The sequence below is a fragment of the Arthrobacter sp. TJ-240 genome, from assembly GCF_058269195.1.
Genome location: NZ_JBZCNG010000001.1, coordinates 395,087 through 621,447, shown reverse-complemented (window position 1 = coordinate 621,447; position 226,361 = coordinate 395,087). Strand labels below are relative to the sequence as shown.

Here is a 226,361-nt window from a genome sequence, read left to right as displayed (position 1 = left end):
AGTCCACGGGGACCTCCGGTCCGACGGACGGCACCTCGGCGTGGCGGCGTACCTCCAACTCGGTCATATTCGCAGCCTGGGCGATCTGTGGGTACGTGAAGCCGCTGGCGAGGGCCTGTTGGATCGCCGCACCGCAGGCCAGGGCGAGCCTGTCGCGGTGGAATTCGGCGTCCTCGAGATCCGCTGCGGCGATCAGGACAGCGTTGAGGTGCGGGTGCCGTTCAGTGTGCATGGTTGCCCTTTCAGGGGCTCGGCGAACCGGCCGGCCGCTGGTCCGGAGGAACCGCTCCGCCCGACGCCCGACGAGCTCGGTGCGACGGCGCCCGGCGGTGCCGGGCGTCTTGGGGAGACTGCTCCGCATGGGACCCATGCACTGGCTCGATTCGAGGATGTTCGGCCGGTGGCTGGACCTTCTTGCCATCATACGGAAGCGGACGTCGGCACGAAAAACCGCGTGGGACCGGCAGACGACGGCCCCCTGCGCGGCGTGGATCGGCCACCCGGACGCTAAGCCTGCTTCCAATTAACTACTAAGTGTGCTTACTCTAGAGGCCGGTGGTTCGCACGGGCTTCGGCCCTGACGGAACCTACAGCCGAGAATTCCATACCCTCGAACGAGATTGCTCAGAAGGAGAAGGAAATGATCACTCAGGAACATATCGATACCCTGCTCGGTAACGGCGGCAACGTCCTCGGTTCGGATGGCGAGAAGATCGGCTCGATCGGCCAGGTCTACCTGGACGACCAGACGGGCGAGCCCAGCTGGGTCACGGCCAAGACGGGCCTGTTCGGCACGTCCGAGTCGTTCGTCCCGCTGCAGGGTGCAGACGTCGAAGGCCATGACGTCCGCGTACCCTACTCGAAGCACCAGGTGAAGGACGCCCCCCGGGTCGAGTCCGACGGCAACCTGAGCCCCGAGGAAGAGGACCGCCTCTACCGTCACTACGAGATCGGTGGCGGCACCAGCGGCTACACCGACACGACGACGACCACGGGTACCACCGGCACTGTCGGTCACGGTGACCGCGACGTGGACATCGACACGCACTCCGGTCGTCACACCGGCGTCGACGACACGACGAGCACCTACTCGGACACCGATACCAGCACGGGCCGCAACACCGTGGGCCACGACACGTCCGGTCCCACGACCGACGATGCGATGACCCGCTCGGAGGAGCAGCTCCGCGTCGGCACCGAGCGACGCGAAGCCGGCCGCGCACGCCTGCGCAAGTACGTCGTGACCGAGAACGTCACCCAGAGCGTTCCCGTCAGCCGTGAGGAAGTCCGCGTGGAGCGCGAGCCCATCACGGAGGCCAACCGCGGCGACGCGTACGACGGACCGGCCATCAGCGAGGAGGAGCACGAAGTCGTCCTCCACGCCGAGCGCCCCGTCGTCGAGAAGGAAGCCGTTCCCGTCGAGCGCGTGCGCCTCGACAAGGAGACCGTCACCACCAACGAGACGGTCAGCGGCGAAGTCCGCAAGGAAGAGATCGAAGTCGAGGGCGCGGATGACACCCGTCACGGCAAGAACCGCTGAGTAGTACCCGCACTGTGAGGAGGGCCCGGAGCTGCGCTCCGGGCCCTCCTCGCCTTCCCGATCCGTTCCCGATCGGCCAGGTCCGCTAGGCACGAGCCCGAAGGAACCAGGGCCTCCCGAAGCGATAATAAGCATGCTGTCTATTTCGGGCAAAGTTGTCTACAGTAAGTAGTCAGCAAGGGAATTCACCGCGTAAGAACCAAGGGGAAGGACACGCCATCGTGCCGGAGTTGAACGATTGGTCGACCAGCCGCCTGCTCACGACCGCGGCCCGCATCGTCGAGCACTCATGGAACGAGAAACTCCTGGGCATCGGCATAACACACGCGGGACTGACCACACTGGGAGTGCTGGAGCGGGAGGGAACCCTGACGGGTGTCCGCCTGGCGCAACTCGTCCACGTGCAGGCGCAGACCGTGGGACGCACCCTGGACCGCCTCGAGAAGCGCGGCCTGGTGACGCGCCTCCGCAACACCGCAGACCGCCGCAGTCAGCGGATCACCATCACCTCGGCCGGGCTGAAGGCCCTGGAGCGGGCGAAGAACATCGAGAACGAATTGATGGCCGAGGACGGCCTCGCATCCGAAGATCTGCGAGACCGCCTCAAGACCGTCATCAACGAACTGGGTCCGAAGAAGGACTAGTAGCCGCCGCCGTCTGCGGCCATGTTGTTGAAGCGCGAGTAGTGGCCCTGGAATCCGACCACCAGGGTCTTCGTGGGGCCATTACGGTGCTTCGCCACGATGACGTCAGCCTCGCCGGCGCGTGCGGACTCCTTGTCGTAGACGTCGTCACGGTGCAGCAGGATCACCATGTCGGCGTCCTGCTCGATCGAACCGGACTCGCGGAGGTCCGAGACCTGGGGCCGCTTGTCGGTCCTCTGCTCGGATCCTCGGTTGAGCTGGGACAGAGCGACGACGGGGACGTTGAGTTCCTTCGCCAGCAGCTTGAGCGCCCGTGAGAACTCCGACACCTCCTGCTGGCGGGACTCCACGCGCTTGCCGGAGGACATCAGCTGCAGGTAGTCCAGCACCACGAGCTTGAGGTCGTGCCGCTGCTTCAGTCGCCGGCACTTCGCCCGGATCTCCATGAGCGACATGTTCGGGCTGTCGTCGATGAACAGGGGCGCGTCGTTCATGCGACCCATCGTGGTGGCGATCTTGCCCCACTGCTCGTCCTTGATGGTGCCCTTGCGCAGGTCCTGGAGACCGATGGTCGCCTCGGCCGAGAGCAGGCGCATGGCGATCTCGTTGCGTCCCATCTCGAGGGAGAAGAACACCGTCGCCATGTTGTGCTTGATGGCAGCCGAACGCGCCCAGTCGAGCGCGAAGGTGGACTTTCCCATGGCGGGACGCGCGGCCACGACGATCATCTGACCGCCGTGCAGCCCCTGGGTCAGTTCATCGAGTTCGTAGAAGCCCGTGGGCACGCCCGTCATACCCTCTCCGCGGTGACCCGCGGACTCGATCTCGTCGACGGTCCCCTCGATGATGTCCTTCAGGGCGACGTAGTCCTCGGCGGTGCGGCGCTCGGCGACGGCGTACACCTCGGCCTGAGCCGCGTTGACGAGGTCGTCCACCTCGCCGTCATTGGAGTAGCCGAGCTGGACGATCTTTGTGCCGGCGTCCACCAGGCGGCGGAGGACGGCGCGCTCGCGCACGATCTCCGCGTAGAAACCCGCATTGGCGGCCGTGGGCACGGACTGGATGAGCGTGTGGAGGTAGGCGGGGCCACCGATGCGCGAGATCTCGCCGCGCTTGGTCAGCTCGTCCGACACGGTCACGGCATCCGCCGGCTCACCGCGGCCGTAGAGGTCGATGATCGCCTCGTAGATGCTCTCGTGGGCCGGGCGGTAGAAGTCGAGCCCGCGGAGGACCTCGACGCAGTCTGCGATGGCGTCCTTCGAGAGCATCATCCCCCCGAGCACCGACTGCTCCGCTACAAGATCCTGCGGAGGCGTGCGTGAGAACTCCGGGCTACGTGTGTCCGTCGATGAATCTGCATGTGCCAGGGACACTGAAGGGCCTCTCTCCTGCTGCTGAAGCGGTATCCGCCAGAGCGGACCACCGGATTCCCGGGGCTGGTCTGACAGGACAGGCCTATCATCCGGCGCCCTCACTATTGGGAATCTCCGGCAACGGTAGCCCCCCGACCGGAGGCGGCAAAGCGCCAACCCAACAGGGGGTGTGGGTAAGTGGGAGGATGCTGTGGATTGCAGGCCGTATCTTGTGCACAGGATGGGGACAACCCTGTGGACAGTGCTTTTTCTTTTCAGCGAAACGGCGTCTGACCTGCGCAAACGTTATCCCCGGGGTGTGGATCAAAACTATTTTCCTCGCCGCTCCGTCCACAGGGCCGCTGTTGACAACTCCCGGTATGGCGCCGCGACGGACACCCGCAGGACCATATGCCCGCGCTGCCACGTGTCCTGTCGACGCATGCCTGATCACACGCACCCCGGACGAGGGCGTATGAACTGCAAGGCACTCCTCTCCAGGACGCCCGTGGACCCAGAAGTCCCCGCAGGGCATGCCTTCCGGGCTGTATACCTCCGGGGTCATGTGGGGTCGGGACAAGGACCGGAGGGCAACTGCGGCCGGTCCCCAACGCAGGAAGCCCCCGCCGATGGCGGGGGCTTCCTGATGGACCCGGTGACGCCGGCCGGTCGTGCCGGCCGGCGTCGGTCCCGTAGTCGCTTCGCGACTCCGGGACCGCTGGCTTCTCTAGCCTGCGACGACGTCCAGGTCGATGACTGCTGCGACGTCCTCGTGGAGACGGACGTTGGCCTGGTACGAGCCGACCGACTTGATGTGGGCCGGGAGTTCGACCTTGCGCTTGTCGATCTTGCCGAGACCGGCGGCCTCGACGGCCTTGGCCACGTCGTCGGCCTTGACGGTGCCGAACAGGCGGCCGGAGCCACCTGCCTTCACGGTCAAGGTGACGGGCTTGGCCGACAGGGCGGCCGCCTGGCGCTGGGCGTCCTCGAGCGACGCGTGCTCGCGGGCGGAGCGGGCAGCCTTGATCGACTCGACCTGCTTCTCGCCACCCTTGCTCCACGTCAGGGCGAAACCGCGGGGCAGAAGGTAGTTACGTGCGTAACCGTTCTTCACCTCGACGACGTCGCCTGCAGCACCGAGTCCGGTGACTTCCTGGGTCAGAATGAGCTTCGACATTGTGTGTCCCTTTCCCTAGCCGCGGCCGGCGCCGGAGTACGGCAGCAGTGCGACTTCGCGGGCGTTCTTGATTGCCTGGGCGATCTTGCGCTGCTCCTGCACGGTCACACCGGTGACGCGACGGGCACGGATCTTTCCGCGATCGGAAATGAACTTACGCAGCAGGGCTACGTCCTTGTAGTCGATGACGGTGACGTCAGCGGCCTTCAGGGGGTTGGACTTTGGTTTGGGCTTACGGAGTTCAGCCTTAGCCATCGTGGTGCTCCTTTTACTCTTGGAGCCCGCAGAACGATTCTGCGGGATGGGAGATGCCAGTCGCTTGCGCGACTGCGGCAGGGGTTCCGGGAACGGGACCGCGCTGCCTGGGAATACTAGAAGGGAGGCTCGGAGTCGGCGCCGTTGCCCCAGCCCTGCGAGTTGCCACCCGAGGGCGCGCCCCAGGGGTCGTCCGCGGGCTGGTTGGACTGCTGGCCGCCGCCGAAGCCGCCNAGTCGGCGCCGTTGCCCCAGCCCTGCGAGTTGCCACCCGAGGGCGCGCCCCAGGGGTCGTCCGCGGGCTGGTTGGACTGCTGGCCGCCGCCGAAGCCGCCGCCCTGGTTGCCACCGGAGTTGCCGCCGAAGCCGCCGCCCTGGTTGCCACCGGAGTTGCCGCCGAAGCCGCCGCTGTTCCCGCCGCCGGAGCGCTGGGTACGGGTGACCTTCGCGGACGCATAGCGCAGGGACGGACCGATTTCGTCCACCTCGAGCTCCATGACGGTGCGCTTCTCGCCCTCTTTGGTGTCGTACGAACGTGACTTGAGCCGGCCCTGGGCAACCACGCGGGTTCCCTTGGTCAGGGTCTCGGCCACGTTCTCTGCGGCCTCACGCCATACCGACGCGCGGAGGAACAGCGTCTCGCCGTCCTTCCAGTCGTTGGACTGGCGATCGAAGGTGCGAGGAGTGGACGCGATGGTGAAATTGGCGACCGCCGACCCGGACGGCGTGAACCGCAGTTCGGGGTCGTTGGTGAGGTTGCCGATCACCGTGATGACTGTTTCGCCTGCCATGGTGCCTCCTTGAGTTCCTGCCCGCCGGAGCGGGATGGATGGATGAGGGATCTGCCGAGACTACTCGGCGGAAACCTTCTGCTCCTCGGGGCGGATGATCTTGGTGCGCATGATCGTCTCGTTGAGGCTCAGCAGGCGGTCGAGCTCGGAGGCAACGGCCGGGGTGGCGGTGAAGTTGACGACGGCGTAGATGCCCTCGGTCTTCTTCTGGATCTCGTACGCGAGGCGCCGGCGTCCCCAGATATCCACCTTGTCCACAGTGCCGCCGCCGTTGCGGACGACATTGAGGAACTTCTCGAGTGTCGGGTCGATGGAGCGTTCCTCGACATCGGGGTCGATGATTACCATCAATTCATATGCACGCATGTGTGAACCCACCTCCTCTGGGCTGAGCGGTCGCGGTCTTTCCGCAACAGGAGGTTCTTTAGCGTTGGTCCGGCCGCCGTCCGCGGTATTTACCGCCGACGGGCTCTGGCACAGACGTACCAATGCTACCGGACGATCCCGCAGGGGCGAATTCCCGCCCTACAGGCTGCCGCGGAAGAACGTGGTGGTGGCCGTGGCGAGGTGCCCCGGATCGTCGACCCCGCAGAGTTCACGCGCCGAGTGCATCGACAGCAGGGGGGTTCCGACGTCGACCGTGCGGATGCCGAGCCTCGTGGCCGTGAGCGGCCCGATGGTGGACCCGCAGGGCATGACGTTGTTGGACACGAACTCCTGATAGGGCACACCGCTCGCACGGCACAGCTCGGCCCAGAAGGCGGCGCCGGGCGCGTCCGTGGTGTACCGCTGGTTGGCGTTGATCTTCAGGAGCGGCCCACCGTTGAGGACGGGCAGGTTCGCCGGGTCGTGCCGCTCCGCGTAGTTGGGGTGCACTGCGTGCCCGGCATCCGCGGACACGCAGAACGACGATGCCAGCGCGCGCAGACGCTCCTCGGTCCCCGCACCGAGGCCGAGCGAGACGCGCAGCAGCAGATCCTCGAGGAACGGTCCGCTCGCACCGGAGCGGGACCCGCTGCCCACCTCCTCGTGGTCGAACGCCGCGAGCACCGCGATCGGGCCGTCCGCCCTCTCGTCCGACGCTGCGGCGACGATCGCCGTGAGGCCGGCGTGCACCGAGGAGAGGTTGTCGAGCCTGCCGGAGGCGAAGAACTCACCCTGCGCGCCGAAGACGCGCGGTTCCTGTGTATCGGCGACGACGACGTCGAATCCACCGACCTCCCGCGGGTCGATACCGGCGCTACCGGCGAGGAGCCCGAGGAGGTCCGCGTCCGCCGGATCACCGAGACCCCACACCGGGTTCATGTGGCGCTGCTTGTCGAGGCTCAGGCCGTCGTTGACGGCGCGATCGAGGTGGATGGCCAGTTGGGGGAAGCGCAGCAATGGCCCCGTGGCGACCAGGTGCTCGCTGCCGTCCCGCAGGGTCAGCCGGCCGGCGAGCGCGAGCTCGCGGTCCAACCAGGAGTTCAGGAGGGGTCCGCCGTACACCTCGACGCCGGCCTGCAGCCAGCCGTACTTCCCCGTGGTGGGGCGGGGCTTGAGCTTGAACGACGGCGAATCGGTGTGGGCGCCGAGGATGTGGAACCCGGTGGTGGGACCTGCACCCGCCGGGACCGTCCAGGCGATGAGTGCGCCGTCGCGGATGACGAAGTACCGGCCGGCGCCGCCCTCCCAGGCGTCCTGCTCCGCCAGCTCGCGGAAACCGGCGGCCGCCAGGCGTCGTCCGCCCTCCCTGACGGCGTGGAAGCTCGACGGGGATGCCGCGACGTAGGCGCCGAGGTCCTGGATGTGCGCGGGGGCTGAGGTCATCCTCCGATTCAACCAGAAACGCACGGGGAGCCGCCGGGACGCCCTCGCTTCGGTTCCACTTCGCCTCTTCTTCGGTCTCGGTGCGGTCTTCGGATTTCCTTCGCCGAGGATGCGCGGGAAACGCGGGCTGCGGTTTAGCTTCGGCGATCAGAGTGGATACCAGAAGAGCCGGGACCCACTGGGGGTGCCGGAGACACACCACCAGGTCACAGAAAAAGGGTCTCATCATGGCACGCACCGCTCGCACCTCCCGCATCAGCATGAAGTCCACCTCCGGCAAGGTCCTGGCCTCCGTCGCACTGCTGGGAGTCGCAGCCTCCGTCGCCGGCCTCGGCACCTACGGTTCCTTCACCTCCACGACCTCCGCCAGCGAGACCGTCACCGCCGGCACCGTCAAGGTCGAGCTCGGCGCCGACGGCACCGCCGCCAACCGCCTCTCCGTCGCCGCGACCGGCGTCGTCCCCGGCGACACCATCCAGCGCGCCGTCACCCTCAGCAACACCGGCAACCAGAACTTCGGCGGCGTGACCCTCAGCACCGCGCCGGTCGGCACGGCCACCCTGCTCACCACCGACGCCCTCAACGGCCTGCAGGTCGCCATCGACGCCTGCAGCGTCCCCTGGACCGAAGCCGGCACCGCACCCGCCTACACCTACACCTGCTCGGGCGCCACCACGCAGGTCCTGGCGACCCGCCAGATCATCGGCACCGACGTCGTCCTCAACAACCTCGCGTCGATGGCCAGCACCAAGGCCGACAACCTGCGCGTCACCGCGACACTCCCCACCACGGCCGGCAACACGTTCCAGGGGCTCACGAGCACCGTGAACTTCGCCTTCAACGCCACCCAGCGCGCAGCGACCAGCCGCTAGTCCCCGGTCCCGGTGCCCTGGAACTCCTCCAGGGCACCGGGACATCGGCATTCCACGACAAGGCCGGATGAGGAACGACGAGGAAGGATGACGCCCATGAGCCAGCACCGTACCCCGCGCCCGCTGCGTCGTGTCCGCTTCCTCGCGGGTCTGCTGATGTGCACGGTGATCTTCACGTTCGTCCCCACGATCGCGCAGGCGTCCTTCAATGCGAGGGCCACGGCTCCGATATCCGTCGGAACATACGCCATCCCGGCTCCGGCCAGCGTGACCGGCAACTACTCCTGCACATCGGCCAGGACATCGATGACGGTGACGCTCTCCGATTTCGGTGCCGTCAACCGCGCCACGGGCTACACCGTGACGCTTACCGCTCCGAGCGGGCAGGTGACGACGAACAATCTTCCGGTCACGACCCGCGCGACCACGATCACCCGCGCCTCCACATCGGTCGGCAATTACACGCTGCGTATCCGTGCGAACGTCGGCTCCTGGATCGGACAGAACGCCGAGCGGGTCATCACCTGCCCCTGATCCTTCGCTGCGGTCGGGTCAGTGTGCCGGCCCCGGCACCACGATCCCGTTCTCGTACGCGTACACCACGGCCTGCACGCGGTCCCGCAGGTCCAGCTTGGTGAGGATGCGCCGCACGTGCGTCTTGATCGTGGCCTCCGACAGGAAGAACCGCGCCGCCAGTTCGGCGTTCGAGAGGCCCCCGGCGATCGCCTCGAGCACCTCCCGCTCCCGCGGTGTCAGCTCGGCGAGCCGCCGGTCCGGCACGGCCGCCGTCAGGTGTGCCGGCGGCAGCGACCGCACGTAGGTCTCGAGCAGCCGCTGGGTGACGCGCGGGGCGACGACGGCATCACCGCTCGCGACGATCCGCACCGCATGCACCAGGTCCTCGGGGGCCACGTCCTTCAGCAGGAATGCCGACGCCCCCGCCTGCAGACCGGAGAACGCGTACTCGTCCAGGTCGAAGGTGGTCAGGATGATGATGCGTGAGCCGGAGGCCGAGGCCGTGATCTGGCGTGTGGCCTCGATCCCGTCCCCGAAGGGCATCCGGACGTCCATGAGCACCACGTCCGGCTTCAGTTCCGCGGTGAGGCGGACGGCCTCGGTGCCGGTCGACGCCTCGCCGGCGATCTCGAGGTCCGGCTCGCCCTCGAGGATCAGCCGGAAGCCCATCCTCAGCAGGGGCTGGTCGTCAGCGAGCAGAATCCTGATGGGCGTGCCCTGCGTGCTGTGGTGCGTTGTCATCCTTCTCCTTCCCCCGTGGGTTTTCCGCGCCGCCCTCGGCGTCGGGAACTGTCAGACGGACCTCCACGGTCCAGCCGCCCGACGGGCGGGCTCCGAATTCCACCGAACCGGCATAGATGGCGGCCCGCTCCTGCATGCCGGCGATACCCTGGCCCGAGCCGAGGGACACGGCCGGGCCCATGGTGCCCCGACCGTCGTCGGTGACGCGCAGGGAGACCGCGTCCCCGGTGCGCGCGATCGAGATGTCCACCAGAGTAGCCCCCTTGGCATACCGCAGGACGTTGGTCAGCGATTCCTGCAGGATCCGGTACACCGTCAGCTGGAAGGCGGGGTCGTCCGGCAGTCTGGGCCCGCTCGTGGTCACCCTGAGCGGCAGCCCTGCGGCCCGGAACCCCTCGAGGAGCTGCGTGAGGGAGCTCGACGCGGGCAGCGGTTCCAGCGTCTCGCTCGCGGCCTCGGCACGGAGGACCCCGAGGACCCTCCGCATGTCCGCGAGGGCCGTGCGGCCGGTTCCGGAGAGTTCACGCAGCACCGCGCCGGCACGGTCCGGATCCCGCTTCATGACCACGGCGGCGCCGTCGGACAGCGCCACCATGACCGTCAGTGAATGCGCGACGACGTCGTGCATCTCCCGCGCGATGCGGTTCCGCTCCCCCGCGGACGCCAACTCCGCGTTGCGACCGGCCCACTCGCGCAGCTCGCTCTCGTGTTCGCGGTCCCTGCGCACCGTGACGCCCACGCCGACCGCGATCCCGAGGAACATCACGATGAAGCCGCTGAGCAGCCACGTCACGCCCGGGGCACCCTCGAAGGCGCTGACCGGGATGAGGAACAGGGCGCTGACGGACAGGACGGTCGCGGCAGCCGCTGCGACGAGCGCCGGCCGCAGCGGGTAGATGGAGGCCACCGTGTACAGGGCGAACATCGTCGCCACTCCGCTACTGCCGGTGCCCTCGGTCAGGATGCTGACCGGAACATCGAGGACGGAGACGAACGCGAGGACGAGCATGGGCCGGTCGCGCCGGAATGCCAGTGCCGCGGCCGACAGCACCACACCCGGGAGGCCGATCCAGTTCCCGGAGTCGATGATCAGCAAAAGCGCGCCGGGGAAACTGAAGAGGACGAACACCACGACGACCACGGCGTCCATGGCCCGCGGATGCCTGCGGAAGAACCGCCGGAACGGACCCAGCCGGCGGGCGTTGAGCTCCGTGAAGGAGACCGCGGTGCTGCGCTCCGCGGTCTCCCTCATCGGGTGGGTCTCACTCAAGGGTCAAATCCATGAGGCGTAGGGCGTTCCTAGACGTCCCGCTTCTTGGCGACGACGAGGGCCAGGACCAGGAGCACCAGGGCCCAGGCACCCATGACGAGACCGCCCTCCCACTGGGTCAGCGCATCCTCTGCCGTCGTCACGGCGACCATCTGCGTCCCCGCGTCTCCGGGGAGGAACCGCGCTGCATCCGGGATCCAGTCGGCGAGCCCTGAGATGAGCTGCACGATGATCGGCAGCACGAAGAAGATGCCGACCGCCGTCACCACGCCTCCGGCCGTGTTGCGCAGCAGGATACCGATCGACATCGAGATGACGGCCACGAGAGCGAGGAAGGTCCCGGTGTTGATGACGCTCGCGAGGACGCCGTCCTCCGTGAGGGCGAAGTCGAGATTCTCTCCCCCGAGGATGGGCTGAGCGACGAGGTAGGACATCAGTGCGCTGCCGAAGCCTACGACGAAAGCGACGACCGCGACGATGACGGTCTTCGCCAGGAGGGCAGGAGTGCGCTTCGGTACGGCGACCATCGTCGAGCGGATCATGCCCGTGGTCCACTCCGAGGCGATGAGGACCACCGCGAGCGACGCGATGAGCAGTTGCCCGAACACCAGGCCCGACGACGGCGTCGTCAGGGCTTCGAACGCCGCACTTCCCGGGCCTTCCGTGGGTGCCTGGAACTCCGCCGGCACGCTCGGATCGCCGACCGATTGCGCCATGACCGACAGTGACCAGGCGAAGAGCGCGGCGAGCCCCACCATCACGACGACGGTCGAGACGATGAGGATGACGGTCGAGGGGACGGTGGTGACCTTGATCCATTCGGATTTCAGGACCCGCCCGAAGTTCACGCCCGAGCCGGTATCACGCTGCGGCCGGGGCCGCTGCTGGGTGGGGGCGGGTGAGGTCGACGTGGCCATGGTCAGCGTCCTTCCACTGGTGCGGCAGCCTGGGCGGCGGTGGGGAGGTCGTGCGAGTGGTACTCGACCTCGGTCTGGGTGAGCTCCATGTAGGCGTCCTCGAGGGATACCTGGAGCGGAGTGAGTTCGTACACCAGGACACGCTCCCGGAGGGCGATCTCAGCGATACGGCGCGGTTCGACGCCCGTGATCTCGACCAGTTCCGGCTCGAGGACCTGCGAGGACACCCCCTCGCCGGCGAGGCTGCCGAGGAGGTCCTGCGGCCGGTCGGCCCGGACCCGCACCCGGGCCTTGCCCTGACCGTCGATGATCGACTGGATGGGGGCGTCGGCGATGATGCGGCCGCGGCCGATGACGATGAGGTGGTCGGCCGTCAGGGCCATCTCCGACATGAGGTGCGAGGAGAGGAAGACGGTGCGGCCCTCGGAGGCGAGGCCCCTCGCGAGGTGGCGCACCCACTGGACACCCTCGGGGTCGAGGCCGTTGACGGGCTCGTCGAGGATCACCGTGTGGGGGTCACCGAGGAGAGCCGCCGCGATCCCGAGGCGCTGGCCCATACCGAGTGAGAAGCCGCCCACCCTCTTCCTGGCGACGGGACCGAGCCCCGTGAGCTCGATGACCTCCTTGACCCGGCTGTTCGGGATGCCGTGCGTCGCAGCCATGGCACGGAGGTGGTTGTAGGCGGAGCGCTTGGTGTGGACGGCCTTCGCATCGAGCAGTGCACCCACTTCGCGGAGCGGTGCGCGGTGCTGCGCGTAGGGCTGCCCGTTGACGGTGACCCGTCCGCCGCTCGGGTTGTCGAGGCCCACGATCATGCGCATGGTGGTCGACTTGCCGGCGCCGTTCGGGCCGAGGAAGCCCGTCACCTTGCCTGGCTGCACGGTGAAGGAGACGGCGTCGACGGCGGTCTTGGCGCCGTACCGCTTCGAGAGGGCCTGGGCCTCGATCATGGAGCGTCCTTTGACTGGAGGTGGTTCGGGGCCGTCCCGCTACTGCGGGCCGGTACCACCAACAGTAGGCCTGGGACCGGTGCGGATTCACCGGCCCCAGGGATGATCACGGGTGGACGAGCCGTACCCCTTTCGGACGACCACCGGACGACGTCGGTCCTCTTCAGGACGACGCCCTCCGGTCAGCGGCTGCTGATGAGCCTGAACTTCCGGATGCACAGCGGCACGAAGACCACGAGCATCAGGGCGGCGCCGATCAGGACGGTCAGGACGGCGTTCTGCATGGGCCAGACGTCGGGGGCCGGGAGGGTCCCCGTGTTGCCGAACAGCTCGCGGGCCGCCTGGACGAGCGCCGAGACCGGGTTCCAGTTGGCGAAGGTCTCGAGTGCGCTCGGCAGGTTCTGGGACTGCACGAACGCGTTCGAGATGAACGTGAGCGGGAAGAGGATCATGAAGGACGCGTTGTTGATGACCTCGGGCGACTTCACGGACATCCCGAGCAGTGCCATCACCCAGCTGAACGCGTAGGAGAACAGCAGCAGGAGGCCGAGTCCGGCGAGGAAGCTGCCCATGGACGCGTTGACGCGCCATCCCACCACGAATCCGGTGCCCATCATGATGACCACCGACAGCGCGTTGAGCACGAGGTCGCTGTTGGTCCGTCCGATCAGCACCGCGGACGAGCTCATGGGCAGGGTCCTGAAACGGTCGATGATGCCGTCCTTGAGGTCCTGGGCCATCGCCGATCCGGAGAAGGTGGATCCGAAGATCACCGTCTGCGCGAAGATGCCCGCCATGAGGTACTGCGTGTAGTCGGCGCCCTCCACCTGGATGGACCCGCCGTAGATCTGGCTGAACAGCAGCACGAACATGATCGGCTGGAGGACGGCGAAGATCAGCATGTCGGGGGAGCGCTTCAGCTTGGTCAGGTTGCGTTTGGTCACGGTCCAGCCGTCGGAGAACCACATGCTCAGCTCGGACGGCGGCTCGGGTGAGTCGCCGCGGATCGCGGACCGACGGTTCTCGGGCTGCCTGTTCTCGGGTGCCAGGACGCTCATGCTGCTGTCTCCTTCTGGGGGGCTTCGGCCGAGGCGTCCTCGGTCCGGTGGCCGGTGAGCGTGAGGAACACGTCGTCGAGGCTCGGCCGCCGCATGCCGGCGTCGTGCAGGTCGATGCCCGCCTCGCCGAGGTCCGACAGGATGTACTGCAGGGCGCGGGGCCCGTTCGTGACCGCGACCTCCACGGTGCGGCCGTCCCCGCCGACACTGGGTTCGCCGTCGCCGTGGCGCCCGAGGATCTCGCGGGCGGACGGGGCGTGGGCGGCGTCGACGAGCGACACCACCACGCGGTGGCCCCCGATCTGCGCCTTGAGCTCGTCCGCGGTCCCTGCGGCGATGGTCCTGCCGCCGTCGATCACCGCGATGTCGTCGGAGAGCTGGTCCGCCTCCTCGAGGTACTGGGTGGTGAGGAGCAGCGTGGTGCCGTCCTTCACGAGGTCCTTGATGATGCCCCACATGGACAGCCGGCTCCGGGGGTCCAGCCCCGTGGTCGGCTCGTCCAGGAAGAGGATCTTCGGCTTGATCACCAGTGCCCCGGCCAGGTCGATCCGGCGCCGCATGCCGCCGGAGAACCCCTTGACCGGGCGGTTCCCGGCCTCCGTCAGCTCGAACTGGTCGATGAGCTCCTGTGCCCGGCGCTTCGACTCGCGGGCGCCGAGGTGGTAGAGCCTGCCCACCATCTCGAGGTTCTCGAAACCGGTGAGTCCTTCGTCGACCGCCGCGTACTGGCCGGAGACGCCGATGATGCGGCGTGCGGCCTTCGGATCACGCAGGACGTCGATGCCGTCGATGCGCGCGCTGCCGGCGGTCGGCTGGACGAGGGTGGTGAGGATCTTGACCACGGTGGTCTTGCCTGCACCGTTGGGCCCCAGGAGGGCCTTGACTGTTCCCTGGGGAACGGAAAGGTTCATGCCGTCGAGCGCGTGGACGGGGCCGCTCTTCGACGAATAGGTCTTCTTCAGACCTTCTGCCTCGATAATCGCCATCCCAAAAGGGTAGGACCCCCGCTCGGGGGGACCTAGGGACTTCGGTCAGATACTGTCCGCAATGCCGCGTCGGCCGGCACCGGTCGTTCGCGGGCCGCGGGAGCCACGAGGAAGGAGGCCAGCACGGCGACCCCGACGGCCAGCAGGGCGTGGCGGATACCGACCACGTCGCCGAGGAAGCCGATGAGGGGCGGGCCGGCGAGGAAGGCGGTGTACCCGATGGTCGCGACGACGGAGACGCGCGCGGCGGCACGATCGGGGTCGTCCGCCGCCGCCGACATACCCATGGGGAATCCGAGCGCGGCTCCCGCACCCCAGAGGACGGCTCCGGCGGCCGCGAGGGGCACGTTCGGCGCGGCGACGAAGACCACGAGGCCCGCGAGGGAGGACCCGAGGCTGGCCTGCAGGACCCGCACCCGGCCGAAGCGGTCGATCAGCGGTCCGCCGAGGAAGCGCAGCGCCGTCATCGCGGCCACGAACACCGCGAACATGACGGCTCCGGCGCTCTCCGAGGTGCCGAGACCGTCGACGCTCGCCTTCGCCACCCAGTCGTTGGCGGCACCCTCGGTCAGCGCGGCGCCCAGCACCACCAGACCGATCAGCAGCGTGCGGGGCTCGCCCCATGCGCCGAGGCCCCGCCGTCGGGTGCCGTCGGGCGCCGCTCCGGTCGCGGCGGCGTCCGGCGACACCTCGGGCAGGAAATGGCGGGGTGTCCACAGGGAGACGGCGAGGCTGAGGACGGCCACGGCGACGAGGTGCGCCGACAGCGACACGTCGACGGCGGACAGACCGGCCCCGATGAGGGCGCCCACGAACGCTCCCCCGCTGAACGCGGCATGGAAGCGCGGCATGATGGTCCGCCCCACGAGGCGCTCGACGTCGGCGCCCTCGATGTTCTGCCCCACGTCCCACAGGGCGATCCCGCACCCGAACAGGAACAGTCCGACGGCCACCACCGGCACGGAGACGGTGGCCAGGCCGAATGCGACGGACGTCGCGGCGACGGCGGCGGCGGCCCCGCCGATCCGCACGGTGTTCCCGGTGCCGAACCGTGCCGCGACGAGCCCCGCGAGGGGGAGGGACAGGACCGAGCCGACGGCGCCGACGAGCAGGAGGCCGCCGGTCTGCCCGGCTCCGAGCCCCAGCGTGTCCGATGCGGCCGGGATGCGCGCCGCCCAGCTCGCGAAGACGAGGCCGTTGAGGCCGAAGATGGCGTAGGTGGCGATCATGGCGGCGCGGACGGCGGGTTTCACTCTGCCACCGTAGGCGGCGGCCGCAGTGCGCCACAAACGGCGGTCCCGCGGTCGGACCTCCTCCTTGTCCACAATTTGTGGACAACCCTGTGGACGGTGCTGTGGAGGAGGTGTGGAGGAACGCGGCTCAGCGCGCCCGGACCACCCGGCTCTCGTCCCAGACGGGTTCCTTCGTCTCGTACACCTTGCCGTCGGAGCCGAACACGAGGAACCGGTCGAAGCCGCGGGCGAACCAGCGGTCGTGCGTCACGGCCATGACGGTGCCCTCGAACGCGCCGATGGCCCGCTCGAGCGCCTCCGCGGAGTGCAGGTCGAGGTTGTCCGTGGGCTCGTCGAGCAACAGGAGGGTGGCGCCGGAGAGCTCCAGGAGCAGGATCTGCAGCCGCGCCTGCTGGCCGCCGGAGAGGGAGTCGTAGGGCTGTTCGGCCTGCGCCGCCAGCCCGTAGCGGTCCAGGACTGCGGACGCCGCCTCGCGGCCCAGCCCCGAGCGGTGCTCGTCACCGCGGTGCAGGATGTCCACGAGGGTGCGGCCGAGGAGGTCGGGCCGCGAATGGGTCTGCGCGAAGAAGCCGGGGCGGATGCGCGCGCCGAGCTTCACGGTGCCCTCGTGCGGCACCTCGGCGATGTCGACCTCGGACACCGGCATGTGCTCCTTGTCGGGATCCGAGCCGCCGGCGGCGAGCAGCCGCAGGAAGTGCGACTTGCCGGAGCCGTTGGAGCCCAGCACGCCCACGCGGTCGCCGAACCAGATCTCGGTGCTGAAGGGCTTCATCAGCCCCGTCAGTTCGAGCTTCTGGGCGACGACGGCGCGCTTGGCGGTGCGCCCGCCCTGCAGGCGCATGGACACCTTCTGCTCCAGCGGGATCGCCTCGGGCGGTCCGGCCTCGAGGAACTTCGCGAGGCGCGTCTGGGCGGCGTGGTACCGGTTCGCCATGTCCGAGCGGAACGCGGCCTTGTTCTTGTACATGTTGACGAGTTCCTTGAGCTTGATGTGCTCCTCGTCCCAGCGCTTGCGCAGTTCCTCGAACCGCGCGTTGCGGTCCTCGCGTGCCTTCAGGTACGTCTCGAAGCCGCCGCCGTGCGTCCACGACGACGCCCCGAGCACGCCGGGCTCCAGGGTCACGATGCGCGTGGCGGCATTGGCGAGCAGCTCGCGGTCGTGGCTGACGAAGAGCACGGACTTCTTCGACTCGCGCAGCTTCGCCTCGAGCCAGCGCTTGCCGGGCACGTCGAGGTAGTTGTCCGGCTCGTCGAGGAGCAGGAGCTCGTCGGGGCCGGAGAACAGGGCCTCCAGGACGAGCCGCTTCTGCTCTCCGCCGGAGAGCGACGACGCCGCCCGGTACTGCGCACGGTCGAAGGGGACGCCGAGGGCGGCCATGGTGACCTCGTCCCAGGTGGTCTCGAGCTCGTAGCCGCCTGCGTCGCCCCAGTCGGCGATGGCCTGCGCGTACCTCATCTGCGTCGGTTCGTCGTCGGCCTCCATCATGGCGAGTTCGGCGTCGTCGATCCTTTTCGCCGCCGCGGCGAGCACGGGCGGAGCGGCCGAGACGAGGAGGTCCCGGACCGTGGTGTCGTCGCGTACCTGGCCGACGAACTGCCGCATGATGCCCATGGACCCGGAGCGGCTGACCGCCCCCTCATCGGGCAGGAGGTCGCCGGCCACGATGCGCAGGAGCGTGGTCTTGCCGGTGCCGTTCGGGCCGATCAGGGCCGTCTTGTGGCCGTCGCCCACCTTGAAGGCCACGCCGTTGAGCAGTTGCCTGCCGTCGGAGAGGAAGTAGTCGATACCGGAGACGTCGAGATGAGCCACGTGTCCAGTCTTCCACCCGGGCCCAAACCGGGACGACCGCTCCGGTCAGCGCCCGGCGTCGCCCGGGGTCATGCGGTATCCCACGCCGCGCACGGTGCGGATGAAACGGGGGTTGCTCGTGTCCTCGCCGAGTTTCTTGCGCAGGTTGCGGATGTGCACCTCCACGAGGTGATGGTCCTGGCTCCAGCCGTCACCCCAGACGCGGTTCAGGAGTGCCTCCCGCGTCCACACCCGCTGCGCGCCCGTCAGCAGGGTCTCGAGCAGGTCGAACTCGATGCGCGTCAGTGCGAGTTCCTGCCCGTCCAGCGCGACCACGCGCCCCTCCACGTCCATGGTCAGCTCGTTGTGGCGCAGCAGGGCGTTCCCGTGGGACGCGGCCTGCGGTGCGGGGCCGGCGCCGGTGCGGGGCCTCCGGAACATCGCCGAGACACGCGCGGAGAGCTCCCTGGGGCTGAACGGCTTGCCGATGAAGTCGTCGGCTCCGATCTCGAGGCCGATCAGCCGGTCGATCTCGTCCTGCCGGGCCGTCACCATCACGATGTAGGCGTCGGTGGAGGCCCTGCACTGCCGGCAGACCTCGACGCCGTCGAGATCCGGGAGGTTGAGGTCGAGCGTGATGAGATCGGGTGCGTGCTCCGCCAGTGCGGTCAGGCCCTCGAGCCCGGAGGCGGCCTCGACGGTCGTGAAGCCGTTCATGCGCAGCGTGGTGGCGAGCAGTTCGCGGATGTCCGGATCGTCCTCGATGATCAGCGCCGTGCGCTGGGACGTGGGAACAGACATGAGTCAAGAATTCCATATGTCGGGGCCGCAGGTGGCCCCGAACAGCCGATCCTCTTGAACGGATCTTGAGAAACCGATCTCCGGCCCCCGTAGACTGCCGGGATGCTATCGACGACCCTCCGCACGGTGCTGGTGGACGGCTTCACCATCCGCGTCCGCACCACCCCCGGACCGGAGAATCCCACCTCCCCGCGCAGCCCGTACGTGCTGGTCCACGGACTGGGCATGACCCACCGCTACTTCGACCGTCTCAGCGCCGGACTCGCAGCCGACGCCGAGGTGCACACCGTGGACCTCCCCGGCTACGGGACGTCGCCCCGGCCGCGCACCCACCTCGGCGTGGAGGACCACGCCCGGTTCGTCGTCGAGGCGCTGGCCGCCCTCGGGGTGACCTCCTGCACACTCGTGGGGCACTCCATGGGTGTGCAGTTCGTCACGGCGGCCGCGCTGCAGGCGCCGGCCCTCGCGGAGCGGGTCGTCCTCATCGGCCCGGTGGTGGACAGGCAGCGCCGCACGGTCCTGCAGCAGGCGGTCTCCCTCGGCCACGACACGTTCCGTGAGAGCCCGTCGGCCAACGCCATCGTGTTCGTCGACTATCTCCGCACGGGCCTCCGCTGGTACGTGCGGCAGCTGTTGCCCATGATGCAGTATCCGCTGGAACGCGCCGTCGAGCAGCTCCACTGCCCCGTCCTGGTGATGCGCGGCGGGCGTGATCCGGTGGCACGACACCGGTGGAGCCGGGAGCTCACGGCACGTGCCCGTAATGGCATGCTGGTGGAGATCGAAGGTCAGGGTCACGTGGTCCAGCACTCGGCGGCCCGCGCCGTCGCGGCGGAGATCATCGCCTTCGCCACGCGGACGGTCCGCCTGCGGATGGCCGTCTTGCCGCAAGCTTCGGACGGGTCACCGGGAAAACTTGAAGATAGAAGCGCATGATGGACCTGTTGCGGCTGATCCCGTCCCCCTGCTCCACCCGGTCAGCCGCAAGGACACGACACCCGGCCGGCACTGGTCTGCAGTACCGGCCGGGTGTTTCAGCCCTGGAAGGAACATCGCATGTCTGAACTGGAAGAGTGGTCAACCAGCCGCCTGCTCACCACCGCCGCGCGCCTCGTGGACCACGCCTGGAACGAGAGGCTGCTCGACATCGGGATCACCCATGCCGGCTACACCACCCTGGGAGTCCTCTCCCGGCATGGCACCATGACGGGCGCCAAGCTGGCGCTCGCGGTGCACGTCCAGGCGCAGACGATCGGCAAGACGATCGAGAAGCTCGAGCGGCAGGGATTCATCTCACGCATCCGCGACAGCATCGACCGCCGCAGCCAGCGCATCACCATCACCCCGTCCGGCGTGGATGCCCTCGCGAAGGCCGAGGACATCGAACGGACCCTGATGGTGGGCGAGGGACTCGAATCCTACGAGCTGCGCAGCCTCCTGCGCGGCATCATCGGGGAGCTCGCGCCTCAGCGCCAGAAGCCGGCAGCCGTCGTCGTCTGAGCCTTCGCGCAGGGCATCCGCACCACCTCGAAGAACGACCGTCCCCGGGACGGTCGTTCTTCGCACGTTCAACCTCTTGCGCTGCACAATCAGCACCGGTGCTCGGCACCGGTCGATTCTCGACGCGCTCCGGCTACGCTTGTCGGTTCTGGGGCGGACCAGACGTTCTTCTCGAGCTGGGACAACGACCTCAGGCTCGCCCATCCGCCGACTCCCGGGGAGGTCGAGGCGATGTGGGAGAATTACCCGGATGCGTCGGCTGCGCTGATCGTGAGCCCGACGTCGTACGGGACCTGCGCCGACATCGGGGCGATCACGAAGATCTGCCATGACCGCGGCGATCGACGGATGGCGGCGCCAGATGGTCCAGCACGGACACGACATCATCGGGCGCACCCTGGCCCTGACCCGCCGGGTGCGGGAGCGGATCGAGGAACTGCCGGGTCTGCACGTGCTGGAGGAGGAACTCACCTCCCGCGAGGCCTCGCAGGACCTCGACATCATGCGCGTCCTCGTGGATGTCTCGGGGCTGCGCATCACCGGATACCAGGCCCATGACTGGCTGCGGGAGAACTGCCTGCTGGACTTCGGCACCACGGACCACCGCCGGTTCGAGATCACGATTCCCATCGCCGACGACGAGTCGGCCGTGGATCGCCTGATGGACGGCCTGCGCCTGCTCGTCGACGCCGCCCCGACCTTCCCGGAGTCGCCCACCGTGCTCATCCCCGACGAGGGCGAGCTGGATCTCGAGACGGCGATGCTCCCCCGGGATACGTTCTTCGGACCCGTCGAGGACATTCCCGTCGAGGAATACGTCGGACGGACCGTCGCAGAACTGGCCACGCGGTACCCTCCGGGGGTCCCCGTCCTCCTCCCTGGAGAACGCATCAACGAAGCATCGCTCGAGTACCTGCGGAGCGGTGTCGACGCGGGTACGGTCCTGCCCGATCCGGGCGACGCCTCCCTCGCGACCGTGCGCGTGGTGAAGGAGTAGACCCCTCAGCGCCGTACAGGGTCTGCTGCGGTCAGCAGGGGCAGGTCGGCGCGGCGGGGGCTGCCTTCCCAGTCGCCGGGGACGGTGCAGGCGAAGGCCCCGACGAGGGCGGCGGTCTCCAGCCGCGCGGCGGGCGGCGCGTCCAGCAGCAGGTCGGAGAGGTATCCGGCCACGAAGGCGTCCCCCGCTCCCACGGTGTCCACGGCGTGCACCGCGACCGCGGGCACCCGGTAGTCCCGGCCGTCGATGAAGGCGACGGCCCCCAGCGCGCCCAGCTTGACCACGGACTGCCGCGGCCCGAGCGCCGCCAGGTTCCGCGCGAGCTCGGCCGGATCCGATCCGGGAACAGCGAGGCGCGCCTCGTCGTCGCCGGCGAACACGACGTCGGCCTCGGGGATGATCTCCCGGTAGGCCTTCCCTGCCGCCTCACCGGTCCACAGCGCGGACCGGTAGTTGAGGTCGAAGGAGACGAGCACCCCGGCGTCGCGCGCCGTGGTGATGGCCTGACGCACCGCGTCCGCGGCGGAGGCGGAGAGCGCAGGGGTGATGCCGGTGACGTGGAGCACCCGTGCCGCGGCGATCGCCGCGGCGGGCAGGTCGTCCCGGCACAGCCTGGACCCGGCGCTGCCGGCACGGTAGTACCAGACCCGCGTGGAGCCCGGTGTCCGCTGTTCCCTGATCATCAGGCCGGTGGGTGCCGTCGCGTCGGGGACGCCGTGGACCGTCAGGCCCTCGGCGCTCAGCTCGCGCAGGACCAGGTCGCCGAGGCTGTCCTGGCCCACCCGGCCTGCCCACGTGACGGAGGTGCCGAGGCGGCGCAGGGCGATCGCGACGTTGCTCTCCGCCCCGCCCATGCCGAGGTCCAGGGACGCGACGTGCGCCAGGGCCCCGGGTGTGCTCGCCGTCATCAGTGCCATCGTCTCGCCGAAGGTGAAGACGTCGCTCACAGCCCGTCCCTCTCCTCGACGGCCGCCTGCACGTTTTCGAGCAGGATGCTGGCACGGCGGGTGAGGTCGCGAAGGCTGCCTCCCCTGAACGCGTCCTGGAGGAGCGGGCCGCCGATGCTGACCGCGACCGACCCGGCCGCGATCCAGCCGGGGGCGTCCTCGACGCTGATGCCTCCCGAGGGGATGACGGGCATGTCCGGGAAGGGGCCCTTCAGCTGTCCCAGGTAGCCCGGACCCACGGCCGAGGCGGGGAAGAGCTTGACCGCCGTCGCCCCGGACCGCCAGCCGCCGAGCAGTTCGGTGGGCGTCAGCCCGCCGGGGAAGACCGGCACGCCGCGCGCGGTTGCGAGCGCGACGACGTCGTGGTTCACGGTCGGGGTGACGAGGTACGCCGCTCCCCCGTCGATCGCGGCGGCCGCCTCCCACGCCTCGGTGACCGTCCCGACGCCGATGTCCGCGTACGCCCCGAACCGGCCGACCAGGCCCGGGAGGTCCGCCAGGACGCCGGCCGTGCTCAGGGTGAGCTCGATCGAGAGGACGCCCCCCTCGGCCAGGGCCTCGACGACGGGCTCGTAGTCCCGGGCGTGATCCGCCCTGAGCACCGCCACGACGGGTCGCTCGCGCAGGCGCTGCGGGATCGCGAGGCGTCCGGGGTTCCGCTGCGAGGCGTTCATCGGGCCAGCCACCCCCCGTCGACCGGCAGGGTCACTCCGTGTACGTAGTCGGAGGCGCCCGAGGCGAGGAAGACCACGGCCCCGGAGATGTCCTCCATGCGCCCCCAGCGCCCCGCGGGGATCCGCGCCGAGACCTGCCCGCTGCGCTCCGGGTCCGCGAGCAGGGCCGTGTTCATGGCCGTGTCGAAGTAGCCCGGGGCGATCGCGTTGACGTTGACGCCGCGGCCGGCCCACTCGTTGCACAGGGCCTTGGTGAGCTGCGCGACGGCACCCTTGGAGGCCGCATAGGCGGGTACGCGGAGGCCGCCCTGGAAGGACAGCAGGGATGCAAGGTTGATGATCTTGCCGCTCCCGCGGTCGAGCATCGCGGGAGCGAAACCCTGGCAGAGCTGGAACACCGCGCGGGTGTTCACCGTCATCACGGTGTCGAAGTCCTCGAGGGGGAAGTCCGTCGAGTCGTGGCGGATCTGTGTGCCGGCGTTGTTGACCAGGATGTCCACCGGGCCTCCGGCCAGGGCCTCCCCGACGGCCTGGTCGATCGAGGACGTGCTCGTCAGGTCCACGGCCACCCGGGTCACCGTCCGCCCGCGCTCCGCCGCGAAGTCGGTGAGATCAGCGGGCAGTTCGCCGCGCTGGAACGCGACGACGTCGGCTCCGGCGGCGAGCAGGCCCGCCGCGATGCCCTGCCCGAGGCCGCGGGATGCGCCCGTGACGACGGCGCGCCGGCCCGTGAGGTCGAAGGGATTCATGCCGCTCCGCCCTGAGGGCCCGGGCCGACGAGGACCTTCAGCACACCGCTGGCGGACATCGCCTTCTCGAACGCCTCCATCGTGTGCCCGAGACCGAACACCTCGACGGGAACCCGGCCGAGCCCCAGGGCGTCGCTCTCCAGGAGCCGGACCGCCTCCTCGACGTTCGCCCTGGTGTACACGCGGACGCCCACCACGGTGTTCTCGGCGAAGGTGAGCGCCTGCAGGTCCACTTCCGCGGGCTTCTTGTACACGCCGACGAGGACGATCGTGCCGAGGACGCGGACGGCCTTCGCGAGGGACGCCGCGACGGCCGGGTGGGCCGCCGAATCGAAGACGATGTCGGCCCCGGTACCGCCGGTGGCGCTCCTGACCGTCTCCACCGGGTCGGCGCCGGCCGGGACCGTGGCGAAGCCGAGGTCCTCGGCGACGAGCCGCCGGTCCTCGCTGGGTTCGGACACGAGGATGGAGCCGGCTCCGGCATGCCGGGCCACCAGTGCCGTGAGGATGCCGATGGGTCCCGCGCCGAAGATCACCACGCTGTCCCCGGCCCGGAGCCCCGACCGCTCCACTGCGTGGACGGCGACGGCCAGCGGCTCGGCCAGCGCCACCTGCAGGGGCGGGACCGCGGCGTCCACCGGGACCAGTGCCGTGGCGGGCAGTGCCACGAACCCCGCCAGCGATCCCGGTTCGTCGATGCCGAACAGTTCGAGGTTCCGGCAGACATGGGAGTGCCCGCTCGTGCAGGGCCCGCACTCACCGCACGTGATCAGCGGCTCCACGGTGACCCGGGTGCCGCGCTCCGGGCCCGCGGCGGCGGCCACCTCCACCACGCCCGTGATCTCGTGGCCGAGGATCATCGGCGCCCGGGCGCGGGGGTGGGTGCCGTGGAGGATGGAGAAGTCGGTTCCGCACAGCCCCGTGTATTCGACGCGGATCAGGGCCCAGCCCTCCGGCAGGGTGGGGACGGGCACCTCCTGCACGTCGATCGCGTCGGGACCCGTCCAGACCGCCGCCGTCATGTGCTCCTGCTGCCCGGTCATCGTGCATCCTCCCGCGTGAGGGCGTCGCCGTTGAGGATGTCCCGCGGCTCGCGGCCCGCACAGAATTCGACGACGTTCTCGATGGTGCGGCGCTTCAGCTCCACGTACGATTCCTCGCTGTACCAGGCGGCGTGCGGTGTCAGCACCGCGGCGTCCTCCGCGGCCAGCGGATCGTCGGGACGCAGCGGCTCGGTCTCGAACACGTCGAGACCGGCTCCCTTGAGCTTGCCGGAGCGCAGCGCCTCCACCACGGCAGCCGAATCGACCACCCCGCCGCGGCACGTGTTGACGAGGACCGAGCCGTCCTTGAAGCGTTCCAGCGCCGGCGCGTCGATCAGGTGGTGCGTCCCGTCCGTGAGCGGGACGTGCAGGGAGACGATGTCCGCCCGGGCGTACAGGTCCTCCAGGCCGACGGCGTCGATCCCCTCGGGGGTCGTGGATCCGGCGTCGACCCGCGGGTCGTGGCCGATCACCGCGTAGCCCAGGCCCTTCGCCTTCAGCGCGGTCGCCGTGCCGATCCGTCCGAGCCCCACCACCCCGAAGACGCGGGTGGAGAACCGATGCAGCGGCCGGACCGGGCCCAGGTCCGTCGAACCCGCGCGGACGCCCCGGTCCAAGGCCACGATGCCGCGGCCGATGGAGACGGCGAGGGCGATGGCGTGGTCGCTGACATCCTCCGTGCCGTAGTCCGGGACATTGCAGACCGCCACGCCGTGAGCGGAGGCGGCGTCGACGTCGACCGTGTCCACCCCCACGCCGTAGCGGCCGATGGCCTTGAGGCCGGGCAGCGCCGTGAGGACCCGGTCCGTGATGGGCGCGTACTGGACGAGCAGGGCATCAGCCCCCCGGCCCGCCTCGATCACCTCGTCCTCCGAGCGGCACTGCCGCAGTTCGAGGTCGATGCCGTGCTCGCGGGCCACCGCCTCCTCCTCGTCGATCCCGGCGTGGTCGCAATCGGTGATGACGATCTTCATGCGTTGGCCCCTCCCTCTCGGACGCTTGACAGCCTTGCCTTCGGATGTAAGGTATATCACAACAGGAAACCGGTTTTCCAGTCCGGTGATCCCTCTCCGAAGCCGCCGAAGGACTTTCCATATGTCGAAGATCGCGTCCGTGGTCGCAGATCACTACAGGGTGCCGCTGGCCGTCCGGCTGACCGACAGCATGCACGGCGCCATGGACGATTTCGAGCTCATCACCGTCCGCGTCCGCGACGAGGACGGCGTGCAGGGCCTCGGCTACACCTACACCGTCAACGCCGGCGGTGCTGCCGTCGCCGTCATGATCAACCGGTACATGGCGGACGCCCTGATCGGCGAGGATGCGACGCGCATCGAGTACCTCTGGGAGAAGCTGTGGTGGCAGCTGCACTACGCGGGCCGCGGCGGGCACCAGACCTCCGCGATCTCCGCCGTCGATGTGGCGCTCTGGGATCTTCAGGGCCGCCGGCTGAACACCCCGCTGTGGCAGCTGTTCGGCGGGTACGACCCGCGGGTGCCCGTCTACGCCGGCGGGATCGACCTCGAATTCACGCAGGATCAGCTGCTGCACCAGGCCGATGCGTTCCAGGAGGCGGGGTTCCGCGCCATCAAGATGAAGGTGGGGCGCCCGAGCACCCGGGAGGACATACAGCGGGTGGCCGCGATGCGCACCCACCTGGGCGACGATTTCCCCCTCATGGTGGACGCCAACATGCGCTGGACCGCGGACCAGGCCATCACGGCGGCCCGCGCCCTGCAGGAGTTCGACCTTCTCTGGCTTGAGGAACCGATCATCCCGGACGATCTGCCCGGCCATGAACGCATCCTCCGGCAGGGCGGCATCCCGCTCGCGGGCGGCGAGAACCTGCACACCCTCCACGAGTTCCGGGCAGCGATCACGGCAGGCGCCATCACCTACCCCGAACCGGACGTCAGCAACTGCGGCGGGTACACGGTGTTCCGCAAGATCGCCTCACTCGCCGAATCCTTCAACCTGCCGGTCACCAGCCACGGCGTCCACGACCTCACGGTCCACGCCCTCGCGGCAGCACCCAACCGCACCTTCATGGAGGCCCACGGCTTCAGCATGGAGGCCTACATGGCCGACCCCATGCCGATCGTCGACGGTTTCGTCACCGCGCCGGACACCCCCGGGCACGGCATCGACCTCGACTTCGACGCCCTCGAACAGCACCGCGCCTGATCCGTCCACCACCACCCAAAGGAACAGCAGTCATGAAACATCGTCGTTTTGTCACCCTCGCCGGCGCAGCCTCCGCCACCATCCTCGCCCTCGCCGCGTGCACGGCCCCCCTCGAATCGGGCAACGGCGGCGGCGGTGGTGGTGGCGGGGAGGCCGAGCCCGAGGGCGCGTCCCAGGTCGTGGAACGCGAGTCCGAGGAGGTCTGCACCAACCCCTCGCCCTCGGACACACCCATCTCGGACATGGTGATCGGCTTCTCCCAGTCGGAGAACGAGCAGAACCCGTTCCGCGCCGTGGAGACCGAGTCCGTGCGCCAGACCGTGGAGGAGGCCGGGGCGGAGCTCGTCTACACCAACGCCAACAGCGACCAGGCCAAGCAGCTCACGGACATCCAGTCGATGATCAACCAGGGCGTCGACGCCGTGATCGTGGCCCCCATCAGCGCGACCGGGCTCCAGGGCGCCTTCGCCGCGGCCCGTGAGGCGCAGATCCCGATCGTCACGATCGACCGGCAGCCCGAGGGCACGCCCTGCGAGGACTTCATCACGTTCCTGGGTTCGGACTTCTACAAGCAGGGCGAACGCGCGGCGGCAGCGATCGTGGAGGCCACGGGCGGTGAGGGGAGGATCGCCGAGATCCAGGGCGCCCCGGGCAGCGACGTCGCCACCCTGCGCACGGAGGGCTTCGCCGATGAGATCGCGAAGCACGAGGGCCTCGAGATCGTGGCCCAGCAGACCGGCAACTGGTCCACCAGCGAGGCGCAGGAAGTCCTCGGCCAGGTCATCTCCGCGAACCCCGATGTCACCGCCGTCTACACGCACAGCGACACGATGGCACTCGGTGCCCTCACGGCCATCAACAACTTCGGCAAGCAGCCGGGCCAGGACATCCAGGTGGTCTCGATCGACGGCACCGCCGACGCCGTCACGGAGATCGCCAACGGGAAGATCTTCTCGGTCGTGGAGACGAACCCGCGCTTCGGCAAGGCCGCCCTCCAGGCCCTCGAGGACTGGTTCGCCGGTGAGGATGTCTCCCAGGAGATCATCATGAAGGACGCCCTGTACACGCAGGACAACGCCCAGGAAGCCCTGGATTCCGGTGCCGCCTACTAGCCCCGCATCACCACCACTCACAGCGAGGTAGGACATGTCCGATCATCACAGCCCCGTTGTGCTCCAGGCCCGGGGTATCCAGAAGTCGTTCCGGGGGGCGCGCGCCCTGAAGGACGTCTCCCTCACGCTCCGGGCCGGGGAGGTCCACGGCCTCAACGGCGAGAACGGCGCCGGCAAGTCCACGCTGATCAAGATCATCACCGGGTTCTACCAGCCGGATGCCGGCGAACTGCTCCTCGAGGGTGACCCGGTGACCTTCGCGCGGCCGCTGGACTCACAGCACGCCGGCATCAGCACGGTGTACCAGGAGGTGAACCTCATCCCCGAGCGGACCGTCGCCGAGAACATCCTCTTCGGACGGGAACCGCAGCGCGCCGGGTTCCTCGACAAGAAGGAAGCCCTGCGCCAGGTGCAGGAGATCCTGGACCGCTACAGCCTGGCGATCGATCCACGCGCCCGGATCTCGGACCTCGGGCTCGGCATGCAGCAGATGGTCTCGATCGTGCGGGCCGTGGCGTTCGATGCGAAGGTGGTGATCCTCGACGAACCCACCTCGGCGCTGAACGGCAACGAGATCGAGACGCTGTTCGCGGTGATCCGCCAGCTGCGGTCCGAGGGGACGGCGCTGCTCTTCGTGAGCCACCGCATGTCGGAACTGTACGAGCTCTGCGACCGCTTCACCGTCCTGCGCGACGGCGAGCTGGTCACGGAGAGCACGCCCTCGGAGCTGCCCCGGGCCGAACTCGTGAAGGCGATGCTGGGCGGGGTGGACCTCGAGGAGGGGGTCCTCGACCGCGACGCCGCCAGGAAGCGGACCGAGCGGCTCGCCGGTGAGGAGGTGGGCCTGTCCGTCCGTAACCTGACCTGGAGCACCCGGGTCAGGGACGTCTCGTTCGACGTGCACAAGGGTGAGATCGTCGGTCTCCTCGGGCTGCTCGGTTCGGGGCGCACCGAGACCTGCAAGACCATCTTCGGCGCCGTCCGGGGCGATTCGGGCGAGGTCCGGGTCGGCGGGAAGCAGCTCGGTCGGCGCACCCCGGCGCGGTCCCTGCGGGCCGGGATCTCCTACCTCTCCGAGGACCGCCGGACCGAGGGCATCTTCCCCGGGCTGAGCGTCAAGGAGAACATGACCGCGGCGATGCTGGGCAAGCTGTCCACGGCGGGATTCATCCGCAGATCCGCCCAGAACAAGGTGGTCAAGGAGTTCTCCGGGGAGCTCCGCGTGAAGGCCGTCAACCCGGAACAGTCCATCAGCGAGCTCTCCGGCGGGAACCAGCAGAAAGTGCTCCTCGGGCGCTGGCTGTCCATCGGTCCCGAGGCGATCCTGCTCGACGACCCGACCCGCGGCATCGACGTCGGCGCGAAGGCCGAGGTGCACCGGGTCATCCGCGACCTCGCGGCCCAGGGCCTCGCGGTGGTCGTGACGTCCAGCGAGACCGAGGAACTGCTGACCCTGTGCGACCGCCTCGTGGTCCTCAGCGAGGGCCAGGCGACCGGGGAGATCTACCCGCACGAGGTGGGGTACGACGACGTCGTGGCCCAGCTCTCCGGCCAGGCGCAGGCCACGGCAACCACGACGGGAGGGACGGAATGAGCACCGCGACACGCCCCGCGGCGACCAGCCGCGAGCAGGAGGGACGACCGACCGGCCAGCGGCTGCAGGAATGGGCGAGCAAGTACTCGGTGTACGCCGCGCTGATCGCCCTGTTCCTCTTCAACCTGGTGGCCACGGAGGGCTTCGCCACGGCCTTCACGCTCCAGAACCTGCTGTTCTCCGCGGCGCCGATCATCATGGTGGCCGTAGGCCAGTGCCTGGCCATCGGTACGGGTGGAATCGACCTCTCGGTGGGCTCCGTCATGGCGTTCAGCTCTGCGACGATCGCGCTCTACCTCGGCTACGGCGAGGTGGCGACCATCATCATCGCGGTCGCGGCGGCGGCGCTGATCGGCGCCTTCAACGGCTCCCTCATCGCTTTCGCGCGCATCAATCCGCTGATCACCGGCCTGGGACTGCTCGTCGCCGTGCGCGGCCTCGCGCAGGCGCTGTCGGGAGGCTCCCGCAGCAGCATCCCCTCCGGCGGCCTGTTCACCTGGATCGGCAACGCGTCCTTCCTCGGCATCCCCGTGGTGGCGCTGTTCGCCCTCGCCGTGGCCGGCCTCGTCGCGATCCTGGTGCGCAGGACCACGTTCGGCCGGTACGCGCTGTTCGCCGGTTCCAACCGGGAAGCCGCCTTCCTGGCGGGTACCCCCCGCAACACCACCCTGCTGGCCGTCTACACGCTGAGCGCGGCCTTCGCGGGGATCGCGGGCCTCATGATCTCCGCCAGGATCGGCGCGTCGGATCCCAGCTTCATCGGGCTCAACTTCGAACTGACCGCGATCGCCGCCGTCGTCATCGGGGGGACCCCGCTCGCGGGAGGGCGGATCTCCATCCTGGGCACGGTGGCCGCCGCGATCTTCCTCCAGCTCATCGACACCACCTTCGTCATGCAGGGCATCAACTTCGCGTTCGCCCAGGTGCTCAAAGCGGCACTGATCATCGTGGCGCTGTACCTCCAGCAATCACGGAAGGACACCCGATGACCCTCACCGACGTCGCCCCCGAGAAGGCCCGGCGGAACCGGGTGCTCGAACTCACGCAGTCCTACGGCGTGATCGGTGCCCTGCTCCTGCTCTGCATCCTCGCCACCGTCCTCTTCCCGTCCTTCGCGACCGCCCCCAACTTCTCGGCGATCGCCACGGCCGCGTGCTTCGTGGGTCTGATCACCATCGGGCAGAGTTTCGTACTGATCTCCGGGGGGATCGACCTCTCGGTCGGTTCGATGGTGGGACTCGGGACCGTGTGCGCGGCGCTCGCGGCACCCTACGGCTGGGCGGCAGCGCTCGCTGCGCCTGTCGTCGCGGGCGCCGTGATGGGCCTGGTCAACGGGCTCCTCATCGGCAAGGCCGGCATGGCGCCCTTCATCGTCACCCTCTCGGCGCTCCTCGCGGTCAAGGGCATCGCGCTCGCCCTCGCCCCGCTGAGCATCGTCATCCAGCCGGGCAACGGCTTCACCTCGATCGGCAACGGCTCCTTCCTCGGCATCAGCAACCTCATCTGGATCCTGCTGATCGCCTTCGTGGCCGCCGGCCTCGTGCTGAACCGGACGCCCTTCGGGTCCAGCGTCTTCGCCCTCGGGGGCAACGAGGACGCCGCACGGATGATGGGCGCGGACACCTCCCGGGTGAAAGTGGCCGTGTACGTCATCAGCGGCTCCCTCGCGGGACTCGCCGGCGCCCTCCTGGCCTCCCGCCTGTCCTCCGGCGTCGCCACCCTGGGCACCGGGTACGAACTGACGTCCATCGCCGCCGCCGTCATCGGCGGGGTCCTCCTGACCGGCGGGGTGGGGACCATGCTGGGTGCCATCTGCGGTGTCCTGCTCATCGGGGTCATCCAGAACGTCATCAACCAGATCGGCACGCTCAACGCCTACTACCAGGACCTCGTCACGGGCCTGTTCCTGGTCCTCGCCGTGATCGTGCAGGGAGTCCTGTCGAATCGCCGCAGGGCCTGACCGTCCATCCGGCACCACCATCCGGCACCACCATCCAGCCCCACCATCCAGCCCACCGAAGTACGAAGGAGCAGCACCATGGGAGTTCTTGACGGCAAGACCGCGCTGATCACCGGAGCAGCCTCCGGTATGGGACGGGCGATGGCCCTCGGCTACGCCCGCGAAGGCGCCCACGTGGTCATCGCGGATCTCAACGTCGACGGCGCCCAGGCGGTCGTCACCGAGATCGAGGCCGCCGGCGGTGCGGCCTCGGCGAAGGCCCTGAACGTGGCCGACCCCGAGGCCTCGAAGGCCGTGGTGGATGCGATCGTCAGTGAGCACGGCACCCTGGACATCCTGGTCAACAACGCCGGGATCGGCCTGATCCGGTCCGTGGAGGAAACCACGCCGGCCGAGTGGGACCGCATCTTCAGCGTCAACGTGAAGGGGCTGTTCTTCCTCAGCCAGGCGGCCTGCGTCCCGATGCGTGCACAGCGCAGCGGCAAGATCATCAACATGGCCTCGATCGCCGGCCGCCGCGGTGAGGCGCTCGTCGCCGCATACTGCGCCTCGAAGGCCACCGTCATCTCGATCACCCAGTCCGTCGCGATGGACATGGCGCCCTACGGCGTGAACGTCAATGCGATGGCGCCCGGGATCGTCGACACCCCGTACTGGAAGGAGGTCGACAAGCAGTTCGGCGAGCGCACCGGCAAGGCGGAGGGCGAGACCTTCAAGGACGCCGCCGCAGGCATCCCCCTCGGCCGCACGTCCGTCCCGGAGGACGTCGTCCCGCTCGCCATCTTCCTCGCGGGCCCCGGATCCAACTACATCACCGCCCAGACGTACAACGTCGAGGGCGGGATGGTGATGAGCTAGGAACGCCATGACAATCGACCTCTTCACCCCGGACTCCCTCCTCGGCGAGGCTCCGACCCTGCTCATCGGTGGGGAGTGGATCACCACCGACACCACCCGCGCGGTGGACAACCCCGCCACCGGCCAGGTGATCACCGAAGTCCCCGACGGCAGACCCGAACACGTCGACCGCACCCTGCAGGTGGCCGCCCGCGCACAGCGGGAGTGGGCGCGCCGGTCCTACGCCGATCGCGCGGCCGTCCTGGCGGAGGTCGTCCGGCAGGTGGACGCCCACGCCGAGGAACTCGCGCAGATCGTCGTCGCCGAGCAGGGCAAGACCATCACGGAGGCCCGCGGCGAGATCGGCGGCGTGAAGGCCTTCTTCGACTACTCCATCAGCCAGAAGTACCGCAACGTCGGCGAGCTCGCCGCCCCTGCCGCGCACGGGCAGCAGCTGGTCATCCGCGAGGAACCGGTCGGCATCGTCGCAGCGATCATCCCCTGGAACTTCCCCGCCGCCATCTTCGCGCGGAAGGCAGCCCCCGCGCTCATGGCAGGGAACGCCGTCGTCGTGAAACCCAGCGAGCTCACCCCCCTGTCCTCCCTGGCCCTGGCGCGGGTGTGCGAGCGGGCAGGGGTCCCGAGCGGGCTGATCAGCGTCATCACCGGGGCGGGGCGCGAGATCGGCACGGCCCTCGTGGAACATCCGCTCGTCGGCATGGTCACGGTCACCGGGTCCACCCGGGCCGGGCAGGAGATCCTCGCCACGGCGGCGAAGAAGATCATGCCCGTGTCCCTGGAGCTCGGCGGCAAGGCCCCGGTGATCGTCTTCGAGGACGCCGACCTGGACCTGGCCGTCCAGCAGGCCTTCGAGGCCCGCTTCTGGAACTGCGGCCAGGTCTGCACCTGCAACGAGCGCACCTACGTGCAGCGCGGCGTCTACGACCAGTTCGTGGAACGGTTCGTCGCCAAGGTCAGGGACCTCAAGGTGGGAGACCCGCTCGACGACGCCTCGCAGATGGGCCCGAAGATCTCGCAGCAGGAGTGGCAGAAGGTCAAGGACCACGTGGATGGCGCGGTGCAGGCCGGCGCGAAGCTGGAGATCGGCGGAGGCCGGCCCGAGGGCATGGAGGACGACGGCGGCTACTGGTTCGCTCCCACGGTGCTCACCGACGTCACGAACGACATGGACATCGTGCAGCAGGAGGTCTTCGGCCCGGTGCTGCCGATCGTGCCGTTCGACACGTACGAGGAGGTCATCGGGTTCGCCAACTCGACCATGTACGGGCTCACCTCCCACGTGTTCACCGAGAACATCCGGATCGCCATGTCGGCCACGGACGACCTGGAGTTCGGGGAGGTCTACATCAACAAGATCGGGCCCGAGGAGGTCCAGGGGTTCCACACCGGCTGGAAGATGTCCGGCCTCGGGGGCGACGACGGCGTCCACGGGTTCGAGCGGTACACCCGGCGGAAGACCGTCTACACGGACTACGCAGCCAACTCCTAGTCCGCCGTCGCTGCTCCAGGGGCCCCGTACCGGGGCCCCTGTGGCAGGGTTGTTGCAGTTGCCGGCTCCTCCCGAAAGTCCCACCCTCCATGAACTCCACATCGCGGCCGATGCGCACGCGGCTCATCGACGTCGCCAATGCGGCCGGGGTCACCAAATCGGTGGTCTCGCGCGCGCTCAACGGCGACGCCACCCTCAACATCCGCGGCGAGACGAGGCTGCGCATCTTCGAGGCGGCCGCGGCCCTCGCGTACGAGCCGCATGCCGGGGCGAAGGCCCTCGCCGGTGCCCGCACCCGTGCGCTCGCCCTGCTCATCCCCGACCTGACCAACGCCGTCTACGCCCGCATCGCCCGCGGCGCCTACCAGCGGGCACGCGAGCGCGGCTTCGTGGTGCTGCTCGCCGAGGACACCGAGAACTCGCGGACGCAGTCCGACTACACCGACCTCGTCGGGGCCGGCCGGGTGGAGGGCCTGCTGATCGCCTCGGCCCGCGAAGGACACCCGCTGCTGGAATCGGGCAGGCTCACGAACGTGCCCCACGTGTTCGTCAACCGCACGGTGTCCGGGTCCAACCGGAACGTCGGTGTGGACCTGACCGGGGCGAGCCGGATCGCCTTCGACTACCTCTTCGGCCTGGGACACCGGAACATGGGCCACATCTCCGGGCCGGGCGATCTGATGCCTGCCCGGGAGAGGGAGCGCGGGTTCCTCCTGGAGGCCGAGGGCGCCGACATCCCCACGCCCGCACTCGCCCGCCAGGAGTACAGCGAAGAGGGCGGCTTCCAGGCCGTCCATGAGCTCCTCACCGACAACCCCGCCATCACGGCCATCTACGCGGGGACCTTCAGCCAGTCCGTCGGCGCCCTGAAGGCGCTGAGGGTCCTCGGCCGGCGCGTCCCCGAGGACGTCTCGCTGCTCTCCTACGACGACCTCCCCCTGGCCGCGTACCTCGAGCCGTCGCTGACCACCATGGCGCTGCCGCTCCAGGAACTCGGCAGTGCCGCCATCGACGCCCTCCTCGACCAGTTGCAGGGCACCGAACCCCGGAACGTGGTCCTGCGGGGCCAGGCCACCATCATCGAACGGGATTCGACCGCGCCGCCGCGGCCGGCGCACTGATCGCATGGCCTTCGAGCGGTTCCCCATCCGACGACTCACCGAGCACCCCGCCAACCCGCTGGACCGGCGCATCTGGCCGGCCACCCTGGCCCCCGTCACGGACATCCTCGATCACGGCCTCGAGCTCGGTCCGGCCACCGTCCTGGTGGGGGAGAACGGGTCCGGGAAATCGACCATCATCGAAGCGATCGCCCTGGCGTACGGGCTCTCGCCCGAGGGAGGATCCACCGGGGCCCGGCACACGTCCCGGCCCACGGAGTCCGTCCTCGCCGATCACCTCCAGCTGGTCCGCAACGCGGGCACCACCCGGCGCGGGTACTTCCTGCGCGCCGAGACCATGCACGGGTTCTTCACGTACCTCGAGGCGAACCCCGGCAGCACCGGGACGGATGTCCCCTTCCACGAGATGTCCCACGGTGAATCGTTCCTCGAACTCGTGGTCGACAGGTTCCGCGGGCCCGGGCTGTGGGTGCTCGACGAGCCGGAGTCGGCGCTGTCCTTCTCCGGGTGCCTGGCGCTGCTCGGTGTCCTCAAGGAACTCGTGGCGTCCGGGAGGTCCCAGGTGGTCCTGTCCACCCACTCGCCCCTCCTGGCGGCCCTGCCCCAGGCGCAGATCCTCGAGGTCGGCAGCTGGGGCCTGCGCCCCCGCCGGTGGGAGGACCTGGGCCTCGTCACCGCCTGGCAGGCCTTCCTCGCCTCACCGGAGCGGTACCTCAGGCACCTCTAGCGGACGGGTCAGGACCACACGCCACGCCGAGCTGTCGCCCTCGCATAGGCTCCGAAGGACGACGCCGACCTGCCCAGGAGCTGCTCGACACCGACCCCGAGCGACGCGTTGCGCCCATCGAGGATCTCGGTGAAGAGGTACCCGAGAGGCTCGGCCTCCTCCACCGGTATGCCGTCCGCGGCCAGATCCGCGACGAAGGTCGGGACGTCGACGGCCTCGAAGACCACGCGCCGTCCGCCGGCGTCGCTGAGGGCCGCCGCCACGTCGGTGAAGGTCAGCAGCTCCGGGCCCGACAGCTCGTAGGTGGCATTCCCGGGATCCGGCCGGGTGAGTGCCTCGACCGCCGCGTCGGCGACGTCGTCCACGTCGACGAAGGCCTCGGGCACGTCCGAGGCCGGGAGCAGCAGGCGGCCCCGACGGACCGGCCCGGTGAGGAAGTGTTCCGAGAAGTTCTGCTGGAACCACGAACAGCGCAGCACCGTCGTCGGCACGCCGCCGTCCCGCAGGGCGGCTTCGCTCGCTCGCGCCCCCTCCTCTCCACGGCCGGAGAGCAGCACGAGCCGCTCGAGCCCCGCTGCGGCGGCCAGCCGACCGAGAGCTGCCATCTTCCCGGGCACACCGGGGAATCCCAGGTCGGGGGCGAAGCACACATACGCGGCGGTCGTCCCCTCGAGGGCCGCCGGCCAGGTGTCCGGTCGGTCCCAGTCGAAACCGGTACGGCGGGAGGCGAGCCGCGTGGGCACCCCTCGCGTGGTGAGTCGGTCATGGATGCGTGTTCCGGTGCGCCCTGCGCCTCCGAGAATGAGAATCGTCATGCATCCAGTCAAGCGCCGGCGTCCCGGACGCGGAATGGCCCGGACTCGTTGATCCCTTCGTCATCGTCTAGCCTGTGCGCCATGGATCCGTTGACGCACTTCCTCGATGGCCCCCGGGCCGTCCGGGCTTTCGCCCTGTCCATGCACATGAGCGCACCCTGGGGCGTCACGGTCCGCGACAACGCCGCGCTGACCGTCCTCGCCGTCACGCGGGGCCGGGCACGGATCGACGGCGTGCTGCTCGAGGAGGGCGACGTCGCCCTCGTCCGGGGCGGGGCACCGTACGAGGTGACCGACCCTGCCGGCAGTCGCCCCACGATCGTCATCGGTCCCGGCCAGCAGTGCACCACCCTCGACGGACACGACCTGCGGGAGGAGTTCCGGCGGGGCATCCGGCGATGGGGCAACACCGAGGACGGCGAGACGTCCCTGCTCGTGGGGACGTACGAACGGGCCGATCAGGCCGGCGGACTCGTCGCCCGCGCCCTCCCCCCACTCGCCGTCGTTCCACGCGAGGAGTCCGACGAGGCTCTCGTCGGACTCCTCGCCCGCGAACTGGCGTACGACGACCCCGCGGCGCAGGTCGTCGTGGACCGTCTCCTCGACGTCCTCGTGGTCAGCACCGTGCGCCGCTGGCTCGAGCGCCCCGACCCGTCCCGTGGGCCCACCTGGCTCACCTGCAGCGACCCTGTGGTCCTCGAGGCCCTGGAGCACCTGCACGCCTCACCCGGGATCCCCTGGACGGTCGGGAGCCTCGCCAGGGAGGTCCGCGTGTCACGGGCCTCCCTCGCCGCACGCTTCCGGGCTGGCGTCGGCGAACCGCCCATGAGCTATCTCACCCGGTGGCGGCTCACCCTCGCCGGGGATCTCCTGCAGACACCGCACACCACCATCTCGCAGATCGCCCGCACCGTCGGATACAGCAACGCCTTCTCCTTCAGCACGGCCTTCAAGCGACGCGTGGGAATCACCCCCACGGAGTTCCGCCACCACCGCCCTGCCCTCTCGGGCGGCGAGCTACCCCCGTACACTTCTTCCGTTCCCTGCTCCAGCCCATGAGATCCAGGAAGGTCACGCCATGAAGATTGCTGTTGCTGGTGGAACCGGGACGGTCGGACAGCACGTCGTCGCCGTCGCCAGGGAGGCGGGGCACGAGGTCCGCATCCTGTCCCGCTCGAAGGGCGTGGACCTCACCGCAGGTGAGGGTCTCCCCGGTGTCCTCGAGGGAACCGACGCCGTCATCGATGTCACCTCCACAGCCACGCAGTCGGGCCGCCGGTCGCGGGAGTTCTTCGCCGCCGTCACGGGCAATCTGCTGACTGCCGGGAAGATCGCCGCGGTGCCCCACCACCTCGCTCTCTCCATCGTCGGCAGTGACCGGGCGCCCTTCGGCTACTACGCGGGCAAGAAGGTGCAGGAGGACCTCGTGACGTCCGGCTCCGTGCCGTGGACGATCCTCAGATCGACCCAGTTCCACGAATTCGCCCGCCAGATCTATGGCCGGTTCGGTATCGGGCCGCTCCATCCGGTGCCGACCATGGTCTCGCAGCCCGTCGCGGCGCGCGAGGTGGCGCAGCGCCTGGTGTCCCTGGCCGAGGGAGGACCCGCAGGACGCCCGGCGGATCTGGCGGGGCCGGAAACCCTGCGCATGGTCGACATGGTGCGTGCCTACTCGTCGGCGCTCGGCCGCCGCGGCCTGATCCTGGAGTTCCCGCTGCCGGGAGCCTTCGGTAGGGCTCTGCGGGACGGGACCCTGCTGGCTCCTGGCTCCGCTGATCGCGGGACCCAGACCTACGCCGACTGGGCGTCGCGGCTCGGGCAGGCGTCCCGGGCCCTCTGAGGCGGGACAGGAGACCCTGGTTCATCTGCGCCCGCCGGGTCCCGATGGCTGCGGTGGTGCCCGGCCTGCAGCGGAGGCCGGGTGCCGGCGCGGTGGGTCCCGTGCCGCTCCGTCACCCCGACGCCCGGACCATCCCGGATGCCGCGAGTCCCGCGAGGTCGTTGAAGCTGTACAGGTGCAGCCCCGCGTAGCCGGCGCCGTCGAGTGCGGCCACCAGCGGTGCCGGATCGTAGGACGCCGAGGAGATGAGCTGCCGTACCACCGAGCCGGTCTCGCTGCCGCCGGACGAGCGCCGCAGGAAGCCGAGGGACTGCCCGACGCCGATGCTGCCGGCGAGCCGCAGCAGTCGCGCCACGCGGACGGGCCCGGGGACACCCGCCCAGACGGGCAGGTCGACGCCGGCGAGCCGGAGCCGGGAGGGGTAGGCGTGCAGGGTGTCCGGGGAGAAGCAGAGCTGCGTGACGCACCAGGACGCCAGGCCCTGCTTCGCGCGCAGCGTCCTCGCAAGCTCGTCCTCCGCCGTGCCCGGGTGGCCCTCGGGGTACACCGCGATGCCCATCCCGAGGGCGCCGCCGGAGAGGTCGGCGATGTCCTCCATGAGGGCACCGCTCCACGCGTAGGGTCCCGCGGTGGTGGCGGCATCCCCGCCGATCACGAAGACGTCGGCGATCCCTGCTCCGCGGCACGATGCCACATAGCGGCGGAGCTCCGCGCGGTCGGCGACGGACCGCGCGGCGAGGTGGGGGATCACCGTGTATCCGGCTTCGGCGAGGTCCACCGCCGTCGCGACCGCCTCCTGCGGGCCGTGGTGCGGCAGGCAGGTCACGGTCACGACGGCGGGGGCGGGCAGGGAGGTGCGGAGCCGCTGCACGAGACCCTCCGCCGGGACGACCTCCACCCGGACCGGCAGCCCGACCGTACTCAGGTCAGCACTCCACCACGTTGAGCGCCAGTCCGCCGCGCGCAGTCTCCTTGTACTTGTCCATCATGTCCGCGCCCGTCTCGCGCATCGTCTTGATGGCGACGTCGAGGGACACATGGTGCTGCCCGTCGCCGCGCACGGCCATGCGGGCCGCGGTGATGGCCTTCATGGCCCCGACGGCGTTCCGCTCGATGCAGGGGATCTGCACGAGACCGCCCACGGGATCGCACGTCAGGCCGAGGTTGTGCTCGATCCCGATCTCGGCCGCGTTCTCGACCTGCTCGGGGGTGCCGCCGAGCACCTCGGCCAGGGCTCCGGCCGCCATGGCGCAGGCGGAGCCCACTTCTCCCTGGCAGCCCACTTCGGCGCCCGAGATGGAGGCGTTGCGCTTGAACAGGGAGCCGATCGCCGTCGCGGCGAGCAGGAAGCGCACCACGCCGTCCTCATCGGCGCCCGGTACGAAGTCCACGTAGTACTTCAGGACCGCCGGGATGATCCCCGCCGCGCCGTTGGTCGGAGCGGTGACCACGCGGCCGCCGGCGGCGTTCTCCTCGTTGACCGCGAGGGCGAAGAGCGTGACCCACTCCATCGTGCCGAGCCGGTCGCTCGGGTCGTCGGCCTTCTCGAGCAGCTGTCGCTGCCGTTCGGCCCGGCGCCGCACGCTGAGGCCGCCGGGAAGGATCCCGCCCGTGGTGGTGCCGCGCCGGATGGTGTCCTGCATGACGGACCAGATCTCCAGCAGGCCCGCGCGCACCTCGGCCTCGGAGCGCCAGGACAATTCGTTGGCGAGGACGACGTCGGAGAAGGACCACCCGCTGGCCCGGCAGATGCCCAGCAGCTGCTCCGCGGTGTCGAAGGGATGGGAGAGCGGCACGGCTGTCAGGTCGGCGATCTCGGCCCCGATCTGGTCCTCGTCGAGGACGAAGCCACCGCCCACGGAAAAGTATTCCCGAGTACGTATTATTTCCCCCTCACCCGAATATGCCGAGAATCGCATGCCATTGGTGTGGAACTCGAGGCGTTGCCTGCGGTGCAGCACCACGTCCGTCCCGGGGTCGAACGGGATCGGGCGCTCCGCGGCGAGGTTCAGCGACCGGCACTCGCCGATGTAGGCGACGCGCGCGTCGGCGGATGTCGGATCCACGAGGTGCGGCTGCTCCCCCTCGAGGCCCAGCAGCACCGCCTTGACCGTGCCGTGGCCGTGGCCGGTCACGCCGAGGGACCCGAAGAGGTCCACCTGCACGCGGTGCACGGTGGGCAGGAGGCCGTCCATGCGGAGCAGTTCCGTGAAGAGGTAGGCGGCGGTCATCGGCCCGCCGGTGTGCGAGCTCGAGGGGCCGATGCCGATCTTGAAGAGATCGAAGGCGCTGATGGTCACTGCGCGGTACCGGCGGCCTTCTCGCGCCTGTAGAACGGCGTGGGGATCACGGTGAACGGTTCCGGGCGGCCGCGAAGGTCCACCTGCACCTCGGTGCCGATCGCGGCGTAGGCGGCATCCACGTAGGCGAGCGCCACGGGGTAACCGAGGGTGGGGCTCGGCAACCCCGACGTCACCGTACCCACGCGCGCGCCGTCGACGACGACGTCGTACCCGGCGCGCGCCGACCGGCGGCCGACGGCACGCAGGCCCACGAGGCGCCGTGCGGGCTCGACGGCCTTGAGCGGTTCGAGCACCGAGCGTCCCACGAAGTCGTCGGTCTTCTTGGTGCTGACCACGGGTCCGAGGCCGGCCTCGAACGGGTTGGTGTCGAGGCCGAGCTCGTGGCCGTACAGGGGCATGCCGGCCTCGAGGCGCAGGGAGTCGCGCGCGGCCAGACCGCAGGGCAGCAGCCCGTGCGCGTCCCCGGCCTTCAGCGCGGCGTCCCAGAGGCGGACGGCGAGGTTGCTGCCGATGAAGATCTCGAATCCGTCCTCGCCGGTGTAGCCGGTGCGTGCCAGCAGGACGGGGAGTCCCGCGAGCTCGAGTTCCACGGCGGCGTAGTACCCCAGGCCGCGGACGGCCTCGGCGTCGTCGGGGCGTGCGAGGTCCAGGAGCACCGCCTCGGCCGTGGGACCCTGCACGGCGATGAGCGCCGTGGCTTCGGACTGGTCCTCGACGGCGACGTCGAAGCCCTTGGACCGCTGGCGCAGCTCCTCCGCGACGACCTCGGCGTTGGAGGCGTTGGGTACCACGAGGAAGGAGTCCTCGGCGAGCCGGTACGTGATGAGGTCGTCGATCACCCCGCCCTCGGCGGTGCAGATCAGGGAGTACTTGGCCTTCCCGACGGCGATGACCGCCAGGTTGCCGACGAGGGCGTAGTTGAGGAACTCGGCGGCCTGGGGGCCGCTGACGAGGACCTCGCCCATGTGCGACAGGTCGAACAGACCCGCGGCCCTGCGGACGGTGTGGTGCTCCTCCAGTTCGCTCCGGTACTTCAGGGGCATCTGCCACCCCCCGAAGTCGGTGAAGGACGCGCCGTGCGCCTCGTGCTGCGTGTACAGGGCGGTGTGCTTGCTCAGCTCGCTCATGGGGCCGGGTTCCTAGTCTTCGAAGGCTTCGATGGGCGGGCAGGAGCAGACGAGGTTGCGGTCGCCGTGGGCCCCGTCGATCCTGCGCACCGGCGGGAAGTACTTGTCGTGGCGGAGGCTCCGCAGCGGATAGGCAGCGAGCTCGCGGGGGTAGGCCTGCGTCCACTCGTCGCCGATGAGCACCTGCGCCGTGTGTGGCGCCTGACGCAGCGGGCTCTCCTCGATGCTGAACTCTCCCGAGGCCACGCGGTCGATCTCTCCCTTGATGGCGATCATCGCGTCGACGAAGCGGTCCAGCTCGGCGAGGTCCTCGGACTCCGTCGGTTCGACCATGAGCGTGCCTGCCACGGGGAAGGACAGCGTGGGGGCGTGGAAGCCGTAGTCGATCAGGCGCTTGGCGACGTCCTCGGCCGTCACGCCGGTGGCGGCGGTGAGCGGGCGCAGGTCCAGGATGCACTCGTGCGCCACGAGGCCCTGCGCGCCGGTGTAGAGCACGGGGAAGTGCTCGGTGAGGCGTGCGGCCACGTAGTTGGCGGCGAGCAGGGCGTGCGCCGTCGCGCTCGTGAGACCCTCGGAGCCCATCAGGGCGACGTACGCCCAGGAGATCGGCAGGACGCCGGCGGATCCGTACATCGACCCGGAGACGGGCGTGCCGCCCTCGGCGTCGGGTCCGCCGTCCGTGGCGATGTCACGGTTCGCGTCGCCCGGCAGGAACGGCGCGAGATGCGCGGCCACGGCCACGGGACCGACGCCGGGTCCGCCGCCGCCGTGGGGGATGCAGAAGGTCTTGTGGAGGTTCAGGTGGGAGACGTCGCCGCCGAACTCGCCGGGCTGGGCGAGGCCCACGAGCGCGTTGAGGTTGGCGCCGTCGATGTAGACCTGGCCGCCGGCGTCGTGCACCTTCTCGCAGACCCAGCGCACGTCCTCCTCGAAGACGCCGTGCGTGGAGGGGTAGGTGATCATGATGGCCGAGAGGTTCCCGGCGTGCTGTTCGATCTTGGCCAGCAGGTCGTCGTGGTCGATGTTGCCGTTCGGAGCGGTGCCGACGACGACCACCTTCATGCCGGCCAGCACCGCGGAGGCCGCGTTGGTGCCGTGTGCGGAGGACGGGATGAGGCAGACGGTGCGGTTCTCGTCGCCGCGCGAGCGGTGGTAGCCGCGGATGGCGAGGAGACCGGCGAGTTCGCCCTGCGAGCCGGCGTTCGGCTGGAGGGACACGCGCGCGTAGCCCGTGATCTCGGCGAGGCGGTCCTCGAGGTCGGTGATCAGTTCGCGCCAGCCCTCGGTCTGGCTCTCGGGCGCGAACGGGTGGATCGAGGCGAACTCGGGCCAGGAGATGGACTCCATCTCCACGGTGGCGTTGAGCTTCATCGTGCAGGAGCCCAGCGGGATCATGGTGCGGTCCAGGGCGAGGTCCTTGTCGGAGAGCCGGCGCAGGTACCGGAGCATCGCGGTCTCCGAGCGGTGCCGCGAGAACACGGGGTGCGTCATGAACGAGGACGTGCGGTGCAGTTCCTCGGGGATCCGCTCGCCCGCGTTCCGGTCCGCCGTGGCGTCGGCGGTCCCGCCGAACACGCCGGCGACCGCCGCGATGTGCTCCGGGGTCGTGGTCTCGTCGCAGGAGATGCCGAGGTGGTCGGCGTCCACCCGGCGGAGGTTGTAGCCCTGCGCCTCGGCGGCGTCCGCGTACTCGGCGGCCCGACCCGGAACGCGGACCAGGAGGGTGTCGAAGAACGCGGCATGCACGACCTCTGCGTCGGTCCCCTCCAGGGCGGCGGCGAGCGCGACGGCGCGCCGGTGCGTGGTGCGGGCGATCGCCGTGAGGCCTTCGGGGCCGTGGTACACGGCGTACATGGACGCGACGATCGCGAGGAGCGCCTGCGCGGTGCAGATGTTGCTCGTGGCCTTCTCGCGGCGGATGTGCTGCTCGCGGGTCTGCAGGGCGAGGCGGTAGGCGGGGGCGCCGTCGGCGTCCTTGGAGACGCCCACGAGGCGGCCGGGCAGCATGCGCTCGAGGCCCTTGCGCACGGCCATGTAGGCGGCGTGCGGGCCGCCGAAGAAGAGCGGGACGCCGAAGCGCTGGGCGGAGCCGACGGCGATGTCCGCGCCCTGCTCGCCCGGGGCGGTGACGAGCGTCAGGGACAGGAGGTCCGCGGCGACCGTGACGAGGGCACCGCGCTCCTTGGCGGAGGCGATGACGGCGGCGTGGTTCCGGAGGGCGCCCGAGGCACCCGGCTGCTGGAGGACGACGCCGTTGATGTCGCCGTCAGGCAGGCCGGCGGAGAGATCGGTGACCTCCACCTCGAAGCCGAGCGCCTCGGCGCGGCCACGGACGACGGCGACGGTCTGCGGCAGGGCGTCGGCGTCGATGACGGTACGGCCCTTGTTCCTGCCGGAGCGGCGCATGAGGAGCACGGCCTCGGCCACGGCGGAGGCCTCGTCGAGCAGGGAGGCGTTGGCGATGTCCAGGGCCGTGAGATCCTGCACCATGGTCTGGAAGTTCAGGAGCGCCTCGAGCCGGCCCTGGGAGATCTCCGGCTGGTAGGGCGTGTACGCGGTGTACCAGGCGGGGGATTCGAGGACGTTGCGGCGGATGACCGGCGGCGTGATCGTGTCGAAGTAGCCCTGGCCGATCATCTGGACCGCGGTGCGGTTGCGGCCGGCGATGCGCCGGAGCTGCGCCAGCACCTCGGTCTCGCTCAGGGCCGCGGGCAGATCGAGGGCCCTGTCCAGGCGGATGCTGGCGGGGACCGCCAGGTCCACGAGCTTCTCCAGGGTGGGGTAGCCGAGGACCTCGAGCATCTTCCCGGCGTCGGACGTGCGGGGCCCGATGTGGCGGTCGGCGAAGGTGGAGGCGGTGCCGGAGACGGAGCCGGTGGTGCCGGGTGCCGTGTCGGGGGTTGCGGTCATGGGAACTCCGTACGTCGGGTGGCAACGCGGTCGCGCGTGCCAGGTCGGGTTCCTCCCCGCTCTGTGTGGGACCTGAGAGTTTCCGCAGGGCTCCGCGCCTGCTTGCACCGTCGGTGAGCGCCGGATCATGCCGGGGCTGCTTTCCAGAGTTGCCTAGCCGCAGCGGTACGTTCGCCTGAGAGATTCCTGGGGAGGATTTGCTCCTACGGCGCCTACCGGTGTTGAGTCAACGGCAGAACTCTCCCGCTGCAGATCGATGGCGTATTCAGTTGGGATGTGCGGCTGTGAGCCGCCCCACAGCTTACCGCGCGGAGCGGACGCGAGGCAAAGGTACCCGGCCCGTCGGCGGAACACTACCCGGGGCCGCAGTGCGGGGGAAGGTTTGCACACAAAGCCGGGCCGGACGGTCCGTACCGGCGGAACCGGCGCTAGCGTGGGATCAACAGCACCTCCCGCACCAGGAGTATCGATGATGATCCCCCGCTTCCGCTCCGCCGCCGTCGTCCTCCTGCTCGCGGGCGCCCTGCTGTCCGCCCCTCCGGCAGGTGCTGCGGCACCCTCCTACGTGGCCCTCGGCGATTCCTACTCCTCGGGCACGGGGACGCGGGCGTACCTCGCGGACGGCTCGTCCTGCCGGCGCTCGGTGTACGCGTACCCCTCGCTGGTCGCGAGCGCCAAGGGGTACGCCCTGAACTTCCGCGCGTGCTCCGGGGCCACCGTCCCCGACGTCGTCGCGACCCAGCTCGGCGCCCTGACCCCCACGACGGCGTACGTCTCGCTGAGCGTCGGCGGGAACGACGCCGCCTTCGTGGATGTGCTGACCGAATGCGCGAAACCCGCCTGGATGAGCGACTGCACCGCCGCGATCGACCGGGCACAGGCCGTCATCACCGGAGCCCTCCCGGGGAGGCTGGCCTCGCTCTACCGGCAGGTCCGCGCGCGGGCGCCCCAAGCGAGGGTCGCCGTCGCCGGCTATCCGCGGATCTTCAACGGCGAGGACTGCAACGCGGCCACCTGGTTCTCCCCCGAGGAGGAGGCGCGCCTGAACGCGACGGCGGACCTGCTGAACCGGACGACGGCGATGGCCGCTGCGGCGGCCGGCTTCACCTTCCGTGCCCCCGCCTTCACCGGTCATGCGGTGTGCGACGACGTCGAATGGATCAACGGGCTCTCGAACCCCGTCTCGGACTCCTACCACCCGAACCGGGCAGGGCACGCCTCGGGCTACGTCCCGCTCATGGGCGCAGCGCTGACCGGGAGTGCCGTGGCCGTCACGCAGGACACCCTGCAATCCGCCGAACTCTCCGCGCCCGAGCTCACACAGCAGCAGGGCGCCTACGCCGTGCAGGACGCCGGGATCCGGCCGGAACGGTTCGTGCTGCCCGACCTGAAGAGCCCGGCCGCCCGGGCAGCGGCGGCGCGTGCCGGGGTGGATCTCGCGGATCCCGCGAGCGTCGACCGGGCGGACCGTACGGCGGAGGCCCGGCAGCTCAGCCGCTAGTGCCCGGCTCCGGAGCGATGGGTTCCGGGGCCGCCGCGTTCCGCCGGCTCGTCTACGCCCGCCCCACGGGCATCGGCCACCCCGCATCGAAGCAGGCACGACGAGCCCACCCTCCTCGGCCTCGGCGCGATGCATACATATGCATGGAATAACGGGCGGGCGCGGTCGGTTCCAGTATCAGGCCCAGGGTGGGTCCGATCGTCGGAGTACGGGAGCACAACCATGACACGCGAACTGGAACTCGGTCTCGACACCTTCGGGGATGTCACGCGCGGGGAGGACGGCAGGCCGCTCCCCTACCCGCAGGTCATCCGCAACGTCATCGCCGAGGCCGTCCTGGCCGACGAGGTCGGCGTCGACTTCATCGGGATCGGCGAGCACCACCGCGACGACTTCGCCGTCTCCGCCCCTGAGACCGTCCTCGCCGCCATCGCCGGGAAGACCGAGCGCATCCGCCTCGGCTCCGCCGTCACCGTCCTCAGTTCCGATGACCCGGTGCGCGTCTACCAGCGCTTCGCCACGCTCGACGCCGCATCCGACGGCCGAGCCGAGGTGATCCTCGGGCGCGGGTCCTTCACCGAGTCCTTCCCCCTCTTCGGCTACGACCTCTCCGACTACGAGCGGCTCTTCGAGGAGAAACTCGACCTGTTCTCGGAGCTGATCAAGGAGGGCCCCGTGACCTGGTCGGGCAGCACACGGCCGGGGCTCGAGGGCCACGAGGTGTACCCGAAGACCGAGGGAGGGCGCCTGAAGACGTGGATCGGCGTCGGCGGCAGTCCCGAGTCCGTGGTGCGTGCCGCGCGCTACGGCATGCCCCTGATGCTCGCGATCATCGGCGGCGACCCCGCCCGCTTCGCCCCCTACGTCGACCTCTACCACCGGGCGCTCACCCAGCTCGGGCAGCCGACCCTGCCCATCGGCGTCCACTCCCCGGGATACATCGCGGACTCGGACGAGCAGGCCCGCGAGGAGCTGTGGCCCGACAACCGCATCATGCGTGACCGCATCGGCCGCGAGCGCGGCTGGGGTCCGACGACGCGCGCCGAGTTCGATCAGGAAGCCGATTCCGGTTCGCTCTACGTCGGCTCGCCGGAGACGGTCGCGAAGAAGATCGCGGCGACGGCGCGGACTCTCGGGATCGACCGCTTCGACATGAAGTACAGCGCGGGTCCCCTGCCGCACGAGAAGCTCATGCACAGCATCGAGCTGTACGGCACGAAGGTCATCCCGCTCGTGCGGGAGATGCTCGCGTAGAGCGCGCAGGGGTTCCCGCGGCTTCGCTCTTTCTTCGGGTTTCTTTCGCACTTCGGGCACGTCGCGATTGAGCGCAGCCGAGGAGAGTGGACTCCAGGAGTGCAGCACTCCGTGATCCTCCCGCCGGTTCCGGTCCGTCCACCGGGACCGGCGGGCAGCGTCAGCAGGAACCAGCGGCAGTACCGAAGGAGCAGGCGTGACGACGATCGACCTCCCGTCCATCACCCCCGGGGTGCGGGCCGCCCGGCAGGCGCGCCACGCCGTAGCACCCGTCACGTCCATCGCCCCCGCTGCGGCAGAGCGCCCGACCCTCCCGCAGCGCCTCGCGAGTCTCCTCGGCACCGTGTTCATGGTGATCGCCGTCGTCGCGGTCCTGTTCTTCGCGATCGGCCCCCGGTTCTTCGGCTACCAGACCGCCACCATGCTCACCGGCAGCATGGCGCCGGAGATCGTCCCGGGCGACGTGGTGGTCACCACGCTGCAGCCCGTCGACGGGATCGCCGTCGGAGACGTCATCAGCTACCACATCCCCGTCGAGGACCACCGCGTGGAGACCCACCGCGTGGTCGAGGTCGTCCAGGGAGCCGACGGCACCACCGCCGTGCGCACCAAGGGGGACGCCAACGAGTCCGTGGACCCGTGGCTCGCGACGCTCGACGGCGATTCCGTCTACGAGGTCGCAGCCGTGATCCCGCAGGTCGGCAACGCGATCCGCGCCCTCCGTACCCCCCTGGTCAGCCACGTCCTGGTCTACGGCATCCCCGCCGTGCTCGTCGGGGCCCTGCTCCTCATGATCTGGTCCCGTCCCGACGGCGCCGACGATGCAGACGCCGCGGACGACCCCGCGGCCGGCCTCGGGGTTCCGCGTCCCGCGACCGGGAGCCCGGACGTGCCCACGCTCGACCGGTCGATCCTCGAGAACCTCGGTGAGGAGCTGTCCAACCAGGCGGGTGCACTGCAGTTCGCGGACTCGTTCGTGGACCTGCTGCCGCAGCGGATCACCGCCATCGAGGACGCCTTCACCGCCCGCGACGCCGACGCCGCCGTCGTGGCGCTGCTCAGCCTCACCGTCAGCGCCTCGATGGTCGGTGCAGGCCGGCTCGAGGAGGGCTCGGCGGCCGCCATGGAGGTCATCGACCAGCCCCGCGAACACGCGGCGGTCGTCGCCCGCCTGCGGGTCCTGGCCAGGGAGTTTCAGGCCGCGCTGGGCGGCATCATCCGGTAGCCGACCCCGCGGACCGTGCGGATGAAGCGGGGGGCCTTGGTGTCCTCTCCCAGCTTCTTGCGCAGGTTCCGGATGTGCACCTCCACGAGGTGCTGGTCGTTGACCCAACCGTCGCCCCAGATGCGGGAGAGCAGCGTCTCGCGCTGCCAGACGCGGCGCGGCCCCGAGACGAGCGTCGCCAGGAGATCGAACTCGATCCGCGTGAGCGGCAGCTCGACGCCGTCGAGCATGGCGATCCGGCCCTCGGCGTCGATGGTGATGGGTCCGTGCGTCAGCAGGTTCTCGGCCTGAGCAGGAGGCGCGGCGACCGCCGTCGCCACGGCGCCGGACAGCGGTGCCTCCGTGTCCTCCGTACCCGCCGAGAGCTGCGACCTGCCCTGGCCCGTGCTCCGCGGCCGGCGGAACATGGCGTTGACGCGGGCGCCGACCTCCCGCGGGCTGAACGGCTTGACGACGAAGTCGTCCGCCCCGATCTCGAGGCCGATGAGGCGGTCGATCTCGTCCTGCCTCGCGGTGATCATGACCACGTACGCGTCGGTGAGCGGCCGGATCTGACGGCACACCTCCACGCCGTCGATGTCCGGCAGGTTCAGGTCGAGGGTCACCAGATCGGGGCGGCGTTCCCGCACGAGCGCGACGCCCTGGCGCCCGTTCTCGGCTTCGATGGTGGTGAAGCCGTTCATGCCCAGGGTCATCACCAGCAGCTGCCGCACGTCGGCGTCGTCTTCGATGATGAGTGCAACGCGCGCATGAGGGTCGGGTGTCATGGGTACCACACTGCCAGATGTTGGATCGACCACCGAGCTCATCGGGGCCGGTGGGGCGTATATCCAGCCGATCCGCCATCCCCACCGGCCGTGCGGGCGGGCCCGCACCCTCTCATGTGCGTGCTACCCGCGGGCCGTGCGCTCCGATCCAGGCCGAGACCTCCCCCGCGGGAAGCGGCTCGGAGATATGGAAACCCTGGGCGAAATCGCACCCCTGCGCCCGCAGGTCCTCCTGCGTCCGATCGTCACCGACGCCTTCGGCCACCACCCGGAGACCCAGACTGTGGGCCAGGTCGATGATCGACCCCACCAGCCCGATGGCACGCTGGTCCTGCTGCATCGCGATGACGAAGGACCGGTCGAGTTTCAGTTCGTCGACGGGCAGGTCCCGCAGGTAGGCCAGGGAGCTGTAGCCGGTCCCGAAGTCGTCGATGGAGATCTGGATGCCCTCCGCGCGGAGCTGCGCGAGAATCGCGGCGGTGCCGGTCGGTGTGGACATGAGCACGTCCTCGGTGATCTCGAGCATGATGCCCGACGGCGGCACGTCGTGCTGTCCGAGGAGCGTGAGGATCTGGTGGGGCAGGCACGAGAGGATGCAGGAGCCCGACAGGTTGACCGCGACGGTCACGTCGAGGCCTTCGGCCCGCCACCGCGCGACCCGGCGGATGGCCCGCTCGAGCACGAGTCCTGACAGCGCGGGCATCAGCCCGGCCTCCTCGGCAAGGGGCAGGAACGCGTCCGGGGAGAGGCGCCCCCGCGTCGGATGGTTCCAGCGCAGCAGCGCCTCGACGCCCACGACGCGGTCGTCGGACAGGCGCACCTTCGGCTGGTAGTGCAGCTCGAACTCGTTCCCGGCCAGCGCCGTCCGCAGTTCCTGGACCGTCCGCAGCCGCAGCTCGCCGTCGTCGTCGTCCGTCACGTCGTACACGTGGTGCCCGCTCCGCCCGGACTTGGCGCGGAACATCGCGATATCCGCCTTGCGCATGAGCAGGCCCATGTCGGTGCCGTGCTCCGGCATCAGGGCTATCCCGATGCTGGCGCTGACCTGCAGGGACGTGCTGCCCACCAGCACGGGCTCGGCGAGTTCCGTTGCAAGCCGCAGTGCGGCCGCCACTGCCTCCGCCTCCGTCACGCCCTCGAGGAACACCGCGAACTCGTCCCCGCCCAGCCGCGCGAGCAGGTCGCCCGGCCGCAACTGCGCCGCGAAGCGCCCGCCGACCTGCACGAGGAGTGCGTCCCCCACGTCGTGCCCGAGTGCGTCGTTGACGTGCTTGAAGCGGTCGAGGTCGAGCAGGAAGAGGGCACCGGTGCTGCCGCCGGCGAGCCGCACCGGCACATCGGTGAGCAGGGCCCGGCGATTGGGGAGGCCCGTCAGCTCGTCGGTCCTCGAGAGCACCACGAGCATCCGGTTCCGGAAGGCCAGCGGGACCACGGCGAGGGCGAGCGTCGAGGCGGCGAAGAGCACGGCGAGGAGCGGGATGCGCGTCTGGCTGCCGACGACCAGGACGGCGAGCGCTACCGCCGTGGACACGACGGGCGCCGCGAGTTCGGGGACACCGCGGCGCTGGTGGAGCGCCGCCCGGCCGGTGTCCGCGGCGCCGTCCACCCAGACGGCGATCGCGATGACGCCCGCCACCCACCCGATGTCGATGATCGAGCCGACGGCGTAGTCCTGCATGCCCAGTGCGTAGGCGACGTCCGCGGCCGAGAACGCGATCATGCCGCCGATGAGGACGGGCCAGCGGGGGCCGATGTCCAGACCCCGTGAGGCGAGGATGCCGCCGATGGCGGTGATGAGGAGGAGGTCGAGGAGCGGGTAGACGACGGCGACGATCACCTCGAACGTGGTGCCGGCCGCGGCCGACGCGGTGAGGAGCGGCGCGAGGATCAGGGCCATGATCGACGCGGCGCCCAGCGCCCCGACGACACTCTCGAGCAGCAGCGGCCAGAGCATGCTCCTCAGCTTGCGGACCACCACCACGCCGAGCGCCCCGAGCATGAGCGGGTAGAAGGCCAGATACGCCACATCCGCGAAGGAGGCGTAGGTCAGGGCGTCCTCGCCTGCCAGCGAGGCCGCATAGTAGGCGTCCCCGACGGTGTAGGCGGTGACAGCAGCACCGCCGAGCAGGATCTGGGGTTTCGCGAACCTGGTCCGCACCGCTGCACTGACGCACAGGCCCACGCCGGCCAGCTCCGTCAGGATGGACAGCCAGCCGTCCATGAGCGGGTCGAAGGTCTCGGGATCACCGAGGAGGAGCCCCGCGGCATAGATGGTCAGGAGGAGGAGCATCCCGGCCATCAGCGGCCTGACATGGCCCGGTCGCGCGGTGGGGCGCCTGTCGGCGCGGGCATCGTCGCGCCGCATGCCACTCCCGTCCTCGCTGTGCTCCTGGTGTCGACAGCATAGGCGGGCGTCGCGGGACCCGAAGGGATCTTCGGTCCCCGGTAACCGTATCCTGCGATAATACTTGGCTTGGGGCAACAATTCCCCGCCGTCGGTACCCTCTTCCTATGCCCAACATCGTCGACCAACTCCGCATGGTGCCCGAAGTGGCCCGCCTCGCCAAACTGGCGCCGCGCGATCCGGTCACGGCATGGGAGGGGTACTGGAGCCGCGTGCGGACCACCGGAACGCAGGGCGAAGTGCTGTGGGACGCGGAGATCGGTGCGGAGGCCGAGCAGTACGCGCACGCCGTCGACGGCTTCATGGACCGCGGTCTGCCCGTCATCGACGTGGGCTGCGGCAACGGGCGGTGGACACGCTGGCTGGCGGGCAGCTTCCCCTCGGCCCTCGGCGTCGACGTCGCCGACAGCGCCGTCGAGCGCGCGGCAACCGAATCCGCCGATCTGCCGACGGTCTCCTTCCGGACGCTCGACCTCACGGCGCCGGGCGCGGGCAGGCTGCTGCAGGAGGAGCACGGCGAGGCGAACGTCTTCGTCCGGGGCGTCTTCCACGTGCTGCGTCCACGGCAGCGGAAGGATCTCGGCAGGAACCTCCGGGACATCGTGGGCAGCCGGGGGCGCGTCCTGCTGACCGAGACCAACTTCCGCGGGAACCCCCTGTCCTACATGCACAGCCTCGGCGCGAGGCCGGGGAGCATCCCGGCCCCGCTCCGCCGGGCGATCGGCGGCATCCCGGTGCCGGGACACTTCGGGCCCGCCGAGCGCCGCGCCGCGTTCCCCGACGGCTCCTGGACGGTGCTCGCGGACGGCCCCGTCATCATCGAGGCCGTGCCGATGAGCGGGCGGACCAGCACCGGCATCCCCGGATACTTCGCTATGCTGGACGCTCGCTGATCCTCGGTCTCACAGGGAACGCACGGCCCCCGGCCCGGAAGTCTCAGCGCCGTCAGGAGATGGGCCATGACCGCACGACCGATCGGGGGCGGCAAGGCCACGCTCGTGCTACTGCCCAACGGCATCCTCCACCTCGAGTGGGACAAGGACTGCACCATCACCGCGGAGGACGCCGAGTCGGCCATGGCGGCCGTCAACGGGCTGGCCGGCGGGGAGGGACACCCCATGCTCGTCGACATGGAGACCACGCGGACCGTCACCCGGGAAGCCCGTGCGGTGTTCGCGATCCCCTGCGCCGCATCGCGGATCGCCCTGCTGGGCTCGTCGCCCGTGGACAGGATGATCGCGAACTTCTTCCTCGGCGTGAACTCGCCTCCCTGCCCCACCCGGTTCTTCACCTCGAGGTACCTGGCGGTCGCCTGGCTGCAGGGCGCGGCGCACGAGCACCCCGCCAGCGCCTGACGCGCCGACGCCGCCTAGCCGAGGTGGACTGCCTCGTTCGACGTCGTGAACGCGTCCCGCGGCACATTGATCATGAACCAGGCGACCGGTGACGCGAGCGCCAGGGCGATCGCGGCTGCGAGGAAGACCACGGAGTAGCCGTCCACGAGGGGCTGCAGCCCGCCCTCAGCACCCGCTGCGCTTCCCGCGCCCACCGTGTACAGCGCCGTGAAGACCGCCGTGCCGATGGATCCGCCGATCTGCTGGGTCGCGGTGACCGCGGCGCTGGCGACTCCGGCGTCGCGCGGGGCGATACCGAGGAGGGCGACGTTCTGGAGCGGAACGAAGACGAGGGCGAGGCCGATGCCGAGGAGGATCTGGGCGGGGAGCACCTCGAGCACGTACGAGCCGCCCACCGTGATGCGGCTCAGCAGGAGCAGCCCGGCGGCGGCGATCAGGGGACCGGCCGCCATGAGGATGCGGGGACCGACCGTGGGCAGGAGCCGTGAGACGATGCCCGCGGACACGATGATGGCGGCCGTCATGGGCAGGGACGCCAGGCCGGACACGAGTGGACTCATACCGAGGACGATCTGGAAGTGGAGCGTCAGGTAGAGCAGCGCGCCCAGCAGCGCGGCTCCGACCGCCACGGAGGACAGGTACGCGCCGGCGCGTGCGCGGTTCGTGATGATGCGCAGCGGGAGCAGGGCATGCGCCGACCGGGACTCGACGAGGACGAAGAGGGCCAGCAGGACCACACCGAGGGCGAGGAAGCCGAGGGTGTCGGCCCGGATCCAGCCGGCCTCGGCCCGGGAGAAGCCGTACACCACGGAGGCGAGGCCGAGGCTGACGAGGACGGCGCCCGGTACGTCGTAGCGGGTGCTCCCGTCGGCACGGCTCTCCCTGAGCACCGGGATACCGACGGCAAGGGCCACGACGGCGATCGGCACGTTCACGAGCAGGCACCAGTGCCAGCTGAAGTATTCGGTCAGCACGCCGCCGAGCAGCAGGCCGACGGCGGCCCCGCCACCGGCGATCGTCCCGTACACCGCGAAGGCCCGCACACGGTCCCTGCCGCCCGGGAAGGTCACCGACAGGATGGCCAGCGCCGCGGGAGCCAGCAGTGCCGCGAAGGCTCCCTGGAGGCCGCGGGCCACGAGCAGCATCTCGCCCGAGGTCGCGATGCCGCCGAGGGCGGACGCGAGCGCGAAGCCGCCCATGCCGATGAGGAACGACCGCTTCCTGCCCCAGAAATCGGCGATGCGGCCGCCGAGGAGGAGGAGGGCGCCGAAGGTGAGGGCGTACAGGGTCACCACCCAGCTGCGGTCGCCGTCGGACATGCCGAGCTCCGCCTGCGCCTGCGGCAGGGCGATGTTGACGATCGTCCCGTCGAGGACGACGGTGAGCTGGGCGAGCGCGACGATGGCGAGCACGAGCCAGCGGTTGGCGGGGACCTTGGGGGCGGCGGCGCCCTCGAGGGTGGATGCGCCGGGCGAGCCCGGAGTGGGGACGGACATGGATCTCCTCGTAGTGGTGTCGCCTCAGACAGTAGGGTGGGCGCGTTCGCAAAGTCAAACGAACTAGTTCGTTTGGGTATACTCGAGGAATGCACCCGACGACGGACGTACGCTCCCGCATCCTCCTGGCGGCGCGGTCCGAGTTCGCCACCTACGGGCTGGCCGGGGCGAGGATCGACCGCATCGCGAAGGCGGCCTCGGCCAGCAAGGAGCGCCTGTACGCGCACTTCGCCGACAAGGCCGCCCTGTTCCAGGCCGTCCTCGACGCCAATGCCGCCGAGTTCCACGAGGCCGTGGCGCTCGACCCCGCCGACGTCCCGGCGTTCGTGGGGGCCGTCTTCGACCACGCGCACGAGCACCCGGACATCCTGCGCATGCTCACCTGGGCGCGGCTCGAGGGGATCGACTACGACCTCCCGGGCGGTGCCGGGCCGGACGCCAAACTGGCCGCCGTGCGGAGGGCACAGGATCTCGGCCACATCGATGCGTCCTGGACGCCGGAGGAGTTGCTCCCCATCCTCTTCGGCATCGCGCAGGCCTGGGTGCAGGCCCCCCTCGTCGCGCACCGCAGCGCCGCCGAGACGCCGCTGTCGGCGCACCGCGCCTCCGCGGTGGAGGCGGCCCGGAGGGTCCTCGGACGCACCGCCTGAGCCGGTCGCGACGCGCCGTAGGACCAGGACTCCAGGAGCCGGAACCCTACGTGGTCACCCGCCCGACCCGGGGAGCCTCCCCGGATCAGGGCCGCAGTCCCAGGGCGGGCACGGGCAGCCCGAACTCGCGCTTCAGCGCGAGCCTCGCCGCAGCGAGGCCGGCCATGCCGTGGACGCCCGGCCCGGGCGGCGTGGACTGGGAACACAGGTAGACGCCCTTGATCGGGGTCGCCCAGGGCTGCAGGGACGGCACTGGCCGGGCGACGATCTGGCGCAGGTTCACGGCGCCGCTGCTGAAGTCGCCGCCCACGTAGTTGGCGTTGTAGGCCTCGAGCGCGCTCGCCGTCGTGGTGTAGCTCCGGACGACGACGTCCCGGAAGCCGGGGGCGAACCGCTCGATCTGCGCGGTGATGGCTTCGGCCATGTCCCGCGTGGAGCCGCGCGGGACGTGGCAGTAGGTCCAGAGCGTGTGCCGGCCCTCCGGCGCGCGGGTGGGGTCGAACGACGACGGCTGCGACAGGAGGACGTAGGGGCTGTCCGGGTGCGTGCCCTGCCTGACCTGCTTCTCGCCGGCCGCGATCTCCTCGCGCGTCCCGCCGAGGTGCGCCGTACCCGCCCGGTGCAGTTCGGGGTGTGTCCAGGGCACGGGACCGGACAGGATGAAGTCCACCTTGCAGGCCGCGTTGCCGTAGGTGAAGGCGGACAGGGCGGCCGCGTAGGCCGCCGGGAGCCGGCCGCGGGACATCGACTGGAAGGTCTTCGGTGCCACGTCGAGGAGGACCGCGCGTGCGTCCGACACCTCGCCGAGGGTCTCGATCCTGCTGCCCGTCACGATCTCGCCGCCGTGCTCCCGCAGATCGAGGGCCAGCGCGTCGGCGATGGACTGCGAGCCGCCGACGGGGATGGGCCACCCGACCGTGTGCGCGAGGAGGTTCAGCACCAGGCCGGCCCCGGCACCGGTCAGCGAGGGCAGCGTCCCCACGGGGTGCGCCATGACGCCGGTGACCAGGGCCCGGGCCTCGTCGGTGCTGAAGCGGCGGTTCCAGGAGGGAAGCCCCTGGTCGAGCACGGCGAGGCCGAAGCGCACGGCCGCCCCGGGCTTCTTCGGGATGCGCAGCACGGAGTTCAGCGTGAAGGCGAGGATGCCCTGCTCCCGTCCGGTGAGCGGCCCCAGGAGCCGGCGGTAGGCTTCGCCGTCCACCCCGAGCCCCGCGACGGTGTGCTCCAGGCTCCGGTAGGCAACCCCCGCCCGGCCGCCGTCCAGCGGATGGGCGAAGGAGACCTCGGGGACCGCGAAGCCGATGCGCCGGCTCAGCTCGAAGTCTTGGAAGAACGGCGAGGCGAGGGCCATCGGGTGGACGGCGGAGCAGAAGTCGTGGAGATGCTCCTCGTCCATGAGCCGGAGGGACCGCGAGCCGCCGCCGATCGTCGGCGCGGACTCGTGGATGCGCACCGAGAGTCCGGCGCGCGCCATGACGACGGCGGCTGCGAGTCCGTTCGGGCCCGCACCGACGACCACGACATCTGGCATGAGGCTTCCTCTCCCGCCCGCCGGGGTCCGTCCCCGCCGGGCCCTGCTAGCTGTGCCCGGCGGACGCGCCGACCGCGCCCCGCCTCCCCCCGATCCGCCACGCGAGACCCGTTGCGCGCCGGACGGCGGCACGCGCGGCCGCCGGCGCCGCGCGGCGCGTGGCGAGCAGCGAGGCGACGGCGGTGTAGCGCACGGGATCCAGGGGGATGTCGTAGGTGGTGGGGACCACCACCACGTTCTTCGAGAAGTTGCGCTTGAAGGTGGTGACGTTCGCGAGCCCGGGGTAGTTCTCGCTGGCGATCCCCGTCAGCCCGCAGGCCGTGTTGCCGGCCGCCTTCAGCACGCGGAACGCCTCCCACAGCAGCAGGTAGGGCGCGAACGTGGAGCGGGCCTCGAGGGTGCTGCCGGCGAAGTAGTACACGGAGTAGCCGCGGTACTCGGTGGTGATGAGCCAGCTGAGCGCCACCCCGTCGCGGTAGGCCACGAGGAGCCGAAGGTGGTCGCCGAGTACGGACAGCAGTGTCTCGTAGTAGGAGGACTCGAAGGCCCGGAAGCCGTCCCGGGCCGCGGTCTCCTGCATGATCGGGAACAGCTCGGCCGCGAACACGTCCGTCCATTGCTCACGTGGAATGTTTCTGACCTCCACGCCGTTGCGCTGCGCTCGGCGGATGCTGTTGCGGGCGTTCGGGCGGAAGCTCTTCAGGAGATCGGCCTCGCTCGGCGTCAGGTCCACCACGATCTCCCGCTCGTACCATCCGTGCTCGATGGGCCCGGTGGCCGGCGCCTGCAGGGTGGCGACCTGCATCCGCACGTACAGGGGGGTGACTGCGGAGTGCTTCCGGAACTGCTCCCGTACGGTCTCCATCAGCAGTCGCTCGGCGGCGGGCGTGCGCTCGGCGAACCACACCGGGCCGTTGACCACGACCACGGACTCCCTGAACCGGCGCACCACGTGCACGAAGCTCGCCGTGGCCACGAGGGCCCCTGCTGCATCCGTGTACGCCCAGATACCCAGCGGTGCGCGTCCGAGGGCCCGCTCGAACTCGATCCACTGCGGGGTCTGCTCCAGCGGGATCACCACGTCCGGATGGGCAGCGGCCAGGTCCTCGAAGGCGGTGGTGTCGAGGAGGGTGTAGGTCAGGGGTGCTGCGCTCACTGGTGATCTTCCGCTGGTCGGTGACGGTGGTCCTGCAACCCTAGCCGAGGAGGGCTGCCGGTCCCGGATGCCCGCGGGCGGAACCTCCAGCGGGACCTCCAGCGGAGCGTCGTCCGGTCCGGTGCCCCGTCGAAGGCCCCGCCCTGCGGGTCGTCGATGCCGATACGCCGCACGACGTCGCGGCGCGGGTCGAGGACCTCCCGCACCACCACACCCATAACGTATGCAGTCACGACTATATGAGCGATGACTGCCCAGGCATACAGTCCGAGGCCCAGATTGTGCTCGGCCGCGCCCCCGCTCGTCCGGGCCCCGAGGTAGAGCCAGACGGCCCACCAGTGGAGTACTTCGACGAGCTGCCACGCCAGGACCACGCGCCAGCGTGGCACGGCGAGCGCGATCAGCGGCACGAGCCAGAGGGCGTACTGCGGCGAGTAGACCTTGTTGCACAGGACGAAGGCACCGACGACCAGGAGGGCGAGCGACGCCAGGCGCGGACGCCGTCGTGCCCGCAGCGTGAGGACCGCGATGCCGAGGCAGGCGAGCGCGAAGAGGGCCGCGGCCCCCGTGTTGATGGCGTCCGGGGGGAGCACGGGGCCGCCGGCCTGACGGGCGAGGGCGTTGTACACGTACCAGCCCGAGGAGAACCCGGCGTCGCGCGTCTCGGAGAAGGTGAGGAAGTAGCTCCAGGCGGCCGGGTCGCGGAGCAGGAAGGGTACGTTCACCGCGAGCCACGTGACGGTCAGGCCCGCGAAGGCCGCGACGCAGGGCCTGTACCTGCCGGTGCGGATCGCCAGTACCAGGACCACCCCGAGCATCAGGACCGGGTAGAGCTTCACCGCCGTGCCGAGTCCCCACAGGACGCCCGCGAGCACCGGTTGGTTGCGTGCGAAGGCGAGCATGCCCGCCGTCGCCAGCAGGACCGCCCACAGGTCCCAGTTGATGGTGCCGGAGAGGATGATGACCGGCGAGACCGCCACGATCGCGGCGTCCCAGGGGCGTCGGCCGGCGAGCCGGAGCGTCGCGAGCACGGTCAGGATCCAGACCGCGGCGACGAACACGGCGTTCACGTCGAAGTACACGAGCGACTTCGTCGCCGCTGGTGCATCGCCGGCGACGAGGTCCACGAGGAATGCCGTCGCGGACGCGATCAGACCGAGGAGGACGGGGTACTCGAAGAGGGCGCCGGGTGTGATGAACGGGCGGATCCCCTCGCCCAGGCCCCGGCTCTGGTAGAGCTCGGTCCAGTCCGAGTAGCACGCGCGGTAGAAGTAGTCGGGTGCCGTCCATCCGTCGATGCGGCAGGGGTTCTTGGCGATCACAGCGAGGACGGCCGAGAGGACGGTGAGGAGAATGAGCACGCGCTCCACCGTGAAGCGGTGGGGCGACACACGCCCCGGATCGGCATGTCGGCCGAGCGGTCCGCCGACTCCCTCGACGAGCGGCCGGAGCAGCGGGTCGGCCCGGCTCGGGATGCTGATGCGGTACGGTCCGCGTCGTTCCGCACCCAAGGTCATCCTCCGAGCCTAGCCGCCGCCGGTGCCTCGCCGCGGGATTCCGGGGCGTTGCCGGGCACCAGGCGTGGTCTGGCGGTGGGCCCGGGAATGGTAGAACCGCCACCGCGGTTGGAAACGGAACGTAGACTGGCATTTCCTGCCGACCGCACTGGGGCGATGACGGGCGGGGCATATTCAACGGCTTTCGAGGAGAACTGTGGGACAGAACCCCATTCGCGTGGCAATCATTGGAGTCGGCAACTGTGCCGCGTCGCTGGTGCAGGGAGTGCACTACTACCGGGACGCGGACCCTTCGTCTTCCGTTCCGGGGCTGATGCATGTCGAGTTCGGCAAGTACCACGTGGGGGACGTGCAGTTCGTCGCGGCGTTCGACGTCGACGGCAAGAAGGTGGGCCACGACCTCGCCGAGGCCATCGGCGCCAGCGAGAACAACACCATCAAGATCGCCGACGTCCCGCCGACCGGCGTGATCGTGCAGCGCGGCCACACCCTCGACGGCCTGGGCAAGTACTACCGCGAGACGATCGTGGAATCCGACGAGGAGCCCGTCGACATCGTCGCCCAGCTCAAGGCCTCGAAGGCGGACGTCCTGGTCTGCTACCTGCCCGTCGGCTCCGAGCACGCCGCGAAGTACTACGCCCAGTGCGCCATCGACGCCGGCGTCGCGTTCGTCAACGCCCTTCCCGTCTTCATCGCCGGCACCAAGGAATGGGCCGACAAGTTCACGGCGGCCGGTGTGCCGATCGTCGGCGACGACATCAAGAGCCAGATCGGTGCCACCATCACCCACCGCGTGATGGCGAAGCTGTTCGAGGACCGCGGTGTCACCCTCGACAGGACGTACCAGCTGAACGTCGGCGGCAACATGGACTTCAAGAACATGCTGGAGCGCGACCGCCTCGAGTCGAAGAAGATCTCGAAGACGCAGGCCGTGACTTCCAATGTCAAGGCCGAGCTCCGCGCCGATGACGTCCACATCGGCCCGTCGGACTACGTGGCGTGGCTCGACGACCGCAAGTGGGCTTTCGTGCGCCTCGAAGGCCGCAACTTCGGCGACGCCCCCGTGTCGCTCGAGTACAAGCTCGAGGTCTGGGATTCCCCGAACTCGGCAGGCGTGATCATCGACGCGATCCGTGCGGCGAAGATCGCCCTGGACCGCGGCATCGGCGGCCCCATCCTCTCCGCGTCCAGCTACTTCATGAAGTCCCCGCCGGAGCAGTACGCGGACGACATCGCCCACGAGAAGGTCGAAGCCTTCATCCGCGGCGAGATCGACCGCTAGACCCGGCGGACTCGACCGCCGGGTCCGTTTCCGCACGGCAGGGCCGGGACATGCTACGGCTGTCCCGGCCCTGCCTCGTCCCGGGCCCCGGCGGCGCCGTAGCGCCTGATGGACCGGCTGGCCTGGGCGAGGGCGACGATCTTCAGGATGAGCTGGTTGTGCAGGTGGATGCCGACGGCCGCGGTCAGCACGACATCCTCCACAGAGTCCTGCAGATCGGTCGCAGCGAGCTGCACGGCGGCGACCGCGTCCGCTGCCCGCCCGTAGGCCTCGAGGACCTCGGCGCCCACCCCGACGCCGGCCGCATCCATCACCGCGAGGTGGTGGTCGACGGCCCTGCGCGCCTCGCTGTTCTCGTCCGGCCAGGCCATCGCCCGTACCAGCGCGTCACCCGCGGCGGAGGCTGCACCCGCATCGCCGTCGAGCCGGAGGACCACCGACTGCACCGTGGCCAGCAGCGCCAGCCGTTGCGCCGGCGAGTCCTCCGCACCCGCCGAGGCATCGATGATGCGACGGATGTCCTCGAGGCCGAGGCCCACCGTGGCTCGCAGGCCCTGGATGAGGCGCAGCCGCCGCACGTGCCGGTCGTCGTAGTCCGCCCTCGTCGGATTGATCACCGCGCCCGGCTGCAGGAGACCGGTGCGCAGGTAGAACTTGATGCTCGCGGGGCTGATGCCCGACACCTCGCTGAGTCGTGCGAGTCGCATGACCTCTCCTCCCCGATCGAACCGTCACCGGATAGGCGATCCGACGGACACTATCCGGATACCCAATACCGGATAGTACAACTATCCTTCGGATATGGACTGGACCCCGCTTCTGGCGACCCACGTGATCGCCGCGCTGTACGCACTGCTGGTCGGACCGATCAACTTCCTCCGGCGCCGCCGTGACCGGACGCACCGCCTCCTCGGCTACAGCTGGACGGCGTCCATGTATTACGTCTGCGGCAGCAGTTTCTGGATCGTGTCCGACGGGCATTTCAGCTGGCTGCACGGGCTGTCCGCGCTCACGATCGTCACGGTGAGCCTCGGGATCCTGGCGGCGGTGAGGCGGGACATCCGGGCCCACGCGATGAACATGGCGGGCAGCTATCTGGGGCTCCTCATCGCCTTCCTCTTCGCCGCGACCGTCCCGTCCCGGTCCATCCCGGAGCTGCTGGGCAGCGACCCCGGCACGGCAGGGGTCACCGCGGCGCTCGTCGCCGCCGCTGTCTCCGCCGTCTACCTCACGGTCCGGCCCCGGCGGCCCACCGGCTCCCGCCCGCGCGCCGGGTCGCACGCCTAGGACAGCCCGACGGCGTTCCCCTCACCGTCCACGTCCATGCGGAGCGCGGCGGGATCCTTCGGCAGTCCGGGCATGGTCATCACCGAGCCCGTGAGGGCGACGATGAAACCGGCGCCCGTCTTCGGGATGAGGTCCCTGACGTGCACCGTGAAGCCCTTCGGGGCGCCGAGCAGGCTCGCGTCGTCGGAGAAGGAGTACTGCGTCTTCGCCATGCACACGGGCAGCCCCGACCAGCCGTTCGCCTCGATCTCCCGGAGGCGGCGCAGGGCGGGCACGGAGAAGTCGACGCCGTCCGCGCCGTAGATCTCCTGGACGATGATCCGGATCTTGTCCTCGACGGGCAGGTCGAGGGAGTAGAGGTGTGCGAACGTGCCGGGCCGTTCGAGGGCCGCGAGGACCTTCGCGGCCAGGTCGTCGCCGCCGGGCCCGCCGCCTCCCTGCCCCCACACGTCGGCGACGGCGGCATCGATGCCCTCCCCTGCGCACCATGCCAGCAGCCAGTCGAGTTCCTGCGGCGAGTCGGTGGCGAACCGGTTGATGGCGACGACGGGCGACGCGCCGAACTTCCGGATGTTCCGCACATGGCGGAGCAGGTTCGCGGTCCCATCGCGGAGGGCGTCGAGGTCCTCATGCGCCAGGTCGGCCTTCGCGACACCCCCGTGCATCTTGAGGGCCCGGATGGTGGCGACGAGGACGACGGCGTCCGGTGCCACGTCGGCCACCCGCGCCTTGATGTCCATGAACTTCTCCGCGCCGAGATCGGCGCCGAAGCCGGCCTCGGTGACCACGATGTCCGCCAGGCGCCGGGCGGTCTGCGTGGCGATGACCGAGTTGCAGCCGTGGGCGATGTTGGCGAAGGGCCCGCCGTGCACGAGGGCGGGCGTGCCGGCGATGGTCTGCACGAGATTCGGCTTGAGTGCGTCCCTGAGCAGCAGTGCCAGCGCCCCCTCGACCCGCAGGTCCCGGACGGTCAGCGGCGTACGGTCGAAGGTGTAGCCGAAGGTGATGTCGGCGAGCCGCCGCTTCAGGTCGTCCAGGTCGGTGGCCAGGCAGAACACCGCCATGATCTCGGACGCCACGGTGATGTCGAAGCCGTCCTGGCGCGGGGTGCCCTGCGCGGGACCGCCCAGGCCGATCACCACCTCCCGCAGCGCCCGGTCGTTCATGTCCAGGACGCGTTTGAACGTGATCCGCCGCGGATCGATACCGAGCTCGTTGCCCTGGTGGATGTGGTTGTCGATCAGCGCGGCGAGGGCGTTGTTCGCGGACGTGATGGCGTGGAAGTCGCCGGTGAAGTGCAGGTTGATCTCGTCCATCGGCAGTACCTGCGAGTACCCGCCGCCGGTGGCCCCGCCCTTCATGCCGAGGACGGGCCCCAGGGACGGCTCGCGGAGCGCGATCATGACGCTGCGGCCGGCCCGGGCGAGGGAATCGGCGAGCCCGACGGTGCAGGTGGACTTGCCCTCACCGGCGGGGGTGGGGCTCATGGCGGTGACGAGGACCACCTTGCCCCGCGTTCCGCCGTCGGGCAGGAGGCGGGGGTCGATCTTCGCCTTGAAGCGCCCGTGGAACTCGAGCGCCTCCCGCGGGATGCCCGCCGCGTCGGCGATGTCCTCGATGGGCTGGACCGCGGCGGCGCGGGCAATCTCGAGATCGCTCATGCGGCCAACATACCAGCGCGCGTCGTCATGCCGCCGGCAGCCCGGCGCGTTCGAGGACGTAGGCGATGAGCGGTGCGTACAGTCCTGGGCATACGTTGTCATCGAGCGGGACCGCCACCTCCACCTGGCCCTGCGCCTCGGAGACGAACAACCCGGGGTCGTTGCAGTCGGCGAAGCCGAGGGTGGGGATCTCCGACGTCGCGGCCTGTCCCGCCCACCCGTGATCGGCGATTACGAGGTCCGGTGCCTCGAGGCCGTGCTCGGCGAGTGTCTCGAGGCTCAGCCGCATGGGGTCGGGGAAGTGAGTGTGCATCAGGCCGCCGTGCTGGTGCCAGACGAGGACCCCGAATACCTGGCGGATGTCGCCGGCTCCGAAGTGCCGCCCCTCGGGGACCTGCACGACGTCCGCCCCCGCGGCGGCAGCGGCGCGGGCGAAGGCCGCATGGACGGGCAGCAGACCCGCCGGATGGCCGGTGGCGAAGAGGATGCGCTCGCTCCGGCGCGCCGACGCACCGAGGCGGTCGGCGAGACGGTCCAGGGCCGCGACGCATTTCGCCGCGTCGATGGTGTCCTGGCCGTCGGTGTGTCCGCGGTCCGGGCTCGTGCCCACGCGCTCGTGCATGAGGTCGAAGACGTCGTCGAAGCTCCATTCCCGGGTGAGCTCCACCCCGAACCCGAGGTGCTCGTTGCCCTCGAGGAACAGGCGCATGTGCTTGAGGTTGTCCTGCCGCGGTGTGGCTACCTGGCCGGTGATGCGGACGGAGTCGAGGTAGTCGGCAAGCTCGGCGGCATTCACCCCTCCATCCTAGGGGGGCCCGGGGCGGACTCAGCGCGCGGCGGCGGGGGTGAAACGGTCGACGGCCGTGCGGTAGCTCTGCGCCGTCAGCAGGGCGGTGCGCTGCCAGCCGAACGCGAGCGCATGGGTCGCGGCGCCCTGGCCGAGCGTCTCCCGGAGCCGTTCGTCGTCGTACAGCCGTTCCAGGGCGTCCGCCCAGCGGCGTGCGGAGTGGCCGTGCACGAGGAGCCCGCTGCGACCGTCGCTGATGGCCTGCGGGAGCCCGCCCACGTTCGCGGCGATCACCGGGGTGCCGCAGGCCTGCGCCTCGAGGGCCACCAGGCCGAAGGACTCGCTGAAGGACGGCATCACCACGGCGTCGGCGGACCGGAACCACTGGGCGAGGTGCGTCGCGGTGACCGGCGGGTAGAGCCGCACGTCATGGGTGAGGCCCGCGTGGTCGATGACGGGCTGGAGCGCGAGCGCCTCGGAGCCGCTGCCCGAGCCGAGGATGCTGACGGCGAGGGGGATGTCCGGCCGGCGTCGACGGAGCTCGGCGGCCGCCGCGACCAGCACCTGCGGACCCTTGAGCTTCTGGATCCTGCCGGCGAACACCACGTGGAACTGGTGCGGCGGGACGGCGAGGCCGGCGCGCGCGGCGTCCCGGTCACCGGGATGGAAGGTGGACAGGTCCACACCGGGCGCCACAACGTCGATGCGGTCGGCTGCAGCCCCGTACAGCGAGATCAGCTCGGAGGCCTCGGTGGTGGTGTTCGCGATAAGGCGTGCCGCCCCGTCCACGATGTCCTGTTCGCCCGCCACCCTGTCCGCCGGTTCCGGCGAGGCGAGGGCCTTCATGCGCAGGTTCTTGACCTTCGCCATGGTGTGCATGGTGTGGACGAGCGGGAGGTTCATCTCCCGGCTGAGGGTGAGACCCACGGCCCCGGACACCCAGTAGTGGGAGTGCAGGACGTCGAAGTGACCGTCCGCCAGCAGGTCGGCGACGTCGGTGAACGCGTCGGCGAAGGTCCCGGTGAGGCGTGGGAGTGTCTCCTTCGGGATACGGCGGCGCGGCCCGGCTTCGAGGTGGTGGACCACCACGCCGTCGTGCAGCGTCTCGCGGCTGGGCCGGCCCTCTCCTGCATCCCGCGTGAAGATCTCGACGTCGATCCCCACCCCGGCCAGTTCGAGCGCCGTGCTCCTGACGTAGACGTTCATGCCGCCGGCATCGCCTGCGCCGGGTTGCTCGAGCGGGGAGGTGTGCAGGGACAGCATGGCCACGCGCCTGACGCCGGGCACATCCTCTCCTCTCCGACCGGCAGGATGGGCGCCGGCCGAGTCAACCCCACGACCATATAACGCACCGTATAACGCACCGTCGGCGCGCTACATTCCGGTCGATGCCTGCGTCAACGGGAGACGGCCGACACAGGGCGCCAGCGGTCGGGGCAGCGGAGCCCGCACTGGAGGCGCGGGCTCCGCTGATCGACACGGACGCGGGTCGGGGACGGTCACTTGATGTACATCGAGTGGTTCGGCAGCAGCAGGCGCTCACGGGCCTCCCGGGAGCCGGGTGCCGGCGCCGAGAGGATCCGCCCCCACAGCGAAAGACCGTTCCTCCACCTCCTCAGCATCAGCTGCACCTCCTTCCTGCGGTGGAAGCCGGGCATGGGGTCCGCCGGGACGCCCTGCAGGTCCTGCTGGTCCTGCTCGGGATCGGTACCGGACGGGAGCGGAGTCAGGGCCCCACTCAGGATGAATTCACCCCGCGCGGGAATCGGTGCGACGGGTGGCACGGGTTTCTCGAGGAATTGGGCAGGAATGAGCCGGGAATTGGACATGATGAAGGTCTCCAGATGGAAAAAGGCAGGAATGAGCCACGAATGGCGGAGAGAAAGAAATGCCGCCGGAAAAAGGGTGACGGAAGGAAGCCGCGCACGGGTGCGGGGTGATACGGGATCAGCCGGCTGGTGCCGGTGCGCCGACTTCCTAGTGCGTACGGATGACGAAGGCGGGATCGGCGCTGCGGGCAAGGGCTCCGGTGAGCAGGGTATTCACAATCTCCACCTCCATTTCGTCGATAGCACGGTCGGGCGGCCGGGTCTTCCCTCGATGGTCGAGTTGGGAAGGCCCAATGGCACAACACTTAAGCTACCCCATGAAATGGGTACGGGGATAGCCCTTCGGGCGAATTGATCGCGTTTATCTCCCGGAAGGGCGAATTCGGTGCGGAGGACCGCCGGCTAGAGGTTCCAGTGCACGATCGCCGGGGTGCGCTTGTCCCAGCCGAGGGCACAGACGGCGGCGGTGCCGAGCACGAAGCGGCGACCTTCGACCGCCCCGAACTGCAGCCACCGGGCGGCGACGATCCGCAGGAAGTGGCCGTGCGCCACGAGGAGTGCGTTCTCCACGGGCTTCGCCCCTGGATCGCGGTCGGCGGGGGTGCCGCAGCCGGCCTGCACCCGGGCGATCACGCGATCGGCCCGCTCCGAGACCTGGTCCAGCGTCTCCCCGTTGGCGACGCCGTCGTTCCAGATGAGGTAGCCGGGGTTCTCCTCGCGCACCGTCGCGCTGTTCCTGCCCTCGTTGTCGCCGTAGTCCCACTCGTGCGCGAACGGCAGGACCTCGGCGTCGGGGAACCCTGCGAGCTCCGCCGTGCGGACCGCGCGCTGCAGGGGCGAGGTCACCACGAGGCCGAAGTCGATCCCCTCGAGGTGCTGGCGTGCGGCGAGCGCCTGCTCCTCCCCGTGCTGCGTCAGCGGGAGGTCCGTGAGTCCGGTGTAGCGGCCGTCCCTGGACCACTCCGTCTCGCCGTGGCGCAGGAGCCAGAGCTTCGGCAGGGGTGTGCCGCTGGGGGTGAGATCGGGTGCTGCTGCGCCAGTCATCGGCTTCAAGGCGTGCTCTCCTGGGATTCGGGCTGCTCGCTCCACCACTGGCGGAGCTTGGTCTCGGCCTGCGCGGGGTCGTGGGGCCCGTGCTCCATCCGTTCCTCGAGGAGGAACCGGTAGGCGCGCCCCACCACGGGGCCGGGGCGGATGCCGAGGAGCGACATGATCTGCTCGCCGTCGAGGTCCGGCCGGATGGAGGCCAGCTCCTCCTGCTCTGCGAGCGCGGCGATCCTGGCCTCGAGGTCGTCGTACGCGAAGGAGAGGCGCTCGGCCTTCCGGCGGTTGCGGGTCGTGACGTCGGAGCGGGTCAGGCGGTGGAGCCGCTCGAGGAGAGGACCGGCGTCACTCACGTACCGCCGCACCGCCGAGTCGGTCCACCCGGCCTCCCCGTAGCCGTAGAACCGCATGTGCAGTTCCACGAGCCGCGCGACGGCCTTGACCGTGTCGTTGTCGAACCGCAGCGCCCGGAGTCTCTTCGCCGTGAGCTTCGCACCGACGGCGTCGTGGTGGCGGAAGCTCACGGCGCCTCCCGGCTCGAACCTCCGGGTGGCGGGTTTGCCGATGTCGTGCAGGAGCGCGGCGAGCCGCAGGACGACGTCGGGCGCGGGCACGGGGCCGTCGTCGCCCGTCTCGAGGGCGCAGGCCTGGCGCAGGACCGTCAGCGAGTGCTGGTAGACGTCCTTGTGGCGGTGGTGCTCGTCCGTCTCGAGGCGCAGCGCGGCCACCTCGGGCATCACATGGTCGGCGAGTCCGCTGTCCACCATCACGTCGATCCCGGCGTCGGGCTCCGCGCCCCGGAGGAGTTTGACCAGTTCGTCGCGCACGCGCTCGGCGGAGATGATCGAGATCCGCTCGGCCATCGACCCCATGGCCTCGGCGACCTCCGGGGCGACGGTCACCCCCAGCTGGGACACGAAACGCGCAGCGCGCATCATGCGCAGCGGGTCGTCCGAGAACGACGACGTCGGCGTGCCCGGCGTGCGCAGGACCCCCGCGTGGAGGTCCCTGACACCGCCGAAGAGATCCACGAGTTCGAGGGAGGGCAGCCTGAGAGCCATCGCGTTGATGGTGAAGTCGCGCCGGACCAGATCCTCCTCGAGACTCGTGCCGAAGGCGACCGTCGGGTTCCGGGAGGCAGGATCGTAGGCCTCCGCGCGGTACGTGGTGATCTCGATCTGGTAGCCGTCCTTGCGGAGGCCGATCGTGCCGAAGGCCCGGCCGATCTCCCAGTAGGCATCCGCCCAGCGCTTGATGAGCGCCACGGTCCGGTCCGGGTCGGCATCGGTGGTGAAGTCGAGATCCGGCGACACCCTGCCGAGGAAGAGGTCGCGTACCGGCCCCCCGACGAGCGAGAGCTCATGCCCCGCGGCGTCGAAGAGTTCACCGACCTCGAGGACCACGGGAGGAAGGGGTGCGGTGAGTGTCGAAGTGTCCAGCAGGTGCGCCATAGTCCCTTAAGGGTGCCAGATCGGCACCGTTTCCCACACCGCGCACGGCCCCGCGCGGAAGCTGTACGAACCGGCGTCCACCGCGTCGCGCCGTCATCGACGCTCCTGAAAGATCGTTAGAGTGGACGCATGGACCGACCCGTTCCAAGTGCTCCCAAGCGCACTCCCTTGACTGTGTCAATGGGGACCACGGGTATGCCTGCCGTGCAGCACCAGCTGCCCACGGTGGAGGAGGTGTCCGCCGGCGGGATCGTCGTGGACACCACGAAGGAGACGCTCGACGTCGCCATCATCGCGCGCCTGAACCGCGGCGGCCGCCTCGAGTGGTGCCTGCCGAAGGGCCACCCGGAAGGCGTGGAGAACAGCGAGGAAGCGGCCGTCCGGGAGATCGCCGAGGAGACCGGCATCGAGGGAAGGATCGTCTCCGCCCTCGGCAGCATCGACTACTGGTTCACCGTCAGCGGCCACCGGGTGCACAAGACCGTCCATCATTTCCTGCTGATCGCGACCGGCGGCTATCTCACCATCGAGAACGACCCGGACCACGAGGCCGTCGACGTCGCCTGGGTCCCCCTGCAGGAACTCGGCCGCAAACTGTCCTTCCCCAACGAACGCCGGATCGCCGACCTGGCCCGTGAGGTACTGCCCGAGCACCTCTGAGCTCGTGCAGCACGCCGTCATCGTCCCCGCATGGATGAGACGATGGAGAACGATGTCTGACACCAACACAGCCTCGACCCCCCTGCAGGACGCCGCTCCGCCGGCCCGCGACGATCCCTCTGCCCCGCGCAACGGGTCGACGGCCCGTTCGAGCGCCATCATGGCGGCCGGTACCCTCGTCTCCCGGCTCCTCGGCCTGGTCCGGGTGGCGCTGCTCGCGACCGCCATCGGTGCCTCCGGTCAGGTGTCGGACCTCTTCACCTCGGCGAACAACCTGCCGAACTTCATCTACCTGATGCTCGCAGGCGGTGTGTTCAACGCTGTGCTGGTGCCGCAGATCATCCGTGCGAGCCGCCTGCCCGACCGCGGAGCGGACTACGTCAGCCGGCTCCTCACGCTCGCCGCAGCAGCCCTCCTCGTGCTGACCGTGCTCGCGACGCTCGCGGCCCCGGTGATCGTGTCCCTGACGACGAGCTTCACGGGCGCCAACCTCGCGCTGACCACGGTCTTCGCGTACTGGTGCCTGCCGCAGATCTTCTTCTACGGCATCTACGCCGTGACCGGGCAGATCCTCAACGCCAACGGGTCCTTCGGCCCCTACATGTGGGCGCCCGTCGTCAACAACATCGTGTCGATCGCCTTCCTGGTGGTCTTCATCGTGCTCATGGGGGGCGAGCAGGCGGCACGGCACAGCCCGGACACCTGGACCCCGACGCAGACCCTGCTCCTGGCGGGTGGCACCACGCTCGGCATCATCATCCAGGCGCTCGTGCTGTTCATCCCGCTCAAGCGCCTGAACCTGGGCCTGCGCCCGAGGTTCGGTGTGCGCGGAACAGGGCTCGGCCGGACCGGCAAGCTCGCGTCGGTCACGATCGTCACCATGCTCATCGGCAACGGCCTCTACCTCGTGAACCTGCGCGTCGCCACCATCGCCGCCGACGCGCGGCAGAGGTTCCTCGCACAGGATCCGCCCGTCCAGATCGCAGGATCGACCAACCTCGAGGTCGGCGCGATGGTGTACCAGCTGCCGCACGCGGTGATCGCGTTGTCCCTCGCCACGGTCATGTTCAACCAGCTCTCGTCCGCGCACGCCGACGGCGACCTGCCGTCGGTCAGGGCCACCCTCTCCCAGGGCCTGCGCATCATCGGTGTCGCGACGGTGTTCGGCGCGGCGGCCCTGCTCACCTTCGCGGGCCCCCTCGGCATGCTGTTCAGCGAGTCTCCCGAGATCGCAGCCATCAACGGGGTGATCATCGCGATCCTCGCCGTGGGAGCACCATTCCTCAGCGCCAACTTCTTCCTCACCCGTGTGTTCTACGCGAGCGAGGACGTCAGGACCCCGCTCAAGATCCAGCTCATCCTGTCCGGCGTCGGCGTGGTGCTCGCCCTGATAGCGGCCATGTTCGACCCGCGGTTCATCGTGCCGATGCTCGCGGCCGCCTACTCCATCGGCAACGTGATCGCCGTCGTCGTCAGCCACCGCTTCCTCACCCGCAGCATCGGGCGGTACGGCGCCGGGCACGTCTTCGACGTCCACGTACGGCTCACGCTCGCCGGCATCGTCGCCGCCGTGGCCGGCACAGCGCTGAGCTGGATGTTCGGCGGCTATGACGCCACGGGGTTCGTCTGGCAGTCGAAGCTCAATGCCGTCGTGGTGCTCCTGGCCGGCGGTCTGGTCATGTCGGTGGTCTACCTGGGGATGCTGAAACTGCTCCGGATCACCGAACTGGACGATTTCCTCGCACCTCTTCTCGCGAGATTCCGCCGGAGCGGCGCCCGGCCGTCCAGCCCGGGAAACGTGTGACCGACCGGTAGCATGGTTAGAAATCAGCCATGGTCCGCCGGGAGGAACACGTGCCAGAAGCAGTAGACGTCGGATCGGTGCTGGGTGGTCGCTACAAGGTGACTGCCTACGTGCTGGCCTCTGCTGAGAGGGACCTCGTGCTCGACGGCGTGGACCAGGTGCTCAACCGGCCCGTCAGCATCCTCGTGGCATCGGCGCGCAACGCCTCTCAGGTGGCGGCGAGCGCCCGTGAGCTGGCCACCGGCGATCGGAACGGGAACATCCAGGTCCTGGACCTCGGCATCACCGAGTCGGGCACCTACCTCGTCACCAATCGCACTCCCGCAGCGGACATGCTCGACCTGATCGTCCAGCAGGAGGCTCCCGTCGAACACGCACCGTACATCGAGCCGTTCTTCACCGACACCCTCGGCTCGGAGATCTTCGGCCGCCCTCGGTCCACCGAACCCGAGACGTACGGCGACGACGAGGACCACGAGGACGTCCGCCACGAGCGGAAGCCCCGCCGCGCCGGTCTCACGCGGCGGTTCGGCCGGGGTTCGGGCGAGGCGAGGCCCGACGAGACCTCCGATCTGCCTCCGGTCGCCGCGGAACCCATGGCCGAGCGCCGCCCGAGCCCGCATCCCGTGCCCCCGCCCCCGAGTCGCCGACCGGGTGGAGCTTCCACTGCGGACTCCCGCGACGAGGGTGCACCCCAGGACAAGCGTCAGGACGCGCATCAGGTCGGGGCCGCCGTCGCCGGTGCGGGCGCCGTAGGAGCAGCGTCCGCCGTCACCGCTCAGCGCCCCGCCCGGGCTGCCTCGATCTTCCCGAAGTCCGAGCACAAGGACGACCCCTCCTTCGATCCTGCGCACGACGGCTACGACGACGCCGATCGCGTCGACGACTACGACGACGACGACGGCGACGGCGACTCCGGTGGCCGCAAGTTCACCCGCGTCCTCGTGGGCGTGGTGCTCAGTGTCGTCCTGGTGGTCGCCGTCGTCCTCGCCGCGACGCAGCTCGGCTCCCTCTTCGGAGGCGATCCCGTCGCCGGCGGAGGTGCGAAACCGGAGGCGAGTGCAGCCGCCACGGCGGACCCGACCACCGCACCGTCGGCCACGCCCTCGGCCGAGCCTGCGGCGGAGGCCGCGCCCCCCGTCGTCTCGGGCATCACGCGCGTGGTGCCCGACAACCAGGCGCTCGACGCCGCCAACGACGCGAATTTGCCCCTGATCATCGACGGCAATCCCACGACCTTCTGGGGCAATCAGGTCTACGCGAGCGACACCTTCGGTGGCCTGGCCTCGAGCCTGGCCCTGGTGGTGGAACTCGAGGAGGAATCATCGATCTCGCAGGTGTCCATCGATCAGCTCAACGGAGCCGGTGGCAGCTTCTCCGTGCTCGTCAACGACCGGCCGACCCTCGAGGGCGCGCAGCAGATCGCCCAGAGCGGGTTCACCGCGCCGACCGTGACACTCCCCATCCCCGAGGGCCCCGACGGTGCCCGGACGGGGCGCTACGTCATCGTCAACTTCACCCAGCTGCCCCGGCTCTTCAACATCCAGGCCCAGTACCCCTTCGGTCTCCGGATCGCCGAGATCCGGGTCGGCTGACCCACCGCCTGCCCCACGGACGCCCACACCGGGATCAGGGCTGCCCCGCACCCTCCGACGGAATATCCGCGCCCATGAGGCCGTTGAGGGAAGTGTCCGCAGGTATGACCCGCACGGCCGTATCAGCGCATGAGAAGACAGAAAGGTCTTTGAACACGTGACAATGCAAACCGATGTCCAGCTGGACACGCCCCCTGCAGGGAGCCCCTCCGGGGAGCCGAAGATCCATGATGTCGTCATCGTCGGGTCCGGGCCGTCCGGATACACCGCAGCGGTCTACACCGCCCGGGCCAACCTGAAGCCCATCCTGCTCGCGAGTTCCGTCAAGGCCGGCGGTGAACTCATGAACACCACCGACGTGGAGAACTTCCCCGGCTTCGCCGACGGTGTCATGGGGCCGGACCTCATGGAGCAGTTCGAGAAGCAGGCTCGTCGCTTCGGCACGGAGATCCTGTACGAGGACGTCGTCTTGGCGGAGCTGTCCGGCGACATCAAGAAGCTGACCATCGCCACGGGCGAGGAGTTCCTCGCGCGGGCGGTCATCATCTCCACGGGCTCCGAGTACCGCGAGATCGGGCTCGACGACGAGAAGCGGCTCTCCGGCCACGGGGTCAGCTGGTGTGCGACCTGCGACGGTTTCTTCTTCCGTGACCAGGACATCGCCGTCGTCGGTGGCGGCGACTCCGCCATGGAGGAAGCCCTCTTTCTGACGAAGTTCGCCCGCTCCGTCACGGTGATCCACCGCCGGGACAGCCTCCGCGCCTCGAAGATTATGCAGGACCGCGCGTTCGCGCACGAGAAGATCCGCTTCCTGTGGAACTCCGAAGTGGTCGGGATCCACGGTGCCGACAAGGTTACCGGCGTCAAGGTGGCGAGCACGGTCGACGGGAGCACGAGCGATGTCGAGGTCACGGGCATCTTCGTCGCCATCGGCAACGATCCCCGCGTGGACCTCGTGAAGGACCAGCTCGAGCTGACCAGCGAGGGAACCATCGCCGTCCAGGGGCGAACCTCCAAGACCTCGCTCCCTGGCGTGTTCGCGGCGGGCGACGTCATCGACCCGACCTACCGCCAGGCCATCACGGCATCCGGTAGCGGGTGTGTTGCGGCACTCGACGTCGAGCACTACCTCGCCGACACCGTCAATCTCTCGGAGACGGCTGCACGCGTGCCCACGCCTCCGGCTGAAGCAGTCTCCGAATCAGCGTCCCTCTGATCGACCAACCTCAAGGAGCAACACAATGAGCAACGCAAAGGATGTGACCGACGCGTCGTTCGACGCCGACGTCCTGCAGTCCAGCAAGCCAGTGATCGTCGACTTCTGGGCGGAATGGTGCGGCCCCTGCCGCATGCTCTCTCCCATCCTCGACGACATCGCTGCCGAGCACGCGGAGAAGGTCGACGTCGTCAAGGTCAATGTCGACGACAACCCCGCGATCGCCGCGAAGTACGGCATCACGTCGATCCCGGCCGTCTACGTCTTCCAGGGCGGAGAGGTCGCTGCCACCTCCATCGGCGCCAAGCCGAAGCAGGTACTCGAGCAGGAATTCGCTGCATTCATCAACTGATCCGGTGTTCATCGGAAAGAGCCCGTCGGTTTCCGACGGACTCTTTCCATGTGAGGGTAGGAGCGGCGGGCCCGACAACCGGACTCGGACGCGCTCAAGAATGGATGTACCGCCGCCCGTCCGTCCGGCCCGAGGCAGGACGGTTCGGGAAAGGCGCATGGGTTTCACGTGAAACCGTCGACGCGTCTGCGGCGGACGCCTCCTGTCGAGCGGGCACAGCATCCAGTTGCGACTTCTACCTACTCGAACCCCGGGTCGTGTAGCCACCAAGCGCTGCACTGGGCGCATCACTGCGCGATCAGCACTGGCGGGCGTGCAGGCAGGAACCGAAACACTGGCGTCCTCGCATCAGTGAGAGCGCCGCCCGAGAGGCGTCGACCCGCCGCTCGGTCTGCAGAGAGCAGCGGGCACGGCCGGCATGTGCCGGGCCAGCCAGGTCCATCGTGGCGTAAGGACCCCGATCCCGCCGCAAACAGCAGCGGATCCGACGCACCACGCGAGCTGCCCGCACCGCTCTGCCGGTGTAGGACGGGTGAATGTGCTGCTGCTTCCCCTGAATGCGTGCCGGTGGTCGCCCGGGACGTCGCAGTGCACGGCAGCACACCTCTCGGGTGGGGGCCGCGCGGAGCCCGAAATTATCGGATAGCTCGGGCAGGTGGTTTCCGTGATCCCGTTCGTGGGGCTGCCCGACGCCGTACAGCGGCGCGGTACAGCGGGTGTCATCGCTCACACGCCGTTGCGCCTCATCATCTCGGCGATAGGCCGGTCCGCCCCCCGGGGCAGTCATAGCCGCCCGCTGGGTGTGTCTGCACGCTGCATCAACTGTATTTGGCAGCGCGCAGGACAGGACTGGCCCTCGCCCGGTTGAGCGCTGTGACCTGCCATCGGCAGCCAGGCCGCCTCCTCGCTCGAGCGGCCGGCGAGGGGATGGACCGACGAACGCAGTTCGTCCGATCGCCGGCGCGATACGGAGTGATCAGGCACGTAGATTTTGCACCGGCTCCAGCTCCGGCGCGTTTCACGTGAAACACGACGCCCACCAGTACCAAAACGACTTCGTCCGCTCCGGAGGTCGTCGTTGCAGATGACCACCGGGCTGTCCCTGTGCCGGTCGCGACATGGCTGGAGCGGTGCCGGCACCCGGCGTTGGCCAGGGGAGACTTCAGGCCCGCGCATGCGAACCACCTTAGGCGGAGCCGGTCCCACCAGCAGATGGACGAGCGTGCAAGCGTGGGCCAGAAACAAAGCACGCCGCCCGAAGATCCTGCAAGCCTCGGCCGGTTGTGCGGACCGGCCCACCTCCGTGATGCCGCCGAATGGGGCTCGTTGCCCCATTCGGCGGCATCACTGTCGAAGGCGCCGCGGAAGACCGTCGGGGCATCCTTGGTGGCGTGCACGACGTGCAGCACGCAGACTCGCAGCGGAGTCAAGGGGGACGTCTCCCGCTCCCCGCTCGTCGGAGCCTCAACCGGCGGGTGGTCGGTCGATAGCTGTTTCACGTGAAACACGTCTGCCCTTGCCTGAGGTGGGCTGAAGCTCAACCACGGCGGGAGCAGTACCTCGAGGTCCGGCGAGCCAATAAGAGGTTCACGTGAAACACCCCCGCCGTCGGTTGAACCGGGGTGGATCCCTACATCGTCTTGAGCAGTACCTCGCGGGCGGGCGATAGACGCTAGTTCGCGTACAGGATGTTGTCCCCGGCGGCAGGCGCGAATCCAGTGCGATAGCGCGACACCACCCCGGTGCCCGCTTCTTTTTAAACACCTTGCGAGGGCAATCGTCACTCCTCCTGCGGTAGGCCGGCAGTAACAAAAGCAGTGAGGTTTCACGTGAAACACCGACTCTGCTGCTCGCGGGACCATCCTCCTGATCCGTTGGAGGCGAACCTGCTGCCGGCGCTGCACCTGCTGAGCATCCTCGAGCCACCAGGACGGCGTCAACCTGTCCCAGGTCTCGAGGACCTCGACGCGGCCATCGGAAAACCGCGCCGCGGCGTGCTCTCTTGGTCCAGGGGCGCGACGCGACGTATCCTCCACACCCCGAGCCCCCGACAGCGACGCGCGCTATCAGCGCTTTCAGCGTTTCACGTGAAACACGGCTCGCGACAGCACAATGCGTCGGTCAGAGCCGTCCACACCGGTCCCTCCCGCGCGAAGTCCTGCGATGGGAAAGGTTGAGGTGCGGGGAGGGTGGATGCTGCGCCCCAGTCGACGGCGGGGTGCCTGCTCCGTGCAGCGTAGGTTCCCGCCCCGGACCGCGAGCAGCAGCAGAGAGCGCGGACTTGCGGCAACTGGTTCCTGCCGTCAGCCCTACTTGGCACGGGCCAGCGCGATCTCTCGGCGGCCGCCCGGGCACACGCAGGAGGGGCCGTGTTTCACGTGAAACACGGCCCCTCGGACTCAAGCTGGATTATTCGGACGTAGGTGACAGCACGCCGACGATCCGGTTCAGGTCGTCGACGCTGGCGAACTCGATGCTCACCCGTCCCTTCTTGGCTCCCAGGGTGATCTTGACATTGGTGTCCAGCCGATCTGAGAGAGACGTGGCGAGGTAGTCCAGGCGTTCGTGGCGTGCGCCAGTACCTGGCACGGATGGCTTGGTGGCGCGCCGGAGGCCACCGCTCAGCGCGACGATCTCCTCGGTGGACCGGACGGACAGCCCCTCAGCCACGATCCTCTGCGCGAGCTTCTCCATGTCCGCGGCATCCCCTAGCCCGAGCAGCGCGCGAGCGTGACCGGCACTGAGAACACCTGCCGCAACTCGTCGCTGTACCAGTGGGGGGAGCTTCATCAGCCGCAGGGTGTTCGAGATCTGAGGCCTCGATCGTCCAAGGCGGCCGGCGAGTTCGTCGTGCGAGCACCCGAAATCATCCAGAAGCTGCTGATATGCAGCTGCCTCTTCGAGGGGGTTGAGCGCGCTACGGTGAAGATTCTCCAGGAGGGCGTCGCGAAGGAGGTCGTCGTCCAGCGTGGACCTGATGATAGCCGGGATACTCGTCATCCCCGCCTCGCGGGAAGCACGCCAGCGGCGCTCTCCCATCACCAGCTCGTAGTTCGGCTCGCCGTCCTCCTGGGAGGGACGCACCACGACGGGCTGCAGTACGCCGATCTCGCGGATCGAGTGCACCAGCTCCGCGAGTTCGTCCTCGTTGAACTCGACTCTTGGCTGCTTCCGATTGGGATGGATGCTGTCGAGCGGGAGGTCGGCGAAGGTAGCGCCCGGTACCTGCACCAGTCCGACACCACCGTCGTCGTACCCCTCAGCACCATTGGCGCCGGAGCCTGGACGCTTATTCTCGCCGTCTGCGGGGCTGTTGTCCGGGCGTGTTTCACGTGAAACAGCCAGCTCGCTCGCCACTGCTCGTTCGACGCCCGTGCTCCCGCGTCCGTGCACATCCTGCTGCGGTGCTTCAGCTGCTTCCTCCGACGCCGTCGCCACGGGATCGGAAGGCAGGGAAGTCCCGACGGCGGCTGGCCGAGAATCGGCCCCACCCTGCTCCGTCGACCGTGCATCCGTCGATCGTCCGACAGTCCCATCGACGGCTTCCTGCGGCGACGCGCCTGGAGAAGCTCCGGCCTTCGACCCGTTGGAAGCGTCCGCACTGCTACGCGGACCACTCGACCTGCGCTGCGGGGATTTGCCAACCCGTTTCGTTTGAGCCTCGAGTACGTTCCTGTTGATCCCGCTGCGGAGCGCCGACGAATAGGATCGTGGCTGCTCGGCCACGTCGTCTTCCGTCACCCGCTCGAAGAACAGGTCGACAGGTCGACCGCCCTGCTTCCGCGGCGCCTCCGTCGTCAGCGGAGCGGCATCGTCCCGCTGGGGAACGGGTTCGGCTTCGACCGGCTCGGGGGCCTCTTCAACCGGAGCACTCGGAATGAGTGCTCCCAATCCTCGGCCCAGCCCTCGGCGCTTTTCCGCCATGTCATTCCTTCCGATCGGTGGAGCACCGCCCCACCTCGACTTCTTGGTGGTCGAGCCAGACAGCTGGACCAGGTGCAGTTTACGAGCGGGAGGCGATCTCCGCCGCCGCTTCCTGGTAGGAGAGCGCACCGCTCGAGGACGGGTCGTACGTCATGACCGTCTGCTGGTAGCTGGGAGCTTCCGAGATCCGGACGGAGCGGGGCACGACAGCCTTGAGTACCTGCTGCGGGAAGTGCTCGCGAACTTCCGCCGCCACCTGCGCCGCGAGGTTCGTCCGCCCGTCGTACATCGTCAGCAGAATCGTCGACACGGCGAGATCCGCATTGAGGTGCTTCTGGATCATCTCGATGTTCTTGAGGAGCTGGCTCAAACCCTCGAGGGCGTAGTACTCGCACTGGATCGGGATGAGCACCTCCTTAGCCGCGACGAACGCATTGACTGTCAGCAGACCGAGGCTCGGCGGGCAGTCGATGAACACGAAGTCCAGCCTGGGCTCGCCCTTCTCCTCCCGCTGCTTCGCGTAGACGTCGATCGCCCGGCGCAACCGCTGCTCACGGGCCACCAGTGACACGAGCTCGATCTCAGCGCCGGCCAGGTGGATCGTTGCCGGAGCACAGATGAGGTTCGGGACGTCGGGGCAGGGGGCCACGACATCGGCCAGGGGCATGTCATCGATCAGCACGTCGTAGATCGAGTCGACATCGGCGTGATGGTCGATATTCAGCGCCGTGGACGCGTTCCCCTGCGGGTCGATGTCGATCACGAGTACCTGCAGCCCGGCGGTGGCCAGGGCCGCAGCGATGTTGACAGTTGTCGTCGTCTTGCCCACTCCACCCTTCTGGTTGCTGATGGTCATGATGCGGGTACTACCCGGCTTCGGCAGGGGTTTGCCCAGCAGCTTCTCCCTCCGCTTCGCCTCACTGGCCAGCTCACGACCCAGCGGCGAGGAGTCGTCCATCGTCTCCATGACGTTCCTCCCCCTGGGCTGTTTCCTGGAGGGAGGGGCGTCGACGGCTCCGGAGGCGACATGGTCTGTTTCACGTGAAACGACTCCGGTGTTGGCTGGATCGGCAAACACACCGGGTTGGATTTCGCGGAGACCCACGGCGAGCGGGGATCCGGACACCAACAGGGGCTCGGGCTTGGTCGCGGGGGCGTCCTTGATGGTCACTCGGTAACTCACTCTCACATGCCAGACGTCGTTAGATACAAGGGTAGCCGCAAGTGCCGTCACGGATCGGGTGCAGCACCGTCCACATGGGAAGCGAGGATCAGCGGATACGTACGGGAATGCGGACGACGGTCGTCGGCTCCGGCAGCACTCCTGCACCGACAGTGAGGATCTCCGGGCTTCCGCCACCGAGCTTGCGGAGGACCTTCCGTGCCTTCTCGATCTCCTCCGTCGCGCTGCGCCCCTTGATGGCGAGGACCTCTCCACCGGCTTTCGTCAGCGGTATGGTCCATCCGGCGAGCGTGGAGAGAGCGGAGACGGCACGGGCCGTCACGTAGTCGCCGGCGATCTTGCCGACCATCTCCTCGGCCCGTGCCCGGTGAACGGACACGTTGGCGAGGGCGAGGTCGTCGATCACCTCGTTCAGCCAGGTCACGCGCCGTTCCAGGGGCTCGACCAGATGGAGCTGCAGATCGGGTCGGGCAATGGCGATCGCGAGCCCTGGAAGCCCGGCACCACTGCCGACGTCCACCACGGAGGCGTCCTGCGCCATCAGGTCCGCCACGACCGCACAGTTGAGGACGTGCCGGCCCCACAGGCGCGGGACCTCCCTCGGTCCGAGCAACCCGCGCTCGATCCCGGACGATGCCAGGTGGGCGACGAATCCACGCGCCACAGAGAGCTGCGCTCCGAAGACGGCCTCCGCGGCGACCGACTCTCCAGCGGAGGGCTCGGGGAACCCGATCGTCGGCAGCGGTTCCTCAGTCATCGCTGGGAGACACGACGATGTGCCGAGCGGTGCCCTCGCCTTCGGACTCGCTCACGAAGCCGAGATCCGCGACGACGTCGTGCACGATCTTGCGTTCGTACGCCGACATCGGCGCGAGCGCGATGTCCTCGCCCGTCTCCTTCACCTCGGCGACGGCGTCCTCGGCGATCTTCGTCAGTTCACGGCCGCGTCGGTCGCGGTAGCCGTCGACGTCGAGCACGAGACGCGAGCGGGAGTCGGTGGCGGTCAGCACGCTGAGGCGTGTGAGCTCCTGCAGAGCCTCCAACACCTCACCGTCCTGGCCCACGAGCGAACTCAGCCCGGCGTCCGATGTGTCCTCGGAGACGATCGAGATGTAGGTCCTGCCGCTGCGCACCTCGATGTCGATGTCGCCGTCGATGTCGGCGATGTCGAGCAGCTCCTCGAGGTAATCGGCGGCCACGTCGCCCTCCTCGTCGAGCCGGGAAGGCTTCGCCTCGCTACCGGCCGCGACGTCGTCGTCGGACTCGGAACCGCGGAGATCAGGAGTGTGCTCTTCGTTCTCTACCGTCATCGCTTCTTCCTCTTCTTGCGCTGGGGCTGGACCCGCTGGACCCGCGGTTCTGGAACCGTCTCGATAGCCGGCTCGGTCTTCCGCTCACCCAGGAGCGGCACCGCGGGAAGACCCTTCTTCGCGCGTCGCTCCGCCAGAGCCTTCGCCGCCGGCGAACCAGGCGTCGGCATCCTCCGGATGACGTAGAACTGCTGCACCATCGTCCACACGTTGGTGGTGGTCCAGTACACGAGCACACCGATCGGGAAGTTGATACCGCCGATGCCGAACACGAGCGGAAGGATGTAGAGCATGATCTTCTGCTGACGCATGAAGGGGCTCTGCATGGCCTCCTCGGACATGTTCTTCGCCATGATCTGCTTCTGCGTGATGAACTGCGATGCCGTCATGGCGATGATCATCACGATCGACAGGAGGATGACGCTGAGGTTGCCGTCGGCGCCGAAACTGCCCAGGAACGTCGAGGAGAGGGGTGCGCCGAAGATCGTGGCGTTGTCGAACTGCCTGACCGATTCCGTGGACAGGGCACCGATCGTCTCGCCCTCCTCGCTCGCCCGCGAGATCCCGTTCAGCACGGTGAACAGGGCGAAGAAGAACGGCATCTGGATGATGATGGGCAGGCAGGCAGCGAACGGATTGGTGCCGTGCTTCTTGTACAGCGCCATCTGCTCCTGCGTCATCGCCTGGCGCGAGAGCTGGTCCGTCTTGCCCTTGTACTTCTGCTGGAGCTTCCGCAGATCGGGCTGCAATGCCTGCATTCCGCGCTGCGCCTTGATCTGCTTCACGAACACGGGGATCAGGGCCGCACGGATGACGACGACGAGCCCGACGATCGACAGCACCCAGGTCCACCCGGATGCCGGGTCCATCCCGAGGAAGGTGAACCCCTCGTGGAACATGAACATGATCCACGACACGAGCCACCGGAACGGTGCCAGGATCGTCTCAAAAAAACCCATAATCAGTTAGCTCCTCAAGCCGCCGGGCGGCTTTCGTCATCGGCCGGGATCACCGGATGGTTCAACACAACAATCGAGGGGACCTTCCCCGCCGGGAAGGTCCTGAAACCGACGGGTACGTGGTCGACGCCGCCGTCGTTCCAGGGGTTGCAGCGGACGAGCCGCCTGGCGGCGAGCCAGGATCCACGCACGAAACCGTGAACAGTCACGGCCTCGAGTGCGTAGGCGGAGCAACTCGGATAGAACCGGCACACCGGCCCGTACAGCGGAGAGACGACCTTCCGGTACGCGATCAGCAGTCCGATCGCGGCCAGGCGGGGCAGCCCGATGAGGAAGGACAACGCACTGACAGCGACGCTCCTCACGATACTCTGCCTTGCCTTTCCGCCGTGTCGGGGCCTTCGAGCCTGCGGACCACCGCGGCCAGGGACCCGGTGAAGTCCTTCCGCAGGGCGGGCCAGTCGCTGTCCGCGGCCGCCGGCAGCGCGCGGATCACGACGTCGTACCCGGAGGGGTGCGCGGCTACCCACTCCGCCGAGGCATGGCGGAGCCTTCTCTTAACGAGGTTGCGCGTGACGGCGTTCCCGACGTTCTTACCGACGATGAAGCCGACGCGCGAGGGCACGGAATCCGACGTCCTGGAGCCGTATAGCACAACGTTCCGGCGCCCTGAGCGGGCGCCGGAACGTACGATACGTGCAAAATCCGCTGCCGTCCGCACCCTGTGGATCATCGGAAGCACTGCGGGGTCCTGTCTGCCGAGGCTAGGAACCCGGTGCCGACGCGATCACCCGAAGGACGCATGGCGTGGGAGGAACCGCTTATGCCGAGAGTTCGGTACGGCCCTTGCCGCGGCGTGCCGACAGGATGGCACGACCAGCGCGGGTGCGCATGCGAAGACGGAAACCGTGCTTCTTGGCACGACGGCGGTTATTCGGCTGAAAAGTCCGCTTGCTCACTGTAGTTACTCCAGAACGATCTTGAGATGCGTCCGGCCCATTGCAACAAGGGGGAAGAACAGACTGACGCGATGAAGGTGTACATCCGACATTCGCGCTGGAGCTGTCACATCCCGAGGCCTCTTAGTACCCGGGAACACCTGTGATGGCATGCGAAATGCAGACATGTTGGACTACATAACGTTAGGGGACGCGACTCGGGGGCGTCAAACTCGCTGTCACCAGCCTGTGGGTCGGTTTTCCACCACCCTGTGGACAACTGGTGCCGGAGACACACTACACGCCGGCCCGGAGGCGCCGCGTGAGCCCGTTCACGATGCCCTCCGGGGCGCTCCAGTCCGCTATCTTCTGCACTTTTCATCCTCTAGTCTTGGCTGCGGTCCGTTTATCCACGACGTGTGTACAACTCTGTGGATGACGGACCTTTCCGAGCGCGAGCAGTGCAGCCAAGAGAGGTTTTTGTGGGTACAGATGAGGTCAATGACGTCGGGAGCTCCTGGCGTAAAGTCATCCGGACCCTGGAACACGACGATCGGGTAACACCGCGCCAGCGCGGATTCATGGTGCTGGCACAGGCCCAGGGGCTCATCGGCACCACCATGCTCATCGCCGTCCCGAACGAGCTGACGCGCGAGGTGCTGCAGACCCAGCTCAAGGGAGCCCTCGACGAGGCGCTGCGCGAGGTGTTCCGCGAGGATATCCAGTGTGCGTTCGTCATCGACCCCGAACTCACGCCCGTCCGGGAGGAGACCCCGGAGCAGGAGCCCGTGCAGGCCTCGCCGGAACCGAAGGGCGAGACCAAGCCGTCCCCGACGCCGCCCAGCAACTCCTCGGAGTTCGGGCGGCTCAACCCCAAGTACATCTTCGACACCTTCGTGATCGGGTCGTCGAACCGGTTCGCGCACGCTGCTGCGGTCGCGGTGGCGGAGGCCCCGGCGAAGGCATACAACCCGCTGTTCATCTACGGTGACTCCGGGCTGGGCAAGACGCACCTCCTGCACGCCATCGGGCACTACGCCCGGCACCTCTACACCGGGATCCGTGTGCGCTACGTGAACTCCGAGGAGTTCACCAACGACTTCATCAACTCGATCCGCGACGACGAGGGGTCGAGCTTCAAGCAGACCTACCGCAACGTGGACATCCTGCTCATCGACGACATCCAGTTCCTCTCCGGCAAGGACCGGACGATGGAGGAGTTCTTCCACACCTTCAATGCGCTGCACAACCACAACAAGCAGGTGGTCATCACCTCCGATATGCCACCCAAGCAGCTCATCGGGTTCGAGGAGCGCATGCGGTCGCGCTTCGAGTGGGGCCTGCTGACGGACATCCAGCCTCCGGAGCTCGAGACGCGCATCGCGATCCTCCGGAAGAAGGCGATCAGCGACAGCCTGAGCGCGCCCGACGACGTCCTGGAGTACATCGCCTCGAAGATCGCCACCAACATCCGCGAGCTCGAGGGTGCCCTGATCCGCGTGACCGCCTTCGCGAGCCTCAACCGCCAGACCGTCGACGTGAACCTGGCCGAGATCGTCCTGAAGGACCTCATCTCCGACGACGGGGCACAGGAGATCACGTCGACGGTGATCATGGCGCAGACGGCCGACTACTTCCAGATCAGCATGGAGGAGCTCTGCAGCAAGTCGCGGACCAGGACGCTCGTGACGGCACGGCAGATCGCGATGTACCTGTGCCGGGAGCTGACGGACATGTCCCTGCCGAAGATCGGGCAGGAACTCGGGGGCAGGGACCACACGACGGTCATCCACGCGGATCGGAAGATCCGCGAGCTGATGGCGGAGCGCCGGGCGATCTTCAACCAGGTCACGGAGCTCACCAACCGCATCAAGCACAAGCAGCGCGAGGCCTGACCGCGCCGATACCCGAATTCCACGGCTGTAATTAACAGGTGTGGACACAGCTGTGGATAACCAGGGGCGAATCGGCCCTCACCCTGAGGAAAACCCCCGCCCTGCCTGTGGATCCGCAGAATGACAAGGATTTCGCCCACAGACGCCACCAGCGGGCCGTCGCCCGGCCTCACACCTTATCCACAGCCCTGATCCGCGTCGGTGCGTCGATCAGGGCACTTATCCACAGTATCCACAGCAGTTATTAACACTACGAACCTTAAACTTCAAAAGTTCTTCAGATAACACTCCACGTTCCGTTCGTCCCCTGCCCACGCCCGCCGGGCTCCCCGTCCTGCTTCGCCGGACGGCAACCCGGCTAAGCTGTCACGCAGTATGGTTGTAGTTTCCGTGCCCGGACACCTCCGTGGACGACCGCGACCCGACCATCCGCCGGTGATTCGCCGGGGGCTGTTTTTTTGATCTGGCGAAAGGCGGCACTGCTCCGTGAAATTCAGAGTTGAGCGGGATGTACTTGCGGAGGCTGTGTCCTGGACCGCCCGGTCGCTGTCCCCCCGACCTCCCGTCCCCGTCCTCGCGGGACTGCTCATCAAGGCCGAGGGTGGCTCACTGAGCCTCGCCAGCTTCGACTACGAGATCTCGGCACGACTCGAGATCGCAGCCGATGTCCTCGAGGAAGGCACCATCCTCGTCTCGGGACGTCTTCTCGCCGATATCTGCAGGAGCCTTCCGTCCGCGCCCGTCGAGGTCGCCACCGACGGGTCGAAGGTGACGCTGACCTGCCGGAACAGCCGCTTCAACCTGGCCACCATGCCCGAGGGCGAGTACCCGGAACTGCCGAAACTCCCCGCCGTCAGCGGCGTGGTCGACGGCGAGGCCTTCGCGCAGGCCGTCTCGCAGGTGATCATCGCGGCAAGCCGCGATGACACCCTCCCGATCCTCACCGGCGTCCGGATGGAGATCGAGGACGACCTGATTACCCTCCTGGCCACCGACCGGTATCGGCTCGCCCTCCGCGAGGTGTCCTGGAAACCGTCCACACCCGGGATCTCGACCAGCGCGCTCGTCAAGGCGAAAACGCTCAACGAGGTGGCGAAGACGCTCGGCGGCGCCGGCGACCTGAACATCGCGCTGTCCGACGACTCCGAACTCATCGGATTCGAATCCGGTGGGCGCCGGACCACCTCCCTGCTGGTCGACGGCGACTACCCGAAGATCCGCTCGCTCTTCCCCGACAAGACCCCCATCCACGCCACGGTGCAGACGAGCACGCTCGTCGAGGCCGTGCGCCGCGTCTCGCTCGTGGCGGAACGGAACACCCCCGTCCGCCTGGCCTTCCAGCAGGGACAGGTCACCCTCGATGCCGGCACGGGCGAGGATGCCCAGGCGTCGGAAGCCATCGAGGCCGCGCTCGACGGCGACGACATCACGGTCGCGTTCAACCCGCACTACCTCAGCGAGGGCCTCGGCGCGTTCAGCAGCCCCTACGTGCGGTTCTCCTTTACCTCACCACCCAAGCCCGCAGTGATCTCGGCCCAGGATGACCCCTCGGGCGAGGACAGGGAAGACTATAGGTACCTGCTGATGCCCGTCCGGCTGCCCAACCAGTAGCAGCCCCGGCAGGTATCCCGACCGGCCGGACCGCCGGCGGTCCCATCGTCAGAAAGAGAACCTCATGCACATCGGCCTCATTGGACTCGGCAAAATGGGATTCAACATGAGGGAGCGTCTCCGCGGCAATGGCATCGAGGTCACCGGCTTCGACCGCAACCCCGACCGCACCGACGTGCAGAGCATCGAGGAACTCGTGGCGGCGCTCCCCGCGCCGCGCATCGTGTGGGTCATGGTCCCCGCCGGCCAGATCACCGATGCCGTGATCAAGGAGCTCTCGGAGGTCCTGTCCGAGGGCGACCTCGTGATCGACGGTGGCAACTCCAAGTTCACGGACGACCAGATCCACGCCGCGCTGCTGGCGCAGAAGGGCATCCGGTTCCTCGACTGCGGTGTCTCCGGCGGGGTCTGGGGACTCGAGAACGGCTACGGCCTCATGGCCGGCGGCGTGCAGGACGACGTCGAACGCGCCATGCCCGTCTTCGACGCACTGCGCCCCGAGGGCGAACGCGCCGAGAGCTTCGTCCACGTGGGCGACGTCGGGGCCGGACACTACGCGAAGATGGTCCACAACGGGATCGAGTACGGCCTCATGCAGTCCTACGCCGAGGGCTACGAGCTGCTCGAGGCCAAGGACATCGTCAAGGACGTCCACGGCACGTTCGCCGCCTGGCAGAAGGGCACCGTGGTGCGGTCGTGGCTGCTGGATCTCCTCGTCAAGGCCCTGCAGGAGGACCCGGGACTGTCGAAGATCGCCGGTTTCGTCGAGGATTCGGGCGAGGGCCGGTGGACCGTCGAGGAAGCCATCGCCAACTCCGTGCCGGCCCCGGCCATCACCGCCGCCCTCTTCGCACGCTTCACCTCGCGGCAGGAGGACTCGCCGTCGATGAAGATGGTGGCGGCGCTCCGCAACCAGTTCGGCGGCCACGCGGTGAAGCCCGCCCAGCCGAAGTAGGCAGTTCCCGGTGTACGTGGAGCACCTCTCACTCACCGGGTTCCGGAGCTACGAACAGCTCGACACGGCGATCGAACCCGGCATCACCGTGTTCGTCGGGCCCAACGGCGTGGGGAAGACGAACATCGTCGAGGCCATCGGCTACCTGGCCACCCTGTCCTCGCACCGCGTCAGCGCCGACAAGCCGCTGATCCGTTTCGGCCAGGACCGGGCGATCATCCGGGGGCGATTCGTCCGGGGCACCCAGCGCACCGGCGTCGAGGTGGAGATCAACGCGGAGTCGGGGAACCGCGCCCGGATCAACCGGGCCAACCCCGTACGTGCCCGGGATGCAGCCGGGATCCTGAAGACCGTGCTGTTCGCCCCCGAGGACCTGGCGCTGGTCAAGGGTGATCCCTCCGTGCGGCGCCGTTATCTGGACGAGGTCATGGTGTCCCTGCTGCCGCACCAGTCGGCACTGCGGGCCGACTACGAGCGCGTCCTGAAGCAGCGCAACGCCCTGCTCAAGTCGGCGCGGGCCGCCGGAAGGTTCTCCACCGGGCACGAGTCCACCCTCGACGTCTGGGACCAGCACCTCGCCGAGGCCGGGGCGCGGTTGCTGTCCGCACGGCTCCTCCTCGTCGACCAGCTGCGCCCCCACGTCCAGCGTGCCTACAAGGAGCTGACGGACGGATCGAAGACCGCCGACATCGACTACGTCTCCAGTGTCTCGTCGTCCGTCTCGTCGTCGTCCGAGCCCACGGCGGACGACGACGGCGCGGAGACCGCCCGTCCCGGGTCCGCCGCCGGCCTGCGCGACCTCGACCTGCCGGCGCTCACCGCATTGTTCGTGGAGAGCCTCCTCCGCCACCGGAAGAAGGAGCTGGACCGCGGCATCTCGCTCGTGGGTCCGCACCGTGACGAACTCGGTCTCCTGCTGGGCCAGGCCCCGGTCAAGGGCTACGCGTCGCACGGGGAGACCTGGTCCATGGCCCTCGCCCTGCGCCTCGCCTCCTACTACCTGCTGCTCGAGGAGGACCACACGCCCGGCGGTGACCCGGTGCTGATCCTCGACGACGTCTTCGCCGAACTCGACACGCAGCGCCGCACGCGCCTCGCCGCCATCGTGGGACCGGCCGAACAGGTGCTGGTCACGGCGGCCGTGGGCGACGACATCCCCGCGGCGCTCCTCGGCCGCCAGATCCGCGTGATCCCTGGTGCCCTGGCAGGAGGGGACGCCGGACCTGCGGACGAGGGTGGGTCCGCCGGGGACATTCCTCCCGCCGGGGACGAGCAGGCAGTTGCGGACCCGACCGTGGGAGACCCTCATGCCTGAGGACCGCCGGGAGGACACCACGGGGCCGGACGGGGAGCGGGGGGTACCACCGCGCCGTGAGACGGAGGAGGCTCGCGGCGCCGGTGACTCCGACGGCGGCCCTGCCCGGCCAGGGGCCGAGGACTTCCCCGAACAGGATGCTCCGCAGGCCCTCCTCAACCGGCTGCGCAGTGCATCCGAGGCCCGTGGCACGCCCCGCGGTCCGGCGCCGAAGCAGCCGGGGAAGACGTCCCGGCGCCGGTACTCGCCCGAGCCGGTCTACGGGGGACGCGACCCGGAAGGCGTGGGGAACGTGTTCTCGCGGATGCTCGCAGAGCGCGGATGGAAGTCCCCCGTGGCCATCGGATCAGTGCTGACGCGCTGGGACGAGATCGTCGGGGCGGATATCGCCGCACACTGCGTGCCCGAGAGCTTCGACGCCGACACGGTGCTCGTCCGGTGCGATTCGACCGCCTGGGCAACCCAGCTGCGGCTCATCACCCCGCAGGTGCTCCAGCGGTTCGAGGCCGAACTGGGCGCCGGCGTCGTGAAGCGCCTCTCCGTCGTCGGGCCCGCTGCCCCGAGCTGGCGCAAGGGCGGACGCACGGTCAAGGGACGAGGCCCGCGTGACACCTACGGGTGAGCTGACAGCGTATTCGCGGGTCCTCTGGACGGCCTGTAGCGCAATCGGGGGTCCCCCCGGCGTATCCGTCCTCACGGAAGGACCCGCTGTGGGCTCTGAACCCGGTTTATTGGCCGGTGAGGGGCGGTTGGTGCGCTCTCGCAACCATCCGCAGGGTAGAATAGTAGGAGATTGATGTGGTCTATCCAGCTGAGGAGCCGTCTACGCCTGTGGCACACGAGAACGAGTTGAATGCAAGTGATGTGTTGATCGGCGAGGGTGAGTCCCCGATTCTGGAGGCCGCGACCGAGCACGCCTACGGCGCCAGTGAGATCACCGTCCTCGAAGGACTGGAAGCGGTCCGCAAACGGCCGGGCATGTACATCGGCTCCACCGGCCCGCGCGGCCTCCACCACCTCGTCTACGAAGTCGTGGACAACTCGGTGGACGAGGCTCTTGCCGGGTACTGCGACCACATCGAGATCACGCTCCAGGCCGACGGCGGCGTCAAGGTCGTCGACAACGGGCGCGGCATCCCCGTGGACATGCACCCCACCGAGGGGCGGCCCACCGTCGAGGTCGTCATGACCATCCTCCACGCCGGCGGCAAGTTCGGTGGTGGCGGCTACGCGGTGTCGGGCGGCCTGCACGGCGTCGGCATCTCCGTGGTCAACGCCCTGTCGAAGCGCGTCGAGACCGAGGTACGTCGCCAGGGCCATGTGTGGCATCAGACGTTCGCGGACGGCGGCAAGCCCGTGGGCGAGCTGCGGAAGGGCGAGGAGACGTCCGAGACGGGGACCACCCAGACGTTCTACCCGGACGACTCGATCTTCGAGTCCACCGAGTTCGATTTCGAGACGCTGCGCGCACGCTTCCAGCAGATGGCCTTCCTCAACAAGGGTCTCCGCATCACCCTGACCGACGAGCACGTCGACGAGGTGGAGGACGAGGTCACGGCGGAGACGGGCGAGGATTCCACACCGAAGCACCGCGAGGTCGCCTACCTCTACGAGAACGGACTGCTCGACTACGTCCAGCACCTGAACTCCTCGAAGCGCGTCGAGGTGGTCCACCCCGACGTCATCGCCTTCGAGACGGAGACGCCGGACCAGACGATGTCCGTGGAGATCGCGCTCCAGTGGACCTCGGCCTACTCGGAGAGCGTCCACACCTACGCCAACACGATCAACACGCACGAGGGAGGCACGCACGAAGAGGGATTCCGTGCCGCCATGACGACCCTGATCAATCGATATGCGCGTGAGAAGAACATCATCAAGGAGAAGGACGACAACCTCACGGGTGACGACATCCGCGAGGGCCTGACGGCCGTCATCTCGGTGAAACTCTCCGAGCCGCAGTTCGAGGGTCAGACCAAGACCAAACTCGGGAACTCCGAGGTCAAGGGCTTCGTGCAGCGCGTCGTCACCGACCAGCTCGGTGACTGGCTCGAGCGCAACCCCGGCCCGGCCCGCGACGTCATCCGCAAGTCGATCCAGGCGTCCCAGGCCCGACTGGCCGCCCGCAAGGCGCGTGAATCCACGCGGCGCAAGGGACTGCTGGAGTCCGGCGGGATGCCGGGCAAGCTGAAGGATTGCCAGTCCAAGGATCCTGCGCGGTCGGAGATCTACATCGTGGAGGGCGACTCGGCCGGCGGTTCGGCCGTCCGCGGGCGCAACCCCGAGACCCAGGCCATCCTCCCCCTGCGCGGGAAGATCCTGAACGTCGAGCGGGCCCGCCTCGACCGCGCCCTCGGCAACAGCGAGGTCCAGGCCATGATCACCGCGTTCGGCGCGGGGATCGGCGAGGACTTCGACGTGGACAAGGCCCGGTACCACAAGATCGTGCTCATGGCCGACGCCGACGTGGACGGCCAGCACATCACGACCCTGCTGCTCACCCTTCTGTTCCGCTACATGCGGCCGCTGATCGAGAACGGTTTCGTGTACCTTGCGCAGCCGCCGCTGTACCGGATCAAGTGGTCGAACGCGAAGCACGACTACGTGTTCAGCGACCGCGAACGCGACGAGGTCATCAAGATGGGCATGGCCAACAACCAGCGCCTGCCCAAGGACAACGGGATCCAGCGCTACAAGGGTCTCGGCGAGATGGACTACACGGAACTGTGGGATACCACCATGGACCCGGACCATCGCACACTGCTCCAGGTCACCATGGACGACGCCGCCGCCGCCGACCAGGTGTTCTCGGTGCTCATGGGCGAGGACGTCGAGTCCCGCCGCAACTTCATCCAGCAGAACGCCAAGGACGTGCGTTTCCTCGACATCTGACGGGTGACCCGGCATCCTGCCGGCGCAACGAAAGTAAGAGCGGACCGAGGGTCCCTCCCCGAGCTTGCAGGGGAAGGGGGCAGTCCGATCGAGCGCCTGCGCAGGACGCGGGACGACCCTTGCTCAGATTCGCCAGTACTGCGGGCACAACATGACGAACGGAACTGATTCATGAGTGACGACATCACCGGCAACGGACCGGACGAACCCATCGAGGGCGAGGTCCTGACGGACCGCGTCGAGCAGGTGGACCTGCAGACCGAGATGCAGCGGTCCTACCTGGACTATGCGATGGCGGTCATCGTGGGCCGGGCGCTCCCCGACGTCCGCGACGGACTGAAGCCCGTCCACCGGCGCGTCCTCTACGCGATGTTCGACGGCGGCTACCGTCCGGAGCGCTCCTTCAACAAGTGCGCCCGCGTGGTCGGCGAGGTCATGGGCCAGTACCACCCGCACGGTGACTCCGCGATCTACGACGCCCTGGTCCGCCTGATCCAGGACTGGACCATGCGGTACCCGCTCGCGCTCGGCCAGGGGAACTTCGGCTCGCCCGGCAACGACGGCGCGGCGGCCCCCCGGTACACCGAGACGAAGATGGCCCCGCTCGCCATGGAGATGGTGCGGGACATCGACGAGGAGACCGTCGACTTCCAGGACAACTACGACGGCAAGAACCAGGAACCGACCATCCTGCCGTCGCGCTTCCCGAACCTGCTCGTCAACGGATCCTCCGGCATCGCCGTGGGCATGGCCACCAACATTCCGCCGCATAACCTGCGGGAAGTGGCCGACGGCGTCCAGTGGTACCTCGAGAACCCCACCGCGACGAAGGAGGAGCTGCTCGAGGCCCTGATCGCCCGCATCAAGGGACCCGACTTCCCCACCGGGGCGCAGATCCTGGGGCACAAGGGCATCGAGGACGCCTACCGGACCGGCCGCGGCTCCATCACGATGCGTGCCGTCGTCAACGTCGAGGAGATCCAGAACCGCACCTGCCTCGTCGTCACGGAACTGCCCTACCAGGCCAACCCCGACAACCTGGCGATCAAGATCGCCGAACTCGTCAAGGACGGCAAGATCAGCGGCATCGCCGACCTGCGCGACGAGACGTCAGGCCGTACGGGCCAGCGCCTCGTGATCGTGCTGAAGCGTGACGCCGTCGCCAAGGTGGTGCTCAACAACCTCTACAAGCACACGCAGCTGCAGGACAACTTCAGCGCGAACATGCTGGCGATCGTCGACGACGTCCCCCGCACCCTGAGCCTCGATGCGTTCATCCGCCACTGGGTGACCCACCAGCTCGAGGTCATCGTGCGCCGCACCCGCTACAGGCTGCGCAAGGCCGAGGAGGAAGCGCACATCCTGCGCGGCCTGCTCAAGGCCCTCGACGCACTGGACGAGGTCATCGCCCTGATCCGTGCATCGGCGACCACTGAGGAAGCCCGTATCGGCCTGATGGGTCTGCTCTCCATCGACGAGCTGCAGGCGAGGGCCATCCTCGACATGCAGCTGCGGCGCCTCGCGGCCCTCGAGCGGCAGAAGATCCAGGACCGCCACGCGGAACTCGAATCCATGATCACCGAGTTCAACCGCATCCTCGCCTCCGAGGACGTGCAGCGCGGGATCGTGAGCACCGAGCTCGCGGACATCGTCACGAAGTTCGGCGACGACCGACGCACCGAGATCCTCATGGGCTACGACGGCGACATGAGCATGGAGGACCTGATACCCGAGGAGGAGATGGTCGTCACCATCACCCGTGGCGGGTACGTCAAGCGCACCCGCAGCGACAACTACCGCCAGCAGGCCCGCGGCGGCAAGGGGATCAGGGGTGCCCAGCTGCGCGGCGACGACGTCGTCGAACACTTCTTCGTGACCACCACCCACCACTGGCTGCTGTTCTTCACCAACCTCGGCCGCGTGTACCGCGCGAAGGCATACGAGCTCGTGGAGGCGGCGCGCGACGCGAAGGGCCAGCACGTCGCGAACCTGCTCGCCTTCCAGCCCGACGAGACCATCGCGCAGGTCCTGGATCTGCGCGACTACCAGCAGTCACCCTTCCTCGTGCTCGCCACGAAGCGCGGACTGGTGAAGAAGACGCGGCTCGAGGACTACGACACCAACCGCACCGCCGGGGTGATCGCCATCAACCTCCGCGACAACGACGAGCTCGTCTCCGCCCAGCTCGTCTCCAGCGAGGACGACATCATGCTGGTCTCCCGTAAGGGGCAGTCGCTGCGCTTCACGGCCGACGACGACGCCCTGCGGCCCATGGGCCGCGCCACCTCCGGCGTGACCGGCATGAAGTTCCGCGACGACGACGAACTGCTCGCGGCCAACGTGGTCACCGACGACTCGTTCGTGTTCATCGTGACCGAGGGCGGTTTCGCGAAGCGAACGAGGGTCGACGACTACCGCGTCCAGGGCCGCGGCGGACTCGGCATCAAGGTCGCCAAGTTGGCAGAGGAGCGCGGCGACCTCGTGGGCGCCCTCGTGGTGCAGGAGGAGGACGAGGTGCTGGTGGTCATGGGCGGCGGCAAGGTCGTGCGCTCCGCCGTCGCCGGTGTGCCGGCCAAGGGCCGCGACACCATGGGTGTGATCTTCGCGAAGCCCGACAAGACCGACCGCATCATCGCGGTCGCCCGGAACAGCGAGCGGAGCGTCGCCGTCGAGGAGGGACTCATCGAGGACCCCTCGGAGGCGAGCCCCGATGTCGACGTCATCGACACCGTGACGCCGCAGCAGGATCCTGCGGAGTTCACAGCCGATGAAGTACGGTTGTCGACAGAGGAAACGGCTGAGCCTGACGCTGAGTCGCCGGAACACGGAGGTACTGAGTGAGCTCGGCCAACACCAACCCGCGGTCCCCCAGCGGACAAGTGCGGACGCCCGGTGCTCCTCCGCGCGTGAATGCACCCGCACGCCCCACGCAGCGCCCGGCTTCCGCCGCTGGCCAGGCAGGGCGTCCCGGGCAGCGTCCGGGGCTCGTGAAGCCGGCGCCGAAGGCCAAGGCCCGCAAGGCCCGCCTGCTGGTCAGCAAGGTGGATCCCTGGTCCGTCCTCAAGATGTCCTTCCTGCTCTCGGTCGCGCTCGGTATCGTGACCGTCGTCGCGTCCTTCGTGATCTGGACGGTCCTGGACCTCACGGGCATCTTCGACGGCGTCAACGCGCTCCTGCGGGAGATCGCGGGATCGGAGAGCGGCGGGTTCGACCTCCGCCAGTTCGCCTCGCTGCCGCAGGTCCTGTCCTTCGCGACCATCATCGCGGTGGTGAACGTGGTGCTCCTGACGGCGTTGGCCATGCTCTCGGCCGTGCTCTACAACATCTCGTCCACCCTCGTCGGCGGTATCGGCGTCACACTGACCGACGACTAGGAGACCGGCCCCTCCGGCGCCCTCGGGGCGATTTGAAGAATGCCGAGACACTACTGTAAAGTCGTGTCTCGGCCCGAAGAGGTATCGGGGCGTATAGCTCAGGCGGTTAGAGCGCTTCGCTGATAACGAAGAGGTCCCAGGTTCAAGTCCTGGTACGCCCACGGATCCACTATCGCAGGGAACTGCAAGGAGGCGAATGTGAAGAAGTTGCTCATCGCGGCAGCGGCTGCAGCAAGTCTCCTCGTGTTCAAGCGGTGGCAGGATTCAGAGAAGAGCAAGAGCGTCTGGAGCAAGGCGACGGACGACATAGCGTAGCAAGGAACCCCGCCCGGCGGACGAGCCGGACAGGGTCCCACTCGGGGGCATGGCGCAATTGGTAGCGCACCTGCTTTGCAAGCAGGGGGTTCGGGGTTCGAGTCCCCGTGCCTCCACCGAACGGAAGTCCCGGTCATCGACCGGGACTTCCTGCGTTGGCGACCGAATTGCAGGGCTGCCAGCGGCGTGCCATAGGGTTGCCGCGTGACCATCTTCCTCTCGATCCTCGGTGTCATCGGGGTCTCGGCCTCCGGGCCGATCATGGCGGCGACCGCCGCCCCGGTGCTCGCGATCGCCTTCTGGCGGAACCTGCTCGGGGCTCTCCTCATGGGAGGGCCGGCTGCCGTGTCCAAGAGGGCTGAGTTCGCAGCGCTCACCGCTGTGGACTGCCGACGGCTGGCCGTTGCCGCTGTTGCCCTGGCCCTGCACTTCGCATGCTTCATCACCGCGCTCAAGCTCACCTCCGTTGCGGCGGCCACGGCCCTCGTATGCCTGCAGGTCGCATGGATCGCCCTCTTCGATGCGCTGCGGGGATCCCGGCCGCAGCGAGCGGTGGTAGTGGGGTTGGGGGTGGCGTTCGTCGGCGTCGTGATCATCACCGGGTTCGATCTATCGCTCTCCCAGGACGCGCTCCTCGGCGACGTCCTCGCCCTCGCGGGAGGCGCCCTGGCCGGGGTCTACCAGATGGCCGGCGCCGCTGCCCGGCGGACGATGTCCACGGGCACCTACACGACGCTCTGCTACGGGGCCTGCGCCGTGATCCTGCTGATGCTCTGCCTCGTCACGCGCCAGCCCGTCGTCGGCTTCTCGACCGCCGCCTGGGTGGGGATCCTCGCCGTGACCCTGATGGCGCAGATCATGGGCCACTCGGTGTTCAACCATCTGCTCGCCGTGATGAGTCCGCTCGTCGTCTCCATGATCATCCTGCTCGAGATCCCGGGAGCGGCGATCCTCGCGGCCGTCTTCCTCGACGAGACGCTTCCTGCCGGGACCTATGGCGGACTGGCACTGATCCTCGTGGGCCTCGCCGTCGTGATCCGCGGACAGCAGCGGCGCCGGTCACGTCGCTCCCTTGCCGAAGAGGCTGCAGCGGACCCGCCGCCGGGCCTCGGCGGAGAGTAGTCTACCCGGAGCATATTTCCTGAATAGAATACGACAGCATGAAAAAAGGAACCCCCGGCGTCGAGCCGGGGGTTCCTTCTTCTTGTGGTCGGCGGTCAGACCTTCGGGTCCTGCGTAGGTTCGGCGGCGTGCTTGGCACCGTCGGTGTCCTTGGCAGTGTCCTTGACGGTGCCCTTGGCAGTGTCCTTGGCGGTGTCCGAAGCGGACGGCGAGCCGGCAGGGTCCGCATCGACGGTGGCCGCCGGGACCTCGCCGGACGACGCCGCAGCACGGTCCGCCGCTTCCTTGATACTGATGACGGTATTCTTCGCGTCCTGCGGCTTCTGGGTCGACGCCGGGCCCGCGGTGGCCTTGATCGGGGCCGGCGTCTTCCAGGGATCCTCGACGGGCCTGGACGCGCGCCAAGCAGCGACTCCCGCGACGATCGCGGCCGCGATGATGCCGAGGACCAACCAGCCCTTGCCGGACTTGCGGGCCTGGCTCTTCTTCAGATCCTTCGACGCCTGCATGGTCGCGGCGACCAGGCGCTTCTGGGCGTTCTTGACGGCTTTCTTGTCACCGGTCATGCGGATCACGGCGTTCTCCACGGCGGGCGGGACGGTCGCGGCCGCCAGGGAACGGGACGCCGTGTCGGCTGCCTCGCCGAGCCTGGTGGACAGCGCGGGCAGGTACTCGTCCACGACCTTGCCCTTCGCGGTGGTCAACGCCGGTGTGGCCTTGTCGAGGGTTCCCTGGATCTTCGGGGTGGTCTCGTCGACCACGTGGGTGATCGAGGAGCCCACCTTGTCGATGCTCTCCTGGAGGAGGGGGGTCACGACGGCGACGCCACCGGCGATCCCCTCCGAGGCCTTGCGGACGGTGTCCTGCAGAGCGGGCCTCGCGGTCTCGAGGCCCTTCTCCCAGCGGGGCTTCGCCCAACCGTAGGCGGCATCGACGCGCGGTGCAGCCCAGTCCCGTGCTGCTGCTACTCCGGCGGCGGCTGCCAGCCCGAGAGCGACGCCCTCCTCGAGTTCATGGGTGTTGCGTACGTTCTTCTTCACAAAAACCTCCAGGGGGTGGTTGTTCGTTTTGATCAGCCTACGTTGCATGCGTGGGGGGTGCTATCCGACGCGGGCGCAGGTGCGGGTCCTGGGCCGTGTTTCACTGTGCGCGGAATGGGACCACTCCAGCTTATTGTCAGGGGGCGCGTGGAAGAATGGCCCAATGACTGCTATTCCGACAGCAAAAGCGACCATCCACACCAACCAGGGCGATATCGAGGTCAACCTCTTCGGCAATCATGCCCCGAAGACGGTGAAGAACTTCGTGGGCCTCGCGACGGGCGAGATCACCTGGACCCACCCGCAGACCGGCGAGGAGAGCAATGCGCCCCTCTACAGCGGCACCGTGTTCCACCGGATCATCAAGGACTTCATGATCCAGGGCGGCGATCCCCTCGGTCAGGGCATCGGAGGACCGGGCTACAAGTTCGACGACGAGATCAACCCCGACCTCACCTTCAACGAGCCCTACAAGCTCGCCATGGCCAACGCGGGTCTCCAGGGCGGACGCGGCACCAACGGTTCGCAGTTCTTCATCACCTCCGTGCCCACCACCTGGCTGCAGGGCAAGCACACCATCTTCGGCGACGTCACCGACGAGGAATCGCGCAAGGTGGTCGACAAGCTGAACGCCATCGCCACGGACATGAGGGACAAGCCCCTCGACGACGTCGTCATCGAGAGCATCACCGTGGAACAGCTCTAACCGAATGTCCTACGGTGTCCCTGCGCCCGACGCCGGCAGCCAGGAGGCGCCGGTCTGCCCCCGGCACCCGGATCGCGTCAGCTATGTGAGGTGCCAGCGGTGCGGCCGTCCGGCCTGTGCCGAGTGCCAGCGTCCTGCCCCGGTCGGGTTCCAGTGCGTGGACTGCGTCCGTGAGCAGGCCGCCGCCATACCGGCCCGCAAGAACGCCTTCGGCGGCGTCTCGCGCGGGGACACCCCCGTAGTGACCTACACGCTCATCGGGATCTGCGTGGCGATGTTCCTCCTGCAGCTCGTGATCCCCGGGATCACCCGCTCGTTCGTCTATGCGCCGGTGTTCACCGCCGGTGCCGGGGGTGTGATCCCCGCGGAGCCGTGGCGGATGCTCACAGCAGCCTTCCTCCACTCGGAGCGCTCGTTCCTGCACATCGCCTTCAACATGTACGCGCTGTACATCCTCGGCAAGGTGCTGGAGCCCGCGATGGGCCGGGCACGATTCCTCGCGCTGTACCTCATCTCCGCCCTCGGCGGGTCCATCGGCGTCCTGCTGCTCAGCGGGAACCCGTTCCAGGGAGTCGTCGGAGCATCCGGCGCCGTCTTCGGGCTCTTCGGGGCGCTCCTCATCGTCCAGCGCAAGCGAGGCGGGGACGTCCGCCAGATCGTCGTCCTGATCGCGATCAACGCGGTACTCGGGTTCGTGGTGCCGGGCATCGCCTGGCAGGCCCACCTCGGCGGCCTCGTGGCGGGCGCCGCCTGTGCGGCTGCCATCGTGTACGCGCCGCGCGGGAGCCGGCAGACGAGGACGCAGGTGCTCGGTCTGGGCGCCGTCGTCGTCCTGCTGGCCCTGCTGACCTTCGTGGGTGTCACCCGCCTCCCGATCTAGCACTGCCCGAGGACGAAGGAGCCGGTGCCCTCGGACCGGCTCCTTCGTCGTTTTCCACAGCCCTTATCCACATGGGGGATAACTTACACACATGTAATTCCACATCTGTGGATAAGCAGGGCCCGGAATCTCGCGGCGATTCCCGAATGATCAACAATCCCGTGCACATCTGTGGATAACTTCATACACAGCGTGTGTACAGAGCTCCCCGGACCGTCCCGCCGGTTCAATGACCCAGGATCGAGCGGCGGATCGGTGTCGCGAGAGCCGGGCGAAGGAATCGGTGATGCGGGGCAGCGTGGAGGGGGACAGGATCACCGCGCCGCCCACGAACCCGGGCGGCACCCGACGCGGTACCTCCGCCGCGCACCGATGCATCGATACGGGCAGGGCTGCAGCCCTGCGGCCGGGATTGCCCGGCCGCAGCCAGGGGTCAGCGCCAGCGCGTCGTCATCAGGAAGCCGACGATCGCGATGCCGAAGCCGGCGAGGATGTTCCAGGATCCCCACGCGGCGACCGGCAGGGTGGCCTCGGAGATGTAGAACGTGATGATCCACAGCAAGCCGATGATCATGAGCCCGAACATCACCGGCTTGTACCAGACCGGGTTCGGTTTGGGCTGCGACTTCGCGGCGGGGGCGGCGCCGGCTCTCTTGCGGGGCTTCGACTCAGGCACTGATTCTCCTCGACGGGGTGCGACTGGGGTCAGTGGCACCGGTGGTTCGGTGGCGGCCCCGACGCGCTCCTCCCCGCAGGCTATCCTGTGGGGAGAATTTCATCCGGCCGGTTCTCCGAACGATTCTAGCCAAGATCGCTCGGGTACCGGTGCATCCCAGCGGCAGGAGCGGTAGTGGCCAGGTCGACCATGGACGCCGCCCCCGACCAAGGGGTGGGACGCCCGACACGGGCGCGCCCCCGCCGGACGCCGCTCCAGCTGGTCGGACAGGTGTTCGGGGAACTCCTGGTCACCGCCGGCATCGTACTGCTGCTCTTCGTCGGCTGGGAGCTCTGGTGGACCAACATCGACTCCGGCATCAAGCAGGAGCAGGCCCTCGAGGGGTTCTTCTCCGACGCACCGCCCGTCACGGCTCCCGGTGCCTCCGACCAGGGATCGGAGGTACCTCGGCCCGAGGACTTCGGTGAGCCTGCCGTCCTCCCGCAGCAGGACCTCGTAGGTACCTTCGGCGTGGTCTACATCCCTCGGTTCGGTGAGGACTACTCGCGGCCCGTCACGGCCGGCGTCGGCACCGACGTGCTCGACAACCTCGGACTCGGCCATTACCCGGGAACCGGCGCGCCGGGCGAGGTGGGCAACTTCGCGCTGGCAGGCCACCGCCAGACCCACGGCCAGGTGCTGGACCAGATCCACACCCTGGTCCCGGGAGACCGGGTCTACGTCCAGACACGCGACGGGTACTACACCTACGTCTTCCGGAACACCGAGATCGTCCTGCCCGACCGCGTGGACGTCATCGCGCCGGTGCCCACCCGGCCGGACGCACAGCCCGTGGACAGGATCCTGACGCTGACAAGCTGCAATCCGCGTTTCGGCGCCCAGGAGCGTATCATTGCGTACTCGGTGCTGGAGTCCTGGCGCCCCGCCGACGCGGGACCACCCCCCGAGATCGCGGAGAACGTGGCCCGCGCAGCAGGACAGGGGTAGCTGAGATGTACGGATGGATCTTCCGGGCCCTGCCCGGTCCGCTCTGGCTGCGCATCATCCTCTCCGTGATACTGGCCCTCGCGGCCGTCATGGCGCTCATGGTCTTCGTGTTCCCCTGGGTCTCCCAGTTCAACCCGCTCACAGATTCAACGATTGGTTCCCCCTAGCTCATGGCTGACACCACCCGCATCCTCGTCGTCGACAACTACGACAGCTTCGTCTACACGCTGGTCGGCTACCTGCAGGAGCTCGGCGCCGAGACGACCGTGGTCCGCAACGACGACGTCACTCTCGCCGAGGCGCAGGACATGGCCGCATCCCGCGACGGCGTCCTGATCTCCCCCGGTCCGGGCACGCCCGGGGAGGCCGGCGTGTGCGTCGACCTCATCCGGTGGTGCGGCGACCACGGCAAGCCGATGCTCGGGGTCTGCCTCGGTCACCAGGCGCTTGCCGAGGCCTACGGCGGCACCGTGACACACGCACCGGAGCTCATGCACGGCAAGACGTCCCTCGTGGAGCACGACGCGACGAGCGTCTTCGCCGGACTGCCCTCCCCCGTCACGGCGACGCGCTACCACTCGCTGGCAGCGGTGAGCGACGACGTCCCGGCCGAGCTCACCGTCACTGCACGGACGGCCAGCGGAATCATCATGGGTCTCGAGCACAGGACGGCACCTCTGTGCGGGGTCCAGTTCCACCCGGAGTCGGTGCTGACCGAGGGCGGTTACCGGATGCTGGGCAACTGGCTGGAGTCCCTCGGGCTCGAGGGCGCCGCGGCCGCGGCCGCAGGGCTCAGCCCGCTCATCGCGCGGTAGCCGCCGTCGTTCCCGGTTCCCGCCCGGACGATGCGTGTCCGGACGCGACCCGCCGGGTCGCCGGCTGCAGCGCCGCGGAAGCCGGGAACGGCGACCGGGCAGGTCCTAGTCGGCGCCCTCGGTGGGACGCGGGTCGGACTGTTCGCCGGTGGCCTCCGTCGGCTGGCCGGTCGGTAGGGCGGACGGCTCGGGGGCCGGCGGTGGCGGCGGTGCCTTCGCGACCGTAAGGACGATCTCGGTGCCCTGGTCCACCTCGGACCGCGCCTGCGCGGATTGCCCGGTGACGATGCCCGGAGCAACCACGCTGTTCTCCACCTCGCGCACCGAGGACGGCAGCTTCACCGCCGGGTCGGCCAGCAGGGCCTGTGCCTGCTCGAGCGTGAGGTCCGTGAGCAGGGGCACGGTCACCTTTCCGTTGGACAGCACCAGGTCCACCGCGCTGCCCACCGGCACCGACTGGCCCGCCTGCGGGCTCGTGGTGATGACCCTGCCCTCCGCGACGTCGGCGCTGGTCTCCTCCGTGACCTGCCCGCCCCGCAGACCGAGCTCCTCGAGCGCGTCGCGGGCCGACGATTCGGTGAGCCCGGCGAGTGTGCCGGGCAGCACCACGTTGGCCGGTCCCCGTGAGACGGTGATATTGACGCGTGATTCCCGGTCTACGGACGTCCCCGCGGCGGGATCGGAGGCGATGACGTCGCCCTCCTCCACGGTCGCGTTGAACTCCTCGTCGGTCGACGGTCTCAGGCCGGCGTCCACGATGGCGTCGGTGGCATCCGCCTCGGTCAGACCCACGAGTCCGGGCACGCTGACGGTGACGACCTCCTGGGAGCTGCGGTCGTTCGCAACGTTGTTCAGGACCACGTAGCCGCCCGCGAGCACGAGCAGGACCGCCACGAAGAAGACGGTGATCCAGGCGGTCCTCGAGGACCTGCGTCGCCGGTCGTGCCGCGGGTCCACGGCGTCGTCAGTCCTCAGGACGTCGAGCCGCCCGTCGTCGTCCTCCCGGCGGTTCGGCAGGGACTGCCCCGCCGCGACCCTGTCCATCGCGCGCGTGTGCGGATCGGCGGCGAACGCCGCGGTACTCGCGACGCCGGCACGTGTGCGGGGCGTCACGGCGTCCAGTTCCGCCGTCGGCACGCCTGCGGCACCGGGCACGGAGATGCCGCGGGCGGCGTCGAGCAGCGCCCTGCGGAAGGTGAGAGCGTCCTGGAAGCGGTGGTCGCGGTCCTTCTGGAGTGCTCGGGCAAGGACGGAGTCGAGGGCGGGCGTCACCTCGGGGTTGAGACTGCTGGCGGCGGGGGGTTCCTCCCGCACGTGCTGGTAGGCGACGGACACGGGACTGTCCCCGATGAAGGGCGGCCGGCCGGTGAGCAGTTCGAACAGCAGACAGCCCGCCGAGTACAGGTCGCTGCGGGCGTCCACGGTCTCGCCTCGGGCCTGCTCCGGCGAGAGGTACTGCGCCGTGCCGAGGACGGCCTGCGTCTGGGTCATCGTGGCCTGGGAATCCGCCATCGCGCGGGCGATGCCGAAGTCCATGACCTTCACGCCGCCGTCGGGCGTGATCATGACGTTGGCCGGCTTGATGTCGCGGTGGACGATCCCCGCCTTGTGGCTGTAATCGAGGGCGCCCAGGACACCGGCCAGGTAGGTGATGCTGTCCTCGGCCGTGAGATCGCCGGCCTTCACGTGATCGCGCAGCGTCCGCCCGGCGACGTACTCCATCACGATGAACGGGACCCTGACCTCGTGTTCCGGCCGGTCGGGGATCTCCTCCTCGCCCGTGTCGTACACGGCCACGATGTTGGGATTGTTCAGCCCGGCCACGGCCTGGGCCTCCCGGCGGAACCGCGACTGGAACAGCGGATCGCGTGCGAGGTCCGAACGCAGCACCTTGATGGCGACCGACCGCCCCAGACGGAGGTCACGGCCGAGATGCACGTCGGCCATGCCACCGCGCCCGATCAGCTCGCGTACCTCGTACCGCCCGTTCAGGATGCGGTCGGTGGTCATCACTGCGCGCCTTCCCGATCCGGGTTCGTGCGGATCATGACGTGGGGGTCGCCGTGGGGGTCGCCGTGGGCGACGCCGTCGGGCTCGGCGTCGGGCTCGGCGGCGGTGTGGTGGGCGCCTGGGTGGGGGGCGGACCGGTGGAGACGATGTAGCCGACGTCCGACCCTGCGGTCAGGACGGTCCCGGCGCCAGGGCTCACGGACACGACCGTTCCGGCCGGCAGTTCCGATTCCTGGGAGCCCGTGTTGACGGGTACCAGGCCCAGGTCCACCAGAGCGGCCTCGACCTCGGCGACGGTGCGTCCCTGCAGGCCGGCGGGCACGGTGGCCTGCTCGGGCCCGGCCGACGACGTCACGGTGATGGTCTCGCCGAGGCTCAGGGTGCCCACGGGGTCGATGCCGATGACGTAGCCCTCGGCGATCTCCGCCGACGGTTCGCGCTGGGTGATGACGCGGAAGCCCAGCGAGCCGAGTTCCGCGGCGACCTCCGCCTCCGCCCGGCCCAGGTACTGGCTCGGCGTGATGACCACCTCGGCCGCCTCCGTGGTGCTCGGGGACGGCGTCGGTGAGGTGGACGACGGCGACGGCGACGGGGTGCTGGACCGCGAGGGGGTGGTGCTCGCGGGTGTGCTCGTCGCACCAGGCACGCCGTCCGGGTCGCCCGCCAGCAGGGGCTGGAGGATCAGGAAGGCGATCGCCGCCAGCGCCAGCAGGAGCAGGACGATGAGCGGGATCAGCCAGGGGCTCCGGCGGTTCTCCTCGTCCGGCCCGTACGGCTGATCCGGTTCCGTCGCGTCCAGGTCCTCCTGCGACCAGTCCCGGGACGCGGCGATCCCTGCCGCTGCTCCGGCGGCCGCGGGAGCGGCCACGGTGGGCAGGGCTGACGTGCTCGGTGCCGGGACCGCCGTGGTGGCCTGGGTGTCCTGGCGGGGGATGGCGGCCGTCGCGGTACCGGACCCGGTGCCGAAGGCGAGCATCCCGGGTACCGCCGCCTCGGCGGCGCGGATGTCACCGGCGCGGATGGCGTCGACGGCGCGTGCGAGCGCCTCGGCGTCGCGCGGACGCTCGGCAGGGTCCTTGCCGAGCATGGAGCCGATGAGGGCGCGGACCGGTTGCGGAATGGACTCCGGCAGAGGGGGAGGTGCGTCGTTGACCTGCGCCAAGGCGATGGCGATCTGTGATTCGCCGGAGAACGGCCGGCGTCCGGTCAGTAGTTCGTACCCGATGACCCCGAGTGCGTAGATGTCCGAGGAGCCGGTGGCGGGTTGGCCCGTGGCCTGCTCGGGTGCGAGGTACTGTGCCGTCCCCATGACCTGCCCGGTGGCCGTCAGGGGAACCTGGTCGGCGAGCCGCGCGATCCCGAAGTCCGTGATCTTCACCCGTCCGTCGGGCATCACGAGGATGTTGCCGGGCTTCACGTCACGGTGCACGAGGCCCTGCCGGTGCGCGACGGCGAGGGCCGTGGCGGTCTGCCCGATGATCGAGAGGGTACGGTCGGGTGAGAGGACCTGCTCCTTCTCGATCACCGCGGACAACGGCTGCCCCGGCACCAGTTCCATCACGAGATAGGCCGAGCCCGCCTCCTCGCCGTAGTCGAACACGTTGGCGATGCCCTCGTGGTTCAGCAGGGCCGTGTGGCGCGCCTCGGCCCGGAAGCGGTTGAGGAAGGCCGGGTCGCCCGAGTACTCCTCCTTGAGGATCTTGATCGCGACGACGCGCCCGAGGATCTGGTCCCGTGCTTTCCAGACTTCGCCCATACCGCCGATGGCGATGCGCTCGGTCAGTTCGAATCTGCCGCCCAGGGTGATTCCTGACGTGGGCCTCATCTGTTCAACACCGCCTCTATGAGTCTCTTGGCACTGGGTGAGGTCAATTGCTGACCAGTAGGGATGTCCACGTTCTCCATCACGATCGATATGGCCACCTGCGGGTCGTCCGCCGGCGCGAACCCGGTGAACCAGGCGTTGTCACCGGTCTCGAAGACCTCCGCGGTGCCCGTCTTGCCGGCCACCTCGACGCCCGGGACCTGCGCCCCGGTCGCCGTGCCGTTGTCCACGACGTTCACCATCCAGTCGGTGAGCTGGCTCGCCGTCGCCTCGCTGACCGACTGCCGGAGCACCTCGGGCTGGGGTGACTCGATCAGCTCGAGGTCGGCCGCGCGGATCGACTTGACGAGCTGCGGCTTCATCAGCTGCCCGTTGTTGGCGATCGCGGAGGACACCATGGCCATCTGGAGGGGTGTGACGCGCGTGTCGAACTGCCCGACGGCGGCCTGCGCGAGTTCCGGCTCCGACAGGTCCGAGGGGAAGATGCTCGCGATCACCTGCGTGGGGATGGTCAGTTCCTCGCCGAAACCGAACCTGGCGGCCTGCTCCTGGATGGCGTCCTCGCCGAGATCCAGGGCGATCTGCGCGAAGGGGGTGTTGCAGGACTGCTCCAGCGCGAATTCGAGGTCCGCCGTCGTCCTGCTGGCGCACCCTCCGGTCACGAAGTTGGGCAGCGCGTAGTCGATGCCGGGGAACTCCAGGGCGGGCGGGTTCGGGATCTCCGACTGGGCGTCGTACTTCCCGGACTCGAGGGCCGCGGCGGCGTCGATCAGCTTGAAGACCGATCCGGGTGCGACGAGGGACTCCGTGGCGGGGTTCGTGTAGATGGACAGGCCCGGCTGCTCGGAGAGCCTCGCGGCGTTCTCCGCGATCACGGCGGTGTCGTGGCCCGAGAGGAGGTTGGGATCGAAGGTCGGCTTGGAGACCATCGCGAGGATGTTGCCGGTGGAGGGTTCCATTACCACGATCGAACCGCGCTGCCCGTCGGGGATCAGGTCCGACGCGAGCTGCTGGATCTCCGGGTCGATCGTCAGCTCGACGGAGGCGCCCTGGGAGTCGACACCCGAGAACAGCCGCACCAGCCGGTCGTAGAACAGGGAGCTGCTGGTGCCGGAGAGGATCTCCGATTCGGCGCGCTCGAGCTGCGTGGATCCCAGCGACAGGGAGTAGTAGCCCGTCAGGGCGGCGTACAGCTCGGGTTCGGTGTAGACGCGCTGGTAGTTGAACTCGTCGTCGGAGGGCACGGACTCGGCGATGGCGCGCCCGTCGACCAGGATGGCGCCGCGCTGCCGGCCGAAGTCCTGGTACAGCTGCCGGCTGTTCCAGTCGTTGTCGTTCAGTTCCTGCGCCTGGAAGAACTGCACGTAGGTGAGCGCGCCGAGGATGAGGGCGAACATGCCGACCGCCACGACCCACGCACTGCGGATGGCCTGGTTCATCGGGTTGCCTCCTTCTCGGATCTCTTCTTCACGGGCTTCCCGTTCACCCCGAGCACCTCGGGGAACGAGTCCTTCATCGGCCCCGTCGGTGTCGGGCGCCGCGCCGTCTCGGAGATCAGCAGGAGCAGGGCCACAATCAGCCAGTTTGCCAGCAGGGAGGACCCGCCCGCGGACATGAACGGCGTGGTGAGTCCGGTCAGGGGGATCAGGCGGGTGATGCCGCCGATGACCACGAAGCACTGGAGGGCGATGGTGAAGGCCAGACCGCACGCGAGCAGCTTCCCGAAGCCGTCCTTCGTGCCGAGCGCGGCACGCATTCCGCGGGACACGAGGATCACGTACATCATCACGATGGCGACGACCCCGATGAGCCCGAGCTCCTCGCCCAGCGCCGCGATGATCATGTCGCTGTTGGCATAGGTGACCAGGTCCGGACGCCCCTCACCGAATCCCGTGCCGATCAGGCCGCCGTTGGCGAGGCCGAAGAGGCCCTGCACCACCTGCCGGCTCCCGCCCGGCGCGCGGTCGTAGACCTCGGGGGAGAAGGCGTTGATCCAGGAATCGAAGCGGAGCGCCACGTGGCTGAACAGTTCCAGTGCCGCGACGACGCCGACACCGATCATCGCGAGGCCGATCAGCACCCAGCTGACCCTGCTCGTCGCCACGTAGATCATGACCATGAAGAGGCCGAAGAACAGGATCGAGGATCCGAGGTCGCGCTGGAAGATCAGCACGCCGATGCTGACCAGCCAGGCCGCCGCCATGGGGGCCAGGTCCCGGAAGCGCGGGAACTGCAGCGGTCCGATCTTCTTCCCGGCCAGCAGGATCAGATCGCGGTTCGTCGATAGATACCCGGCGAAGAATATGGCCAGGGTGATCTTGGCGATCTCGCCGGGCTGGAAGGTGCCCACCCCTACCGAGATCCAGATGCGCGCACCATTGATCTCGAGGCCGAGGGGCGTCAGGGGCAGCAGCAGGAGGATGGCGCTGACGATCAGGGAGATGTAGGTGAACCGGCGGAGGATCCGGTGATCCCTGAAGAGGATCAGCAGGACCGCGGCCGCGCCGATGGCCACGGCCGTCCAGAGCACCTGCTGTGGGGCGACGGGGGTGAAGTTGGAGGCCGCGGCGGCTGATAGGTCGAGGCGGTGGATCATCGCCAGCCCGATCCCGTTCAGTGCGACGACCAGGGGAAGAATCACCGGATCGGCATATTTCGCCCGGAAGCGGAGGATGACGTGGATGAACAGGCTCATCAGGCCGAGCGTCAGGGTGACCGACCAGAAGTAGTCGTTGAAGGGTTCTTCCCGCCCGATCCCCGCCAGGTAGTTGGCGCCGACGGCCACGGCGAGGGCCAGGACCAGCAGCACGAGTTCGATGTTGCGCCGCGACCGCGGCACGGTCAGGACGTCACTCATTGGCTGCACCTCCACAGTCGATGGCAGGGGACGGACTCGGTTGCGGAGACGGAGCAGGCGACGCGCCTGCCGACGGAGCGGGGGCGCTCGGCGAGGCGCCGGGCGACGGAGCCGGCGAGGCACCCGGGGAGGGTGCCGCCGCACCGGACGGTCCCGCGGTCGGGGAGGGCACCGGTCCGGCGGATGCTCCCGCCGTCCCGGACGGGCCCGGAGACGCGGTGGTTCCCGCGACCGGGGGGTCGCAGGTCACGGCCCGCAGTTCGCTGCGCAGATCGCTGACGATCCTCTCCGCCTCCTCGAGGCTGGCCGCGGGAAGCGTCTTGGCCACCTGCGACCGCTGGTACTGGGGAAGGTTGGAGACGGGGATGTCCGTCATCTCGTAGAGCTCACTGAGGTGGATCGGCCCCACCGTCTGGGGCACGCCGGTGAAGATGGCGACACGGTTCTCCGCCTCGGCCACGTAGTAGCGGGTCTGCGTCCACGTGTAGCCGAGGCCGAGGACCGCGACGAGGATGAGGGTCATGAGGGACAGGAACGCCGGGACGAGCCAGCGCCGTCTCGGACGTTCCGTCTCCTGGCCGGGATCCTCCCCGGCGTCGCCGTTCTCCGGCTCGGCCCTGTGCGTGAGCATCATCGCGGCGCGGCGCTCCGTGGAGCGCTGCGTCACGATGGGGATCTGGCCGGTCTCCGTGGCGAGTGCCGCGGATCCCACGAGGACGTGGGGTCGGGTGAGGAGGTCCTGGCGGATGACGTCAGCGCGGATCGCGGCGCCGGGGAGGTCCCCGTTCCGGTCGATCCCGTGCGCCGCGGCCGCGTCGCCGGGCTTGTCGCGTTCCCCTGCGGCCTGCCGCGCAGGGGGGATCGTGGCCGGGGGCACGGCGTCGTCGTCGTCGGCCTCGATGACCTCGACGACGGCGATGGTGATGTTGTCCGGCGAGCCGCCCGCGAGGGTCAGCTCGACGAGCGTGTTCACGCATTCCCGGATGTCCTTCGTCTCACGCATGACCTGCTCGACGACGCGGTCGTTGAGCACCGCGTTCAGTCCGTCCGAGCAGAGCAGCCAGCGTTCGCCGGGCTCGGCGTCGAACTCCTCCAGGTCCAGTTCGGGGCTCGCGTCGACATCACCGAGAACGCGCATCAGCACGTTCTTGTGCGGGTGGATCTCCGCCTCCTCCGGCCGGAGGCGTCCCTCCTCGATGAGGCGCTGGACGAAGGTGTGGTCGGTGGTGATCTGAGCGAAGACCCCGTCCTTGAGGCGGTAGGCCCGCGAATCGCCGATATGGGCGAGCTGCAGCTTCGTGTCCTCGAGCAGGATCGCCGTCACGGTGGTGCCCATGCCCGCGAGCTGCGGGTTGGTGGCGACGAGTTCGGACAGCAGCGAGTTGGCGGTCTGGATCTCGTCCGCCAGGTGGGTGGCGGCCTCGCCGCGGTGAGCGCCGTGGTCGAGGTGGACCAGGTCGAGGACGGTGGAGGCGGAGGCCACGTTGCCCCCGGCGTGTCCGCCCATACCGTCGGCGACGACGGCGAGGTACCGGCCCACGTAGGCGGAGTCGTCGTTCTTGGCACGCACCATGCCCACGTCGGAGCGGGCGGCGAACCTCAGGGCAAGCGGCACGCCTACGGCCTCAATTCGATGACCGTCTTACCGATCCGGATGGGGACGCCCGGCTCGACGGGCAGGGCGCGGGTGAGCTGGGTGCCCGCGAGGTAGGTGCCGTTGGTGGAGCCGAGGTCCTCGACGAACCACCGGCTGCCCTGTGGGAACAGGCGCGCGTGGCGTCCCGATGCGTAGTCGTCCTCGAGGACGAGGGTGGCCTCCTGGGCGCGGCCGAGGAGGATGGGGCTCGCGGCGAGGTCCAGTGTGGTCCCGGTGAGAGGGCCCTCCGTGACGACGAGGCGCCGCGCGGAGGGGCGTGCCGGCGCCGGTTCCTCCACGAGTTCGGGGTTCCTGCGGATCTCACGCGCCGTCGGTGTGCCGACCTTGTTGCGCCGGCCCACCACGAGGTCGCGGCGCAGCGCTCCGACCGTGCTGAGGACGAGGACCCACAGCAGGAGCAGGAAGCCGAAGCGCAGGAACGTGACGGTCAGTTCCCCGGCCTCGCTCATCGCTGGAGCCCTCCGTTCTGCGTGGCCACCAGGCGGAAGGTCAGGCGGGAGCGCCCCATCGTGATGGTGGAACCGTCCGTGAGTTCCGCGCGCCCGTCGACGCGCCGGCCGTTCACGTAACTGCCGTTGGTGGAACCGAGGTCGACGGCGAAGTAGCGTCCTTCGTGCGTGCGGATCTCGAGGTGGCGCCGGGAGACGCCGGTGTCGTCGACCAGGATGTCAGCCTCGGAGGACCGTCCGAGCACGATCGACCCGGTGTTGATCGAGTAGCGCTGTCCGTCGATCTCGAGGACGGGCTGGTAGCGCGTGGGCTGGCGCCGCGGTGCGGCGGGGGCAGCCGGCCCGGCGGGCCGGCGGGCGGCGGCCTGCTTCTCGATTGACGAATCGATCTCGAAGACGCCCGCCTTCAGGTCGGGATCGTGCTCGAAGGAGACGCGGACCGGTCCCTGGAGGCTGTACTGCTGGCTGTTGACGTGCGCGATGACGACGTCGCACAGTTCCTCGGCGAGGGCGGACCCCCACTGCTGGGCGAGTTCGAAGTCGGAATCGGACAGGCGCGCCGTGAAGACGTTGGGAGCGAGGGTGCGGCCCTGGGACAGGACGAGGGACCTGTTGTCCAGTTCCTTCCGCAGGGCGCTGGCTATCTCGAGGGGTTGCACCTGGGACCGGGAACCCGTGGTGAAGGCTCCCCGGACCAGCTTCTCGAGCCCACGCTCCACGTTGTCGAGAATGCCCATACGTCGCCTCCTCCCTCTTGTCGCACTGTGGTGTGAGACCCCGCCAGCGGTGTGCTGCGGGGCTTGCCCCGGTCCTGGAAACGGCGATGTCCGGCCGGGCATGTTCCATCCGATACTACTGGGAGCCTCTGGGAATGGGCTTCACCGGCGGGCCCGGAGCATTACTTTGTCCTAACGATCCCTGCCCGCGGCCGCCGGGACGAAGGCGGACCCGCCCGGGAGGACGGAGCCGTTTAGGTGATTCCAGCAGGGCTCCGCTATGCTTGACTCTGCTGTTCACAACACCGGCGCCCTGCGTCCGGAGTTGGATCTCGAAATTGCGCGAGTGGCGGAACGGCAGACGCGCTGGCTTCAGGTGCCAGTATCCGAAAGGGTGTGGGGGTTCAAATCCCCCCTCGCGCACACGTGGTAGACGACGAAGGGCCCCCGCTCAGCGGGGGCCCTTCGTCGTATCCCGGCCGGGGCGCCGGACCGGCACACGTCAGCGGAAGTCGCGGGACCTGGTGGTCGCCTTGAGTTGCAGGACCTCGATGCGGTCGGCGACGACGTTGACGACCCCCTCCGAGGACCGCTCGAGGACGCCGCGCACGATCACGCTACTGGCCTCCCGCGCCACCCGGCGGTAGCGCTGCCACACCCCCACCGAGCAGATGACGTTCACCAGCCCTGTCTCGTCCTCGAGGTTCATGAACGTGATACCGCTCGCCGTCGCCGGCCGCTGCCGGTGCGTCACCACTCCCGCCACCTCGATCCGCCGGCCGGACTCCGCCGTCCTCAGCTGTACGGCGGTCAGGGCACCGCGGCGCTGCAGCCGTCCCCTGGCGTGGCGTACCGGGTGATCGTCCGGGGTGATGCCCGTGGACCAGAGGTCGGAGCCCACCTTGTCGATGTCGGAGAGCTCCGGCATCAGCGGGGGCTGGATGTAGACGGCGGTCCCCTTGATCTGGCCCTCACGCTCCGTGGCTGCGGGGCCGGCGTTCCACAGTGCCTCCCGGCGGCTGAGGCCCATCGAGTCGAAGGCACCCGACGCCGCCAGGGCCTCGAGCTGGCCCGCGTTGACGCCGGTGCGGCGCGCCAGGTCCGGCATGTCCTCGTAGGGCCCGTTCCGTTCCCGCTCCGCGACGATCCTCTCCGCGAGCTTCACCCCGAGGGATTCCACGCTGGCGAGTCCCAGCCGCACGGCGTAGTTGCCGTCGCGGCGGTGGGGTGTGGAATCGAACGGCGTGTCGGGGTCGAAGTACCCGACGGGCGCCTGCTCGTCCTCGACGCAGCAATCCATTCCGGTGGTTCGCGCGCGGGGATCCTCCGGCGGGTCGTAGCCCTCGATCGGTTCGAGATCGGCGTGCACCCCCGAATGCAGGATGTCGGGGCGCAGGACGACGGCGCCGTGGCGCCGGGCGTCGGCCACGAGCGTCTGCGGCGAGTAGAACCCCATGGGCTGGGCGCGCAGGAGCGAGGCGAGGAACGCGCCCGGGTAGTGCAGGCGCAGCCAGGCGCTGACGTAGACCAGCAGCGCGAAGCTGATCGAGTGGCTCTCCGCGAACCCGAAGTTCGCGAAGGCATGGATCTTGTTGTAGATGGTGTCGGCGACATCGCCGGTGATGCCGTTGGACGCCATGCCCTCGTACAGCTTCGCCTTGAGGGAGTCGATCCGCTCCTCGCCCCGCTTGGATCCCATGGCGCGGCGCAGGAGGTCCGCGTCCGCTCCCGAGCAGCCACCCACCACCATGGCCATCTGCATGAGCTGCTCCTGGAAGAGCGGCACCCCGAGGGTCCGTTCGAGGACGGGCTTGAGGTCGGGGTGGATGTACCGGACCTCCTCCTCGCCCATCTTCCGCTTGATGTACGGGTGCACGGCGCCGCCCTGGATGGGGCCGGGCCGCACGAGGGCCACCTCGATCACGAGGTCGTAGAACTGGCGGGGCTGCAGGCGCGGGAGCATGCCCATCTGGGCGCGGCTCTCCACCTGGAAGACACCCACCGAGTCCGCGAAGCACAGCATGTCGTACACGCCCTGCTCCTCCTTGGGGATGGTGTGCAGCTCCCACGCCTCGCCGAAGTGCCGGTCCGCGAGGTCGAAGTTGTACTGGATGGCCGCGAGGATGCCGAGGCCCAGCAGGTCGAACTTCACGAGTCCCATCCAGGCGCAGTCGTCCTTGTCCCACTGGAGCACCGTCCTGCCGTCCATGCGACCGTGCTCGATGGGGCAGACCTCTCCCACCGGCCGGTCCGTGAGCACCATCCCGCCGGAGTGGATGCCCAGGTGGCGCGGGAACCCCAGGACCTCCTGTGCCAGGTCCACCACGGCGTCGGGGATGTCGTGGTCGCTGCTCGAGACGAGGCCGCCCCACCGCTCGATCTGCCGCGACCAGGCATCCTGCTGCCCGGGACTGTGGCCCAGGGCCTTGGCCATGTCCCGGACCGCGAACTTGGGACGGTAGGTGATGACGTTGGCCACCTGCGCGGCATTGAAGCGCCCGTACTTGCGGTAGACGTACTGGATGACCTCCTCGCGGCGGTCCGAGTCGAAGTCCACGTCGATGTCCGGTTCCTCGTCGCGCATGCTCGAGAGGAACCGTTCGAAGGGCAGCTGGTACTTGATGGAATCGACGGCCGTGATCCCGAGCAGGTAGCAGACCGCCGAATTGGCCGCCGACCCCCGCCCCTGGCACAGGATCCCGTTGCGGCGCGCGTAGTGCACGAGGTCGTGGACGATCAGGAAGTACCCGGGGAAATTCTTGTCCTCGATCACCTCCAGTTCGCGTTCGATCCGCTCGCGGACATCCTCCCTGCCCCCGTAGAGCCTGTCGGCGCCCTGCCGGACGAGTTCACGGAGATAGCTCATCTGGGTGTGGCCCTCCGGGAGGTCGATGTTCGGCAGTCCCGGCTTGACGCTCCGGAGGGTGAAGGCGAGATCGGCGGCGATGTCCACGGTGCGCTCCACCGCGCCGGGGTAGCCCCTGAACCGCCGCGCCATCTCCGCGCCGCTGCGCAGGTGCGCGGCACCGGCCGCGGGCAACCAGCCGTCCATCTGGTCCAGGCTCCGGCGGGCCCGGACGGCAGCCAGGGCCGAGGCGAGGCGGTGCTGCTTCGGTGTCGCGTAGTGCACGTTGTTGGTCGCCACAGTGGGCAGGTCCAGGCGGGCCGCGAGGGCCGCCAGGGCGTCGTTGTGGGCGGTGTCGAGCGGGTTGCCCTGGTTGATGAGTTCGACGGCGACCGAGTCCCGGCCGAACAGGTCCACGAGCACCCGCAGCTCGGCCTCGGCCGCCGCCTCCCCGTCCGAGACCAGCGCCGAGCGGACCGCCCCCTTCCGGCAGCCCGTGAGGATCAGCCACTGCCCGGCGGCATGCCCGGCCAGGCGCTCCAGGCCGTAGCGGGGCTTGCCCTTCTCGGCGTCGGCGGCGAGCTGGGCCTCGGTGATGGCCGTGGACAGGCGGTGGTAGCCGGCCGATCCGCGGGCGAGGACCAGCAGGTGCCGCCCTTCCGGGTCGGCTTCGCCGTTCTGCGGCTTGGACAGGCCGAGGGACAGCTCCGTGCCGTACAGGGTCGAGAAGCCCGGGTACTTCTCGGCGGCCTCCGCGAAGTGCACCGCACCGTACAGGCCGTCGTGGTCGGTCAGGGCCATGCCGGTGAGGCCGAGCCGCTGGGCCTCCTCGGCGAGGTGCTCGGGGCTCGACGCGCCGTCGAGGAAGCTGAAGTTGGAGTGGACGTGCAGTTCGGCGTACGGCACCACCGGACCCTCCGGGGCGGAGGCCTCCGCGGGAGCCGTGTAGGGCAGGCGCTTCCGGGACCAGGCGGGGCTGTCGCCGCCGTCGGCCCCGAGGGGCGGCGCTCCGGGCCGGGTGGCCGAGAGGTTCCGTTCGAAATCCGACCAGGGGATCGGTGGATTGTTCCAGCCCATGGCGTCCCTCCCTGTCTGGATGTCCTGTAGTTGTCGCGGGTGGCGGGGTCCCGCCGTCAGTCGTAGCCGGCCTCCAGCCACCACGCGTGATCCTCGAGCAGCAGCAACCAGGCGGATCCCGAGTGGTCCACCAGCTGGAAGCGGTTGAGCACGCGCCCCTTCGGGTCCCACCAGCGTTCGTTGATCGGCCAGGGGCCGGCCCAGGAGTGCACGGCCCGGCGGCCGTCGTCGGGCCCCGCGCTGAAGAAGGCAGGATCGGCGCTCAGGAGGCCGCGCGGGTCCACGTCCACCGGGTTGCCGTGCGCGTCGACGACGGCGGCGGGTACGGGCTCGGCGAACACGGTGGCGGGGGCGGGGCCGGGCAGCCGGCCGGGCCAGGGCTGGTCGCGGTCCTTCGCCGGCACCTTCGCGGACCGGCCCGCCGGGGTGTCCCCCCACGGGATGTACACGCGGCGGTCCGCCAGGAGACGTCCTCCCGCGATGATGGCGGTGAGCACGGCGCCGTGACCCAGCATGCTCTGCACACGGGCCAGCCCGTGGTGGATCCCCTCGTCCGGTCCCGTCCCCCAGAGCCCGTCCGCGTGGTCGCCGAGGTCCTCGACGATGTCCGGGACGAGGTGGACCCGGGTGATGCCCGAGGTGAGTCCGTGGTCGGAGGCGTTGGTGCCCTGGAGCTGCCAGCGCACGCGGTCCACGACGTCGTCGGCGTCGAACCAGCGCGGGTGCTGCCACCGGCGCTGGGACGTCTCGCCCGCTTCCGTGTGCAGCGAGACCTGCAGCGCCGTGCAGACGAGCCCGGCCTCGCGCAGCGTGTCGACGAACCCGCCGGCCCGGGCCCTGAGGGCGAAGGCGAGCTGGTCGATACGGGCGAGGGGAGGCTCGAAATCGGCGATGGTGTCGAGGTGGGGCGGGGGCGTCCGGGCCACCACGCTCCGGTGGTCGAGCCCACTGGCCTGGCGGTGGGCGATGGCCCCCTCGATGCCGAAGCGGTTGCGGACATCGGAGGCCTTGAGCGCCGCGAAGTCGCCGAGGGAGCGGATGCCGAGGCGTTTGAGCAGCACGGCGAGTCCGGGCTGCTCGAGGACCTCCAGGGGGTAGCTGCCGAGGAACCAGGGCGAGCCGCCCGGCGGGATGACGACCAGCTGCTCGACGTCGTCGTCCAGCTGGTCGGTGGCCCGGGCCGCCTGCTCGGCGGCGAACGGCCCGTCCGCGACGCCGATCCGCACGTCGGTGAGGCCGATGGCGGCCAGCGTCTGCTGGACCACGGCTGCGGCGTTGCGCTCACTCCCGTAGTAGCGGGCAGGGCCCTTGACCCTGATGGCGCACAGTCCCGGGCGGAGGACCTGCACGCCGGGCAGGATGGTCTCCACGGCCGCGGTCACGGGCTCGAAGGTGCGCTCGTCGAGCGACGGGTCGTACGGGAGGGCCACGAGCCCTGTGCAGCGGGCCTGGGCCTCGCGGATACGCAGCCCGCGCTTCACGCCGTCCTCCCGGGCCGCCGGGGAGGACGCGAAGACCTCCCCGCGGTCCACGAGGACGAGCGGAGTCTCGGCGGGCAGCGCGTGCTCGCGCAGCGCGGCCGTGATGGGCCAGTCGGGGCACCAGAGCACCATGGTCCGGGTGGCAGGAACGGGCTCCGTGGGTTCCGTGGGTTCCGTGGGTTCCGCGGGCTCCGTGGGCGTGGCCGGCGGGGACGTCATGAGGATTTCATGAGCCGGGGCTCGAACAGGGTCCCGGCCGCCCCGGCCGCGTTCGGGGCGTCGTGCTGCAGATGCTGGTGCGTGGTGCCCGGGAACGTGGTGCCCGCAGGGGCTCCCTGCAGGTCGGCGAGTCCCACATAGGCGTGGCGGAGCCGCCCCGAGGGCTGGGTGGCGGTGATCTTCATGGAGCGCGCCCGGAGGTGGCCCGTTCCCGCGCCGAGCCCCTCCCACGCGCTCTCGGCCACGCCGATCGTGGAGTCGCTCTGCTTCCAGTTGCCGAGGGTGATCAGGGCCGAGCCGCGCTGGCGCAGCCTCGCCCTGAGGCGGGCCCATTCGGTGGGGGCGAGGTGTTCCGGTGAGCGGGTCAGGACGATCGAGACGACGTCCACGAGTGCCGCCGTGACCGTGAGCCACTGAGGCCCGGGATCGGGGACCAGGATGAGGCGTTCGAGGTTGATCCCGAAACCCTGCGCCGCCTCCACGCTGAAGTCCGGCATGCCGACCACGCTGCACCACGCGCCGGTCGCGGAAGGACCGGCGAGCAGGGCCATGGCGAGGAAGGTCGAGTTCCGGACGGTGTAGGAGCCGCCGGACTGGAGGCCCCCGCCGGGCAGGATCCGCGCGAGGGCAGGGACCGTGGGCAGTAGGCGGGAATCGAGCTTGCGGGCCTGCATGCTGTTGATGCGGGCCTGGAGGCCGAGGGTGACATCCGCCGTGGACGCTCCCCGGCGGTCGGCGGGGTTCGGGTGGTGTGTGTCCTCGGAGTCGGGGGAAGGCTCATCCCAGGCGAGGGAATGGCCGGCGGCTGGAGGTGTCACTCCCTAATATTCGAATACGTGTTCGATTAAGTCAATCGGCGTGTCGGCGCAGGAAAACGCTTCTTCTGTGGTATTCAGAACGCCCGATCAGGACCCGATCCCGGCGTGCCCTTCGCCCGTGCGAAGTCTTCCGGCAGCTCCAGGAGATCGGGCAGTCCGCGGAGATCGGGCAGTCCGCGGAGACCGGGCAGCTGGGCGGCCCGGAGGAATCCACCTCAGGCGTCGGTCTCCTTGCGCGCGGTGTCGCGCTCCTTGACCCGTGCGGCCTCAGCGCGGACCGCGGCCTGCGTGGACCTCTCGGCGACCAGCCAGGCGGGCGGATCCTGCAGGAGGGCGGTGATCTGCTCGCTCGTCAGGGGGTCGGTGATCCCGCCGCGGGCCAGCCCGCTGATGGAGATGCCGAGCTTCTGGGCGACGACGGGGCGTGGGTGCGGGCCGGTGCGGCGCAACTCGGCGAGCCACTCGGGCGGGGTCTGCTGCAGCTCGTTGAACTCCGCACGCGTCAGCTCGGTCTCCTGGAAGCCCTGGGGGGCGGCGGGCAGGTAGATGCCCAGTTTCTTGGCCGCGGTGGCGGGCTTCAGGGTCTGGGGGGTCTTCGGGGGATTCATGGTCCCAGCTTAACGGCCACGTCCGCGGCGGAGGGGCAGGCGCTACTGTGAGGAGGTGCCCGCCGACCAGCCCCGAATCCTGTCCGTCGGCTTCGTCCCGGGTGTCACGCCGGGCAAGTGGGTGGCGCGGTGGCGCGAGCGGCATCCGGAGATCCCCCTGGAGCTCCACCAGCACGACGACGCCCTGGCGGCGCTCCGGGACGCATCCGACGACGTCGTCTTCGTGCGGTTGCCCGTGGACCGCACCGGGCTCCACCTGATCCCCCTCTACGAGGAACAGCCCGTGGCCGTCATGTCGAGGGAGAACGAGCTCTCGCTCTACGAGGACGTGCCGCTCGAGGAGCTCGAGGGGGAGACCCTGCTCGACGTCGTCGGGTGCGGTGGCCCGAGGATGGCCGTGGAGGTGGCGGCCTCCGGCGCCGGCGTCGTGGTCCTGCCGATGTCCCTGGCCCGCCTGTACGCGCGGAAGGACGCCGTGCACCGGCCCGTCCCCGGCCTGCCCGTCACCACGATCGGCATCGCCTGGCGGATGGAGGACGAGTCCGACGACGTCGAGGAGTTCATCGGCATCGTCCGCGGACGGACGGCCCAGAGCTCGCGGCAGCCCTCGCAGCGCGAGGCGCCGAAGAAGAGCGCGTCGCAGAAGGCGGCAGCGAAGAAGGCCGCGGCCGGGAAACAGCAGCCTGCGAAGCAGCAGGGGAAGCAGCAGGGGAAACCGGCCCGCCCGTCCGGCACGCGGGGCAAGCGGCGCTGACGTCCCACGCCGAAGCGGCGGTGCAGAAGGGACCTTCCTGGGTGGTTGCATCTTCTCCGGCCGCACCGTGGACCGATCCCTCGCGGCGCTGCTGTAGCGCCGGGCCGACGGGTCGTACCGGACGTCGTGCACCTCTCAGGCCTGGGCCGGCTGCCCGTTGCTGGCCATCGTGCCGCCGTCCACGGGGAGCACCACGCCGGTGATGAAGCGCGCGTCGTCGCTCGCGAGGAAGGTGATGGCGGCGGCGACCTCCTCCGGCAGGCCGCCGCGCCCGAGCGCGATGCGCGCGGCGAACTCGTCGGAGAGCTCGTGCGGCTCGCCGTCATCGCTCGTGAGGTCCGTCCAGATGAAACCGGGGGCGACGGCGTTGACCCGCACGCCGTCCTTGCCGTGGTCCAGGGCAACCGCGCGGGTGAAGTTGCTGACCCCGCCCTTGGCCGCGTTGTAGGCGCTCATGCGCCAGTCCGCGGCCAGGCCGGAGACGGAGGAGACGTTGACGATGCATCCTTTGCTCTCCACCAGGTACTCCAGGGCCGCCTTCGTCCCGTAGAACACGCCGGAGAGGTCGGTGTCGATGACGCGGTGCCAGTCCTCGACGGTCGTGTCCTGGACGGTGCCCTGGGTGATGGTGCCCGCATTGTTGACGAGGACATCGAGGCGGCCGTACCGCTGCACGGTCTCCTGCACCATGACGGCCACCTGCCCGTAGTCGGCCAAATCGGTGGCCACCGCCGTCGCCTGCGCGTCGGGCAGGGACGCGACGACGGCGTCGATCTTGTCCGCGACGGAATCCGTCAGGACCACCCGGGCCCCCTCGGCGACGAAGCGCCGGGCCGTCGCCTCGCCGATGCCCGAGCCGGCGCCGGTCACGATGACGACCTTCCCGTCGAACCTCTGCTGCATGACCGCGCCGCCTGATCCGGGGTCCATTGCCACGCTCCTCTCGTTCCCTCCACCGTGGCATCGGGCCCATGCTCCCGCAACAACCGCAGGTGCTCCCCGCAGGAGCACCGGACCTGCTAGTGGTCCTGCGTCCGGGTGCGGGGGGCTACCGGCACCCGGACACGAGATCGAGCCTGTCGATGACGGTGGCCGTGACGGCGTCGGGCGTGCCGGTGTTCTCGATCCGGGCGCCCTGCTCGTCCGGCTGCAGGGGCTCGAGGGTGCTGACCTGGGAGGGCAGGAGTGATTCCGGCATGAAATGGCCGCTGCGGGTCTTCATGCGCTCGAGGATCAGGCCGGTGTCGCCGAGCAGGTGCACGAACCTGACGCTGCCCTCGGCCTGCAGGAGGATGTCCCGGTAGGAGCGCCGCAGGGCCGAGCAGGTCACCACGGTGCTGCGGCCCGCACGCGCCTGGGCGGTCATCCAGTCCCGCAGGGAGCCCAGCCACGGCCAGCGGTCCTCGTCGGTGAGCGGCGTCCCGGAGCTCATCTTCGCGATGTTGGCGGTCGGGTGGAATTCGTCGGCCTCGGCGAAGGTCCAGCCGAGCTGCTCGGCGAGGCGCGTGGCGATGGTCGTCTTGCCCGATCCGGAGATCCCCATGACGACCACGTGGCAGGGACGTGCTTCCATGTGCGGTGTCCTTCTCTGGTGACGGGACGGGCGCGGGAACCCCACCCCGGACGCGGGAAGGGAGGCACCAGTCGGTGCCTCCCTTCCTATCAGACGAAGGATGCCGTGCGTCAGACGGTCGCGTTCTCCGTGCCGACGGGCGTGACGACCTCGGCGGTCGGCTCCATGTTCTCGGCGTCGACCATCCAGGCGTACTGCTCGAGCTTCGCGATGAATCCGTGCAGCAGGTCCGCCGTCGTGGGGTCCTCCTCGTCGATCTGGTCGTGGACGTCGCGCATGGTGTTCACGGTGGCGTTCAGCATGTTGACCACGAGGCCCACGGTGTCCTTGGTCGAGACGAGCCCGGCCGGGAACGGCTGGATCTTGGTGCCCTCGGCGACGGCGACGCTGCGGCCGTCGGGTACGGCGTGCAGGGCGCGCATGCGCTCCGCCATCTCGTCGGCGAAGGCACGGGCGTCGTCGATGATCTCGTCCAGCTGCAGGTGGAGGTCGCGGAAGTTCTTGCCGACCACGTTCCAGTGGGCCTGCTTGCCCTGCAGGTGCAGTTCGATGAGGTCGACCAGGACGGCTTGCATGTTGTCCGTGAGGGTGGGTGAAGCCTTCATGAATCCTCCAGTGCTAGATTTCCTGCTCCGGGCGGGTTCCGGACACGCCGATTCCCGCCGGGGGGACTCCTTTCACCCTAGACCTGCGCGTTGGTCAATTCCAACCGATCTGCCTACGCTAAGGGGACTTATGGTCAGCCGTGCTCGGCCCCTGTACAGGGGCAGCGACGGCGCCGGAGTCTCTACGAGGAGGAACCTTTTGGCTTCAGTGCAGGAATCTATCGACGTAGCAGTACCGGTCAGCACGGCGTACAACCAGTGGACCCAGTTCGAGAGCTTCCCCCAGTTCATGGGAGGGGTCGAGTCCATCACGCAGACCTCGGACACACGGACACATTGGGTGACGAGCATCGGCGGGGTCCGGCGCGAGTTCGACGCCGAGATCACCGAGCAGCACCCGGACGAGCGCGTGGCCTGGAAGAGCACCGACGGCGAGTCCCACGCCGGCGTGGTGACCTTCCACCGCCTGGACGCGAACACGACGCGGCTCATGGTGCAGATCGACTGGCACCCCGAGACCTTCACGGAGAAGATCGGCGCCGTGGTGAACGCCGACTCCGCCCAGGTGAAGGGCGACCTCAAGAGGTTCAAGCAGTTCATCGAGAAGAGCGGTGGGGAGACCGGCGCCTGGCGCGGGAATGTCGACGCCCCGCCGACAGGTGGCGGGGACGCCGCGCCGGCGAACGATGCGTTGCCCGACACGTCCACGAACGACCCCGATTCGGGAGGGCCGCGCGTCGGCTGACGCACGTGCCCGAGGACGAGGCGGATCCCTGCGGGGGTCCGCCTCGTCCGCGTCCTAGGGGATCTCGCCGACCTCCACCGACGCGATCGCCTCGGTGGCCAGCTGTGACAGTTCGGGCGAGAGGGGGGAGCTCTTCGCCGCGTCCGCGGCCGCGGCCTGCCCCTCCGTACTGACCGCGTAGGTGCCGAAGGCGCGGACGACCTCGGCCGTCGCCTCGTTCTCGTAGCGCGAGCAGTACACGTGGTACGAGACGAGGACCAGCGGGTAGACGTCGGGGGCAGTGGTGGCCCGGTCGAGGTCGAGTGCGATGTCGTAGTCCGCGCGGCCGGGGACGCGACTCGCGAGGTCGACGGCGGCCGCGGCCGCTTCGGGGCCCGCCGGGACGTGGGCGTCGCCGACCTTCAGGGACACGCGGCCGAGGGGATCCCCGACGGCGGAATCGTCCGCGTAGGTCACGGCTCCCGCAGTGGCTGCCACGGTACTGACCACGCCGGCGTTGCCCTTGGCGTTCTCGTTCCCGAGGGCGGACGGCCAGGAGCCGTCGGGCTCCTCGGTCCAGATCTCCGGCACCACGGCGTGCAGGTAGTCCGTGAAGTTCTCGGTGGTGCCGGAGTCGTCGGACCGGCTGACCGCCGAGACGGGCAGCGCGGGGAGGTCCACGTCCGGGTTCTGGGCCGCGATGGCGGGATCGTCCCACGTCGCGATGTCACCCCGGAAGATCCGCGCCACGGTGGCGGCGTCGAGCTCCAGTTCCGTGATGCCGGGCAGATTGAACGCGATGCTGATGGGGGAGATGTACGCGGGGATGTTGAACGCACCGCCCGGCCCGCAGGCCTGCGTCGACCCGGCGAGCTCCTCGTCACTGAGGTACGCGTCGGAGCCGGCGAACCCCACGGCTCCGGCGAGCAGCGCACCGCGTCCCGCGCCGGAGCCGTCGGGCGAGTACTGCACCTGCGCGCGCGGGTGGAGGGTGGTGAATCCCGAGCGCCAGGCGTCCATGGCCGGTCCCTGGGCGGAGGATCCTGCGGCGGTCACGGCGCCCTGCAGGCTCGTGTCCCCGCGCTGCGCCGCCGCTTCCTGCTCGGGGCCCAGCGGGTAGTCGGAGCCGCAGGCCGTGAGACCGAGGACGACGGCGAGGGACAGCGACAGGGGTGCACGGGTTCTCACCTCCGCCACGTTACAGGTGGCGAAAAGGTGAACCCAAGATGGACATCAGGTGGACGGGGTGTTCCGTCCCCGGATCAGCCGCGGCGCAGGCGGTAGCCGTCGCCCCGGTGCACGAGCCGGCGGCCACCACCGTCGTTCAGCTGGATCCACACCACGGACGCGTCGTCGGTCCTCATGTCCAGGACTCCGCGGAGCTGCGTCCCCGCCGCATGCTGGAGCGTGACGTGCTCGCCGCGCTTGAAGCCCGACCAGTCCTGCAGGTCGGCATCGCTGGCAGGGGGGAGGGGGGCGTCCATGGCAGGCCTTTCGCAGGGGTACGGGACTCCCACGCTAGCCACCCCTCCTGAACGCGGCATGAACGTGCGCTGAAGACTGTGGTGTTCCTCACACTTTCCTGATCAGAGAGTGCGCCAGTCCCCGCTGGTGAGGTGCGATCCTGCCTGCGGCCCCATCAGGAGCATGCCGCCGTCGACGACGAACGACGCGCCGTTGACGTAGCTGGAGGCGCCGGATGCGAGGAAGGCGACGACGTCGGCGATCTCCTCGGGTGCTCCCGGCCGGCCCACGGGGATGCCCGGGCGGTCCATGGTGCGGGGATCCTGGTCCGCCGACGCGTTCATGGGGGTGTTGATCTCTCCGGGCAGGACGGCGTTCGCCGTGATGCCGCGGTCGGCCAGTTCGAGCGCAATGGTGCGGATCAGCCCGCCGAGGCCGTGCTTCGAGGCGTCGTAGGCCGCCGAGCCGACGCGCGGCTGCTCCTGGTGGACGCTGGTGACGGCGATGATGCGCCCACCCTTGCCGCCGTCGATCATGTGCCGGGCCGCGCGCTGGATGCAGACGAACGCGCCGTCGAGGTTGGCGCCCATGGTGCCGCGCCAGGTGTCCCAGTCGGTCTCCATGAACATGGTGCCGCCGTTGACGCCCGCGTTGTTGATGAAGACGTCGAGGCCGCCGAGCTCCTGGGCGAGCTGATCGACGACATCGCCGCACGCCGGGGCGTCCGTGGTATCGAGCTGCGCGACGGCGGACCGGACGCCCTTCTCCCGGACGAGGCGCGCGGTCTCCTCGGCACCTTCCTGGTCGGAGTGCCAGGTGATGCCGACGTCGCAGCCGGCCGCTGCGAGGGCGACGGCCGTGGCCCGGCCGATGCCGGAATCGGAGCCTGTGACGATTGCTTTGCTGGGTGTGAAGTCCATGACCCCATCCTTCGTGCCCGGCGCGCACCCCCGCAAGGGGGCTCACGACGAAGTACCCCCGGGCGGGAAGCCCGGGGGTACTGGTAGGGGTGCCGGTCGGGGGTACTCGCGGCGGGGGTCAGGACTCGACGGCGCCCTGGGTGCCGGAGTCCGAGTCCCGGACGGCGCCGGCGTGGATCGGGGTCGACGCCTCTCCGCTGACGATCTCGATCTTGCGCGGCTTGGCGCGCTCGCTGACGGGGATCATCACGCTCAGGACGCCGTTCTCGTACCGGGCGGAGATGCCCTCGGTGTCGACGCCCTGGCCCAGGCTGAGCTGGCGGAGGAACGAGCCGCTCTCGCGCTCACGGGTCAGCCATTTGACACCCTCGGCGCTGCGCAGGGTGCGCTCCGCGCGGATGGTCAGGAGCTGGCCGTCCACGTCGATGTCGACCGAACCGGGATCGATGCCCGGAAGATCCGCGGCAAGGACATAGTGGTCCTTCTCGCGGTAGAGGTCCATCGGCATGAGGCGGAGTCCGGGACGGCTCTCGAGGAGGGCGCCGGCAACGCGGTCCAGCTCGCGGAATGGATCGAACTTCATGGCCACTGGAAACAACTCCTTCGCGTATGCCACCGGTGGGTGGATTCCTGGAGTTGAGCGTCCTTCGCTCAACTACGAAGATATTAGCACTCGGCCCCTATGAGTGCTAAGCCTCGGTCCGTTCGCCCAGAACGAACACGCGGTCCACCAACGCAGAAGGCCCGCACCGACGAATCGGTACGGGCCTTCTGTGGTGCTGTCTCCAGCTGATCCTCGTGCCTGCGCGGGGCCTCGATCCCCGGGCCTTCCGCGTGTGAAGCGGATGCTCTACCAGACTGAGCTACACAGGCAATTGGTTCTCCAACAGCTTAGGGCATCCGGGCGCCGCGCCAAATTCCCCTGCGACGCCTTTCCGGCTCCCGGGCGCATCGCCGATCGTGCTGGTCAACCGTCCGCGGCCTCAGTAGCCTGAAGGAAAGCCTGCTGATCATCCGGCATGCCGGGACGGCGACGACGAAGGGACGCACCATGGACAACCAGGACATCCTCCAGCGCATCCAGGCACTCGTGCAGGAGGAGCACGAGCTCCGCGAGCAGCCACAGGACGCCGGCGCCGCCGAGGCCCACCAGGACCACGCCGCGCGCCTGAAGAAGGTGGAGGAGGACCTCGACCAGTGCTGGGACCTGCTCCGCCAGCGCCGCGCGAAGGCCGATGCGGGAGAGGACCCCGCCGAGGCCGATGCCCGTCCCATCAGCCAGGTGGAGGGGTACCGCCAGTAATGGCGCTGCCGGTGGTGCTGTTCGACGTCAACGGCACCCTGTCGGACATGGACCCCCTGTCCCAGCATTTCGAGGAGATCGGCGCGCCTCCGCAGCTGGCCGCGCTCTGGTTCGCCTCGGTGCTCCGGGATGGTTTCGCGCTCACCGCAGCCGGGCAGAACCCTGCGTTCAAGGAGGTCGCCGAGGGTGCACTGCGGGCGGTCCTCACGGACGAGATCCTCAACCGGGACCTCGACGACGCGGTCGCCCACATCATGTCGGCGCTGCAGGGGCTCGCGGTGCACCCGGACGTGGTGGAGGGCATCCGTACCCTGGCTTCCGCAGGCTTCGGCGTCGCAGCGCTGACCAACGGCGCGACGGCGACGGCGGAGGCACTCTTGGACCGGGCCGGTGTCCGGGATCAGGTCCTCGCCGTCCTGTCGGTCGAGGACGCGCCGCGCTGGAAGCCCGCCCCCGAGTCCTACGCCTACGCCCTCGGTGCCCTGCATCGGGAGGCGGGCGACGTCGTGCTCGTCGCCGTCCATCCCTGGGACATCGACGGTGCTGCGCGTGCCGGGCTCCGGACCGCCTGGCTGAACCGCGACGGCTCGCCCTATCCCTCCGCCATGACGGCACCCGATCACGAAGTACCCTCGATCACCGAGCTGCCCGGCGTCCTGCGGGCCTGAGGGTCGCCGGCCATCCATCGCCCGGGTGGCCCGCCGAATCCCCGTCACCGACCTGCACCCCTGGCGAAGCTGCTGCGCCGGGAGAACTTCCCCCTGGAGTGAGCGGCGGTAGCACGCAAGCCGGGCTCCCTGTCCTGCTGGTCCGATCCGGAAAGGGGCGGGACAAGCGCTATCGGAAGATCGAGGAGCAGGAGAAGACAGTCATCGACCAGGATGGCGTGCCGGACGTCTTCGCGGAGCGCCAGGGCACCGTGCGGAGGGGCGTCAGACCTTGCGGGAGAGCCAGGACAGGGTCAGCGCACCGGAGCTGCGCCGGAACCCGCTCTTCCCGGAGATCACCTCGAGCGCGGCCCAGACGGCCAGGCAGAGCGAGCTGGCGAGGCGTAGGCGCTCACGGTTCCGTTCCTCCAGGGCCATGAAGGACGCTGCACCGAACAGGGCCCATCCGAGGATCGGCGCGTTCGGTGTCTGCACCACGGTCTGGCGGCCGAGGCTGTCGGTGAAGAATCCCATCACGCGCCCTTCTTCTTGGAGGCGCCGGTGGTCTTCGTGCCGCCGGCCTTCTTCTCGCGGTTCTTCTCGACGCTGCGGCGCAGGGCTTCCATGAGGTCGAGCACGTTGTCACCGTCGTCGTCGTCCCTGGCCGCACCGAAGGTCTCCTCGGTGTCGATCGTGTCGCCCTTCTCGATTTTCGCGTCGATCAGGGTGCGCAGCTGGACCTGGTAGTCGTCGGTGAAGTTCTCGGGGTCGAAATCGGTGGAGAAGGAGTCGACGAGCGCCGCGGACATCTGCTTCTCCTTGGCGGAGATGCGCACCTTCTCCTCGAGGGCCGGGAAGGAGGCCTCCCGCACCTCGTCGTCCCACAGCAGCGTCTGGAGCATGAGCACGTCCCCGCGGACGCGCAGCGCCGCCAGGCGGCTCTTCTGCCGGAGGGAGAACTGCACGATCGCGGTGCGGTCCGTCTCCTGGAGCGTGCGCCGCAGCAGGACGTACGCCTTCGTCGAGGTGCTGTCGGGCTCGAGGTAGTACGCGCGGTCGAACATGACCGGATCGATCTGGTCGCTCGGCACGAACTCCACCACCTCGATCTCCCGGCTCCTCTCGACCGGCAGGGACGAGAGGTCCTCGTCGGTCAGCACCACCGTGTGCTCGCCGTCGTCGTACGCCTTGTCGATGTGCTTGAAGTCGACCACCTCACCGCAGATCTCGCAGCGGCGCTGGTAGCGGATGCGGCCGCCGTCCTCGTCGTGGACCTGGTGGAGGGGGATGTCGTGGTCCTCGGTGGCGCTGTAGACCTTGACCGGCACGTTGACCAGCCCGAACGCGACCGCTCCCTTCCAGATGGCTCTCATGGGTCAAGTCAACACCAAGCAGGCTTAGTGGGCCAGAGGGTGCCGCCCGCCCGCCCTAGACTTGGGAGGTGACCTCCGAGACCGTAGAGCCCATCGTCAGCAAGACCACCAGCGACGACGGCGCCACCGTGCTGCGCCTGGAATTCCAGTTCGCGTTCCCGCCGACCGTGCTGTGGAAGCACCTGACGGAGGCCGAGAAGCTGAAGTACTGGTTCCCCTGCGAGATGGAGTTCGAGCCGCGCGCAGGAGAGGAGATCCTGTTCCGGTACGCCGACCAGAAGCCCCTGCGCGGCGAGGTGCTGGAGGCCGAGCGGCCCACGGTGCTCGCCTACACGTGGGAGCGGGACAGCCTCCGCTGGGAACTTGCGCGGACCGCTGACAACGGATCGCAGCTCGTGCTGCTCCTGACCCCGGGCAGCCCGCGGCACTCGGCCACCATGGCCGCCGGCTGGCACCTCACCATCGCCGGACTGGACGACTTCCTGAACAAGCGCAGCCTCGGGCAGGACCCGGCGCTGTGGGACGTCTACGTGGCCCGGTACCGCGAGCAGTTCGAGGACCGCGACCAGGGCTAGGGCCCGGCGGGCGCCGTAGGGGTGCCCGGCCGATTGGTACTGGACCGCCCCCGGGCCTGCGGTCGAGACTGGGGGCATGGCTCCTCCGCGCACGGCCCGGCAGCAGACCGTCACCGTGGACGGACGCACGCTGCGTCTCTCCAATCTCGACAAGGTGCTCTACCCGGTCACGGGTACCACCAAGGCGGACGTGCTCGCCTACTACGCTGCCGTCGCGCCGCACCTCATCCGGCACGCGCAGCACCGGCCGGTCACCCGGAAGCGCTGGGTCCACGGCGTCGGGACCCCCGAGGAGCCGGGCGAAGTGTTCTTCCAGAAGAACATCGACGACAACGCTCCCGCCTGGGTGCCGCGCCGCGCGATCCAGCACAAGGACCACACGAACGTCTACCCCCTGGTGGAGGACCTCGCAACGCTCACCTGGCTAGGGCAGATCTCCGCGCTCGAGGTCCACGTGCCGCAGTGGCGTTTCACCGAGGACGGCGGCCGGGGCAACCCGGACCGCCTCGTCCTGGACCTCGACCCCGGGACCGATGCAGGGCTGGCCGAATGCGCGGCCGTGGCGTTGCTCGCGCGGCCGATCCTGCAGGGCATGGGCCTGGAGCCGTTCCCCGTGACCAGCGGTGCCAAGGGGATCCACCTCTACTGCGCCCTGGACGGCCGGCAGACCTCGGAGCAGGTGTCCGCCGTCGCGCGTGAACTCGCCCGGGCCCTCGAGGCCGACCACCCCGACCTCGCCGTCAGCGACATGAAGAAGGCGCTGCGCTCAGGCCGGGTGCTCGTCGACTGGAGCCAGAACAACGCGAACAAGACCACCGTGAGCCCCTACTCGCTCCGTGGGCGCTTCGAGCCCACCGTCGCCGCTCCGCGGGCGTGGGAGGAGCTCGGCGGCGAGGACCTGCGGCAGCTGGACCACGCGGAGGTGGTGCAGCGCCTCCAGGAGTCCGGGGACCTCCTGGCTCCCGCCACTGTGCCCCTCACGGCGAGCGACGAGCAGGTCCCCGGCCGTGCCGCTGGTGCGCCGTCGGACCGCCTGTCCACCTACCGTGCCATGCGGGACGCCGCGAAGACGCCCGAGCCCGTCCCCGACGCGGTAGGCCCTGCCGGGGGCACCAGCTTCGTGATCCAGGAGCATCACGCGCGCCGCCTCCACTACGACTTCCGCCTGGAGCACGATGGCGTCCTCGTCTCGTGGGCCCTTCCGAAGGGACCGCCGCTGACGCCGAGCAGGAACCACCTGGCGGTCCAGACGGAGGACCATCCGCTGGACTACGGCTCGTTCGAGGGAACTATTCCTCACGGGGAATATGGCGCGGGCGAGGTGACCATCTGGGATGCGGGGACGTACGAGCTGGAGAAGTGGCGTGAGGGCAAGGAGGTCATCTGCACGCTCCACGGGCGGGCGGACGGCGGCCTGGCGAGGGGCGGGACGGCGATCCGCCGCTACGCGCTCATCAACACGGGCGGCGGATCGAACGGCAAGAGCAACTGGCTGATCCACCTCATGAAGGACCAGCCCGCGGAGGCGCAGCAGAACAGCGGCGGCGGCGGGCCGGCGTCCCCGGACACTGAAGCCCAGGAGATGCGGCAGACGCAGCAGACGCCGGTTCCCGCCCGACCCGGACCGGCGGTCCTCCGGCCCATGATGGCCACCCTCGGTTCCGAGGAGGCCATCCCCGACCCCGATGCCTGGTCCTACGAGATGAAGTGGGACGGGGTGCGCTGCATCGCCGCGATCAGGGACGGCGCGGTGACCCTGACCAGCCGTAACGGCATCGACACCACGCCCGTCTACCCGGAGCTGGGGGACCTCGGGGACCTCGTCCATGCCGGGAGCGCCGTGCTCGACGGCGAGATCGTAGCCCTCGACCGCCGCGGCCGGCCGGACTTCGGTCTGCTCCAGACGCGCATGAAGCTCACGCGCCGGGCCGAGATCGACGCCGCCCGCGAGGTGACGCCCGTGCGCCTCATGCTGTTCGACCTGCTCGAGCTCGACGGCACCGACCTGACCGGGCTGGAGTACCGCCAGCGGCGCGAACTGCTCGAGAGGGCCGTGGACCCCGCGGAGGACGGTCACGTGCAGGTCCCCCCGGCCCTCGATGCGACCCTCCGGGAAGCCGTCGAGGCGAGCCGGCAGCTGGGGCTGGAGGGGATCATGGCCAAGCGCCTCACGAGCGACTATCAACCCGGCGCGCGGTCGTCGTCGTGGGTGAAGATCAAGCACCTGCGCACGCAGGAGGTCGTGGTGGTGGGCTGGCGGCCGGGCAAGGGAACCCGTGCCTCGAAGGTCGGGTCACTGCTCGTGGCCGTGCCCGACGGCGTGGACCTGCGCTATGTGGGCCGCGTGGGTTCCGGCCTGACGGAGCGGGACCTCGCGGAGGTCGGAGCCCGCCTGAAGAAGCTGGGCCGGAAGACCGCCCCACTCACCGACGTGCCCGGGATCGACGCGTCGGACGCCCACTGGGTCCGGCCCGCCCTCGTGGGTGAGGTCCAGTACAGCGAACACACCGGAACAGGCCGCCTGCGACATCCCGTCTGGCGGGGCTGGCGGCCGGACAAGACGCCGTCCGACGTCGTCGTCGAACTCTGAATCCGCACGCACCGGAAGTATCACCTAGGAGGCATACATGAGCGGTCTCGATATCCAGGGGTTGGACGCGTGGTGGCGGGCAGCCAACTACGTCTCCGTCGGCCAGATCTACCTGCGGGACAACGCGCTGCTGACGCGCCCGCTCGCCGGTGAGGACGTGAAGGCGCGGCTGCTCGGTCACTGGGGCACCACGCCCGGGCTCAACTTCGTCTACACCCACCTCAACCGTGTGATCGCCGAGCGCCGGCAGGAGATGCTGTTCATCGCGGGCCCCGGCCACGGTGGGCCCGCCGTGGTGGCCAACGCCTGGCTCGAAGGGACCTACTCCGAGGTCTACAGCAGCATCGGCACGGACGGCGCGGGACTCAACGCCCTGTTCCGGCAGTTCAGCTACCCCGGCGGCATCCCGTCCCACGCCGCACCCGAGTCCCCGGGGTCCATCCACGAGGGCGGTGAACTGGGGTACGCGCTGATGCACGCCTACGGGGCCGTCTTCGACAACCCCGGTCTCGTCGCGGTCGCGGTGGTGGGTGACGGCGAGGCGGAGACCGGACCGCTGGCCACGAGCTGGCACTCGCACAGCTTCGTGGACCCGGCGGTCGACGGCGCCGTGCTGCCGATCCTGCACCTCAACGGCTACAAGATCGCCAACCCGACCGTCCTGGCCCGCATGCCCGAGGACCAGCTCCGACAGCTGATGTACGGGTACGGGTACGAGCCGCACTTCGTCACGGTGACCGACCCGTCGGCCACGGAGGCCGCGCACCGGGACTTCGCCGCTGTCCTCGACGCCTGCATCGACGACATCCACGCCATCCAGGACACGGCCCGCACCTCCCCGGCCGGGACCGATGAGGGCGCCGCCCGCTGGCCGATGATCGTGCTGCGCTCGCCGAAGGGCTGGACCGGCCCGGCAGTGGTCGACGGGAATCCGGTGGAGGGGACATGGCGCTCCCACCAGGTGCCGCTCTCGGAGATCCACAGCAACGAGGAGCACCTGCACCAGCTCGAGGACTGGATGCGGTCCTACGATCCGGGGTCGCTCTTCACGGAGGCCGGGGAGCTGCGCCCCGAGATCGCCGCGCTCGCCCCGGACGGCGACCTGCGGATGAGCGCCACGCCCTACGCCAACGGCGGCCGGCTCCTCCGCGACCTCGTGCTGCCCTCCTACGCCGACCACGCCGTGGAGGTGTCGCGCCCGGGCGCGGAGAAGGTGAGCCCGATGATCACCGTGGGCGGCTACCTCCGCGACGTCATCGAGCGCAATCCGCACAACTTCCGCCTGTTCGGTCCGGACGAGACGGCGTCGAACCGCCTCTCGGCCGTGTACGAGGTGACGGACAAGGTCTGGCAGCCTCGCATCGAGGACGTCGACGAGCACCTCGCGCGGTCCGGCCGGGTCATGGAGGTGCTGAGCGAACACCTGTGCCAGGGGTGGCTCGAGGGCTATCTGCTGACGGGACGCCACGGGGTGTTCAACTGCTACGAGGCGTTCGTCCACATCGTCGACTCGATGTTCAACCAGTTCGCGAAGTGGCTGAAGGTGCACCGCACCCTGCCGTGGCGGCAGCCCATCGCCTCCTTCAACTACATGCTCTCCAGCCATGTCTGGCAGCAGGACCACAACGGCTTCTCCCACCAGGACCCCGGCTTCATCGACCACGTGATGAACAAGAAGGCGGACATCATCCGCGTCTACCTGCCACCGGACGCCAACACGATGCTCGCGGTGACCCGGCACTGCATGACGACCCGGGACACCGTCAACGTGATCGTCACGGGCAAGCAGCCCACCCCGACCTGGCTCGGCCCCGAGGAGGCGCTCCTGCACGTCACGCGCGGCATCGGCATCCTCGACTTCGCCGGCTCCGAGGAGCCCGGAGTGGAGCCCGACGTCGTCCTGGGCTGTGCGGGCGACGTGCCCACGCTCGAGGCCGTGGCCGCCGCGGGACTGCTGAGGGCAGCCATCCCCGGGCTGAAGATCCGCGTGGTCAACGTCGTCGACCTCATGCGCCTGCAGGACAGCTCCGAGCATCCGCACGGACTGTCGGCGCGGGACTTCGACACGCTGTTCACGACGTCGAAGCCCGTGGTCTTCGCGTTCCACGGCTATCCGTGGCTCATCCACCGGCTGACCTACCGGCGCACCAACCACGCGAACCTGCACGTGCGCGGGTACAAGGAGGAAGGGACCACCACGACGCCGTTCGACATGGCGATGCTGAACCAGATCGACCGGTTCCAGCTGGCGATGGACGTGATCGACCGCGTGCCGGCCCTCGGCGCCACCCAGGCCCGGTTCCGGCAGGACCTCCAGGACCAGCGGCAGCGCGCCTGGCAGTACACGCGCGACGCCGGGAAGGACCTCGAATCCATCACGGGGTGGACCCTCGACGAGTCCTCGCCCGACGACGCCACGTAATGCCCCGACGGCCCGGCGGGGGACCGGCCGCCGTCGTGTAGCGTGCAACAGAGCCCACCACCTGCTCACCACCTGCTCATCACCTGCTCATCGCCCGCTGGAGGATAACGATGTCCGCTCCACTGCTCTCGATCATCATCCTCGCGGCGATGTTCCTGATCGCCACCCTGCTGCCCATCAACATGGGCGCCCTCGCCTTCGTGGGCGCCTTCCTGCTCGGCGCCGTCGTCCTCGGGATGGACACCGACGACATCATCGCCGAGTTCCCGGGCGGGCTGTTCCTCACGCTCGTGGGGGTGACCTACCTGTTCGCCATCGCGCAGAACAACGGCACGATCGACCTCCTGGTCAACGGCGCCGTGAAACTCGTGCGCAACCGCGTGGCCCTCATCCCATGGGTCATGTTCCTCATCACGGCCGTCATCACCGCCGTCGGCGCGCTCGGCCCGGCGGCGGTGGCGATCATGGCGCCCGTGGCGCTCGGTTTCGCGGCCCGCCACAAGATCTCCCCGCTGCTCATGGGCATGATGGTCGTGCACGGTGCGCAGGCCGGCGGCTTCTCGCCCATCGCCGTGTACGGCGTGATCGTCAACGACATCGTCGGCGAATCGGGCTTCGAGTCGAGCCCGCTGGCCGTCTTCCTCACCAGCTTCATCTTCAACCTGCTCATCGCCGTCGTCCTGTTCGTCGTCCTCGGCGGACGCAAGCTCATGTCCTCCCGGATGGGCGAGTTCATCGAGGAGGCCGCGGAGGCCCGCCTCCACGCGAGCCCCGGCATGCGCCGCGCGGACGTCGCCTACAAGGGAACGGGCAGCGGCACCTACGGACCCCGCGACCCCGCGGGCGACGGCGTCGTCGCCACCAGGACGCGCGAGGACCGCATCTCGCAGCCCGCCACGATCCTCGGCCTGATCGCCCTCGCCGTGATCGCCCTCGGTCTCAAGGTCGACGTCGGCTTCGTGGCCATCACGGTCGCCGTGATCCTCGCGCTCATCTCCCCGAAGGCCCAGAGCGGTGCGGTCAACAAGATCGCCTGGTCCACCGTGCTGCTCATCTGCGGCATGCTCACCTTCGTCGGGGTACTGCAGGCCGCGGGAACCATCGAGTACGTGTCCGACGGCGTCGCCGGCCTCGGCATGCCCCTGCTCGCAGCCCTGCTCATCTGCTACATCGGCGCCGTGGTCTCCGCCTTCGCCTCCTCCACCGCCATCCTCGCCGCCCTGATCCCGCTGGCCATCCCGTTCCTCGAGACGGGCGCCGTGAGCGCCGTCGGCGTCGTCTGCGCCCTCGCTGTGTCCTCGACGATCGTGGACGTATCGCCGTTCTCCACCAACGGTGCGCTCGTCCTGGCGAACGCACCCGAAGGCACGGACAAGGACCGCTTCTACCGGCAGATTCTCGGCTACGGGGCCATCGTCGTCGTGGCCGGACCACTCATCGCCTGGCTCGTCCTCGTGGTACCCGGCTGGCTCTGAGCCGACCCATCGACCCCACCAGCACCCCACAGCACCCCACCGGAGGAAGCATGAGCGCCGAACCGACCGCTGCCGGCACGACCGATCGCGGGGGTCCCCTGGCCGGGCGCCTCGTCGTCGACCTCAGCCGGGCTCTCGCCGGGCCGCACGCCGGCATGATGCTCGGGGACCTGGGCGCGCGGGTGATCAAGGTCGAGACGCCGGGCACCGGCGACGACACGCGCGGGTGGGGCCCGCCGTTCGTCGGTCCCGAGGACGACCGCCAGGCCACCTACTTCCTGTCATGCAACAGGAACAAGGAGTCCATCGCCCTCGACCTCAAGAGCGACGACGGCCGGAGCGTCCTCACGGAACTGCTGCGCCGTGCGGACGTGGTCGTCGAGAACTTCCGGCCCGGCGTCCTCGACCGCCTCGGCTTCTCCACCGATGCCATGCTCGAGCTGAACCCGGGCCTCGTCATCCTCTCCATCACCGGGTTCGGCCACGACGGCCCCGAGGCGACGCGCAGCGGGTACGACCAGATCGTGCAGGGCGAGGCCGGGCTGATGTCCGTCACAGGGCCGGACCCGGACAACCCCCAGCGCGTAGGCGTGCCCATCGCCGACCTGCTGTCCGGCATGTACGGGGCGTACGGGGCCGTCGCCGCACTGCTGGAGCGGGAACGCACCGGCAGGGGACAGGTGGTCCGCACCTCCCTGCTCGCCGCGATCATCGGCGTCCACGCGTTCCAGGGCACGCGCACCACCGTCGCGGGCGAGGTGCCGCGCGCACAGGGCAACCACCACCCGTCGATCGCACCCTACGGGCTCTTCAACTGCCGCGGCGGCAAGGTGCAGATCAGCGTGGGCAGCGAGAGGCTGTGGGCCACGTTCTCCAGCACGTTCGGCATCGGGGCCCGCCCCGAGTTCGCCTCCAACGCCGACCGCGTGCGGAACCGGGACCAGCTGATCGGCGTCGTCGAGGACGCGTTCTCGGCCTACGAGGCGGGGCCGCTGCTCGCGAAGCTCAACGAGGCAGGCATCCCCGCGGGCAAGGTACGGACCCTCGACGAGGTCTACGCCTGGGACCAGGTGCACTCGCAGGGTCTCCTCCTCACCGTGCAGCACCCGGTCCTCGGTGACATCGCCCTGCCCGGGCCGCCGCTGCGCTTCTTCGACGGCGCCGCCGAGACTACTCCGGCCGGTCACACCGCGCCGCCCCTGCTCGACGGCGACGGCGACGCCATCCGCGCCTGGCTCGCCTCCACCTCCGGCGGACCCAGGGCGTGAGTACCCCCGCACGGCACCTCACCGCGCGCGAGCTCATCGGCGCCGTGCTCGACGCCGGGTCCTTCACCTCGTGGGACGGCCCCGCCCCGACCTCCGCGGGCGCCGCCTACGAGGAGGAGCTGCGACGGGCCCGGGAGAAGAGCGGCGAGGACGAGTCGGTATTGACCGGGGAAGGCCTCATCCACGGCCGTCGGGTGGCCGTCATCGTCTCGGAGTTCACCTTCCTGGCGGGCTCGATCGGTGCCGCCGCCGCGCACCGCATCACGACGGCCGTCCGCCGCGCGACCGCTGAGCGGCTGCCGCTGCTCGCGGGCCCGGCGTCGGGCGGCACACGCATGCAGGAGGGGACACCCGCGTTCCTGTCGATGGTGGAGATCACCGGGGCGGTCCGCGCGCACCGGCAGGCCGGGCTCCCGTACCTCGTGTACCTCCGGCATCCGACGACGGGCGGCGTCATGGCGTCCTGGGGGTCGCTCGGCCACGTCACGGTCGCCGAGCCGGGCGCGCTCCTCGGCTTCCTCGGTCCGCGCGTGTACGAGGCGCTCTACGGGGAGCCCTTCCCGACGGGCGTGCAGACCGCGGAGAACCTCTTCGACCAGGGCCTCATCGACGCCGTCGTGCCGCCCGGGCAACTGGCCGGGATCGTGGACACCGCGCTCGCCGTCCTGCTCGCCGACCCGCCGGAGCTCCCCGCGGAACCCTCGACGTCGTCCGTGCAGCCCGGCACCGCGGACGCCTGGACCTCCATCCTGATCTCGCGCAACCGCCGCCGCCCGGACCTCCGCCGCCTCCTCGCCTACGGTGCCCGGGACGTCCTGCCGCTCAACGGCACGGGCCAGGGGGAGAAGGACCCCGGACTGCTGCTCGCGCTCGCCCGCTTCGGGAGCCGGCCCTGTATCGTCCTCGGGCACCAGCGGCCGCGGAAGCCCGGCGATCCCGGGATGGGTCCGGCGTCGCTGCGCGAGGCGCGCCGCGGGATGAAGCTCGCCGAAGAGCTCGGACTGCCGCTGCTGACCGTCATCGACACCGCCGGCGCGGACCTCTCGAAAGCGGCGGAGGAGGGCGGGCTCGCCGGGGAGATCGCCCGGTCCCTGCACGATCTCATCGGTCTGGCCTCGCCGTCGGTGTCCGTGCTGCTCGGGCAGGGCGCCGGCGGAGGGGCGCTCGCGCTGCTGCCGGCGGACAGCACCATCGCCGCCGAGCACGCCTGGCTCTCGCCCCTGCCGCCCGAGGGTGCGAGCGCGATCGTGCACCGCACCGTGGACCGGGCGCCGGAGATGGCGGAGGCGCAGGGCGTGAAGGTCGCGGCGCTCATGGCGCGCGGCGTCGTCGATCACGTGGTGGACGAGCGTCCCGATGCCGCCGAGGAGGGCCGGGCGTTCTGCGAGCGGATGGCGACGGCGATCGAGTACGAGCTGGCGCGGGTCAGGACCCTGCCGGCCGCCGACCGCCTCGAGCGGCGCGCGGGGAAGTACCGGGCCGGAGCGGGCTGACGCCCCGGCGCCGGTCGGTCGGACCCGTCAGCGGGCCGGGTGCTGCGCCCGGTACAGCTCCATCTGCCGGTGCCGGCGCTGCAGGCTGTCCCGGCGGGGTGTGTTCTCCGCGTCGGCCGGCTCGGCTGTCAGGTCGATGTGCCGCTCGCCGTAGTGCCAGAGCAGCATGTCGTCGAGGAGCCGGTCGGGGCCGGGCGAGTACCGGTGGTCGAGGGCCTTGCGCACCGTGGTGATGGTGTCCGCCTGCAGCAGGGACACCAGTTCCAGCGTGGTCCTGAGGTCGTGCGCGGCGAGCAGTTCCGCCGCCCAGCCCCAGTTGTCGTCCGTCTTCCGGTCCACGTGCGGCAGGAGGGTCTGCCAGATGTCCCGGATGCGGTTCGGCGTCAGGGGCGCACTGCCCTCGCCGTCCTCGTCCCAGAACCCCGTGACCGTCTCGTACCGCTCGTGGAGTTCCGCGAAAGCCGACTCGACGGTCTCGAGCATGGCAGCCGTCCCGGTGAACTGCCGGTCGAAGTAGGGGCTCCAGGCCTTCGGGTTGGAAGCCTTGAAGCGGATGTCGTGCTCGATCTCCGACCAGGCGTGCGCGAGCACGGTCCGCACCTGCACCTCGAACAGGTAACTGCCGGCGGCCTTCGTCTCGGGGTCCACGGTCTGCTGGAACGCGCGGACCACGTCGTTGTGGATGGTGCGCATGATGAGGTGGCGGCTCGAGTAGCCGTAGGTGCCGGACTCGATGGACCCGATGTCCTTCTCCCGGTCGCCGCGGCAGTCGAACTCGTGGCGCTGCCGCTTGAGCAGGTTCGCCGCGAGGTCCACCTCGTGCGGGAGCGTGGTGATGATCCGAACGCCCACCAGGTCGGTGAGGTTGCGCAGGGGATCCGGGAACACCAGGATCGGGGTCGCTCCGGCCTCGGGGGACGGCAGGGTGCGGGACGCCTTGTCGCGGAAGGACTCCACGGTCTTGGTGCGGGCCGTGACGAACAGCGGCTTGAGGTCCGTGCCGTCGAAGATGCGCTCGATGCTGTCCCGCATGGCCGAGGTGACGCGGTCGAGGGCCGGCCGGACGCGCTCGTACTCACGCGTATGCGCCTCGACGGCCGGCCTCAGCCGTTCGTCGAGATCGTCCCAAGTGCCCATGCACCGTGCCTTTCCTAAGGAGAGACTTCATCGTAGCCAACGCGGGCGACGGTTACGCTTCAGCTGTGAATCCGGTGAGGCCCGTGGGCCGACACTCCCTCCTCGCCCTTCTCGCCGCCGCCGGGGCCGCTGTGCTGACCGCCTGCGGCATCAGGGGCACGGGGTCCGGGAGCGGGTCCGCCAGCGGTACGACTCCCCAGCGGTACGGCTACGGCGGCGACCCCAGCCAGTTCGCCGACCTCTACCTGCCCGCACCCGATCGCAGGGTCCGCGGCGGCGTCGTCATCATCCACGGCGGGTACTGGCGCTCCACCTACGGCGCGGAGCTGGGGGAGCCGCTCGCCCGGGACCTCGCGGGCCGCGGATACGCCTGCTGGAACCTCGAGTACCGGCGCGCGGGCAACGGAGGCGGCTGGCCCGCCACGTTCGACGACGTCGCCGCCGGCATCGACGCGCTCGGGAGGGCCGCGGCGGAGCACGGCCTGGACCTCGGGTCGACGACAGCGCTCGGCCACTCGGCGGGCGGGCACCTCGCGGTCTGGGCCGCGGGCAGGGCCCGTCTGCCCTCCGGAGCGCCCGGCGCCGGGATCCCCGCCGTGCCGCTGACCGCCGTCATCAGTCAGGCAGGGGTGCTGGACCTCGGCGAGGCGCGGGAGCTCGGACTGAGCGACGGCGCCGTGGAGAACCTGCTGGGAGCCCCAGGGGACGCGGAGCGGTACCGGCTGGCGGACCCGATGACGGCGATCCCCCTCGACGTCCCCGTCCACGCGGTCCACGGCACGGAGGACACCACGGTGCCGCTCAGCCAGGCCGAGAACTACGTCGCGGCGGCGACCGCGGCGGGCGCGGCAGCCGAACTGGTCCTGGTCCCGGGTGACCACTTCGCCGTCATCACCCCGGGAACCGAGGCCTGGGAGCGGATCGTGGGCCTGCTGGACGCCGCCGCGGACGCAGCGGACCCCGGCCCGCCCGAGGGCTGACCGGGGTCCGCTGCGTCCGTCGAAGCGCGCTCAGTTGAGCGGGAGCGTGCCCTCGGGCAGGGCGCCGTCGGCGAGCAGTTCCCGTGCGGAGTTCGCCAGGGCGGTGAGCGCGACGCGCTGCGTCCACGGCCCGTACGAAATGCGGGCCACACCGAGCTCCTGCAGGCGCGACGGCGCGAGGCTGCCCGGAACGTTGATGACGCTCAGGCGCTGCGGGCCGAAGGCCTCCACGAGGGCGGTCACGGTGTGCTCGTCGAGCAGGCCGGGGACGAAGACGTTCGTGGCGCCGAGGTCCAGGTACGCCTTGCCGCGCTCCACGGCGTCGGCCAGGACGTCCGCCGGATCGCGCCCTCCCGCCTTCACGAAGGCATCCGTCCGCGCATTCAGCACGAAGTCGACACCCTCCGACGTCCCGGCCTTCAGGACCGCCTCCATCTGCGTGATGGCGTCGGCCAGCGGCCGCATCTGGTCCTCGATGTTCGCGCCGACGATCCCGACGCCGATCGCACGGCGGACCGTGTCCTCGGGGTCACCGTAGCCGGCTTCGAGGTCGGCGGAGACGGGCAGGTCCGTCGCTGCGGCGATCCGCCCGACGGCGGTGATCATCTCCTCGAGCGGGATGTTCTCGCCGTCCGCGTAGCCGAGCGACGCGGCGATGGAGTGGCTCGCCGTGGCCAGTGCCTTCGTGCCCGGGATGCCGGCGATCGTCTTCGCGCTGATGACGTCCCAGACGTTGACGACCTGGAGGATCTCCGGGGCTGAGTGCAGCTGGGCGAGAGTGGTGGCCTTCGCTGCGAGATCGGTGCGTGCTTCAGTCATTGAGTACCTTCCGGGTATGCGAGGCGATCCAGGCGGCTGCGCCGTCCACCTCGGTGGGATGGATCCCGTGACCGCCCTCGCGGACGTTCCGGTCTACTTCGGCGCCGCGGCTCTCGAGGATCGAACCGACACGGATCACGCTGTCGATCGGGGCCATGGCGTCGGACTCCCCGTTGAACAGGGCGATCGACGAGCCGGACAGGTCCGCGTCGATGGTACGCCCCTCCAGCGGGAACATGCCCGAGAACGCGACGGCGCTCCGGACGGCGTCAGGGTGGAGCAGTGCCGTGGCGAGCGCGATGTTCGCCCCGTTGGAGAAGCCTACGGCGACGAGCGGACGGTCGGCGATCCCGTAGTGGTCCCGCGCCCAGCCGATGAACGCCGCGAGTCCACCCGCGCGGCGCACCACGTCGTCGACGTCGAACACGCCTTCGCCGAAGCGGCGGAACCAGCGGTTCAGCCCGTGTTCCTGCACGGGTCCTCGCGGGGCGAGGTAGCCCGCGCCGGGGGCGAGGCGCTCGACGAGCGGCAGGAGGTCGTGCTCGGTGCCGCCCGTGCCGTGCAGGAGCAGCAGCACAGGCGTGCCTGCTGCTCCTGCCGCGAACAGGTGCGGCCAGTCGGAGGGTGTGCTCATGTCAGCTCCTGAAGAAGGCCTGGACGGCGGGGTTGTTCTCGGCCGGCAGGTCGATCTTCGCGACCGAGTGCGCGATGGCCTCGCGGTTGGGTTCGAGCCACGGCGGCAGTTTCAGGGAGCGGCCGAGCTCCAGCAGGGGCTCGTCGATATCGAACCCCGGGGTGTCGGTGGCGATCTCGAGGAGCGTGCCTCCCGGCTCGCGGAAGTAGATCGAGGTGAAGTACTGCCGGTCGAGGATCGCCGTCACCCCGTAGCCGCGCTCGGCGAGCTCCTGGCGCCAGAGTTCCTGCGTCTGCTGGTCGGGGACGCGGAACGCGATGTGGTGCACCGTGCCGCCGGCCACGAGGCCGCGCTCGCCGCGCGGGTCCGTGACGACGTCGACGACCGTGCCGGGCTCGCCGGCGTGCGTGCTGAGGCGGTAGCGGCCGTCCTTCTCGGCGAGGACGGTCATGCCGAGGTCGCGGGTGAACGTCTCGAGGGTGGCGGTGGGGTCCTGGACGGTCAGGACGGAGGAGTGCTGGCCGCGCACCGCGTACTCGGCGGGCACGGAGGCGGAGTCCCAGGGGTTGCGCGGGTCGGAGAAGGAGGAGGCCACGAGGTCGATCTGCAGGCCGTCGGGGTCGCGGAGCGAGAGGCGCTCCTCCTCGGACGACGCGCGGGCGATGGTGGACTCGACGCCGAGGGCCTTGAAGTGCTCCTGCCACCAGCCGAGGGTGCCCTGTGGTACGGAGAAGGCCGTGGTGGTCGACTGTCCGCTGCCGATGCGCCCGCTGCGGATGCCCCGCCAGGGGAAGAAGGTCAGGAGCGAGCCGGGGCGGCCGGATTCGTCGCCGTAGTACAGGTGGTAGGTGCCGGGGTCGTCGAAGTTCACGGTCTTCTTGACGAGCCGCAGGCCCAGTCCCTTGATGTAGAAGTCGATGTTCTTCTGGGGGTCACCGGCGATCGCGGTGACGTGGTGGAGACCTTCGGTTTGTACAGTCACGCTGTCCTCCTTGATGGGGCCGACCGGGCGGGCGCCGGCATGTCCATGCAAACGCATGAATTATGGGTTTTGTTCCCCGACCCGGAGCTCCGAGTGCCGATCGGCAGCCTGCTGACCGTCGTGGGCCGTCAGCTTCCTGTGTCATCCTGTTCGCATGGCAGCGAGAGAGCGGGTCTCCGGGTGGGTCCGCCGCACCGGCATCGAGGTGGTCGGCTGGACCCTCGTGGTACTCGGTGTCGCGGCCCTGGTGCTGCCCGGCCCGGGGCTCCTGATGCTCGCCGCCGGCCTCGCGGTCCTGTCGCAGCAGTACCACTGGGCCCGCCGCTACCTGACGCCCCTGAAGCAGAACGCCTACCACGCAGCCGCGCTCGGGGTGAAGACCATCCCCCGGATCGCCGTGAGCTGCGCCAGCGCGCTCGTGATCATGAGCCTCGGTGTGGTCTGGATCGTGCAGCCCGGCGTGCCGGCCTGGTGGTTCCTCGCGGACCGGTGGTGGCTGTTCGGGGGGGCGGGTACCGGCATCAGCCTCATCGCCTCCTCGATCATCGCCCTCGTGCTGATCGTGTACAGCGTGCGCCGGTTCCGCGGCCGTCCGATCCCCGCGCGCCCGCACGGATTGCGCGCGGAGACGGAGTAGGCCCGCTCCGCCGACCGGGGTCGGTGGCCGCGGAGCGCCGGGTCCTCCCCCCGACCCGCGGCGTCCGCGGGGCGGGGTCGAGGCGGAACTGCCCTGATGACGGGGGTGCGGCGGCTGGTACGTTGAGGAAGTGCTCACCGTGATCGGGGAAACCCTCATCGACGAAGTCGTCAGCGACACCGCTCCCATGCGCGCTCATGTGGGCGGCAGCCCGATGAACGTGGCGGTGGGGCTCGCGCGCCTCGGGCATCCCGCCCAGTTCGTGGGCCGTTACGGGGACGACGAGTACGGGCGGATGATCGAGAAGCACCTCCGCGACAACTCGGTCCCCTTCCCCGTGGAGCCGGACGCCTCGCCCACGAGCGTGGCCACCGCGCGCCTGGACCCGGCGGGAGGGGCGTCCTACGCTTTCCGGCTCGTGTGGGACCTGCCGGGACTCGCGGCGCAGAAGGACAGGCTCCTCGACGGCACCACCCTCCTGCACACCGGGTCGATCGCCACGATGCTCACCCCCGGGGCCGAGGACGTCCTGGCCCTCGTGACGGCGGCCCACCCCCTCGTCACCGTCACGTACGACCCCAACTGCCGGCCCACCATCATCCGCGATGTCGCGTTCGCCCGGGCCCAGGCCGAGAGGTTCGTCGCCCTGGCCGACGTCGTCAAGGCCTCCGACGAGGACCTCGAGTGGCTCTACCCCGATCGCAGCCCCGAGGACTCCGCCCGCGCCTGGCTGGCCGCCGGCGCCGCCGTCGTCGTGGTGACCCGCGGCTCCGCCGGACCCTGGGGCGTGAGCCGGGCCGGCGAGGCCGCCGTCCCCGCCCCCGTCACCAGCGTGGTGGACACCGTGGGTGCCGGGGACTCCTTCATGGCCGCCCTGGTGGGAGCCCTCGTGGACCTCGAGCTCGACGGCGCCCATCGGCGGGAGGAGCTGCGCCGAATCACCCTCGGACAGCTGACCGCCATGCTGCAGTACGCGGCCCGGGCTGCGGCCGTCACCGTCTCCCGCGCGGGTGCCAACCCGCCGTCACGGGACGAGATGGCACCCCCGGCCTGACCGCCGCGTACCACGACGACCCGAGGAGCACACCCATGACCCGCGACCCCTACGCCGACCTCCCGCAGGTACCCGCGTTCACGCTGACCAGCGAGACCGTCACGCACAACCAGCCCCTCGACCCCGCGCAGGTATCCGGCGTGATGGGTGCGGGCGGCAGGGACGAGTCGCCACAGCTCAGCTGGAGCGGCTTCCCCGACGGCACCAAGAGCTTCGCCGTGACCGTCTACGATCCGGACGCCCCCACTGCGAGCGGCTTCTGGCACTGGTCCGTCGCCAATCTTCCCGTGACCACCACGTCCCTGCCCGCGGGTGCGGGGACCGACGGTTCCGGATTGCTGCCCGAGGGCGCCGTGCAGCTGCGCAACGACGGCGGTTTCGCGGGCTTCGTGGGTGCCGCACCGCCGGTGGGCCACGGCCCCCACCACTACCACGTGGTGGTGCATGCCCTGGACGTCGATTCCGTGGACATCTCGCCCGAGGCCTCACCTGCCTACCTCGGCTTCACCCTCTTCTCGAGCACGATCGGCCGGGCCCGGCTGATCGGCACCTTCGAGCAGTAGGCCGGACGCCGGTAGGGTGGTAGTCCGGAACCCGAAGGAGTCAGCTATGCGCCTCGTGGCGAGCGACATGGATGGGACCGTCGTGGGCCACGACGGCAGGATGAGCGAGCGCACCGTGCGTGCGTTCCGCGCGTGTGCGGAGGCGGGGGTCGACGTCGTGTTCGTCACGGGCCGCCCCCCGCGCTGGCTGCAGCCCCTGCGGGACCAGCTCGGCCACACCGGGACGGTCATCTGCTCCAACGGAGCCCTGACCTACGATCTCGAGGCCGAGCGCGTCCTCGATGCCCGGCTGCTGGACCCGGAGGCCGTCTACGCGGCCCGGGACATCATCCGCAAGCTCTTCCCCGCGGCGACGTTCGCCGCCGAGACGGTCACCGGGTTCAAGATCGAATCCGGATTCGCAGAGGCGGCCACCTCGGAGCTCCTCGGCGGGATCTCGGCGCAGCCCTTCGAGGAGTCCCTGCCGGGCGAGCACGTCGTGAAGTTCCTGGCCCGGGAGAGGGCCGTCTCGCCCGACGAGTTCCTCGCCGCCGTCCGGCCCGCCGTGGCCCACCTCGTCTCGACGACGCACTCCGCGCCCAGCATCGCGCTGCTCGAGATGGCCGTCCCCGACATCAACAAGTCCGTCACCCTCGCCCGGTACGCGGCGGAACGCGGGATCGACGCCGCGGACGTCGTCGCCTTCGGGGACATGCCCAACGACGTGCAGATGCTCGACTGGGCGGGCCAGGGGTACGCCATGGCCTCGGGCCACCCGGACGCGCTCGCCGCCGCGAACCTCACGGCACCGCCGTTCGAGGAGGACGGCGTGGCGCAGGTGCTGGAGGAACGGCTTGCGGCGCTCCGCACGGCCTGACCCGGGCCGCTACCACTACCTGGTCGACCGCTCCGCGCCGCACGACGGCGCAGTTCCCCTCGCGTTCGCGCACCGCGGGTTCGCCCCGGACGGCGGTGAGAACACCATGGACGCCTTCGCCCGCGCCGTAGGGCTCGGCTTCCGCTACCTCGAGATCGACGTCCGCGCGTCCAGTGACGGCGTGGTGATGGTGTTCCACGACGAGACCCTCGACCGCGTCACATCGGCCCGCGGCCCGGTCGCGGCAAGGGCCGCCGAGGATCTCGCGGCCCTGCCGGTCGGCGGGGCCGGTGGCATCCCTGCGCTCGAGGACGTCCTGCTGCGCTGGCCGGAGCTCCGCCTGAACATCGACATCAAGAGCGAGGACTGCGTGCGGCCCTTCGCGGAGCTCGTCAACCGGCTCGGCGTGCACGACCGCGTGCTCGTGGCGTCCTTCTCGGACAGGCGTCGCCGGAGGGTGCTGCGCCTCCTGGACGCGCCGACGGCGTCGTCCGCGGGCATGGCGGTGAACGCCCTCCTGAAGGTGGCCGCGCCGCTCGGGCTGGCGGGACCGATCGGCCGGATGGCCCGCGTCCAGGCCCTTCAGGTCCCCGAGACGTACCGCGGCGTGCGCGTGGTGACGCGACGGTTCGTTGCTGCCTGCCATGCGGCCGGCCTCCAGGTGCACGTCTGGACCGTCAACGCGCGCGACGACATGGACCGGCTGCTCGACCTCGGCGTCGACGGTCTCGTCTCCGATGCCGCCGATGTGCTCGCCGCCTGCATGTGCGACCGCTCCGCCTGGGGGCAGGGCGGTCCCCGCGACCGTTAGGAGCGGACGGGTCGGACCAGCAGGGGGCTTCCGACATGCGGAAACCCGGTTGCGGCCACTCCCGCAACCGGGTTTCCTGTATCGATGCATCATCGGGGTATCGCGCCCACCGCTGACCCATCGAGCCTGATGACTGCGGCGCCCTGGTGCATGGACGCCGCAGGGTCTATGGGCGGCCCTTGCCGGGTTTCGGACTCACGGTCAGCTCCACGGGGTCCGTGGTCACAGTGCCGTGGGGATTGGAGAAGGTCGCCCGGAACAGCCGCCCGTCCTGCGGGGCCTGGGCCTTCTTGACCTCGGCCGTCGACGTGTACGTCCCGTCGTCGTTCCGCTCCGCACGCTGCGTGACGTCCGCGGTCTGCCAGGTGGCGCCGTCGTCGTCCGAGCTCTCCCACACCGCTACCGGCTCAGGAGTGCCGGTGGCGCTCGCCGTGAAGTGTGCCTTGTGTCCCGCACGGACCGTCGCCGCCGCGGGGGCGGACACGAGGACGGGCAGGTCGACCGACTGGTCGACCGTCGGCCAGCCGTCCTCCCAGCCCATCTTCTGCAGGCCGAGGGTCGGGATGTACGGGGCTGCGGCGTTGTTCCGGTCGTAGTAGTGGAACGCGAGGTAGTCGCCGAACACGGACTGTCCGCCGAGGCCGTTCATGGCCCCGTGCGATTCCATGAGGATGGTTCCTCCGCCGCCCACCATGTCGCGGCCCTGCTTGTCGAGATACGGGCCCGTGATGGATTCCGAGCGGGCCACGGCGATCTTGTACGTGGAGTCCGCGCCGCGGCAGCAGAAGTCGAAGGACGTGAACAGGTAGTAGTAGCCGTCGCGCTGCATGATGTACGGCGCCTCGATGGGGTTGCCCGGGATGAAGCGGTCAGCGAGGTTGACGGTCTGCGACTGCCAGTTCTCCACCGGCTTGCCGCTCGGCCACTCGAGCGGCACCAGGAAGATCCCGTACCAGAAGGAACCGATCGACATGTAGGGCTTGCCGTCCGCGTCCTCGACGATGCCGGCGTCGATGGCGTTGAAGGTCTTGCCGGGATTCTTCGGGTCGAGGCCCGTGACGGGGGAATCGACGACGAGCCCCTGGTCCACCCACTCGTAGTCGGGGTCATCGGGATCGAGGGTGGTGTTCGTCGCCAGGGCCGTGAGCGAGTTGTTCCCGCCGAACTGGGACGCCGAGTAGTAGAGGTAGTAGGTGCCGTCGTTCTCGTAGATCTCCGGAGCCCACAGGTTCTCCGGGAGGACACCGCCGGCATAGCGCTCGTCGATCCAGGCGGGGATGCGGTCCCACACCGTGCCGCGGTATTCCCAGGTGGTTCCCTCGTCCTTCGAGGACCAGGCCTGGATGGTGCCGCCGTTCTCGCGCGCCAGGAGACCGGTGGAGTAGACGTACCAGGTGCCGTCGTCGTCGATGATCAGGGCGGGGTCGTGGATGGGGCTGGTCTCGCCGACCACGGACTTGCCGCCGACGAGGTCGTCGAGGCTGCGTGCGGCCGACTGCTGGGTGAGGGTGGCCGGTTCACCCGTAGCCTTCGGGCCCGCCGAGGCGGGCACCGCCGCGCCCGTGAAGGCGAGGGCCAGGACGGCGATGACACTTGCGGAGCGAGACCAAATCTTGTGACGTGACGTCATTATCACGTGTCCTTTCGATGGGGAGAAAGCAGCGCGAGGACCTCGCACCGCCCGTTTACATCGTTGTCTACATCGTTGTAGAACACTCGCATGCGCAGGAGGAGCCGTCAAGGGGATCGCCGTTTATCGGAGGACAGGATCCGAAAGCGTCCGCAGGTGGTCGAGCGCCGCCGGTGCGTAGGCGCGCATCGACGCGTCGTCCGCGTACACCAGCAGGCGCAGCCAGGAGCCGTACCGATGCACCCGGGCCAGTTTCAGGGCGGGCTCGACGGCGGCTCGCAGGTCCGGCAGGGAGGCGTGGTCGGTCCACCGCTCGAGGTAGGCGCTGACGACGGCCTGGATCCGCGGATCGTCCGCCGTCGTGCCCCACTGCGCCCGCATCTGCTCGATGGGCACCAGCAGGGCACTGAACGGGTGCGCCCAGTACGCGTCCGCGAAGTCGAAGAACCGCAGCGGCTCGTTGCCCGCCCCCGGGAGGAAGCAGTTCCGGGCGTGCAGGTCGTTGTGGTCCAGGGAGAGGGGCACGCCCACGCCGCGGAGCACCTCGACCGCGCGGTGGATGGCGGGGAGTCCGCGTACGACGTCGTCCGCCTCCTCCGCGGACAGGTACAGCGGGTGCCCGGCCGGCAGGCCTGTGTGGAGCAGGAGCTGGTTCTCGACGAAGTTGGCGGCCACCTCCGGGTTCATGCGGACCAGCCCGGCCTCGGCGAGCCGCTCGCCGTACGGGGCGACGAGCTGCTGGAGATCGGCGAAGTCGCTCGTGATGCGCGCCCAGACGGCGGGATCGTCCGATTCCAGGCTGTCCAGCGTGGCTCCGTGGTCTGCGGTGAGCATCCATCCCCGGGACGGTTCGATCGCCAGGGGCGCCGCCACGTGGTCCGGCACCAGCTCGCCGAGGAGGGACATGACGGAGGCCTCCGGCAACTGGCCCAGGTTGTTCTCCTTGAACCACAGCATCCCGTGATCCGTGGGGACGGTCAGCTGGGTGGACCAGAAGCGGATGCGCGGCTGCTCGGCCGGACCGAGCCGCCGCACCCCGAAGGCCTCCAGCGCGGCGTCGATCCACTGCTCCGCCCCGTACCGCCACTCGGGGGAGGCCCAGATCTCGAGGGAGTCGTTCATCGAGCGCAGGGCGTGGGGACGTGACGCATGTGATCATTGTTACATCGGGTCAGCCGAGCTTGGAGGGCCTGCTCCCGTGGTCGCTCGACTCCAGTTCCTGCGGACCGGCCACGTGTTCGCTGCCTCGTGCCCGGGCGATCCCCGTCATGCCGTGGAAGATGAGGAGCGCCGCAGCGGTGCCGAGGGCGATCCCCGCGAAGGTCAGGTCCCCGATGACCCAGGTGAAGTCGGCGATCCCGATGACCAGCGCCACTCCTGCCGTCGACAGGTTGATGGGGTTGGAGAAGTTCACCTGGTTCTGTACCCAGATGCGGACACCGAGGATGCCGATCATGCCGTACAGCACCACGCCCGCGCCGCCGAGCACCCCGGCGGGGACGGTGGCGATGAGCGCCCCGAACTTCGGGAAGAGGCTCAGCAGGATGGCGACGATCCCCGCCACCCAGTAGGCGGCTGTCGAGTAGACGCGGGAGGCCGCCATGACGCCGATGTTCTCGGCGTACGTGGTGGTGCCGGACCCGCCTCCGGCGCCGGCGATCATGGTGGCGAGCCCGTCCGCCATGAGTGCGCGCCCGGTCAGGGGGTCGAGGTCCCGATCGGTCATCGCCGCCACGGACTTCACGTGGCCGATGTTCTCCGCGACGAGCACGAGGACCACGGGGACGAAGAGGCCGACGACGGAGAGGTGGAACTCGGGGGTGGAGAACTCCGGGAGGCCGATCCACGCGGCATCGCCGATCGCGGCGAAGTCCACCTCGCCGCGGATCATCGCCACGGCGTAGCCGGCGAGGACGCCGACGAGGATCGAGAGCCGCCCGAGGATGCCCTTGAACAGCACGGTGACGAGCAGGATCGCGATCACGGTGACGAGAGCGGTGAGCGGTGCCTGCTCGAAGCTCGCCTTCGCGGTCGGTGCCAGGTTCAGGCCGATCAGGGCCACGATGGAGCCCGTGACGATCGGCGGCATGGCGACCTGGATCCACCGGGCGCCCGCGGTGTGGACGATCAGCCCGATGACCGCGAGGGCCGCCCCGGCCATGACGATGCCGCCGAGGGCGCCCGCCGGTCCGTACTGGCCCTGCGCCGCGGCGATGGGCGCGATGAAGGCGAAGCTCGAACCGAGGTAGCTCGGCACCTTCCCCGCCGTGATCACGAGGAACAGGATGGTCCCGATCCCCGAGAACAGCAGGGTGGTCGACGGCGGGAAGCCGGTGATGAGCGGGACGAGGAAGGTCGCCCCGAACATCGCGACGACGTGCTGGGCACCGATGCCGATGGTCCTCGGCCAGCTGAGGCGTTCCTCCGGAGCGACGAAGCGCCCCGGGCGGACGTTCCTGCCGTCCCCGTGGAGGGTCCAGCTCATACCTCGTGCGCTCATGGACATGCCTTCCGAAGGGGGTGCGAGGGGCTTCCCGAGATCCTATCGGCCACGCATGACGGGCATGTTACGTTGCTGGTTCTCGAGGAGAAGGGCAGGAGATGGTATTCACGGTCCGAGGGCGCACCGTACTGGTCACGGGCGCGGGAAGGGGCATGGGCCGGCTGTACGCCGAGCGCGCCGTCCGGGAGGGTGCCGCCGCCGTCGTGCTGTGGGACGTGGACGGGCATGCCCTCGAGGAGGTGGTCACAAGCCTCGCCTCGGAGGCGAGCGCGCTCCACAGCTACGTGGTGGACCTCGCATCGGTGGAGTCCGTCCGGTCCGCTGCAGGCGCTGTCCTGGACGAGGTCGGCGTGCCGGACGTGCTGGTGAACAACGCGGGGATCGTGCGCGGCAAGTACTTCTGGGAGCACGACCACGACGCCGACATCGACCTCACCCTGCGCATCAACACGGGCGGCCCGATGCACGTCACGCGCGCCTTCCTCCCGGCCATGATGGAGCGGGGTGCCAACGCCCGGATCCTCAACGTGGCGTCGGCGTCGGGCACCCTGTCCGTCCCGAGGATGAGCGTGTACGCGGCGTCCAAGTGGGCCGTGATCGGCTGGAGCGACTCCCTGCGCCTCGAATTGAAGACCGCGAAGCAGCCGATCGCCGTGACCACCCTGATTCCCAGCTACATCAGCACCGGCATGTTCGAGGGTGCCCGCGGGCCCCTGATGACACCGCTCATGGAGCCGGAGTACGTGGTGGACCGGGCGTGGCGCGGCATGCTCCGGGGGCGGGCGCGGGTCCAGCTTCCCTGGACCGTGCAGCTCGCCGGCACGCTCCGCGCCCTGCTGCCGCAACCCGTGTGGGACGTCGTCGCCGGACGCATCTTCGGGGTCTACAGTTCCATGGACCATTTCACCGGGCGCCAGGGCGGCGCCACCTCCGAGACGAAGGACGGGCGATGAACGCCACAGCACTCCTGGACAGCCGACGTCGGTACTTCCGTACCGGCGCCACCCGACCCGCGGGCTGGCGGCGCGGTCAGCTCGAAGCTCTCCGCCGCCTCCTCGTCGAACGTGAGGAGGACCTGACGTCCGCCCTGGAGGAGGACCTCGGCAAGAGCCGCACGGAGGCATTCCTCTCGGAGATCGCGGTCGTGCGCGCCGAACTGGACTTCGCCCTGAAGCACCTCGAACGATGGATGGCCCCGGAGAGGATCCCGGTGCCGGGCGGGCTGCGGCCGGCACGCGCGTGGACCCAGGCGCGACCGCTCGGGGTCGTGCTCATCATCGGCCCCTGGAACTACCCGATGCAGCTCGTACTGGCCCCGCTCGTGGGGGCGCTCGCGGCCGGCAACACGGCCGTCCTGAAGCCCAGCGAACTGGCCGCCTCGACCTCCCGGGTGCTCGCCCGCCTCGTCCCGCAGTACCTCGACGCCGAGGCGGTGGCCGTCGTCGAAGGCGGCCCCGAGACGAGCACGGACCTGCTGGCGCAGCCGTTCGACCACGTCTTCTACACCGGCGGGGAACGCGTGGGGAAGATCGTGATGAAGGCGGCCGCCGAGCACCTCACGCCCGTGACGCTGGAGCTCGGCGGGAAGTCGCCCGCTGTCGTCGTGGGCGGGGACCTGCGGGTCGCCGCGCGACGGATCGCCTACGGCAAGTTCATGAACGCGGCCCAGACCTGCGTGGCCCCCGACTACGTCCTGACGACACCGGAAGCCGCTCCCGTCCTGGCGGACGCGCTCGAGGACGCCGTCCGCGAGTTCTACGGCAGCGACCCGAGGGTCTCCGCCGACTACGGGCGCATCATCAACGAACACCACTTCGACCGCCTCGTGGGGCTCCTGTCCGACGGCACCGTCGTGTCCGGAGGGCGGCACGAGCGCGCCGAGCGCTACCTCGAACCGACCGTCCTGCGCGACGTGGATCCCGCGTCCGCGCTCATGCAGGAGGAGATCTTCGGCCCGCTGCTGCCCATCCTCGAGGTGCGGGACCTGGCCGAGGCGATCGGCTTCATCGGCGCGCGGCCGCACCCCCTGGCCGCCTACCTGTTCAGCGACCGTGACGAGGACCTGCGTGCCTTCACGGACGGTGTCCAGGCGGGCGGGCTGGCGCACAACGTCTGCACGATCCAGCTCGCGGTCCCCGGGCTGCCGTTCGGTGGCGTGGGCGCGAGCGGTACCGGCAGCTACCACGGCCGCCAGTCCTTCACGACGTTCAGCCACCTGCAGCCCGTGTTCTCCAAGCCCTCGGGGCTGGACACGCTGCGTCTCGCGTATCCGCCCTTCGGGCCTTTCAAGAGGAGGCTGCTGCGCAGGCTCCTCTGAAGGGTCAGCTGATGACGCCGTCCACGAGGGCCTTCGCCTCGGCCTGCACCTGCTTCAGGTGCTCCTCGCCGCGGAACGATTCCGCGTAGATCTTGTAGACGTCCTCGGTGCCCGAGGGACGCGCCGCGAACCAGGCGTTCTCGGTGGTGACCTTGAGCCCTCCCACGGGCGCGCCGTTGCCGGGGGCCTCCGTCAGCCGCGCGGTGATCTCCTCGCCCGCGAGGGTCGTCGCGGTGACGTCCGAGGGCGAGAGCCTGCCCAGCGCCGCCTTCTGCTCGCGTGTGGCCGCGGCGTCGATCCGGGCGTAGACCGGGGCGCCGAAGCGCTCCGTCAGGCCGGCGTAGTGCTGCGACGGCGTCCGCCCGGTCACGGCGGTGATCTCGGAGGCCAGCAGCGCCAGGAGGAGGCCGTCCTTGTCGGTGCTCCAGGGCGTGCCGTCGAGGCGCAGGAAGGAGGCTCCGGCGGACTCCTCGCCGCCGAAGGCGAGCTCACCGCTGAGCAGGCCGGGCACGAACCACTTGAAGCCCACGGGGACCTCCTGCAGCACGCGGCCGAGGTCCGAGGCGACCCGGTCGATGATCGACGACGACACGAGGGTCTTGCCGATCACGGCGTCCGCCCGCCAGTTCGGACGGTTCGCGTAGAGGTACTGGATGGCGACGGCGAGATAGTGGTTCGGGTTCATCAGGCCGGCGTCGGGGGTGACGATGCCGTGGCGGTCCGCGTCGGCGTCGTTGCCCGTCGCGATGTCGAACTCCGTGGCCCGTCCGATCAGCGACGCCATGGCGGACGGGGACGAGCAGTCCATGCGGATCTTCTCGTCCCAGTCGAGCGTCATGAAGGCCCACTGCGGGTCGACGGTCGGGTTCACCACCGTGAGGTTCAGGTTGTGGCGCTCGCCGATGGCACCCCAGTAGTCCACCGAGGCGCCGCCCATGGGGTCGGCGCCGATGTGCACGCCCGCGGCCCGGATGGCGTCGAGGTTCAGCACGGACGGGAGGTCGTCGACGTAGTGCTGCAGGAAGTCGTAGCTGCTGATGCCGGCCGCTGTGCGGGCCTGCGCGATCGGCAGGCGCCGGACCTCGCGCAGGCCGCCCTCGAGGAGTTCGTTGGCGCGGTTCGCGATCCAGTTCGTGGCATCCGAATCGGCGGGTCCGCCGTGCGGGGGGTTGTACTTGAAGCCGCCGTCGCCCGGCGGATTGTGCGAGGGGGTGATGACGATGCCGTCGGCCCGGTCCGTGCGCGTCGCGTTGTAGGTGAGGATGGCGTGCGAGACGGCTGGAGTGGGGGTGTAGGCGCCGCGCGCGTCGATCAGGACGCTGACGCTGTTGGCCGCCAGCACCTCGAGGGCCGTGTTCTGCGCCGGCTCGGAGAGGGCGTGCGTGTCCTTGCCCATGAACAGCGGGCCGGTGATGCCCTGCCCGGCGCGGTACTCCACGATCGCCTGCGTGATCGCCGCGATGTGTCCCTCGTTGAAGGAGGACTTGAGCGACGACCCGCGGTGCCCGGAGGTCCCGAAGGCCACACGCTGCGCGGGGTCGCCCAGGTCGGGTTCGACGTCGAAGTACGCGTCGAGCAGTTTGGTCACGTCGACGAGGTCGCTGGGGAGGGCTACGGTGCCCGCTCGGTTAGCCATGGCCCCAGCATGCCAAAGAACGCCCATGATTACACCAGCCGGTTGCCCGCCCCCCGGTCATCAGTAAGCTGAGTATCAGCACCCAGCCAGGGGCAGACGGATCACGGGAAGGCACCACCATGAGCGAGAATCCCAGCGACACCCCCACCGGCGACCCCGAGGAGCAGGGCTCGCAGGACGCCGGCAAGCTCGAGGAGCAGGACGCCGGCGGCTACGGCGGACCCGGCACGGAGGACGAGATCGCTCCCGACTTCGAGGTGGACAACGACGGCGGATCGAAAGACGGCGGATCGGGCGACTGACAGGACCCGGCGGGCTCCCGCGGGCACAGCGGCTCTTGGCGGTCAACGGCTAGGGTGAGGGCGTGACCACGCCCACGCCCCTCCGCCCGCTCCGGATCGTCCTCGCACCGGATTCCTTCAAGGGCAGCCTCCCCGCAGCGGAGGCTGCCCTCGCCATGTCCGCGGGCGTGACGGCCGCTGCAGCGCGCCTCGGCCATCCCGCCCCCGACGTCGTCCTGGCCCCGCTCGCGGACGGTGGGGAGGGGACGCTGGACGCGCTTCTCGCGGCCTGGTCGGTGGCACCGCGGACCACGGCATGCCATGACGCCGCAGGCCGGGCGCGGACCGCCCGCTACGGCATCTCCGCGCCGGACACCGCGTCCGGCCTCCCGGTCCGGGGCGTTCTCGAGGCTGCGGAGGCCAACGGCCTGCCCCTCGTGACCGACCGTCCCCTCGATGCCCTCACCGCCACCAGCTACGGCGTCGGCGAGATCGCCGCCCGCCTCCTCGACGACGGCGCGGAGGAGATCCTCCTGTGCGTCGGCGGATCCGCCACCACCGACGGCGGGACCGGCCTGCTCTCCGCGCTGGGCGCCCGCTTCCTCGACGCCGACGGCGAACCCCTGCCGCCGGGTGGAGGCGCCCTCACAGCCCTGGCGTCCATCGACACGGGCGCCCTGCACCCCCGCGCCCGCAGCGTGCGCTGGCGCATCGCGGTCGACGTCGACAACCCGTTGTGCGGGCCGCGCGGCGCCGCCGCCGTCTTCGGTCCGCAGAAGGGCGCGGCGCCGGACGACGTCGTCGTGCTGGATGCCGGTCTGGCGCACCTCGCGCGGATCGTGGAGGACGCGACGGGCACGTCGATGCTCGGGGTGCCCGGTGCGGGCGCCGCGGGCGGACTGCCGGCGGTGCTCGTCCCGTTCCTCGCCGCGGAGATCGTGCCGGGGTCCGCGCTCGTCGCGGACGCCGTCGGGCTTGCCGGCGCCCTCGTCGGCGCGGACCTCGTGCTCACAGGGGAGGGGTCCCTCGACGCGCAGTCGCTCGGCGGCAAGGTGGTGCAGGCCGTGGTCGGTGCCGCGCCCGAGGGGTGCGCCGTCGTCGCGGTCGCCGGACGCGTGCAGCTCACGGCGGCGGAGGTGCAGGACGCAGGTCTGGCGGCGGCGTTCTCCCTCGCGGCCGGCCCCGCAGCGCTCGAGGAGCTCATGCGGGGGGCGGGAACGCTGATGGAGGAGGCCGCCGCGCAGGTCTACGGCGTCTTCGGTGCGGGCCGTCTGGGCTAGACCGTGATCTCGCGCTTGAGGATCTTCCCGGTGGGACCCTTGGGCAGGGCGTCGACGAGCACCACGCGGCGCGGGTACTTGTAGGCGGCGACGCGTTCCCTGGCGAAGCCGACGATCTCGGCGCCGAGCGCCTCACGGGCGGCGTCGTCGGCCGGTGCGTGCTCGGCCTTGATGCCGATGACCGCCACGATCTCCTCGCCGTGCAGGTCGTCCGGCACGCCGATCACGGCGGCCTCGGCCACCGCCGGGTGCTCGTAGAGCACCTCCTCGACCTCGCGGGGGTAGACGTTGTAGCCGCCGCGGAGGATCACGTCCTTCTTGCGGTCGACGATGAAGATGAGGCCGTCCTCGTCGATCCGGGCCAGATCGCCCGTGCGGAACCAGCCGTCGGGGATCGCGGCGGTCGTCGCGTCCTCGTTCTGCCAGTACCCCTTCATGACGCAGTGCCCCCGGACGGCGAGCTCTCCGACCTCGCCCTGCGGGACCTCGGTGCCCTCCGGGTCCAGCATCCGCACCTCGACGCCGTCGACCGGCGTGCCGATGGAGCCGGGCTTGCGCAGGTGACCCACCCGATTGAAGCTGACGATCGGGGAGGTCTCCGACAGCCCGTACCCCTCCAGGAGGTCCGCGCCGAAGACCCGCTCGAACTCGTGCAGTACCTCGACCGGCAGTGCCGAGCCGCCGGAGACGGCGACGCGGACGGAGGACAGATCCGTCTCCGTCACGGATCCGTGGCGGAGCATCGCGATGTACATCGTGGGGACGCCCTCGAAGATCGTGACGCGATCGCGGGCGATGATCTCCAGTGCCTTGCCGGGCTCGAAGCGCGGCAGCAGTGTGACGGTGGCGCCGGTGAGGACGGCCGCGTTGAGCGCACAGGTCTGCCCGAAGATGTGGAAGAACGGCAGGCCGCCGAAGAGCACCTCACCCTCCGCGGTGCCCATCAGGTCCCGGGAGATCTCCGTGTTGCGGGACAGGTTGGCGTGCGAGAGCGTGGCGCCCTTGGGCCGGCCGGTGGTGCCGGAGGTGTACAGCACGACAGCGGTGTCCTCGCCGTCCAGTTCGACGACGCCGGGCGTGGGCTCGGCGCCGGACACGCGCTGCATGAACGTGGTGCTGTCGACGGCGATGACGGTCACGGTGTCGCCGGTCGCGGCGCCGGACTCCTCGGCCCCTGCCTGCGCCTCGGCGAGGACGCCCTCCCAGGCGAAGACGAGCCGCGCACCCGAGTCGGTCAGGTGGTATGCCACCTCGCGTCCCTTGAGCAGCGGATTCAGGGGCACCACGACCGCACCGGCCCGGAGCACGCCGTAGTAGACGAAGGCCATCTGGGGGATGTTCGGCATGATCAGGGCCACCCGGTCGCCCCGCTGCACGCCCTGTTCGGCGAGGAGTGTCGCGACCTTCTGGCTGAGTACCTCGAGCGCCCCGAAGGTGAGCTCGACGTCGTCGAGCTTGATGGCCACGGCCGAGGGGCTCCTCGTCGCCGTGGACATGAGGTTGTTGGCGAGGTTCGACACGCGATCTCCTTCGATCTCCGGTACGGCTGCAGCAGCGTCCGGTACAGATGTTACCGGTGGGTAGAAGTCTGTTGGATCAGGGGCGTGCACGCAACAGGACCCGCCCGGTGGTACCGGACGGGCCCCGCGGCATGACAGGTGGGCCGGCGCTACCGGACGCCGCTCATGCCCTTCCGGATGGCCGGGGCACCCGCGAGGAGCGCGCCGCCGAGGACGATCGCGGTGACGCCGCTGAACGCGAAGTACGGCACCTCGTTCTGCTCGGAGTAGAAGCCCGCGAGGAGCCCGGACACCGTCGTGCCGAGTGAGATGGACAGGAAGAACAGGGCCAGCATCTGGGTGCGGAAGGCCTCCGGTGCCAGCTTGGTGGTCACGGACAGACCGATCGGCGAGATGAAGAGCTCGGCCCAGGTGAAGAGCAGCAGGATCGCTGCCAGGCCGATCAGCGGCGTGCTGTTGGGTCCGCCACCGGCGAAGGGGATGAACGCGAGGAACGCGAGACCCATCATGATCAGCCCGAAGGAGAACTTCACGGGCGACGACGGCTGACGGCTGCCGAGGCGCGTCCAGAGGGCCGCGAAGACGCCGGCGAAGAGGATGATGAAGATCGGGTTGATGGACTGCACCATGCCCGGGGGCATCTCCCAGCCGAGGATGTCCCGGTCCAGCCGGCTCTCGGAGTACAGCGCGACGACGGTGAACTGCTGCTGGAACAGGGACCAGAACGCGGCGCTGGCGACGAACAGGGGCATAAAGGAGTAGACGCGGCGCCGCTCGACGGCCGTGACCCTGCTGCTCGTGAGGATCACCGCGAAGTAGGCGATGGTCGCCGCGATGGCGGTGTAGGCCATGACGTCGGCCAGGTTCCCGGCGTTGAGAAGACCGGTGGCCAGGGCCGCGCCGATGATCACGACGGCGACGACGGCGATGATGGCCCAGCGCGGGTAGGAGGCGCGGGGGAGGGGGTTCTCGATCTCGTGCGCGGCGGCCGGCAGGTTCTTGCGGGTGGCCGCGTACTGGATGAGCCCGGCGGCCATGCCGATCGCAGCCAGGCCGAAGCCCACGTGGAAGCCGTAGATGTCCCAGGCGAGGTTGGTGAGCAGCGGACCCACGAGGGCACCGATGTTGATCCCCATGTAGAAGATGGAGAAACCGGCGTCGCGGCGGTCGTCACCGGGAGCGTACAGGGTGCCGACGAGCGAGGAGGCGTTGGCCTTCAGTCCGCCGGAGCCGACGCCCACGAGGACGAGACCGATCGCGAGGCCTACCACGCCGGGGAGCAGGGCCAGGGCGATGTGCCCGCACATGATGATGATCGCCGAGTAGAACAGCACACGCTCGGACCCGAGGACGCGGTCCGCGAGCCAGGCGCCGACAATGGTCGAGAGGTACACGCCGCCGCCGTAGGCTCCGACGAGCCCGGCCGCCGTGATCTGGTCGAACGCGAGGCCGCCCTCGGCCAGGGAGTAGGTCATGTAGTACAGCAGCAGCGCCTGCATGCCGTAGAACGAGAACCGCTCCCACAGTTCCACGCTGAAGAGGTTCGCCAGCATCCGCGGGTGACCGAAGAACGTTTTCCCGCCCGTGGCGGGGGTCTGCTTGGTTGTACTCACTCACTCCATGGTGCCACCGGGCACAGGGGGTGTAAATTCGGCAGCGCCGTGCCGGAGGGCCTCGATCTGTGCGGTCACGGCGAGTAGCTGCGCCTCCTCCCCGGGGCGTCCGATGAGCTGCACGCTCATCGGGAGGCCGTCGGGCAGGCGCAGCGTGGGGACGGTCACGGCCGGCAGGCCGCACACGTTGACCATCGACGTGTAGGGCGAGTACTGGCACTGCCGGCGGTAGTCGGTGTCGCCGTCGGCGTCGGTGTACCAGCCGATGGGGCGGGGCGTCATGGCCACGGCCGGGGTCAGGACCATGTCGTAGCGGGAATACTGCTCGATGCTGTCCTGCTCGAACCGCCGCAGCACCTCGACGGCGCCGACGAGGTCCGCGGCGGACCGGCCCAGGGCACGACGGCGCAGCACGCGCGTGATGTCCGTCAGCCGGTCCTCGCGGTCGTCCGGGATGGGCGCCGCGGCCAGTCCGGCGGTCCAGACGAGCTGGAAGGCGTCGTGGTACCGGTGGTCGTAGGTCAGGTCCGCCGCGACGACGTCGTGCCCGGCCTGCTGCAGCAGCTGGATCCCGGCGTGGAACGCGTCCGTCGCGGCGGCGTCCAGGGTGATGTCCATCGCGGCGGAGAAGGGCGAGGCGGTGCTCACGCCGATCCGGAAGCGGCCCTCGGCGCGCAGCGCGGCCTCCGTGAAGGACCCCGGGTAGCGGGACGCGGCACTCGTGGGCCGGTAGTTCGGCTCCCGCACCAGGGCGTCGAGGAGCAGCCCGGCGTCCACGGCGGACCGGGCCAGGGGACCGGCGACGACGAACTGCCCGAGATCCGCCTGCCCCGAGCCCGAGGGCACGCGGCCGCGGTTCGGCTTGAGTCCCACCAGCCCGGTCGCGGCCGCCGGGATCCGGATGGACCCGCCGCCGTCGGTGCCGGGCGCGAACGGGATCATCCCCGCGGCCACCGCCGCCGCACTTCCGCCGGAGGATCCGGCCGGGCTGAGGCGGTGGTCCAGGGGGTTACGGGCCGGCGGTGCCACGAGGTTCTCGCTGTAGCAGCTCAGCCCGAACTCGGGGACCTGCGTCTTGCCGAGGCTGATGGCTCCGGCGCGTCGGAGCACCGCCGCCAGGGGTGCGTCCTTCTCGGCGACGGCGTGCTCGAGCGCGACGGTGCCGAGCGTCGTCCGCACACCGGCCACATCCGTGAGGTCCTTGTGCGCCAGAGGCACGCCGTGCAGCGGTCCGAGCGCAGCGCCGGAGCTGCGCAGGCCGTCCGCGTGGTCGGCGGCCCGGAGGGCGTCGTCGTGCGTGACGGTGACGAAGGCCCCGAGCTCCGGGTTCAGGGCGTCGATCCGACGGAGGAAGTGCTCCGTGGCCTCGCGGGCGCTGACGGCCCCGCGCGCCAGGGCGTCCCGGAGGGTGAGTGCGGAGAGGTCGTGCAGTTCGCTCATGGGGCTCCAGTCGGCAGCGGGCCGTCGCGGGCCGTCCCGCCCGAAGGCCCTGACGAGACAACCCTGACGAGACAACAAGGACAACTATAGGAGCGTCGGTCACCCGGCCGGACGGGCGTGGTGATGGCGGTGCCGCGTCCGGCCGTGAAAGGGTAGGTGCATGAGCGAACCCCAGAACGTACCGGTGACCGCCGTACCCGGCGACGCCCGGATCCTCGATGTGCGTGAGGACTACGAGTGGGAGGCGGGTCATGTGGACGGGGCCCTGCACATCCCCCTCGATCAGTTGCCAGCCCGGCTCGACGAACTGGACCCCGACGAGGACCTGCACGTCATCTGCCGCGTCGGGGGGCGCTCCCGGCGCGCGGCGGACTGGCTCGAGGGCAACGGCTACACCGCCATCAACGTCAGCGGCGGGATGGGCGCGTGGCTCGAGGCCGGCAAGCCCATGGTGTCCGAGACGGGGAGCGAGCCCACGGTCCTGTGACCGGCCCGTCCAGTCCCGACGTGTTCCCCGATGCCTCCTCCTACGCCTACCTGGGCCCGGAGGGCACCTTCACGGAAGCCGCCCTGCTGCAGGTGCCGGGCGCCGGATCGGCCCGCCGTGTCCCGGCGTCGACCGTGGGCGCGGCCCTCGACGCCGTCCGGACGGGAACGGTCGATGCCGCGATGGTGCCGATCGAGAACTCGGTGGAGGGTGGCGTGAGCGCCACGCTCGACGCCATCGCCGTGGGCGATCCGCTGCGGATCCTCCGCGAGGAACTCGTGCCCATCACGTTCGTGCTCGCGGCCCGGCCCGGGGCCACCCTGGGCGCGGTCCGCCGGATCGCCACCCACGGCCACGCCTGGGCGCAGTGCCGCACCTGGGTCGACACGCATGTACCGGGAGCGGAATACTTCCCTGCGTCCTCGACCGCCGCTGCCGCCTACGGCCTCGTCGGCGGACCCGGCGGTGGAGCAGCCCCGGGCGATTCGCCGGGCCCCGGCGGGTACGACGCGGCAATCTGCTCCCCGCTCGTGGCCGAACGCCTCGGCCTCGCGGTCCTCGCGGCGGACATCGGGGACGTCACCGACGCCGTCACACGGTTCATCCTCGTCGGCCGGCCGGATGCGCTTCCGCCGCGCACCGGCTCGGACAAGACCACCCTCGTGATCCCCCTGCCCGAGGACCGCCCCGGCGCCCTGATGCAGATCCTGGACCAGTTCGCAGCGCGGGGCGTCAACCTCAGCCGTATCGAGTCGCGGCCCACGGGCCAGTTCCTCGGCGACTACTTCTTCAGCGTGGACGCCGACGGCCATGTGGAGGATGCCCGCATCGCCGACGCCCTCAAGGGGCTGCACCGCATCAGCCCAGGGCTCCGGTTCCTCGGGTCGTACCCGCGTGCGGACCGCCGCTCGCCCGCCGTCGAACGTCATACCTCCGACGGCGCCTTCGGTGCCGCGGACATCTGGCTCGCCACCATCCTCCGCCCCGCGCCGGACGCCGCACCGCCGGGAGCCGAAGCACAGTAGGCTTACTATCGAAGGTCCTCCTCCGATCGAAGGCTGGTTCCACGATGGCTCGACTGCGCCGCAGTAACACGCGTCGGCCCGGCATCACCCGACGCCGCCACGGCAAGGGCTTCAGCTACCGCGCCCCGAACGGTGAACTGCTGCAGGACCGCGACGAGATCACGCGCATCAGGGACCTCGTGATCCCGCCGGCATGGAAGGACGTGTGGATCGCCCCGTACCCCAACGGGCACGTCCAGGCCATCGGCACGGACGACGCCGGACGGCGCCAGTACATGTACCACCCCGCCTGGCGTGAGCAGAAGGACCGCGAGAAGTTCGACCGCGCACTGGATTTCGGCGCCAAGCTCCCGAGTGCACGCCGCGCCATCACGCAGCACCTGCGCAACGACGGCCTCTCGCGGGAACGGGCGTTCGCCGCGGCCCTGCGGATCGTGGACTCCGGCGCCCTCAGGATCGGGTCCGCGCAGTACGCGGAGGCCAACGGGTCCTTCGGTGTGACCACCCTCCTCGTGGAGCACTGCAGCATCGATGGGCACACGATCGCCTTCGACTTCCCCGGTAAGAGCGGGCAGCACTGGGACACCGTCCTCGAGGACGAGGACCTCGCCGACGCGCTCCGCCCCATGATGGAACGCGAGGATGCCGACACGGTGCTCGCGTACCAGAGCGACGACGGCAAGTGGCACCACGTGGACGGATCGCAGCTCAACGAGTTCCTCCGCCAGGTCACCGGCGGCCCGTTCACGGCCAAGGACTTCAGGACGTGGCAGGCGACCGTCGTGGCTGCGATGGCCCTCGCCAAGGAGGACATCAAGGCCACGAGCCGCACGGCCCGCCAGAAGGCCGTCACCGCCACCATGAAGGCCGTGTCCGATCACCTCGGGAACACTCCCGCCGTGGCCCGGAGTTCCTATGTGGACCCGCGGCTGGTCGACCGTTTCATGAGCGGCGAGGTCATCCCCATCACCACCTATTCAGCCTCCGAGAAAGCCGTGCAGGAACTCCTGCGCGACTGAACCCGGCGCATTTCCAACCATCCCGTTCGTCAGTACGCTGGCAGCGGGCGCCCCACGAGGAGCGCATCCTTCGACGAAAGGCAGAATCATGACCGAGAAGGCTCATGGAGGACACATCGTCAACCCCGACGAGGGCGACGCCAACCGCAACGAGGGCGACGGCTCGACGTCGGATCCGAACTGGCGCGGCGACCTGGGCGACCAGGGCAACGACGTCCGTTTCGCGGAGGAGCAGACCCTGATCGAGGAGCAGGCCGGGCGCGCCGACCGCGACACGACCGAGGACGTGGACGCCGCCGAGGAGGGCTCCTACACGAGCGCCGAGCCCGCAGGCGATGCCGGCGGGTACACCTCCGCGGAGGACCCGGCCCAGGAGGGCGAGTACACGGACGTGGACCGGCCCCTCATCGATGAGCCGGAAGGCCAGGGCGGGTACACCGACACGGACCGCTAGGACCGCTGGGTTCCTCCCTCAGGGATCCGCCGGCCACGGACAGGACGGACCGCGCGCTTGGGACGGCGCGGGACGCCCGACCGGAAGGCCGGTACCACCGATGGTCCGGGCGCCGAGGCAGGCACCCGGACCATCAGTGCGTCCGGATCCACGCGGGCCGTCATCGACGTGATCGACCCGGACGGGTCGCCGTCGAGCTGGGTGGCGATCGGCTCACCGGACCACACCGAGATCTCGCGTGCCCGGTAGTAGCTGATGACGGGGATGCCGCCGCGGTGCCGCAGGAGGATCTTCGCTGCCATCCACGTCCAGCCGAGGAGGCTGCGCGGACTGAGCACCACCACGTCCAGGTAGGCGTCGTCGATCACCGCGTCCGGCACGAAGTCGACGCCCGCCGGCAGTTTCCCGCAGTTCGCCACGAGCAGGCTGCGGACCTTCCGGCTCTGCGGCGGCTGTCCGTCGAGGCTGATGGAGATACGGCGCCGCCGGCCCGGCAGATGCCGGACGCCGGCCTCGCTGTAGGCGAGCCACCCGAACCTGTCCTTCAGGTCCTGCTTCGCGTCGGTCATCACGCTCGCGTCGAAGCCCACGCCGCCCATCACGAGGAACGGGTGCTCCGAGGAGGCCCCTGTCCGGTCGTTGCGCAGGCTTATCCGCGCCATGTCGATCCGCCGCTCATGATCGTGCAGGGCGACCCGCAGGCACCCGGCGATGTCGTTGTACGGCAGGCCGAGATTCCTTACGAGCAGGTTCCCGGTGCCGAGCGGCAGCAGGCCGAGGGCCGCCGGCTGGTGGGCGAGGGCCTGCGCCACGGCGCGCACCGTGCCGTCGCCGCCGGCCGCGAGGACGACGTCGGCCCCGGCCCGGAGCGCCTCCTCTGCCTGGCCCGTCCCCGGGTCCTCGATGGTGGTCTCGAGCACGAGGGGGGCCTCCCACCCCGCCTCGGAGCAGGCCTGCTCCACGAGGGCGCGCGTCGGGCCCGCCTGCAGCTTCGACGGGTTGAGTACGAGCGCGACACGCTGCGGCCCCGGCGGCACCGGCACCGGCGGGTGCACGGAGGCGGTGGGTGTGCGGGTCTGCTGCAGCCGCCGGACGGACCAGTAGCTCTGGACGGATGCGACGGCGGCGGAGGCCGCCGCGGTCCCGGCGAGCAGTTTGCGGCGCATGGTCACCCACAATAGCGGCACGGCACCGCCGTGCCGTCGGGCCCGCGGGCTTGGGTAGTCTTGACCGTGTGATCGACGTCAATGACCTCCGCCTCAATCCCGAGCAGTTCCGAGCATCGCAGCGCGCCCGCAGGGCGGACGAGTCGCTCATCGACGCCGTCCTCGCCGCCGACACCCGGCGCCGTGAGGCCGTCACGTCCTACGAGACCCTCCGCGCGGAGCAGAACGCCTTCGGCAAGAAGGTGGCCCAGGCCAAGGGCGAGGAGAAGCAGGCCCTCCTGGCCGAGGTGAAGGAGCTCGCCGCGGCGGTCAAGACGGCCGCGGCCGGCTCGGAGGAGGCCAAGGCCGAGCAGGAGGCCCTGCTGCGCCGGCTGCCGAACCTCGTGCAGGAGGGTGTTCCCGAGGGTGGCGAGGACGACTACGAGGTCGTGAGGACGGTCGGCACCCCCAGGGATTTCGCCGCGGAGGGATTCGAGCCCCGCGACCACCTCGAGATCGGCGAGCTGATCGGCGCGATCGACATGGAGCGCGGCGCGAAGGTCTCCGGCTCACGCTTCTACTTCCTCAGGGGCGTCGGTGCCCGGCTCGAGCTCGCGCTGCTGCAGATGGCCATGGACCAGGCCATCACGGCCGGCTTCACCCCGATGATCACCCCCACCCTCGTACGCCCCGAGACCATGCAGGGAACCGGCTTCGACATCGCGCACGACGCCGAGATCTACCGGCTCGAGGCGGACGACCTCTACCTCGTGGGCACCTCGGAGGTGGCGCTCGCCGGGTACCACTCGGACGAGATCATCGACCTCTCCGCGGGTCCCGTCCGCTACGCGGGCTGGTCCTCCTGCTACCGCCGCGAAGCCGGCTCGCACGGCAAGGACACCCGCGGCATCATCCGGGTCCACCAGTTCAACAAGGTGGAGATGTTCACGTACACGACCACCGAGGACGCCGCCGCGGAGCACGAGCGGCTGCTCGCCTGGGAGGAGGAGATGCTCGCGAAGGTCGAGCTGCCCTACCGCGTCATCGACACCGCTGCGGGCGACCTCGGGATGTCCGCCGCGCGGAAGTTCGACTGCGAGGCCTGGGTCCCCACGCAGGGCGACTACCGGGAGCTGACGTCGACGTCGAACTGCACCACTTTCCAGGCCAGGCGCCTGAACATCCGTGAGCGTCCTGAGGGCGAGGGGCAGAAGGGCACCCGCGCCGTCGCGACCCTCAACGGGACGCTCGCGACGACGCGCTGGATCGTCGCGATCCTCGAGCACCACCAGAACCCGGACGGCTCCGTGACCGTCCCGGCCGCGCTGCGTCCGTACCTTAACGGAATGGAAACCCTCCCGGTATTGTGACCGTCACCCTACCGGTGCGTCCGCGGTGTCTGGTTGACTGAGGTATGAGTACCCTGAGCAACCTCGGCGGCGTGGACGACCGGCAGGAGAACCGCAAGCACCACCTCGTAGCCCTCGACGTCGACGGCACCCTCGTGGACCACGAGGGCTCCATGACGGAAGAGGTCCGCGACTCGGTACGGGCCGTCGTCGAGGCCGGGCACGACGTCATCATCGCCACGGGCCGGTCCCTCGGCGCCACCCTCCCGGTCATCGGGATCCTTGGGATCACCCGAGGTCTCGCCGTGTGCTCCAATGGCGGAGTCACCCTGCGGATCGACGCCACGCTGCCCGGGGGTTTCGAGATCCTCGAGCGCGTCACCTTCGACCCGAAGCCCGCCCTCACGGCCCTGCGCGAGCGCCTCCCTTCCGCGAAGTACGCGCTCGAGGACGACCGCGGCCGCTTCCTGTCCACGGAGAGCTTCCAGGATGCGAGCTTCGGCTCCGAGGCGCAGAGCGTGGACTTCGAGGAGATGCTCGAGAGCCGCGCCGTGCGCGTCGTCGTCTTCAGCACCGACAGCTCGGCGGAGGAGTTCGGCCACGCGGTGGCAGCCATCGGACTGCACGGCGTGACCTACTCGGTGGGCTGGACCGCCTGGCTGGACATCGCCGCCTCCGGCGTCACGAAGGCCACCGCGCTGGAGGCCCTCCGGCAGCGCCTCGGGACGGACCGGGCGCTCACGGTCGCGGTCGGCGACGGCCGCAACGACATCGAGATGCTCCAGTGGGCCGGCCGCGGCGTGGCCATGGGACAGGCTCCCTTGGAGGTCCGTGCCGTCGCGTCCGAGGTCACGGGCAGCGTGCTCGACGACGGCGCCGCGAAGGTCCTGCGCTCACTCGTCTGACGCAGCCGGCGGGACTAGTAACCGGCCCCGAGTTCGATCAGCAGGACGCCCGCCATGATCAGGCCCAGGCCGAGCACCATCACGCGCGTGAGCGGCTCGCCGAACAGCACGCGCCCGGCCACGGCGGTGAGGGCCACGCCCGCGGCCGCCCAGATGCCGTATGCCACCCCGAGGCCCATGCCCTCCCTGAGCGCGAGGGTCAGGAACGTGAAGGCCAGCAGGTAGCCGGCCACCACGGGCGCGTACCAGGCGCCCCGGCCCTCGGATGCGACCCGCAGGCTGAGGGTGGCGGCGACCTCCGTGAGGATGGCTCCGACCAGGAAGACCCACATCATGCGCCATCACCCGCCGGCGCAGCGGGAGTCTTCGGAGCCGGCGGGTGGGACCCGAGTTCCACGCACAGGACCCCGGCGATCACCAGGGCGATGCCCGCGAGCATGGTCGGCGTGAGGGTCTCCCCGAAGAGCGCCGCGGAGAGCAGCGCCGTGGCCGCGACCCCCATGGCCGCCCAGACGCCGTAGGCCACGCCCAGCGCCATTCCGCGGCGGAGCACGGCCGCGAGCAGGACGAAGGCCGTGACGTACCCGATGACGACCACGACGAAGAACGCGGGCCGCTCGAGGGCGGCCTTGAGGGACAGGGACGCCGTCACCTCGCTCACGATCGCCGCGGCCAGCAGGATCCACCTCATGGGCGTCCGTCCTCCGTATGTCCTGCGGGCCGGCCGGTGCCGGTCGGTGCCGGCTGGTGGGTCCTCATTCAGTACGCGAGGCTCGCTGTGGGGAGCGACGCCGGTCCGTGCGTGAGATCCAGCAGGCGGGCGGCGGCCGGCCGCGTGGCCCACTCCTCCATCCAGTGCGAGCGCACGACGGCGCGGCTCACGGCCTGCGTGGTGATGCCGAGTTCCTGTGCGACGTACTTCTGCTGTCCGCGCGCGCCCGGCGTCATGAGGTCGAGCACCGCCCATTCGGCGTCGGTGCGCGTGGAGACGATCTGCCCCAGCAGCCGGAGGACGGCCTCCGCCTCGGCGGCGATCTCGCCGTCCGGCCCCTCGACCGCGAGGGGGATCCGCTCACCGGTCCTGCGTGCCCGGTCGACGGCCCGTCGGGCGTAGACCAGTCCGTAGCCCTCGGCGTCGACGATCCGCTCGGGGACCGGGGGAGTGAGGCCACCGACGCCGATCCCCACGTGCCAGCGCCGCTGGCGGACGGCCCGCAGTGCGGCGTCGACCGCCGTCGTGGCCGAATCCACCACGCCCTGCACCTCGTCGCCCACCGAACGCTGGAACGGGACCACGGCGGGCAGGTAGCGCAGCGCCCGCAGCAGGTCACCCGTGAGATCGCCCACCTCGCGCGAGTCACGCTGGTTGATGGTCAGGACATAGTGCATGGGTCAAGTATCGTCGCGGATCCGGTGTATCGATCGATGCGCGGCGCTTCAGCGCGCCCGGCGAGACCTCGGGGGTGATGCGCGCGGCCGCCGGTCATGCGGGAGCCCCCGCAGGTCCCGGGACCTGCGGGGGCTCCTGTCCGGTGCGCCCGATCTTCCCCGGTGCCGGTACTAGCGGCCCTCGGGTGTCTGCGTCGCGTTGTCCGCCTCGACCTCGACGGAGCGGCCCTGCGGCTCGTCCTGCGCGCTGCCCTCACCGATGGCCTGGAAGCGCTTGAGGGACGCCTCGACCTCGGCCTCGGCCTCCTCCCGGCCGGCCCAGTCGGCGGCCTCCACCCACTTGCCCGGTTCCAGGTCCTTGTACTTGGTGAAGAAGTGCTTGATCTCGTCCAGCAGGAAGTCGGAGACGTCCGACAGCTCCTTGATGTGGTCGAAGCGGGCATCCACCGGTACGCAGAGGACCTTCGCATCACCGCCGCCGTCGTCGGTCATGTTGAACACGCCGATGGGGCGGGACTCCACGAGGACGCCCGGGATCAGGTCGAAATCCTGGAGCAGCACCAGCGCGTCCAGCGGGTCGCCGTCCTCGCCGAGGGTGTTCTCGAAATAGCCGTAGTGCGTGGGGTACTGCATGGATGTGAACAGGACCCGGTCCAGGCGGAGTCGGTGGGTGTCGTGATCGATCTCGTACTTGACGCGCGAGCCCTTCGGGATCTCGATGGTGACGTCGAGCTTCATGGCAACTCCTGGGGTAGGTCGGGGGTGACAGGGGCCGCGCCCTTTCGGAGAAGGGGCTCCGCGCCGGTCTACTGTTAATCGTCAGCCCTAACATATCGGTCGGCCGCCGGTACCCGAACATTTCCCCGAGGTTTCGGTGCTGCCCGCGAACGCTTGAGAAAGGACACCCTGTGCGCCCGCTCCGCCTGCTGACGGGTCTCCTCCTCGTCCTGGTCATGGCGGCGCTCGCGGTACCCCTGGCCACGCACCTCGTGCCGGGCGTCATCGCCGCCGTCGATCCGCCCCCTCCGGTCGAGCCTGCCGTTATTCCCGCGCTGCAGATCCCGCCCACCGCGGTGGCCGTGCCCGACGTCGTTCCTCCCCTGCCGCCGACGGCGCCCGCACCGGACCCTGCGGTGCTCGGTGCGCAGCTCGACGCCGCCCTGCAGCTGGCGGGTCCGGGAAGCTTCGCCGGGACCGTCGTCGACTCCTCCACCGGCACCGTCCTCTATGCGCGGGACTCCGGGCGCGTACAGCCCCCGGCCTCCAACATCAAACTGTTCACCGCCGTCGCCGCCCTGACGTTCGGGCAGCCCGGGAGGACGCTGACGACGTCGGTGCTCGCCTCGGACACCAGGGCCGGTGCCCTCTACCTCCACGGCGGCGGGGACGTCCTCCTCGGTTCCGGGGCCTCCGATCCGGGCTCCGTCGTGGGCCGTGCCGGCCTCGGCACCCTTGCCGCTGATGCAGCCGCCGCCCTGCCCGACGGCTCCGGACCGTACTCCGTGCAGCTCGATGATTCCCTGTTCGAGGGAGCCACCCTGAACCCCACGTGGGCCGCGGGCGACATCGAGGCCGGGGAGATCGCCCCGCTGCACGGGCTCGCCGTCAACTCGGCCTGGCTCGAGGAGGGACGCTCCGGCGGGCCGCGTTCGCAGGACGCGGCGCTCGATGCGGCCCGCATCTTCACGGCGGCGCTCGTCGGCGTGGCCGCGGAGCGTGGTATCGAGGTCCGCCCCGAGGTGCAGCGGTCCACGGCACCGGAGGATGCCGAACCGATCGCGGCCGTCGAGTCGGCGCCGCTCGAGGACCAGGTGCGCCGCATGCTGGAGATCTCCGACAACTACCTGGCCGAGGCGCTGGCGCGTATCGCAGCCCTCGACAGCGGACGCCCGGCGTCCTTCGGGGGAGCCACCGGGGCCCTCACCGCCGCGGCCGCCCGGCTGGGTGTCCCCCAGGAGGGGCTCCTCGTCGGGGACGCGGCGGGGCTGTCCGTGCGCAACGCCGTCTCGCCCGAGCAGCTCGCGGTGCTGCTCCGCGGCACCACCACGTCCGACGAGCAGGGGCTCGCCGCCGTCGCGGAGTCCCTGCCCGTCGCCGGCGCGACAGGCACCCTCGCGACGCGCTTCACCGCCGACGACGGCCCGGCCCGGCCAGGAGCGGGAGTGGTGCGTGCGAAGACCGGGACGCTGAACGCCGTCACGGGTCTCTCCGGGCACGTGGTCACTGCCGACGGCCGCCTGCTCGTGTTCTCCTTCCTCGCCCTGGGCCTCGAGGGCAACACCGTCGAGGCACGCGGCGCGGCGGACGGCGCCGCCGCCGTCCTCGCAGGATGCGGCTGCCGCTAGCCGTCCTGTCGGGGACGAGCACACTCCGGGCGGCCGCGGGCCCTCCGGCACCTGGGAGCCCCCGTCAGCGGGATGTGATCGAATAGGCGCATGTCCAGGAACGAGTCCGCAACACCCCGCCCGCAGCTGGTCAACTGGGACGTCGCGGCCTCGACCGCCGCATCCCTGACTCCCGCCGGACCCACCATGAAGCCGGCCGACATCGCCCGCGCCGTGCAGAACATGCGCGAGCTCGCCGATGCCTCGGTGGGCCACGTCCACGCCATCTCCCGGCTCGACGCCGCACGCGACCTCCGCGACTCCGAACTGCTGATCGTCGACCGCGCGTCCTGGTCGAAGGCCAACTCGCAGAGCTTCCGCACCCTCATGGAACCCGCGCTGGACCAGCTCGCGTCGTCGCGCCCCGAGGCCCTGAAGTCCGCGTCCCTCGTGCTCGGCGGGGCCGTCACCGGCGCCCAGCTCGGCGCCATCCTCGCGTTCCTCTCCAGCAAGGTGCTGGGCCAGTACGACCCGTTCGTGCCCTCCCGCAACGGGCAGGGCGGCCGGCTGATGCTGGTGGCGCCGAACATCATCTCGGTCGAACGGGAACTCAACGTCGATCCGTCCGACTTCCGGCTCTGGGTCTGCCTCCACGAGCAGACGCACCGCGTGCAATTCGCAGCCGCGCCCTGGCTGAAGGACCACATGACAGGCCACATCGGGGAACTGACCTCGGGACTCATCGACAAGGCCGATTCGCTCTCGGACCGCCTCGGCGCTGCCGTGAAGAACATCACCGCGGGCAGGGCGCGCGCACGCGGCGACGGTACGGCGGCGGACGTCCCCGCGCAGGAGATGGGCGTGCTGTCGATCCTCCAGGACCCGGACGACAAGGCCCGCCTCTCCCACCTCACCGCTGTCATGAGCCTCCTCGAGGGGCACGCGAACGTGGTGATGGACGGCGTCGACGGAAGCATCGTGCCGTCGGTCAAGACCATCCGCCGCCGCTTCAACGCCCGCGGCAAGTCCCGCGGCCCGCTCGAGAAGGTCATCCGGCAGCTCATGGGCCTCGACGCGAAGATGCGCCAGTACAGCGACGGCTCCAAGTTCGTGCGGAGGGTGGTCAGCCAGACCGGCATGGAGGGCTTCAACGCCGTGTGGGAATCGGCGTCGCACCTGCCCACCGAGCGCGAGATCCACGCACCCGACGAATGGATCGACAGGATGAGCCTGCGCCGCCATGGGTAGGCGCCCCCGCCTGCTCCCGGCCGTCGGCGCTGCCCGCAACCTGGTCACGGCCGCCCTCGAGGGGATCCTCACGGAGACGACGCCCCGCCGGGCCTCCGGTGCGCCGGGGGAGGATGCAACGGACCCCGCGCCCGCGCGGGACCTGCCCCTCGTCCTCGTCGCCTGCAGCGGAGGGCCCGACTCGCTGGCGCTCGCCGCCGTGGCCGTGCACCTCGCTCACGTCGGACGCTGCCGGGTCGGCGCCGTCGTCGTCGACCACGGACTCCAGCCGGGCAGTGCCGCGACGGCGGAGCAGGCCGCCTCCGCCGCACGCGGCCTCGGCCTCGATCCCGTGGAGGTGCACCGCGTCACCGTGGACGGTCGACGCATGGGCCCGGAGGCAGCGGCCCGGAGTGCCCGCTATGCTGCACTCGACGCCGCCGCGGCGCGCCTCGGTGCTGCCGCCGTCCTGCTCGGGCACACGCTCGACGACCAGGCGGAGCAGGTGCTGCTGGGCCTCGCCCGCGGCTCCGGCACCCGGTCCCTCGCCGGGATGCCCGCCCGCCGCGGCCTCTACCTCCGCCCGCTCCTCGAACTCCGCCGCGCCGACACCGAGGCGATCTGCGCCTTCTACGGCCTCGATCCCTGGCACGACCCCGCCAATCTCGACCCCGCTTTCGCCCGCTCCCGGGTACGCGGTGAGGTGCTGCCGTTCCTCGAGGACCGGCTCGGCCCGGGGATCGCCCAGGCACTCGCGCGGACCGCCCGCATCCTCGGGCAGGACGCCGACCACCTCGAACAATTGAGCGCCGAAGCGTACGCCGCGCTGCGGATCCCGGGCGACGACGGCACCGTGCTCCTGCCGGAGGACGGCCTGCGGGGACTGCCCGCGGCGCTGAGGCAGCGTGTCCTCGCGCTCGCCGCCCTCGAGCTCGGCGCGTTCCAGCCGAGCTTCGAGCGCCTGCGCGCCGCGGAGGCACTGCTGGAGCGGAAGGGGTCCGCCGGACCGGTGCAGCTGGGCGGGAAGGTGAGCGTCCACCGCCAGGTGCGGGGGCGCACGGTTCTCCGGGGGCAAGCAAGCTATGGCAATCTTGTCCTTACTAGCAATGGCAGCAACGACGGCCCCGGTGTGATGCACTCGCGCCGTGAACCCCAGGAGTAATCGGTGGATTCCAACGACGTCCAGTCAGATCTCAAGCACGTCCTCTACACCAAGGAGGAGATCCAGCAGCGGATCAACGAGCTGGCACAGCAGATCGATGCCGACTACCAGGGCCGGGACATCCTCCTCGTGGGCGTCCTCAAGGGCGCGGTGATGGTCATGGCGGACCTCGCACGCGCGCTGCACTCCCACATCACGATGGACTGGATGGCCGTCTCGTCCTACGGGTCGGGCACGCAGTCCTCCGGCGTGGTGAGGATCCTCAAGGACCTCGAGACGGACCTCATGGGCAAGCACGTCCTGATCGCCGAGGACATCATCGACTCCGGGCTCACGCTGTCCTGGCTCAAGGCGAACCTCCTGTCCAGGGGCCCGGCCTCCGTCGAGATCTGCACGCTCCTGCGCAAGCCGGACGCCGCGAAGGTGGACATCGACGTCAAGTACGTGGGCTACAACATCCCCAACGAGTTCGTGGTCGGCTACGGTCTCGACTTCGCGGAGAAGTACCGCAACCTCGACTTCATCGGCACCCTGGCACCGCACGTCTACGAATAGGACAACCTCCGCTGCATGCGGGCAGTACGCCAAGAGGGAACTATCGGCCAGATCCACGCGTGGTGAATCTGGAACGGTGTATATGTTGAGGGGTTCATCCAGCACCCGCACGGCACTGCGCCGGCACACTTTTACTTGCATCAGCAGGAGGGACAGGGCTTGCTGCCCTGAGACGAATGAAATTCAAGAACATCTTCAAGGGGCCCATCTTCTGGATCGTCCTGGCGGTCGTGGCGCTCCTGCTGGTCCTCCCGAATCTTTTCGGGACCGGTAGCTCCCGCGTCGACACCAACGTCGGGCTCCAGCTCCTCGAAGATGACCAGGTCTCGCAGGCCAAGATCTACGACGGCGAGCAGCGCGTGGACCTCACCCTGCGCGAGGACTACGAGGACAAGGGCAAGAGCGTCCAGTTCTTCTACAGCTCCGCGCGCGCCGAGGGCGTCGTCGACGCCATCAACGCCTCGGACACGGACGGCTTCACCGACCAGCCCGCCGAGAGCAACTGGCTGCTGAGCCTCGCCGGGCTGATCTTCCCGATCCTCATCCTCGGCCTCATCTTCTGGTTCCTCCTCAGCCGCATGCAGGGCGGCGGATCCAAGGTCATGCAGTTCGGCAAGTCCAAGGCCAAGCTCATCTCCAAGGACATGCCCCAGGTGACCTTCAACGACGTCGCCGGTGCCGACGAGGCCGTGGAGGAGCTCCTGGAGATCAAGGAGTTCCTGCAGGAACCCGCGAAGTTCCAGGCCCTCGGTGCCAAGATCCCGAAGGGCGTGCTCCTGTACGGGCCTCCCGGGACCGGTAAGACCCTCCTCGCGCGTGCAGTCGCCGGCGAGGCCGGCGTCCCCTTCTACTCCATCTCGGGCTCCGACTTCGTCGAGATGTTCGTCGGCGTCGGCGCGTCCCGCGTCCGCGACCTCTTCGAGCAGGCCAAGAACAACTCGCCCGCCATCATCTTCGTGGACGAGATCGACGCCGTCGGACGCCACCGCGGCGCCGGCGTGGGCGGCGGCAACGACGAGCGCGAGCAGACCCTCAACCAGCTCCTCGTCGAGATGGACGGCTTCGACGCCACCACCAACGTGATCCTCATCGCGGCCACGAACCGTCCCGACGTCCTCGACCCGGCACTCCTGCGCCCGGGCCGCTTCGACCGGCAGATCGGCGTCGAGGCGCCGGACATGAGGGGCCGCGAACACATCCTCAGCGTGCATGCCAAGGGCAAGCCGATGGCGTCCGGTGTGGACCTGAAGGGTGTCGCGAAGAAGACCCCGGGCTTCACCGGCGCGGACCTCGCGAACGTCCTCAACGAGGCCGCGCTGCTCACCGCCCGCTCCAACGCCCAGCTGATCGACGACCGCGCCCTCGACGAGGCGATCGACCGCGTCATCGCCGGCCCGCAGAAGCGCAGCCGCGTGATGAAGGAACTCGAGCGGAAGATCACCGCCTACCACGAGGGCGGCCACGCCCTGGTGGCCGCGGCGCTGCGCAACACGGACCCGGTGACCAAGGTGACCATCCTGCCGCGCGGGCGCGCCCTCGGCTACACCATGGTGATGCCGAGCGACGACAAGTACTCGGTGACGAGGAACGAACTGCTCGACCAGCTCGCGTACGCCATGGGTGGCAGGGTGGCCGAGGAGATCGTCTTCCACGACCCGTCCACGGGCGCCTCGAACGACATCGAGAAGGCCACCGGGACCGCCCGCAAGATGGTCACCCAGTACGGCATGAGCGAGCGCATCGGTGCCGTGAAGCTCGGCCAGGGCGCCGGCGAGCCGTTCCTCGGCCGCGACATGGGCAGCGACCGCGACTACTCCGACCAGATCGCCCTCGTGGTGGACGAGGAGGTGCGCCGCCTGATCGACAACGCGCACGACGAGGCGTACCAGATCCTCACGGAGAACCGCGATGTGCTCGACCGCATCGCCCTCGAACTGCTCGAGCGCGAGACGCTCAATCAGGCCGAGATCGCCGAGATCTTCTCCGCCGTCCGGCAGCGGGAGCTGCGCGAGGTGTGGCTGTCCAAGCAGACCCGCCCCGTGCATTCCCTGCCGCCCGTCACTTCCGCCAAGGAGCGCGCGGAGGCCCTCGAGAGCGGTCGTCCCGCACCCGAGTCCGTGGCACCGCAGGACCAGATCGCTGACGCGAACATGCCGGGCGACTTCGACGTCAAGGACTCCGAACTCCCCTCACCCGCCTCGAACGAGGGCTCCCGGGAGACCCGGGACAGCTAGACAGCACGATGCCGCCGCCATGGGGCCGCGGCGGTGCCGATGAAGGGGGAGATGACCCGTGACAGATTTCGACGACGAAGTGGTGGATGCGGCCCTGGTCGCCACCGGATCGCCCGTCGACCAGCTCCGCATCCAGCGGGCGGTCCGGGAGATCCTGGCGGCGATCGGTGAGGATCCCGACCGGGACGGCCTCCTCGAGACCCCGAAGCGGGTCGCCAAGGCGTACGCGGAGATGTTCGCCGGCCTCCACCAGGATGCCGCGGAGGTCCTCTCGACCTCCTTCGACCTGGACCACCAGGAGCTCGTGCTCGTGAAGGACATCCCGTTCTACTCGACCTGCGAGCACCACCTCGTGCCCTTCCACGGGACCGCGCACGTCGGCTACATCCCCTCGGTGGACGGCCGTGTGACAGGCCTGAGCAAGCTGGCGCGGCTCGTGGAGGTCTATGCCCGCCGGCCGCAGATCCAGGAACGGCTGACGACGCAGATCGTCGATGCGATGATGGAACACCTGAAGCCCAAGGGCGCGATCGTCGTCATCGAGTGCGAGCACATGTGCATGTCGATGCGCGGGGTACGGAAGCCCGGCGCCAAGACCGTCACGTCCGCCGTCCGCGGCCAGATCCGCGAGACGGCGACGCGCGCCGAGGCCATGAGCCTCATACTCGGAAGGTAGGACCACCCTGATGGACTCTCTCGCAGCAGCGCCCGGGACGGGACCGGCCACGTCGCCGCTCCCGGTCATCCGGCCGGTCCGCAGGGCCAGGACGGTGAGCGACCTGCCCGTTGACCGCACCGTCGTCATGGGGATCCTCAACGTCACTCCGGACTCCTTCAGTGACGGCGGCAGGTACGCCGGCACGGACGACGCGATCAGCCACGGCCTGCGGATGCACTACGGCGGCGCGGACATCATCGACGTCGGCGGCGAGTCCACACGGCCCAACGCCCGCGAGGTACCCCTCGAGGAGGAACTGGCCCGGGTGCTGCCCGTCGTCGCGGCGCTCGTCAAGGCCGGCGCCCTCGTCAGCATCGACACCATGCACGCCGAGACGGCCCGACAGGCCCTCGACGCCGGTGCCGCCATCATCAACGACATCTCCGGCGCCGAACTCGACCCGGCGATGCCCGCCCTCGTCGCCGAACGCGGCGTCCCGTACGTCCTCACCCACCGCCGGGGTACCGCGGCCACCATGGACGGCCTGGCGGAGTACGACGATGTCGTCGCGGAGGTGGCCGCCGAGCTCGCCGCGCTGCGCGACCGCCTCCTCGAGGCCGGTGTCGCAGCGGAGCGGATCATCCTCGATCCGGGACTGGGCTTCGCCAAGACCGACGAGCACAACTGGGCCCTCCTCCGTCACCTGGACACCTTCACCGGCATGGGGCACCGCGTGCTGGTCGGCGCGTCCCGCAAGCGCTTCCTGGGCACACTGCTGACCTCCGCCGGGAAGGCCGCCACGCCGGACGAGCGCGGACACGCCTCCCTCGCCGTCGCCACCCTCGCCGCCGCCGCCGGCGCCTGGGGCGTGCGCGTCCACGACCCGGCCGCGACGCTCGACGCCGTCAAGGTCGCCGCCGCCGCCGGTCCGCGCCCGTGATGGTCCAGGCCGCCCCTGCTCGCCCCGGCTCTCCCTCCGGAGACCTCGACACCGTGGTGCTGAAGGGTATCGCCGCCACCGGCTACCACGGCGTCTTCGACCACGAGCGCCGCGACGGGCAGCCCTTCGTCGTCGACGTCGTCCTGCACCTGGACCTGCAGCCCGCCGGGACGAGCGACGATCTCACGCGGACCGCCCACTACGGGGAGGTCGCCGGACTCGTGCACGGGATCATCGAGGGCGAGCCGTTCGACCTCATCGAGGCCCTCGCGGAGACCATCGCGACGTCCGTCCTCCGGTCCTTCCCGGTCGCGGCCGTCGACGTCACCGTCCACAAGCCGCAGGCGCCCATCGAGGTGCCGTTCGGCGACGTGGCCGTCACCCTGCGCAGGAGCCGGGCATGAGCGGCACCATCCGGTCCGTGCTCGCCCTCGGCAGCAACCTCGGTACCAGCAACGACACCCTGGTCCGCGCGGTCGCGGACCTCGTGGAGTCGGACCGCGTGCGCCTGCACGCCGTCTCGCCCGTGGTGCGGACCAAGCCCGTGGGCGGACCCGAGCAGCCCGACTACCTGAACATGGTCATCGAGGTGGAGACGGACCTCGGCCCGTACGAGCTCCTCGAGCACTGCCAGGCCGTGGAGGAACGGCACCACCGCACGCGCACGGTGCGCTGGGGGCCGCGGACCCTCGACGTCGACATCATCACCTACGGTTCGTGGACATCGGACGACGAGACCCTGACCGTCCCGCACCCGCGTGCGGCGTCGCGCGCGTTCGTCCTGCAGCCCTGGGCCTGGATGGACTCCGGGGCCGTGCTGAACGGCCGGCCGGTGGCGGAACTTGCTGCGGAAGCCGAGGACCTTGCGGGCCTGGTGCCCTTCGAGGGAGTCTAGGACGCTGTGAGCACCCTTCGGTTCCGCTGGCTGGCCCTGGTGGGGCTGGTGGCCGGCTTCACCGGGTGGCTGGTCAACTGGCTGGCGACGCGGAACGGCTTCGGCACGCCCACCCTGCCCCTGACGTCGCTCGTCACGACGGCGGTCATCATCGGGATCACCCTCGTGTTCGGTCGGCGCGTGCTCCGCTGGCGCAACGGCGATCACGACCGCCCGCTCGATCCGATCCTCGCCACGCGCACGCTCGTCCTCGCGCAGGCGTGCGCCTATGCCGGAGCACTGAGTCTCGGCTGGCACGCGGGCATCTTCGTGGATCAGGTGGCGCTTCTCTCGGTACGCTCCACCACGGCACCCCTCTGGGGGTCGGCCGCCCTGATGGCGGGCGGGATCATCATGATTATGGTGGGATTGGTTGTCGAGGACTTCTGCCGGCTGCCGCCCGACGACGACGGCTCGGGCGCCGCGGGCTCCAGCGAGGGGGAGTATGCGTAGGGAACCGATCGATCCGTCCGGGCTCGAGTGGTCCAGGGTGTCGCCGAAGTACCTGCGCGTGAGGGTGATCGGCTGGCTCATCGGGTCGCTGGTCTGGCTCGTCCTGGCGAGCATCCCCCTGGCCCTGCGCCTCACGGGGATCTGGGACTCCTTCCCACCCCTCTGGATCGCCTGGGCGTTGCCCGCCGCCGTGCTGGTGACGGCCGTCTGGCGCGGTGTCCTGCTGCCGCGACAGGTCGCGGCGATCGGCTACGCGGAGCGCGACGACGACCTCCTGGTGCGCCAGGGTGTCTTCTTCCAGCGCACGCTGGTGGTGCCGTACGGCCGCATGCAGTACGTCGACGTCGCCGTCGGCCCCCTGGAGCGCGCCTACGGGATCTGCACGCTCAAGCTGCACACCGCGGCGCCCGCCACCAACGCCCTCATCCCCGGGCTGCCGGCCGAGGAGGGCTCGCGCCTGCGCGAGCAGCTCTCCGCGCGGGGAGAAGCCAGGCTGGCGGGGCTGTGATCCCCGAGGGCGGATCCTCCGGAGCGCTGCCGGCGCCCCCCGACGGTGCGGGCGGCGCCGGCGGCATGGGCGGCGCGAAGGGCTCCGGTGACGACGCCTGGCAGCGCGTCCACGTCATCTCGCCGCTCGTGCGGGGCTGGATCGTGCTCGTCGCCATCCTCTACTTCGTGGGGCGGGACTGGTTCGAGGGAATGTTCTCCGCCGAGACGCGCGGGCGCGGCCCCCTGCCCGAGGGTGTCGGTGTCCTGCTCGCCAGCGGGGTGCTGCTCGCCGTCGTCCTCCTCGTCGCCGGCGCCTTCCTCGTCTCCTGGTACTTCACGCGCTACCAGGTGACCGCCGAGCACGTGCGTGTGCACTCCGGCGTCGTGTTCCGCCAGCAGCGCCAGGCGCGGCTGGACAGGGTGCAGGCGATCGATATCGTCCAGCCGTTCCTCGCCCGGATCTTCGGCCTGGCCGAACTCAAGTTCGAGGTGGCCGACGCCGGGGAGTCCGCCGTCCGGCTCGCCTTCCTGAAGCTCGACGACGCCCAGAAGCTCCGCGCCACGATTCTCGCGCGGGCCGCAGGCGTGTCCCCGGACCCCGACCACCCCGAGCAGGTCGCCGAGGCGCCCGAGCGCGAGGTGGTGGCGATCCCGCCCGGCCGCGTGATCGGCGCGGCCGTCCTGTCCGGGATGACGGTGGCGCTGGTGGTGGCGGCCGCCGTGATCGTCACCCTCGGCGTCGTGTTCGACACGCCGTTCATCGCGACGTCCTTCATCCCCATCCTCATCGGCGTGATCGGCGGCTACTGGTCCGCCCTCAACACCGGCTACAACTTCCGGGCCGCCACCTCCCCGGACGGCATCCGGGTACGCTACGGCCTGCTCGACACGAGGGCGCAGACCGTCCCCCCGGGCCGGGTACAGGCACTCGGCATCGTGCAGCCGCCGCTCTGGCGTTTCAAGGGCTGGTACCGGATCACCGTGAACGTGGCGGGGTACGGCGCCTCTGCCTCCAGCGAGGGCCAGGCCCGCGCCACCCTGCTGCCGGTCGGCACCAGGGACGAGGTGCTGCAGATCCTGGCGCTGGTGCTGCCCGACCCCGGGACGGAGCGCCCCGTGGAGGTCTTCACCGCGGGCGTGGTGGGCAGGGACGGCAGCGAGGGGTTCGTGACCACGCCGCGCCGCGCCCGGTGGCTCGCACCGCTCGCATGGCGCCGCAACGGCTTCGCCGTCACGCGGACGGCGCTGCTCCTGCGCTCCGGCGTGCTGTGGCGCCAGCTCGTCGTCGTGCCGCACGAGCGCACCCAGTCGATCTCCCTCCACCAGGGGCCCGTGAGCCGACGCGTCGGCGTCTCCGACCTGCAGCTCCAGACCACGCCCGGTCCGGTCAGCGCCCGCGTGGCCCTCGCCGACTCCGCCACCGCCTGGCAGCTCTTCCACGGCCAGGCGGCGCGCGCCGCGGAGGCGCGGCGGCGCAGCGGCCCCGAGCAGTGGATGAAGCCCGTCCCCGCGGCCGCCCCTCGGGCCAGCGCTCCGGATACCGCTCCGGACACCGCTCCGGATACCGCTCCGGATACCGCTCCGGACACCGCTCCAGACGATGTCCGGCAGGGCGCCACGATCCCTGCCGCGTTCGCCGCGCCGCCGGCTGACAGCGAGGCCGGCACCGGCGCACCCGAGGACGCCCAGGCCCCCGCCCACCGCGCCTACCGCGCCGGACACGCCTCCAGCGCCGTCGGCCCGACCGATCCGACCGACCCGACCGATCCGACCGACCGGACCGGCCCCACCGGGACCCCCGGAGCCCCCGAGACCACCGCCGGGCCCGCCGCGGAGCACGTGCGCGGGGTCATGCCCGACGTGCCGCGTTACGTCCCGGCACCCTCGGAACGTGAGGTGCCCGCCGATGGCCCGCAGTGACGCGTCGAGGCGCCCCGGACGGCTCGGCGTCGGCGTGGTGGGTGCCGGCAGGGTCGGCGCCGTCCTGGGTGCTGCCCTGCGGTCGGCCGGCCACGCCGTCGTCGGCGTCTCCGCGGTCTCCGACGCGAGCCGGGAGCGCGCCGAGAACCTGCTGCCCGGGGTCCCGGTGCTGGAGGTCCCCGACGTCATCGAGCGCGCCGAACTGGTGCTGCTCACCGTGCCCGACGACGCCCTGCCCGAGCTGGTGGAGGGACTCGCGCGGCTGGGTGCATGGCAGGCGGGGCAGCTCGTGGTGCACACCTCCGGCCGGTACGGCACCTCCGTGCTCGGCCCGGCCCGTGCGGCGGGCGCCATCCCCCTGGCCATCCACCCGGCCATGACCTTCACGGGGCTGAGCCTCGACCTCGGGCGCCTGCCGGACAGCATGTTCGGCATCACCGCCCCCGCCGCGGTCCTGCCCATCGCGCAGGCGCTCGTGGTGGAGATGGGCGCCGAGCCCGTGGTCATCGAGGAGGAGTCCCGGGCGCTGTACCACGCGGCCCTCGCCCACGCCTCGAACCACCTCGTCACGATCGCCGCCCAGTCCGCGCAGCTCCTGGCCGACGTCGGGGTGCAGCACCCCGACCGCCTGCTCGGTCCGCTCATGAAGGCGTCGCTCGAGAACGCGCTGTCCTCCGGCGAGAGCGCCCTGACCGGCCCCGTGGCCCGCGGCGACGCCGGGACCGTCCGCGCACACCGGGCGGCGCTGGAATCCCACGACGCCCCCGACACCCGGCAGGCGTACCTCGCCATGGCACGCGTCACGGCCCTGCGCGCCCTCGAGCGCGGCATCCTCTCGCCCGCGCAGGGACAGGCCATCCTCGCCGTGCTCGCCGACACCGTCGCCGACGAACCCCCCGGGGGGCCGGACGCCCCGCGTCCCTGAGACCTCCGAGCCCTCTCCGGACCATCCCGCTCGCCCGAACTCCGCCGCAACCCCGCCAGACCGCCTCCGTCCCGGAAGGACCTCCCGTGACCTCGACCGGCACCCCACGCCCGGCCACCCCGCTCCTCGTCTCCACGCCCGCCGACCTGCGGGCCGCGACCACGGCCCTGCTCGACGACGCCCGGCCCCCGCGTGGCGCAGTGGCCCGCCGACCGTCGCTCGGTCTCGTGCCCACCATGGGCGGCCTGCACGAGGGCCACGCGGCGCTCGCCCGCACCGCCCGCGAGGCCAACGACGTGGTCGTCGTGTCCGTCTTCGTGAACCCTCTGCAGTTCGGCGACCAGGCGGACCTCGACCGCTACCCGCGCACGCTCGACGACGACCTGCGGCTACTCGGCGGGTGCGGCACCGACGTCGTCTTCGCCCCGTCCGTGGAGGACATGTACCCCGGGGGCGAGCCGCTGGTCCGCGTGAGCGCCGGCCGGATGGGGGCGGTGCTCGAGGGGGCATCCCGGCCCGGCCACTTCGATGGCATGCTCACCGTCGTCGCCAAGCTCCTCAACCTCGGACTGCCCGGCACCGGGGCCGACTACCGCGCCTACTTCGGCCAGAAGGACGCCCAGCAGCTCGCGCTGATCCGGCGGATGGTGCTCGACCTGAACGTGCCCGTCCGCATCGAGGGCGTGCCCATCGTGCGGGACGCCGACGGGCTGGCCCTCTCCAGCCGCAACCGCTTCCTCGCCGCGGACGAGCGCCGCGCGGCGCTGGTGCTCTCGCGCGTGCTCGGGACCCTCCGTGCCGATGCGCGCGACGGCGCACCCCTGGACCTCCCGGCGGCCCGCGCCGAAATCCTGGCCGAGCGCGGAGTGGACCTCGACTACCTCGAGATCGTCGACCCGTCGTCGTTCGCGCCGGCCGGTCACGACGACACACGGACCGCTCCGGCCCTCGCGGTCGTCGCCGCGCGGGTCGGCGCCGTGCGCCTCATCGACAACGCCTTCCTGCCCCCTGTGGCCTGACGCACACCGTGCACCCACCGCGGGCCCGGCGGGGAGCCGTAAACTTGTCTTCCGTGACCCCTGACGACACCCTCTCCCCGGACGACCTCAACGAGCAGATGCGCTTCCGCCTGCAGAAGCGCGCGGCCCTCCTCGACGCCGGGATGGAGCCCTACCCGGTCAAGCCGGAGCGGACCCACTCGCTCGCCGCGGTGCGGGAGCAGTTCGCCGACCTCTCCACGGGCGAGTCGAGCGGCCACCAGGTGGCCGTCGTCGGCCGTGTGGTGTTCATCCGCAACTCGGGCAAACTGTGCTTCGCCACGCTGCAGGAGGGCGACGGCACGCGCCTGCAGGTCATGCTCAGCCTCGCCGAGATCGGCGAGGACGGCCTCGCCGGGTGGAAGTCCCTCGTGGACCTCGGCGACCACGTCCAGGTGCGCGGCGAGGTCATCAGCTCCCGCCGGGGCGAGCTGTCCGTGATGGCGGCCTCCTGGACCATGGCGTCCAAGGCCCTCCGCCCCCTGCCCACGCTGCACGCCGGCGTGAACGAGGAGACGCGCGTCCGCCAGCGCTATGTGGACCTGATGGTGCGCGAGGAGGCCCGCCAGATGGTCCGTACCCGCGCCGCCATCACCCGGACACTCCGGGAGACGCTGAACCGCCGCGATTACATCGAGGTGGAGACCCCCGTCCTCCAGCTCGTCCACGGCGGCGCGACGGCCCGCCCGTTCGAGACGCACCTGAACGCGTTCGACCAGAAGATGACCCTGCGGATCGCGCTCGAGCTGTACCTGAAGCGCGCCGTGGTCGGTGGGATCGACCGCGTCTACGAGATCGGCCGGATCTTCCGCAACGAGGGCGTCGACTCCACGCACAGCCCCGAGTTCACGATGCTCGAGTGCTACGAGGCCTACGCCGACCAGTTCGTGATGGCCGAGCGCATGAAGGAGATGATCCTCGCCTGCGCGGATCTCCTCGGCTCCCGCAGCATCGAGACCGCCAAGGGCACCATCGACCTCGACGGCGACTGGGCCTGGCTCGCGGTGTACCCGGGGCTGTCCTCGGCCGTGGGGCAGGAGATCACGCCGGAGACGGGGGTGGAGGAGCTGCGGGCCGTCGCCGAACGGCACGAGGTGCCGCTGAACCCGGCCTGGGGCGCGGAGAAGATGGTCCTGGAGCTGTTCTCCGAGATCGTCGAGCCCACCCTCCTGCAGCCGACCTTCGTCTACGACTACCCGCCGTCCGCCCAGCCACTGGCACGGCCCCACCGAAAGGATCCGCGCCTCATCGAGGCGTGGGACCTCATCATCGGCGGCATGGAACGTGGCACGGCGTTCTCCGAACTCGTCGATCCGGTCATCCAGCGCGAGCGTCTGACGGAGCAGTCGCGCCAGGCGGCCGCCGGTGACGACGAGGCGATGCAGCTCGACGAGGATTTCCTCCGGGCCCTCGAATACGGTGCTCCGCCCATGGGCGGCATCGGGCTCGGAATCGACCGCCTCGTGATGCTTTTCACGAACGTCGGAATTCGCGAGTCGATACTCTTCCCCATTCTCAAGCCCGAGACGGGTCAGTAGCCGTGGAATACGTGGCAGTGCTCCTGCCGTCCTTCTGTCTGGCCGTCCTCTTCTACTTTGTGATCAAGGCCATATTCAACGCGGACCGCGCGGAACGCGAGGCCATGGCGCGGGCGGAGGAATTGCAGGACGCCGAGGACGCGCGTCGGCGTGCATCATCGGACGAGGAAAAAGGAAATCCGGAAATAAACCCGGGATGAAATCCTTTTTGACCTCGATTCAATTGTGGCCCATAATCGTCGAGGGGGCACCGATATCGAGGGACAAATAGGAGATCATTGTGGCGCAGAAGGTAAAGATAGTCCTCATCGACGACATCGACGGCGGCGAAGCCGATGAGACCGTGCGCTTCGGCGTGGACGGCGTGCAGTACGAGATCGACCTCTCCGAAGCGCACGCCGCGGAACTCCGCGCCGCCCTCGGTGACTACGTCGGCGCCGCGCGCCGCAGCAACTCCCCGAAGCAGCGCTCGGGCGCCTCGGGTGCAGCAGCGCCCTCGCGCAACCAGGAGGCGGCGCAGATCCGCGAGTGGGCCAGGGAGAACGGCTACGACGTCTCCTCCCGCGGGCGGGTCAACAGCGAGATCGTCGAGGCGTACCGCGCCGCCCAGCGCTGACCATCCCCACCGGGCGCCGGAGCGGAAGCCCCTCCGGCGTTATCTCGCCTGTGGCGAACACGCGCCCAAAGCACACCCCGGCCCCGTAGCATCGAATTACGCGTTAGCTAGGAGTGTGTTCCTCATGTTCGAGAGATTTACTGATCGTGCCCGTCGTGTTGTTGTGCTGGCCCAGGAAGAGGCCCGCATGCTCAACCACAATTACATCGGCACCGAGCACATCCTGCTTGGCCTCATCCACGAGGGCGAGGGTGTAGCCGCCAAGGCCCTGGAGTCGCTCAGCATCTCGCTGGGCGCCGTGCGGGAGCAGGTCCAGGAGATCATCGGGCAGGGCCAGCAGGCCCCGTCCGGTCACATCCCCTTCACCCCCCGGGCCAAGAAGGTACTGGAGCTCTCCCTCCGGGAGGCCCTCCAGCTCGGCCACAACTACATCGGCACCGAGCACATCCTGCTCGGCCTCATCCGCGAGGGTGAGGGTGTCGCAGCGCAGGTGCTCGTGAAGCTCGGAGCGGACCTCAACCGCGTCCGTCAGCAGGTCATCCAGCTGCTGTCCGGCTACCAGGGCAAGGAGCCGGCAGCAGCCGGCGGCCCGCAGCAGGAGGGGACCCCTGCCGGTTCCGTCGTGCTGGACCAGTTCGGCCGCAACCTCACGCAGGCGGCGCGCGAGTCCAAGCTCGATCCCGTCATCGGGCGCGAGCAGGAGATGGAACGCGTCATGCAGGTCCTCTCCCGCCGCACCAAGAACAACCCCGTCCTCATCGGTGAGCCGGGCGTCGGCAAGACCGCCGTCGTCGAGGGCCTCGCCCAGGCGATCGTGCGCGGCGACGTCCCGGAGACCATCAAGGACAAGCAGCTGTACACGCTGGACCTCGGATCCCTGGTGGCCGGTTCGCGCTACCGCGGTGACTTCGAGGAGCGGCTGAAGAAGGTCCTCAAGGAGATCCGCACCCGCGGCGACATCATCCTGTTCATCGACGAGATCCACACCCTCGTCGGAGCGGGTGCCGCCGAAGGCGCCATCGACGCCGCGTCGATCCTGAAGCCCATGCTCGCGCGTGGCGAACTCCAGACCATCGGTGCCACCACGCTCGACGAGTACCGCAAGCACATCGAGAAGGACGCCGCCCTCGAGCGCCGCTTCCAGCCCATCCAGGTCGCCGAGCCCTCCGTGGCCCACGCGATCGAGATCCTCAAGGGCCTGCGCGACCGCTACGAGGCGCACCACCGCGTCTCCATCACCGACGGCGCCCTGTCCAGCGCTGCGACCCTGGCCGAGCGCTACATCTCGGACCGGTTCCTGCCGGACAAGGCGATCGACCTCATCGACGAGGCGGGAGCGCGCCTGCGCATCCGCCGGATGACCGCCCCGCCGGAGCTGAAGGAGATCGACGAGCGCATCGCCGACGTCAAGCGCGAGAAGGAGTCGGCCATCGACTCCCAGGACTTCGAGGGTGCCGCATCGCTGCGCGACAAGGAGCAGAAGCTCCACGACGAGCGCAACGACAAGGAGCGCCGCTGGAAGTCCGGCGGACTCGACGACATCGCCGAGGTGGATGAGGAACTCATCGCCGAGGTGCTCGCCAACTCCACCGGTATCCCCGTGTTCAAGCTGACCGAGGCCGAATCCTCGCGACTGCTCAACATGGAGGCCGAGCTGCACAAGCGGGTCATCGGGCAGAACGAGGCGATCAAGGCCATCTCCCAGGCCATCCGCCGCACGCGTGCCGGCCTCAAGGACCCGAAGCGCCCGGGCGGATCGTTCATCTTCGCCGGCCCCACGGGCGTCGGCAAGACCGAGCTCGCCAAGGCCCTCGCGGAGTTCCTGTTCGGTGAGGAGGACGCCCTCATCACGCTGGACATGTCCGAGTACTCCGAGAAGCACACCGTCTCGCGGCTCTTCGGTGCCCCTCCGGGCTACGTGGGCTACGAGGAAGGCGGTCAGCTGACCGAGAAGGTCCGCCGCAAGCCGTTCTCCGTGGTCCTGTTCGACGAGGTGGAGAAGGCGCACGCCGACCTGTTCAACTCGCTCCTGCAGATCCTCGAGGACGGGCGCCTCACGGACAGCCAGGGCCGCATGGTGGACTTCAAGAACACGGTGATCATCATGACCACCAACCTCGGTACCCGCGACATCTCGAAGGGCGTCATGACGGGCTTCCAGTCCGGCTCCGACACCACGACGAGCTACAACCGGATGAAGGCGAAGGTCACGGAGGAGCTCAAGCAGCACTTCCGCCCCGAGTTCCTGAACCGCGTCGACGACACCGTCGTGTTCCCGCAGCTCACCCAGGACGAGATCGTCGAGATCGTGGACCTGTTCCTCGAGCGCCTGAGTCGCCGCATGGCGGACAAGGGCATGACGATCCAGCTCACCCCCGCGGCCAAGGTCCTCCTGGCCACCCGCGGTTACGACCCCGCGATGGGTGCGCGGCCGCTGCGCCGCACCATCCAGCGCGAGATCGAGGACCAGTTGTCGGAGAAGATCCTCTTCGGCGAGCTGAAGTCGGGCGAGCGCGTGGACGTGGACGTCGAGGGCGAGGGCGTGGATGCACGCTTCACCTTCGTCGGCCACGGAGCGCCCAAGGAACTCGAGGACGCACCGGCCGCGCTCGAGGCCGTCCTCCCCGAGTAGCACCGGTACTGCACCTGTCAACGGAAGAACCCGCCCTGCACGCCAGGGCGGGTTCTTCCGTTAACAGGCATCTCCAGCAGGGATTCGGTGCCCGCAGCAACAAGATTCCTCCCGTAGTGAACCTCTGTGATCCGCCCCACAGGCGGTGATAGAGATGACGCATGACCACTCCCTTCTCCTCGCTCGAGGACTTCGTCGCCCTGCCACGCCTCAGCGGACTCGTCCTCAACAGGGAGGGCACACGCCTGGTGACCGCCGTGGCCACCCTGGACCAGAAGAAGACGGCGTACCGGACGGCGCTCTGGGAGGTGGACCCGGCGGGTGAGCGGCCCGCCCGGCGCCTGACCCGCAGCGCGGCCGGTGAATCGGGAGCCGCGTTCCTCGCCGGTGGAGACCTGCTCTTCACCTCGGCGCGGCCCGACCCGGACGACGCCGAGGGCGAGAAGCGCGCGGCGCTGTGGCGGCTGCCGGCCACCGGCGGCGAGGCATCCCTGCTTCTCACGCGCGAAGGCGGGGTGGCAGGCGTCGCGACGGCGGACGCGGCCGACGTCGTCGTCGTCACCGGCAACGCGCTCACCGGCTCCGTGAACGAGGAGGACGACGCCGAGCGGCGCAAGGCACGCACGGAGTCCGGCGTCGCCGCGATCCTGCATTCCGGGTATCCCGTCCGCTACTGGGACGCCGACCTCGGGCCGGACGAGCCCCGGTACTTCACGCTGCAGGACCCGGCCGGGGACGGCGACCACCCGCTCGAGGACCTCGTCCCGTCGCCCCGGGGCGGGCTCCGGGACGCCCACCCCGTGCTGGCCGCCGACGGATCGGCCCTCTTCACCGCCCTCACCGTCCCCGAGGACCACGGATCCCAGCGGACGGTCCTCGTCCGCGTGGACCTGGCGACGAAGGACCTCGCGGTCCTGCTCGACGACCGCGAGAACGACTACTCGCCGGGACCCGTGAGCCCCGACGGCCGCTTCCTCGCCGTGGTCAGGAACCGCCGCACCACCGCCGACCTCGCGCCGCGTACCAGCCTGCTGCTGCTCCCGCTCGACGGCGGCGACCCCACCCCCCTGGCCGAGGACTGGGACCGGTGGCCCGACCCCGCGGCGTGGCTGCCCGACGGTTCTGCGCTCGTGGTCACGGCGGACGACGACGGCGGCGCGCCGGTGTTCGTCATCGACGTCGGGACCGGGTCCGTGCGCCGCGTCACGCAGGACGCCGCCGCGTACTCCGACGTCAGCGTGGCGCCGGACGGGGCGACCGCCTACGCCGTCCGCAGCTCCTACCTGTTCCCCGCCGAGGTGGTCCGCATCGATCTCTCCTCCGGCGCCACCGTGCGCCTCGCGAACCCCGCGGAGCGCCCCGAGGTGCCGGGCACGCTGGAACGCGTCGAGTCGGTGGGCGAGGACGGACAGCCGGTGAGGTCCTGGCTCGTCCTGCCCGAGGGCGCATCCGCCGAGGCTCCCGCCCCTGCGCTGCTGTGGATCCACGGCGGACCCATCGGCTCCTGGAACGCGTGGACGTGGCGCTGGTCGCCGTGGATCATGGCGGCCCGCGGCTACGCCGTGCTGCTGCCCGATCCCGCGCTGTCCACGGGCTACGGCCAGCACATGGTGGACCGCGGGTGGGGCCGGTGGGGCAGTGCCCCCTACACCGACCTCATGGCCGCGACCGACACCCTCGTGGCGCGCGACGACATCGACGCGGCGCGTGTGGCGGCGATGGGCGGTAGCTTCGGCGGGTACATGGCGAACTGGATCGCCGGCCACACGGACCGCTTCTCCGCGATCGTGACCCATGCGAGCCTATGGGCGCTGGACCAGTTCGCTCCCACGACGGACGCGGCCTACTACTGGCAGCGGGAGATGACGCCCGAGGCGATGCGCGAGAACTCCCCGCACCTGCACGTGGCGGAGATCGGCACGCCCATGCTCGTCATCCACGGCGACAAGGACTACCGGGTGCCGATCGGTGAGGGGCTGCGCCTGTGGTACGAACTGCTGTCCGCCTCCAAGCTCGCGGCTGACGACGAGGGCCGCACGCCGCACCGATTCCTCTACTTCCCCGACGAGAACCACTGGATCCTCAAGCCCCAGCACGCGCGCATCTGGTACGGCGTGGTCGAGGCGTTCCTCGCCTCGCACGTACTCGGGGAGGAACGCGGGCTGCCCCCCGAACTGGGGCTGTAGGCAGGCCGGTCGGACCGGCTCGGTAGAGTGGAACGGGTGACTGCACCCTTCACCATCCGCCGCGCCCGCACCTCCGACGTGCCCGCCATCAAGGCGCTCGTCGAGCCGCTCGCCCAGGAGCGCATCCTGATGGCCAAGGAGACGGTGGCCTACTACGAGGGCCTGCCCGAGTTCCGCATCGCGGAAGCCGACGGCGGGGAGGTGCTCGGCTGCGGGGCGCTGCACATCATGTGGGAGGACCTCGCGGAGGTGCGCACCCTCGCCACGTCCCCCGTTGCCCGGGGGCGCGGCGTGGGACATGCGCTCGTCGAGGAACTGCTCGAGGAAGCCCGCGGCTTCGGGGTCAGCCGCGTGTTCTGCCTGACCTTCGAGGTGGACTTCTTCCGCCGCCACGGCTTCGAGGTCATGGCGGACCAGTCCGCCGTCGATCCGCGGATCTACTCGGAACTCCTGCGCTCCCACGACGAGGGTGTCGCGGAGTTCCTCGACCTGGCCCGGGTCAAGCCCAACACCCTCGGCAACACGCGGATGATCAGGGAACTCTGAGCGGGACGACTGGCTTCCTCCGGACCAGGGGGGATAAGGTAAGACTGCTTAGCATTCCCGTCGGGATGCGGGCACGCCACCGGATCCGGTGGCCGTACACCGAGCTGAAGGAGGTCCGACTCATGGGACTGGATGACAAGATCGGGAACAAGGGCGAAGGCCTGGGCGGCAAGGTCAAGGAAGGCCTCGGCAAGGCGAGCGGAGACGAGAGCCTCGAGGCCGAGGGCCACAAGGACCAGGCGACCTCGAAACTGAAGGACGCCGGCGAGAACGTCAAGGACGCGTTCAAGGGCCACTGACCCGCCCCGGCCGCACCTTTCGATCGAGCGGCCAGGCCACCTGAGGGAGGCGCCCGTGACGGGCCCCTCCCTCAGGCGTTCAACGGGCTCCGGGAGGGGTCGGCCCGGGCGGTTCCCGCCTATAGGCATGCGCAGGAACGGGCGGTAGTGTTCCGAGTGGCCGACGTGGTCCATGGAAGGCGGGCTGCAGTCTGTCAAACCGTCCGTTCGCAGTCTTCGCAGTCAAGGAGCAGCCGCCGTGAAGAAGCTCATCAACGACCCCAGAGCCGTGGTCAACGAGTCGGTCGAAGGATTCGGCATCGCGCATGCCGACCTCGTGGCCGTCCACCCCGATCCCCTCTTCATCACCCGCAGGGACGCACCCGTCCAGGGCAAGGTAGGTCTGGTCTCCGGGGGTGGAAGCGGCCATGAACCGCTCCACGCCGGCTTCGTGGGACGCGGCATGCTCGACGCCGCCGTGCCCGGCGCCGTGTTCACCTCGCCCACACCCGACCAGATCATCCCCGCCACCACGGCCGTCGACGGCGGCGCGGGTGTGCTGCACATCGTCAAGAACTACACGGGCGACGTCCTCAACTTCGAGACGGCCGCGGAGATGGCCGAAGCAGAGGGCGTCACCGTCCGCTCGGTCCTCGTCAACGACGACGTGGCCGTCGAGGACTCCCTGTACACGGCAGGCCGGCGCGGCGTCGGCGGGACCGTGCTCGTCGAGCGCATCGCCGGGGCCGCCGCCGAACGCGGCGACGACCTCGACGGCGTCACGGCCGTCGCCCAGCGCGTGGTCGACGGCGTCCGCTCCATGGGTGTAGCGCTCGCCGCCTGCACCGTACCGCACGCCGGCGTGCCCAGCTTCGAGCTCTCGGACGACGAGATCGAGATCGGCATCGGCATCCACGGCGAGCCCGGCCGGCACAAGATCGCCATGGAGGACGCCGACGGCATCACTCAGCGGCTCCTCGACCCCATCGCCACCGACCTCGAGCTCACCTCCGGCGACCGCACCATCGTGATGGTCAACGGGATGGGCGGTACTCCCGCCAGTGAGCTGTACATCGTGTTCCGCAAGGTCGCGCAGCTGCTGGAGGGACTCGGCGTGAGCATCGAGCGCTCCCTCGTCGGCAACTACATCACCGCGCTCGAGATGCAGGGCGCCTCACTGACGATCCTGCGGGCCGACGACGAGATGCTCGAACTCTGGGACTCGCCCGTGCACACCGCCGCGCTGCGCTGGGGGGCATGAGCATGGCGGAGGTCCTCGACACCGGCTGGGCCGTGCGGTGGATCCACGAGACCGCGCGCGTGGTCGCGGAGAACCGTGCCCTCCTGATCGACCTCGACAGGGTCATCGGCGACGCGGACCACGGGGAGAACCTGGACCGCGGGTTCAGTGCCGCCGTCACGAAGCTCGACGCCGGGGAGACACCGCCGACGCCGGCGGCGGTCCTCAAGCAGGTCGCCATGACGCTCATGTCCACCGTCGGGGGTGCCGCCGGGCCGCTGTACGGCACGGCCTTCCTGCGCGCCGCGGCCTCCCTCGGCGATGCGGCGGAGATCGACGCCGAGGCCGCCGCCGGGATGATCCGGGCCGCGCGCGACGGCATCGTCGCCCGCGGCAAGGCGGAGGTGGGCGACAAGACCATGGTCGACGCGTGGACCCCGGCCACCGAGTCCGCGGAGACCGCCGCCCACGCCGGTGCTACACCTCCGGAGGTTCTCGCCGCCGCGGCGAATGCCGCCCACGCCGGGGCGGTGGCCACAGAACCCCTCGTCGCACGCAAGGGCCGGGCCAGCTACCTCGGTGAGCGCAGCGCCGGGCACCAGGACCCCGGCGCGGTGTCCACCGCCCTGATCCTGACGGCGGCCGCGGCGGCTGCCGGGGGAGAAATCGCGTGAGCATCAGCCTCGTGATCGTCTCGCACAGCGAGAAGATCGCCGAGGGCGTCGTCGAACTGGCCGCCCAGATGGCGCCCGACGTCCTGCTCGTCGCCGCCGGGGGAGTGGAGGACGGTGCCGGCCCCGCCCGCATCGGCACGAGCTTCGAGCGTGTGCAGGCGGCCCTCGAGCGGGCATCGGCGGGGGACGGCGTGGTGATCCTGACCGATCTCGGCTCCGCGGTCATGACCGCCGAGATGGTGCTCGAGTTCCTCGAGCCCGACGCGCGGGAGTCCGTCCGCCTCGCCCAGGCGGCCCTGGTGGAGGGAGCTGTCGCCGCCGCCGTGCAGGCCCAGGGCGGCGCGTCCCTCGACGAGGTGGCCCAGGCGGCGGAGCGGGCGGTGGTGTCCATTCGTCCCGTGGAGCTCGAGCCCTTCGTGAGTCATGCCGCGGCCGCCCCGGGGCAGGCGGCACCCGCGGATACCGACAGGGCCGCCGCGGGGGCGACGGCGAGCGGGTCGTGGACGTTGCCGAACCAGATGGGCCTGCACGCCCGGCCCGCTGCCACGCTCGCCACCGGGCTCACCGATCTCGACGCCGAGGTGACGGTGAACGGCGTGGACGGCAAGTCGGTGATGCTGCTGATGAGTCTCGGGCTCGGCCAGGGCAGGACGGTGACCGTCGAGGCGAGCGGCCCCGACGCCCGGGCCGCGGTCGACTTCGTCGGGCAGGCGGTCGAGTCGGGGTTCGGCGAGCCGACCTGACCGCTTCGGGGGACGGGGGCCGCGGAGACGGGTCCCGGCGCCGGTCCTAGCCCGGCAGGCGGAGCCCGCCGTCGGCCTCCTCCGCGAGGCCGTCGGCGAGTAGACCGGCGAGGGCACGGTTGAGCTGCTCGGCGGGAGCCCGCAGGCGGTGCAGGGCGGACAGCGGATCCGGCGCCACCGGGAACCGCACCCCGTCGGCGCCCATGACGAGATCCACCGGGGCCTCCAGGAGCACGGACCGGGGCACAGGGGTGTGGGCCTCGCGCAGCACGGCGACGATGGCCCCGCGGACCTGCCGGTCCGTCCCCGCCCATGCCTGGCCCTTCGGCACGTAGTCGGGCGCCGGCCGTCCCGCGGCGACCCACGCGCACGCGTCCAGCACGGGACACGCGTCGCACAGCGGGCTCCTGGCTGTGCAGACGACTGCTCCGAGTTCCATCACGCCGGCGTTCCAGCGCACGGACAGCGCGTCGTCATCGGGCAACAGCTCGGCGGCCCGTCGGGACTCGGCGGCCGTGAGCGCCGGCGCGGGGAGGGCGGTGCCGCCGAAGAGCCGGGCGTGGACGCGGCGGATATTGGTGTCCACGACGGTCTCACGGCGGCCGAAGGCGAAGGCGGCCACGGCCGCGGCGGTGTAGGTGCCCACCCCGGGCAGCGACAGCAGCTCCTCGTAGGTCCGCGGCACCTCACCATGGTGCTCGGCCACCATGGCCGTGGCCGCGGCGTGCAGGCGGAGCGCGCGGCGCGGGTAACCGAGCCGGCCCCAGTGGCGGACGGCGGCACCGGCGGGTTCGGCAGCGAGGTGGGCCGGGGACGGCCAGCGTTCCAGCCAGTCGCGCCAGACCGGGAGGACCCGCACCACGGGGGTCTGCTGCAGCATCACCTCGCTGACGAGGATGCCCCACGGGGAGCACGAGGGTTCCCGCCAGGGCAGCTCCCGTGCGGCCCCCGCGAACCAGTCGGTGATCCGCAGGTGGAGATCGGGCAGTGGTGCTGCCGCGTGGCGTTCCTTCCCGCCGGATCCGGCGGGGCGCGCCGGATCGCCGTGCGTCGCACTGCCTGGGGTTCGGGGATGTTCCTGGATCATCGTCGTGAATACTCTATCCACCGGCGTGGTGGCCGGAGGAATGCGCGGAGCGCTCCCTAACCTTGATGGATGGAACCAACGGGCGGGCACGACGACGACCACGGCAGCAGCGGACGCACCGGCAGCAGGCGGCGGCCCAGTCCTGCTGTCTACCGTCGGCGCCGCCTGGCCGTGACCATCCTGGCGCTCATCGTGGTCGTGGCCCTCGCGGTCGGCGCCCTGGCCATCGCCGGCGTCCTCGGGCGTGGGGCGGATGCGAACGCGGACGGTTCGCCGACGCCGGAGACCGCCACGGCACCCGCGACCGAGGACCCGGCCGCAGCGACCGACCCGGCGAGACCGACGCCCGGTGCTTCCGCGACCCCGTCGCCCGGCCCCACGGCGACCCGTCCACCCAGCTCCACAGCTACCCCGTCGGCGAGGCCGTCGGCCTCCTCGAAGGCATGCGACCCCGACGACGTGGTGGTCGGGGCGGAGACCGACCGGCAGAGCTACGGACCGGACGACATCGTGATTCTCGCCCTCGTGGTCCGCAACGTCGGCGACACGGCCTGCGCCGCGAACGTCGGCACGTCCCAGATGGAGTTCCTGGTGACCAGCGGGGACGAGCGCGTGTTCTCGTCCATCGACTGCCAGCAGGCCTCGCAGGACCTCGAGCTCACCATCGAGCCGGACGCCGAGCAGCGGGCGGAGTTCGAGTGGTCCCGCAACCGCAGCATGCCGGGCTGCACAGCCGTCACGGAGGAGCCCGGGGCGGGGCAGTACACCGTGACCACCAAGCTCGGCGTCCGGAGCAGCAGCCCGGTGGACTTCACGCTCGAGTAGGGCTCACCACGCCGTGCTTCACGCTCGCGCCGGGACCGCGGACGTCACATGAAGCGGTCGAGGAGACTCGTCTCGGCGATCCGGGACAGGCCCTCGCGTACGGTCCGGGCGCGCTGCTCGCCGATGCCGTCCACGGCCATGAGGTCCTCGATGTTCGCTGCCATGAGATTCTGCAGGCCGTCGAAGTGCTCCACGAGCCGGTTCGCGACGGCGGGCGGTACCGCCTTGATGCCGGACAGCAGGCGGAAACCCTTGGGCTGTATGACGGCCTCCAGCGAGTCCAGTGACGGATTGAAGCCCAGCACGCTCGCGATGGTCCCGAGGTCGATGAGATCGGTGGAGCTGAATCCCTGCAGGGTCGCGACCCGCTCCTCGACCGGCGCCGTGCTGCTGCCGAGGTCCATGTAGTCACGGAGCACCATCTCGCTGCCCGGGCCGAGGCCCGTGGTGAGCTCCTCGACCTGCAGGGACAGCAGACGACCGTCCACGCCGAGTTCCAGCACGTACTGCGAGATCTCCTCGGAGATCCGTCGCACCATCTCCTGGCGCTGCAGCGTGACAGCGACATCGCGGACGGTCACCATCGCCTCGATCTCCAGGGCGGACAGCGAATTCGTGACCTGGTCGAGGCGCGCACGGTACCGCTCGAGCGTCGCGAGGGCCTGGTTCGCGCGGGCGAGCACGGGCTCGGAACCCTCGAGGACGAACCGGAGCCCGTCGATGTAGAGGGCGATGATCTGCATGGACTGGCTGACGCTGATCACGGGGAAGCTGGTCTGCTTGGCCACGCGCTCCGCCGTGCGGTGGCGGGTCCCGGACTCCTGCGTCTCGATGGTGTGGTCGGGTACGAGCTGGACGGCCGCGCGGAGGATCCGGCTCGCGTCCTTGTCGCAGACGATGGCGCCGTCCATCTTGGCCAGTTCCCGCAGGCGCGTGGGCGAGAATTCGATGCCGATGTCGAAGCCGCCCGAGCAGATCGAATCCACGGTGCGGTCGGAGCCGAGCACGATCAGCGCGCCCGTGCGACCCCGCAGGATCCGCTCGAGCCCGTCACGCAGCTGGGTCCCCGGGGCTACTCTGGCGAGGGTGGCTTTGAGCGAGTCCTCCGGACTACGAACCATGGCCTATCCTTTCGCCGCCCGCGCTGTCGATGGCCCGGCGCAGTCGGGCGGCCGCCGTCGAGCGTCGGACAGCGGTCAGGAGCTGCGGGATTACCCGCGCAGCCGAAGATAATACTACTGGCGCACAGGAATTCCTCCGTATCGGCGCCGTCGCAGATCGGTAACGCTCCGAGTCGACGGCACCGCGCCGACGGCGGCGGTCGCGGTCTTCCTGGCTTCCCGGTGGCTTCCCGGACGTTCTCCTAGAATCGGACGCTCTCCTAGAAGAGGAGGGCTAGCGCCTCGGCGAGGGTGGAGACCTCCCGCACGGAGAAGCCCTTCGGTACGGGACCGGTGCCACCGGGTGAGGACGGGACGATCGCATGCGTGAACCCGAGCCGCTCCGCCTCCTGGATACGTCGCCCGATGCCCGGGACGGGGCGCACCTCCCCGGCGAGCCCCACCTCCCCGAACGCGATGAGCCGTGCGGGCAGGGGGTGGTCGGTCTTGGCGGACGCGATCGCCAGGGCGACGGCGAGGTCGGTGGCGGGCTCGGTCAGGCGCACGCCACCCACCGTCGCCACATAGCTGTCGTCCTTGTGCAGGCTGACGGAGGCGCGGCTCTGCAGCACCGCGAGCAGCATGGCGACGCGCGAGCTGTCCAGGCCGCTGGTGGCCCGGCGCGGCTGCGAGTTGGGGGATTCGGCCAGCAGTGCCTGCACCTCCGCGAGGAGCGGCCGCCGGCCCTCGAGCGTCACCGTGATGCAGGTTCCCGACACCGGGTCCTTGGTGCGCGAGACGAAGAGCCCGCTGGGATCGGCGAGTCCCTCGATGCCGCCGTCCGTCAGATCGAAGCACCCCACCTCGTCGGTGGGGCCGTACCGGTTCTTCACCGCACGCAGCAGCCGCAGGCGCGAGTGGCGCTCGCCCTCGAACTGGCAGACGACGTCGACGAGGTGCTCGAGGAGCCTCGGCCCGGCGATCGAGCCGTCCTTCGTGACGTGGCCGACGAGGAGCGTGGTCATGCCGCGGGCCTTGGCCGCCCCGATGAGGGATGCCGCCACCTCGCGGACCTGCGTGACACCGCCGGCGCTGCCGTCCACCGCAGCGCTGCTGAGGGTCTGCACGGAGTCGACGATCAGCAGCGCCGGGTCGATCGACTCCACCTGGCCGAGCGCCTGGCCGAGGTCCGTCTCCGCGCTCAGGTACAGCGAGTCGGCGACGGCGTCGATCCGGTCCGCCCGCAGCTTCACCTGGGCCGCCGACTCCTCGCCGGTGACGTAGAGGACGTCCTTGCCCAGCCGGGCCACCCGCGCGGCGACGTCGAGCAGCAGCGTCGACTTGCCGACCCCGGGCTCGCCGGCGAGCAGGATGACGGCTCCCGGAACCAGCCCGCCGCCGAGGACGCGGTCGAGCTCGTCAATCTTCGTCGGCTGGAACCCGGACAGGGTGGCATCGACGTCGGCGATCCGCCGCGCCGGAGTGGTGACGGCGGCCGCGGCCGTGGTCCGCGCGACCACCTGACCCGTCTCCTCGACCGTGCCCCACGCCTGGCATTCGCCGCACCGCCCCACCCATTTCGCGGTCGTCCAGCCGCACTCGGCGCAGCGGTAGTTCGGGGCGTTGCTGCGGCTCGCGCGTGCGGCGGCGGAGGTCTTCGTGGGCATGGTTTCAGGCTACCGGCGCGCACCGACAGCATGGCCCGCCCGTTCCTATCGGGTCAGAGGCGGGGCAGGTAGTCCGCGGCGTCCTCGTGGGACAGGCCCGTGGCGCTCAGGAGGTCGACGACGAGCGGGCGCAGGAGGAGCACGAGCCCCTCGCCCTCGAGGCGGCTGATGTTGAGGGTCTCCGGGTGGAGGTCCGTGGCGACGGCCGCGAGTTCGTTGCGCGCCTGCCGCAGGTTCAGGCGCCGCTCGGCCGGATCGCCCGCCGAGAGGGCCCGGCTCAGCACGTCGACGGCGTCGGCCGTGTCCTCGAGCGACTGGCTGAGGGCCTCGATCGCCTCGTCCGTCAGCGCCGCATGGTTGATGGCCGACGTCAGGCGGCGCGAGAACACACGGCTGTTGCGGATGGCGAGGTCGATCAGGTCGATGGCGGTGCGCAGGTCGCCGAGCTCGTCACGATGGCGCCGGTACGCGGGCGAGATGCGTGCCACCTCCTGCGCGGCCTTCATGCCGCCCGTCAGGGTGTCGAGTTGGGACTGGCAGTTCCGGGCGCGGACCAGCGCGTGCCACGCCAGGGTGGAATCGCTCTGCCGGAGGGCCGAGGCACCCTCGCGGAGCACGCCGGAGAGCTCGCCCAGGAGCCCGCGCACGTTGGACTTCGGTTCGCGGCGCGGGTCCCGGGGCAGGAGTACGGTGATCACGAGCGCGAAGAGGCCGCCCACGATCGCGTCGACGCTCCGCGTGAACGGGCCGCCCTCCGGAGCGGGGAGCAGCACCACGAGCAGGGACTGGAGCCCGAGCTGCGTGGTGAAGATGGTGCCGCTGTCCAGGAACCGGGCCAGCAGGATCGAGATGAACAGCACGACGGCGGCCTGCCACAGGCCCGTACCGAAGAGGGTGAGCAGGAGATCGCCGACGGCGATGCCGAGTGTGCAGCCGATCGCCACCTCGAGCACCCGCCGGATGCGCGGGTCCCGGGAGAAACCCAGCGAGATCATCGACGACGTCGCTGCGAACAGCGGCCCGCTGTGGCCGAGGACCTGCTCGGCGAAGGCGTACGCACCCACCGCGCAGACCGTCATCTGCAGTGCCGCGACCACCGAGTTGGAACTCCGCTTGAGGCCTATGCGGGAACGCTTGCGCAGGAAGGCGAGGGTTGCGGAGACTCCCTGGCGCGGCGGCATGCCCCCAGTCTAGGAGGTGCACCGGAGCGAGACGTTCGTCTCATTCACCTGTGCGAACCGGCTGCACAGGCCAATGGCCCTGCGCTGTTCACCTTCCGTTAATGTCGCTTGGTCAGTCTCGTTACCTGCACTGCCTAGCTTCGAGGATGTACAAGAACGCGTACACCTCTACCGAGTGCCACTCGTGCACCGATGAATACATCCCTGGAAGGGGCAAAATTTCGTGAAGGCTCTTCGCTTTGGCCGCGCTGCGGCAGTTATCTCCGTAGCCGCGCTGGCGCTGACCGCTTGTGGTTCCGACAACGCCACCGGTGAGCCCGCTGCAGAGGGACCCGCGTCCTCCGCCGCCGGCACCGCTGTGTCCGGGACCCTGACCGGTATCGGCGCCTCGTCGCAGAACTCTGCGATGGAAGCCTGGAAGGCCGGTTTCGAGTCCGCCAACCAGGGCGCCATGGTGCAGTACTCCCCGGACGGATCAGGTGCGGGCCGCAAGGCCTTCCTCAGCGGCGGCGCGCAGTTCGCCGGCTCGGACGCCTACCTCAAGGACGAAGAGATGACCCAGGCCATGGAGATCTGCGGCCCCGATGGCGCCATCAACATCCCGGCCTACATCTCGCCGATCGCGATCGCCTTCAACCTCGAGGGCGTCACCGAGCTGAACCTCGATGCCCCCACCATCGCGCAGATCTTCGGCAAGAAGATCACCACCTGGAACGATCCCGCGATCGCGTCCCAGAACGAGGGCGTCGATCTCCCCGACACCCCGATCACCGTCGTGCACCGCTCGGACGAGTCCGGCACCACCGAGAACTTCGTCGAGTACCTCGCCGCCGCGGCTCCCGAGGACTGGACCTACGAGGTCAGCGGCGCCTGGCCCGCAGAACTGCAGTCCGAGAACGCCAAGGGCACCTCTGGTGTCGTCCAGACGGTCACGTCGACCGTCGGCGCCATCACCTACGCCGACGCCTCCGCTGTTGGAGACCTCGGCAAGACCAAGGTCAAGGTCGGCGAGGAGTACACGGAACTCAGCTCCGACGCGGCCGCCAAGGCCGTCGAGGTCGCCACCCCGGTCGAGGGCCGTCCCGAGACCGACATGTCCCTCGAGCTCGAGCGCGACACCACCGAGTCCGGCGCCTACCCCGTCGTCCTGGTCAGCTACCACCTGTACTGCACCTCCTACGACAGCCAGGAGACCGTCGACCTCGTGAAGGCGTTCGGCTCCTACGTCATCAGCGAGGAAGGCCAGGCAGAGGCCGAGGCCTCCGCCGGCAACGCCCCGCTGTCCGCGTCGCTCAGCGAGAAGGCCAAGGCTTCGATCGAATCGATCAAGGTCGCCTCCTAGCGAGATCCCCCGGTCCCGTCTGGTCTAATAAGGACCGGGCGGGACCGTCCGCCGTTCACGGCTGGCATCAGCAGTGACGCCCCGTCGGTCCGTTCCCGGGCCGTCACTGCACTCGAAATCGACCGCCCTGGAAGGCAGAGACGTGTCAACCAATTCGCTGAAAGCGACGATAGATCGAGGCCGCGCAGGCGACAAGATCTTCTCGGGAATCTCCCTCACCGCCGGTGTCCTGATCCTGGCAGTGCTCTTCAGCGTCGCAGTGTTCCTGCTGGTGCAGGCAGCACCGGCCTTCACGGCCGATTCCACCGAGATCACCGGCGGCAACGGCTTCACCGCGTACATCCTGCCGATCGTGATCGGCACCATCATCGCCGCGGTCATCGCGCTGATCATCGCGACGCCGATCGGTATCGCGGTCGCCCTCTTCATCTCGCACTACGCGCCGCGCCGCCTCGCACGGGCCTTCGGGTACGTCATCGACCTGCTCGCGGCCATCCCCTCGGTGATCTACGGCGCCTGGGGCTATATCGTCCTCGCGCCGCAGCTCGCCAAGGGCTACACGTGGCTCGCAGAGAACCTCGGCTGGATCCCGATCTTCGAGGGACCCGCCAGCCAGACCGGCAAGACCATGCTCACCGCCGGGATCGTCCTCGCGGTCATGGTCATCCCCATCATCACGTCGCTCAGCAGGGAGATCTTCCTGCAGACACCCAACCTCCACGAGGAGGCGGCGCTCGCGATGGGCGCCACGCGCTGGGAGATGGTGCGCATGGCGGTCCTGCCGTTCGCACGCCCCGGCATCATCAGCGCCACCATGCTCGGCCTCGGGCGCGCCCTCGGCGAGACCATGGCCGTGGCCCTGGTCCTCTCACCGGGTGCTCTCGTCGCGAGCCTCGTCAAGACGGGCAATCAGACGATCGCGGCCGAGATCGCCCTGAACTTCCCGGAGGCCTTCGGCCTGCGCCTCAACGAGCTGATCGCGGCGGGCCTCGTGCTCTTCGTCATCACGCTGATCGTCAACATGATCGCCCGCTTCATCATCACGCGGCACAAAGAATTCTCGGGAGCTAACTAATGGCAGCGAACCAGACCCTGCAGCGTCGCCAGTCCCAGCTCACGCGCGGTCACCTCCCCTCCTACGCCGTGTGGGTGGTCCTCGCGGCCGCCGTCATCCTCGGTGCGGCGCTCTCCTCCCTGATCGGATTCAGCGTCATCGGCTGGGCGGTCATCTCCGCCGTCGTCTTCGTCATCGCGGCCACCATCGTCACCGCCGTCGGCGAGGGCGAGCGCAAGGCCAAGGACCGGCTCGTCACGTTCCTCGTGTACGGGGCCTTCCTGATCGCGCTGCTGCCCCTCGTCTCGGTCCTCTGGACGGTCCTCGAGCGGGGCCTCCCCGGCCTCAACTACAACTTCCTGTTCACGTCGATGAACGGCGTCACGGGAGCCGTGGACAACCAGGCCGTGGAGAACGGCACGCCCGTGCTGGGCGGCGCCTACCACGCCGTCCTCGGCACGCTGCAGATCACCCTCTGGGCGACGCTCATCTCCGTGCCCATCGGCCTGCTCACCGCCATCTACCTGGTCGAGTACGGTGCCGGCAAGAACCTCACCAAGGCGATCACGTTCTTCGTGGACGTCATGACCGGCATCCCCTCGATCGTGGCCGGCCTGTTCGCCGCCGCCCTGTTCGCGCTCCTGTTCGGACCGGGCACCCGCACCGGGTTCGTCGCCGCCGTCGCCCTGTCCGTCCTCATGATCCCCGTGGTGGTCCGCTCCACCGAGGAGATGCTGAAGATCGTCCCGAACGAACTCCGCGAAGCCTCCTACGCGCTGGGCGTCCGCAAGTGGCGCACCATCACGAACGTGGTCATCCCGACGGCGATCTCCGGTATCGCCTCTGGCGTAACCCTCTCGATCGCCCGCGTGATCGGCGAGACCGCCCCTATCCTTGTAACGGCGGGATTCGCCAGCTCCATCAACTGGAACGTCTTCAGTGGCTGGATGAGCACGCTCCCCACCTTCATCTACTACCAGATCCTCACGCCGACCTCCCCGACGGCGCCCGATCCGAGTACACAGCGCGCCTGGGCCGCAGCGCTCCTGCTGATCCTCATGGTGATGCTCCTGAACCTGGTCGCCCGGTTCGTCGCCCGCATGTTCGCCCCCAAGACCAGCCGCTAAGCGCCCGCGGTACCTCACCCGAAGGAAGCAATGTCCAAGCGAATCGACGTCAAGGACCTCAACGTCTACTACAGCAAGTTCCTTGCGGTGGAGGACGTCAACATCAACATCGAAGCCCGTTCCGTGACGGCGTTCATCGGTCCCTCCGGCTGCGGCAAGTCCACGTTCCTCCGCACCCTGAACCGCATGCACGAGGTCATCCCCGGCGCGCGGGTCGAGGGCGAGGTGCTGCTCGACGGCGACAACCTCTACGACGGCGCCGTGGACCCCGTGACGGTGCGCGGGCAGATCGGCATGGTCTTCCAGCGGCCCAACCCGTTCCCCACCATGTCCATCCGCGACAACGTGCTGGCCGGCGTGAAGCTCAACAACAAGCGCATGAGCAAGTCGGACGCCGACGACCTCGTGGAGAAGTCACTCAGCGGCGCCAACCTGTGGAACGAGGTCAAGGACCGCCTGGCCCGGCCGGGGTCCGGCCTGTCCGGCGGCCAGCAGCAGCGCCTCTGCATCGCCCGCGCCATCGCCGTATCCCCCCAGGTGATCCTGATGGACGAGCCCTGCTCCGCGCTGGATCCCATCTCGACGCTTGCCATCGAGGATCTCATCAACGAGCTCAAGTCCGAGTACACGGTCGTGATCGTGACGCACAACATGCAGCAGGCGGCGCGCGTGTCGGACAAGACGGCGTTCTTCAACATCGCCGGCACCGGCAAGCCGGGCAAGCTCATCGAGTACGACGACACCACGACGATCTTCAGCAAGCCCTCGATCAAGGCGACGGAGGACTACGTCTCCGGTCGCTTCGGGTAGGCACACGCCCAGGCACGGCACGACGACGGCGGCTCCCTACGGGGGCCGCCGTCGTCGTTCCGGCATCCGTGCCCCCACCGAAGGCTGCCAGCGAAGGGTGCCACCGAAGGGTGCCGCCCATCGGACGGGGCGCCTACAGCAGCGGGCTCAGGGCCAGGAGGAAGACGGCGCCCAGCAGGGCCGTCACCGGTGCCGTTCCGAGCCAGACGGCCAGGATGCGCGCCACCTGCGGCCGCTGGACGGAGGAGAAGCGCTGGTTCGCGCCGGCCCCGACGATCGCCGAGGTCATGGTGTGCGTGCTCGAGAGCGGGAAGTGCAGCGAGATGGCACCGATGAACAGCATCGCCGAGCTCACCCCCTGGGCCGTCATGCCGCGCAGCGGGTCGATGTGCACCAACCGGTGACCGAGGGTGTGCGTGATGCGCCACCCGCCGAGGAGCGACCCCGTGCTCAGGAGGACGGCGGCGAACACCTGCACCCACAGCGGCATGTCCGAGCCCGTCGCGTAGCCGGATCCGACCAGTGCCAGCAGGATGATCGCCATGGTCCGCTGCCCGTCCTGGAGCCCGTGCCCGAGGGCGAACGCCCCGGCCAGGACGGACTGCGCCATCCGGTTGCCCCGGTTCACGCCCCCGGGCGAGCGGTGCCGCAGCAACCAGGTGGCCGGGAACACCGCGGCGTAGGCCAGCAGGTAGGCGACGATCGGGGAGAGCAGGAGGGGCAGCACGATCTGCAGCAGGAGCGCCTCGCCCGCACCGCTCATCGCCGGCCCGTCGGTCAGGAGGGACGCCCCGCCGGCGCCGAGGACCCCGCCGAGCAGGGCATGGGTGGACGACGACGGCTTGCCGCGGTACCAGGTGAACACACCCCAGGCACCGGCCGCCAGCAACGCCGCGAGGAGGATGCCGAGCCCGGTGGTGCCGGAGGGAAGCCCGAAGCCGGCGTCCGTGAAGAAGAGGGCCAGCGAGGTGCTGAGCAGTGCACCGACGAGGTTGAACAGTGCAGCGAGCAGGACGGCGATGGTCGGGGTGAGGGCGCGCGTCCGGACCGCGGTGGCGACGGAGTTGGAGACGTCGTGGAAACCGTTGAGGAACGCGAAACCGCCCGCGGCGATGATCACCGTGCCGAGGAGGAAGGGCTCCACCTACGATTCCTTGACGAGGATGCTGCCCACCTGGGTGGCTACCCGCCGGATGTCCTTGGTGACGTCGACGAGCTGGTTCGCCACGTCACGGTGCCGCGCGTACACGAGCGGCTTGTGGTCGTTCAGGAGCTCCGCGCACCAGCTGCGATGGGTGCGCTCGGCACGCCGTGCCAGGCGCAGGATCTCGATCCAGTACTCCTCGAGATCCTCCATGGAGTTGAGCCGCTGCATGGCGGTCGCGGTCAGCTCGGCCTGCCGGTTGATGACCTCGAGCTGGTCGGCCGCCCGCCGGCTGAGCTTGTTCAGCTTGTACAGCGCGATGAGCTCTCCCGCGCCGTCGAGCTTCTCGATGGCCTCATTGAGTAGACGGGACAGCGCGTAGAGGTCCTCGCGGGGCAGGGGGTTGATGAAGGACGTCCGCATGGACGTCAGGAGCGCGAAGTGCAGGTCCGTCGAGACCGATTCGTGCTGGTGCAGTTCCTCGGAGAGGCGGTCGTACTCCTGGGTGGAGGCGCCGAGGATGGCGGACATCGTCCCGACGCCCAGGACGAGCTGCTGCGCCATGCGGGAGAGCAGCTCGAGCCCAGCGTTCTCATGCGGGAAGAGGCGTAATTTCACGGAGTCTTCCTCGCAGCATATGGACGTATCAGCAAGCAGGCCGCGAAGGCGCTGGGTGCCGGAGGGCAAAGTAGTGGCGCCGAACCGGGAGCGCCTCTCGGCGGAAGGCCGCTCGAAGCGGCTGAGTGTTGAAGCCCGGGGGTTCCACGGTCCGACGCCGTCTTAAGTCTTGCCCTCCCCGGAGCCGCTGTCAACACGGGCTCTCGGAGGCCCGAGCGGACGGATCAGTCGAGCTCCCCGCGCCGCCACGACGCTGCGGCGTGCTCGAGGTCCTCCGCGGTCTTGATGAGCTGGTGCGAATTGCGCGTCAGCTTCGAGGCATGGGGGCCGTTGGCGAGCTCGGCGTCGTCGGCGTGATTGGCCTGCCCGAGCGCGACGACGCGGCAGAAGGCGGCGAAGCGTTCGAGAGCCACGTCGAAGTCGCCCTCGAAGGCCCCGGAGAGGATGGTGTTGGCCATCGTGGTCATCTCGGTGGCGCCCGGGGGTTCGGCGACGCCGGCCACGACCTTCGACACCTGAGCCACTTCCTTGCCCGATGCGAAGTAGGCGGCTATCCGCTCGGGGTTCTGCTGCGTGGCGGCCCGCAGCGCGTACAGACGCCACAGGGCCCCGGGCAGGGACCGCGCCGGGCTCTCCGCCCACATCTCCGCGATGGCCTCGAGCCCCTGCTGGTCGGCGAGCTCGACGAGGCGGCGCGTGACGTCCGGATCGTCGGTGTCGCGCCCGTGGTGCACGAGGGCGTGCGCCGCCATGTGGGCGGCCTCCGAGACCCGCGAGGGGTCCACCCCGCCGGCGAAGACCTCGAAGTCAGCCGGAGCGAAGGGCTTCGGCTTGTGGGGCCTTGGGCTCTTGTTGGTGTAGTCGCCGTCCATGGAACGAGGATACTCCTGCGGAAATTCGGGCCGGAAGGAGGGGTGCGGAGGCAGTCCTCGGAGCGGGAGCGATTGCGATAAAGTAGGCGGGTCATCGCTCCGCGCCGGCGGATCCTCCTCGGATGCTCCGGACAGGGCGGTGTGGCGGGCCCTTAGCTCAGTTGGCTAGAGCAACGGACTTTTAATCCGTGGGTCGTGGGTTCGAGCCCCACAGGGCCCACCAGGAAGGACCCCGGGACTCCCGGGGTCCTTTCCCGTTCCCGGGCTACCCCGACACCTCGTGGACCACGAAGGCCGTGAGGAAGCCGAGGGCGGCGATGAGCCCGGTCAGCATGCGCTGCTTCTCGAAGGCCTCGGGGATCATGGTGTCGGCGACCATGGCGAGGATGGCGCCCGCGGCGATCGCCGTGATGAAGGCGACCGTGACGCCCGAGGCCCCGTCCAGTAGCGCGTACCCCACGAGCGCGGCCAGTCCGGACACCAGCGCGATCCCGCCCCAGAGCCCGAACACGTAGCGCGAGCTCCGCCCTGCGATCTTCATGCCCGCGGTACTCGACAGCCCTTCGGGCACGTTGGAGATGAAGATCGCCACCAGCACGGCAGGGTTCACGGAGCCTCCCGCCACGAGTCCGAGTCCCAGGACGACGGACTCCGGGACGCCGTCGAGCAGCGCCCCGAGGGCGATCGCGTTGCCGCTGCCGGCGGTGTCGGACTCCGAGGGCTGCTGCCCGCCGGAGCGCTTGCGGTGCTGCGCGCCCCTTCGCGCGAGGGCGGCGTTGGCGCCCACGTAGGTCACCGCTCCGACGAGGAAGCCGAGAGCCGTGGGGACGAGCCCTCCGGTCTCCTGGGCCTCGGCGACGAGTTCGAAGGAGAGGGCCGAGATGAGCACGCCGGCTCCGAACGCCATCACGAAGGACACGGTGCGCGGCGGTACCTTCCACTTCCAGGCGATGGCGCACCCGATGAGCAGCGCGCCGCCCGCAACGGCGCCCCAGGCGAATGCTTGCAGCCACAGTGGCACCGGTCGCTCCTGTTCCCGCGCCCCGCGGCGCGACGACGGAAAATGTGGCCAAGCCTGTCATACGACACGTCCGGGTAACGGAGTGGATCCCGGCCGGGCCGGGGATTGACTAGCCGCCCCGGCTCGTCTGCACTGGTAGGAGGAACTGGGTGCCGCGTGCGCCGGAGGGCGTGACGCGGCCGAGCAGAGAGGTTGCCCATGGACGCCGTCGCCCTGACCGGAAGCCTGGCCGCATGTGCCGTGATGGCGGTGGCCGCAGCCCTGACCGGCTGGCGTCTCGATGCGGTCTCGCGCCGGGGCGGTGCGGCCGACGACTATTTCTGGGTCGGCTTCGGCGGGACGGTCGTCCTCGCGGCGGCGGGCATCGTCGGCGGGTCGCTCGGCGGTGGGGGAGCAGTCCTGGTGGTGGGCCTCGTATCGGCGGGTGCGGTGGCCGCGTGGACGTGGCGCCGCCACGACCGGCGGAGCGTCGAGGCCGCCGAGGCCGCACGCACGGCGGCCTCGGCGGAGCTGCGACGGCGCCACGCCGAGGTGGTCCGACGCTGGGCTGAGTACGACCTCGACCCTGCCAGGGCGATCAGCTTCCCGGCCATGCACGATCCCCGCCACCCCGTGGGGAGGCCGGTGGTCCGCGCCCTGCGTGCGGCCGACGCCGCGCGCGACGACGGCGCCGCCCCCGACCTGGACCGCTACGCAGCGGCGGTCCACCGGCTGGAGGAGGCGTTCCGCGCCGCCGAACATGAGCTCGTCGCTGACGGCAAGAACCACCCGGCACGACATCGGGCATCCCTTGACCCTGAATCGTTACCTTCCATTCGGTTCCACGGAACCTTCCACGACTAGGCTTTAAGTTACCGAAACGAACAACTGGGGGAGGGTCATCGTGCGCGTCCTGACGCACTGCTGTGCAGGCCTGCTGGCCGCTTCCCTGCTCGTCACCGCCGCGCCGACCGCCCTGGCGGAACCTCCCGGCGACTCCCGGAGCGCGGCCCTCGACAGCAGGTCGGGGAACCGGCAGGAGGTCCGCTTCGCGACCTACAACGCGAGCCTCAACAGGCTCGCACCGGGCGAACTGGTCCGCGACCTCGGCACCCCGGGCAACGCCCAGGCCCGGGCCATCGCCGAGGTGATCCAGATCAACCAACCCGACGTCGTCCTCCTCAACGAGTTCGACTACGTCCCGGGTAACCGGGCCGCCGACCTGTTCAACGAGAACTACCTCCGCGTCAGCCAGAACGGCAAGGCGCCCCTGGACTACCCGTACGTCTACACCGCGCCGTCCAACACGGGGGTCCCCAGCGGGTTCGACCTGAACAACGACGGCAGCGTCGGCGGGCCGGACGACGCCCTCGGCTTCGGCGCGTTCGAGGGCCAGTACGGGATGGTCATCTACTCCAGGTACCCCATCGAGACGGAGTCGGTGCGGACGTTCCGGAACTTCCTGTGGAAGGACATGCCAGGCGCACTCCTGCCCGCCAATCCCGCCACGGGCATGCGGGACGACTGGTACTCCGAGGACGAGCTCGCCATCCTGCCGCTCTCCAGCAAATCCCACTGGGACGTCCCCGTGAGCATCGGCGGCCGGACGGTCCACGTCCTTGCCAGCCATCCCACTCCTCCCGTCTTCGACGGCCCCGAGGACCGCAACGGTCGGCGCAACAGCGACGAGATCCGCTTCTGGTCGGACTACGTCACGGGTGGAGCCGGGGCCTCCTACATCTACGACGACGACGGCGGGTCAGGCGGCCTCCGCCGCGGCGAACGCTTCGTCGTGATGGGCGACCAGAACAGCGACCCGCTCGACGGGGATTCCCTACCGGGCTCGATCGGACGGCTGCTGGAGAACCGGCTCGTCCAGGATCCCCTGCCTGCGTCGCAGGGCGCCGTCGAGGCATCCGCCCTGCAAGGGGGCGCGAATGCCGACCACGACGGCGATCCGGCATACGACACCGCCGACTTCGAGGACAGGATCGGGGGGAACCTCCGCGTCGACTACGTGCTGCCGTCCCGCAACCTGAAGGTGACCGGCTCCGGCGTGTTCTGGCCTCGAGCAGGCACGCCGGGTTCCGAGCTGACGGGGATCTTCCCCTTCCCCACCAGCGACCACAGGCTGGTCCACGTCGACGTCATCCTGAACGGCGCCCGGCAACGCTGACCTTGTCGGGCCGGGGGCCCGGGTGTACGGTCGAGTCATGAGGACGATCCTGTTTCAGTAAGCGAGCCGGCTTTCGCCGTGCTCAGCGCCACTTGTCGATGACATTCTCCAAGGGCGCCTGCTGAAGCTGTCCGATCCTTCCCGGCACTCCCGTCGCAGGTCTTCCCGCGCGTCGTAGTGCCCGGTCGGGCACGTTCCGTGGGCGCAGCCACCAGAAAGGAACACCATGACCAGCACGTCCCAGAAGAAGCAGTCCCAGCCCGGCCCGCAGCCTGCAGGGAACCAGCCCGCTGAGAACGCGGTCCAGAACGGCACACCGCCGAAGCAGCCGCAGGGCCGCAGGCTTCAGGACGACCCGCGTGCACAACTCGCGCTCGCGAAGAAGAATCACGCAGCCAATCCGACGGCCGCCTCAGGGGCCGCGCATGTCAAGGCGGCGCACGAGAGCAGCAAGCAGGGAAAGAAGGAGAAGAAAGTGCGCTGGTAGGCACTTTCCGATACCGGTCGTCCGGCTGCCGGTGATCACCGGCTTAATTGGAGCTGGCTCCGAGTTCTGCGTATGGGGGAATCGCAGAAATCGGAGCCAGCAACCTCAGTATACTTCTACGCGAGCCCGAAAAGTCCAATCGAAAGGTGATGATGGCCGTCACAGCCAAAGCTTTTCAGCTGTGGCGTTCCCGAATCGCTCCGCAGGACACGCTGGCCGATCTCTGCAGGATCGCCGGCATCAAACGGTCCACCCTCGCCCAGCAGCTGGTCCGCGGCAAGGTGTCGGTCCCCACCATCGTCGCTGTCGCCCGCGGGTACGACCAGCCGCCCGTCGGCGCGCTCGCCCTGTTCGAGGGCTTCGAGGATCTTGAGCGCGGCACCACGCTGCCCACGGACGCCGAACTCGTCAGCCAGGTCTCGCACACCGACATCCTGCGCCTCCTCGTGGCCCGCAGTGAGGACAGCGAGCCCCCCTGCACCGATGTCCAGCTGCGTCTCGCGCCGTTCCCGCACCGCAGTTCGGTCCGCGCGTGGATCGAGGCGATCGATCCCGGGGACCTCCGTCAGCAGCTCGCGTTGAGCACCGGCGTGGCCCGGCAGAACCTCTCCGCGCAGCTCACGGCGGGCCGCCTCGCCCCGGAGATCGCGGTGCAGGCCGCACGCCTCGCGGGGGTGTCACTGACCAGCGGCCTCGTGGTGACGGGGCTGCTCACCCAGGCGGAGGGCGGGTGGCCCGAGGACGGCCGCGCCCGGGCACTGTGCGCCCTCAGCGATCTGGACCTCGTCTTCCTCGCACGGGACCGGCTGGACGTGCTCGGCAAGCAACTCCGGCGGGCGGAGCTCGACGACGGCAAGGATCGCGCGATGTGGGAGAACCTCGGATGACCACCACGACCATCCAGTGGCTCGCGCTCGGACTGTGTGCTCTCGGCGCGGCGGTGCGGGTCCCCGGCGCGCGGAGGGGGCACGGGCGGACGGTCTTCATCGCCCTGGTGCTGCTGACCCTCGCCGTCGGCCTGTCGATCGTGCCGATCTACGAGGCCGTCGACGGTCTCCTCGGAGCGGTCAATCTCGCGAACCTGATCCTCCGGCTCACCCTGTACACCGTGTTCGTGCTGCTCGGCATCCGCATGGCGGCGGCCTTCGATTCCCCCCTCGCCCGCCGGCTCATCGTCGGGCCCTTCGGCGTCGCGGTCCTCGCGGTGACCGTCGCGGCGACGCTGTACTTCTTCGTGGCCAGCGAGCTGCCCGGCAGTTCCACAGCCCTGATCGCGTTCGCGGACCAGGACACGGTTCAGCAGTACGCCACGGTGGGCCGCCTCTATCCCGGCTACGTGGCCGGTTGCCTGGTGATCCCCGCGATCGCCTCGGCGGTCGATCGACGGGCCCGCACCATCCACCGCGTGGCGTGCGCACTCCTCGCCGGCGGCTTCTTGCTCGTGGTGGTGTTCGTGCTGCTGCGGCTGACCGCCGTCGACCTGATGGCCTGGGACTACCTCCTGCCGTTCTCGGCCATCCTGCTCACCGTGCTGGGACTGTGCCTGATCTGGCTCAGTCACATCCTCGGCAGGAGGCGCCGGACGGGCGCGAACCGGCTCGCCTAGGCGTCCGCACCTCCCTCGGTCCGGATACTTGCCCTACGTAATAAACGAGACACAATCGTGTCCTCCGTGCATTCACGGTTTCATGATCGTGTGTAAAAATAATGATTATGTAACTGCCGCTTTCCGTGGGGGGTCAGCGGATTGTTACCCGGCAGATAGGTGTGTCCATTAGAACGGGTGGACCCACCTATTTGTTCTTAAGCACTCGGACAGCACTCGGACAGCACTCGGACAGCACCGGACAGCACCGGCCCCCGGACGCCGAAGGGCGCCACCCGCCGCGAACTCGCGGGGATGGCGCCCTTTCCTGGAGTGGCCCGGCCGGAGCTACTCGGCGTCGTGGTCCGTCTCGATGATGCGTGCCAGCGCTTCGAGTGCGTCCTCGGCGCCGTCGCCCTCGGCACGCAGCACGATCACGTCGCCGTGCGAGGCGCCGAGACTCATGAGGGACAGGATGCTCGAGGCGTCCATCGCCTCCTCGGCGGGCTCGCCGTCCATGGCGATGGTGACCTCGAGGGGGAGTTCACCGGCGGCCTCCGCGAAGATGGAGGCCGGACGGGCGTGCAGTCCCACGCGACTCGCGACGGTTGCCTTGCGTTCTGCCATGATGTGCTCCTTGTTCGTGGATGGGTTCAGGTACAGCCAACCGGACCGGGGGTCAGGCTGCAACCGGCTCGGCGACGGCGGTCTTCTTCTTGCTGGTGGCGTACCGCTTCAGGGCGATGACGGTGAGTGCCGAGATGACCGTCCCCACCAGGATCGCGACCAGGAACATCACGAAGTTCCCGATGGCGAAGAAGACGAAGAGTCCGCCGTGGGGGGCCTGCGAGGTGACGCCGGTCCCCATGACGATCGCGCCGGTGACCGCGGAGCCCAGGATGGACGCCGGGATGACGCGCAGCGGATCCGCTGCCGCGAACGGGATGGCGCCCTCGGAGATGAAGGCCGCGCCCAGCAGCCAGGCGGCCTTGCCGTTCTCGCGCTCGGGCTGGGTGAAGCGGTTGCGGTCGATCAGGGTGGCCAGGGCCATGGCGAGCGGCGGAACCATGCCGGCCGCCATCACCGCGGCCATGATCTGCAGGGGGGCGGGATTGTCGAGTGACCCGGCGCCGAGGCCGGCGACGGCGAAGGAGTAGGCGACCTTGTTGACGGGTCCGCCGAGGTCGATGGCCATCATGAAGCCGAGGATGGCGCCGAGTCCCACGGCCGCCGTGCCGGTCAGGCCGGACAGCCAGTCGTTGAGCCCCACGGTGATCGCGGCGATGGGGCCGCCGAGGACGAGGAACATCAGACCTGACGCCACGATGGACGCCACGAGCGGGATGATCACCACGGGCATGAGGCTCCGCAGCCAGCGCGGCACCGAGAGTCGACCGATCATCATGGCGACGTACCCGGCGAGCAGGCCGCCGACGATACCGCCGAGGAAGCCCGCGCCCATGAACCCCGCGACGGCGCCGGCGACGAAGCCGGGTGCGATGCCCGGCCGGTCGGCCAGCGCGTACGCGATGTAGCCGGCGAGGGCGGGAACCAGGAAGCCGAGCGACAACTGGCCGATCTTGAAGGCCACGGCCCCGAGGTACTCACCGAGCCCTCCGGCCGGCAGGTTCACGAGGCTGTTCTCGAGGACCACGGTATCGGCGGTCTCGGTGATGAGGTACCCGCCGAGCAGGAAGCCGAGGGCGATCAGGAGGCCGCCGCCTGCGACGAACGGGATCATGTAGCTGACGCCGGTGAGGAGCGCGCGCTTGAGGGTGCTGCCGATGCCGTCCCGGCCGCCGTCGTCGTCCGTCTGCTCGCCGCCGGCGGTGCCGGCGACCCTGCGGGCGTTGGGGTTCTGCGCGGCGGCGACCGCCTCCTCGACCATCTCACCCGGCTCGTCGATGCCGCGCTTGACGGGCGCGCTGATGACGGGGAGACCCGCGAAGCGCTGCTTGTCGCGGACGTCGACGTCGACGGCGAAGATGACGGCGTCGGCCGCCGCGATCACGGCCGGGTCCAGGGGAGTGGCGCCGGAGGAGCCCTGCGTCTCGACCTGGAGGTCGATCCCGCGCTCCTGGGCTGCCGCGACCAGGGAGTCGGCCGCCATGTACGTGTGGGCGATCCCGGTGGGGCAGGCGGTGACGGCGACGAGGCGCCGCACCTTGGTGTCCGTGGACGGGCCGTGCTCGACGGCGGGTCCGGTGGTGTCGGTCCCGCCAGGTGAGGTGCCGAGCGTCGCGGCGGCCTCGCTGGCACGTGTCCCGGCGCCGGCAGTCCCGGCGGCACCGGCGGCACCGGCGGCGTGGGCTCCGGCGCCGGCTGGTTCCGGCGCCGTCGTCGGGGCGTCTCCGAGGCCCAGCGCGCCGTTGACGAGGGCGACGACGTCGGCCGGCGTCCGGGCGGCGCGCAGGGAGGCGGTGAAATCCTTCTTGATCAGCGATCGCGCGAGCTTCGACAGCAGCTTGAGGTGCTCCTGGTCGGCTCCGTCGGGTGCTGCGATGAAGAAGACGAGGTCCGCCGGGCCGTCCTTCGCACCGAAGTCCACGGGCGGCGCGAGGCGGGCCATGGCGAGGGTGGCTTCGGAGACCGCCGTGGAGCGGCAGTGCGGGATGGCTATGCCTCCGGGAACACCCGTCGAGGTCTTGTTCTCACGGGCGAGGGCGTCGGCGTACAGGCCGTCGACCTCCGTGGAGCGGCCCTGCGCGGCGACCTGTTCCGCGAGGTAGCGGATCACCGAGGACCTTTCGGTCCCCAGGTCCTTGTCCAGAGTCACAAGCTCCGGAGTGATGAGATCGGACATCAGACTTCCTCCTGTGCGAGGGACCCTGCGGCGGGCCCCGTAGCGCTCGGTTCGATCACGGGCAGCGTGACCATGAGGGGGGTGACCACGACGACGCCGGGCGTCGTCTGGTCGAGGGAAGGAACGGTGGAGCCGGGTAGGGCGGCGGCTGCCGATCCGTGGGCGACGGCCTGGCGCAGGCAGTTCTCGGGGAGTTCGCCTGCACTGTGCGCCAGCAGGTAGCCGGCCAGCGCGGAGTCTCCCGCGCCGACCGTGGAGCGCGCCGTGACGGGCGGGTGCACGGCATGCCAGGCCCCCGCGTTCGTCACGAGCAGGGCGCCCTTGGAACCAAGGGTCGCCAGAACCGCTCCGACCCCCGCGGTGATGAGCACCGCGCAGGCCTTGGCGGCCAGTTCGAAGTCCTGCTCCAGCTCGTCGCCGGTACCGATGCCGGTGAGTTCGCTGAGTTCTTCGGCATTGGGTTTCAGCAGGTCCGGCGCCGGGACGCCGGCGGCCGCCTCGATGAGGGGTTCGCCGGAGGAGTCTATCGCCACGCGCGGCGCGGCTGCTCCGTAGGTGGCACGGACGGCCGCGGTGACGCGGGTGTAGAACGTCGGGGGGATCCCCGGGGGCAGGGATCCGGCGAGGACCAGCCAGTCCGCGCCGTCACTCTCGGCGACGACGACGGCGAGGAGGTCCTCGAGGTGCTCCGCGGAGAGCTCGGGGCCGGGCTCGTTGATCTTCGTCGTGGTGCCGTCGGGTTCGGTGATGGCCGTATTGATGCGGAGGGCCGCGCCGATCGGCAGGTTGCGGAACGGGACGGAGACGGAGCGCAGGCCTGTGAGCACGGGGTCGTCGTCGTCGCCCGGGAGGACGGCGAGGGTGCGGGTGCCGGACATGACGAGTGCGCGACTGACGTTCACGCCCTTGCCGCCCGCCTCCTGCACCACGTGCGTGGCACGCTGCACGGCCCCGCGGGCGAGCGGCGCGCCGATGGCGACGGTGCGATCGATGCTGGGGTTCGCGGTGAGGGTCAGGATCATGCCACGATCACCTCCACATCGGCGTCGGCGAGGGCAGCTGCGAGGGCGTTGCGCGGTGCGCGGTCGGTGATGAGTGCATCGATCTCCTCCAGGGGGGCGAAGCTGATCAGGGTTTCTTCGTCGAACTTGGACGCGTCGGCGAGGAGCACCACGCGGCGGGCCGAGCGGACGATGGCGGTCTTCACCGCTGCCTCGTCGACGTCGGGCGTGCTGAGGCCGAAGCCCGCGCTGATGCCATTGGCGCCGATGAAGGCGATGTCGGCGCGCAGGCGGGCGAAGTTCGCCACGGTGCTGCTTCCCACGGCCGCGCTCGTGAGGGCCCGCACCCGACCGCCCACGAGTTCGACGCTCAGGCCCGCACCGGAGACGAGCGCCGCGATGGGGACGGAGTGGGTCACCACGGCGAGCCCCGGTCGTGCCTCGTCGACGAGCAGGTCGGCCAGGCCGCCCGTGGTGCTGCCGGCGTCGAGGACCACGGCCCCGGTCTCGGGGGCGAGGGCGAGTGCGGCCTCGGCGATGCGCATCTTCTCCGGGGAATGCTGTCCCGAGCGGCTGATGAGGCTCGGTTCGTGGGTGGTGGCGCCGCTGCCGGCGATCGCGCCTCCGTGTACCCGGCGCAGCACGCCGTCGTTCTCGAGCAGTGCGAGGTCCCGGCGGACGGTCTCCTTGGTGATGCCGAAGCGGGACGAGAGGCCTGCCACCGTGACGCGGCCATCGGCAGAGACGAGGCTGCTGATCTGCCGGTAACGCTCTTCCGCGAACATGGCGACTCCGTCGTCTGCTGCTGCGGGGGGCCGCAGCATGTGGCTTTATCTTTGTTTGAGTGACTCTAGCCCCGCTTTGGGTGTGACGTCAAGCACAAAAGGGGAACGATCAAAAACAACCGCAGATGCCGAAGGGCCGGAGCGTGGCTCCGGCCCTTCGGTCGATTCAGCTGGTGCTGTGCCTGGTGCTGTGCGTGGTGCTAGAGGCCCGTGTCGTGCGTCTCGCGGCGCGTGACGGTCTCCCCGGTGGCGGGATCGACGAGGGATCGCGACTCCGACACCCGGTTCTGTCGGCGCGGCGCGGCCAGCAGCAGGGAGGCGATGAGGCCGATCACGCCGACGGCCATCAGGATGTAGCCGACGAGCGTGATGTCCACGAAGCTGACCTGCATCTGAATGGCGAAAGCAAGAATTGCACCCAGTGCAATAAGAAAGATCGATGAACCGATACGCATTTGAAATATTCCTCCGGTGTGGCTTAGGTGGCAGATTCGAGAGAATTCCCCAGCGGTTTCACTGTCTTCGCCGCTTACTCCCGGGGCGGCCCGCTTGCGCTCATCATACGGCTGATTCGTTGCAAAACCGCGGCTGTACCGGCAGCGCGCCGGGTCGGATCGTGTCGCAACAGTTCGGGAAAGATTCACCGCGACGCCTTGCTAAGCAGGATTAGTGCGGTGCTAGGATTGCACCCTAAGCATGCTGATGAAGTACAGTTGCAGCCAGTTGCACTTCGATGCACCGTATTACTCGACAGCATCCCGTCCCCGGATGGGTGCCTCATCACTCAAGGAGCACCACATGAGCTTCATCGGATTCCTCATCCTCGGCCTTATCGCCGGCGCCCTCGCCAAGCTGATCATGCCCGGTAAGCAGGGCGGCGGGATCATCGTCACCATGCTGCTCGGCGTCGTCGGCGCCTTCCTGGGCGGCTTCATCGGCGGAAGCATCCTCGGCGTCGACCTCGGCGGCACGTTCTCGCTGATGTCCATCCTGTTCGCCGTCATCGGCGCACTGATCGTCCTCTTCATCTACGGCCTCATCACCGGCCGCAAGGGCTCGCGCGTCTGATTTTCCGCAGTGCCGGCTGAACCTTGGGGGAACAGCCGATGGAGGGCGTCACCGACCACGGTGGCGCCCTTTCCTGTTCCATCGATCTCCCGGGGCGATGCGCCACCAGCAGAACCCTCACCCGACGCGGCACGCCACACCTAGACTCGTTGCCAGGGGCATGCCGATCCACCTGCGGAAGGACCATGATGTTTGGCCGAAACAAGGAGAATCCAGCCGTCAAGGCTGCCAATGGGACGCTGTTCGACAAGGACGGCAACCCGAAGCCCGCCATCCTCCGCGGCATCGAACGGGCTCTCGACGTGCAGCGGCCGCTGATCCTCTCCAACCTGAACCGCCTGCGCCGCAGCAGTCCGGGAGCCTCCCCCGCCGAGCTCGCGCGTCTGCTCGAGCGCGACTACCTGCGCGCGACGACGCTGGCGGGTGCCGCCGTCGGCGCCACCGCTGCCGTCCCCGCCGTCGGCACCGTGGCGTCCCTCGGGCTCTCCGCCGCCGCGACGGTCGGGTTCCTCGAGGCCACGGCGCTGTACGCCGAATCCATCGCCGAGCTGCACGGTGTCAACACCGAGGACCCCGAGCGGTCCCGCGCCATGGTGATGGCCATCCTCATGGGCGAGGAGGGCACCGCCCTGATCCGCTCCATCCTCGGCGCTTCCGCCGGGCAGGGTGCGCCCCAGTACTGGGGACAGCTCGTGAACAAGTCGGCGCCGAGCTCGCTCGTGAAGACCGTCACCGGATCCATCCAGCGGCGCTTCCTCAAGAAGATCCTGGCCAAGCAGGGTGGTTTCATGCTCGGGCGAGCCCTGCCGTTCGGGGCCGGCGCGGTGATCGGCGGCACCGGCAACCACCTCATGGGCAAGGGCGTCATCAAGACCACGCGTGAGGCGTTCGGTCCGTTGCCGCAGACCATCCCCGGCGAGCTGGCCGAGGTGCTGCAGCTTCCCGATCCCGGGTCGCGGCAGAAGCGGGCCTAGCCGAAGATCGCGTTCGCGAGCGCGAAGATCACCAGGCCGGCCAGCGAGCCGACCACGGTGCCGTTGATCCTGATGAACTGCAGGTCCTTGCCGATCTGCAGTTCGATCTTGCGGGACGTCTCCTCGGCGTCCCAGCGGCCCACGGTCTCGGAGATGACCCCGGCGATCTCGCTGCGATAGGTGCGCACCGCGTACGAGGCGCCGTCGGCGATCCAGCGGTTCACCTTCCCGGCCAGCTCGGCGTCGCTCGTCAGGCGGGAGCCGAAGTCACGGACGGCGGTCTTGAACTTGGACGTCAGTTCGCTCTCCGGGTCGTTGACGGCTTCGAGCAGGGCGTTCTTGATGGTGGCCCAGGTGCGGGCGGTGAGGTCGCGGACGCGCGGGTCGTCGAGCAGTTGCCCCTTGATCTCCTCCGCCTTCGCGATCGTCTCGGGCTTGTGCTGGAGGTCCTGTGCGAGGTCCCGGAGGTACTTGTCGATGGCGAGGCGCACGTCGTGCCGCGGATCGTCCTGCACGGCACGGATGAACTTCGACAGTTCGGCATGTACGCGGTCCCCGACAACGCCGTCGACGAGGCGCGGCACCCAGGTGGGGGAGCGCTGCGCCACCACGCGCGTGACCACCGCGTAGTTGGCGTCCACCCAGTCGCCTGCACGGTCCACGAGGAGGTCCACGAGCCGGTGGTGGTGCCCTTCGGCGAAGACGCGCTCGGCGATGCTGCCGATCGGCGGGCCCCACGGCGGCTCGAGCAGGTGCTTGCGGACCATGGACTCGATCACGCCCTGGACGGCGTCGTCGTTGAGCACGGTGAACATGCCGCGGATCAGGGCCGCACCCTCGACGGCGACGCGGTCCGCGCTCTCGGGCTTCTCGAGCCAGGCACCCGCCTTCTGGGCGATCCGCGCGGAGTCGAGCTTCGCGCGGACCACGTCCTCGGACAGGAAGTTCTCCTCCACGAACTGTCCGAGCGACTCCCCGATCTGGTCCTTCTTGCGCGGGATGATCGCGGTGTGCGGGATCCTCAGCCCCATCGGATGCTTGAAGAGGGCCGTGACGGCGAACCAGTCCGCGAGGGCGCCCACCATGCCGCCCTCGGCGGCAGCCCGCACGTATTCGAGCCACGGGTACGTGTCCTGCAGGGCGAAGGCCACCAGGAAGATGGCGGCCATCACCGCGAGCAGCCCTGTTGCCAGCAGTTTCATGCGGCGGAGGGCGTCGGCCCGCTCGGCGTCGGCACCGGTCATCTGAGCATTCACGCTCCGAGTCTAGCGAGGCCGCCGTCCGCCTCGGAGGAGCGCGGTGGCCCGATGGAACGCGGCTGGTGGGTTCACGTACCGTGATAGGCACACCACCCACGACGGAAAGGCATCGCCCGTGCCCCCTGTGATCTTCGCCCACCGCGGCAGCAGCGGCACCTACGCCGAGCACACGCGCGCCGCCTACCTCCAGGCCCTCACGGACGGCGTCGACGGTGTGGAGTGCGACGTACACCTCAGCCGGGACGGGCAGCTGGTCTGCATCCACGACACCACGCTGGACCGCACCACGAACGGATCCGGCGACGTCGCGGACCACACCGTGGCCGAGCTGCGGATGCTCGACATCGCCGCCTGGAAGGGCGTGGGCATCCCGTCCGCCTTCGGCGGCGCGGACGAGCAGTTCCTCACCCTCGCCGACCTGCTGGACCTGCTGCACGATGCCGGACGCCCGATCCGCCTCGCCATCGAGCTGAAGCACCCGAGCCCTTTCGGGCTGCGCCTGGAGGATGCCCTGATCGCCTTCCTCATGGACGAGGGATGGGACCCGGAGACCTCGATGCTCGGCGGCATCGAGATCAGCTTCATGAGCTTCAACCCCGACTCCATGCGGCAGCTCGCGGAGTCGGCCCCGCACCACATGCTCTGCCAGCTGGTCGCGGACGTCGAACCCCAGGAGGTCCGTGATGCGCTGCGCTTCGGTTCGATCGTCGAGGGTGCGCTGATCGCCGTGCTGCAGCGCGCGCTGAAGGAGGGCGAGGAGCTGATCGACGCGCATGAGGTGGGCGTCGCGGGCCCCGGCGTCGAGTACGTGCGTGACCACCCGGAGCGGGTGCGGCGGTGGATCCAGGAGGGCATGCGTGTGCGGGCCTGGACGGTGAACTCCGAGGAGGACGCCCTGTTCCTCGCGGACCTCGGCGTCCAGGAGATGACCTCCGACTATCCGGCGCGCATCCGACTCGCGCTCGAGGGCAACAGGCAGTAGGCGCACGAACTCCCCGGGCCGCTGTGGTTGAGTGGAGAGATGCAATCGCCCATCGAGGATTACGCGCTCCTCTCCGACCTCCATACCGGTGCACTGGTCTCACGACGCGGCAGCGTGGACTGGCTCTGCTTCCCCCGCTTCGACTCCGACTCGGTGTTCGCGGCCCTGCTGGGTACGCCGGGGCACGGCCGGTGGGTCGTCGCACCCGTGGACCCGACGGCCGAGGTGGTGGACCGCAGCTACATCGACTCGACCTTCGTCCTCCAGACCCACTGGAGGACCGCCGACGGTGAGGTGCTCGTCACGGACTTCATGCCGGTCACCGACCGCCGCGCGAACGTGGTGCGCCGCATCCAGGGCCTGCGGGGCACGGTCACCATCCATCAGGAGCTGGAGATCCGGTTCGGCTACGGCGACGTGGTCCCGTGGGTCACCCAGGGTACGCAGGACGGCGTACCGACGCTCCTCGCCATCGCGGGACCGGACGCGCTGGCGCTGCGCGGACCCCGGCTGCGGGCCACGGACCACCGCCACGAAGGCACCTTCGAGGTGAGGGAGGGCGCCGTCGTCGACCTTGAGATGCTCTGGTACCCGTCGCACCGCGACACCCCTGCCCCGCTCGACGTCGACGACGCCCTCGACTCCACCATCAGCTACTGGCGCGCCTGGGCCTCCAACTGTGTCGACGACGGCTGGCACACCGACGCCGTGCGGCGCTCGCTGCTCGTGCTGCGGGCGCTCACCCACGAGGACACAGGCGGGATCGTCGCGGCTCCCACGACGTCCCTGCCCGAGCAGTTCGGCGGCGCACGCAACTGGGACTACCGGTTCTGCTGGCTGCGCGACGCCGCACTGACGCTCGAGGCGATGATGACGCACGGCTTCGCCGAGGAGGCACTGGAGTGGCGGAACTGGCTGCTGCGGGCGGTCGCGGGTGACCCCGAGGACCTGCAGATCATGTACGGGCTCGCCGGGGAACGCCACCTGCCGGAACGCGAGCTCGGCCATCTGCCGGGCTACGCCGACTCGGTACCCGTGCGCGTCGGCAACGGCGCGGTGGATCAGTACCAGGCGGACGTGGTCGGCGAGGTCATGGTGGCTCTGGAGAAGCTGCGCGGCCACGGCGTCACCGAGGACAGCTTCTCCTGGCCGCTCCAGCGGGCCCTGCTGGGCTTCGCGGAGAAGCACCTGGACGACCGGGACCACGGCATCTGGGAGATGCGTGGCGACCTGCAGTACTTCACGCACTCCCGCGTCATGATGTGGGCGGCGTTCGACTGCGCCGTCCGCGCCGTGCGGGACCACGGCCTCCCGGGGCCGCTGGACCACTGGATCGGCCTGCGGGACGGGCTGCGCACCGAGATCCTCGAGCACGGGTTCGATCGGGAACTCAACTCGTTCACGCAGGTCTACGACGGCACGGAGGTCGACGCCTCCCTGCTGCAGCTCCCGCAGGTGGGTTTCCTCGACTACGACGACCCGATGATGCTGGGCACCGTCGAGCGGATCGAGCAGCATCTGCTGAATCCCCAGGGCCTGCTGCTGCGGTACCGGACGGGCGAGTCCGACGACGGCCTGGAACCCGGCGAGCACCCGTTCCTCGCGTGCTCCTTCTGGCTCGTGGAGCAGTACGCGCACGGCGGCCGGCTCGACGATGCGACACGCCTCATGGACCAGCTCGTCGGGTATTCCAACGAGCTGGGACTGCTCTCGGAGGAGTACGACGCCGAGAACGGGCGCATGGCGGGCAACTTCCCGCAGGCCTTCTCGCACCTCGCCCTCGTGCGTGCTGCCGATGCGCTGCAGGTGGCCCGCGGCGAGGCGACTACGCACGAGTTGATCGCGCGGGAGTAGCGGGAGTAGCGGGAGTAGCGGGAGTAGCGGGAGTGGCAGCCGCCGGTCACCGCGGCCGGACGCACCGGGAGCCCGGCCGCGTGGCCGGGCTCCCGCCGTCGTCCCGGGGCTGTTGCTGCTGCTAGACCGTGACGCCCTGCGGCTTCAGGACCACCTTGATGGTGCCGTCCGTCTTCTTCTGGAAGTTCCTGTAGGCGGCCGGGGCCTCGTCGATCGAGACCTCGTGCGTCATGAGGTCCGTGACGCCCAGCGGGTCCGAGGGCTCCTCGACGATCGGCAGCAGCTCGTCGGTCCAGCGGCGCACGTTGCACTGGCCCATGCGGAACTGGACCTGCTTGTCGAACATGCTCATCAGGGGCATGGGCGTCGCTGATCCCCCGTACACGCCGCTGAGGGAGACCGTGCCGCCGCGACGGACGGCGTCCATCGCCGAGTGGAGGACCGCCACGCGGTCGCTGCCGCCGGTCTCCATGACCTTCTGGGCGACCTTGTCCGGGAGGATGCCGACGGCGTTCTGCGCGAAGGCGCCGACGGGGGAACCGTGCGCCTCCATGCCGACGGCGTCCACGATCGCGTCCGGCCCGCGGCCGTTGGTCATGCTGCGGAGCTCCTCGGCGGTGTTCTTCGTGAAGTCGATGGTCTCGATGCCGTGGCGCTTGGCCATGGCGCGGCGCTCGGGGACGGGTTCGACGGCGATCACCCGGTGGCCGAGGTACTTACCGATGCGCGCGGCGAACTGGCCCACGGGGCCGAGGCCGTAGACCGCGAGGACGCCGCCCTCCGGGACGTCCGCGTACTGCACGCCCTGCCAGGCCGTGGGCAGGATGTCCGAGAGGTAGAGGTAGCGCTCGTCGGGCAGGTCCGTGCCGACCTTGACGGGCCCGTAGTCGGCGAAGGGCACGCGCAGGTACTCGGCCTGCCCGCCGGGCACGGAGCCGTACAGCTCGGAGAAGCCGAAGAGTGACGCGCCGGACCCCTTCTCGTGCACCTGGGTGGTCTCGCACTGGGACTGCAGCCCGCGGGTGCACATGAAGCAGTACCCGCAGGAGATGTTGAACGGCACGACGACGCGGTCGCCGACCTTCAGGTTGGTCACGCCCGCGCCGACCTCCTCGACGATGCCCATGGGCTCGTGCCCGAGGATGTCACCCTTGTGCATGTAGGGGCCGAGGACCTCGTAGAGGTGCAGGTCGGAACCGCAGATGGCGGTCGACGTGATGCGGACGATCGCGTCGCTCGGCTCCTGGATGGTGGGGTCGGGGACGTTCTCCACGCTGATGTTGCGCTTGCCCTGCCATGTCACTGCCTTCATGTGTTGCTCCCTGGGTAGTAAGTAGGCTTTCCTTTCCTACTATTCACCGGTTCGTCACAGATAGGAAGCCGAGGACAGCCTCGCCTAGCCTTGTCCGGTGGTGCTTCTCCAATCCCCGGCGGTCCGTGTGGCCCTCTCGGTTGCCGTGGCGACCGGTCTCTACGGGCTCTCGTTCGGCGCGCTGTCCGTCGCCGCCGGCCTCGATCTGCTGCAGACCGTGGCGCTCAGCCTGCTCCTGTTCAGCGGCGGATCCCAGTTCGCATTCATCGGCGTCGTCGCCGGCGGTGGGAGCGGGTTCTCGGCGATGTCCGCCGCCGCCCTGCTCGGCATCCGCAACGGCGTCTACGGGATGCAGGTCAACGTGCTGCTGCGCCCCACCCGGTGGCGGAAGCTGCCGGCCGCGCACCTCACCATCGACGAGTCCGTGGCCACGGCCACGGGCCAGACCGACCCGGACGAGCAGCGCCGCGGGTTCTGGGCCGCCGGCATCGGCGTGTTCGTGCTGTGGAACCTCTTCACGCTCGTCGGCGCGCTCGCGGGCAACGCCATGGGCGACCCCGCCCGCTGGGGGCTCGACGGCGCCGCGGTCGCCGCGTTCCTCGGGCTGCTCTGGCCCCGGGTCCGCACGAAGGAACCGGCCGCGATCGCCGTCGTCTGCGCCGTGGTGACGCTCATCGCCGTCCCGCTCGTGCCCGCGGGAGTCCCGATCCTCATCGCGGCCGTCGTGGCCGCAGTCCTCGGGCTCGCGGGTCTCGGGCCCGCCACCGAAGGGCTGGAGCCCGACGTCGAGCCGTACCCTTCCGGCCCCGACCGCCCTGCCCGCTCGCCGCGGGGAGACGCATGAACCTGTGGGGGTGGATCCTGCTGGCATGCGCGGTATCGGTCGCCACGAAGTTCGCCGGTTACCTGGTGCCCGCGAAGCTGCTCGACAACCCGCGGATGCTGCGCGTCGCGGGGTCCCTGACCATCGGCCTGCTGGCCGCGCTGACAGCCGTCAATGCGTTCGCGTCGGGTCAGCAGCTCGTGGTCGATGCCCGCGTGGTCGCCCTGGTGGCCGCCGGCGTCGCGCTGTGGCTGCGGGCGCCGTTCCTCGCCGTCGTCGCCGTGGGTGCGCTCGCCGCCGGCCTGGCGAGGCTGCTGGGGGCGGCTTAGGAGCGGCTCAGGCCGTCGGACGCGGCACGAACATGATGAGCGCGACGCCGACCAGGCAGACCGCCGAACCGATCACGTCCCAGCGGTCGGGCCGGAATCCGTCCACGAGGACCCCCCAGGCCAGCGACCCCGCCACGAAGATCCCGCCGTAGGCGGCGAGGATCCGCCCGAAGTGCGCGTCCGGCTGCAGCGTCGCCACGAACCCGTACGCGCCGAGCGCCATGATGCCCAGCCCCGCCCACCACCAGGGCCTCCCCTCGCGGACGGCCTGCCAGATGAGCCACGCCCCGCCGATCTCCGCGACGGCGGCCAGCACGAACAGGAGGGCGATGCGGAGGATCGTCATGGCTCCAGTCTGCCCGAGCGGTGCGCTACGAGGCGTCGACGACGGCGGCCGTCGCCTCCGCGATCGCCGCCTCCTCGTCGGTGGGCACCACGAGGACCGGGAAGGCCGACGCCCCGGTGCTGATGGAGCGTGCCTCCTTGCTGCGTTCGCCGTTCTTCTCCTCGTCGAGTTCGAGGCCGAGGGCGCCGAGCTTCGAGACGACGGCGCTGCGGAAGGTGGCCGAGTTCTCGCCGATACCCGCGGTGAAGACGAGCGCGCGTGCCCCGCCGACCGCCACGTGGTATCCGCCCACGTACTTCGCGAGGCGGTAGGAGGCCACCTCGAGGGCGAGTCCCGCACGCTGGTCGCCGCCGTCCGCGGCCTCGGTCACCGAGCGCATGTCGTTCGTGCCGGCGAGGCCCTTGAGCCCGCTGTTGCGGTTGAGGAGTGTGTCTAGGTCCTGCTCCGAGTAGCCCTCGCGGAGCAGGAACAGGAGGATCGACGGGTCGATGTCGCCCGACCGGGTACCCATGACCAGTCCTTCGAGGGGCGTGAAGCCCATGGACGTGTCGATGCTCTCGCCGTCGCGCACGGCCGTGACCGAGGCGCCGTTGCCGAGGTGCGCGATCACCCCGGTGAAGGTGTCCTCGCCGAGCAGTCCCGCGGCGCCGCGCGCCACGTAGGCGTGCGACGTGCCGTGGAAGCCGTACCGGCGGATACCGAACCGCCGGTAGAGCTCGTCGGGGACCGCGTACCGCCAGGCGTGCTCGGGCAGGGTCCGGTGGAACGCCGTGTCGAACACGGCCACCTGCGGCATGCTCGGCCACTTCTCGGTGATGGCCCGGATGCCGGTGACGGCAGCGGGGTTGTGCAGGGGTGCGAGCGGGTTGAGGCGCTCGATGGCCCGGGTGATCTCGTTGTCGATCAGCATGGGCTCGCTGAAGCGTTCCCCGCCGTGCACCACGCGGTGCCCGACGGCGTCGATCGTGCGGTCTCCGAGCGCCGCCGCGACCTCGCCGTCCACGCGGTCCAGGGCTGCCGCATGGTCGGGTACCTCGGCCTCGCCGATGCGTTCCACCAGCCCCTCCGCCAGGACGTCGTCGCCCTCGCGGACCTGGTACTTGAGCGAGGATGAGCCGGAATTGATGACGAGGATGATCATGGGGTCCTGTCGGGGAGAAGGCGGGAGACGGTCAGGAGGTGGTCAGGAGGTGGTCAGGAGGTGGGCTGTTGGGCCTGGACGGCGGTGATGGCGACCGTATTGACGATGTCCTCGACGGTGCAGCCGCGCGAGAGGTCGTTGACCGGCTTGCGGAGGCCCTGGAGCACGGGTCCGACGGCGACCGCACCGGCCGACTGCTGCACGGCCTTGTAGGTGTTGTTGCCCGTGTTGAGGTCCGGGAAGATGAACACCGTCGCCTGCCCGGCCACCGTCGAGCCGGGGAGTTTGGAGGCCGCGACCGAGGCGTCGACGGCGGCGTCGTACTGGATGGGTCCTTCCACGGCGAGGTCCGGCCGCTGCCGCCGGACGATCTCCGTGGCGCGGCGCACCTCGTCCACGGCACCGCCGGTGCCCGACTCGCCCGTGGAGTAGGAGAGCATGGCGATGCGCGGTTCCACGCCGAACTGGGCCGCGGTCTCCGCCGAGGCCACGGCGATGTCCGCCAGCTGCTCGTCGTCGGGGTCCGGGTTGACGGCGCAGTCCCCGTACACGAGCACGCGGTCCTGGAGGAGCATGAGGAACACGGAGGAGACGATCTTCGCGCCGTCCTTCGTCTTCACGAATTCGAGCGCGGGACGGATGGTGTTGGCCGTGGTGTGGGCGGCCCCCGAGACCATGCCGTCCACCCTCCCG

General features: G+C 69.7%; 214 protein-coding genes, 5 tRNA genes, 1 pseudogene and 1 riboswitch (2 of these 221 running past the window's edge). Of the genes and pseudogenes, 116 read left to right on the top strand and 104 right to left on the bottom strand.

Translation table 11 applies throughout. The features are described 5' to 3' along the window. Positions 1-232, bottom strand: the 5' portion of a protein-coding gene (locus AC4D2C_RS02970) for a hypothetical protein (RefSeq protein ID WP_490912446.1). It extends 146 nt beyond the left edge of the window; 232 of the gene's 378 nt are visible here — the first part of the coding sequence; its start codon is at positions 230-232; its stop codon lies off the left edge, out of view. Positions 233-640: 408 nt separating this feature from the next. On the opposite strand from AC4D2C_RS02970, the gene AC4D2C_RS02965 reads away from it, so the two are divergent. Further along, positions 641-1,540 (top strand): DUF2382 domain-containing protein, encoded by a 900-nt coding sequence (locus AC4D2C_RS02965; RefSeq protein WP_490912444.1) that lies wholly within the window; start codon positions 641-643, stop codon positions 1,538-1,540. A 221-nt stretch (positions 1,541-1,761) separates the two neighbouring features. Continuing rightward, positions 1,762-2,184 carry a MarR family winged helix-turn-helix transcriptional regulator gene (locus tag AC4D2C_RS02960; RefSeq protein WP_258062610.1) on the top strand — a complete coding sequence of 141 codons (423 nt, stop codon included), beginning with the start codon at positions 1,762-1,764 and terminating at the stop codon, positions 2,182-2,184. On the opposite strand, the gene dnaB is transcribed toward AC4D2C_RS02960, so the two are convergent. The 6 genes and pseudogenes from dnaB to AC4D2C_RS02930 form a co-directional block, all read right to left on the bottom strand. Continuing rightward, positions 2,181-3,557 (bottom strand): replicative DNA helicase, encoded by a 1,377-nt coding sequence (dnaB, locus tag AC4D2C_RS02955; protein ID WP_104051917.1) that lies wholly within the window; start codon positions 3,555-3,557, stop codon positions 2,181-2,183. The genes AC4D2C_RS02960 and dnaB overlap by 4 nt on opposite strands. A gap of 706 nt (positions 3,558-4,263) precedes the next feature. Next, positions 4,264-4,713 carry a 50S ribosomal protein L9 gene (gene rplI, locus AC4D2C_RS02950; protein ID WP_490905094.1) on the bottom strand — a complete coding sequence of 150 codons (450 nt, stop codon included), beginning with the start codon at positions 4,711-4,713 and terminating at the stop codon, positions 4,264-4,266. Between the two features lie 15 nt (positions 4,714-4,728). Continuing rightward, on the bottom strand, positions 4,729-4,968 hold the full coding sequence (gene rpsR / locus AC4D2C_RS02945; RefSeq protein ID WP_005273147.1) for a 30S ribosomal protein S18: 240 nt from the start codon (positions 4,966-4,968) through the stop codon (positions 4,729-4,731). Between the two features lie 235 nt (positions 4,969-5,203). Next, positions 5,204-5,758: pseudogene (locus AC4D2C_RS02940) on the bottom strand (single-stranded DNA-binding protein); the annotation flags it as partial. 60 nt (positions 5,759-5,818) lie between these two features. Then, positions 5,819-6,124 (bottom strand): 30S ribosomal protein S6, encoded by a 306-nt coding sequence (gene rpsF, locus AC4D2C_RS02935; protein ID WP_104051914.1) that lies wholly within the window; start codon positions 6,122-6,124, stop codon positions 5,819-5,821. Positions 6,125-6,283: 159 nt separating this feature from the next. Next, positions 6,284-7,567 carry a M18 family aminopeptidase gene (locus AC4D2C_RS02930; protein WP_490912442.1) on the bottom strand — a complete coding sequence of 428 codons (1,284 nt, stop codon included), beginning with the start codon at positions 7,565-7,567 and terminating at the stop codon, positions 6,284-6,286. A gap of 227 nt (positions 7,568-7,794) precedes the next feature. Between AC4D2C_RS02930 and AC4D2C_RS02925 the strand changes: the two genes are divergently transcribed. Continuing rightward, on the top strand, positions 7,795-8,439 hold the full coding sequence (locus tag AC4D2C_RS02925) for a TasA family protein (protein WP_490912440.1): 645 nt from the start codon (positions 7,795-7,797) through the stop codon (positions 8,437-8,439). 96 nt (positions 8,440-8,535) lie between these two features. Continuing rightward, the gene (locus tag AC4D2C_RS02920) at positions 8,536-8,973 is read left to right on the top strand and encodes a hypothetical protein (RefSeq protein WP_490912438.1); all 438 of its coding nucleotides are present in this window, start codon (positions 8,536-8,538) and stop codon (positions 8,971-8,973) included. 18 nt (positions 8,974-8,991) lie between these two features. Here AC4D2C_RS02920 and AC4D2C_RS02915 read toward each other — a convergent pair whose 3' ends face one another. The 9 genes from AC4D2C_RS02915 to AC4D2C_RS02875 all read right to left on the bottom strand — a co-directional run bounded on the left by AC4D2C_RS02915 (position 8,992) and on the right by AC4D2C_RS02875 (position 18,720). Beyond that, on the bottom strand, positions 8,992-9,696 hold the full coding sequence (locus AC4D2C_RS02915; protein WP_490905090.1) for a response regulator: 705 nt from the start codon (positions 9,694-9,696) through the stop codon (positions 8,992-8,994). Next, positions 9,644-10,966: a sensor histidine kinase gene (locus tag AC4D2C_RS02910; protein ID WP_490912436.1), complete on the bottom strand. Its 1,323-nt coding sequence runs from the start codon at positions 10,964-10,966 to the stop codon at positions 9,644-9,646. The genes AC4D2C_RS02915 and AC4D2C_RS02910 overlap by 53 nt, the downstream gene beginning before the upstream one ends. Before the next feature lie 29 nt (positions 10,967-10,995). Then, positions 10,996-11,883 carry an ABC transporter permease gene (locus AC4D2C_RS02905; protein ID WP_490912434.1) on the bottom strand — a complete coding sequence of 296 codons (888 nt, stop codon included), beginning with the start codon at positions 11,881-11,883 and terminating at the stop codon, positions 10,996-10,998. Between the two features lie 2 nt (positions 11,884-11,885). Beyond that, the gene (locus AC4D2C_RS02900; RefSeq protein WP_490912433.1) at positions 11,886-12,833 is read right to left on the bottom strand and encodes an ABC transporter ATP-binding protein; all 948 of its coding nucleotides are present in this window, start codon (positions 12,831-12,833) and stop codon (positions 11,886-11,888) included. A gap of 182 nt (positions 12,834-13,015) precedes the next feature. Next, entirely contained in the window at positions 13,016-13,801 is a 786-nt protein-coding gene (locus tag AC4D2C_RS02895) for an ABC transporter permease (protein ID WP_490905184.1), read from the bottom strand. A gap of 86 nt (positions 13,802-13,887) precedes the next feature. After that, the gene (locus tag AC4D2C_RS02890) at positions 13,888-14,877 is read right to left on the bottom strand and encodes an ATP-binding cassette domain-containing protein (protein ID WP_490905086.1); all 990 of its coding nucleotides are present in this window, start codon (positions 14,875-14,877) and stop codon (positions 13,888-13,890) included. Positions 14,878-14,909: 32 nt separating this feature from the next. Next, a complete protein-coding gene (locus AC4D2C_RS02885; RefSeq protein ID WP_490912432.1) occupies positions 14,910-16,130 on the bottom strand; it encodes an MFS transporter in 1,221 nt (406 codons plus the stop codon). A gap of 127 nt (positions 16,131-16,257) precedes the next feature. Continuing rightward, positions 16,258-17,940, bottom strand: coding sequence for an ABC-F family ATP-binding cassette domain-containing protein (locus tag AC4D2C_RS02880; protein WP_490912431.1), 1,683 nt, complete (start codon positions 17,938-17,940; stop codon positions 16,258-16,260). Positions 17,941-17,985: 45 nt separating this feature from the next. Further along, positions 17,986-18,720, bottom strand: a complete 735-nt coding sequence (locus tag AC4D2C_RS02875; protein ID WP_490912429.1) for a response regulator — start codon at positions 18,718-18,720, stop codon at positions 17,986-17,988. 102 nt (positions 18,721-18,822) lie between these two features. Between AC4D2C_RS02875 and AC4D2C_RS02870 the strand changes: the two genes are divergently transcribed. From AC4D2C_RS02870 to AC4D2C_RS02860, 3 genes are all read left to right on the top strand, one after another. Next, positions 18,823-19,656 (top strand): alpha/beta fold hydrolase, encoded by an 834-nt coding sequence (locus tag AC4D2C_RS02870; protein WP_490912428.1) that lies wholly within the window; start codon positions 18,823-18,825, stop codon positions 19,654-19,656. A 120-nt stretch (positions 19,657-19,776) separates the two neighbouring features. After that, positions 19,777-20,220, top strand: a complete 444-nt coding sequence (locus AC4D2C_RS02865) for a MarR family winged helix-turn-helix transcriptional regulator (RefSeq protein ID WP_490912426.1) — start codon at positions 19,777-19,779, stop codon at positions 20,218-20,220. A gap of 328 nt (positions 20,221-20,548) precedes the next feature. Continuing rightward, positions 20,549-21,217: an Orn/Lys/Arg family decarboxylase gene (locus AC4D2C_RS02860; RefSeq protein WP_490912425.1), complete on the top strand. Its 669-nt coding sequence runs from the start codon at positions 20,549-20,551 to the stop codon at positions 21,215-21,217. 5 nt (positions 21,218-21,222) lie between these two features. Here AC4D2C_RS02860 and AC4D2C_RS02855 read toward each other — a convergent pair whose 3' ends face one another. From AC4D2C_RS02855 to AC4D2C_RS02835, 5 genes are read right to left on the bottom strand one after another with little or no spacing between them, the layout of a single operon-like run. Beyond that, a complete protein-coding gene (locus AC4D2C_RS02855) occupies positions 21,223-22,164 on the bottom strand; it encodes a sugar kinase (RefSeq protein WP_490912424.1) in 942 nt (313 codons plus the stop codon). Continuing rightward, positions 22,161-22,838, bottom strand: coding sequence for a bifunctional 4-hydroxy-2-oxoglutarate aldolase/2-dehydro-3-deoxy-phosphogluconate aldolase (locus AC4D2C_RS02850; protein ID WP_490912423.1), 678 nt, complete (start codon positions 22,836-22,838; stop codon positions 22,161-22,163). The genes AC4D2C_RS02855 and AC4D2C_RS02850 overlap by 4 nt, the downstream gene beginning before the upstream one ends. Further along, complete coding sequence (locus AC4D2C_RS02845) at positions 22,835-23,587, bottom strand: SDR family oxidoreductase (RefSeq protein ID WP_490912422.1); 753 nt, start codon at positions 23,585-23,587, stop codon at positions 22,835-22,837. The genes AC4D2C_RS02850 and AC4D2C_RS02845 overlap by 4 nt, the downstream gene beginning before the upstream one ends. After that, positions 23,584-24,630 carry a zinc-dependent alcohol dehydrogenase gene (locus AC4D2C_RS02840; RefSeq protein ID WP_490912420.1) on the bottom strand — a complete coding sequence of 349 codons (1,047 nt, stop codon included), beginning with the start codon at positions 24,628-24,630 and terminating at the stop codon, positions 23,584-23,586. Before AC4D2C_RS02840 ends, AC4D2C_RS02845 begins: the two co-directional genes overlap by 4 nt. Continuing rightward, positions 24,627-25,604 (bottom strand): C-terminal binding protein, encoded by a 978-nt coding sequence (locus AC4D2C_RS02835; protein WP_490912419.1) that lies wholly within the window; start codon positions 25,602-25,604, stop codon positions 24,627-24,629. Before AC4D2C_RS02835 ends, AC4D2C_RS02840 begins: the two co-directional genes overlap by 4 nt. Positions 25,605-25,725: 121 nt before the next feature. Between AC4D2C_RS02835 and AC4D2C_RS02830 the strand changes: the two genes are divergently transcribed. The 9 genes from AC4D2C_RS02830 to AC4D2C_RS02790 all read left to right on the top strand — a co-directional run bounded on the left by AC4D2C_RS02830 (position 25,726) and on the right by AC4D2C_RS02790 (position 35,675). Beyond that, positions 25,726-26,814: a mandelate racemase/muconate lactonizing enzyme family protein gene (locus AC4D2C_RS02830; RefSeq protein WP_490912418.1), complete on the top strand. Its 1,089-nt coding sequence runs from the start codon at positions 25,726-25,728 to the stop codon at positions 26,812-26,814. A 32-nt stretch (positions 26,815-26,846) separates the two neighbouring features. Then, positions 26,847-27,926: an ABC transporter substrate-binding protein gene (locus tag AC4D2C_RS02825; protein WP_490912417.1), complete on the top strand. Its 1,080-nt coding sequence runs from the start codon at positions 26,847-26,849 to the stop codon at positions 27,924-27,926. A 34-nt stretch (positions 27,927-27,960) separates the two neighbouring features. Next, on the top strand, positions 27,961-29,520 hold the full coding sequence (locus AC4D2C_RS02820; protein ID WP_490912416.1) for a sugar ABC transporter ATP-binding protein: 1,560 nt from the start codon (positions 27,961-27,963) through the stop codon (positions 29,518-29,520). Beyond that, the gene (locus AC4D2C_RS02815; RefSeq protein WP_490905072.1) at positions 29,517-30,509 is read left to right on the top strand and encodes an ABC transporter permease; all 993 of its coding nucleotides are present in this window, start codon (positions 29,517-29,519) and stop codon (positions 30,507-30,509) included. Before AC4D2C_RS02820 ends, AC4D2C_RS02815 begins: the two co-directional genes overlap by 4 nt. Next, a complete protein-coding gene (locus tag AC4D2C_RS02810) occupies positions 30,506-31,480 on the top strand; it encodes an ABC transporter permease (protein ID WP_490912415.1) in 975 nt (324 codons plus the stop codon). The genes AC4D2C_RS02815 and AC4D2C_RS02810 overlap by 4 nt, the downstream gene beginning before the upstream one ends. A gap of 78 nt (positions 31,481-31,558) precedes the next feature. Further along, a complete protein-coding gene (locus AC4D2C_RS02805) occupies positions 31,559-32,338 on the top strand; it encodes a glucose 1-dehydrogenase (protein ID WP_490905070.1) in 780 nt (259 codons plus the stop codon). Positions 32,339-32,345: 7 nt separating this feature from the next. Then, positions 32,346-33,827: an aldehyde dehydrogenase family protein gene (locus AC4D2C_RS02800; protein WP_490912414.1), complete on the top strand. Its 1,482-nt coding sequence runs from the start codon at positions 32,346-32,348 to the stop codon at positions 33,825-33,827. 89 nt (positions 33,828-33,916) lie between these two features. Continuing rightward, entirely contained in the window at positions 33,917-34,948 is a 1,032-nt protein-coding gene (locus tag AC4D2C_RS02795) for a LacI family DNA-binding transcriptional regulator (protein ID WP_490912413.1), read from the top strand. A gap of 4 nt (positions 34,949-34,952) precedes the next feature. Further along, entirely contained in the window at positions 34,953-35,675 is a 723-nt protein-coding gene (locus AC4D2C_RS02790; protein WP_490905067.1) for an AAA family ATPase, read from the top strand. Between the two features lie 8 nt (positions 35,676-35,683). On the opposite strand, the gene AC4D2C_RS02785 is transcribed toward AC4D2C_RS02790, so the two are convergent. Beyond that, entirely contained in the window at positions 35,684-36,490 is an 807-nt protein-coding gene (locus AC4D2C_RS02785) for an NmrA family NAD(P)-binding protein (protein WP_490912412.1), read from the bottom strand. An 81-nt stretch (positions 36,491-36,571) separates the two neighbouring features. On the opposite strand from AC4D2C_RS02785, the gene AC4D2C_RS02780 reads away from it, so the two are divergent. Beyond that, positions 36,572-37,549 carry an AraC family transcriptional regulator gene (locus tag AC4D2C_RS02780; protein ID WP_490912411.1) on the top strand — a complete coding sequence of 326 codons (978 nt, stop codon included), beginning with the start codon at positions 36,572-36,574 and terminating at the stop codon, positions 37,547-37,549. 19 nt (positions 37,550-37,568) lie between these two features. Then, positions 37,569-38,330: an SDR family oxidoreductase gene (locus AC4D2C_RS02775; protein ID WP_490912410.1), complete on the top strand. Its 762-nt coding sequence runs from the start codon at positions 37,569-37,571 to the stop codon at positions 38,328-38,330. Between the two features lie 112 nt (positions 38,331-38,442). On the opposite strand, the gene AC4D2C_RS02770 is transcribed toward AC4D2C_RS02775, so the two are convergent. Genes AC4D2C_RS02770 through gcvP form a run of 4 tightly spaced genes read right to left on the bottom strand, consistent with a single transcriptional unit; the run spans position 38,443 to position 44,670 of the window. After that, the gene (locus tag AC4D2C_RS02770; protein ID WP_490912409.1) at positions 38,443-39,228 is read right to left on the bottom strand and encodes a methylenetetrahydrofolate reductase; all 786 of its coding nucleotides are present in this window, start codon (positions 39,226-39,228) and stop codon (positions 38,443-38,445) included. Positions 39,229-39,256: 28 nt separating this feature from the next. Beyond that, complete coding sequence (locus tag AC4D2C_RS02765; protein WP_490912408.1) at positions 39,257-40,630, bottom strand: L-serine ammonia-lyase; 1,374 nt, start codon at positions 40,628-40,630, stop codon at positions 39,257-39,259. Next, the gene (gene gcvT, locus AC4D2C_RS02760; protein WP_490912406.1) at positions 40,627-41,760 is read right to left on the bottom strand and encodes a glycine cleavage system aminomethyltransferase GcvT; all 1,134 of its coding nucleotides are present in this window, start codon (positions 41,758-41,760) and stop codon (positions 40,627-40,629) included. Before gcvT ends, AC4D2C_RS02765 begins: the two co-directional genes overlap by 4 nt. Positions 41,761-41,772: 12 nt before the next feature. Continuing rightward, the gene (gene gcvP, locus AC4D2C_RS02755) at positions 41,773-44,670 is read right to left on the bottom strand and encodes an aminomethyl-transferring glycine dehydrogenase (RefSeq protein WP_490912405.1); all 2,898 of its coding nucleotides are present in this window, start codon (positions 44,668-44,670) and stop codon (positions 41,773-41,775) included. A 153-nt stretch (positions 44,671-44,823) separates the two neighbouring features. Next, positions 44,824-44,926: riboswitch (glycine riboswitch) on the bottom strand. A 213-nt stretch (positions 44,927-45,139) separates the two neighbouring features. On the opposite strand from gcvP, the gene AC4D2C_RS02750 reads away from it, so the two are divergent. From AC4D2C_RS02750 to AC4D2C_RS02740, 3 genes are all read left to right on the top strand, one after another. After that, on the top strand, positions 45,140-46,171 hold the full coding sequence (locus AC4D2C_RS02750; RefSeq protein WP_490912404.1) for an SGNH/GDSL hydrolase family protein: 1,032 nt from the start codon (positions 45,140-45,142) through the stop codon (positions 46,169-46,171). 222 nt (positions 46,172-46,393) lie between these two features. Next, positions 46,394-47,425, top strand: a complete 1,032-nt coding sequence (locus AC4D2C_RS02745; RefSeq protein WP_490912402.1) for an LLM class flavin-dependent oxidoreductase — start codon at positions 46,394-46,396, stop codon at positions 47,423-47,425. Between the two features lie 196 nt (positions 47,426-47,621). Next, complete coding sequence (locus AC4D2C_RS02740) at positions 47,622-48,650, top strand: signal peptidase I (protein ID WP_490912400.1); 1,029 nt, start codon at positions 47,622-47,624, stop codon at positions 48,648-48,650. Here AC4D2C_RS02740 and AC4D2C_RS02735 read toward each other — a convergent pair. Beyond that, the gene (locus AC4D2C_RS02735) at positions 48,620-49,417 is read right to left on the bottom strand and encodes a response regulator (RefSeq protein ID WP_490912398.1); all 798 of its coding nucleotides are present in this window, start codon (positions 49,415-49,417) and stop codon (positions 48,620-48,622) included. The genes AC4D2C_RS02740 and AC4D2C_RS02735 overlap by 31 nt on opposite strands. Before the next feature lie 112 nt (positions 49,418-49,529). Then, positions 49,530-51,782, bottom strand: a complete 2,253-nt coding sequence (locus AC4D2C_RS02730) for a putative bifunctional diguanylate cyclase/phosphodiesterase (RefSeq protein WP_490912396.1) — start codon at positions 51,780-51,782, stop codon at positions 49,530-49,532. 146 nt (positions 51,783-51,928) lie between these two features. Here AC4D2C_RS02730 and AC4D2C_RS02725 point away from each other — a divergent pair, with 146 nt between their 5' ends. Next, positions 51,929-52,714, top strand: a complete 786-nt coding sequence (locus tag AC4D2C_RS02725) for a class I SAM-dependent methyltransferase (protein WP_490912395.1) — start codon at positions 51,929-51,931, stop codon at positions 52,712-52,714. Positions 52,715-52,780: 66 nt separating this feature from the next. Further along, positions 52,781-53,176: a DUF7793 family protein gene (locus tag AC4D2C_RS02720; RefSeq protein ID WP_490912393.1), complete on the top strand. Its 396-nt coding sequence runs from the start codon at positions 52,781-52,783 to the stop codon at positions 53,174-53,176. Between the two features lie 14 nt (positions 53,177-53,190). On the opposite strand, the gene AC4D2C_RS02715 is transcribed toward AC4D2C_RS02720, so the two are convergent. Further along, positions 53,191-54,672 carry an MFS transporter gene (locus AC4D2C_RS02715; protein ID WP_490912391.1) on the bottom strand — a complete coding sequence of 494 codons (1,482 nt, stop codon included), beginning with the start codon at positions 54,670-54,672 and terminating at the stop codon, positions 53,191-53,193. Between the two features lie 89 nt (positions 54,673-54,761). Here AC4D2C_RS02715 and AC4D2C_RS02710 point away from each other — a divergent pair, with 89 nt between their 5' ends. Continuing rightward, positions 54,762-55,322 carry a TetR/AcrR family transcriptional regulator gene (locus tag AC4D2C_RS02710; RefSeq protein WP_490905051.1) on the top strand — a complete coding sequence of 187 codons (561 nt, stop codon included), beginning with the start codon at positions 54,762-54,764 and terminating at the stop codon, positions 55,320-55,322. A gap of 85 nt (positions 55,323-55,407) precedes the next feature. On the opposite strand, the gene AC4D2C_RS02705 is transcribed toward AC4D2C_RS02710, so the two are convergent. Genes AC4D2C_RS02705 through AC4D2C_RS02695 form a run of 3 tightly spaced genes read right to left on the bottom strand, consistent with a single transcriptional unit; the run spans position 55,408 to position 59,526 of the window. Then, positions 55,408-56,853, bottom strand: coding sequence for a phytoene desaturase family protein (locus tag AC4D2C_RS02705; protein WP_490912389.1), 1,446 nt, complete (start codon positions 56,851-56,853; stop codon positions 55,408-55,410). Between the two features lie 46 nt (positions 56,854-56,899). Further along, a complete protein-coding gene (locus AC4D2C_RS02700; RefSeq protein WP_490912388.1) occupies positions 56,900-58,009 on the bottom strand; it encodes a lipid II:glycine glycyltransferase FemX in 1,110 nt (369 codons plus the stop codon). Continuing rightward, a complete protein-coding gene (locus AC4D2C_RS02695) occupies positions 58,006-59,526 on the bottom strand; it encodes a glycosyltransferase family 87 protein (RefSeq protein ID WP_490912386.1) in 1,521 nt (506 codons plus the stop codon). The genes AC4D2C_RS02700 and AC4D2C_RS02695 overlap by 4 nt, the downstream gene beginning before the upstream one ends. A 196-nt stretch (positions 59,527-59,722) precedes the next feature. Between AC4D2C_RS02695 and AC4D2C_RS02690 the strand changes: the two genes are divergently transcribed. Continuing rightward, the gene (locus AC4D2C_RS02690) at positions 59,723-60,808 is read left to right on the top strand and encodes an inositol-3-phosphate synthase (RefSeq protein ID WP_490912176.1); all 1,086 of its coding nucleotides are present in this window, start codon (positions 59,723-59,725) and stop codon (positions 60,806-60,808) included. Positions 60,809-60,861: 53 nt separating this feature from the next. Here the strand turns inward: AC4D2C_RS02690 and AC4D2C_RS02685 are convergent, their stop codons facing one another. Further along, positions 60,862-61,515, bottom strand: a complete 654-nt coding sequence (locus tag AC4D2C_RS02685) for a MerR family transcriptional regulator (protein WP_490912174.1) — start codon at positions 61,513-61,515, stop codon at positions 60,862-60,864. A 94-nt stretch (positions 61,516-61,609) separates the two neighbouring features. Between AC4D2C_RS02685 and AC4D2C_RS02680 the strand changes: the two genes are divergently transcribed. Beyond that, positions 61,610-62,095: a DUF2306 domain-containing protein gene (locus AC4D2C_RS02680; RefSeq protein WP_490912172.1), complete on the top strand. Its 486-nt coding sequence runs from the start codon at positions 61,610-61,612 to the stop codon at positions 62,093-62,095. On the opposite strand, the gene AC4D2C_RS02675 is transcribed toward AC4D2C_RS02680, so the two are convergent. The 6 genes from AC4D2C_RS02675 to AC4D2C_RS02650 form a co-directional block, all read right to left on the bottom strand. After that, entirely contained in the window at positions 62,092-63,756 is a 1,665-nt protein-coding gene (locus AC4D2C_RS02675; protein WP_490912171.1) for a formate--tetrahydrofolate ligase, read from the bottom strand. The genes AC4D2C_RS02680 and AC4D2C_RS02675 overlap by 4 nt on opposite strands. Positions 63,757-63,781: 25 nt before the next feature. Further along, on the bottom strand, positions 63,782-64,552 hold the full coding sequence (locus tag AC4D2C_RS02670; RefSeq protein WP_490912169.1) for a phosphatase: 771 nt from the start codon (positions 64,550-64,552) through the stop codon (positions 63,782-63,784). A gap of 30 nt (positions 64,553-64,582) precedes the next feature. Beyond that, complete coding sequence (gene mshA / locus AC4D2C_RS02665) at positions 64,583-65,830, bottom strand: D-inositol-3-phosphate glycosyltransferase (RefSeq protein ID WP_490912168.1); 1,248 nt, start codon at positions 65,828-65,830, stop codon at positions 64,583-64,585. A gap of 212 nt (positions 65,831-66,042) precedes the next feature. Further along, on the bottom strand, positions 66,043-66,372 hold the full coding sequence (locus AC4D2C_RS02660; RefSeq protein WP_490912167.1) for a hypothetical protein: 330 nt from the start codon (positions 66,370-66,372) through the stop codon (positions 66,043-66,045). A gap of 402 nt (positions 66,373-66,774) precedes the next feature. Further along, positions 66,775-67,416, bottom strand: coding sequence for a histidine phosphatase family protein (locus tag AC4D2C_RS02655; protein WP_490905183.1), 642 nt, complete (start codon positions 67,414-67,416; stop codon positions 66,775-66,777). A 5-nt stretch (positions 67,417-67,421) separates the two neighbouring features. Further along, entirely contained in the window at positions 67,422-68,867 is a 1,446-nt protein-coding gene (locus tag AC4D2C_RS02650) for a CCA tRNA nucleotidyltransferase (protein ID WP_490912165.1), read from the bottom strand. Between the two features lie 180 nt (positions 68,868-69,047). On the opposite strand from AC4D2C_RS02650, the gene AC4D2C_RS02645 reads away from it, so the two are divergent. The 5 genes from AC4D2C_RS02645 to trxA all read left to right on the top strand — a co-directional run bounded on the left by AC4D2C_RS02645 (position 69,048) and on the right by trxA (position 74,494). Beyond that, a complete protein-coding gene (locus AC4D2C_RS02645; RefSeq protein WP_490905038.1) occupies positions 69,048-69,527 on the top strand; it encodes an NUDIX hydrolase in 480 nt (159 codons plus the stop codon). A 52-nt stretch (positions 69,528-69,579) separates the two neighbouring features. Beyond that, the gene (gene murJ / locus AC4D2C_RS02640; protein WP_490912164.1) at positions 69,580-71,331 is read left to right on the top strand and encodes a murein biosynthesis integral membrane protein MurJ; all 1,752 of its coding nucleotides are present in this window, start codon (positions 69,580-69,582) and stop codon (positions 71,329-71,331) included. 50 nt (positions 71,332-71,381) lie between these two features. Then, positions 71,382-72,926: an ABC transporter substrate-binding protein gene (locus AC4D2C_RS02635; RefSeq protein WP_490912162.1), complete on the top strand. Its 1,545-nt coding sequence runs from the start codon at positions 71,382-71,384 to the stop codon at positions 72,924-72,926. Positions 72,927-73,089: 163 nt separating this feature from the next. Then, the gene (trxB, locus tag AC4D2C_RS02630) at positions 73,090-74,142 is read left to right on the top strand and encodes a thioredoxin-disulfide reductase (protein ID WP_490913023.1); all 1,053 of its coding nucleotides are present in this window, start codon (positions 73,090-73,092) and stop codon (positions 74,140-74,142) included. Between the two features lie 25 nt (positions 74,143-74,167). After that, positions 74,168-74,494, top strand: a complete 327-nt coding sequence (trxA, locus tag AC4D2C_RS02625) for a thioredoxin (RefSeq protein WP_307085713.1) — start codon at positions 74,168-74,170, stop codon at positions 74,492-74,494. A gap of 2,409 nt (positions 74,495-76,903) precedes the next feature. On the opposite strand, the gene AC4D2C_RS02620 is transcribed toward trxA, so the two are convergent. The 8 genes from AC4D2C_RS02620 to rpmH form a co-directional block, all read right to left on the bottom strand. After that, complete coding sequence (locus AC4D2C_RS02620; RefSeq protein ID WP_490913021.1) at positions 76,904-78,175, bottom strand: ParB/RepB/Spo0J family partition protein; 1,272 nt, start codon at positions 78,173-78,175, stop codon at positions 76,904-76,906. Positions 78,176-78,497: 322 nt separating this feature from the next. After that, entirely contained in the window at positions 78,498-79,385 is an 888-nt protein-coding gene (locus tag AC4D2C_RS02615; RefSeq protein ID WP_490912160.1) for a ParA family protein, read from the bottom strand. 304 nt (positions 79,386-79,689) lie between these two features. Then, positions 79,690-80,358 carry a 16S rRNA (guanine(527)-N(7))-methyltransferase RsmG gene (gene rsmG, locus AC4D2C_RS02610; RefSeq protein WP_490912158.1) on the bottom strand — a complete coding sequence of 223 codons (669 nt, stop codon included), beginning with the start codon at positions 80,356-80,358 and terminating at the stop codon, positions 79,690-79,692. Further along, positions 80,351-80,911, bottom strand: coding sequence for a Jag family protein (locus AC4D2C_RS02605; protein ID WP_490905032.1), 561 nt, complete (start codon positions 80,909-80,911; stop codon positions 80,351-80,353). The genes rsmG and AC4D2C_RS02605 overlap by 8 nt, the downstream gene beginning before the upstream one ends. Beyond that, the gene (gene yidC, locus AC4D2C_RS02600; protein ID WP_490905031.1) at positions 80,908-81,870 is read right to left on the bottom strand and encodes a membrane protein insertase YidC; all 963 of its coding nucleotides are present in this window, start codon (positions 81,868-81,870) and stop codon (positions 80,908-80,910) included. Before yidC ends, AC4D2C_RS02605 begins: the two co-directional genes overlap by 4 nt. 14 nt (positions 81,871-81,884) lie before the next feature. Continuing rightward, a complete protein-coding gene (yidD, locus tag AC4D2C_RS02595) occupies positions 81,885-82,235 on the bottom strand; it encodes a membrane protein insertion efficiency factor YidD (RefSeq protein ID WP_490912156.1) in 351 nt (116 codons plus the stop codon). Beyond that, a complete protein-coding gene (rnpA, locus tag AC4D2C_RS02590; RefSeq protein WP_490905180.1) occupies positions 82,232-82,603 on the bottom strand; it encodes a ribonuclease P protein component in 372 nt (123 codons plus the stop codon). The genes yidD and rnpA overlap by 4 nt, the downstream gene beginning before the upstream one ends. Before the next feature lie 88 nt (positions 82,604-82,691). Continuing rightward, positions 82,692-82,829 carry a 50S ribosomal protein L34 gene (gene rpmH / locus AC4D2C_RS02585; protein ID WP_022892375.1) on the bottom strand — a complete coding sequence of 46 codons (138 nt, stop codon included), beginning with the start codon at positions 82,827-82,829 and terminating at the stop codon, positions 82,692-82,694. Between the two features lie 461 nt (positions 82,830-83,290). Here rpmH and dnaA point away from each other — a divergent pair, with 461 nt between their 5' ends. From dnaA to AC4D2C_RS02525, 12 genes are all read left to right on the top strand, one after another. Continuing rightward, complete coding sequence (gene dnaA, locus AC4D2C_RS02580) at positions 83,291-84,703, top strand: chromosomal replication initiator protein DnaA (protein ID WP_490912154.1); 1,413 nt, start codon at positions 83,291-83,293, stop codon at positions 84,701-84,703. 486 nt (positions 84,704-85,189) lie between these two features. Beyond that, positions 85,190-86,314, top strand: coding sequence for a DNA polymerase III subunit beta (dnaN, locus tag AC4D2C_RS02575; RefSeq protein WP_490912152.1), 1,125 nt, complete (start codon positions 85,190-85,192; stop codon positions 86,312-86,314). A 64-nt stretch (positions 86,315-86,378) separates the two neighbouring features. Continuing rightward, positions 86,379-87,269 carry a phosphogluconate dehydrogenase (NAD(+)-dependent, decarboxylating) gene (gnd, locus tag AC4D2C_RS02570; RefSeq protein ID WP_490912150.1) on the top strand — a complete coding sequence of 297 codons (891 nt, stop codon included), beginning with the start codon at positions 86,379-86,381 and terminating at the stop codon, positions 87,267-87,269. A gap of 10 nt (positions 87,270-87,279) precedes the next feature. Continuing rightward, positions 87,280-88,584 carry a DNA replication/repair protein RecF gene (gene recF, locus AC4D2C_RS02565; RefSeq protein ID WP_490912148.1) on the top strand — a complete coding sequence of 435 codons (1,305 nt, stop codon included), beginning with the start codon at positions 87,280-87,282 and terminating at the stop codon, positions 88,582-88,584. Beyond that, positions 88,577-89,206 (top strand): DciA family protein, encoded by a 630-nt coding sequence (locus AC4D2C_RS02560; RefSeq protein WP_490912147.1) that lies wholly within the window; start codon positions 88,577-88,579, stop codon positions 89,204-89,206. Before recF ends, AC4D2C_RS02560 begins: the two co-directional genes overlap by 8 nt. Before the next feature lie 242 nt (positions 89,207-89,448). Next, positions 89,449-91,476: a DNA topoisomerase (ATP-hydrolyzing) subunit B gene (gene gyrB, locus AC4D2C_RS02555; RefSeq protein WP_490912145.1), complete on the top strand. Its 2,028-nt coding sequence runs from the start codon at positions 89,449-89,451 to the stop codon at positions 91,474-91,476. A 171-nt stretch (positions 91,477-91,647) separates the two neighbouring features. Then, positions 91,648-94,317, top strand: coding sequence for a DNA gyrase subunit A (gyrA, locus tag AC4D2C_RS02550; protein WP_490905025.1), 2,670 nt, complete (start codon positions 91,648-91,650; stop codon positions 94,315-94,317). Beyond that, positions 94,314-94,850, top strand: a complete 537-nt coding sequence (locus AC4D2C_RS02545; protein ID WP_490912143.1) for a DUF3566 domain-containing protein — start codon at positions 94,314-94,316, stop codon at positions 94,848-94,850. The genes gyrA and AC4D2C_RS02545 overlap by 4 nt, the downstream gene beginning before the upstream one ends. An 87-nt stretch (positions 94,851-94,937) precedes the next feature. Continuing rightward, positions 94,938-95,011: transfer RNA gene (locus AC4D2C_RS02540), tRNA-Ile, on the top strand. Between the two features lie 37 nt (positions 95,012-95,048). Continuing rightward, the gene (locus AC4D2C_RS02535; RefSeq protein ID WP_490912141.1) at positions 95,049-95,165 is read left to right on the top strand and encodes a DLW-39 family protein; all 117 of its coding nucleotides are present in this window, start codon (positions 95,049-95,051) and stop codon (positions 95,163-95,165) included. Positions 95,166-95,208: 43 nt separating this feature from the next. After that, positions 95,209-95,281, top strand: a tRNA-Ala gene (locus AC4D2C_RS02530). A gap of 88 nt (positions 95,282-95,369) precedes the next feature. Next, positions 95,370-96,287 carry a DMT family transporter gene (locus tag AC4D2C_RS02525; protein WP_490912139.1) on the top strand — a complete coding sequence of 306 codons (918 nt, stop codon included), beginning with the start codon at positions 95,370-95,372 and terminating at the stop codon, positions 96,285-96,287. A gap of 95 nt (positions 96,288-96,382) precedes the next feature. On the opposite strand, the gene AC4D2C_RS02520 is transcribed toward AC4D2C_RS02525, so the two are convergent. Then, positions 96,383-97,327 (bottom strand): hypothetical protein, encoded by a 945-nt coding sequence (locus tag AC4D2C_RS02520; RefSeq protein ID WP_490912138.1) that lies wholly within the window; start codon positions 97,325-97,327, stop codon positions 96,383-96,385. A gap of 163 nt (positions 97,328-97,490) precedes the next feature. Between AC4D2C_RS02520 and AC4D2C_RS02515 the strand changes: the two genes are divergently transcribed. Together AC4D2C_RS02515 and AC4D2C_RS02510 are read left to right on the top strand one after the other, a co-directional pair. Beyond that, positions 97,491-98,033: a peptidylprolyl isomerase gene (locus AC4D2C_RS02515; RefSeq protein ID WP_490912136.1), complete on the top strand. Its 543-nt coding sequence runs from the start codon at positions 97,491-97,493 to the stop codon at positions 98,031-98,033. Between the two features lie 4 nt (positions 98,034-98,037). Continuing rightward, the gene (locus AC4D2C_RS02510; protein ID WP_490912134.1) at positions 98,038-98,913 is read left to right on the top strand and encodes a rhomboid family intramembrane serine protease; all 876 of its coding nucleotides are present in this window, start codon (positions 98,038-98,040) and stop codon (positions 98,911-98,913) included. A 433-nt stretch (positions 98,914-99,346) separates the two neighbouring features. Here the strand turns inward: AC4D2C_RS02510 and AC4D2C_RS02505 are convergent, their stop codons facing one another. Then, the gene (locus tag AC4D2C_RS02505) at positions 99,347-99,589 is read right to left on the bottom strand and encodes a cell division protein CrgA (RefSeq protein WP_490905019.1); all 243 of its coding nucleotides are present in this window, start codon (positions 99,587-99,589) and stop codon (positions 99,347-99,349) included. Positions 99,590-99,778: 189 nt separating this feature from the next. Between AC4D2C_RS02505 and AC4D2C_RS02500 the strand changes: the two genes are divergently transcribed. The 3 genes from AC4D2C_RS02500 to AC4D2C_RS02490 are packed head-to-tail and all read left to right on the top strand — an operon-like array spanning position 99,779 to position 101,391. Continuing rightward, on the top strand, positions 99,779-100,576 hold the full coding sequence (locus AC4D2C_RS02500; protein WP_490913019.1) for a class E sortase: 798 nt from the start codon (positions 99,779-99,781) through the stop codon (positions 100,574-100,576). Between the two features lie 5 nt (positions 100,577-100,581). After that, entirely contained in the window at positions 100,582-100,743 is a 162-nt protein-coding gene (locus AC4D2C_RS02495) for a hypothetical protein (RefSeq protein WP_490912132.1), read from the top strand. 3 nt (positions 100,744-100,746) lie between these two features. Further along, positions 100,747-101,391: an aminodeoxychorismate/anthranilate synthase component II gene (locus AC4D2C_RS02490; protein WP_490912130.1), complete on the top strand. Its 645-nt coding sequence runs from the start codon at positions 100,747-100,749 to the stop codon at positions 101,389-101,391. 105 nt (positions 101,392-101,496) lie between these two features. Here AC4D2C_RS02490 and pknB read toward each other — a convergent pair whose 3' ends face one another. Genes pknB through AC4D2C_RS02455 form a run of 7 tightly spaced genes read right to left on the bottom strand, consistent with a single transcriptional unit; the run spans position 101,497 to position 110,926 of the window. Further along, positions 101,497-103,401 (bottom strand): Stk1 family PASTA domain-containing Ser/Thr kinase, encoded by a 1,905-nt coding sequence (pknB, locus tag AC4D2C_RS02485; RefSeq protein ID WP_490912128.1) that lies wholly within the window; start codon positions 103,399-103,401, stop codon positions 101,497-101,499. Positions 103,402-103,435: 34 nt separating this feature from the next. Continuing rightward, positions 103,436-105,226, bottom strand: coding sequence for a protein kinase domain-containing protein (locus AC4D2C_RS02480; RefSeq protein WP_490912127.1), 1,791 nt, complete (start codon positions 105,224-105,226; stop codon positions 103,436-103,438). Further along, positions 105,223-106,665, bottom strand: a complete 1,443-nt coding sequence (locus tag AC4D2C_RS02475; RefSeq protein ID WP_490912126.1) for a peptidoglycan D,D-transpeptidase FtsI family protein — start codon at positions 106,663-106,665, stop codon at positions 105,223-105,225. Before AC4D2C_RS02475 ends, AC4D2C_RS02480 begins: the two co-directional genes overlap by 4 nt. Beyond that, positions 106,662-108,083: an FtsW/RodA/SpoVE family cell cycle protein gene (locus tag AC4D2C_RS02470; protein WP_490912124.1), complete on the bottom strand. Its 1,422-nt coding sequence runs from the start codon at positions 108,081-108,083 to the stop codon at positions 106,662-106,664. Before AC4D2C_RS02470 ends, AC4D2C_RS02475 begins: the two co-directional genes overlap by 4 nt. After that, complete coding sequence (locus AC4D2C_RS02465) at positions 108,076-109,656, bottom strand: PP2C family protein-serine/threonine phosphatase (RefSeq protein WP_490913017.1); 1,581 nt, start codon at positions 109,654-109,656, stop codon at positions 108,076-108,078. The genes AC4D2C_RS02470 and AC4D2C_RS02465 overlap by 8 nt, the downstream gene beginning before the upstream one ends. A gap of 44 nt (positions 109,657-109,700) precedes the next feature. After that, complete coding sequence (locus AC4D2C_RS02460; RefSeq protein WP_490912122.1) at positions 109,701-110,189, bottom strand: FHA domain-containing protein FhaB/FipA; 489 nt, start codon at positions 110,187-110,189, stop codon at positions 109,701-109,703. Continuing rightward, entirely contained in the window at positions 110,186-110,926 is a 741-nt protein-coding gene (locus AC4D2C_RS02455) for an FHA domain-containing protein (RefSeq protein ID WP_490912121.1), read from the bottom strand. The genes AC4D2C_RS02460 and AC4D2C_RS02455 overlap by 4 nt, the downstream gene beginning before the upstream one ends. Positions 110,927-111,245: 319 nt before the next feature. On the opposite strand from AC4D2C_RS02455, the gene AC4D2C_RS02450 reads away from it, so the two are divergent. Continuing rightward, a tRNA-Leu gene (locus AC4D2C_RS02450) sits at positions 111,246-111,328 on the top strand. 79 nt (positions 111,329-111,407) lie between these two features. Here AC4D2C_RS02450 and AC4D2C_RS02445 read toward each other — a convergent pair. The 4 genes from AC4D2C_RS02445 to AC4D2C_RS02430 form a co-directional block, all read right to left on the bottom strand. Continuing rightward, complete coding sequence (locus tag AC4D2C_RS02445; protein ID WP_490912120.1) at positions 111,408-114,827, bottom strand: error-prone DNA polymerase; 3,420 nt, start codon at positions 114,825-114,827, stop codon at positions 111,408-111,410. Between the two features lie 56 nt (positions 114,828-114,883). Further along, positions 114,884-116,527: a DNA polymerase Y family protein gene (locus AC4D2C_RS02440; RefSeq protein ID WP_490912119.1), complete on the bottom strand. Its 1,644-nt coding sequence runs from the start codon at positions 116,525-116,527 to the stop codon at positions 114,884-114,886. Beyond that, complete coding sequence (gene imuA' / locus AC4D2C_RS02435; RefSeq protein WP_490912118.1) at positions 116,524-117,345, bottom strand: DnaE2-dependent mutagenesis accessory factor ImuA'; 822 nt, start codon at positions 117,343-117,345, stop codon at positions 116,524-116,526. Before imuA' ends, AC4D2C_RS02440 begins: the two co-directional genes overlap by 4 nt. A gap of 215 nt (positions 117,346-117,560) precedes the next feature. Continuing rightward, on the bottom strand, positions 117,561-117,953 hold the full coding sequence (locus AC4D2C_RS02430; RefSeq protein ID WP_490905007.1) for a DUF5997 family protein: 393 nt from the start codon (positions 117,951-117,953) through the stop codon (positions 117,561-117,563). A gap of 55 nt (positions 117,954-118,008) precedes the next feature. Here AC4D2C_RS02430 and AC4D2C_RS02425 point away from each other — a divergent pair, with 55 nt between their 5' ends. Further along, a complete protein-coding gene (locus AC4D2C_RS02425) occupies positions 118,009-118,707 on the top strand; it encodes a LysR substrate-binding domain-containing protein (protein ID WP_490912116.1) in 699 nt (232 codons plus the stop codon). Positions 118,708-118,842: 135 nt separating this feature from the next. Here AC4D2C_RS02425 and budC read toward each other — a convergent pair whose 3' ends face one another. The 3 genes from budC to AC4D2C_RS02410 form a co-directional block, all read right to left on the bottom strand. Next, entirely contained in the window at positions 118,843-119,637 is a 795-nt protein-coding gene (budC, locus tag AC4D2C_RS02420; RefSeq protein ID WP_490912114.1) for a meso-2,3-butanediol dehydrogenase, read from the bottom strand. A 118-nt stretch (positions 119,638-119,755) separates the two neighbouring features. After that, positions 119,756-120,280 (bottom strand): gluconokinase, encoded by a 525-nt coding sequence (locus AC4D2C_RS02415; RefSeq protein WP_490912112.1) that lies wholly within the window; start codon positions 120,278-120,280, stop codon positions 119,756-119,758. Positions 120,281-120,390: 110 nt separating this feature from the next. Beyond that, entirely contained in the window at positions 120,391-120,885 is a 495-nt protein-coding gene (locus AC4D2C_RS02410; protein ID WP_490905003.1) for a Dps family protein, read from the bottom strand. A 208-nt stretch (positions 120,886-121,093) separates the two neighbouring features. Between AC4D2C_RS02410 and AC4D2C_RS02405 the strand changes: the two genes are divergently transcribed. After that, positions 121,094-121,630 (top strand): SRPBCC family protein, encoded by a 537-nt coding sequence (locus tag AC4D2C_RS02405; RefSeq protein ID WP_490905002.1) that lies wholly within the window; start codon positions 121,094-121,096, stop codon positions 121,628-121,630. 54 nt (positions 121,631-121,684) lie between these two features. Here the strand turns inward: AC4D2C_RS02405 and pstS are convergent, their stop codons facing one another. The 5 genes from pstS to AC4D2C_RS02380 form a co-directional block, all read right to left on the bottom strand. Beyond that, the gene (gene pstS, locus AC4D2C_RS02400) at positions 121,685-122,797 is read right to left on the bottom strand and encodes a phosphate ABC transporter substrate-binding protein PstS (RefSeq protein ID WP_490912111.1); all 1,113 of its coding nucleotides are present in this window, start codon (positions 122,795-122,797) and stop codon (positions 121,685-121,687) included. A 74-nt stretch (positions 122,798-122,871) separates the two neighbouring features. Beyond that, positions 122,872-123,093 (bottom strand): hypothetical protein, encoded by a 222-nt coding sequence (locus tag AC4D2C_RS02395; RefSeq protein WP_490912109.1) that lies wholly within the window; start codon positions 123,091-123,093, stop codon positions 122,872-122,874. A gap of 102 nt (positions 123,094-123,195) precedes the next feature. Further along, on the bottom strand, positions 123,196-123,993 hold the full coding sequence (locus tag AC4D2C_RS02390; RefSeq protein ID WP_490904999.1) for an SDR family oxidoreductase: 798 nt from the start codon (positions 123,991-123,993) through the stop codon (positions 123,196-123,198). 118 nt (positions 123,994-124,111) lie between these two features. Then, a complete protein-coding gene (locus AC4D2C_RS02385) occupies positions 124,112-124,576 on the bottom strand; it encodes an Hsp20/alpha crystallin family protein (RefSeq protein ID WP_490912107.1) in 465 nt (154 codons plus the stop codon). 216 nt (positions 124,577-124,792) lie between these two features. Then, positions 124,793-124,866 (bottom strand) — tRNA-Val (locus AC4D2C_RS02380). A gap of 178 nt (positions 124,867-125,044) precedes the next feature. On the opposite strand from AC4D2C_RS02380, the gene AC4D2C_RS02375 reads away from it, so the two are divergent. Both AC4D2C_RS02375 and AC4D2C_RS02370 read left to right on the top strand, forming a co-directional pair. Further along, positions 125,045-125,296, top strand: coding sequence for a DUF2630 family protein (locus AC4D2C_RS02375; protein WP_490904997.1), 252 nt, complete (start codon positions 125,045-125,047; stop codon positions 125,294-125,296). Beyond that, positions 125,296-125,964, top strand: a complete 669-nt coding sequence (locus tag AC4D2C_RS02370) for a haloacid dehalogenase type II (protein WP_490912106.1) — start codon at positions 125,296-125,298, stop codon at positions 125,962-125,964. Before AC4D2C_RS02375 ends, AC4D2C_RS02370 begins: the two co-directional genes overlap by 1 nt. A gap of 264 nt (positions 125,965-126,228) precedes the next feature. Here AC4D2C_RS02370 and AC4D2C_RS02365 read toward each other — a convergent pair whose 3' ends face one another. After that, positions 126,229-126,477: a hypothetical protein gene (locus AC4D2C_RS02365; protein WP_490912104.1), complete on the bottom strand. Its 249-nt coding sequence runs from the start codon at positions 126,475-126,477 to the stop codon at positions 126,229-126,231. Further along, complete coding sequence (gene ku / locus AC4D2C_RS02360; protein WP_490912102.1) at positions 126,477-127,316, bottom strand: non-homologous end joining protein Ku; 840 nt, start codon at positions 127,314-127,316, stop codon at positions 126,477-126,479. The genes AC4D2C_RS02365 and ku overlap by 1 nt, the downstream gene beginning before the upstream one ends. 68 nt (positions 127,317-127,384) lie before the next feature. Between ku and AC4D2C_RS02355 the strand changes: the two genes are divergently transcribed. The 6 genes from AC4D2C_RS02355 (at position 127,385) to AC4D2C_RS02330 (ending at position 137,139) form a co-directional block, all read left to right on the top strand. Then, entirely contained in the window at positions 127,385-127,891 is a 507-nt protein-coding gene (locus AC4D2C_RS02355) for an SRPBCC domain-containing protein (RefSeq protein WP_490912100.1), read from the top strand. Between the two features lie 76 nt (positions 127,892-127,967). Next, on the top strand, positions 127,968-130,481 hold the full coding sequence (locus AC4D2C_RS02350; protein WP_490912098.1) for an ATP-dependent DNA ligase: 2,514 nt from the start codon (positions 127,968-127,970) through the stop codon (positions 130,479-130,481). A gap of 37 nt (positions 130,482-130,518) precedes the next feature. After that, positions 130,519-132,903 carry a phosphoketolase family protein gene (locus tag AC4D2C_RS02345; RefSeq protein ID WP_490912097.1) on the top strand — a complete coding sequence of 795 codons (2,385 nt, stop codon included), beginning with the start codon at positions 130,519-130,521 and terminating at the stop codon, positions 132,901-132,903. A 110-nt stretch (positions 132,904-133,013) separates the two neighbouring features. Next, positions 133,014-134,378 (top strand): SLC13 family permease, encoded by a 1,365-nt coding sequence (locus AC4D2C_RS02340; RefSeq protein WP_490912095.1) that lies wholly within the window; start codon positions 133,014-133,016, stop codon positions 134,376-134,378. 50 nt (positions 134,379-134,428) lie between these two features. Continuing rightward, a complete protein-coding gene (locus tag AC4D2C_RS02335) occupies positions 134,429-135,646 on the top strand; it encodes a CaiB/BaiF CoA transferase family protein (RefSeq protein WP_490912093.1) in 1,218 nt (405 codons plus the stop codon). Continuing rightward, entirely contained in the window at positions 135,643-137,139 is a 1,497-nt protein-coding gene (locus AC4D2C_RS02330; protein ID WP_490904985.1) for a carboxyl transferase domain-containing protein, read from the top strand. The genes AC4D2C_RS02335 and AC4D2C_RS02330 overlap by 4 nt, the downstream gene beginning before the upstream one ends. A 27-nt stretch (positions 137,140-137,166) precedes the next feature. Here AC4D2C_RS02330 and AC4D2C_RS02325 read toward each other — a convergent pair whose 3' ends face one another. Next, on the bottom strand, positions 137,167-138,276 hold the full coding sequence (locus tag AC4D2C_RS02325; protein WP_490904984.1) for a GTP pyrophosphokinase: 1,110 nt from the start codon (positions 138,274-138,276) through the stop codon (positions 137,167-137,169). 149 nt (positions 138,277-138,425) lie between these two features. Between AC4D2C_RS02325 and AC4D2C_RS02320 the strand changes: the two genes are divergently transcribed. Further along, complete coding sequence (locus AC4D2C_RS02320; RefSeq protein WP_490913016.1) at positions 138,426-139,256, top strand: alpha/beta hydrolase; 831 nt, start codon at positions 138,426-138,428, stop codon at positions 139,254-139,256. A gap of 30 nt (positions 139,257-139,286) precedes the next feature. Here the strand turns inward: AC4D2C_RS02320 and AC4D2C_RS02315 are convergent, their stop codons facing one another. The 3 genes from AC4D2C_RS02315 to AC4D2C_RS02305 are packed head-to-tail and all read right to left on the bottom strand — an operon-like array spanning position 139,287 to position 141,691. Continuing rightward, complete coding sequence (locus AC4D2C_RS02315) at positions 139,287-140,075, bottom strand: isocitrate lyase/PEP mutase family protein (protein WP_490912091.1); 789 nt, start codon at positions 140,073-140,075, stop codon at positions 139,287-139,289. Beyond that, on the bottom strand, positions 140,068-140,709 hold the full coding sequence (locus AC4D2C_RS02310; RefSeq protein WP_490904982.1) for an alpha/beta hydrolase: 642 nt from the start codon (positions 140,707-140,709) through the stop codon (positions 140,068-140,070). Before AC4D2C_RS02310 ends, AC4D2C_RS02315 begins: the two co-directional genes overlap by 8 nt. 1 nt (position 140,710) lies before the next feature. Further along, positions 140,711-141,691: a ring-cleaving dioxygenase gene (locus tag AC4D2C_RS02305; protein WP_490912090.1), complete on the bottom strand. Its 981-nt coding sequence runs from the start codon at positions 141,689-141,691 to the stop codon at positions 140,711-140,713. A gap of 154 nt (positions 141,692-141,845) precedes the next feature. Here AC4D2C_RS02305 and AC4D2C_RS02300 point away from each other — a divergent pair, with 154 nt between their 5' ends. From AC4D2C_RS02300 to AC4D2C_RS02280, 5 genes are all read left to right on the top strand, one after another. Beyond that, on the top strand, positions 141,846-142,328 hold the full coding sequence (locus AC4D2C_RS02300; protein ID WP_490912088.1) for a PGPGW domain-containing protein: 483 nt from the start codon (positions 141,846-141,848) through the stop codon (positions 142,326-142,328). Between the two features lie 130 nt (positions 142,329-142,458). Next, complete coding sequence (locus AC4D2C_RS02295; RefSeq protein ID WP_490912086.1) at positions 142,459-143,382, top strand: carbohydrate kinase family protein; 924 nt, start codon at positions 142,459-142,461, stop codon at positions 143,380-143,382. A gap of 35 nt (positions 143,383-143,417) precedes the next feature. After that, a complete protein-coding gene (locus tag AC4D2C_RS02290; RefSeq protein WP_490912084.1) occupies positions 143,418-143,945 on the top strand; it encodes a YbhB/YbcL family Raf kinase inhibitor-like protein in 528 nt (175 codons plus the stop codon). Positions 143,946-143,991: 46 nt separating this feature from the next. Then, on the top strand, positions 143,992-144,801 hold the full coding sequence (locus AC4D2C_RS02285) for an HAD family hydrolase (protein WP_490912082.1): 810 nt from the start codon (positions 143,992-143,994) through the stop codon (positions 144,799-144,801). Further along, positions 144,779-145,612 (top strand): glycerophosphodiester phosphodiesterase family protein, encoded by an 834-nt coding sequence (locus tag AC4D2C_RS02280; RefSeq protein ID WP_490912080.1) that lies wholly within the window; start codon positions 144,779-144,781, stop codon positions 145,610-145,612. Before AC4D2C_RS02285 ends, AC4D2C_RS02280 begins: the two co-directional genes overlap by 23 nt. A 166-nt stretch (positions 145,613-145,778) precedes the next feature. Here AC4D2C_RS02280 and AC4D2C_RS02275 read toward each other — a convergent pair whose 3' ends face one another. From AC4D2C_RS02275 to AC4D2C_RS02265, 3 genes are all read right to left on the bottom strand, one after another. Continuing rightward, positions 145,779-147,242 carry a glycoside hydrolase family 43 protein gene (locus AC4D2C_RS02275; protein WP_490912078.1) on the bottom strand — a complete coding sequence of 488 codons (1,464 nt, stop codon included), beginning with the start codon at positions 147,240-147,242 and terminating at the stop codon, positions 145,779-145,781. Positions 147,243-147,365: 123 nt separating this feature from the next. After that, positions 147,366-148,364, bottom strand: coding sequence for a hypothetical protein (locus AC4D2C_RS02270; protein WP_490912077.1), 999 nt, complete (start codon positions 148,362-148,364; stop codon positions 147,366-147,368). A gap of 49 nt (positions 148,365-148,413) precedes the next feature. Beyond that, positions 148,414-149,742, bottom strand: coding sequence for a uracil-xanthine permease family protein (locus AC4D2C_RS02265; protein ID WP_490912075.1), 1,329 nt, complete (start codon positions 149,740-149,742; stop codon positions 148,414-148,416). 101 nt (positions 149,743-149,843) lie between these two features. Between AC4D2C_RS02265 and AC4D2C_RS02260 the strand changes: the two genes are divergently transcribed. Beyond that, positions 149,844-150,698 carry an SDR family NAD(P)-dependent oxidoreductase gene (locus AC4D2C_RS02260; RefSeq protein WP_490912073.1) on the top strand — a complete coding sequence of 285 codons (855 nt, stop codon included), beginning with the start codon at positions 149,844-149,846 and terminating at the stop codon, positions 150,696-150,698. Next, the gene (locus tag AC4D2C_RS02255) at positions 150,695-152,062 is read left to right on the top strand and encodes an aldehyde dehydrogenase family protein (RefSeq protein ID WP_490912072.1); all 1,368 of its coding nucleotides are present in this window, start codon (positions 150,695-150,697) and stop codon (positions 152,060-152,062) included. Before AC4D2C_RS02260 ends, AC4D2C_RS02255 begins: the two co-directional genes overlap by 4 nt. Before the next feature lie 4 nt (positions 152,063-152,066). On the opposite strand, the gene pgm is transcribed toward AC4D2C_RS02255, so the two are convergent. Beyond that, positions 152,067-153,698, bottom strand: a complete 1,632-nt coding sequence (gene pgm / locus AC4D2C_RS02250) for a phosphoglucomutase (alpha-D-glucose-1,6-bisphosphate-dependent) (RefSeq protein WP_490912070.1) — start codon at positions 153,696-153,698, stop codon at positions 152,067-152,069. 119 nt (positions 153,699-153,817) lie between these two features. Between pgm and AC4D2C_RS02245 the strand changes: the two genes are divergently transcribed. Continuing rightward, positions 153,818-154,000 carry a hypothetical protein gene (locus AC4D2C_RS02245; RefSeq protein WP_490912068.1) on the top strand — a complete coding sequence of 61 codons (183 nt, stop codon included), beginning with the start codon at positions 153,818-153,820 and terminating at the stop codon, positions 153,998-154,000. A 62-nt stretch (positions 154,001-154,062) separates the two neighbouring features. Next, positions 154,063-155,259, top strand: coding sequence for a glycerate kinase (locus AC4D2C_RS02240; RefSeq protein ID WP_490912066.1), 1,197 nt, complete (start codon positions 154,063-154,065; stop codon positions 155,257-155,259). On the opposite strand, the gene AC4D2C_RS02235 is transcribed toward AC4D2C_RS02240, so the two are convergent. The 3 genes from AC4D2C_RS02235 to AC4D2C_RS02225 all read right to left on the bottom strand — a co-directional run bounded on the left by AC4D2C_RS02235 (position 155,256) and on the right by AC4D2C_RS02225 (position 159,832). Further along, positions 155,256-156,779, bottom strand: a complete 1,524-nt coding sequence (locus AC4D2C_RS02235) for a long-chain-fatty-acid--CoA ligase (protein ID WP_490912064.1) — start codon at positions 156,777-156,779, stop codon at positions 155,256-155,258. The genes AC4D2C_RS02240 and AC4D2C_RS02235 overlap by 4 nt on opposite strands. A 149-nt stretch (positions 156,780-156,928) precedes the next feature. Next, a complete protein-coding gene (locus AC4D2C_RS02230) occupies positions 156,929-158,392 on the bottom strand; it encodes a peptide MFS transporter (protein ID WP_490912063.1) in 1,464 nt (487 codons plus the stop codon). Further along, positions 158,393-159,832, bottom strand: coding sequence for an amidase (locus AC4D2C_RS02225; RefSeq protein WP_490912061.1), 1,440 nt, complete (start codon positions 159,830-159,832; stop codon positions 158,393-158,395). Between the two features lie 160 nt (positions 159,833-159,992). On the opposite strand from AC4D2C_RS02225, the gene AC4D2C_RS02220 reads away from it, so the two are divergent. The 4 genes from AC4D2C_RS02220 (at position 159,993) to AC4D2C_RS02205 (ending at position 162,817) form a co-directional block, all read left to right on the top strand. Beyond that, on the top strand, positions 159,993-160,319 hold the full coding sequence (locus tag AC4D2C_RS02220) for a rhodanese-like domain-containing protein (RefSeq protein WP_490912059.1): 327 nt from the start codon (positions 159,993-159,995) through the stop codon (positions 160,317-160,319). 20 nt (positions 160,320-160,339) lie between these two features. Beyond that, positions 160,340-161,344 (top strand): prephenate dehydratase, encoded by a 1,005-nt coding sequence (gene pheA / locus AC4D2C_RS02215; protein WP_490912058.1) that lies wholly within the window; start codon positions 160,340-160,342, stop codon positions 161,342-161,344. A gap of 44 nt (positions 161,345-161,388) precedes the next feature. Next, on the top strand, positions 161,389-162,363 hold the full coding sequence (locus tag AC4D2C_RS02210) for a DNA topoisomerase IB (RefSeq protein WP_490912057.1): 975 nt from the start codon (positions 161,389-161,391) through the stop codon (positions 162,361-162,363). 88 nt (positions 162,364-162,451) lie between these two features. Further along, complete coding sequence (locus AC4D2C_RS02205) at positions 162,452-162,817, top strand: hypothetical protein (RefSeq protein WP_490904961.1); 366 nt, start codon at positions 162,452-162,454, stop codon at positions 162,815-162,817. Here the strand turns inward: AC4D2C_RS02205 and AC4D2C_RS02200 are convergent. Further along, complete coding sequence (locus AC4D2C_RS02200; RefSeq protein ID WP_490912056.1) at positions 162,814-163,983, bottom strand: diacylglycerol/lipid kinase family protein; 1,170 nt, start codon at positions 163,981-163,983, stop codon at positions 162,814-162,816. The two genes, AC4D2C_RS02205 and AC4D2C_RS02200, sit on opposite strands and share 4 nt — an antisense overlap. A 68-nt stretch (positions 163,984-164,051) precedes the next feature. On the opposite strand from AC4D2C_RS02200, the gene serS reads away from it, so the two are divergent. Beyond that, positions 164,052-165,332, top strand: coding sequence for a serine--tRNA ligase (gene serS / locus AC4D2C_RS02195; RefSeq protein ID WP_490904959.1), 1,281 nt, complete (start codon positions 164,052-164,054; stop codon positions 165,330-165,332). Positions 165,333-165,376: 44 nt separating this feature from the next. Next, a complete protein-coding gene (locus AC4D2C_RS02190) occupies positions 165,377-166,216 on the top strand; it encodes an HAD family hydrolase (RefSeq protein WP_490912054.1) in 840 nt (279 codons plus the stop codon). Positions 166,217-166,230: 14 nt separating this feature from the next. On the opposite strand, the gene AC4D2C_RS02185 is transcribed toward AC4D2C_RS02190, so the two are convergent. The 4 genes from AC4D2C_RS02185 to AC4D2C_RS02170 all read right to left on the bottom strand — a co-directional run bounded on the left by AC4D2C_RS02185 (position 166,231) and on the right by AC4D2C_RS02170 (position 168,343). Next, positions 166,231-166,551, bottom strand: a complete 321-nt coding sequence (locus AC4D2C_RS02185; RefSeq protein ID WP_490912052.1) for a DMT family transporter — start codon at positions 166,549-166,551, stop codon at positions 166,231-166,233. Next, the gene (locus AC4D2C_RS02180) at positions 166,548-166,907 is read right to left on the bottom strand and encodes a DMT family transporter (RefSeq protein ID WP_490912051.1); all 360 of its coding nucleotides are present in this window, start codon (positions 166,905-166,907) and stop codon (positions 166,548-166,550) included. The genes AC4D2C_RS02185 and AC4D2C_RS02180 overlap by 4 nt, the downstream gene beginning before the upstream one ends. Before the next feature lie 68 nt (positions 166,908-166,975). Then, positions 166,976-167,605, bottom strand: a complete 630-nt coding sequence (locus AC4D2C_RS02175; protein ID WP_490912049.1) for a hypothetical protein — start codon at positions 167,603-167,605, stop codon at positions 166,976-166,978. A 171-nt stretch (positions 167,606-167,776) separates the two neighbouring features. Then, on the bottom strand, positions 167,777-168,343 hold the full coding sequence (locus tag AC4D2C_RS02170; protein WP_490912047.1) for an inorganic diphosphatase: 567 nt from the start codon (positions 168,341-168,343) through the stop codon (positions 167,777-167,779). A 170-nt stretch (positions 168,344-168,513) separates the two neighbouring features. Here AC4D2C_RS02170 and dacB point away from each other — a divergent pair, with 170 nt between their 5' ends. From dacB to dhaM, 24 genes are all read left to right on the top strand, one after another. Next, positions 168,514-169,950: a D-alanyl-D-alanine carboxypeptidase/D-alanyl-D-alanine endopeptidase gene (dacB, locus tag AC4D2C_RS02165; protein WP_490912045.1), complete on the top strand. Its 1,437-nt coding sequence runs from the start codon at positions 168,514-168,516 to the stop codon at positions 169,948-169,950. Between the two features lie 90 nt (positions 169,951-170,040). After that, on the top strand, positions 170,041-171,177 hold the full coding sequence (locus tag AC4D2C_RS02160) for a zinc-dependent metalloprotease (protein ID WP_490912044.1): 1,137 nt from the start codon (positions 170,041-170,043) through the stop codon (positions 171,175-171,177). Continuing rightward, the gene (tilS, locus tag AC4D2C_RS02155; protein WP_490912042.1) at positions 171,170-172,318 is read left to right on the top strand and encodes a tRNA lysidine(34) synthetase TilS; all 1,149 of its coding nucleotides are present in this window, start codon (positions 171,170-171,172) and stop codon (positions 172,316-172,318) included. Before AC4D2C_RS02160 ends, tilS begins: the two co-directional genes overlap by 8 nt. Before the next feature lie 3 nt (positions 172,319-172,321). Beyond that, the gene (hpt, locus tag AC4D2C_RS02150; protein ID WP_307085875.1) at positions 172,322-172,873 is read left to right on the top strand and encodes a hypoxanthine phosphoribosyltransferase; all 552 of its coding nucleotides are present in this window, start codon (positions 172,322-172,324) and stop codon (positions 172,871-172,873) included. Between the two features lie 176 nt (positions 172,874-173,049). Then, the gene (ftsH, locus tag AC4D2C_RS02145) at positions 173,050-175,107 is read left to right on the top strand and encodes an ATP-dependent zinc metalloprotease FtsH (RefSeq protein WP_490912040.1); all 2,058 of its coding nucleotides are present in this window, start codon (positions 173,050-173,052) and stop codon (positions 175,105-175,107) included. 58 nt (positions 175,108-175,165) lie between these two features. Next, on the top strand, positions 175,166-175,783 hold the full coding sequence (gene folE, locus AC4D2C_RS02140; RefSeq protein WP_490912038.1) for a GTP cyclohydrolase I FolE: 618 nt from the start codon (positions 175,166-175,168) through the stop codon (positions 175,781-175,783). A 10-nt stretch (positions 175,784-175,793) separates the two neighbouring features. Then, positions 175,794-176,705, top strand: a complete 912-nt coding sequence (folP, locus tag AC4D2C_RS02135; protein WP_490912036.1) for a dihydropteroate synthase — start codon at positions 175,794-175,796, stop codon at positions 176,703-176,705. Further along, positions 176,705-177,109, top strand: a complete 405-nt coding sequence (folB, locus tag AC4D2C_RS02130) for a dihydroneopterin aldolase (protein WP_490912034.1) — start codon at positions 176,705-176,707, stop codon at positions 177,107-177,109. Before folP ends, folB begins: the two co-directional genes overlap by 1 nt. Continuing rightward, a complete protein-coding gene (gene folK / locus AC4D2C_RS02125; protein WP_490912032.1) occupies positions 177,106-177,600 on the top strand; it encodes a 2-amino-4-hydroxy-6-hydroxymethyldihydropteridine diphosphokinase in 495 nt (164 codons plus the stop codon). The genes folB and folK overlap by 4 nt, the downstream gene beginning before the upstream one ends. A 6-nt stretch (positions 177,601-177,606) precedes the next feature. Beyond that, complete coding sequence (locus AC4D2C_RS02120; RefSeq protein ID WP_490904944.1) at positions 177,607-178,092, top strand: DUF3180 domain-containing protein; 486 nt, start codon at positions 177,607-177,609, stop codon at positions 178,090-178,092. Next, complete coding sequence (locus AC4D2C_RS02115) at positions 178,085-178,600, top strand: PH domain-containing protein (RefSeq protein WP_490912030.1); 516 nt, start codon at positions 178,085-178,087, stop codon at positions 178,598-178,600. The genes AC4D2C_RS02120 and AC4D2C_RS02115 overlap by 8 nt, the downstream gene beginning before the upstream one ends. 65 nt (positions 178,601-178,665) lie before the next feature. Then, positions 178,666-180,501, top strand: coding sequence for a PH domain-containing protein (locus tag AC4D2C_RS02110; RefSeq protein WP_490913014.1), 1,836 nt, complete (start codon positions 178,666-178,668; stop codon positions 180,499-180,501). Beyond that, positions 180,488-181,426, top strand: coding sequence for a Rossmann-like and DUF2520 domain-containing protein (locus AC4D2C_RS02105; protein WP_490912028.1), 939 nt, complete (start codon positions 180,488-180,490; stop codon positions 181,424-181,426). The genes AC4D2C_RS02110 and AC4D2C_RS02105 overlap by 14 nt, the downstream gene beginning before the upstream one ends. An 86-nt stretch (positions 181,427-181,512) precedes the next feature. Next, the gene (gene panC, locus AC4D2C_RS02100; protein ID WP_490912026.1) at positions 181,513-182,445 is read left to right on the top strand and encodes a pantoate--beta-alanine ligase; all 933 of its coding nucleotides are present in this window, start codon (positions 181,513-181,515) and stop codon (positions 182,443-182,445) included. Between the two features lie 53 nt (positions 182,446-182,498). Continuing rightward, on the top strand, positions 182,499-184,001 hold the full coding sequence (gene lysS / locus AC4D2C_RS02095; protein WP_490912024.1) for a lysine--tRNA ligase: 1,503 nt from the start codon (positions 182,499-182,501) through the stop codon (positions 183,999-184,001). Positions 184,002-184,003: 2 nt separating this feature from the next. Further along, positions 184,004-184,201 (top strand): hypothetical protein, encoded by a 198-nt coding sequence (locus tag AC4D2C_RS02090; protein WP_490904938.1) that lies wholly within the window; start codon positions 184,004-184,006, stop codon positions 184,199-184,201. An 80-nt stretch (positions 184,202-184,281) separates the two neighbouring features. Continuing rightward, on the top strand, positions 184,282-184,617 hold the full coding sequence (locus AC4D2C_RS02085) for a histone-like nucleoid-structuring protein Lsr2 (protein ID WP_490912022.1): 336 nt from the start codon (positions 184,282-184,284) through the stop codon (positions 184,615-184,617). 124 nt (positions 184,618-184,741) lie between these two features. After that, the gene (locus tag AC4D2C_RS02080; protein WP_490904936.1) at positions 184,742-187,249 is read left to right on the top strand and encodes an ATP-dependent Clp protease ATP-binding subunit; all 2,508 of its coding nucleotides are present in this window, start codon (positions 184,742-184,744) and stop codon (positions 187,247-187,249) included. Positions 187,250-187,410: 161 nt separating this feature from the next. Next, entirely contained in the window at positions 187,411-189,435 is a 2,025-nt protein-coding gene (locus AC4D2C_RS02075; RefSeq protein ID WP_490912020.1) for a S9 family peptidase, read from the top strand. A gap of 36 nt (positions 189,436-189,471) precedes the next feature. Further along, positions 189,472-189,981 carry an amino-acid N-acetyltransferase gene (locus tag AC4D2C_RS02070; protein WP_490904934.1) on the top strand — a complete coding sequence of 170 codons (510 nt, stop codon included), beginning with the start codon at positions 189,472-189,474 and terminating at the stop codon, positions 189,979-189,981. Between the two features lie 122 nt (positions 189,982-190,103). Beyond that, positions 190,104-190,280 (top strand): CsbD family protein, encoded by a 177-nt coding sequence (locus AC4D2C_RS02065; protein WP_490904933.1) that lies wholly within the window; start codon positions 190,104-190,106, stop codon positions 190,278-190,280. A gap of 238 nt (positions 190,281-190,518) precedes the next feature. Further along, a complete protein-coding gene (gene dhaK, locus AC4D2C_RS02060; protein WP_490912018.1) occupies positions 190,519-191,520 on the top strand; it encodes a dihydroxyacetone kinase subunit DhaK in 1,002 nt (333 codons plus the stop codon). A gap of 2 nt (positions 191,521-191,522) precedes the next feature. Beyond that, a complete protein-coding gene (gene dhaL, locus AC4D2C_RS02055) occupies positions 191,523-192,173 on the top strand; it encodes a dihydroxyacetone kinase subunit DhaL (RefSeq protein ID WP_490913012.1) in 651 nt (216 codons plus the stop codon). After that, positions 192,170-192,916, top strand: coding sequence for a dihydroxyacetone kinase phosphoryl donor subunit DhaM (gene dhaM / locus AC4D2C_RS02050; protein ID WP_490912016.1), 747 nt, complete (start codon positions 192,170-192,172; stop codon positions 192,914-192,916). Before dhaL ends, dhaM begins: the two co-directional genes overlap by 4 nt. 46 nt (positions 192,917-192,962) lie before the next feature. On the opposite strand, the gene AC4D2C_RS02045 is transcribed toward dhaM, so the two are convergent. Next, on the bottom strand, positions 192,963-194,003 hold the full coding sequence (locus tag AC4D2C_RS02045) for an HhH-GPD family protein (RefSeq protein ID WP_490912015.1): 1,041 nt from the start codon (positions 194,001-194,003) through the stop codon (positions 192,963-192,965). A 69-nt stretch (positions 194,004-194,072) separates the two neighbouring features. On the opposite strand from AC4D2C_RS02045, the gene AC4D2C_RS02040 reads away from it, so the two are divergent. Next, entirely contained in the window at positions 194,073-194,828 is a 756-nt protein-coding gene (locus AC4D2C_RS02040; protein ID WP_490912013.1) for a hypothetical protein, read from the top strand. Between the two features lie 44 nt (positions 194,829-194,872). On the opposite strand, the gene disA is transcribed toward AC4D2C_RS02040, so the two are convergent. From disA to AC4D2C_RS02025, 3 genes are all read right to left on the bottom strand, one after another. Then, the gene (gene disA, locus AC4D2C_RS02035; protein WP_104048530.1) at positions 194,873-195,949 is read right to left on the bottom strand and encodes a DNA integrity scanning diadenylate cyclase DisA; all 1,077 of its coding nucleotides are present in this window, start codon (positions 195,947-195,949) and stop codon (positions 194,873-194,875) included. 260 nt (positions 195,950-196,209) lie between these two features. Continuing rightward, the gene (gene radA, locus AC4D2C_RS02030; RefSeq protein WP_104048531.1) at positions 196,210-197,595 is read right to left on the bottom strand and encodes a DNA repair protein RadA; all 1,386 of its coding nucleotides are present in this window, start codon (positions 197,593-197,595) and stop codon (positions 196,210-196,212) included. 53 nt (positions 197,596-197,648) lie between these two features. Further along, the gene (locus AC4D2C_RS02025; protein ID WP_490912011.1) at positions 197,649-198,776 is read right to left on the bottom strand and encodes an FUSC family protein; all 1,128 of its coding nucleotides are present in this window, start codon (positions 198,774-198,776) and stop codon (positions 197,649-197,651) included. Between the two features lie 223 nt (positions 198,777-198,999). On the opposite strand from AC4D2C_RS02025, the gene AC4D2C_RS02020 reads away from it, so the two are divergent. The 4 genes from AC4D2C_RS02020 to pstB all read left to right on the top strand — a co-directional run bounded on the left by AC4D2C_RS02020 (position 199,000) and on the right by pstB (position 203,109). Next, complete coding sequence (locus AC4D2C_RS02020; RefSeq protein ID WP_490912009.1) at positions 199,000-200,118, top strand: phosphate ABC transporter substrate-binding protein PstS; 1,119 nt, start codon at positions 199,000-199,002, stop codon at positions 200,116-200,118. Between the two features lie 142 nt (positions 200,119-200,260). After that, positions 200,261-201,193, top strand: coding sequence for a phosphate ABC transporter permease subunit PstC (pstC, locus tag AC4D2C_RS02015; RefSeq protein ID WP_490912008.1), 933 nt, complete (start codon positions 200,261-200,263; stop codon positions 201,191-201,193). Beyond that, on the top strand, positions 201,193-202,299 hold the full coding sequence (gene pstA, locus AC4D2C_RS02010) for a phosphate ABC transporter permease PstA (protein ID WP_490912006.1): 1,107 nt from the start codon (positions 201,193-201,195) through the stop codon (positions 202,297-202,299). Before pstC ends, pstA begins: the two co-directional genes overlap by 1 nt. A 30-nt stretch (positions 202,300-202,329) precedes the next feature. Further along, a complete protein-coding gene (gene pstB, locus AC4D2C_RS02005) occupies positions 202,330-203,109 on the top strand; it encodes a phosphate ABC transporter ATP-binding protein PstB (RefSeq protein WP_490912004.1) in 780 nt (259 codons plus the stop codon). A 133-nt stretch (positions 203,110-203,242) separates the two neighbouring features. On the opposite strand, the gene AC4D2C_RS02000 is transcribed toward pstB, so the two are convergent. The 3 genes from AC4D2C_RS02000 to AC4D2C_RS01990 all read right to left on the bottom strand — a co-directional run bounded on the left by AC4D2C_RS02000 (position 203,243) and on the right by AC4D2C_RS01990 (position 205,743). Continuing rightward, the gene (locus tag AC4D2C_RS02000) at positions 203,243-204,253 is read right to left on the bottom strand and encodes an inorganic phosphate transporter (RefSeq protein ID WP_490912003.1); all 1,011 of its coding nucleotides are present in this window, start codon (positions 204,251-204,253) and stop codon (positions 203,243-203,245) included. Next, entirely contained in the window at positions 204,254-204,871 is a 618-nt protein-coding gene (locus tag AC4D2C_RS01995) for a DUF47 domain-containing protein (protein ID WP_490912001.1), read from the bottom strand. A 224-nt stretch (positions 204,872-205,095) separates the two neighbouring features. Further along, positions 205,096-205,743 carry a hypothetical protein gene (locus AC4D2C_RS01990; protein ID WP_334208404.1) on the bottom strand — a complete coding sequence of 216 codons (648 nt, stop codon included), beginning with the start codon at positions 205,741-205,743 and terminating at the stop codon, positions 205,096-205,098. Between the two features lie 146 nt (positions 205,744-205,889). Here AC4D2C_RS01990 and AC4D2C_RS01985 point away from each other — a divergent pair. Then, a tRNA-Lys gene (locus AC4D2C_RS01985) sits at positions 205,890-205,966 on the top strand. Positions 205,967-206,008: 42 nt separating this feature from the next. On the opposite strand, the gene AC4D2C_RS01980 is transcribed toward AC4D2C_RS01985, so the two are convergent. Then, positions 206,009-206,764 carry a ZIP family metal transporter gene (locus AC4D2C_RS01980; protein ID WP_490911999.1) on the bottom strand — a complete coding sequence of 252 codons (756 nt, stop codon included), beginning with the start codon at positions 206,762-206,764 and terminating at the stop codon, positions 206,009-206,011. A 198-nt stretch (positions 206,765-206,962) separates the two neighbouring features. Between AC4D2C_RS01980 and AC4D2C_RS01975 the strand changes: the two genes are divergently transcribed. The 5 genes from AC4D2C_RS01975 (at position 206,963) to AC4D2C_RS01955 (ending at position 211,012) form a co-directional block, all read left to right on the top strand. Continuing rightward, positions 206,963-207,607 (top strand): hypothetical protein, encoded by a 645-nt coding sequence (locus AC4D2C_RS01975; RefSeq protein ID WP_490911997.1) that lies wholly within the window; start codon positions 206,963-206,965, stop codon positions 207,605-207,607. A gap of 37 nt (positions 207,608-207,644) precedes the next feature. After that, a complete protein-coding gene (locus AC4D2C_RS01970; protein WP_490913011.1) occupies positions 207,645-208,919 on the top strand; it encodes an endonuclease/exonuclease/phosphatase family protein in 1,275 nt (424 codons plus the stop codon). Positions 208,920-209,145: 226 nt separating this feature from the next. Beyond that, positions 209,146-209,406 (top strand): hypothetical protein, encoded by a 261-nt coding sequence (locus AC4D2C_RS01965; RefSeq protein WP_490911996.1) that lies wholly within the window; start codon positions 209,146-209,148, stop codon positions 209,404-209,406. Positions 209,407-209,558: 152 nt separating this feature from the next. Further along, complete coding sequence (locus tag AC4D2C_RS01960) at positions 209,559-210,293, top strand: hypothetical protein (RefSeq protein ID WP_490911994.1); 735 nt, start codon at positions 209,559-209,561, stop codon at positions 210,291-210,293. Further along, the gene (locus AC4D2C_RS01955; RefSeq protein WP_490911992.1) at positions 210,290-211,012 is read left to right on the top strand and encodes a hypothetical protein; all 723 of its coding nucleotides are present in this window, start codon (positions 210,290-210,292) and stop codon (positions 211,010-211,012) included. Before AC4D2C_RS01960 ends, AC4D2C_RS01955 begins: the two co-directional genes overlap by 4 nt. A gap of 327 nt (positions 211,013-211,339) precedes the next feature. On the opposite strand, the gene AC4D2C_RS01950 is transcribed toward AC4D2C_RS01955, so the two are convergent. The 5 genes from AC4D2C_RS01950 to AC4D2C_RS01930 form a co-directional block, all read right to left on the bottom strand. Further along, positions 211,340-211,618 carry an HPr family phosphocarrier protein gene (locus AC4D2C_RS01950; RefSeq protein WP_104181094.1) on the bottom strand — a complete coding sequence of 93 codons (279 nt, stop codon included), beginning with the start codon at positions 211,616-211,618 and terminating at the stop codon, positions 211,340-211,342. Positions 211,619-211,670: 52 nt separating this feature from the next. Next, complete coding sequence (locus AC4D2C_RS01945; protein WP_490911990.1) at positions 211,671-213,794, bottom strand: PTS fructose transporter subunit IIABC; 2,124 nt, start codon at positions 213,792-213,794, stop codon at positions 211,671-211,673. Then, positions 213,794-214,816 carry a 1-phosphofructokinase family hexose kinase gene (locus tag AC4D2C_RS01940; RefSeq protein ID WP_490911989.1) on the bottom strand — a complete coding sequence of 341 codons (1,023 nt, stop codon included), beginning with the start codon at positions 214,814-214,816 and terminating at the stop codon, positions 213,794-213,796. Before AC4D2C_RS01940 ends, AC4D2C_RS01945 begins: the two co-directional genes overlap by 1 nt. Beyond that, the gene (locus AC4D2C_RS01935) at positions 214,813-215,580 is read right to left on the bottom strand and encodes a DeoR/GlpR family DNA-binding transcription regulator (RefSeq protein ID WP_490913010.1); all 768 of its coding nucleotides are present in this window, start codon (positions 215,578-215,580) and stop codon (positions 214,813-214,815) included. Before AC4D2C_RS01935 ends, AC4D2C_RS01940 begins: the two co-directional genes overlap by 4 nt. A gap of 200 nt (positions 215,581-215,780) precedes the next feature. Next, positions 215,781-216,035 carry a DUF6458 family protein gene (locus AC4D2C_RS01930; RefSeq protein WP_490911987.1) on the bottom strand — a complete coding sequence of 85 codons (255 nt, stop codon included), beginning with the start codon at positions 216,033-216,035 and terminating at the stop codon, positions 215,781-215,783. A 343-nt stretch (positions 216,036-216,378) separates the two neighbouring features. Between AC4D2C_RS01930 and AC4D2C_RS01925 the strand changes: the two genes are divergently transcribed. Together AC4D2C_RS01925 and AC4D2C_RS01920 are read left to right on the top strand one after the other, a co-directional pair. Next, complete coding sequence (locus tag AC4D2C_RS01925; protein ID WP_490904911.1) at positions 216,379-216,648, top strand: GlsB/YeaQ/YmgE family stress response membrane protein; 270 nt, start codon at positions 216,379-216,381, stop codon at positions 216,646-216,648. A gap of 185 nt (positions 216,649-216,833) precedes the next feature. Next, positions 216,834-217,622, top strand: coding sequence for a hypothetical protein (locus AC4D2C_RS01920; protein ID WP_490911985.1), 789 nt, complete (start codon positions 216,834-216,836; stop codon positions 217,620-217,622). On the opposite strand, the gene AC4D2C_RS01915 is transcribed toward AC4D2C_RS01920, so the two are convergent. After that, a complete protein-coding gene (locus tag AC4D2C_RS01915; protein ID WP_490913008.1) occupies positions 217,619-218,866 on the bottom strand; it encodes a DUF445 domain-containing protein in 1,248 nt (415 codons plus the stop codon). The two genes, AC4D2C_RS01920 and AC4D2C_RS01915, sit on opposite strands and share 4 nt — an antisense overlap. A 130-nt stretch (positions 218,867-218,996) precedes the next feature. On the opposite strand from AC4D2C_RS01915, the gene AC4D2C_RS01910 reads away from it, so the two are divergent. Then, positions 218,997-219,863: a glycerophosphodiester phosphodiesterase gene (locus AC4D2C_RS01910; RefSeq protein ID WP_490911984.1), complete on the top strand. Its 867-nt coding sequence runs from the start codon at positions 218,997-218,999 to the stop codon at positions 219,861-219,863. A 21-nt stretch (positions 219,864-219,884) separates the two neighbouring features. After that, entirely contained in the window at positions 219,885-221,717 is a 1,833-nt protein-coding gene (locus AC4D2C_RS01905; protein ID WP_490913006.1) for a glycoside hydrolase family 15 protein, read from the top strand. 121 nt (positions 221,718-221,838) lie between these two features. Here the strand turns inward: AC4D2C_RS01905 and AC4D2C_RS01900 are convergent, their stop codons facing one another. Further along, positions 221,839-223,029 carry a zinc-dependent alcohol dehydrogenase gene (locus AC4D2C_RS01900; protein WP_490911982.1) on the bottom strand — a complete coding sequence of 397 codons (1,191 nt, stop codon included), beginning with the start codon at positions 223,027-223,029 and terminating at the stop codon, positions 221,839-221,841. A 97-nt stretch (positions 223,030-223,126) separates the two neighbouring features. Here AC4D2C_RS01900 and AC4D2C_RS01895 point away from each other — a divergent pair, with 97 nt between their 5' ends. Together AC4D2C_RS01895 and AC4D2C_RS01890 are read left to right on the top strand one after the other, a co-directional pair. Continuing rightward, positions 223,127-223,873, top strand: a complete 747-nt coding sequence (locus tag AC4D2C_RS01895; RefSeq protein ID WP_490911980.1) for an AzlC family ABC transporter permease — start codon at positions 223,127-223,129, stop codon at positions 223,871-223,873. Continuing rightward, positions 223,870-224,181: an AzlD domain-containing protein gene (locus AC4D2C_RS01890; protein WP_490904904.1), complete on the top strand. Its 312-nt coding sequence runs from the start codon at positions 223,870-223,872 to the stop codon at positions 224,179-224,181. Before AC4D2C_RS01895 ends, AC4D2C_RS01890 begins: the two co-directional genes overlap by 4 nt. 7 nt (positions 224,182-224,188) lie before the next feature. Here the strand turns inward: AC4D2C_RS01890 and AC4D2C_RS01885 are convergent, their stop codons facing one another. The 3 genes in view from AC4D2C_RS01885 to pta are tightly spaced (at most 53 nt apart) and all read right to left on the bottom strand, a layout consistent with a single transcriptional unit that may run on beyond the window. Beyond that, positions 224,189-224,527: a YnfA family protein gene (locus AC4D2C_RS01885; protein ID WP_490904902.1), complete on the bottom strand. Its 339-nt coding sequence runs from the start codon at positions 224,525-224,527 to the stop codon at positions 224,189-224,191. Positions 224,528-224,552: 25 nt separating this feature from the next. Then, a complete protein-coding gene (locus AC4D2C_RS01880; protein ID WP_490911978.1) occupies positions 224,553-225,668 on the bottom strand; it encodes an acetate/propionate family kinase in 1,116 nt (371 codons plus the stop codon). Between the two features lie 53 nt (positions 225,669-225,721). Continuing rightward, positions 225,722-226,361, bottom strand: the final stretch of a protein-coding gene (pta, locus tag AC4D2C_RS01875; RefSeq protein ID WP_490911976.1) for a phosphate acetyltransferase. The gene runs 1,439 nt beyond the window's last position; 640 of the gene's 2,079 nt are visible here — the last part of the coding sequence; its start codon lies off the right edge, out of view; the stop codon is at positions 225,722-225,724.

Coding starts and splice junctions, on each gene's coding strand:
- rplI (WP_490905094.1), bottom strand. CDS start 4,713: ATGTCGAAGCTCATTCTGACCCAGGAAGTCACCGGACTCGGTGCTGCA.
- murJ (WP_490912164.1), top strand. CDS start 69,580: ATGTCTGACACCAACACAGCCTCGACCCCCCTGCAGGACGCCGCTCCG.
- folB (WP_490912034.1), top strand. CDS start 176,705: ATGGTCCAGGCCGCCCCTGCTCGCCCCGGCTCTCCCTCCGGAGACCTC.
- AC4D2C_RS02820 (WP_490912416.1), top strand. CDS start 27,961: ATGTCCGATCATCACAGCCCCGTTGTGCTCCAGGCCCGGGGTATCCAG.
- AC4D2C_RS02335 (WP_490912093.1), top strand. CDS start 134,429: ATGAGCGCCGAACCGACCGCTGCCGGCACGACCGATCGCGGGGGTCCC.
- AC4D2C_RS02645 (WP_490905038.1), top strand. CDS start 69,048: ATGGGGACCACGGGTATGCCTGCCGTGCAGCACCAGCTGCCCACGGTG.
- pstB (WP_490912004.1), top strand. CDS start 202,330: ATGTCCAAGCGAATCGACGTCAAGGACCTCAACGTCTACTACAGCAAG.
- gcvT (WP_490912406.1), bottom strand. CDS start 41,760: ATGAGCGAGCTGAGCAAGCACACCGCCCTGTACACGCAGCACGAGGCG.
- AC4D2C_RS02860 (WP_490912425.1), top strand. CDS start 20,549: ATGACCGCGGCGATCGACGGATGGCGGCGCCAGATGGTCCAGCACGGA.
- AC4D2C_RS02920 (WP_490912438.1), top strand. CDS start 8,536: ATGAGCCAGCACCGTACCCCGCGCCCGCTGCGTCGTGTCCGCTTCCTC.
- AC4D2C_RS02395 (WP_490912109.1), bottom strand. CDS start 123,093: ATGGACGCCCCCCTCCCCCCTGCCAGCGATGCCGACCTGCAGGACTGG.
- pgm (WP_490912070.1), bottom strand. CDS start 153,698: ATGGCTAACCGAGCGGGCACCGTAGCCCTCCCCAGCGACCTCGTCGAC.
- AC4D2C_RS02190 (WP_490912054.1), top strand. CDS start 165,377: ATGAGTACCCTGAGCAACCTCGGCGGCGTGGACGACCGGCAGGAGAAC.
- AC4D2C_RS02185 (WP_490912052.1), bottom strand. CDS start 166,551: ATGATGTGGGTCTTCCTGGTCGGAGCCATCCTCACGGAGGTCGCCGCC.
- AC4D2C_RS02875 (WP_490912429.1), bottom strand. CDS start 18,720: ATGTCTGTTCCCACGTCCCAGCGCACGGCGCTGATCATCGAGGACGAT.
- AC4D2C_RS02370 (WP_490912106.1), top strand. CDS start 125,296: ATGGCGCTGCCGGTGGTGCTGTTCGACGTCAACGGCACCCTGTCGGAC.
- AC4D2C_RS02445 (WP_490912120.1), bottom strand. CDS start 114,827: ATGGGCTGGAACAATCCACCGATCCCCTGGTCGGATTTCGAACGGAAC.
- yidC (WP_490905031.1), bottom strand. CDS start 81,870: ATGGGTTTTTTTGAGACGATCCTGGCACCGTTCCGGTGGCTCGTGTCG.
- budC (WP_490912114.1), bottom strand. CDS start 119,637: ATGGACCCCGGATCAGGCGGCGCGGTCATGCAGCAGAGGTTCGACGGG.
- disA (WP_104048530.1), bottom strand. CDS start 195,949: ATGGTTCGTAGTCCGGAGGACTCGCTCAAAGCCACCCTCGCCAGAGTA.
- AC4D2C_RS02675 (WP_490912171.1), bottom strand. CDS start 63,756: ATGAGCGATCTCGAGATTGCCCGCGCCGCCGCGGTCCAGCCCATCGAG.
- AC4D2C_RS02110 (WP_490913014.1), top strand. CDS start 178,666: ATGGGCGGCGCGAAGGGCTCCGGTGACGACGCCTGGCAGCGCGTCCAC.
- AC4D2C_RS02750 (WP_490912404.1), top strand. CDS start 45,140: ATGATGATCCCCCGCTTCCGCTCCGCCGCCGTCGTCCTCCTGCTCGCG.
- radA (WP_104048531.1), bottom strand. CDS start 197,595: ATGCCCACGAAGACCTCCGCCGCCGCACGCGCGAGCCGCAGCAACGCC.
- AC4D2C_RS02470 (WP_490912124.1), bottom strand. CDS start 108,083: ATGAGTGACGTCCTGACCGTGCCGCGGTCGCGGCGCAACATCGAACTC.
- AC4D2C_RS02045 (WP_490912015.1), bottom strand. CDS start 194,003: ATGATCCAGGAACATCCCCGAACCCCAGGCAGTGCGACGCACGGCGAT.
- AC4D2C_RS02815 (WP_490905072.1), top strand. CDS start 29,517: ATGAGCACCGCGACACGCCCCGCGGCGACCAGCCGCGAGCAGGAGGGA.
- AC4D2C_RS01900 (WP_490911982.1), bottom strand. CDS start 223,029: ATGAAGGCAGTGACATGGCAGGGCAAGCGCAACATCAGCGTGGAGAAC.
- AC4D2C_RS02310 (WP_490904982.1), bottom strand. CDS start 140,709: ATGAGCACACCCTCCGACTGGCCGCACCTGTTCGCGGCAGGAGCAGCA.
- AC4D2C_RS02895 (WP_490905184.1), bottom strand. CDS start 13,801: ATGTGGTTCTCCGACGGCTGGACCGTGACCAAACGCAACCTGACCAAG.
- AC4D2C_RS02275 (WP_490912078.1), bottom strand. CDS start 147,242: ATGACGTCACGTCACAAGATTTGGTCTCGCTCCGCAAGTGTCATCGCC.
- AC4D2C_RS02115 (WP_490912030.1), top strand. CDS start 178,085: ATGCGTAGGGAACCGATCGATCCGTCCGGGCTCGAGTGGTCCAGGGTG.
- AC4D2C_RS02460 (WP_490912122.1), bottom strand. CDS start 110,189: ATGAGCGAGGCCGGGGAACTGACCGTCACGTTCCTGCGCTTCGGCTTC.
- AC4D2C_RS02480 (WP_490912127.1), bottom strand. CDS start 105,226: ATGAGGCCCACGTCAGGAATCACCCTGGGCGGCAGATTCGAACTGACC.
- AC4D2C_RS02790 (WP_490905067.1), top strand. CDS start 34,953: ATGGCCTTCGAGCGGTTCCCCATCCGACGACTCACCGAGCACCCCGCC.
- AC4D2C_RS02170 (WP_490912047.1), bottom strand. CDS start 168,343: ATGAAGCTCGACGTCACCATCGAGATCCCGAAGGGCTCGCGCGTCAAG.
- AC4D2C_RS01940 (WP_490911989.1), bottom strand. CDS start 214,816: ATGATCCTGACCCTCACCGCGAACCCCAGCATCGATCGCACCGTCGCC.
- AC4D2C_RS02775 (WP_490912410.1), top strand. CDS start 37,569: ATGAAGATTGCTGTTGCTGGTGGAACCGGGACGGTCGGACAGCACGTC.
- AC4D2C_RS02800 (WP_490912414.1), top strand. CDS start 32,346: ATGACAATCGACCTCTTCACCCCGGACTCCCTCCTCGGCGAGGCTCCG.
- AC4D2C_RS02835 (WP_490912419.1), bottom strand. CDS start 25,604: ATGAAGATCGTCATCACCGATTGCGACCACGCCGGGATCGACGAGGAG.
- AC4D2C_RS02225 (WP_490912061.1), bottom strand. CDS start 159,832: ATGAGCGAACTGCACGACCTCTCCGCACTCACCCTCCGGGACGCCCTG.
- AC4D2C_RS02375 (WP_490904997.1), top strand. CDS start 125,045: ATGGACAACCAGGACATCCTCCAGCGCATCCAGGCACTCGTGCAGGAG.
- AC4D2C_RS02390 (WP_490904999.1), bottom strand. CDS start 123,993: ATGGACTTCACACCCAGCAAAGCAATCGTCACAGGCTCCGATTCCGGC.
- tilS (WP_490912042.1), top strand. CDS start 171,170: ATGGGTAGGCGCCCCCGCCTGCTCCCGGCCGTCGGCGCTGCCCGCAAC.
- gcvP (WP_490912405.1), bottom strand. CDS start 44,670: ATGACCGCAACCCCCGACACGGCACCCGGCACCACCGGCTCCGTCTCC.
- AC4D2C_RS01925 (WP_490904911.1), top strand. CDS start 216,379: ATGAGCTTCATCGGATTCCTCATCCTCGGCCTTATCGCCGGCGCCCTC.
- AC4D2C_RS02065 (WP_490904933.1), top strand. CDS start 190,104: ATGGGACTGGATGACAAGATCGGGAACAAGGGCGAAGGCCTGGGCGGC.
- AC4D2C_RS02025 (WP_490912011.1), bottom strand. CDS start 198,776: ATGCCGCCGCGCCAGGGAGTCTCCGCAACCCTCGCCTTCCTGCGCAAG.
- AC4D2C_RS02270 (WP_490912077.1), bottom strand. CDS start 148,364: ATGAACGACTCCCTCGAGATCTGGGCCTCCCCCGAGTGGCGGTACGGG.
- AC4D2C_RS02265 (WP_490912075.1), bottom strand. CDS start 149,742: ATGAGCGCACGAGGTATGAGCTGGACCCTCCACGGGGACGGCAGGAAC.
- AC4D2C_RS01955 (WP_490911992.1), top strand. CDS start 210,290: ATGACCACCACGACCATCCAGTGGCTCGCGCTCGGACTGTGTGCTCTC.
- AC4D2C_RS02905 (WP_490912434.1), bottom strand. CDS start 11,883: ATGGCCACGTCGACCTCACCCGCCCCCACCCAGCAGCGGCCCCGGCCG.
- rpsR (WP_005273147.1), bottom strand. CDS start 4,968: ATGGCTAAGGCTGAACTCCGTAAGCCCAAACCAAAGTCCAACCCCCTG.
- AC4D2C_RS02965 (WP_490912444.1), top strand. CDS start 641: ATGATCACTCAGGAACATATCGATACCCTGCTCGGTAACGGCGGCAAC.
- AC4D2C_RS01880 (WP_490911978.1), bottom strand. CDS start 225,668: ATGATCATCCTCGTCATCAATTCCGGCTCATCCTCGCTCAAGTACCAG.
- trxA (WP_307085713.1), top strand. CDS start 74,168: ATGAGCAACGCAAAGGATGTGACCGACGCGTCGTTCGACGCCGACGTC.
- AC4D2C_RS02810 (WP_490912415.1), top strand. CDS start 30,506: ATGACCCTCACCGACGTCGCCCCCGAGAAGGCCCGGCGGAACCGGGTG.
- AC4D2C_RS02075 (WP_490912020.1), top strand. CDS start 187,411: ATGACCACTCCCTTCTCCTCGCTCGAGGACTTCGTCGCCCTGCCACGC.
- AC4D2C_RS02515 (WP_490912136.1), top strand. CDS start 97,491: ATGACTGCTATTCCGACAGCAAAAGCGACCATCCACACCAACCAGGGC.
- AC4D2C_RS02715 (WP_490912391.1), bottom strand. CDS start 54,672: ATGTCCGTCCCCACTCCGGGCTCGCCCGGCGCATCCACCCTCGAGGGC.
- AC4D2C_RS02385 (WP_490912107.1), bottom strand. CDS start 124,576: ATGAAGTTCGATCCATTCCGCGAGCTGGACCGCGTTGCCGGCGCCCTC.
- AC4D2C_RS01950 (WP_104181094.1), bottom strand. CDS start 211,618: ATGGCAGAACGCAAGGCAACCGTCGCGAGTCGCGTGGGACTGCACGCC.
- AC4D2C_RS01965 (WP_490911996.1), top strand. CDS start 209,146: ATGACCAGCACGTCCCAGAAGAAGCAGTCCCAGCCCGGCCCGCAGCCT.
- AC4D2C_RS02350 (WP_490912098.1), top strand. CDS start 127,968: ATGGCTCCTCCGCGCACGGCCCGGCAGCAGACCGTCACCGTGGACGGA.
- AC4D2C_RS02200 (WP_490912056.1), bottom strand. CDS start 163,983: ATGCGCCGCAAACTGCTCGCCGGGACCGCGGCGGCCTCCGCCGCCGTC.
- AC4D2C_RS02495 (WP_490912132.1), top strand. CDS start 100,582: ATGTACGGATGGATCTTCCGGGCCCTGCCCGGTCCGCTCTGGCTGCGC.
- gyrA (WP_490905025.1), top strand. CDS start 91,648: ATGAGTGACGACATCACCGGCAACGGACCGGACGAACCCATCGAGGGC.
- AC4D2C_RS02415 (WP_490912112.1), bottom strand. CDS start 120,280: ATGGAAGCACGTCCCTGCCACGTGGTCGTCATGGGGATCTCCGGATCG.
- AC4D2C_RS01890 (WP_490904904.1), top strand. CDS start 223,870: ATGAACCTGTGGGGGTGGATCCTGCTGGCATGCGCGGTATCGGTCGCC.
- AC4D2C_RS02695 (WP_490912386.1), bottom strand. CDS start 59,526: ATGACCTTGGGTGCGGAACGACGCGGACCGTACCGCATCAGCATCCCG.
- AC4D2C_RS02890 (WP_490905086.1), bottom strand. CDS start 14,877: ATGGCGATTATCGAGGCAGAAGGTCTGAAGAAGACCTATTCGTCGAAG.
- AC4D2C_RS02660 (WP_490912167.1), bottom strand. CDS start 66,372: ATGTCCAATTCCCGGCTCATTCCTGCCCAATTCCTCGAGAAACCCGTG.
- AC4D2C_RS02900 (WP_490912433.1), bottom strand. CDS start 12,833: ATGATCGAGGCCCAGGCCCTCTCGAAGCGGTACGGCGCCAAGACCGCC.
- AC4D2C_RS01885 (WP_490904902.1), bottom strand. CDS start 224,527: ATGACGATCCTCCGCATCGCCCTCCTGTTCGTGCTGGCCGCCGTCGCG.
- AC4D2C_RS01945 (WP_490911990.1), bottom strand. CDS start 213,794: ATGTCCGATCTCATCACTCCGGAGCTTGTGACTCTGGACAAGGACCTG.
- AC4D2C_RS01960 (WP_490911994.1), top strand. CDS start 209,559: ATGGCCGTCACAGCCAAAGCTTTTCAGCTGTGGCGTTCCCGAATCGCT.
- AC4D2C_RS02160 (WP_490912044.1), top strand. CDS start 170,041: ATGTCCAGGAACGAGTCCGCAACACCCCGCCCGCAGCTGGTCAACTGG.
- pstA (WP_490912006.1), top strand. CDS start 201,193: ATGGCAGCGAACCAGACCCTGCAGCGTCGCCAGTCCCAGCTCACGCGC.
- AC4D2C_RS02795 (WP_490912413.1), top strand. CDS start 33,917: ATGAACTCCACATCGCGGCCGATGCGCACGCGGCTCATCGACGTCGCC.
- AC4D2C_RS02325 (WP_490904984.1), bottom strand. CDS start 138,276: ATGGGCACTTGGGACGATCTCGACGAACGGCTGAGGCCGGCCGTCGAG.
- AC4D2C_RS02410 (WP_490905003.1), bottom strand. CDS start 120,885: ATGAAGGCTTCACCCACCCTCACGGACAACATGCAAGCCGTCCTGGTC.
- AC4D2C_RS02850 (WP_490912423.1), bottom strand. CDS start 22,838: ATGAACGCCTCGCAGCGGAACCCCGGACGCCTCGCGATCCCGCAGCGC.
- AC4D2C_RS02290 (WP_490912084.1), top strand. CDS start 143,418: ATGACCCGCGACCCCTACGCCGACCTCCCGCAGGTACCCGCGTTCACG.
- AC4D2C_RS02465 (WP_490913017.1), bottom strand. CDS start 109,656: ATGGTGCGTGCCAAGAACGACGACTCCGCCTACGTGGGCCGGTACCTC.
- AC4D2C_RS02710 (WP_490905051.1), top strand. CDS start 54,762: ATGCACCCGACGACGGACGTACGCTCCCGCATCCTCCTGGCGGCGCGG.
- AC4D2C_RS02615 (WP_490912160.1), bottom strand. CDS start 79,385: ATGGAGACGATGGACGACTCCTCGCCGCTGGGTCGTGAGCTGGCCAGT.
- AC4D2C_RS02510 (WP_490912134.1), top strand. CDS start 98,038: ATGTCCTACGGTGTCCCTGCGCCCGACGCCGGCAGCCAGGAGGCGCCG.
- dhaL (WP_490913012.1), top strand. CDS start 191,523: ATGGCGGAGGTCCTCGACACCGGCTGGGCCGTGCGGTGGATCCACGAG.
- AC4D2C_RS02785 (WP_490912412.1), bottom strand. CDS start 36,490: ATGACGATTCTCATTCTCGGAGGCGCAGGGCGCACCGGAACACGCATC.
- rpsF (WP_104051914.1), bottom strand. CDS start 6,124: ATGCGTGCATATGAATTGATGGTAATCATCGACCCCGATGTCGAGGAA.
- AC4D2C_RS02735 (WP_490912398.1), bottom strand. CDS start 49,417: ATGACACCCGACCCTCATGCGCGCGTTGCACTCATCATCGAAGACGAC.
- AC4D2C_RS02845 (WP_490912422.1), bottom strand. CDS start 23,587: ATGAATCCCTTCGACCTCACGGGCCGGCGCGCCGTCGTCACGGGCGCA.
- AC4D2C_RS02455 (WP_490912121.1), bottom strand. CDS start 110,926: ATGGGCATTCTCGACAACGTGGAGCGTGGGCTCGAGAAGCTGGTCCGG.
- AC4D2C_RS01990 (WP_334208404.1), bottom strand. CDS start 205,743: ATGGACGGCGACTACACCAACAAGAGCCCAAGGCCCCACAAGCCGAAG.
- AC4D2C_RS01915 (WP_490913008.1), bottom strand. CDS start 218,866: ATGACCGGTGCCGACGCCGAGCGGGCCGACGCCCTCCGCCGCATGAAA.
- AC4D2C_RS02780 (WP_490912411.1), top strand. CDS start 36,572: ATGGATCCGTTGACGCACTTCCTCGATGGCCCCCGGGCCGTCCGGGCT.
- folP (WP_490912036.1), top strand. CDS start 175,794: ATGGACTCTCTCGCAGCAGCGCCCGGGACGGGACCGGCCACGTCGCCG.
- AC4D2C_RS02840 (WP_490912420.1), bottom strand. CDS start 24,630: ATGACCGGGCAGCAGGAGCACATGACGGCGGCGGTCTGGACGGGTCCC.
- AC4D2C_RS02865 (WP_490912426.1), top strand. CDS start 19,777: ATGTCTGAACTGGAAGAGTGGTCAACCAGCCGCCTGCTCACCACCGCC.
- AC4D2C_RS02080 (WP_490904936.1), top strand. CDS start 184,742: ATGTTCGAGAGATTTACTGATCGTGCCCGTCGTGTTGTTGTGCTGGCC.
- rnpA (WP_490905180.1), bottom strand. CDS start 82,603: ATGATCCACAGGGTGCGGACGGCAGCGGATTTTGCACGTATCGTACGT.
- AC4D2C_RS02870 (WP_490912428.1), top strand. CDS start 18,823: ATGCTATCGACGACCCTCCGCACGGTGCTGGTGGACGGCTTCACCATC.
- ku (WP_490912102.1), bottom strand. CDS start 127,316: ATGAGAGCCATCTGGAAGGGAGCGGTCGCGTTCGGGCTGGTCAACGTG.
- AC4D2C_RS02830 (WP_490912418.1), top strand. CDS start 25,726: ATGTCGAAGATCGCGTCCGTGGTCGCAGATCACTACAGGGTGCCGCTG.
- AC4D2C_RS02730 (WP_490912396.1), bottom strand. CDS start 51,782: ATGCGGCGCGACGATGCCCGCGCCGACAGGCGCCCCACCGCGCGACCG.
- AC4D2C_RS02500 (WP_490913019.1), top strand. CDS start 99,779: ATGGACGCCGCCCCCGACCAAGGGGTGGGACGCCCGACACGGGCGCGC.
- pknB (WP_490912128.1), bottom strand. CDS start 103,401: ATGACCACCGACCGCATCCTGAACGGGCGGTACGAGGTACGCGAGCTG.
- AC4D2C_RS02930 (WP_490912442.1), bottom strand. CDS start 7,567: ATGACCTCAGCCCCCGCGCACATCCAGGACCTCGGCGCCTACGTCGCG.
- AC4D2C_RS02915 (WP_490905090.1), bottom strand. CDS start 9,696: ATGACAACGCACCACAGCACGCAGGGCACGCCCATCAGGATTCTGCTC.
- rsmG (WP_490912158.1), bottom strand. CDS start 80,358: ATGACTGAGGAACCGCTGCCGACGATCGGGTTCCCCGAGCCCTCCGCT.
- AC4D2C_RS02655 (WP_490905183.1), bottom strand. CDS start 67,416: ATGACTGGCGCAGCAGCACCCGATCTCACCCCCAGCGGCACACCCCTG.
- AC4D2C_RS02605 (WP_490905032.1), bottom strand. CDS start 80,911: ATGACGGTAGAGAACGAAGAGCACACTCCTGATCTCCGCGGTTCCGAG.
- AC4D2C_RS02040 (WP_490912013.1), top strand. CDS start 194,073: ATGGAACCAACGGGCGGGCACGACGACGACCACGGCAGCAGCGGACGC.
- AC4D2C_RS02440 (WP_490912119.1), bottom strand. CDS start 116,527: ATGACGTCCCCGCCGGCCACGCCCACGGAGCCCGCGGAACCCACGGAA.
- AC4D2C_RS02560 (WP_490912147.1), top strand. CDS start 88,577: ATGCCTGAGGACCGCCGGGAGGACACCACGGGGCCGGACGGGGAGCGG.
- AC4D2C_RS02175 (WP_490912049.1), bottom strand. CDS start 167,605: ATGCACTATGTCCTGACCATCAACCAGCGTGACTCGCGCGAGGTGGGC.
- AC4D2C_RS02925 (WP_490912440.1), top strand. CDS start 7,795: ATGGCACGCACCGCTCGCACCTCCCGCATCAGCATGAAGTCCACCTCC.
- AC4D2C_RS02180 (WP_490912051.1), bottom strand. CDS start 166,907: ATGAGGTGGATCCTGCTGGCCGCGGCGATCGTGAGCGAGGTGACGGCG.
- AC4D2C_RS02490 (WP_490912130.1), top strand. CDS start 100,747: ATGGCTGACACCACCCGCATCCTCGTCGTCGACAACTACGACAGCTTC.
- AC4D2C_RS02685 (WP_490912174.1), bottom strand. CDS start 61,515: ATGCGACTCGCACGACTCAGCGAGGTGTCGGGCATCAGCCCCGCGAGC.
- AC4D2C_RS02430 (WP_490905007.1), bottom strand. CDS start 117,953: ATGAATCCCCCGAAGACCCCCCAGACCCTGAAGCCCGCCACCGCGGCC.
- AC4D2C_RS02745 (WP_490912402.1), top strand. CDS start 46,394: ATGACACGCGAACTGGAACTCGGTCTCGACACCTTCGGGGATGTCACG.
- AC4D2C_RS02365 (WP_490912104.1), bottom strand. CDS start 126,477: ATGGGATTCTTCACCGACAGCCTCGGCCGCCAGACCGTGGTGCAGACA.
- AC4D2C_RS02345 (WP_490912097.1), top strand. CDS start 130,519: ATGAGCGGTCTCGATATCCAGGGGTTGGACGCGTGGTGGCGGGCAGCC.
- AC4D2C_RS02285 (WP_490912082.1), top strand. CDS start 143,992: ATGCGCCTCGTGGCGAGCGACATGGATGGGACCGTCGTGGGCCACGAC.
- AC4D2C_RS01920 (WP_490911985.1), top strand. CDS start 216,834: ATGATGTTTGGCCGAAACAAGGAGAATCCAGCCGTCAAGGCTGCCAAT.
- folK (WP_490912032.1), top strand. CDS start 177,106: ATGAGCGGCACCATCCGGTCCGTGCTCGCCCTCGGCAGCAACCTCGGT.
- AC4D2C_RS01930 (WP_490911987.1), bottom strand. CDS start 216,035: ATGCGTATCGGTTCATCGATCTTTCTTATTGCACTGGGTGCAATTCTT.
- AC4D2C_RS02205 (WP_490904961.1), top strand. CDS start 162,452: ATGACCGAGAAGGCTCATGGAGGACACATCGTCAACCCCGACGAGGGC.
- AC4D2C_RS02725 (WP_490912395.1), top strand. CDS start 51,929: ATGCCCAACATCGTCGACCAACTCCGCATGGTGCCCGAAGTGGCCCGC.
- AC4D2C_RS02220 (WP_490912059.1), top strand. CDS start 159,993: ATGAGCGAACCCCAGAACGTACCGGTGACCGCCGTACCCGGCGACGCC.
- AC4D2C_RS02260 (WP_490912073.1), top strand. CDS start 149,844: ATGGTATTCACGGTCCGAGGGCGCACCGTACTGGTCACGGGCGCGGGA.
- AC4D2C_RS02705 (WP_490912389.1), bottom strand. CDS start 56,853: ATGCCAGATGTCGTGGTCGTCGGTGCGGGCCCGAACGGACTCGCAGCC.
- AC4D2C_RS02475 (WP_490912126.1), bottom strand. CDS start 106,665: ATGAACCAGGCCATCCGCAGTGCGTGGGTCGTGGCGGTCGGCATGTTC.
- AC4D2C_RS02255 (WP_490912072.1), top strand. CDS start 150,695: ATGAACGCCACAGCACTCCTGGACAGCCGACGTCGGTACTTCCGTACC.
- gnd (WP_490912150.1), top strand. CDS start 86,379: ATGCACATCGGCCTCATTGGACTCGGCAAAATGGGATTCAACATGAGG.
- AC4D2C_RS02680 (WP_490912172.1), top strand. CDS start 61,610: ATGGACTGGACCCCGCTTCTGGCGACCCACGTGATCGCCGCGCTGTAC.
- AC4D2C_RS02315 (WP_490912091.1), bottom strand. CDS start 140,075: ATGACTGAAGCACGCACCGATCTCGCAGCGAAGGCCACCACTCTCGCC.
- AC4D2C_RS02210 (WP_490912057.1), top strand. CDS start 161,389: ATGGCTCGACTGCGCCGCAGTAACACGCGTCGGCCCGGCATCACCCGA.
- AC4D2C_RS02720 (WP_490912393.1), top strand. CDS start 52,781: ATGACCGCACGACCGATCGGGGGCGGCAAGGCCACGCTCGTGCTACTG.
- AC4D2C_RS02245 (WP_490912068.1), top strand. CDS start 153,818: ATGAGCGAGAATCCCAGCGACACCCCCACCGGCGACCCCGAGGAGCAG.
- AC4D2C_RS01935 (WP_490913010.1), bottom strand. CDS start 215,580: ATGTTCGCGGAAGAGCGTTACCGGCAGATCAGCAGCCTCGTCTCTGCC.
- AC4D2C_RS01975 (WP_490911997.1), top strand. CDS start 206,963: ATGGACGCCGTCGCCCTGACCGGAAGCCTGGCCGCATGTGCCGTGATG.
- AC4D2C_RS02825 (WP_490912417.1), top strand. CDS start 26,847: ATGAAACATCGTCGTTTTGTCACCCTCGCCGGCGCAGCCTCCGCCACC.
- AC4D2C_RS02650 (WP_490912165.1), bottom strand. CDS start 68,867: ATGGCGCACCTGCTGGACACTTCGACACTCACCGCACCCCTTCCTCCC.
- AC4D2C_RS02300 (WP_490912088.1), top strand. CDS start 141,846: ATGGCAGCGAGAGAGCGGGTCTCCGGGTGGGTCCGCCGCACCGGCATC.
- AC4D2C_RS02340 (WP_490912095.1), top strand. CDS start 133,014: ATGTCCGCTCCACTGCTCTCGATCATCATCCTCGCGGCGATGTTCCTG.
- AC4D2C_RS02805 (WP_490905070.1), top strand. CDS start 31,559: ATGGGAGTTCTTGACGGCAAGACCGCGCTGATCACCGGAGCAGCCTCC.
- ftsH (WP_490912040.1), top strand. CDS start 173,050: ATGAAATTCAAGAACATCTTCAAGGGGCCCATCTTCTGGATCGTCCTG.
- AC4D2C_RS02105 (WP_490912028.1), top strand. CDS start 180,488: ATGGCCCGCAGTGACGCGTCGAGGCGCCCCGGACGGCTCGGCGTCGGC.
- trxB (WP_490913023.1), top strand. CDS start 73,090: ATGCAAACCGATGTCCAGCTGGACACGCCCCCTGCAGGGAGCCCCTCC.